This window comes from Micromonospora sp. CPCC 205739, from assembly GCF_036906795.1.
Classification (GTDB): domain Bacteria; phylum Actinomycetota; class Actinomycetes; order Mycobacteriales; family Micromonosporaceae; genus Micromonospora.
Genome location: NZ_JBAKHS010000003.1, coordinates 172,525 through 400,321, shown reverse-complemented (window position 1 = coordinate 400,321; position 227,797 = coordinate 172,525). Strand labels below are relative to the sequence as shown.

Genomic DNA, 227,797 nt, shown 5'->3' with positions numbered 1-227,797 from the left:
GACCGTCCTGCAACCGCTGACCGAGCCGATCGGGCCGTGGCCGGAGCGGCTGGCGGGCACCAACACCTACTGGGCGCGGGACGTCCGCTTCCTGGCCGTCGCCCTGGTCGTCCTCGGGCTGGCACTGGCCGGCGGCGGTGACCGCAGGTGGATCCGTCCCGCGCTGGTGCTCGGTGCCGGCGCGGTGGTGGCCGACCTGCTGCTCGACCGGGCCGACGTCACCGGCGTCCCGGCGACCGTGCTGCTGGTGGCCGGCGGGTGGGTGGTCACCGGGGCGCTCGCCGCGTTCCTGGTCCGCCGGCACGGGTGGCCCGGCCGCCCCGTCCACTGGCAGCGCCGCCGCGCCCTGGGCATGGCGGCGGCCGTCGCCGCGACGCTGGTCGTGGTGGCCGGCGGGTTGGAGTCGCCGACCGAGCGGGAGCCGGAACTGATCCCGGCCTGCCTGGCCGCCGCGCTGCTGTCGCTCGCCGCGTCGCTCGGCTGCGCTCTCGCCGCCGCCCCCGCCCCCGGGCGGATCCGCTGGCGCTGGGTGCTCGGCCTCGCCCTGGCCGGCGTGGTCGGCCTGGCCGCCGGCCGGCTGCTGCCGTCCGGTCACCGGTTGGGGCCGCTCTTCGCCCTCGGCGTGGTCCTGCTGACCGGTACGACGCTGCTGTCCTGGGACCGTCCGGGTGGCCGCCCGCCGTGGCGGCGGCACGCGATGGCCGCCGCGGCGGCGCTCCTCGGACTGCCCGCGGTGGGGCTGCTGGCGCTGCTGGTCCAGGCCGCCCTGCCCGTCGGCGCCGTGCTCACCGCCCGGGCGGGCAACATCGCGGTCGGCACCACCGACACCGACGTGCTCTTTTCGCTGGCCGGCGTGCTCACCGGCTTGGTGCTGGGGCTGCTGCTGGCCTGGCCCAACGCCCTCGGGCATCCGGCCGGGGGTCAGCCCCGGCCGGCGGGACCGCCCGCACCGCCCGGGCCGGACGGCCCGCGCCGGGCCAGCGCCGAGCGGCGGTAGCCGTACGCGGCGTAGAGCACCGCGCCGATCAGGAACCAGACCCCGAAGCGCAGCCAGGTCGTCGGGGACAGGAAGGTGATCAGCCAGATCGAGAAGAGCGCGCCCAATGCCGGCACCACCGGCATGCCCGGCAGCCGGAACGTGCGCGGCGCTTCCGGGCGGCGGTAGCGCAGCACGATCACCGCGATGCAGACCACCACGAAGGCCAGCAGGATGCCGATGTTGGTCAGCTCCGCCGCTTCCCGGATCGGCAGGAAGCCCGCGATCAGCGCCGAGCCCGCCCCGACGATCCAGGTGACCCGGATCGGCACCCGGCGCACCGGGTGCACCTTGGCGAACCAGGCCGGCAGCAGCCCGTCCCGGCTCATCGAGAACCACACCCGGGTCACCCCGAGCATGAAGGTGAACATCACGGTCAGGATGCCGATGATGGCGCCGACCGCGATCACGCTGGCCAGGCCGGAGAGGCCCACCGAGGCGAACGCCGAGGAGAAGCCGCTCTCCGGGTCGATCTCCCGGTAGTTCTGCATGCCGGTGAGCACCAGCGTGGCCAGCACGTACAGCACCATCGAGATGGCCAGCGAGTAGATGATCGCCTTGGGCATGTGCCGGCGGGCGTCCCGGGACTCCTCGGCCGCGGTGCTCATCGCGTCGTACCCGAAGACGGCGAAGAAGACGGTGGCCGCGCCGGTGAACGCCCCGCTGATGCCGAACGGGAAGAACGGCGAGTAGTTGGCCGTCCGGATGTGGAAGAAGCCGACCACGATGACCAGCACCACCACGGCGACCTTCAGGCCGACCACGAACGTCTCGAAGCGGGCGGCCGTCTTGATGCCCAGGGTGAGCAGGTACGCGATCAACAGGCAGAGCACCACGGCGAACAGGTCGACGACGTGGCCGTCGCCGGTACCCGGCGCGCCGAGCATCCAGGCCGGCAGCTGCAGGCCCAGCTCGCCGAGGAGGAAGCCGAAGTACCCGGAGATGCCGATCGCCACCACCGCCACGATCGCGGTGTACTCCAGCAGCAGGTCCCAGCCGATGAACCAGCCCACCGCCTCGCCGAGCACCACGTAGCCGTAGGTGTAGGCCGAGCCGGCCTTCGGGATCATGCCGGCGAACTCCGCGTACGACAGCGCGGCCGCCGCGCTGGCCAGGCCGGCGATCAGGAACGACACCAGCACGGCCGGGCCGGCGGTCTCGTTGGCGACCGCCCCGGCCAGGGCGAAGATGCCGGCGCCGATGATGCCGCCGACGCCGATCGCGGTGAGCTGCCACAGCCCGAGCGAGCGGGACAGCTGTTCGCTCGTGTCGGCGATCTCCTCGACCGGCTTGCGGCGGAAGATCCCGGTGCCGTTGCCTGCGGAGGCCATCGTCGTCCCCTTCACCGTCAGTGTCGAGCCCCGTCCGGGGACGTACGCCCCAACGACGCGACCCGGGCCCCGGTCACTCGGCGACCGGGAGTACGACTTCGTTGCGGCGCAGGAACCACGGCTTCCACGGCGGGTCGAAGCGGGCGTACCGGATCGCGCCGGTGGGGCTCAGGCCCGCCGCCGTCACCGCCCGGCCCAGCGCCGTGCCCCGTTGGTCGAACACCTTCTCGCTCCACCGCCCGGAAAAGCGGACGGCGGCGGCGAGCTGTGCGGGGACCTCCCGGATGGTGATCCGGGGGTCCTCCGGCTCGGGTGCGGTGGCGGCGGTGAGCGCGGCCGGCAGCACGAAACGCACCATCCAGCAGCCGGGCCGCTCGCCCTCCTCCTGCACCACCGGCGCGGTCCTCGCGATCTGCTCGGAGCCGGCCGACTCCTGCACCACCGGGGCGGTCATGCCGACCTTCCGCCGGGACCGGTTGGCCCCGGAGATGTACGCGGCCAGCGGCCGGAACCCCGCGTTGCCCGCCTCGAGGAACGACCCGTCGACGCGCAACTCGGCGACCAGGTGGGCCGGGTACCGGCGCAGCTCGAAGCCGGGTTGCCGGGAAACCACCCGGTACGGCTGCTGCTCGGTCATGGGCCACGCTCCCGGCCGTCAGGGCTCCTCGACAGCCACGCTACCGTCCGTTACCCCTTTCCTCCCGGTGAAGCGGAAGCCGGACCAGCCGCCAGTACTGCCGCCCCTGGTCGTCGCGCACCACCACCCCGAGCCGGGCCAGTTCCCGGCGCAGGTCGCGGGCGTCGTCCCCGCGTTTGGCGTCAACGGCACGCTGCCGGGCGCGCAACAGCGCGTCCGCGCCGGCCGGCAGCCCGGGCAGCCCCTCCACCCACCGCCGGTACGCGTCCCGGTGCGGGTCGGCCTCGGTCCACGGCCAGCCGTGCGCGGTGAACGCCGTGCGCAGCCGATCCCGGCTCAGGTCCGACTTCTCCCGGGCCAGTTCCGCGTCGTCGGAGTCGAGCAGCACCAGCGCCTTGCCGTCGACGAAGACGCAGGCGACCGAGGCCCGGGCGATGTCCCGGCCGTGGCCCTCGCGGTGCAGCCGCACCCCGATCCGGTCCACGGTCACGGTGAGCCGTTCCCGGGTGCCCAGGTAGGCGACGAACAGGCCGGCCAGCGCCGGCAGTGCCGTGCCGCCGGCCAGTGCCTGCCGCTCGGGCAGCCCGGCGAGCAGCTCGAACCATCCCTGGAACGGCACCCACGGCAGGTCGGCGAGCCAGCCGGACACGGCGGTCAGCGCCGCGCCCAGCCCCGCACCGAGCAGCGGGAACCCGCCCCACATCAGCACGAGTTCGCCGACGCCGCCGTCGACCACGCTGGCCTGCTCCTCGGCGCGCACGCTCACGCCACCTCGCTGCGCAGCGTGCGGACCAGGCCGGCGGCGAGCGGTGCCACCATCCAGACCAGCAGGGACACCGCGAGCCGCCCCCACTGCCCGGCGGTCACCTCGGTGCCGAAGAGCGGCTCCATGGTCACCGAGGTGTCCAGCCAGCGGGCCGGTCCGCGTAGCGCCGCGATCATCATGGCGAGGATGCTCCACACGGTGGGCAGCAGCAGGTAGGTCACGATCGCCAGCGGGGTGTTCAGCAGCAGCAGGCCGAAGGCGGCGCCCATCAGCGCGCTGGTGACCTGGAGTACGGCCGCGTGCCCCAGCTGGGACCAGTCGAAGACCCAGCTGCCCGCCCCGCCGGTGGCCCGGGCGGCCAGCGTGCCGACGGTGGCCACCGCCAGGCTGACCGCCACCGAGGCCAGCGCGGCCAGCACCACCGCGGCGAGCTTGGCGACCACCACCCGTTCCCGGCGCGGCACCAGCGCGAAGGTGGTCAGTGCGGTGCGCTGCGACCACTCGGCGGTGATCGACAGGATGCCCAGCACCGGCAGCAGCAGCCCGACCGGCAGCAGCGACGCGGTGAAGAACGCGGTGAACGTCTGCGCGGCCTCGTCGAGGACGAACAGCTGCACGGTGGCGATGGCGGCGGCGATCAGCCCGATGGTGACCAGCAGCCAGCGGCCGGCCCGGGTGTCGGCGAGCTTGCGCAGCTCCACCTCGGTCAGCCGGACCAGCGACGGTCCGGGCGGCGCCGGGCGGACGGTGCCGGCGGGTGCGGTGGTGGCGGTTGTGGCGGTCATTTCACGGCTTCCTTCGTCGACGTGCCGGCGGTGAGGGTGAGGAAGAGCTGTTCCAGGCCGCCGCTGCCGGCGGGCCGCAGCTCGGTCAGGACGAGACCGGCGTCCGCGGCGGCCTGCCCCACCGCCTCGGCCTCGGCCCGCACCACGAGCGCGCCGTCGCTGTCGGCGTCGGCGGGCAGGCCGGCCCGGTCCAGGGTCAGCCGCAGCGCCCGCGGGTCCCGGGCGCGGACCAGGGTGCCGGTGCCGGCGAGCAGGTCGTCCTTGCCACCCTGGGCGACCACCCGGCCGGCGCCGATCACCACCAGGCGGTCGGCGACCGCCTCCACCTCGCGCAGCAGGTGCGAGGAGAGCAGCACGGTGCCGCCCCGGTCGGCGAAGTCGCGCAGCAGGCCGCGCATCCAGAAGATCCCCTCCGGGTCGAGGCCGTTGGCCGGCTCGTCCAGGATCAGCACCCGGGGGTCACCCAGCAGCGCCAGCGCCAGGCCGAGCCGCTGCCGCATCCCCAGCGAGTACGCCCCGACCCGCCGCTTCGCCGCCACCGCGTTCAGCCCGACGAGGTCGAGCTTGGCGGCGACCTGCCGCCGGTCCACGCCCATGGTCCGGGCGGCCAGGGCGAGCGCCTCCCGGCCGGTGCGCCCCGCGTGCTGGGCGGAGGCGTCGAGCAGCACGCCGATCTCCCGCCCCGGGTTGGCCAGCTGTCGGTAGGGGCGTCCGGCGACGGTGGCCCCGCCGGACGTCGGCGGGGTCAGCCCGCAGATCATCCGCATGGTGGTGGACTTGCCGGCGCCGTTCGGGCCGAGGAAGCCGGTGACCGTGCCCGGCTCGCAGCGGAACGACACGTCGTCCACGACGGTGTGTGGGCCGTACCGCTTGGTGAGGTGTTCGACCGTGATCATGCCGTCGAGCCTGTCGGGGCCACCCGGCCTCCCGCTGCGGCCGGCGGTCGAGAGCCGGGTACACCTGTGGCCACGGCGGTCGTCGACTTTGGTAGCTGTCGCCGACGCCGGACGGCTACCTAGCATTGGCGGGTGAGCAGTGCCGTCGTACCCGAACTTCCCTGGCTGTTGCCGGGGGCACTGAGCCCCGCGACCCCGGTCGCCCGCCGCACCACGCGGGACTGGCTGGTCGACGGGCTCGCCTTCCTGCTCGCGCTCAGCTGGGCGCTGCTGGCCTTCGGCGACTCGGTCGGACCGGCACCGGAGTTCGCGCTCAACGCCGGGCCGTCCTGGCTCAACGAGGTCGACCTGGTGGTCGGCCTGCTCAGCACGGCGGCCCTCTGGCTGCGCCGGCGCTGGCCGGTCGCGCTGGCCGTGGCCAGCCTGCCGCTGGCGATCTTCTCGGTCACCGCGGCGGTGGCCCTGCTGATCATCCTGTTCACCGTGGCGGTGCACCGGCCGTTCCCGGTGGCGGGCGCGCTGGTCGGCGCGCACCTGCTGGTGACGCCCGTCTACAACCAGGTCCGGCCCGACCCGGCCCTGCCGTTCTGGGCGGCGATGATCTGGACGGCGTCGTTCCTCGGCGGGGTGCTGGCCTGGGGGATGTTCGTCCGGGCCCGCCGCCAGCTGGTGACGTCGTTGCGGGAGCGGGCGCACCGGGCCGAGGCCGAGCAGCAGCTGCGCGTCGCCCAGGCGCGCCAGCTGGAACGTACCCGGATCGCCCGGGAGATGCACGACGTGCTGGCCCACCGGATCTCCCTGCTCAGCCTGCACGCCGGGGCCCTGGAGTTCCGGCCGGACGCCCCGCCGGAGGAGGTGGCCCGGGCGGCCGGGGTGATCCGGGCCAGCGCCCACGCCGCCCTGCAGGACCTGCGCGAGGTGATCGGGGTGCTGCGGGCGGAGAGCGGCGAGGCGGAGCCGGAGACGCCGGAGCGCCCCCAGCCGACCCTCGCCGACGTGCCGGCGCTGATCGCCGAGTGCCGGGCGGCCGGCGTCCGGGTCAGCACCGAGGACCTGGTCACCGACGCCGCGTCGGTGCCCGCTGCGGTGGGGCGCAGCGCGTACCGGATCGTGCAGGAGGGGCTGACCAACGCCCGCAAGCACGCCCCGGGCGCGGTGGTCCGGGTCGGGCTGGCCGGTCGGCCCGGCGACGGCCTCACCGTGGAGATCCGCAACCCGTGGCCGGTGGGGGAGCCCGCCGGTCCGCTGATCCCGGGGGCGGGCACCGGACTGGTGGGCATCGCCGAGCGGGTCGGGCTGGCCGGTGGCCGGCTGGAACACGGGCGCGACCCGGCGGGCGACTTCCGGCTCGCCGCCTGGTTGCCGTGGCCGGCGTGACCGGCGGGGAGGCGGCACCGGTCCGGGTGCTGATCGTCGACGACGACGCGCTGGTCCGGGCCGGGCTGTCGATGATCCTGGGCGGGGTGCCGGACGTGCGGGTGGTCGGCGAGGCCGCCGACGGCGCCGAGGTGCCGGCCGCGGTCGAGGCGTACGCGCCCGACGTGGTGCTGATGGACATCCGGATGCCCCGGGTGGACGGGCTGGCGGCGACCGAGGCGCTGCGGGCGCTGCCCCGGCCCCCGGAGGTGCTGGTGCTGACCACCTTCGACGCCGACGACCAGGTGCTGCGGGCGCTGCGCGCCGGGGCGGGGGGCTTCCTGCTCAAGGACACCCCACCCGCCGAGATCGTCCAGGCGGTACGCCGGGTGGCGGCCGGGGAGGCGACGCTCTCCCCGACGGTCACCCGCAAGCTGATCACCCACGTGACCGCCGCCGGGGCGGCCGGTCCGGATCTCCGTGGGGAGCGGGCCCGGCGGCTGCTCGACGGGCTCACCGAGCGGGAGCGGGAGGTGGCCGTCGCGCTGGGCCGGGGCCGCACGAACGCCGAGATCTCCGCCGAGCTGTTCATGAGCGTGGCGACGGTCAAGGCGTACGTGTCGCGGCTGCTGACCAAGCTGGGGCTGAACAACCGGGTGCAGGTGGCGCTCCTGGTGCACGACGCGGGCCTGGTCTGACCACCACCCTTGGCTCCCAGGGATACAATCATTTCTGGTTGTATCACCGATGAAAGTATCGGGGTTGAGTGCATGGACGGTTTCGTCGGACGTACCCGCGAGTTGACCGTGCTCGACGGAATGCTCGGCAAGGTTCGTCGAGGAGGCCGGCCGGGCCGCGCGCTGCTGATGCGCGGGCGGCGCCGGGTGGGCAAGTCGCGGCTGGTGGAGGAGTTCATCGAGCGCGCCGAGGTGCCGCACCTGTTCTTCACCGCCTCAGCCCAGCCCACTGTCGCCGCGGACCTCGCCCTGTTCGTGGCGGCCGCCGCCGACTCCTCATTGCCCGGTGCCCACCTCTTCACGGCCCAGCGGCCGACCACCTGGGACGCCGCGCTCACCCTGCTCGCCGCCGCGCTGCCGACCGACCGCCCGAGTGTTGTCGTCCTCGACGAGATGCCCTACCTGATCGCCACCGATCCCGGGTTCGAGGGCACCCTGCAGAAGGTCTTCGACCGGGAGCTCTCCCGTCGTCCCGTGCTGCTTGTCTGCGTCGGCTCCGACCTGGCGATGATGGAGGCCCTGAACGACTACGGACGACCGTTTCACCAGCGGGCGACCGAGATGGTGATTCCACCGCTGAGCCCGGCCGACGTCCGCGACATGCTCGACCTCGCCCCGGCCGAGGCCTTCGACGCGTACCTGGTCTCCGGTGGGCTGCCGCTGATCCTCGACGAATGGCCCGGTGGTGCCTCGTTGAGCGACTACCTCGCCGACGCGGTCACCGATCCGACGTCGGCGCTGCTGGTCAGCGCGGAGCGGGCGCTGGCCGCCGAGTTTCCGACGCAATCGCAGGCCGGCCTGGTGCTGCGGGCCATCGGCTCGGGTGAGCGGACCTTCACCCTCATCGCCCGGGCCGCGGGTGATCTGCCCCAGGCGTCGCTCAACCGAGCGCTGCGCCTGCTGACCGACAAACGCATCGTCGACGTGTCGGTGCCGCTCTCCACCCGGCCCTCCCGGGAGACGCGCTACACCGTCGCCGACCCGTACCTCCGCTTCTGGCTGTCGTTCCTCGGTCCCCACCTGCCGGAGATCGAGCGCGGCCGCGGCGACCTGACCCTGGAGCGAATCCGGACGTCGTGGACGTCGTGGCGGGGGCGCGCGATCGAGCCGGTGGTCCGGGAGTCGCTGCGCCGACTTTCCGCCGAACACCTGCCCGAGGGCACTGCGGCGGTCGGTGGCTACTGGACCCGTACCAACGACCCGGAGATCGATCTGGTCGGTGCCGATCGGGGGCCGGTGGCTCGCCGGATCACCTTCGTCGGCTCCGTCAAGTGGCTGGAGAACCGCCCCTTCGACGCCCACGACCTGGGGTGGCTCCTCGCGCACCGGACCCGGATGCCCGGTGCCGACGAACACGTCGAGCCGGTCGTGGTGTCCCGCGGCGGGACGACGGTGCAGGGCGTACGGGCCCTGTCGGCGGAGGACCTCCTCACCGCCTGGCGGGATTGAACTTTCGTCCGGTTCGGGCCGTACCACTGGCCGAGGATGCGCTGCGGCGATTCAGCCGCAATCGCTGCCGAGCTGCGGGAGGCCTACCGTGCGAGTTGGTGAGCAGTCGACGGATCCCATCGATCAGATCCTGGGCGAGGTGCCGGTACCGGCGCCGCTGACACCGGACGACGTCCGGCTCGCGGTCCGGGCGGTGGTGGTGCACGCCGCCGAGGAGTGGCCCAACGGGCCGCTGTGCCGCAACGACGGCGCGTCGTACCCGTGCCGACTGCACCGCTGGGGCCGGCGGGTGCTGGAGACGCACGGGCTCAACGAGCGCCAGATCGACGCCCTGATCCGGCACGGGAACCCGTTCGTGCACGTACCGTTCCCGTTCCCCTTCACCAGTTCCGCCACCGCCCGAACCGACCGGCCGGCCCCCGTCCACCCGGGCCGCATGCCGACTGAACGGCCGGTTCCCGGCCATCCGACGCGCGGCCAGAACGGCCGGGTCACCGCACCGGGGGTCCGGCCCGTCGCCCGGTCCGGCGCGCCCGGCCGGCCGGTGGCACCCCCCGCCACCGCGCCGCGCTGGCCCCGGGCGAGCTGAGCGGAGGTACGACCGCCGGCGTCGCCCGGACGCCACGACGCCGGCCGGTCCGGGGGTTCCCCACCCCGGGGCCGGCCGGCGACCGTCTGTCTGGCCTCGGCTCAGCCGCCGCTGCCCACCCCGCAGTCCGGGGCGGCCCAGCTGGTCCGGTTCGCCGTCCGGTCGCTGTTGTTCTCCCGCCGCGAGTCCACGTGCACGTGAGTGTCGTGGTTGGGGTACCCGGGGCCGAGGATCCCGCTGAAGCCGTGGTTACGGGCGGCTCGGGCGAGCTCGCACAGCGACCGGGTCCGGGAGGTCACGTCGGCGGCGTTGCCGTAGAGGTGCTGGCTGTCCGACGCGCCGCCGACCTGGTTGTTGCAGGCGGTGCTCCGGAAGCCGCTGCTGACGTAGATCGGCTGATCGCCCAGCCCCCGGCGCAGCGCCTCCAGCTTCCACATGGTCCGCAGCGCGTTGGCCCGGGTCTGGTTCGCCGACAGCGGGCCCCCGCTCCACCCGCCGCGGCCGCAGCCGTTGTCCAGCTCCGAGTAGCTGAAGTGCGCCGGGGTGCAGTCGTTGTCCTGCAACTGGTAGAGCTTGCTGAAGGTCTGCGGCCCAGCGATGCCGTCACTGCGCAGCCCGTACGCCGTCTGGAACCGCTTGACCGCGGCGGCGGTCTCCGGTCCGTAGCGGCCGTCGACGCGGACGATCCCGCCGGCGCCGGCCCAACCGGCGACGCGAATCTGCAACTGCCGCACGTCGTCGCCGGAGCGCCCCTGCTGGAGGGTGCGCTGCCAGGTGTAACAGGCGTCGGCGTGAGCCGCTGGAGCCCCGACCACCGCGGCGATCGCGGCACCCGGCAGTGCCAGGGCGAACACGACGGCAGCTCGCTTCAAGGTGTTCACGCGCACAGAGTCCTCCCGGTAGGAGAGTGAATGAGGTGAGGATCAGGACATCGATCGGAACGTCCCGCGCTGTTCACCCTCGCAGCTCAGATGCCCTTTTGTGGCGACTAACGAGAATTGTCCTCACGATGAGCTTTGCTGGGTGTTGCCGGTGGATTGCGACGAATGGCGAAACGCCCAATCCGGCGCAGTCCGCCCGGCACCGCGACTGACACCCCGGCGGGCCAGGAAGGTGACACGAAGGCGTGGACGGCACACTCCGGGTGATGTCGCTGCCCCACCGAGGCCCCGGTAACGTCAGCCGCGGCGGTGTGACGGGGGAGGTGGACGTGGCACGCGGTGGCGTCTTCTGCGTCGAGGGGCAGTGGCACCGGGACCTCAACGAGCGCGGCTCCGTGCTGCCCACCCTGGAGCTGCTGGAACGGCTCGGCCGGATCCGCTTCATCCACAAGGACGCGGCCACCCGCGACGAGCTCTTCTACTTCCTCGACCGCTGGCTGCTCAAGCAGTACGCCGACTACCGGGTCGGCTTCTTCGCCATGCACGGCGAGCCGAGCCGGCTCTGCCTCACCGACTGGGACTCCGTCGAGCTGACCGACGTGGCGCAGCGGATGGCCGGGCGGTGTGAGGGGCGGCGGCTCTATTTCGGCAGCTGTTCGGTGCTGCGCGCCTCCGACGCCGCGCTGCGCGAGTTCCTCGACGTCACCGGAGCGGCCCTGATCTGCGGTTTCACCCGGGACGTCGACTGGGTCGAATCGGCCGCCTTCGAAACCGTACTGCTCGACGTGCTCGCCAACGGCCAGCGGCACAACGCCGCCGAGCTGCGGATGGGCTCGGCCCACTGGGCGCCGCTCGCGTCGTACCTCGGTTTCCGGGTGATCTACGCCAACGGCCGCGCCTGGCGGCCGACGGCCCGGCCCCGGGTCCCAACCCAGTCCGCCCCCGGCCGGGTCCCCGGCCGGGCCCGCTGACCCCGCCGCTGCGGCGCGCTCCCACGGGGGCTGGTAGAACCGACGCATGGCACGGACCATCGCGAGCAACACCCGGGTCGACCGGGACGCCCTGATCGAGTTCATCCGCCCCCGGCACAAGGTCCTGCTGATGACCACCCGGTCCGACGGCCGGCCGCAGTCCTCCCCGGTCTCCTGCGGGGTCGACGCCGAGGGCCGGCTGGTGATCTCCACCTATCCGGAACGGGCGAAGGCGGCCAACATCCGCCGCGACCCCCGGGTCTCCGCCTGCGTGCTCTCCGACGACTGGGACGGCCCCTGGGTGCAGGTCGACGGCACCGCCGAGGTGCTCGACCTGCCGGAGGCCCTGGAGCCGCTGGTCCAGTACTTCCGCAGCATCTCCGGCGAGCACCCGGACTGGGACGAGTACCGGGAGGCGATGGTCCGCCAGGGCAAGTCCCTGATCCGGGTCACCATCGACAGCTGGGGGCCGGTCGCCACCGGCGGCTTCCCGGCCCGGCTCGCGGACTGAGGCTCAGTACGCGGCGGTGAACCGCATGTTCTCGAAGCGCGGGTTCTCGATCTCGTCGACGATGGCGACCGCCAGGTCCTCGTAGGTCAGCACCGAGCGCCCGCGCTCGTCGACCACCGGGTGCTCGGTGCCGGTGCGGTAGCGGCCGGTCCGCTCGCCCGGGTGGAACTCCATCGGCGGCGGGGAGAGATAGGTCCAGGTCAGCCCGTCGGCCGAGGAACGGTAGAGGGCGAGCGCGTCGGCCTGGCCCAGCGCCGAGTCCCGGTACTCGTCGGGAAAGTCCGGCTCGTCGAGAAACGGGGTGTCGTTCGGCGTCAGCAGGGTCGCCCCGCCCCCGACGTGGATGAGCCGCGGCGGGTTCGGCACGTCCCGCAGGACGGTGACCAGGTTCTGCGCCGCGTCCCGCCAGAGCGCCCGCTCCCCGCCGCCGATCGCCACCACCATGACGTCGGCGTCGGGGGCCAGCTCCCGCACGCTCTGCGCCGAGGTGGCGTCCCCGACCACCACGTTGACCCCGGCCGGCAGCCAGGTGACCGACTCGGGCCGGCGGACCGCCGCCGTGACCCGGTGTCCCCGGTCGACCGCCTCCGCGACGATCCGCGAGCCCGCGGTGCCACCGGCGCCGTACACCACGACGTTGCTCATGCCGGCACTCCGCTGCGCTCCGTGCCGCCATGAGGCACCTTCGCGCTGAGCCTGATGATTCGCTCGCTGCGCTCGCTCATGCCGGCACTCCGCTGCGCTCCGTGCCGCCATGAGGCACCTTCGCGCTGAGCCTGATGATTCGCTCGCTGCGCTCGCTCATGCCATCCAGGCTATGGACCGGCCCGGCCGCTCGTCGGCGGAACGGCTCAGTCGACCAGGGCGGAGTAGACCAGCTGGCGCAGCTGGGAGCGGAGCGGGTAGGTGCTCGACGGCATCAGCTGGGTGAACAGCAGCGCGGTGATCTCCTCCACCGGGTCGACCCAGAACGCCGTGCTGGCCAGGCCGCCCCAGTAGTACTCGCCGACGCTGCTGGGCACCCGAGCCGGCACCGGGTCCTCGACCACGGCGAAGCCCAGGCCGAAGCCGATGCCGTCCAGCACCGTCTCGGCGAAGCCCTCCGGCTCGAACGACGCCAGGTCGCCGCCGCCGGGCAGGTGGTTGCGGGTCATGTAGCGCACCGTGCGGGGCGCGAGCAGGCGTACGCCGCCCAGCTCGCCGCCGCGCAGCAGCATCTGGGTGAACAGGTGGTAGTCGGCGGCCGTGGAGACCAGCCCGCCGCCGCCGGAGAGGCAGTCGGGGCGCTGCAGCGCGGCGGCCCCGATCCGGTCGGCGCGGATCGCCTGGCCGGTGCCCGGGTGCGGGGTGTAGAGGGCGGCGAGCCGCTTGGCGTCCGGCTCGTCGACCCACCAGCGGGTGTCGGTCATGCCCAGCGGGGTGAGGATCCGCTCGGTGAAGAACGCGTCCAGGCTCTGCCCGGAGACCACCTCGACCAGCCGGCCCAGCACATCGGTCGAGACGCCGTAGTTCCAGCCGGTGCCGGGCTGGAACATCAGCGGCAGCCGGGCCATCCCGGCCGAGGCGCCGGCCAGGTCCAGCCCGCGCGGCACGCCCAGGTCGTAGCCGGCGGCGCGGTAGAGGGCGTCGACCACCGAGGTCTGCGCGAAGCCGTACGTCAGGCCGGAGGTGTGGGTGAGCAGGTGCCAGACCCGGATCGGCTCGATCGCCGGCACCGTGTACGGCTTGAGCGCCGAGCCCTTGTCGAAGACCCGGACGTCGGCGAACTCCGGCAGCCACCGGCTGATCGGGTCGTTCAGCTCGAAGTGGCCCTCCTCCCAGAGCATCATCGCCGCGACCGAGGTGATCGGCTTGGTCATCGAGTAGATGCGCCAGAGGGTGTCCCGCTCCACGGGAGTGCCGGCCTCCACGTCCCGCATCCCGTACGTCGAGGAGTGCGCGACCTCGCCGCGCCGGGTGACCACGATCTGCCAGCCGGCGAGCCGGCCGTCGTCGACGTACCGGCCGAAGTGGTCGTCGATGCGCGCCAGCCGCGCGGGGTCGAAGCCGATGAGGTCCGGGTCGATGGTGCGTGCCACGCTCACGTCGCCGAACCTACTAGTCGGTACGCCGCCGGCGGAAGGCCCGCCGGTGTCGGTGCCGGCACATAGGGTGGTGCGATGCCCGAGCCGACCGAGGACGTCACGTTCCGCCACCAGGACTGGTACGCCGAGGAGCTGGCCGACCGGCACTTCGTCAACTGCGTCTTCCACGACGTCGACCTCACCGAGGCGGTCAGCCGGGGCGCCTCCTTCACCGGGTGCACCTTCGGCAACGTGCGGTTCAACTCCTCCCGGCACGTCGACTCGGCCTTCACCCGCTGCGTGTTCCGGCGGTGCAACTTCTTCGAGGCGGAGTTCACCGGCTGCAAGCTGGTGGGCAGCACCTTCGACCAGTGCGACCTGCGGCCGTTGCGGGTCGAGGGCGGCGACTGGTCGTTCGTGGCGCTGCCCGGGGCCGACCTGCGCGGGGTGAGCTTCACCGACGTACGGATGCGCGAGGCCGACCTGACCGGCGCCAACCTGACCGGGGCCACGGTGACCGGCGTCGACCTCTCCGGCGCGCAGCTGCACGCGGTTCGGCTCGGCCGCGCCGACCTGCGCGGCAGCGATCTGACCGCGCTGGATCCGACGGCGGTCGAGCGGGCCGGGGCGGTGATCGACCCGCAGCAGGCGATGGTGCTGGCCCGGACGCTCGGCTTCGAACTGCGCTGACGTCGCCGACTTCGCGATCGACGCACCCTTTAGTACGGTCAGGTCGCTCGGTGACGCGACCGTCGCGCGGCGAAGCCGGTCGCATCCCGCTGAGCGTCGGGGCTCACGGTGCGGTGCGCCGGAGCGGGCCGGATCACTGGTAGGAATGTTTCCATTACTACCGCTTGGTAACGAACTGGAAACGCCCAGGGCTCCACATATGGCGCAAGAGGCCGTTCGGATGAAAACGTGAGGCGGCCCACGTGGTGACCGCAACCGCCGCGTCGCCGACCGTGAGGGAGAGCGGAGAAGCGGTGACGGAAGACGAGCTGAGACGGACCGGCCCCGGCCCGAGCCGGAGCACGCCACGTCGGATCACCCGGCACCGGCACCGTCGACGCTGGACCGTCGAGGCGCTGACCGCCGCCGCCTGCCTCGCCGCGCTGGTGGCGTACCTCGGCTCCGAACCGGAGCCCGAGCCGCGCGGCGGGGGCGTGGCGCTGCCCGGCGCGGCCTCCACCGCGGTCGGCCCCCCGTCCGGGCCGCCCGGCGGACCCGGCCAGGTGACCGAGGCGGGCGTCGCGTCGCCGGGGCTGCAGCCCCGGCAGCGTCCGCCCACGCCCGCACCGTCGCCCTCGCTGACCCCGACGCCCGCGCCACGGCCGGCGACCCCGCTGCTCACCGTCTCCCGCGCCGACGTACCGGCCATGGTGGACCTCACCCAGCTCGGCATCCGCGACTGGGTGCACTGGGGGCTGCGCGGCCCGGATTCCGTGGTCCGCAAGCGTGGCGGCTCCGGGGAGATCCGCGACGAGGGCGGGCCGGGCGCGCGGAGCAGCTACGACACCGACCCGGAGCTGTTCGGCTGGCGCGACGGCGCCCCGGTGGGGGGCGAAGGTGGCACCTCCACCGGCATCCACACCTGCCACGTCGGCAACGGGTTCCGCCTCGCCGTGCTCGGCAGCGGCGAGCTGCGCACCGTGCACGTCTTCGCCGGGCTCTGGATGGCCCGCGGCCGGCTCGACGTGCGGCTCTCCAGCGGCGGCCCGACCAGCACCCTGCGGGTGGAGGACCCGCACACCAACCACAGCTCGCAGTTCGTCGTCCGGTTCCGGGTCGCCGCAGGGCAGAAGCTGCTGATCTCCTGGACCGCCGAGGAGACCTTCAACGGCTGCGGCAACGTCGCCCTCCGCGCGGTCGCCCTGCGCTGAGGCCGGTTCGCCGACCGTGCGCGGCGCGCCGGAGTAGCGTGGGCGCGACGACGCGACGAGGCGCGGGAGGCAGGCGATGGCGGCGAGCGAGCAGGTGCTGGACAGCCCCCAGGCTTGGGTGGCCGACCACATCCGACGGTACGTGGAGACCGGCGGCGAGCAGGGGCACGAGTGGCGGCCCGGCGTCTTCACGTTGCTGCTGACCACCCGCGGCCGCCGCAGCGGCAAGCTGCGCCGCACCGCCCTGATCTACGGCCGCGACGGCGACGACTACCTGGTGGTGGGCTCGCAGGGCGGCGCGCCGCAGCATCCGGCCTGGTACTTGAACCTGCTCGCCGACCCGGAGGCCGAGGTGCAGGTCGGTGCGGAGACGTTCGCCGTGCGGGCGCGGACCGCCGGGCCCGAGGAGAAGCCCCGGATGTGGCGGACGATGGCCGACATCTGGCCGGCGTACGACGAGTACCAGACGAAGACCGACCGGGACATCCCGGTGGTGGTGCTGCAGCGGGTCTGACCCATACCCGCCAGGTGATCGACGGGCCACGGTGATCGGCGCAGCATCGTCCGCAGTGGCCCGGCGACACGGGCCGATCCCACCCGGACTACGACCCGCGCCGCACCGCCGCCCGGCTGCGCGGCGACGGCCGCGAACTGAGCCGCTGGTGGTGCGGGCCCGGCTCCGGCCGGGCCCGCACCCGCGCTCAGCAGACGATCGGCTTCACCCAGGAGCACTCCAGCCCCTCCGGGGCGCGCGGCGCGTCGGGCGCCACCGGCGGCGCCACCCGCGCGGTGGTCACGCTCTTCTCGGTGTACGACGCCAGCGCGATGGCGATCTGGTCCTCCAGCCCCTTCACCGACGAGGCCAGGTAGTTGTTGAGCACCACGGAGAACGCCAGCACCCGGCCGTCGGCGTCGGTGACGTAGCCGGAGAGGCCGGAGACCCCGGTCAGGCTGCCCGTCTTGGCGTGCACGTTGTTCGCCGCCGGCGTGTTGCGCATCCGGCTGCGCAGCGTCCCGCCGACGAAGCGATCGGCGTTGCCGGCGATCGGCAGGGCGGCGTACCAGTCGGCGAACCACGGCTCGGCGCGCACGCCGGCGAGCAGCGCGACGAACTCGGCCGGCGGGATGAGGTTGCGCCGGGACAGTCCCGAGCCGTCGCGCTGGCGCAGGGTGCCGGTGTCCATGCCGGCGTCGGCGACGTACTCGCTGATCGCGGTCAGCCCCGCCGACCAGGTGCCCGAGCCGGAGATGATCCGGCCGATCTCCTTGGTGAGCACCTCGGCGTGCCCGTTGTTGGAGAGCTTCAGGAACGGCACCATCAGCTCGGCCAGGGTCATCGAGTCGTGCCGGGCCACCGGCGCCGCGCCGTCCGGGGTGGCCCGGCCGAGCACGGTACGCCCGAGCACCCGCACGCCGTGCCGTCGCAGCGCGGCCCGGAAGACGTCGGCGGCGTACCCGGTGGGCTCCCAGACGGTCATCCAGTCGCTGGACGGATCGTCGCCGACCGCGATCTGGCCGGTGACCACCACGGTGTTGGTGCCGTGCTCCCGCTCGAAGGCGATCGTGGTCTCGCCCTCGGCGACCGTCTCGGCCCGGTTGTCGATGCGCACGTAGCCGTTGGGCGGCGTCATGGTGACCGTCGGCGGCGCGCCCGCGCTCGCGGCCGGGGCGGCGTGCACGATCACGTTCCCGGCGTCGTAGTCGGTGTCCGGGGCGACGGTCAGCGCCGAGACCTGCGCGGCGTAGTAGTACGACTCGTCGTCCCACGTCCAGTCCGGCCCGAGCCGGGTGCGGTCGTAACGGGTGTCGTCGGCGACCAGGTTCCCGGTCACCACCCGTACGCCGCTCGCGGCCACCTCGGCGGCGAGCGCGTCGTAGTCGGCGGCCAGCATGGTCGGGTCGCCGCCGCCGCGCAGGTAGAGGTCGCCGGAGACCAGCCCGGCCCGGCGCTGCCCGGTGGTGCGTACATCGGTGGTGAACCGGTGCCCCGGGCCGAGCAGTTCCAGCGCCGCGGCCGAGGTCAGCAGCTTGGTGTTGGAGGCGGGGATCAGCCGCCGGTCGCCGTTGCGGTCGTACAGGGACTGCCCTGTGGCGGTGTCCACGACGACCACCCCCGCCTGCGCCCCGGTGAGCCGGGCGTCGGCGAGGATCGCGTCGATGGTGGCGTGCAGCCGGGTGGCCGCCGGGGTCGGTGACTCGGCGGTGGCGGGGAGGGCGCCGGCGGCGGCCACGGTGGCGGCGAGCGTCGCCAGCGCCGCGCTCCGGAGGAAGAGACGACGATGCATGCGTCGACGCTGTCATGGAGATTTCCGCCAGGCAAGACTCCGCACCGAAGGTTTTTTCCGAACCCCCGCGCGACGACGGCGAGCGACCTGCCGTCCTCACCCCAGCCTACCGACGACGACCGTGCTGAGGAGCGGAAACGCGCAACGCGCGGGGGCGCTCCCACAGAACCCGGTCTATTTGACGGACGCCCGTCCAAGGGGCACGGTGGGGGTGAGGGGGCCGCGCGATGCGCCCCGATTCGCCGGGCGACGACCAGTTCGCCATCAGGTGCGCGCTTCGCCACTGCGCGCGAGGCCCCGCTGCCGAGAACCCATGAGGAGTTCCGACATGCTCAAGATGACCGACAACGCCGTGCTCGTGATCCGCGACCTCGCCGTCCAGCAGGACGTCGCCGAGGACGGCGGGCTGCGCATCGCCGCGGACACCAACGCCGGCTCGCTCACCATCGAGCTGGTGCCGGAACCGGTGCAGGGCGACCAGGTGGTCGACAACCAGGGCGCCCGCATCTTCCTCGACGCGGACGCCGCCGAGCTGCTCAACGAGACCTCCGTCGACGCGGTCGTCGACGACGAGGGCGTCGTGCAGTTCGGCTTCACCGAGAAGGGGTGACTCAACCCGCCCGGCGCGCCTCGCCGCCCCGGTGCGGCCGGGTGGGACGCCCGCGTTCCGCCTCGCCGGGCCACGCGCCAGGACGCTGGTCCCGGACCGGCCGGGTGAGCGTGGCCAGCACGTGCGCCAGGTGGTGCGACGTGCTCCACGCCGTCCAGTTCGTCGGCGAGCCCGCCCCGGCCACCCGCCGGGCGCGGCGCAGCAGCTCGTGGTCGCCCCACGAGAAACCGGCCCCGGCCGACGGCCAGTGCGGCGCGGCCACCAGCGTGCGGCACAGGTCGGCGAAGCGCTCGTCGCCCCGGCCGCCCCGCCGCGACCAGCGGTAGACCCACCAGGCGCCGTCCGCCGTGTACCGCACGGTGGGGAACCGGTCGCTCGGCCCCTCCCCGCCGGGCGACGCGGCAGCGACCCCGTAGTCGCCGTACCCGACGCCGAGTTCGGCGAGGCGCAGCCAGAGCAGCCAGTCCCAGCGGTCGAGGCGTACCGGCTCGTCGGTGGGGAGCCGGGACAGCGTCGGCGGCATCCCGCCGGCCGCCACGGTCACCGTGCGCCACGCGTGCCGGCGCGCCCAGTCCACCAACCGCCGCGCCCTCGGCTCGGCCACCCGCAGGTCCGCCGGGCAGCAGACGTCCCCGGCGTCGATGAGCAGGTCGCACTGCTCCGGCACGAGCCGGCCGTACCGCCAGACCCGCTCCGCCGCAGCGGTGGTCGCGTCCGGACCGGCCCGGTCCTGGCCGGCGCGCAGCCGGACCACCGCCCGCCGGGCGTACGCCTGCGCCGCCACCCCGTGCGCCACCAGCCGCCGGTCGCTGTCGGCCAGCCCGATCACCGGCACCACCGGTACGTCCCAGCGGACCAGTTCGGTCTCCGGCACGTCGGGCAGGGCGGAGACGTCGACCGCCGGGACCAGCCCGGCCGGTAGCCGGCCGAGCAGGTCGAGCACGGTGGAGTCGACTGTGGAGAGTTCGAGGACCGGAGCGAGCAGTGGAGCCACGGCGCTGTCCAGATGGGTCAGCGCCTCCAACTCGCCCCGCCGGCTGGCGAGGATGGGGCGGTAGACCGGTTCCGCCACCCGATCTCGCTGGGCGGGCACCATACTTCAATGTAGCCAGACATTCGTCATCGTCACAGGGTCGAACGGCCGGTGATGACCGGAATCAGTTCTGGGCCGTCGATCGGCGGGCCGGAAGTCAGGGGTGGGCCGGCCGGTCGGGCCGTGCTTGACTGGCCGGTGTCGCCGATGTCGAGGAGCAGCCGATGGCGCAGGACGCCCGGATCCTGCTCGTCCCGGGGAGCACCCGGGCCGGGTCCACCAACACCGCCGCCCTGCGCACCGCCGCCGCCCTGGCCGTGCCGGGGGTGGCCGCCACCCTGCACGACGCGCTGCGCGAGCTGCCCGCCTTCGACCCCGACCAGGTCGACGCGCCGCCCGCCCCGGTACCGGCGCTGCGCGCCGCGCTGGCCGACGCCGACGCGGTGCTCTTCTGCACCCCCGAGTACGCCGGCACCCTGCCGGGCAGCTTCAAGAACCTGCTCGACTGGACGGTCGGCAACGGCGACCTGTACGGCAAGCCGGTGGCCTGGGTGACCGTGGCCGCCCCGGGGCGCGGGGGCGGGGCGGAACAGACCCTGCGGATGGTGCTGGGCTACCTCGGCGCCGAGATCGTCGAGCCGGCCTGCGTACGCCTGCCGGTGCCCCGCGACGGAGTCGGCGCGGACGGGTTGCTGGCCGACGCGGAGCTGCGCAGCGGCCTGACCGACGTACTGGGCCACCTCCGGGCGCACGTCGACCGGGCCGCCGCCGTCCCGGCCTCCGGTGCACCCACCACCGCCTGACGCCGATCACCCGTTCCACCTCGCGGGCCTGGACGGACCCGGACACGGGCGCACGGCGCCGCCCGACCCATGGGTCGTCACGTCGCCGCGCTCCGGCCGTCTCCCACCACCGCAGCCATCCGGCGGTACGCCAGCGGGGACCTGGCTCAACCACCGCGCGTACGCGGCGGTCAGTGTGGTCGATGCCCGTTGTGCGGGGAGGCAAACCTCCGCCGGGTGGGGAATTCCACCATCTGCCTGTCCCGGCGTGACGGAGGCCCGGGCCGGGTATGAGCGCGACATGGAGCATTTCACGATTGCGACCGTCGCCCAGAAGAGCCCCGACTTCCGCCGGGTGCTCTGGACCGGTGCGAAGACCCAGCTTGTGATCATGACCATCCCGCCGGGCGGCGAGATCGGTGAGGAGGTCCACGACGGGATCGACCAGATCCTGACTTTCGTCAGCGGCACCGGCGAGGCCCGGGTGGCGGGGGAGACCAGGGAGGTCGTCCAGGGCGACCTGGTGGTCGTGCCGGCCGGTACCAAGCACAACTTCGTCAACACCGGCCCGAACCCGCTGGTGCTCTACACCGTCTACGGCCCGCCGGAGCACGCCGACCAGGTGGTGCACCGCACCAAGGAGGAGGCCGACGCGGCGGAGGCGGCCGGCGAGGACGAGCCCCCGACGTCCTGACCGCCCCACCGGCACCCGGCCCGCCGTGCCCGTCGACCTGCCTGAACCCGGCCGGTGCGGGTACCCGGGCCGGGTGGACCAGCCGGCGATCTCCGACTACGGGTTCCTCTCCGACTGCCGCTCCGGCGCGCTGGTCGGTCGGGACGGCTCGGTCGACTGGTGGTGCCCGGACCGGTTCGACGCGCCGTCGGTCTTCGGCCGGCTGCTCGACCCCGAGGCCGGGTACTGGCGGCTGGCGCCGCTCGGGCCGTCCCGGGTGGAGCGGGCGTACCGGCCGGACACGCTCGTGCTGCGGACCGTGCACCACACGCCGGAGGGGAGCGTCGCGGTCACCGACGCGCTGGCGGCCGAGGCGGGCGCCCGCGGCCACGAACTGGGCATGAACTCCCCGGCCGTGCTGCTGCGGGTGGTCGAGGGGCTCAGCGGCCGGGTCCGGATGGGCCTGGACTTCGCGCCCCGGCCCGAGTACGGCCTGCTCACCCCGTACCTGCACGAGCGGCCCGACGGCGGAGTGCTGGCCACCGCCGGCCCGGTGGCGCTGATCCTGCGCGGGAGCGGGTTGGCCCTGCGCGCCGGCCGGGACCGGGTCCGGCAGGAGTTCGAGATCGCCGCCGGGCAGTGCGTCGGCTTCGACCTGGCGTACGGGCCGGTGCACGGCGACCCGCCGGCCCGGCTCGACCCGCTGACCACGCTCGCCGAGACGGTGCAGGCGTGGGAGGCGTACCGGGAGACCCACCACTACGACGGCCCGTACCCCGAGCAGGTGCGCCTCGGCGCGACCGTGCTCACCGGCCTGACGTACGCCCGCAGCGGGGCGGTCGCCGCCGCGCTGACCACTTCGCTGCCGGAGCGGTGCGGCGGCGACCGCAACTACGACTACCGCTACTCCTGGCTGCGCGACTTCGCCATGACCCTGCGCGCGTTCTGGGTGGCCGCCTGTCCGTCCGAGGCCAACCGGCTCTTCTCCTGGGCGGCCCGCTCGATCGGCCGGATCGGGGACCAGCCGGTGCCGGTGCTGTTCGGCCTGGCGGGAGAGCGGGACATCTCCGAGCACGAGCTGACGCACCTGCGCGGCTACGCGGGCAGCCGCCCGGTGCGGGTCGGCAACGACGCCTGGCGGCAGCGGCAGCTGGACGTGCCCGGCGAGGTGATCACGGCGGTCTGGCGGCTGCACGAGTATCTCGGCGAGACCTTCGAGGAGGAGGTGCGGGAGATGGTCGTCGGGCTGGCCGAGCAGGTCGTCGCGACCTGGCGGCTGCCGGATCGCGGCATGTGGGAGACCAGGGACATCGACCGGCACTACCTCTCCTCCAAGGTGCTCTGCTGGGCGGCGCTGAACCGGGCGGTCCAGTTGGCGCCCCGACTGGGGGAGCGGGCCGACGCGCGGCGGTGGGCGGCGACCCGCGACGAGATCCGCGACACGGTGCTGCGGGACGGCTGGAACGACCGGGTCGGGGCGTACACCGGGGCCTTCGGGTCGCCGGAGCTGGACGCCTCGGTGCTGCTGCTGCCGATGGCGCAGTTCCTGCCCGCCACCGACCCCCGGATGCGCTCCACCATCGAGGTGGTCGCGCGGGAGCTGGGCAGCGACGAGGGCCTGGTACGACGCTGGAGCACCGATCCGGCCGGCTTCGTGCTCTGCTCGTTCTGGCTGGTGGAGTGCCTGACGATGGCGGGCGAGGAGGACCGGGCTCGGCGGTTGTTCGCGCAGATGCTCGGGTACGCCAACGACCTCGGGCTCTTCAGCGAGCAGCTCGACCTGCACACGCGTGCCCAACTGGGCAACATGCCGCAGGCGCTGTCGCACATCGGGCTGATCAACGCGGCCTGGCGGTTCCGCGATCCGGTCTCCGGCTGAACGCCGCTGCTCGCCCGACCCCGGTGCCCCGCGGACGCCCGGTCCGCGGGGCGCCGGCCCGCGCCCGGCGCCGCCGGCCGCGCCGCCGGTGTCAGGCGGCCACCAGGGGTACGCCGGAGACGTCCACCGTCTCCGGATACTTCAGCCCCGCCCCGGTGTTCAGCACCACCACCCGCTCGCCGGCCCGGATCCAGCCGCCCGCGCGCAGGTGCCGGGCGGCGGAGAGGCAGGCCGCCCCCTCCGGGCAGAGCAGCAGCCCCTCCCGGGCGGCGAAGTCCCGCAGGTCGGCCAGGATCTCCGCGTCGTCGACGGCGAGCGCCGTGCCGCTGCTCTCCCGCAGCGCGGTCAGGATCAGCTCGTCGCCCAGCGGGGCGGGGACGGTGATGCCGAAGGCGACGGTGTGCGCGTCCGCCCACGGCTCCGCCCGGTCCTGGCCGGCGGCGAAGGCCCGCACCACCGGTGCGCACCCGGTGGACTGCACCGCGACCAGGCGGGGCAGCTTCTCCTCCACCCAGCCCAGTTCGCGCAGCTCGTGCATCGCCTTGTGGATGCCGATCAACCCGACCCCGCCGCCGGTCGGATAGATGATCACGTCGGGTACCTGCCAGCCGAGCTGCTCGACGATCTCGTACCCCATGGTCTTCTTGCCCTCCAGGCGGTACGGCTCGCGCAGGGTGCCCGCGTCGAAGACCGTCCCGCCCGAGTCGGCGATCAGCTTCGCCACCCACCGACCGGCGTCGCTGATCAGCCCGTCCACCAGGCGCAGGTCCGCGCCCGCGGCCAGGCACTCGCGCCGGCAGATGGCCGGCGCGTCCAGCGGCATGGCGATGGTCGCGCCCAGGCCGGCCCGCGCCGCGTACGTTGCCCAGGCCGCCCCGGCGTTGCCGTTGGTCGGCATGGCGATCCGCTCGACGCCCAGTTCCCGGGCCCGGCTCACGCCGACCGCCGCGCCACGCGCCTTGAAGGACCCGGTCGGGGTCAACCCCTCGTCCTTCACGAGCAGGTCCGGGATGCCGATCTCCGCCCCGTACGCCGGGGCGCGCAACAGCGGCGTCCAGCCCTCGCCCAACGTGGTCACGTGCCGCTCGTCGGCCACCGGCAGCACCTCGCGGTAGCGCCACAGGTCGGCCGGGCGCAGGCCGAACCGCTCCGGGGTCACCGCCGCGGCTACCGCCGCCAGGTCGTAGCGGGCCAGCAGCGGCGAGCCGCACCCGCACAGGTTGGCCGGTCGGCCGGCATCGTGCTCCCGCCCGCAGCGCGGGCACTCCAGGTGGGTCAGGTACACGATGCTCCTCGCCGTCAGGTCGCCTCGATGCTCAGCCAGCGGCGGCTGCGTCGACCCGGCTCGTAGACCGAGTCCAGCCGCTTGGCCACCACCCCGGGCAGCCCCTGCCCGCGGGCCGCGTCCAGCGCCTCGGCGCCGGTGCCGGGGAACCACGGCGGAGTCTGCCAGTGCGGTCCGGCCAGCGCCAGACCGTCGAGCAGCTCCCGGCGCTGCGCGTACGGCACATCGGTGCTGGTCACACCCTCCAGCCAGAGCAGGTCGAAGAGGAGGAACTGCGCGTCGGCGGCGGCCCGCTTCGGCCGGGCCGGGCGGACCCGGCCGGCGGGGTCGATCCGGACCAGCACGCCGTCCAGCACGGCCTCCGTGGGGGCCAGCGCCTCGGCCATCTCCCGCAACCAGGGGTACGCCCCGGTGACGTCCTCGTCGGTCTCCGAGAGCAGCCGCAGCCGGCCGCCCGAGACGTACGCCATTGCCCGCACGCCGTCCCAGCGCAGCTCGTATCCCCAGTTCCCGCCGTCGCCCGGCAACCGGCCGGACGGGGTGGGGTGCATCGGGCGGACCAGGTCCGGCATGCTGGTCCACCCCGGCGGAGGCGGGTCGGTACGGCGGACCATCCAGTCCCGGCCGTCGCGGCCACCGGTGGCGAACAGGACGTACCGGCCGCTGGTGCGGCCCCCGTGCAGCACCACAATCACCTCGTCGTCGCGCCACTTCTCGCACTGGTAGGTGCCCCGGTCGTGCACGGTCATCGTCCCGCCGCCGTACTCGCCGGCCGGGATCTCGCCGTGGAAGTCCAGGTACTCCATCGGGTGGTCCTCGGTGTGCACGGCGAGGTGGTTGCGCCCGGTGTCCCGGGGCAGGCCGCGGGGGACCGCCCAGGAGGCGAGCACGCCGTCGCGCTCCAGCCGCAGGTCCCAGTGCAGCGCGCGGGCGTGGTGCTGCTGGATCACGAACCGCGCCTCGCCGGCCCGGCGGCGCCGGCGCGGCCGCTCCGGCGGCACCGGCTCCGGGGTACGGGCCGCGTCCCGCTTGCGCCGATACTCCTCCAGACGGTCCGCCACACCGGCATTCTCCGGCAAACCGCCCTGCTCCGCCGGTTGCCCGGAACCGGGGCATGTCCCCGGCGATCACGGGTAGAACCCTCGGCATGGACCAGCACCTCGACCAGCCCACCGCGCTGCTCTCCGGCGACGTCCGGATGCCGCTGCTCGGCTTCGGCACCTGGCAGGCCGCCGGCCAGGCCGGCTACGAGGCCGTGCTGGCCGCCCTCGACGCCGGCTACCGGCACATCGACACCGCCACCATGTACGGCAACGAGGAGGAGGTCGGCCGGGCGGTCAAGGAGAGCGGGCTGCGCCGCGAGGACATCTTCATCACCACGAAGCTGCCGCCGAACCGGGTGGGGCGGGAGCGGGAGACCATCGAGGCGAGCCTGCGCGCGCTCGGCACCGACCACGTCGACCTCTGGCTGATCCACTGGCCGCCGGCCTCGCCGGCCGACAGCATTCCGATGTGGCGGGACCTGCTCGCGGCCCGCGACGAGGACCTGACCCGGGCGGTCGGGGTGAGCAACTACAGCACCAGCCAGATGGACGAGCTGATCCAGGCCACCGAGGAGAACCCGGCGGTCAACCAGATCCGCTGGAGCCCGTCGCTGTACGACCGGCAGCGTCACGTCGAGCACCGGGACCGGGGCGTCGTGCTGGAGGGCTACAGCCCCTTCAAGACCAGCGACCTCTCCGACCCGGTGCTGACCCGGGTCGCCGCCGCGCACGACGTGTCGCCGGCGCAGGTGGTGCTGCGCTGGCACATCGACCACGAGATCGTGGTGATCCCGAAGTCGGTCACGCCGGACCGGATCCGGGCCAACGCCGACGTCTTCGATTTCTCGCTGACCGCGGAGGAGATGCGCGACATCGACGCGCTCGGCGCCTGAACGTCAGCGGCTTACCACTCGGGTGGTGGTTCCGCCAGGTGTTGAAGAGTGGAATGTCCGGCGGTTCGGTCCTCACCGCCGAGTCGTTCCGACGAACCGGAAGAACATTCATTCGAACGGGCGTACTAATGCGGTGGTGAGTGGGCTCCACCACCGCTCACCTGCATCGATGGAATGTTGCCGGGGGCGGCAGGGTCTGATCCCGGCACTTTCGGGCCGACCCTCCTCGCCGCCTCCGTCCGTTGTGCCGGGTGCGCCCCGAGTCCACCCTGCGGGCCATGGCCCTGCGGTGGACCCGGTCCTCGCGCCGCGCAGATCCCCGGACCCGTGATGCCATTCGTGGCGCGCTCAACGGAATTGGTCCACCTCTTTCAAGGTATTGACCGCTCCTTATTACTCGAACGTTTCTTTGCGTTCCCTTCGGGTTCGTCGCGGGTCGGACGCCACGTCCGAGTTGAAGCGCTCCGAACAGCCAAAACTCCACTGCGTAACAGCCGGCGGCGATAAGTCCGTATCGCGGCCTTCATCCTCACAGTTCGTGACCACGCTTGTGCGGTGTGCTGCGCGCTCCCTACAGTCCCGGTGCACACATAACTGGAGACTCACGGGGGAGGATTCGTGGCACGTCGTAAGACTGCCACCGTCCGTTCATGTCTTGCGGCGGGCGTTGCCGTGATGACGGCGGTCGCATTGTTCGGCATTTCGGGGGAACCGGCGGCGTACCTGGCCGCCGGCCCGGATGGCGTGACGGGTGGCGTGGAGAACAGGTCCGACGAGGCGGTGTCCCTGCGGACCGCCCGCGAGACCGGCAAGCCGGTGCAGGTCAAGAGCCTCACGTCGGAGACGACGGAGGTCTTCGCGCTACCGGACGGACAGTTCCGGGCGGACATCGCCACGGGCATGCAGCGGTTCCGCCGGGGCGGTGACTGGATCCCGGTGGATCTCACCCTCAAGGCGGCGGCGGACGGCTCCGTCGTCCCCGTGGCGCACCCCAACGACCTGCGGATCTCGGGTCCGGCCGGTGTCGGCCAGCACGAGCTGGCCGCGGTCGGCACCGGCGCGAGCCGGGTGGCGATGGGCTGGTCGGGCGCGCTGCCCGCGCCGGTCCTCACCGGCAATCGGGCCACCTACGTGGACGCCCGACCCGGCGTGGACCTCGTGGTCGAGGCGACCCGGACGGGCTTCGAGCAGTTCCTGGTCGTCAAGACCAGGGACGCCGCCGCGCAGGTCGAGACCGTCGCCTTCCCGTTCACCGGCCCGGGCGTCGCCGGGTCGAACCGGGGCAAGGACGGCTCGATCGCGATCACCGACCGGGCCGGCAAGCAGACCGCGCACATCCCCGCCCCACTGATGTGGGACGCGAAGAAGAACGCGATCACGGGTGCGCCCGCCGTGGAGAAGCCCGTCCGCACCGAGCTGACCAAGCGCGGTGACGCCGTCGAGCTGACCCTCGCCCCGGACCGCGCCTGGCTGCGCGACCCGGCCACCGCGTACCCGGTGACCATCGACCCGACGGTCAACCCGCTCGGCACCACCTTCGACACCTGGGTCCGGCAGACCGTCACCACCGACCAGAACCAGGAGCCCGACCTGCAGATCGGTCTGCTGGCCACCACGCCGGCCACCCTCACCCGGTCGTTCCTCACCTGGGACACCACGGTCCTGGCCGGTAAGCAGATCAACTCGGCGACCGTCTCGTTCTGGAACTTCTGGTCGCACACCTGCACCCCGACCTCGTGGGAGATCTGGACGACCGCCCCGTCGACCTACACCACGACGTTCACCAACCAGCCCGCCTGGGACACGGTCGGTCCCGACGCCCGGTCCACCGCCACCCTCGGTGGCGGCGCGGGCTGCACCAGCGCCGACGGCTGGGCCAACATCGACGGCAAGACCTTCTTCCAGAAGGCCGCCACCGCCAACAAGACCCGGGCCGGCATGGGCGTGCGGGCGACCGACGAGACGGTGACCGCCGGCTTCAAGCAGTTCCGGTCCCGGGAGGGCGGCAGCGCCGCCGAGGATCCGAAGGCGAGTGTCACCTACAACTCCTGGCCGACCGTCACCGCCCGGTCCACCGTCCCGACCACCAGCTGCGTGACCGGCTCCGGCCGGCCGACGGTCAACACCCTGACCCCGCAGCTCAAGGCCACCGTCTCCGACGGTGACGGCACCGCCATGACGGTCACCTTCGAGTGGTGGGCGATGAACGCCGACACCCCGATCGGATCGGCCGTCTACAGCAGCGTCGCCTCCGGGGCCACCGCTGCCACGACGGTGCCCGCGGGTGCCTTCGTCGACGGCGGCATCTACCGCTGGCGGGTCAAGGCTCACGACGGGGTGTCCGGCAGCGACGTCTGGTCGTCGTTCTGCGAGATGCAGGTCTACACCACCGTCGCACCGGTGACCGGGTGCACGGGCGGCACCGAGAGCGACTTCAACGGCGACGGCGTCGCCGACGTCGCGATCGCCGACCCGGAGGCGACCGTCAACGGGCAGGTCCGGGCCGGCCGCGTGAACGTCGCCTACGGCGGCAGCACCACCGTCCACACCCTGCACGAGGGCGTCACCAACGTTCCGGGCGCAGCCGAGGCCGGTGACCGGTTCGGCACCTCGATCTCCGCGTACGACCACAACAACGACGGCTGCACCGACCTCGCGGTCGGCGTGCCCAACCAGATCGTCGGCGGCCAGTCCTACGCCGGCGCGGTCTACGTGCTGCTCGGCTCGCCCGCAGGCCTGGCCCAGGGGCCGGCCCCGGTGGTGTACCACCAGGACGCCGCCAACGTTCCGGACAGCCCGGAGCCGAATGATCATTTCGGCCACTCGGTGGCCGGCAGCCGCACCGCCAGCGGCGAGCCCTACCTGGTGATCGGCGTACCGGGCGAGGGCCTTCCCACCGGGACGTTCACCGGCGTCGTGCACTACCTGCGTGGCAACCTGAACCTGGCGATGAGCCAGGGCAGCGGCACCGGCTTCCCCGGCGGCATTCCCGGCTCGGCCGAGGTCGACGACCGGACCGGCTACGCGGTGGCCGCCTCCAAGCACCACTGGGCGGTCAGCTCCCCGGGCGAGGCGATCGGCACCGAGGCCTTCGCCGGAGCGGTCAACGTCTTCAGCCACACGCTGACCAACGGGCTGCCCACGCTTGCCGCCGGGCTGACCCAGGACGCCACGAACGTCTCGAACGTCTCGGAGAACAACGACAACTTCGGCAAGTCGATCTCCATCGCGCCGTACCGGCCGGTGGGTTCGACCGCCAGAGACTCGCTGGTGGTCGTCGGCGTGCCGGGCGAGGACATCACGGTCGCGGCGACGAGCACCCCGGCGCCGGACGCCGGCCTGGTGCACCGCTTCCACGTCACCGCCGCCAACACCTACACCGAACTACCCGAGATCACCTACACGTCCGAGGACGGCGACTACCTCGGCGAGAAGGTCGTGGTGGTGAACACCAACCCGGCCGCCGAGGGCACCAACTCGACGATGTTCATCGCCATCGGCGTCCCGGGTGAGGACATCGGGGACGAGGTCGACGCGGGTCACGTGCGGATCTTCCCCGCGCTGGCCAACCCGATCGGCACGCCGGTGACCATCGAGCGCAACGGGACGAGCCTGCCGGGCAGCATCCGACCGAAGGAGCTCGTCGGCACGTCGCTCGGCGCGACGTCGCAGCGCCTGCTCGTGGGCACGCCTTACGGCGACGACGCCGTCCACGCGTACACCTGGTCCGCCCTGGCCGGAGGCAACACGACTCCGACGCAGAGCTGGAAGCCCGGGGTGAACGGCCTGCCGACCGGCAACAGCGTCTTCGGGGCGGCGGTCAGCTGATGGCACGCATCAATCCACGCAGTTCAACGGGGGAGGACCTGAGGGTGGCCCGTCGTACGAGAAAGCGGGGTCGGCTCTTCACGCTCGGCCTCATGGTGGGCCTCGCCGGCCTGCTGTCCAGCACCGCGTTCGTGGAACCGCCGCAGTCGGCGCCGGCCACCGCGCCGGTCGCCGCGCTGGAGACGGATCCCGTCCGGGACACGGAGCCAGAGGCGATCGTCGCCGCTGCAGAACTCAACCAGCCGGTGGAGGTGCTGTCGCAACGCGGTGAGTACCGTGACGTCTTCGCCCAGCCGGACGGCACGCTGATCGCCAACGAGTACAACCAGGCGGTCCGTGTGCTCCAGGGCGAGACCTGGGTGTCGGCCGACGCCACCCTCGTCGCACAGCCGGACGGTACGTCCACTCCTCGGGCGGCGCTGCTCAACATGCGCCTCTCTGGTGGCGGCACCACGCCGCTGATGGTTGTCGAACGTGACTCCCGGGTCATGACGCTGACCTGGCCGAACCCCCTGCCGGCGCCGACTCTCAGCGGTGACCAGGCCATCTACCCCGAGGTCTTCCAGGACGTCGACCTGGTGGCCAACGTGACGGTGGAGGGCTTCTCCCACGTCCTCGTCCTCAAGACCCCGGAGGCGGCGAACCTGCCGGAGCTGCAGAACCTCCGGCTCGGCGTTACCGGTGAGGGACTGACCATCCAGGAGACCGAGGACGGCGGTGTGGTCGCCCTCGATCCAGCCACCGGCAACCCGGTGATGGAGGCCGGCGCTCCGACCATGTGGGACAGCGGAGGCCAGGAGGGCGGCGAGGCCGCCACCAGCGGCCTGCGCTCGTTCGCCATGACGGAGACGCAGACCACCGCCAACACGGAGGACCCGAACGAGGCGTCCGCCCGGGGCCCGGGTGAGACCTCCCAGGTCGCCCAGGTCGGGCTCTCCTACTCCCAGGGCACTCTGAGCCTCACCCCGGACGCCGCCATGCTCGCCGACCCGACCACCACCTACCCGGTGTACGTGGACCCGGTGTGGCAGAGCAGCACCAACAGCGCCTGGGCGATGGTCGACAGCGGCTACCCGTCCGAGGAGTACTGGAAGTTCGACGGCAAGCGGCACGAGCGCATCGGGCTCTGCCCGAGCTCCTGCAACAGCTCCAAGGTCAAGCGCCTCTTCTACCAGCTGGCCACTCCGTACGCGGGCAAGACCATCCTGGAAGCCAAGTTCCGGGTCACCCTGCAGCATGTCTACAACTCCACGGCGCGCGCCGCCGCGCTCTATCTCATGCCGTCCGGGATCAGCTCCAGCACCAACTGGGGCAACCAGCCCGGCGGCTCGGGCTGGTCCGGCGCTACCCATTTGGACACCAACTCGCCGACCAGCGTCCAGTCGACTTGCACTTCGACGAACCAGAACACCGAATGGGACGCCAAGGTCGCGGTGCAGCAGGCTGTGGTCAAGGGCTGGAGCAACGTCACCCTCGGCCTCCGGTCCGTCAGCGAGAGCGATTCCACCCACACCAAGCGGTTTTGCGACAACGGTGTGCTCTCGGTCCGCTACAACCGGGCTCCGGTGATTGCGAACCAGTCTGAGCTGACCATGTCGCCCGGTGGCGGCTGCGTGTACGGCCCGACCGCGCCGTACACCGACGTTCCGCCGCGGCTCAACGCCATCCTGCGGGACCCGGACCACTCGTCCGCACACACTGAGCAGATCAAGGCCGAGTTCAAGGTCACCTGGACGCCGACCGGCGGCACGCCCCAGACCCGCAGCTACACCACGCCGCTGAAGGCCAGTGGCTCGCTGTTCAACTACTACGTGCCCACGGACATCGCGCAGAACGTGCCGATCTCCTGGGAGGTTCGGGCCAGTGACGGCGTGAGCTGGGGGCCGTGGAGTTCTGACGGCTCGCGCAACGTCTGCCAGTTCTACTACGACAAGACCAGCCCGAGCGCCCCGGACGTGGACTCGCCGGAGTACCTCCCCGGGGACGCCACCGACACCACCGCCGACTGCCTTGATGACGACCAGTGGCGCGGCTCCATCGGGGTCCAGGGCAGCTTCACTTTCGACTCGGCGGCCACCGACGTGGTGGAGTACCAGTACAACTTCAACGACAGCACCACCGTGTCGGTGAAGCCGGCCACTGCCGGTGGCCCGGTGACAATCAAGTGGACCCCGGACAAGGAGGGGCCGCGGCAGCTGTTCGTCAAGGCGATCGACCTGGCAAAGCGGTCCAGCACCATCGCCACCTGCACCTTCCGGGTGGGCAAGCGCCCGCCGATCGCCCAGTGGCCGTTGTCGGACATCGGCACGGCCAAGGTCGCGAACGACCAGCTCGGCTCGAGCGATGCCCGGATCGGCAGCGGCGTCAAGTTCGACCAGCCGGGTTCGCTCGGTAAGTGGGACACCTCCGCCACCTTCGACGGCACGTCCAACGCCTACCTCGTCACTGACAAGTCGGTGCTGACGGATACGGGCCAGAGCTTCTCGATCACTGGCTGGTTCCGGGTGGACGACATCAACCGACGTCAGGTGGCGGTCAGCCAGGACGGCACTGGTGAGCCGGGCTTCAGCCTCGGCGTCGACCAGGGCACCTGGTTCTTCCGAATGCCCACGAACGATGTCATCAACCTGGGCGAGTGGAAGGTGACCGCGGGTCCGGTGACCACTGACTGGACCTTCATCACGGCGGTCTTCGACGGTCCGAACAAGAAGATCTCCCTGCAGATCGGTGCAGGTGCTCCAGTCGTCAAGGACCGTCGCTCGCTGGTCCGGGCCCGTGGTGCCCTCCAACTCGGCCGGCACACCTACAAGGGCGGGGGGTACTCCGACTTCTGGAAGGGGGGCATGGCGGACGTCTCGGTCTTCGACCGCCCGGTGGTGAACGAGGACGTGACCGGCTTGGAGAAGCACAAGCTGGACCGCAAGGGTTACTGGCAGTTGAGTACCCAGACCGCCAAGGCTAGCCCGAACTACGACGCCGGTGGCGAGGCCCTGCTCCTCGGGCGGGAGGACAGCCTCGTCCGGGCCGCCAATCCGATCACCGGCATGATGGGCCAGGGGTACCTGCTGTTCAAGGGCCAGACCGACCAGTACGCCGAGACGGCCACCCCGCTCGTCGACCCGGCGGGCAGCTTCACCATCACCGCCCGGGTCCGCTTCACCAGTGGCTCACAGAACCACCCGATGACGGCGATCTCGATCAAGGGCGCCAACAACAGCAGCGTCGTGGTCATCCGCGGCAACGCCGATGGGGTCTGGGAGATGGCCGCCACCACCGACACCGGCACCGATGCGGTGTTCAAGCCGGCCGACCACGATAAGAGCCCGTCCCGGGTGGGCAAGGGCGACCACATCGCGTTGGTCTACAACGGGTACAGCCGCGAGCTGTTGTTCTACCTCAACGGTCAGCCCCGCGCCGTGCAGCTCGACAAGCCGCTGCCCGCCCTGAGCAGCATCCAGTTCGGCCGGGCATTCATCAACGGCGTGGCTCAGGAGCACCTCTCCGGCGCGATCGACGACGTCCGGGTCTACAACGGCATGGCGGACAAGGTCAAGATCGACCGCACCAGCCTGATCATCGAGCAGCCCAACCTCTGACACCACCGGCGTCGGGGCCGTCCTCCCGGGACGGCCCCGACGCCTTCTGCTTACCTGTCCGATCAACCCCTGGGGAGGGTGGATGTTCTCCCGACTCCTGGTCGCGTCCGGCGCTCTACAGCGCCGGGCGGTGCGACCGGTGTCCTGGGCGATGGCCATCGTGATGAGCGCAAGCATCATCCAGGTCGCCAGCGCCCCCGCCTCGGCCGCCGCCGAGCGTAAACGTCCGACGCCCGCCAGCGTCGGCAAGACCGTTCCCGATCGTGGCCCCCTCGGCATGAAGCCGCGCAAGGGCAACCCGGCGGCGGACGCCGCCACGACCACTCCCGCGAAGGTGACCTGGCCGGCGGCGGGCGCCACCGAGATCGCCGTACCCGCTGCTCCGGCGACCGGGCCGGCGCAGGCCGGCACTCGGGACTCCGCCCGGACCGGCACCGCCTCCACCGGGCCCGCCGCCACCGGCAAGGCCGGCGGCCTCGCCGTGTCGGTCGCCGCCGTGGCCGCTCCCGCCCCGAAGGCCGGAGCGAAGTCGGTGGCCCCGGCGACGACGTCGGCCACCGCTCCGGGCAAGATCCGCGTCGAGGTGCTCGACCGCAAGGCCGCCGAGCAGGCCAGGGTCGACGGCCCGCTGGTGCGGGTCAACCGCGCCGACGGCCAGCAGACCGCCGGTGACATCAAGCTCGGCGTCAGCTACGAGGGCCTGGCCGGCGCGTACGGCGGTGACTTCGGCTCCCGGCTGAAGCTGGTGAAGCTGCCGGAGTGCGCGCTGACCACGCCGGAGAAGGCGGGCTGTGCCGCCGAGCCGGTGCCGACCGTCAACGACGCGGAGAAGCGCACCCTGTCGGCGACGGTGAGTGCGGCGTCCAGCGGCACCACCTTCGCGATGACCGCCGGCGAGTCCTCCTCGCAGGGCGACTACGGCGCCACCAAGCTCGCGCCGTCGTCGAAGTGGTCGGTGGCCCCGTCCACCGGTGGCTTCTCCTGGAGCTACCCGGTGCGCACGCCCCCGGTCCCGGGCGGCGGGGCGCCGGGCATCACCCTGGCCTACTCTTCGCAGTCGGTCGACGGCCGCACCGCGGCGACCAACAACCAGGGCTCCTGGGTCGGCGAGGGCTTCAACTACGAGCCCGGCCACATCGAGCGCCGCTACAAGCCGTGCTCCGACGACGGCCACGACCAGTACGTCGACCAGTGCTGGGCGTACGACAACGCCACGATCCTGCTCAACGGCAAGTCCACCGAGCTGGTGAAGAGCGGCAGCACCTGGAAGTTCGCCACCGACGACGGCTCCAAGGTCGAGCGGTTCACCGGCGCGGACAACGACGACAACGACGGTGAGCACTGGAAGGTCACCACGACCGACGGCACCGAGTACTACTTCGGGCTGAACAAGCTGCCCGGCTGGGTCACCGGCAAGGAGACGACCAACTCCACCTGGACGGTGCCGGTCTTCGGTGACGACGCCAACGAGCCGTGCAACAAGACCGCCTTCCTGGACTCGTTCTGCGACCAGGCGTGGCGGTGGAGCCTCGACTACGTCAAGGACCGCTACGGCAACGTCAGCTCGTACTACTACGCCCGCGAGACGAACCACTACGCCCGGTCCAAGAAGACCGACGTCAACGGCGTGCCCTACCACCGGGGCGGCTACCTCAAGCGGGTCGACTACGGGCAGCGGCACAACGCCGTCTACACCACCAACGCCCCGGCTCGCGTGCGGTTCGACGTCAAGGAGCGGTGCCTGCCGACCGGGACCATCGACTGCGACCCGCAGGACCTGACCACCACCACCGCGCCGTACTGGCCGGACGTGCCGTTCGACCGCAACTGCAACGCGAACATCAAGTGCCGGCTCGACCAGATCAGCCCGACGTTCTGGACCCGGGCGCGGCTGACCGGCATCACCACCGAGATCCGCGAGGGCACCGGCTGGACCCCGGTCGACAACTGGAAGCTCGACCACCTGCTCACCGACAACGGTGACGGCTCCCGCACCCTCTGGCTCCACAAGATCACCCACACCGGCATGTACGGTGCCGGCGCGGACATCGCCATGCCTTCCGTGGAGCTGGGCGGCCTCCAGCTGCCGAACCGGGTGGACCGGGACAACGACAACATCGGCCCGCTGGTCCGGTTCCGCCTCGCCACGGTCTGGACGGACACGGGCGGCCAGATCGACGTCAACTACGCCACCCCGGACTGCACCGCCACCACGCTGCCGACCGAGGGCAACAGCACCAAGCGCTGCTATCCGGTGAAGTGGAACCCGCTCGGCACCGGCGACCCGATCACGGACTGGTTCTTCAAGTACGTGGTTGCCGCGGTCATCGAGACCGACCGGACCGGTGGGGCGCCGGACATGGTCACCAAGTACGACTACCTCGACGGCGCCGCCTGGCGTAAGGCCGACCCGGACGGGATCGGCGACCCGAAAGACCTCACCTGGAGCGAGTGGCGGGGCTACGGAAAGGTCGTCGTCACCGTTGGCAACGGCCAGACCCAGACCACCAAGACCGAGTACCGCTACCTGCGCGGCATGCACGGCGACAAGATCCCGAACAGCACGAGCACCCGGGACGTCCGGGTAACCGACTCCGACGGCGTCGCGCACATCGACTACGACCAGTTCTCCGGGCACCAGTTGGAGAGCACGGTCTACAACGGCGCGGCGGTGGTCAGCCGGAACATCGCCACGCCGTGGCGGCACAACACCGCCACCGAGTCGCACACCTGGGGCGACAAGAAGGCCTGGTTCACCAACACCTCGGCCACCCGCAGCTTCGTCGCGCTGGCGGGGGGCGGCTTCCGGGAGACCAAGAACGTCTCCACCTTCGAGACGACCTTCGGCCGCGTCACCCAGACCGAGAACCTCGGTGACGTGAACGTCACCGGCGACGAGGCGTGCAACCGCACCACGTACGCCGACAACGCGACCGCGCACCTCTACAGCCTGGTGGCGCGCACCGAGTCGGTGTCGGTGGCGTGCTCCGTCACGCCGGACCGAAAGACGCAGGTCATCTCCGACACTCGCACGCTCTACGACGCCAAGGCCTTCGGGGTTGCCCCGACGGTGGGTAACCCGACCAAGTCCGAGCGGCTGAAGAGCCACGACGGCACCACGGCGACCTATATCACCACCGCGTCCGGCACCTTCGACTCGTACGGCCGGCCGCTGACCGCGACCGACGCGATGGGCAAGACCACGACCACCGCGTACACCGAGACGAACGGCCTGACCACCAAGGTGGTCGAGACCAACCCGCTCCAGCACGTGACGACCACCGAATACGCCCCGGCGTGGGGGAGTCCGATCAAGCAGACCGATCCGAACAACCTGGTCAGCCAGCTGGAGTACGACGCTCTCGGTCGGCTGGCCAAGGTGTGGATGCCGGACCGCACCGGGGCAACGGGGCTCGACCCGAGCATCAAGTACACCTACCTGGTCCGCACCGACAAGCCTGTCGCGGTGAAGACGGAGAAGCGGCGGAACGACGGTTCTTACACGGCCGAGTACCAGCTGCACGACGGCCTGCTACGTCCGCGTCAGATGCAGACCGAGGGGCCGAACGGCAGCCGGATGATCGCCGACACCTTCTACACCGCGACTGGCAAAATCGACAAGACATACGCGACCTACAACGCCGCAGGCGCGCCGACCGACACGATCTTTCCTGCCCGTAACGGCGAGGTGGACGGGCAGACGCTTTACGTCTACGACGGCGCGGACCGGGTGACGGCGCACATCTTCGCGGTGGCCGGAAACGAAAAGTGGCGGACCACCACCACCTACGGCGGCGACCGCGTCTCAGTCGACCCGCCGACCGGCGGCACTCCGACCACAACCATCTCCAACGCCCTCGGCCAGACCACCCAGCTGCTGCAGTACAAGGGCACCGGGCCGTCGGGCGCGTACGACAAAACCGAATACACCTACACCTCCTCTGGCAAGCTGGCCACGGTCAAGGACCCGGCTGGCAACGTCTGGAAGCACGAGTACGACCAGCTCGGCCGCAAGGTCAAGTCGATCGACCCTGATGCCGGCACGAATACATTCGTTTACGACAACCTGGACCGGATCGCCAGCGCCACCAACGGCGTCAACCAGACGGTCAGCACTAAGTACGACGAGATTGGCCGGCGAACTGCCACGTACAAGGGCGCGGCCGACACGGGTGTGCTGCTGAGCAGCTGGACCTATGACCTGGAGATGCTGGGCCACCTCTCCTCGACTAGCCGGTGGATTGACGATCAGGAGTACGTGACCTACTACACCGGCTACGACGAGTTCTACCGGCCGCACGCCACCTATTACCAGGTGCCGGAGCACGCCGGTGTCGAGCTGGCCGGGATGTACAGCTTCGCCACCGAGTTCAACGAGGACGGCACGGTCCGAGCGGTGGGCGTGTCCGAAGGTGGCGGCCTGCCGGTCGAGAGCATCGCCTACACCTACGACGACCTGCAGCGGCTCACCGCCACCACGGGTGATGTCCCCTACCTCACCGACGTCGACTACTCCACGACGAGTGAGGTGATTCAGACCGAGGCGGCGCTGGGCGCCAACAAGGTCTGGTCGACCTACCAGTACGAGCAGGGTTCCAAGCGGCTGGTCAACCAGCGGCTGGACCGCAGCGGCGCTCCGGTTATCGACATCGATGCCCGCTACAGCTATGACGCCTCCGGCAACATCACCCAGATCGCCGACACCCCTTCGGGCAGCCGGGACGTGCAGTGCTTCACCTACGACTACCTGCGCCGGATGGAGCGGGCGTGGACGTCGGCGAGCACCGCGACCGACCCGTGCGCCGGCGGGCCGTCGGTGACGGGTGTCGGCGGGGTGGCCCCTTACCACCACGCCTACACGTTCGACGTGACCGGCAACCGCAAGACCGAGACGCAGTACGGCACCGACGGCAGCACTCTGATCAATCGGTCTTACACGTACCCGACGGCGGGCACGGCGCAGCCGCACACGCTTCGTGAGATGACCGAGACCACCCCGCAGGGTGACCGTCTCTACTCCTACGAGTACGACGCCGCCGGCAACACGAAGCGGCGGGTCAAGGCCGGGGAGGGGCAGACCCTTGCCTGGGACGCCGAGGGCAACCTCGAGTCGGTCACCGACGGTGCCGGCAAGGAGACCAAGTTCTTCTACGACACCGACGGTTCCCGGATGCTCCGCAAGGAGCCGAACGCGACCACCCTTTACCTGCCGGGCATGGAGATCCGGCTCAACCACACCACCCGCTCGACCGACGCCACCCGTTACTACGCGCTGCCGGGTGGCGGCACGATCGTCCGCAAGCTGAACGGCCTGCACTACGTCGCCTCCGACCACCACGGCACGGGCCAGGCGACGGTCGACGAGACAGGAGCCATCACCCACCGTCGGACCACCCCGTTCGGTGAGGCCCGTGGTACTCCGCTGACGCCCGGGCAGTGGCCCACCGAGAAGGGCTTCGTCAACGGCAATCAGGACTCCAGCACGGGCCTGGTCAACATCGGCGCCCGCGAGTACGACACGATCACCGGTCGGTTCATCTCGGTCGACCCGATCATTGACGTCAACGACCCGCAGCAGATGCACGGGTACGCGTACGCCAACAACAACCCCATCTCGTACTCCGACCCTGACGGCCTCAAGGCCTGCTCCGACGACGCGTGTGGTCCGGGGGCGGACTACGAGGACATGTACGGCGTCTACCACAAGGTCAAGGGACACAACGACGGTTGTGGTGGCTGCTCGCGTGCGTACGACCCGGACGAGCCGACGATCAACGCCTGGAACAACCCGCGGGCCAGCGAGGGTGATCGTCGAGCCGCAGCGGCTGCCGCTGCCGAGAAGGAGCGGCAGGCCCGTATCGCGCGAGCGAAGCAGAAAATGCTCGACTCGGCCAAGGCGCTCGCCAAGATCCTCATGGACGAGTTGGGCATCACCGACGCCATGGACTGCTTCATCAAGGGGGACATGGGTGGCTGCCTGAACACCGCGATCAACGTCGCCAGCTCCGCGATCGGTGGAGCACTCGGCAAGCTGGCCGCTAGGTACGGCGCTCCCTGGAAGTGGGAGAAGGGTTACGAACTCGGCGTTCGGGTCAAGAACCTGCTCGGCAAGCTTGTGGACGGGGTGAAGGAGTACCTGTCCTGCAACAGCTTCGCCCCGGGAACGTTGGTCCTGATGGCCGACGGATCGAAGCGACCGATTGAGAAGGTAAAGACAGGCGAGAAGGTTTTGGCGACCGATCCCAAGACCGGAAAAACTGTCAGCAAGGCGGTGGTCGCCACGATCATCGGGAACGGGCAAAAGGAACTCGTGCGCCTCGTCGTCGACGCCGATGAGGATCGGAGCCGCCACTCCGCTGAGTTCGTCGCAACGGCTCATCACCCCTTCTGGGACCCCGAGCAGCACGAGTGGGTAGATGCTGAGGACTTGCGCCCGGGTATGGGCTTGCGGTCGTCCGATGGCGATGTCGTTCGGGTGAAATCCGTTGAGCGTTGGGTCGAGCCGGCGATCGTGTACAACCTCACGATTGATGACCTCCATACCTACTACGTCTTCGCAGGAGGTATCTCTGCACTTACACATAACGCCAACGAATGTAAGGTTGTGAATCTTACTCTGGGTGCTGGACCCTACGCCAAGGAAGGCGTGGCTCTCGTCGACGGCAACATTGACGACGACGGCGTCCGGATGCTCATCGACGAAGCTGGTGACCGTCATGGCTGCCACACCTGCGGTGCGGAAGAGTCGGGTGTTGACAGCGGTGGGTGGATTCCGGATCATCAGCCTGCGACGAAGCTGGCCTCGGAGGACACCCCTCGGACGGCTTATCCTCACTGCTGGTCTTGCGCCAGATCACAAGCAGGGACGGTGACCCAGCTGAAAAGGGAGGCGAAGTCCTACAACTTCCCCGCTGATGCTACCGGGTTGAACTTGGTATCCTTGGGATAATGGTGTAGGGCGGCGGATATCCGCCGCCCTACACCCAACAATTGCCACTCTTGTTATTGGAGGGCCTGTGGCTGAAGTTTCCGCTCATCCGCAGTTCGTCGGCGCTCTGGAGGTCCCGTCTCAGCATGGCCTTTTGATTGTCGAGGACATCGACAGCGAAGCTGGTCATGATGGGTGGGACGTGGATTCGGAATTTGTGCATTTTGACGGCGACTCCGTCTATATCTCGGTCCGTAGCTTCGTGGACGGTCCGTTCTCGGTCACCGTGTATCGACGGGCTGCTCCGGAGGATGTGGTCGCGAGCATGACGTTGGTGGCCAGTGAGCCGTTCATTCCAGGCTCGCGGTCTGTCGTGGTACGTGACGCGGACGATCTTGGCCAGCTCACGGTCAGCCGAGTCGACAGGAACGGCCGGTTGGACGTCTACCTGGACAAACTGCGCAACGCGAGTCGAGTCGTGTTGTGTTTCCGTTGACAAGCTGAAGCCGAGCTGCGACGTCGGCTTGTTCGGGCAGGGCAAGCCGCCGGCTGAAGCTTCGATGGGTCCGAGTTTGTTTGACAGCAGAGGGGCGTGGCCATCAGGTCACGCCCCTCTGCGCGGGCTCGGGGGTCAGTCCCGCGAGCAGGCGACACCGTTGAGCGAGAAGCTCGTCGGCGACGAGTGCGCCCCACTCAACGTCCCCTGATACCCGAAGTTCGCCGTACCCCCCGGCGCGATCGACCCGTTGAACCCGACGTTCCGCGCGCTCACCGCGGACCCGCTCTGCGTGACGGTCGCGTTCCACGCGTTGGTGACCTGCTGCCCAGCCGGCAGGTTGTAGGTCAGGTTCCACCCGTTGATCGTGCTGGACCCGCGGTTGGTGATCGTCACGTCGGCGGTGAAGCCGTTGTTCCAGGCGTTCGGCGTGTACTTCACCGCGCACCCGCTGCCCGTCGGCGGAGGAGTGGTCGGAGGAGGAGTGGTCGGCGGGGTCGTGGAGCCGCCCCCGTTGACGCTGGCGGAGAAGGAGTTCACGGCCAGCCCCACGCCGCCCTGCCACGGCTCGAAGCCGGCCTGAATGCTGGTCAGGTACCAGCTGCTGGTGATCGCTCCCCGGTTCTTCACATCGTTGATGAAGTCGAGCACGCTGAAGTTCATGCTCGTGATCGGCGATGGCGCGACGTACGAGATGACGTTGTTGGAGCCGTTGCTTCCCCGCCAGACCTCCCAGGTCCGGCCGACCAGGGTGGTCGTGCCGACCGGCGAGCCGATGGGCTGGATCGACCCCTGCCGGTTGAGCCAGATCATGATCTCCATCTGGTTCACCCCGTCCCGCTTCGGCGTGGGGTCGAGCCAGATGTCGTACGAGGCGTTGTAGGTGGCCCCGCTGACGTACCGGTAGCTGATGCTGCTGGTGGCGCTGCTGATCTGGCTGACCTGGATCGGCAGGTTGGTGCCCGGGGAGCAGTTGGTGTAGTGGCAGCCGAAGAAGACCGACGGGTACGCGGTGGGGGCGCCGTTGGTGGGGTTGCTGCCGTTCTGGGTGGTGATCTCGAAGCCGGTGCTGGTGACGTTGATGCACTGCTGGGCGGCGGTGCCCCAGCGGTTGTTCTGCACCACGTACCGGTTCTGGATCACCGTGGAGCCGAACTGCTCGCAGATCTGGGTGTCGGCGGAGGCGGTGCCGCCGAGCGCGACGGCGACCAGCGATCCGGCGGCCAGCAGGCCGGCGGCGACGATGGCGCGGAGTGGACGTTTCATCATGCTCCTCGGGACGCCGGCGTGGGGGCGCCGGACTGGACGGGGGATACGCGCGGGAGCGCTCCCATCTTCATTCGACACATTTACATGTCTGCAACATCAGTGCAACCGAAGCGGTTCAGGGAAACCGCCCGGAACGTAGGGAGGCAGGTGCGGTGGCGCTTCCACGCCACCTACGGGTCACGGGATCGCGACGGGTTGAAGTCGCAGGTCAGCCGGGGAGGGGGAAGCGTCGGCGCGCCGGGGGATGGCGGGTCGGCCGGGTGGTGACATGAATCCTTTGCGCGAATGGCGACGCCGGTCCGAGGATCGTTCACGCCAGGGCCGATCAGGCCTACCGTGTGTCAATCGCGCGGAGTAGTGTCTTGCCTCCAACGCGTGCCGATCCCCCCTCCGGAGGCGTACACCACCATGGGTGGCTCCCCCCTGCGCATCCTCGTCGTCGGCGCGGGCATCGCCGGGCTGGCCGTCGCCCGAGCGCTGCGGATGGCGGGTTTCCGGCCGGACGTCACGGAGAAGCTCCCCCCGAACGAGCTGGTCGACACCGGGCTCTACCTGCCGGGCAACGCCGACCGGGCGCTGCGCCGGCTCGACCTGGACGGTCCGGTCCGCCGGCTCGGCCAAGTGATCCACCGGCAGCGCTTCCTGGACGCGGCCGGCGAACCGCTCTGTGAGGTTGATCTCGACGCGCTCTGGTCCGGGGTCGGCGAGTGCCGGGCGCTGCCCCGGCGCGACCTCTACCAGGTGCTGCTCAGCGGCGCCGGCGGTGCGGTCCGGCACGGCGCCGAGGTCAGCGCCGTGGAGCTGCTGCCCGCCGGCGTCGCGGTCACCTTCACCGACGGCACCGGCGGCGAGTACGACCTGGTGATCGGCGCCGACGGGCCGGCCTCCGCGGTGCGCTCGCTGGCCGCGCTCGGCGGGCCGCCCCGCCCCGCCGGCCAGGTGGTCTACCGCGGCGTGGTGCGGGACGGCCCGGAGATCGCCGACTGGACGGCGCTGCTCGGGCAGCGCGCCGGCTTCCTGGTGGTGCCGATCGGTGCGGGCCGGCTGTACTGCTACGCCGACGAGGCCGGCACGGTCGCCCCGAAAGATCCGGCCGTGCGGCTGCGCGAGCTCTTCGGGGAGTACGGCGGACCGGTGCCCGCCGTGCTGGACGCGCTGCGCGACGTCCAGGTGGGGCTCACCGACGAGGTCGAGCTGGGCCGCTGGCACCACGGACGGGTGCTGCTCGTCGGCGACGCCGCCCACGCCACCGCGCCGACCCTGAGCCAGGGCGCGGCGATGGCGCTGGAGGACGCGGTGGTGCTCGCCGAGTCGCTGACCGCGGCCGGCAGCGTCGAGGCGGCGCTGGTGGCGTACGAGAGTCGCCGCCGCCCGCGTACCCGATGGGTGCGGGACCGGACCCGCGACCGCAACCGCACTCGCGACGTGCCGCCGGCGCTGCGCGACCCGCTGCTGCGCGGGCGCGGTGGGCGGATCTTCCGGGAGCACTACCGGCTGCTCGTCGACCCGCTGTAGGGCGGCCATCCATCCTGCCCCACCACCCCGAGCGGCGCACCCACCTGCCGGGGACTATCCTCCTTGCGGATGACGGCTCGCAGATAGAAGCGCGTGCCGAGCGGGACAACCGAGAACCGGAGGCCATTCGTGACCACCGTCGCACCCAAGCCGGTCGTGACCCGGCCATGGCCGGTCCGAGAGCCGGTCAAGGGGTCGGCCATCGCGCGGCTGCTGCGCACCACGGACGCGAAGCAGATCGGGATCATGTACATGGTCACCGCGTTCGTGTTCTTCATGGTCGGTGGCCTGATGGCCCTGATCATGCGTGCCGAGCTGGCGCGGCCGGGCCTGCAGTTCCTGTCGCCCGAGCAGTACAACCAGCTGTTCACGATGCACGGCACGATCATGCTGCTGTTCTTCGCGACGCCGATCGTGTTCGCCTTCGCGAACTACGTCGTGCCGCTGCAGATCGGCGCCCCTGACGTCTCCTTCCCCCGGCTCAACGCCTTCGCCTACTGGCTCTACCTCTTCGGTGGCACCATGGCGACGGCCGGCTTCATCAGCCCGGGTGGCGCCGCCGACTTCGGCTGGACCGCCTACACCCCGCTGAGCACCGCCGAGCACGCGCCGGGCGTCGGCGCGAACATGTGGGTCGTCGGCCTGGCCATCTCCGGTCTGGGCACGATCCTCGGCGCGGTCAACCTGATCACGACGATCCTGACCCTGCGGGCCCCGGGCATGACCATGTTCCGGATGCCGATCTTCACCTGGAACATGCTGGTCACCAGCCTGCTGGCGATCCTGGTCTTCCCGCTGCTGGCCGCCGCGCTCTTCGCGCTCGCCGCCGACCGCCTGATGGGCGCCCACGTGTACGACCCGGCCACCGGCGGGCCGATGCTCTGGCAGCACCTGTTCTGGTTCTTCGGCCACCCCGAGGTGTACATCATCGCGCTGCCGTTCTTCGGCATCATCAGCGAGATCATTCCGGTCTTCTCCCGTAAGCCGATCTTCGGCTACAAGGGTCTGGTCGCCGCGACCATCGCCATCGCCGCGCTGTCGATGAGCGTCTGGGCGCACCACATGTTCGGCACCGGCCAGGTTCTGCTGCCGTTCTTCAGCTTCCTGAGCTACCTGATCGCCGTGCCCACCGGTATGAAGTTCTTCAACTGGCTCGGCACCATGTGGCGGGGCCAGATCACCTTCGAGACGCCGATGCTCTTCTCCATCGGCTTCCTGGTGACCTTCCTCTTCGGTGGTCTCACCGGTGTGCTGCTCGCCAGCCCGCCGATCGACTTCCACCTGCACGACTCGTACTTCGTGGTGGCGCACTTCCACTACGTGCTCTTCGGCACGATCGTGTTCGCCGTCTTCGCCGGCATCTACTTCTGGTTCCCGAAGATGTTCGGCCGGATGCTCGACGAGCGGCTCGGGAAGATCCACTTCTGGCTCACGATGATCGGCTTCCACACCACGTTCCTGGTGCAGCACTGGCTGGGCAACGAGGGCATGCCGCGTCGGTACGCCGACTACCTGCCCACCGACGGCTTCACCACGCTGAACACGATCTCCACGATCGGCGCGTTCATCACCGGTATCTCGACCCTGCCGTTCATCTGGAACTGCTGGAAGTCGTACAAGACCGGCCCGGTGGTCGAGGTCGAGGACCCGTGGGGTCACGGCAACTCGCTGGAGTGGGCGACCAGCTCCCCGCCGCCCCTGCGCAACTTCGACCGGATGCCGCGGATCCGCTCCGAGCGGCCGGCCTTCGACCACAAGTTCCCGGAGCTGGCCGCCGGTCAGACCCTGGCCGGCCCGCCGGAGGGTGGCTCCAAGCCGCTCACCAGCGAGTCCGACGGTGGCGCCAGCTACCGCGAGGACACCGCGGGCAACGTCGACCAGCGCTGACCCCGCACCCGACAGCCGCCGACGGGCGCCGCACCCCATCAAGGGGTACGGCGCCCGTCGCCGTTGCGGGCCGCAGCCGCGGCGGTCGTGGTGTTCCGGCCTCGGCGGCGTCGGCTGCCGATGCCAGCCTGGGTGGCACACCCGGCGTTGCGGCCTCGGCGGGCGCCGGTCGCCGCTCCCAGCCTGGATGGCACCCGGTTGTCGGTCGGCCTGGGCAGCGTCCTCTCGGTCCGGGCCTGGCCTCTCTGTGTCGCCGGCTCCCGCTGCCGCACCGTGAGCAATTCGTCCGGGCTCGCCGTCGGGGGCGATGTCGGATGGCTCGGTGACGGACCGTGACCTGACCGGGAGGCGGATGCGCTCGTGAGCGATATACCTGGAAGGCATAAATATGCCTCTCAGGTATATCGCTCACGGAGGTATGTGTCTGTCCGCTGCGACACGCCCGATCCACCGGCCCGCCGTGACGGTGTCGCGTGACTGTGTCTCTCTTCCCGGCCACGCCGGCACGCCGTCGCCCAGGTCGGCCGCGGCAGGGCGCGCTCGAGCAGGTGGGCAGCGGGCCTGACTAACAGGCCGCAGGGGCGGAGGCGCGTGGTGGCCGGAGGATCCGCCCCAGCGCCGGCCCTCGCCCGATCGGCCTTCGCGCCGGGCCGCGGTCAGACACTCACGCGCGCTTCCGGCCGACGCCCCCCGGCCGACGCCCCCGCCCAGCGCCCCTCGCCGGTGCCCCCCGGGCTGGCGCCCTCGGCTGACGCGGGCCGCCGGTCGCGTGAGCGCCCAGCAGAGTGCGGGAGCGGGACCGGGCGGCCCAGCGGGCGGCGGGTCAGGAGGTGGCGGGAGCCAGGTCGGCGGTCGCGGCCATCGCGGCAGTCTCGCGCCGGTGGCGCAGCTCGAGGGGGAGCACGGCCAGCGTGACCGCCAGGCCGATCGCGCCGGTGACCGCGAAGCCCCACAGCGGCAGCGAGGCGTCGATCACGGCACCGGCGAGCGGCGCGCCCAGCGCGATGCCGACGGTGACGGCGGAGCCGTGCAGGCCCATCGCCTCGCCGCGTACGCCGGCCGGGGCGAGCCGGCTGACCGCGTCGGAGGTCGCCGCGATGGTCGGGGCGCAGAGCGCGCCTGCCGGGATGAGGGCCAGGCAGAGCAGCCACCAGTGGTCGCCGCCCAGCCCGACCGGGATGGTGCAGAGGCTCAACGCGGCGGCCAGCGCCAGCGGCGAGAACGTGCGCCGGACCGCTCCGTACGCGAAGCCACCGACCAGCGACGCGACCGCCCACATGGTGAGCACGGCGCCGGTCCAGCCGACCTCGCCGCTGGCCCGCAGGACGGCGACCACCGCAACGTCGGTGCCACCGAGTACCAGGGTGGCCGCCCCGCTGACCGCGAGCACGGCCAGCATCCGGGGTGTGAGCCACTCCCGCCGGGGCGTGCGGGGCTGCGGCCCGGCCGGCTCGTCCGCGCTGCGGATGGGCGGATTGAGCAGCCAGAACGCGATGCCCGAGGCGACCACGCCGATGCCGACCGCCCAGAGCGTGACGCGCGCCGAGACGGTGGTGGCCAGCGCCACGGCGAGCGCGGGCCCCACCATGAACGACAACTCGACCGACATCGAGTCCAGCGCGTACGCGGGACGGCGCCGGTCCTCCGGGGCCAGCGCGGCGATGGACTGGCGGATCACCGAGAAGATCGGCAGGGCGAGCAGGCCGGCGAGGAACGCGGCCGGCAGCAGCACGGCCAGCGAGAGCGTCGGCGCGCTCGCCCAGAACACCGCCTCGGCGACGGTGGTCAGGGCGACCACCGGGCGCAGGCCGCGCCGGTCGACCAGTCGGCCGAGCAGCGGCGAGCCGAGCGCGGCCCCGACGGTCATCGCGGCGCCGACCAGGCCTGCGGCGCCGTAGCCGCGGCCGAGGTCAAGCACCACGAAGAAGGTGAGCGTCACCCCGGTCGCGGTGAGCGGGATGCGGGCCAGCACGGACACCAGCAGCAGCGATCGGAGCCCGGGCAGGGCGAGCACCTGCCGGTAAGGCGTCAAGTTCATGATGGTCCGTACCTCCGGCGGCCATCCTCGACCGGAGGTACGACATCGGCAAGCGATTACCGGGTCAAGCGTCCCTGATCACAGGCTCGCCCCGCAGGGTCACCCCGGCGCTGTCCATCGCCCGCAGCGCCACGTCGAGGGTGTCCGGTGCGACGGCGGCGGTGAGGTCGAGCAGCACGGTGGTGGCGAAGCCCTCCCGGGCCGCGTCCAGCGCGGTGGCCCGGATGCAGTGGTCGGTGGCGATGCCGACCAGGTCGACCCGGTCCACGTCGTGCCGCCGCAGCCAGTCGGCCAGGCACTCGCCGTCGTCGGCGTGCCCCTCGAAGCCGGAGTACGCCGCCGCGTGCTCGCCCTTGTGGAAGATCATCTCGACCCGGTCGGTCTTCAGGTGGGGGTGGAACTCCGAGCCGGCGGTGCCGACGACGCAGTGCCGGGGCCACGAGTCGACGTAGTCCGGCGGATCGCCGAAGTGCGCGCCCGGGTCGACGTGGTAGTCCTTGGTGGCGACCACGTGGTCCCAGCGGTCCGGCTCGTCGGCCAGCAGCCGGGAGACCCCGGCCGCCACCCCCGCGCCGCCGGCGACGGCGAGGGACCCGCCCTCGCAGAAGTCATTCTGCACGTCCACGATGATCAAGGCGTTGGCCATCGGAGCACCCTTCCTCAGCTTGCCGGAACGACGGTGACCGGCACGGCCGGGTCACCGTCGGAGAGCTTGAGCCCTTCCCACGGGATGGAGATCAGGCACTGCCGCAGGTGCTCCCGCGACTCGTCGAGCGAGGGCAGCGCGACCGGCTCCCCGTCGACGATGAAGGAGCGCTGGAGCAGGCGGTCGTTGGGCTGCCGGTCCGGGACGCCCTGCGGGAAGATGATCTCCTCGGTGGCGGTGCCGGTGGGCTTGTGCCGGCGTACCGCGACCTTCCGGCCACCGATGGTGCCCTTGCGCTCGGAGCGCTTGACCACCGCGCGGCCCTCCACCTCGACCAGCTTGTAGACCAGCCCGGCGGTGGGCGCGCCGGAGCCGGTGACCACGGCGGTGCCGGCGCCGTACATGTCCACCGGCTCGGCGGCCAGGGCGGCGATGGCGTACTCGTCGAGGTCACCCGACACGATGATCTTCGTCTCGGTGGCGCCGAGCGAGTCGAGCAGCTCCCGGGACTGCTGGGCGATCACCGCCAGGTCGCCGGAGTCGATCCGGATCGCCCGCAGCTCCGGCCCGGCCACCTCGATGGCGTTGCGGATGCCCTGGCTGATGTCGTACGTGTCGACCAGCAGCGTGGTCTCCTTGCCCAGCGTGGCGACCTGCGAGGCGAACGCCGCCTTCTCGTCGTCTTGCAGCAGGGTGAACGCGTGCGCGGCGGTGCCGGCGGTGGGGATGCCGTACCGCTGTCCCGCGGCGAGGTTGGAGGTGAACCGGAACCCGGCCAGGTACGCCGCCCGGGCGGCGGCCACCGCCGCCTCCTCGTGGGCCCGCCGGGAGCCCATCTCGATCAGGGTGCGGCCCCGGGCCGCGGTGACCATCCGGGCGGCGGCCGCGGCCACCGCGCTGTCGTGGTTGAGCACCGACAGCACCAGCGTCTCCAGCACCACGCACTCGGCGAAGCCGCCGGAGACGGTGAGGATCGGCGAGCCGGGGAAGAAGAGCTCACCCTCGGCGTACCCGTCGACGTCGCCGGTGAAGCGGTAGCCGGCCAGCCACTCGGCGGTTCGCTCGTCCACCACCCCGTTACGCCGCAGGAAGTCGACCTCGTCGGCGTCGAAGCGGAAGTCGCGGATCAACTCGACCAGCCGGCCCGTCCCGGCGACCACCCCGTAGCGGCGCCCGGCGGGCAGCCGCCGGCTGAACACCTCGAAGGCGCAGTGTCGCTCGGCGGTGCCGTCCCGCAGGGCGGCGTTGACCATGGTCAGCTCGTAGTGGTCGGTCAGCAGCGCGGGGCGAAGGGTGCTCACCGCTCCAGCCTAGAGTTCAGGCCGGCTCAGCGCCGTCGTGGCCCGTGATCGACCGCAGCGCCGCCGGCAGCTCCACCCGCCCGGTGATGCCGAGCTTGCTGTAGACCCGCTGGAGGTGGTTCTCCACGGTGCGGGTGGACAGGTACAGCTGTTCGGCGATGGCCCGGCTGGTCACTCCGGCGGCGGCCAGCCGGGCGATCTGCCGTTCCCGGTCGGAGAGCACCGGCCGCAACGCCTCCAGCGCCGGCGTGCGGAGCTGGTCGCAGCCACCCAGCAGGGCGGCGAGTCGCTGGTGCGCGGTGCCGGCCGAGGCGGCGCGTTCCCGGCGCAGCTCGCGCAGCGCGGTCGCGGTGGCCTCGGCGGCCCAGACCGGCAGGTCGAGCGCGGCGAAGCCGTCGGCCACCGCCAGCAGTTCGGCCCCGTCACCGGCGACGCCGGCCCGGGCGTACCGGGCCAGCAGCGGCGGGAGCACGCCGTCGACCCGCTCGGAGAGCTCACCCAGCCGCTGCGCGACGGTACGCCGGCTGGCGTCGGTGCAGGTGGGGCCGACCGGGGACGCCGCCTGCCCGAGCCGGACCAGGTCGTGCAGGACCAGCACCTCGTGCCCGGCGAAGCCGTCGGCGCGCAGCCGGTCGGCCAGGTCGCACAGGTGCTTGGTGGCGCCCGGCAGGTCGCCGCCGGCCGCCAGCACCGCGCCGCGGGCCTGCTCCAGCCACGGGTAGAGCACCACCATGCCGGGGGCGTGCGTCCGGTCGGCCTCGGCCATCGCCTCCGCGGCGTGCTCGGCCTCGCCGCGCAGCGCCGCGGCCTGGGCCCGCTCGGCCTGCGCCAGCCCGGCGTAGACCCGGCTGGTGGCCAGCACCGCGCAGGCGCCGAGGCTGACCTTGAGCGCCTCGCCGCTGCGACCGCGCAACCGGGCCGCGTACGCCTGGAGGATCGCCAGGTAACCGGTGCCGAGCCGGAAGTCGCCGGCCCCGGCCAGGTCGGCGAACTCGTCGGCGACGATCGCGTCGATGCCGGCCAGGTCGCCGGCGAGGGCCAGCCGGGTGCCCCGGGCCAGTTCCATCGCGAGCTGGAGGTACGGCATGTCGCTGCGCCAGTGCGGCGCCTGCGCCGCCACCCGGCCGATCGCGGTCGCGCTGCGCTGGAACTGCCCCCGCGCCGCGTCGAGGTGGGCGATGGTGCAGCGGGCCAGCTCCCGGGCCGCCACGCTGGCGGCCGGGCGGTCCAGCACCGACCGGGCGAGCCGCAGCGCCGCCGTGCCGTCCATGCCGTGCAGCCTCATGATCGCCTCGAACGCCCGGACCCGGGCCTGGTCGCCCGGGTCGGTCAGCGCGGCGCCCGCCTCGGCGATCTCCTCCACGGTGGAGTCCCGGCTGAGCCCCCAGTAGCTGACCATGCCGCGCACGGTCAACCAGCGGCTGCGCCGCCGGTCGCAGTCGATCTCACCGGCCACCGCGTCGAGCACCCCGATCGCCTCGTCCGGCCGGTCGGCGAACATCAGGATGGTGGCCAGCAGCTCGGCGGCGTCGAAGCCACCACCGGCGTCGAGCGCCGCGCGGGCCAGCCGGGTCGCCAGCGGTACGTCGTACCGGGCGAACGCCTGGGCGGCCGCGCCGAGCAGCAGCCTGGTGTCCTGGGCGGTGCCCGAGTCCAGCCGCCACACCGCCACCCGGAGCAGGTCGCCCCGGCGCCGCGCGCCGACCAGCTCCAGCAGCTCCGCCAGGTGCGCCTGCAACCGTCGGGTCCGGCTGACCGGGCAGCGGCGGCGCATCATCTCGCCGTACAGCGGGTGGGCCAGCCGGACGTCGAGCCGCCGGTCGTCGCGGACCATGGTGATCAGGCCGCGTTCCTCGGCCAGCTCCACGTCGGCCTGGTCGGCGGCCTGGTAGAGCAGGTGCAGGCCGAGCGGTTCGCCGAAGGCGACCAGCTCCACCACGGCCCGCACGCCCGGCTCCAGCCGCCCGATCCGGGTGTCGATCAGGTCGGTGAGGCTGGGGGCCAGCTCCAGCCGGCCGGTCCAGCGCCAGACGCCGTACCGGCGGTCCAGCTCGCCGCCGTTCGCCGCGGCCAGCACCAGCTCGCGCAGGAGCAGCGGGTTGCCGGCAGAGAGCCGGAACAGCCGGTCGGCCGAGCCGGCGTCGACGGGACCGTCCAGGATGGCCGCGAGCAGGTTGGCCGTCTCCGCCGGGCCGAGCGGGGCCAGCTCGAAGTGCTCGACCAGGTCGTCGGTCCAGAGCGCCCGGATCGGCAGCGGCACCTGCTCGCCGTTGCGCAGCGTGCCCAGGATGGTGGTGTTCTCCTGGCGGGCGAGCAGGTGGACCAGCGCGGCCGACGGCGGGTCGAGCAGGTGGGCGTCGTCGATGGCGAGCACGATCCGCCGCCCGGCGGCCTGCTCCTGCAGCACCTCGACGCCCCAGCGCAGCACGCCGGCGGGGGAGAGGCCCTGCGGCTGCTCGGCCGGGAGCACCTGGGCCAGCCCGCCGAACGGCAGGGCGGCGGTGGCCGTGCTGGCCGCGACGTACCAGATCGCGTAGCGGTCGGCCGGCAGCGCGCCCACTCCCTCGCGCAGCAGCCGGCTCTTGCCGATGCCGGCGTGACCGCTCAGGATGAGACCGCGCCCCTCGGCTCCGTCCACCGCCGAGTGCAGCCGGTCAAGTTCATCCGTTCGGCCGACGAAGCTCCACCGACTCATCCGTGCAGCATATCGACGGAAATCCGTCCGCGCGCACACCGTCACGCTGCGAAGTTGAGTAATGTCGTGGTTACCGGTGAGTATCCACGGTGTTCCGCGCAGGGCGGTACTGGAACGTACCCTTCCGGAATCCGGGTGCCACCGCACCGGATGTCCACGCGGGCTGCTCACCGCAGCCCGCCCGCCACGGGAGGCCGCCGATGAAGCCCGGTCCACTCCCCGGGGTCGACGTGCCCGGCGGTAGCGGCGGCGCGGCCGAGCTGCCCCGCTGCGGTCCGCTCCCCGCCCGCCTGGGGGTCACCGAGCCCGGCCCCGACGAGCCGCTGGCCGTGGTCGCCGCCGGCCCGGCCGCCGCGGCCCGCCGCGAGGTGCTCGCCGCCCTGCTCAATGTCGCCTCCGGCATGCTCGACGTGCCGTCGGGCAGCTGCCTGCTGGTCCGGCACGCCCGGGTCGCCACCCGCGCGGCGTACGTGCCGGGCTACCGGCAGCCCCACTCCTACGGCGCCGACCAGGCAGCCGCCGGTCCGGCGCTGGCCCGCCCGCCCCGCCGGGTCGAGCTGAGCCTGCCCGAGCCGCTGCTGCGCCACTTCGCGGTGCTCGACACGCCGGACGCGGACACCCTCGGGGTCGCCGGCGGCCGGCTGCTCCTCGACGCGGTGGGCCGCGGTGGCGCGCTGCTCTACGTCATCGGCGCCGACCAGGCCTTCACCGCCGCCGAGCTGCACCTGCTGGCCGAGGTGGCCCGGGCCCGGGTCGAGGTCTTCTTCGTGGTCACCCCCGACGCGGGCGGCTGGGCGCCGGCCGAGGCGGCGACCGGGACGGACGACACGGAGGCGTCCGTCCCCTCGCCCCGCGACGCGTCGTCCGAGGCGCCGGCCCTGCTGGACCCGGCGGAGGTCAGCGTCGAGGCGCACCGGGCGGCCCTGCTCGCCGCCGTGCCCGCCCTCGTCGACGCCCGCTGGTTCCCGGTGCACCGGGCCGAGCATCCCGGCCTGCGCCGGGCCCTGGTCGGCTGGGCCGCCGACGAGGTGCTGCGCCGGGGCAGCCTGCAACCGCCGGAGCTGCCCGGCGCCCACGGCCGGGTCGCCGTGGTGCCCGACGCGGACGCGGGGGACTGGTCGGAGCGGCTGGAGCGGCAGAGCCGCACCTGCGCCCGCAGCATCCGCCAGCACCTGGCGCTGGAACTGGCCAACGTCCACCTGCGGGCGGTGCAGGAGATCGTCTTCGGGGTGGGCTGCGCGGGCCTGCCGCAACTGCTCGACCGGGAGCTGGAGGCGCTCTCCCTGCTCGCCACCACCCAGTGCGACCAGGCGGTCCGCGCGGTCATCGACGACGCCGCCGCGCGGGTCCTCGGCGCGCCGCTGGCCGAGGGGGTCCGGCAACGGATCGTCGCGGCCGTCCGGTGGGGCCTGGCCGACCAGCCCCAGGGTCGGGACCTCGAACGGGTGCTCCTGGTCACCAGCACCGCCGGCGTGGGCGAGCTGGTCGGCACCGGTGCGATCGACGCCCTGGCCGGTCACCCGGGGGCGGACCGCGCCGAGGTGCTGCCGCCGATCGCGGTCGCGCTCTCCGGCGGGTGCTGGCAGCACTGGCGCACCCCGGGCAACAACGACCCGATGGCCGCCCGGTCCTGGGCCCAGCGCGCCCTGCGCGAGGTCGAGCTGGAGCTGTCCCGCGAGGTGTCCCGGCGCTTCGAGGTGGTCCGTCTCTCCCTCGGCGCGGTGCTCTCCGATGCCCTCGACCACGGCATCCTGCTCGCCTGAGCGCGGCGTCGTCGCGTCGTCGCCCCACCCCGGCCCCGCCGCCCGGGAGGGTGATCCGGGCCGCCCCGGCGTTCCGGTTCATCGGTTCGCCGAATCCGGTGGCACGATGGGGGGCATGGCGGCTCCACAGGTTGCACCGGTCGAGACGCCGGACACCGACGAGGTGCCGGTCTCGGACCGGCCTTGGGTGACGATCGTCTGGGACGACCCGGTCAACCTCATGACGTACGTGACCTGGGTCTTCCAGAAGCTCTTCGGATACAGCCGGGAGAAGGCCGAGAAACTGATGCTGGACGTGCACCACAAGGGTCGGGCCGTGGTGTCCAGCGGCGCCCGGGAGCGGATGGAGCACGACGCGTCGCAGCTGCACGCGTACGGGCTGTGGGCGACGGTGGATCGCTCGTGAGCATGTTCCGTCGCCAGGGCGGCCGCTACGTCGCCACCTTCGCCGTCGACGAGGTGCGGGTGCTGCGCAAGGTCGCCTCCGAGGTGGTCGGGCTGCTCACCGACGGCTTCGACCACTCCGACCCGGTGGTGGGGCGGCTCTTCCCGGACGCGTACCCGGACGACCCGGCCAACACGGCGGAGTTCCGCCGGTACACCGAGGGCGACCTCAAGACCGCCAAGATCGACCAGGCGGGGGCGATCCTGGCCGCGCTGCCGGACTCCGCCGGTGGCGAGGTGCGGCTGGACGCCGAGGCGGCCGAGGCGTGGCTGCGGGCGCTCAACGACGCCCGGCTGGCCATGGGGGTCCGGCTGGAGATCAAGGACGGCACCGACCTGGGCGAGGAGCTCGACGACGCGGTGGCCGAGGACCCGACCTCCTCGCGGGTGTTCCAACTGTCGGTCTACGCATACCTGGGTTATCTCCAGGAGTCCCTGCTCAACGCCCTGATCGATTGAGTGTGACGGTCACCGCCTCGCGGCCGGCGCGCGGTGGGCGCTAGGCTGGCGACGTGCTGAGCATCGACCGGTCGATCGTCGAGGCGATCGTCGCCCACGCGCGCCGGGACCACCCGGACGAGGCGTGCGGCGTGGTCGCCGGTCCCGCCGGCAGCGACACCCCCAGCCGGCACATCCCGATGGACAACGCCGCGCGTTCGATGACGTTCTACGAGTTCGACTCGATGGAGCAGTTGCGGGTGTGGCGGGAGATGGACGACCGCGACGAGGAGCCGGTCGTCATCTACCACTCGCACACCGCGACGGAGGCGTACCCGTCCCGCACGGACATCTCCTTCGCCGGTGAGCCCGGGGCCCACTACCTGCTGGTCTCCACCCGCGAGCCGGAGACCGAGGAGATTCGCTCCTTCCGGATCGTCGACGGCGTGGTGACCGAGGAGCCGGTGCGGATCGTGGACGCCGCGGTGGACCCGCACGCGGTCCAGTCCTACATGTTCGGGCAGAGCCCGGCGACGGTCGACTACGAGTGTTCCGGCCGCTGACCTTCAGCGCCGTCCACTTCTCGTCCGTCACCGAGGCACACCCGATCAAGGAGCACGACACCATGGCCATCGAGGTTCGCATCCCCACCATCCTGCGCAGCTACACCGGCGGCGCGAAGGTCGTCGAGGGCGCCGGGGACACCCTGGGCGACCTGCTCACCGACCTGGACTCCCGGCACGCCGGCCTGAAGGCCCGGCTGGTCACCGACGCCGGTGCGCTGCACCGCTTCGTCAACGTCTACGTGAACGACGAGGACGTCCGCTTCCTCGGCGCGCTGGACGCCAAGCTCAACGACGGCGACAGCGTGACCATCCTGCCGGCGGTGGCCGGCGGCGCGTTCGGCTTCGCGGCGGCAGCCGCGATCAGCCAGCACCGCGCCGCCGCGGCCGCCATCGCGTCGCACGCCGCTCGCTGACCGGCGGGCGTCATGGCGCGGTACGACAGCCTGCTCGACGCCTGCGGCGGCACCCCCCTGGTGGGGTTGCCCCGGCTCTCGCCGACGGTGCCCGACGGGGCACCGCCGGTGCGGCTCTGGGCGAAGCTGGAGGACCGGAACCCGACCGGCAGCATCAAGGACCGGGCGGCCCTGTTCATGGTCCGCGCGGCCGAGGAGGCCGGCCGGCTCCGGCCGGGCGACACCATCCTCGAACCGACCAGCGGCAACACCGGCATCTCGCTGGCCATGGTGGCCAAGCTCCGTGGCTACCGGCTGGTCTGCGTGATGCCGGAGAACGTCTCCACGGAGCGGGTCCAGCTGCTCCGGATGTACGGCGCGGAGATCATCTTTTCGCCGGCCGCCGGCGGCTCGAACCAGGCCGTGGCCACCGCCAAGCAGATCTCGGCGGAGCACCCCGACTGGGTGATGCTCTTCCAGTACGGCAACGAGGCCAACGCCCGGGCGCACTACGAGACGACCGGGCCGGAGCTGCTGCACGACCTGCCCACCATCACCCACTTCGTGGCGGGTCTGGGCACCACCGGGACCCTGATGGGCACCGGCCGCTACCTGCGGGAGAAGGTCGACGGCATCCAGGTCGTCGCGGCCGAGCCGCGCTACGGCGAGCTGGTCTACGGCCTGCGCAACATCGACGAGGGGTACGTCCCGGAGCTCTACGACGCCACCGTGCTGTCCCGGCGTTTCTCCGTGGGCACCCGGGACGCGGTGCTGCGTACCCGGCAGCTGGTCGAGGTGGAGGGCATCTTCGCCGGGTTCTCCACCGGCGCGATCCTGCACGCCGCCCTGGCGGTGGCTCACGAGGCGGTGCGGGACGGCCGCCGCGCGGACGTCGCCTTCGCGGTCTGTGACGGCGGCTGGAAGTACCTCTCCACCGGCGCCTACGGCGGGACGCTCGCCGACGCCGAGGACGCCCTGGAGGGTCAGCTCTGGGCGTGACGCCCGACCCCGGGCCGGCCGGTCCCCACCGGCCGGCCCGTGGGTGTCACGTTGATGACAACTTCCATTAGATGATTCTTGCCCCGCCGTCGCTGCGCGTAGGCTGCGCAGCGTGGCGTACGCGTCGGTAGAGATCATCGGCGGGGCTGGCACCGGCGTGTCGACTACGTTGAGTAACGACAAGGCGACCGGATGAGACTGACCGTCCTCGGCTGTGCCGGGAGTTTTCCCGGCCCCGAGTCCCCCTGCTCCGCCTACCTCGTCGAGGCGGACGGCTTCCGGCTCCTGATCGACTTCGGCTCCGGGTCGCTCTCCACCCTCCAGCGGTACGCGGGGCTGCACGCCCCGGACGCCATCCTCCTGACCCACCTGCACTGCGACCACATCCTCGACGCCGCCTCGTACGTGGTGGTCCGCCGGTACGCCCCCGACGGGCCGTACCCGCCCCTGCCGATGTACGCCCCGTCCGGCGCGCCGGACCGGCTGGCCGCGATCTACGACCAGGAGGACAACACGGTCGAGGACGTGTACCAGTTCTACGGCCTGCAGCCCGGCACCTTCCCGATCGGCCCGTTCACCGTCACCGTCGACCGGATGAACCACCCGGTCGAGACGTACGGGGTGCGCCTGGAGCACGGCGGGCGGGTGCTCTGCTACTCGTCGGACACCGCGCCCTGCGACGCGCTGCTGCGGCTGGCTCAGGACGCCGACGTCTTCCTCTGCGAGGCGAGCTACCTCGACGGCATGGAGAACCCGCCGGACCTGCACCTGACCGGCCGGGAGGCCGGCGAGGCGGCGACCAAGGCGGGCGTGGGCCGGCTGCTGCTGACCCATCTGGTGGTGGCCTGGGGCAGCGAGTCGCACACCGTCGAGTCGGCCGCCGGGGCGTTCGCCGGGCCGCTGGAAGTGGTCCGGGCCGGCGCGGCGTACGACATCTGAGCGGGACCGGTCGACCGGTGGGCACCCCGGGGCGGTTGGATCACCCGACCGCATAGGGTGCAGGCATGGCGCGACCTGACGGGCGGCTGCCCGACCAACTCCGACCGGTGACCCTGACCCGAGGCTGGAGCACCCATCCGGAGGGCTCCGTGCTCGTCGAGTTCGGCGGCACCCGGGTGCTCTGCACCGCCAGCGTCACCGAGGGGGTGCCCCGCTGGCGCAAGGGCTCCGGGCTCGGCTGGGTCACCGCCGAGTACGCGATGCTGCCCCGGGCCACCAACACCCGCTCGGACCGGGAGAGCGTCAAGGGGCGGGTCGGCGGCCGTACCCACGAGATCTCCCGGCTGATCGGCCGGAGCCTGCGCGCCGCGATCGACCTCAAGGCGCTCGGCGAGAACTCGATCGTGCTCGACTGCGACGTGCTCCAGGCCGACGGCGGCACCCGGACGGCGGCGATCACCGGCGCGTACGTGGCGCTGCACGACGCGGTGACCTGGCTGGCCGGGCGCAAGGCGCTGGCCGGCAAGGTGGAGAAGGTGATGCACCGCTCGGTGTCGGCGGTCAGCGTCGGCATCATCGCCGGCGAGCCCCGGCTCGACCTCGACTACGCCGAGGACGTCGCCGCCGAGGTCGACATGAACGTGGTCTGCACCGGCGAGGGCGACTTCGTCGAGGTGCAGGGGACCGGCGAGGCCGGCATCTTCTCCCGGACGCAGCTCGACGCGCTGCTCGACCTGGGACTGTTGGGCTGCGTGGAACTGGCCGAGGCACAGCGGAAGGCACTGGCATGAACAAGGTCCTGCTCGCCACCCGTAACCGCAAGAAGCTGATCGAGCTCCAGCGGATCCTCGACGGGGCGCTCGGCGCGCACCGGATCGCCCTGATCGGGCTGGACGACGTCGAGGAATACCCCGAGCTGCCGGAGACCGGCCTGACCTTCGGCGAGAACGCGCTGATCAAGGCCCGGGAGGGCTGCCGCCGCACCGGCCTGCCCACCATCGCCGACGACTCCGGGCTGGCGGTCGACGCCCTCAACGGCATGCCGGGCGTGTTCAGCGCCCGCTGGGCCGGCCGGCACGGCGACGACCGGGCCAACCTCCAGCTGGTGCTGGACCAGATCGCCGACCTGCCCGACGAGCACCGCGCCGCCTCGTTCGTCTGCACCGTCGCGCTGGTGCTACCCGGCGGCAAGGAGCACCTGGTGGACGGCCGTCAGGCCGGCCGCCTGCTGCGGGCCCCGCGCGGCGACGGCGGTTTCGGGTACGACCCGATCTTCCTCGGCGACGGCCAGGACCGCACCAACGCCGAGCTGACGCCGGAGGAGAAGGACGCGATCAGCCACCGCGGCAAGGCCCTGCGCGAACTCGCCAAGCTCGCCGCCAAGGTCCTCCCGCCCACCCCCTGACGCACCCCGAGCGCGCACTTTCGCCGAAAGAGTGGCTGTCCCACCCGGGACAGCCACTCTTTCCGTCAAACTGCGGTGTGGGTCAGGCGAGGGGGCCGACCTCGCGTTCGATGGCGGCGCGGAGGTCGGGGCCGGCGAGGACCGCGCGGGCGGCCTCCATGACCGGGGCGAGGAAGACGTCCGGGCCGGGCTCGCCGACGATCGGGCCCAGCGCCGCGACGGCCGCCCGGCCGGCCGGGGACGGGGCGAGCGGCGCGCGCAGCTGGAGCCCCCGGACGGCCGCCAGCAGCTCCACGGCGAGCAGGCTGGTCAGGTTGTCCAGCACGGTGCGCAGCTTCTTGGCCGCCGCCCAGCCCATCGAGACGTGGTCCTCCTGCATGCCGCTGGTGGGCAGCGAGTCCACCGAGGCGGGGGCGGCCAGCCGGCGGTTCTCCGCGACGATCCCGGCGGCCGTGTACTGGGCGATCATCAGGCCGGAGTTGACCCCGGCGTCGGGGGAGAGGAACGCCGGCAGCTCCCGGTTGCGGGCCACGTCGAGCAGCCGGTCGACCCGGCGCTCGGCGATCGCGCCCACCTCGGCGGCGGCGATGGCCAGGTAGTCGGCGGCGAAACCGAGCGGAGCGCCGTGGAAGTTGCCGGTCGACTCGACCCGCCCGTCGGGCAGCACCACCGGGTTGTCCACCACCGAGAGCAGTTCCCGCGCGGCCACCGTCGCGGCGAAGTCCAGCGTGTCCCGCGCGGCACCGGCCACCTGCGGTGCGCAGCGCATCGAGTACGCGTCCTGCACCGCGTGCGCCAGGTCGTCGCGGTGCGAGTCCATCACCCGGGAGTTCTGGAGCAGCCGGTGGATGTTCGCCGCCGACGCGGCCTGACCGGGGTGCGGCCGGATGGCGTGCAGCTCGGGCAGGAACGGCCGCTCCGAGCCGAGCATCGCCTCGATGGCCAGCGCGGCCGTCACGTCCGCCATGGCGAACAGGTGGCGGGCGTCGTGGATCGCCAGCAGCAGCATGCCGAGCATGCCGTCGGTGCCGTTGATCAGCGCCAGCCCCTCCTTGGCGGCCAGCGAGATCGGCGCCAGCCCGACCCGGCGCAGCGCGTCGGCGGCGTCCAGCCGCTCGCCCGCCGGGCCCAGCACCCAGCCCTCACCGAGCAGCACCAGCGCGCAGTGCGCCAGCGGCGCCAGGTCGCCGGAGGCGCCGAGCGAGCCGTGCTCCGGCACCCACGGGGTGATCTCGTGGTTGAGCAGGTCCACCAGGGCCTCGGCGACCAGCGGGCGGACCCCGGAGTGGCCCAGCGCCAGCGAGCGGACCCGCAGCAGCATCATCGCCCGGACCACCTCGCGGGGCATGGGCGCGCCGACCCCGGCGGCGTGCGAGCGGATCAGCGCGTGCTGCAGCTCGGCCCGCCGCTCGGGTGCGACGAAGGTGTTCGCCAGCGCGCCGAAGCCGGTGGAGACGCCGTAGACGGGTCGGCCGGCGGCCTCGATGCCGTCCACGATGGACCGGCTGGCGGTCATCGCGTCCACGGTGGCGGGGTCGAGGACGACCTTGGCGGTGCCGCGGGCCACGGCGAGCACGTCGGCGGGAGTGATCCCGGTGGGCAGGATGGTCACGGTCATTGCGGCGCTCCGTTGTGCAGAACCTGGCGGATCAGTGGCACACCCGGCCGGTAGGCCAGGTGCAGGTGGGACGGGGCGTCGAGGACCACGAGGTCGGCCCGGGCGCCCGGGGTCAGCACCCCGACGTCGTCGCGGCGCAGCGCCCGCGCGCCCCCGGCGGTCGCGGCCCAGACGGCCTCCGCCGGGGTCATCCGCATCTCGCGTACGGCGAGTGCGACGCAGAACGGCATCGAGGAGGTGTACGACGAGCCGGGGTTGCAGTCGGTGGCGAGCGCGACGGTCACGCCCGCGTCGAGCAGCCGGCGGGCGTCCGGGTACGGCGAGCGGGTGGAGAACTCCGCCCCCGGCAGCAGGGTGGCGACGGTCGGCGAACCGGCCAGCGCGTCGACGTCGGCGTCGGTCAGGTGGGTGCAGTGGTCGACGCTGGCCGCACCCAGCTCCACCCCGAGCCGCACCCCCGGCCCGGGGCCGAGCTGGTTGGCGTGCACCCGCACGCCCAGCCCGGCCGCCTGGCCGCAGGTGAGGATCGCCCGCGCGTGGTCGGCGTCGAAGGCGCCCCGCTCGCAGAAGACGTCCACCCAGCGCGCGTACGGGGCGGCGGCGGCGAGCATCGGCCCGCAGACCAGCCCCACGTAGTCGTCGGGGCGGTCGGCGTACTCGGCGGGGACGACGTGCGCGCCGAGGAAGGTCGTCTCCGCGCTGACCTCGGCGGCGATCCGCAGCGAGCGGGCCTCGTCGGCGACGGTGAGGCCGTACCCGCTCTTGATCTCCATGGTGGTGGTGCCCTGCGCCATGGCCTCGCCGCGCAGCCGGCGCACCGTGGCGCGCAGCTCGTCGTCGGAGGCGGCCCGGGTCGCGCCGACCGTGGTGCGGATGCCCCCGCCGGTGTACGGCTGCCCGGCCATCCGGGCCGCGAACTCGGCGGCCCGGTCCCCGGCGAAGACCAGGTGGGCGTGGCTGTCCACGAAGCCGGGCAGCACCGCGGCACCGCCGGCGTCGATCCGCCGGTCGGCGGCCGGGGCGTCCCGGGACGGGCCGATCCAGGCCACCCGGCCCTCCTCGACCAGCAGCGCCACCCGGCGGCGGATGCCGAGCGGGCCGCCCTCGCCCGCGCCGGCGACGTTGGTGACCAGTTCGCCGATGTCGTCGACCAGCAGGCTGCTCACGGCGTCCCTCCGTTCTCCGGTCCGGTGCTCCGGCGTACGCCGGCCACCCGCGCCGTCAGGCCCGTGCGGCTACCCATCGGAGACCGCCGCGATCGCGTCGCGCAGCGCCGTCGGCACGTCCACGCTCAGGTGTACGCCGTCGCGGACCACCTGCCGCCCGTCGATTACCACCGCGTCGACGTCCGCGGCGGTCGCCGCGAAGAACGCGCCCACCGGCGGCACCCCGGCCGTGCGGGCGGTGTCGAGCCGTACCGTGACCAGGTCGGCGCGGGCGCCGACGGCGAGCCGGCCGGCGTCGGCCCAGCCCAGCGCGGCGTGCCCGCCGGTGGTCGCGGCGGCCAGGAGGTCGGCGGCGGTGAAGTGCCCGCGCCGCCGGGTGCGCAGCCGCTCGTCCAGCTCGACCGCGCGCGCCTCCTCGAAGAGGTCGATCACCGCGTGGCTGTCGCTGCCCAGGCTGAGCGGGCTGCCGGCCTCGGCCATCCGCCGGGCCGGGCCGATCCCGTCCGCCAGGTCCCGCTCGGTGGTCGGGCAGAGGCAGACCCCGGTGCGGCTCTCCCCGAGCAGCGCCACGTCCGCGCCGGTCGGGTGGGTGGCGTGCACGGCGGTGACGTCCGGTCCGAGCACCCCGTGGTCGGCGAGCAGCCGGGTGGGGGTACGCCCGTGCGCCGCCCGGCAGGCGTCGTTCTCGGCGGGCTGCTCCGACAGGTGCACGTGCAGCGGTGCGCCGCGCCGGTCGGCCCAGCCGGCCACGGTGGCGAGCTGTTCCGCCGGCACCGCGCGAACCGAGTGGATGGCCGCGCCGACCCGGGCGTGCCCGGCGCCGGGCGTGAACGCGCTCACCCGGTCCGCCCAGCGCAGCGCGTCGCCGTCGCCGAAGCGGCGCTGCGGCCCGGCCAGCGGTGCGCCGTCGACGGTGGCGGTCAGGTAGCAGGTGTCCAGCAGGGTGATCCGGATGCCGGCCTGCGCGGCGGCCTCGACCAGCGCCGCCGACATCGCGTTCGGGTCGTCGTACGGGGTGCCGCCGGGGCCGTGGTGCAGGTAGTGGAACTCCCCGACGCAGGTGATCCCGGCCAGCGCCATCTCCGCGTACGCGGCCCGGGCCAGGGCCAGGTACGAGTCCGGGTCGAGCCGCTGCGCGACCGCGTACATCCCGTCGCGCCAGGTCCAGAAGTCGCCCCGTCCGGCGTGGGTGCGCCCGCGCAGCGCCCGGTGGAAGGCGTGCGAGTGGGCGTTGGCCAGGCCGGGCAGGGTGAGCCCGGGCAGCCGGACGGCGTCACCGAGCACCTCGACCCCGGCCGTGGGCCGGCCGCCGGTCAGCGGGGTGACGGCGGTGATCCGCCCGTCCGCCGTCTCGATCAGCACGTCCGGGGTGGGCTCGGCGTGGTCGGGCAGCCAGGCGTACTCGGCGAGCCAGCGGGTGGCGGTCATGGTGTCGACTCCCTGTGGAGCTGAATCGTCTGCGACATCACCCGATCATGGCCGCGCCGAATCGTCTGCGACATCGGCTCGACAGCCCCCGACGGGGCCGGTGCCGCCCGGCCCCGGCCCGCCGTCGTCGGCCCGTCCGGCCGGGCCGGGCTCAGCGACATGCCAGCTCCTCCAGCACCCGGGCCAGGGCGGTCACCCCGGCCGCGCAGTCGGCGTCGTCGGCCGACTCGGCGGGGGAGTGCGACACCCCGGTCGGGTTGCGGACGAAGAGCATCGCGGTGGGCAGGTGCGCGGCCAGCACCCCCGCGTCGTGCCCCGCCCCGGTGGGCAGCACCGGCGCGTCGAGCAGCCCGGCCAGCCGGTCGGCCAGCCCGCCGTCGAAGGCGACCAGCGGGGTGGCCGACTCCTCGGTGCAGGTCAGCTCCGTGCCGTCCCGCTTCGCCCGCTCGGCCGCCTTGGCCTGCACCGCCCCGACCAGCCCGCGCAGCGTCTCCGGCTCGGCCGCCCGGGCGTCCAGCCAGCCGGTCACCCGGGACGGGATCGCGTTGGTGGCGTTCGGCTCCACCGACACCCGGCCCACGGTGGCGTGCGCGTCGCGCAGCCGGGCCTCCTTGTTCGCCGCCAGCACCGTGAACGCGTACGTCAGCATCGGGTCGCGGCGGTCGGCCATCCGGGTCGTACCCGCGTGGTTGCCCTCGCCGTGGAAGTCGAAGCGCCAGCGGCCGTGCGGCCAGATGGCGCTGGCGACCGCGACCGGCGAGTCCTGCTCGACCAGCGCGCGGCCCTGCTCGACGTGCAGCTCCACGAAGGCCGCGAAGCGGCCGAGCAGCGCCGGGTCGGCGCCCGCCGGCCGGTCGCCCAGCGCCTCGGCGAAGCTCACCCCGGCCGCGTCGCGCAGCCCGGCCGCGCGGTCCACCGCGATCTCGCCGGTGAGCAGCCGCGACCCCAGGCACGGTACGCCGAAGCGGGCCCCCTCCTCCTCGACGAACGCCGCCACCGCGATCGGCCGGTCGGGGGTGACCCCCGCCGCGCGCAGCTCGTCCACGGCGAGGAACGCGCTGACGATGCCGAGTGGCCCGTCGTACGCCCCGCCGTGCGGCACCGAGTCGAAGTGGCTGCCGGTCAGCACCGCGCCACCCGCCTCCGGGTCACCCCACCAGGCGAAGAGGTTGCCGTTGCCGTCCTCGGTGACCGGCATGCCGCGCTCGTCGGCCTGCGCCCGGAACCAGGCCCGCAGGTGCAGCTCCGGCTCGGTGAGGGCGTAGCGCAGGTAGCCGCCGCTGCCGGCGTCCCGCCCCACCGGCGCGATCTCGTCCCACAGCTTCCGGAACCGGCCGGCGAGGTCCGTCACGCCGGTCCCTCGGCCATCGGCACCCGCACCCCGGTGCGCTCCGCGACCTCGCGGGCGGCCTCGTACCCGGCGTCCACGTGCCGGATCACGCCCATCGCCGGGTCGTTGGTGAGCACCCGCTCGATCTTCTGCCCGGCCAGCGCGGTGCCGTCGGCGACGCACACCTGCCCGGCGTGCAGCGACCGCCCGATGCCCACCCCGCCGCCGTGGTGGATGGAGACCCAGGACGCCCCGCTGGCGGTGTTGACCAGCGCGTTGAGCAGCGGCCAGTCGGCGATCGCGTCGGAGCCGTCGGCCATCGCCTCGGTCTCCCGGTACGGGCTGGCGACGCTGCCGCAGTCCAGGTGGTCCCGGCCGATGACCACCGGCGCGGACAGCTCGCCGGAGGCGACCATCTCGTTGAACCGCACGCCGGCCTTGTCCCGCTCGCCGTAGCCGAGCCAGCAGATCCGCGCGGGCAGGCCCTGGAAGGCGACCCGCTCGCCGGCCATCCGCATCCACCGGGCCAGCGACTCGTTCTCCGGGAACAGCTCCAGGATGGCCCGGTCGGTGGCGGCGATGTCCTTCGGGTCGCCGGAGAGCGCCGCCCAGCGGAACGGGCCCTTGCCCTCGCAGAACAGCGGCCGGATGTACGCCGGCACGAAGCCGGGGAAGTCGAACGCCCGCTCGTAGCCCGCGAGCTGGGCCTCGCCCCGGATGGAGTTGCCGTAGTCGAAGACCTCGGCGCCCGCGTCGAGGAAGCCCACCATCGCCTCGACGTGCTGCGCCATCGACGCCCGGGCCCGATCGGTGAACTCGGCCGGCTTCGCCGCCGCGTAGTCCCGGGCGTCGGCCAGCTCCACCCCCACCGGCAGGTACGACAGCGGGTCGTGCGCGCTGGTCTGGTCGGTCACGATGTCGATGGCGACGCCCCGGCGCAGCAGCTCCGGGAAGACGGTCGCCGCGTTGCCGACCACGCCGACGCTCAGCGCCCGGCGCTCCCGCTTCGCGGCGAGCACCCGCTCGACCGCGTCGTCGAGGGAGTCGGCGACCTCGTCGAGGTAGCGGTCGTGCATCCGCCGCTCCAGCCGGGTGCGGTCCACGTCCACGATCAAGCAGGCGCCGCCGTTCATGGTGACCGCGAGGGGCTGCGCCCCGCCCATCCCGCCGCAGCCGGCGGTCAGCGTCAGCGTCCCGGCCAGCGTGCCGCCGAAGCGCTTCGCCGCCACCGCCGCGAACGTCTCGTACGTGCCCTGCAGGATGCCCTGGGTGCCGATGTAGATCCACGAACCGGCGGTCATCTGCCCGTACATGGTCAGGCCGAGCTGCTCCAGCCGGCGGAACTCCGGCCAGGTGGCCCAGTCGCCGACCAGGTTCGAGTTGGCCAGCAGCACCCGGGGCGCCCACTCGTGGGTGCGCATGACCCCCACCGGGCGGCCGGACTGCACCAGCATCGTCTCGTCGTCGCGCAGCTCGGTCAGCGTGCGCACCAGCGCGTGGTACGACGGCCAGTCCCGGGCGGCCTTGCCGGTGCCGCCGTAGACGACCAGGTCGTCCGGGCGCTCGGCCACCTCCGGGTCCAGGTTGTTCATCAGCATCCGCAGGGCGGCCTCCTGCGGCCACCCCTGGGCGGTGCGTGCGGTGCCGCGAGCGGCGCGGACGGGCTGGTGCATCTCGAACTCCTCTCAGCCGAGGAACAACTGGCGACGGGCGGCGGACGACTCGAACGCCTCCAGGCGGGCCTGCGTGTCCGCCGGGGAGGCGTCGCAGATCGCCTGGAGGACCACCATGGCCAGGGTCATCGGGGCGGTGTGCAGGTCGAACACGAGGTCGGTGCCGACCGCGGCGGGCAGCACCAGCTCGGCGTACTCGGTCGCGGGGCTCACCGGTGAGTCGGTGATCGCCACCACGGTCAGGCCGGCGTCGCGCGCCTCGCGCAGCGCCTCGAAGGTCTCCCGGGGATACCGGGGCAGGACGAAGGCGAGCAGGGCGCTCGCCCCGGACGCCGCCGCCTGCTCCAGGCGGTCGGTGAGCAGGCTGCCGCCGTCGTCGAGCACCCGGACGTCCGGGTGCACCTTGGCGGCGAAGTAGGCGAAGTACGCGGCCAGCGGCGCGGCCGCGCGCAGCCCGAGCACCGGCAGCGGGCGGCTCGCCGCCAGCAGGTGCCCGGCGGCGGCGATCCGGTCCCGGTCGGCGAGCTCACCGGCGAGCCGGTCCAGGTTGGCCATCTCGGCGCGGACCGCCCGCTGGAGCTCGTTGCCGTCTCCGGCGTCGTCGCCCGCCCCGCCGGCGGTCAGCTCGCGCAGCCGGCGGCGCAGCGCCGGGTAGCCGTCGTGGCCGAGCGCGACGGCGAACCGGGTCACCGACGGCTGGCTCACCCCGGCCAGCTCGGCCACCTCGGCCGCGGAGAGGTACGACGCGGCGGCGGCGTGCTGCACGAGGCAGTGCGCGATGCGGCGCTGGGTGGGCGTGAGCCGGACGCCGTGGAACAGGTCGAGCACCCGGTCGGGCGGTGCGGCGACGGCTCCGTCATTCATGCCGCGACTCTATGCATAAAAACTTTCACAGGCAACCGTGCGGTGGATCCGTCCACACCGTCCGGTCATCCATCGGGACCCGACGACCGACGGACGAGGTGACGGGCGCGCTCTCTGTACGATCCCCTTCGGCGGGCGAGCAGAGGGGTGGTGGCGGATGCAGCCGGAGGGGCCGTACAGGTTCACCGAGGTGATGGGTGAATGCCAGGTCGGCAGGGCCTGGGCGGCGCTCGACGCGCAGGACCGGCCGCTGACCGTCGTCGTGCTCGACGGTCCGGCGGCCGACGACTCCGCCTGGCGGGAGGCGTTCACCAACGCGGCCAACCTGTTGCACCAGACCGCCGGTGGCCACCGGTACGTCGACGCCGACTTCACCGCCGCCCAGCCCTGGGTCTCGTACCCGGTGGAGGAGGCGAACGCGGCCACCCGCCTCTTCCAGACCCTCGGCATGGACTACCAGTCGGTGCCGGTCGGGTCCGCCGACGGCGGCACGCAGCCCTCGTCCGGGGCGCCGCAGCCGTCCTGGACGCCACAGCCCTGGTCGATGACCACCGGTCAACCGGTCTCCGGGGCGCCGATGTCCGGCGCGCCCACCTCGGGGACGCCCATGTCGGGTGCGCCCATGTCGGGTGCGCCCATGTCGCCCGCCGCCGATCCCGCCCCGTCGTACGACGCGTTCTCGGAGACGGGCCGGCGGATCGCTCCGGTGCCGGCGCCGCCGAAGCGGCGTACCTGGCTCTGGGCCCTTCTCGCGGTGGTGCTCTTCGTCGCCGGGGGCGGGATCGGTTTCGGGTGGGGCCGGTCGACCGCGGGCGGCGAGGCGAAGCCGGCTCCCAGCCCCTCGCTGTCGCCCTATGAGGCCAGCCAGTTCTCCGTCAACAAGGCCAAGTTCGACGGCAGCCTCGCGGTGCTCGCCGAGCCCTGGCTGGCCCGGATGGGCGGCTGCGCCTCCGACACCGAGGTCGGCGGACCCAAGCTGCCGGAGGACGAGAAGCAGCACGTCTTCTGCCGCTACGGCGGGCTGTCGGTGCACTTCGCCCTCTACGAGTCGGGCACCCGGGAGGACGCCGCGCGGGCGTACCGCCAGCAACTCGCCATCAGTGGCAGCGCCCTGGCCCCGGGACTGCGCGAGTCGACGCGCACCAAGGGCGGGGTGACCGGCGTCGAGGGCAGCTACGTCGAGTACGCCTTCAAGGCCGGCGACGGGCGCCCCACGTGCGGCATCTGGTGGGACCGCGACGACAGCGTCGGCGCCGTGTACTTCGAGACCCTCTGCGAGGCGGGCGTCGCCGGCAACTGGGACGCCCTGCGTGATGTCTGGCACAGGCACAGCTGAAGGTCCGGTCCGTTCGGTCCGTTGACAACGTCGGCGGCCGGACGAACTAATAAACGCGCATCACTATCCATTCCGGAGCATCGATCGCGGGGGATCATGACATCGGTGGAGAAGCTGGACCCTGTCGTAGCCAGGGCCCCCCGTCCACCCCTACTGGCTGACCGTTCGGTCGCCCTGGTGCACGAGTGGTTCACCGCCGCAGGTGGCGCCGAGAGCGTCTTCCTCGCGATGGCGGACCTCCTCCCGGGCGCGCAACGGTTCGTGCTCTGGGCGGACCAGGACGTCCCCGCCGAGGAACTGATGCTGCGCGAGTCGTGGCTGGGGAGGACGCCCCTGCGCCGGAGCAAGGCGCTCGCCCTGCCGCTGATGCCACTGGCCTGGCGGGCCTGGAACGGCCCCCGGTTCGACGTGGTGGTCTCCTCCAGCCACGCCTTCGCCCACACCGCCAAGTTCGGGCCGCCCGAGCAGACCCGCCACCTCAGTTACGTCCACTCGCCCGCCCGGTACGTGTGGAGCCCCGGCCTCGACGCGCGCGGCGGCAGCCCCCTGCTCGCCGTTCCCCGGCGGACGCTCCAAGCGGTGGACGTACGGCTGAGCCGGCACGTCCACGCGTACGCGGCGAACTCGTGGGAGGTGCGGGAGCGGATCCGCCGGTACTGGAAGCGGGACGCCGTCGTCATCCATCCGCCGGTCGACGTGGAGTTCTTCGCCTCGGCCCCGGCCGGGCAGCGCGACCAGCCTCGGGACTACCTGCTGGGTGCCGGGCGGTGGGTGCCGTACAAGAACTTCGACCTGATGATCGAGATCGCCGAGGCGGCGGGGATGCCGCTGGTGATCGCCGGGGCAGGGCCCGAGGAGCCCCGGCTGCGCCGGCTGGCCGCCCGGGTCACCACGCCGGTCACCTTCGAGGACCGCCCGACACGGGAACGGCTGCGGGAGCTCTACTGGGGCGCCTACGCGCTGCTGTTCCCCGCGCACGAGGACTTCGGCATCGTCCCGGTGGAGGCCCAGGCCTGCGGGACACCCGTGGTCGGCCTGCGCAGCGGCGGTCTCCTGGAGACCGTCGTCGACGGCGAGACCGGCGCCCTGGTCCACTCGACCGATGCCCGGGCGTACGCCGACGCCGTCCGGATGGTCGGGCACCTCGACGCCCACCGGATGCGGCGCAAGGCCGCCGACTTCTCCCCCCAGCGGTTCAGCGACCGGATGTCCGAGTGGATCGCCCATGAGTCCGGCTGACCGCGGCCCGGCGACCGTCGCCGACTGCAGTGGAGTCGGTCCCGGCGGAATCACCCGGGTGCTGACCGAACTGGTCCGGCACTGGCCGGCCGGGCGGCCCCTGCGGATCGTCGCGGCGCCGGCGACCTGGGAGACGCCCACCGGGGCCACGGAGGCCGAGGTCCTCAGCCGACAGACCGGCGACCGGGCCCGCACCATCACCTCGGCCACCGCCACGCTGCGCAAGGCCACCGGCCGGGCCGCGCCCGGCACCCAGGTGCTCTCGCTGAGCCCGTCCGCCGCGATCGTGGGCAGCCGCCTGCCGGTCACCACGGTCCTGCACGACCTGGCGTTCCGGCTGTGGCCGCACGGGCTCTCCACCGCCGTACGCCAGTACCGGCGCATCAGCTACGCCACCGCCGTCCGCCGGTCCCAGCGGCTGCTCTGCGTCAGCGCTCGTACCCGGCACGACCTGCTCGGCCTCTACGGGGTCGCCGACGACCGGACGGAGGTCTGGCATCCCGGCAGCGACCTGGCCGTCGTCCCAGGGCAGCTGCCCGAGCCGCTGGCCCGAGTCCGCGAGCGGGGCGGCGGGTACCTCCTCGTCGCCGGGCACGCCGCCCACAAGGGCGTCGAACTCGCGGTGGACGCCCTGCCGGAGCTGCCCGGTCACACGCTGGCGGTGCTCACCGGCGGCCAGCGGGTCGACCTGTTCACGCAGGCCGCGGCCCGCTCCGTCGCGGCCGACCGGGTGCTCTTCCTGGACCGGCTCACCGACGCCGGGTACGCCGCCGCGCTGGCCGACGCCGCCGCCTTCCTCATGCCCAGCCACTTCGAGGGGTACGGCCTGCCGGCGGCGGAGGCCCTGCGGCTGGGCACCCCGACCGTCGTCTCACCCGATCCCGCGCTGCACGAGGCGACCGATGGGCGCGGGGTGCGGATGACCTCGTGGACGCCGCAGGCGTTGGCGAGCGCCGTGCGGACGGCCGTGACGTCGCCCCGGCCGCCCATCGGCGACGGCGGCCGGTCCTGGCGGACGGCCACCGAACACCTCGTCACCCTGCTCGACGCGGCACCGGTCGAGCGGCGGCCCGTGCCGGCCGGGAGGTAGCGCGCCGTGCGGATCGCCATGGTCCACTCCTCGTTCGCCATCGCCGGCGGCGCCGAACGGTACCTGCGCGACCTCTCCCGGTCCCTCACCGACCGCGGCCACGAGGTCCGAGTCTTCAGCCGTCCGTCCGCCAACGCCGAGCCGGACGACCAGCCGGTCGCTCCGCGCCTCGCGGCCCGCCTGGGCCAGGGCCGGCCCCGCGTGGGCAAGCTCCTCACCCACATGGGCGACCTGGTCGACCCGACCGGGCTGCGCGCCGCCGACCTGCGTTCCTTCGCCCCGGACGTGGTGCACGTGCACAACTGGCAGGGGATCGGCGTGCTACCCGTCGCCCGCCTCGCCCGCGCCTACCCGACCTGTCACACCGTGCACGACTACGCGATCTGCGACCCGAACAACGCGTTGGCGAACCGCGGCCGGTCACCCGCTGCGGAGCTGGCGCTGGGTGTGCGATCGGCCTGGCTGGTGCGCCGCCTGCGCCACGTGTCCCTGCTCTGGCCGGCGCAGCGCACCCGGGACATCGTGCACCGGCACGTGCCCGGCGCGTCCCGGCTCGCCGGACGGGTGATCCCGCTCGCCGTACCCACCCCGCGGGGGTGGCGCGTCCAGTGGCGGCCCGGTGACCCGCGCGTCTTCCTGTTCCTCGGCGCGCTCAGCCGGCACAAGGGCGTCGACCTGCTGCTGGACGCGTGGTCGGACGTCGCGGCGACCACCGGCGCCACCCTGCTCGTCGCCGGGGACGGTCCCCTGCGCGGCAGAGTGGAGGAGACCGCCCGTACGACGCCGTCGGTGCGCTACCTCGGCTACCTGGACGGGCCGGGCAAGGAGGACGCCATGCAGCACGCCGGCTGGTTACTCCTGCCCAGCCAGTGGGCGGAGAACTTCCCCCTCTCCTGTGTGGAGGCGCTGACCGCGGGCCGACCCGTGATCGCCAGCACCGTCGCCCGGCCGCCGATGGCCTCCGACGGATCGGTGCTGACCTTCGACGACCGGGCCGCACTGGCCGCGCTGCTGGCCCGTGCGGCGCGCCTGCCGGAGCCCGAGTACGCCGCCCTGGCCGCGTCCGCCGCCCGCGACGGTCGCCGGCTCGACTGGGACCGGCACGTGGACGCCGTCCTGGCAAGCTACGAGGCGGTCCGGACCCGCGGCTGCGTGACGGATACGCTCCCGCACGAGGTGACCTCCGCATGACTTCCGAGACCGCACGCCGGCCCCGCACCGCACGTCGCACCTGGCTGGCGATCGGCGCCGTCCTGTCGCTGGCCGCCGTGCTCGCACCGCTCGCCGGGCTCTCCCCGGTCCTACCGGTCTTCCTGGCCCTGGTGGGTGTCGTCGCGGTCCGTCCGGTGCCGGGGCTGAGCTACGTGGCGCTCGTGCTCACCGTCCCGCTGGGGTTGTGGTTCGTCGGCCTCGAGGAGTTGGTGGGCGACGCCTTCGGCGGCCGCGACTACGTGCTGAGCATCTCCGCCAGCCTGGTCGTCGGCGTGCTCTTCACGCTGACCGTGGCGCGGGGCCGCTGGCACCGGCGGCACCTCGTCGCCGCAGCGGTGGCGGTCGTCGTCCTCGGCGTGTGGAGCCTCCTCGGGATCGACCACCACGGGGTGGCGCAGACCCTCGTCGGTGTCCGGCTGATGGTGGTGCCGCTGCTGCTGCTCGTGGTGCTCGCCGCCCTGCCGGGAGACCGGCTCGCCACCCTCGTCACCGTCATGTCGTGGCTGCTCGTCGCGAACGCCGTGGCGTCGATCGCCGAGCTGCTGGTCGGCCCGGCCCGCCTCGTGCAGTGGGGCTTCGAGGAGGGGCGGGCGGTCCGCTACATCGGCGAGACCTTCCGGGTGCCCGGGCTGACCGAGTTCAACGGTGAGCTGGGCATCCTGGCCGGCGCGTACCTGCTGGGCTACCTGACGCTCTGGCTGACCCCGGGGGCGCGACCGACCCGGTGGTCCTGGCACCTGGGCGGGTCTGCCGCGCTGCTCTGTCTCGCCCTCAGCACCAGCCGGTCCGGGGCACTGCTGGTGGCCGCCGGGGTGGTCGCCGCCGTCGTCGTCAACCGTTCGGGCGGTGCCGCCGCCCGGCGGCGGGCCCGGCTGCTCGGGCTGGCCGTGGTCGCCTGCCTGGTGGTCGCCTTCGTCGCCGTCGGGGCCACCGGGGCGCGCAGCCTGTTCGACCGCTTCGAGGTCTGGTCCGTGCTGCTCAGCGACGACCTTCCGCCCTGGGGCCAGGGGATCGGCAGTGTCGGCGCCGCGACGAGCTCCCGGATCGCCTCCGGGCAGCAGATCTTCGTGGACAACTACTTCGTGAGCCTGGCGTTGCAGCTCGGCCCGGTGCTGGCGGTCGCGGTCGTCGTCGCACTCGGCTGGGCGTTGTGGCGGCTCTGGCGGCGTGGGGCCGAGGACCAGACGGCCGTGCCACCCACCGCGATCCTGGTCGGGCTCGCCTGCGCGTCGCTGATGATCGAGGCGTGGGAGTACCCGGGCGCGATGATGTGCCTGGCCCTGTTCCTCGCGTACGCCCTGCGACCGGCGCCCGCTCCCGCGCCACCGGCTCCGGTGCTGCCGCCGGCGCCGCGGATCCCGGTGCCGGTGCTGCCACCGCCACCGTCGATCCCCGCCCCTGCGGACCCGGTCCCGCCGGTGGCGACGCCGGCCGGCCCGGTCCCCGACGAGCAGCCGCGACGGTGACCGTGCGTCGCCTGGCGGCCCGGACGGCGGCCCTGCAACGCACCCAGCTGTCGGTGCAGGCGCTCACCCGCCTCGCGAGCGTCACCGTCTTCCTGCTCGCGTCCTGGTGGGACACCGCCCACCTGCCGCTGGTCGCGTTGCAGGGGGCGCTGTTCGCCCTCCCGTACGCCCTGATGGAGGCCCTCGTCGGCCGGCCGCTCGCGGCAGGCCTGGTGCCCGACGACTGGGACCTGCGACGCTGGGCCCGCTCGGTGGCGATGGTCACCGCCCTGCCCGTCGGCGTGGTCGGCTACCTCTCCGCCACCGTCGCCCTGCCGCAGACCGGCGTCGCAGACCGCCTCCTGATGGTCACGCCGGTGCTGCTGCAACTGCCGATCGAGGCGTTGTTCTGGGCCACCATGAGGAGCGGTTCGCCCCTGCGGGCCAACCTCGTCCCGCAGCTCACGGCGGTCGGCACCGTCGTCGGCGCCGTCGCCTTCGTCGCCGTGGGCCTGCGGGTCGACGTCGCCGCCGTACCGGCCCAGGTCGCGGTCCTGGCCTGGGCCCTGCTCAGCATGCCGCCGACCCGGGGCGACCAGGTGCGCCCCGGTATCCGCCCCGCCCTCTCCGTCGGCTCGGTGTACTGCTTCGCGGCGGTGGTCGACCTGTCGTACTCGATCGCGCTGCCGTCGGTCGCCGGCGCGGTCGCCGGGCAGGCCACGGTCGTGGTGCTGCGCGCGATGGACCTCGCCTTCGGGCCCTTCCACGTGCTGCTCTCGGCGAGCACCCGGGAGGACGTCGTGGCGGGCCGACGCAGCCGTCGCTGGACCGCCATCCGCGGGCTGACCGTGGCGGCCCTGCTCGCCGTGTCGGCGGTGATGGTGCTCGGGGGCACTCGGGTACGGGAGCTGCTGGCCACCGACCTGGCCGCCGTCGGCGTCACCGTGGTGGCTCTGTACTGCGCCTACAAGGCCCTGCTGATGGTCTCCACCTGGCTCTCCACCCGGCACATGATCTGGGCCGCGCCGCGCCGCTACCTGGTCTCCGCCGTCGGGTCCCGGGTCGTCGCGTTCGCCGTCCTGGCCGTCGCGGTCGTCCAGGCCACCCGCCCCGGAGACCTGGTCCTGCTGCTGGTGGTCGGCGAGGTGCTGGTCGTGATCTGGTTCCTGGGCCGGATGCGGCCGGGCCGTCCCGCCGACGACACCGCCGCGGTCGTACCCAGCAGCGGCGAGGCGGTCCGGCTGTAGCGGCCGCCCCGGCGCCTCACGCCTCGGCGGCCAGCACCTGCACCGCACCGCTGGGAAACAGCGCGCACAGTTGCGTCCGGCCGCCCACCTGCCGGGCGAACACCCGGACCGCCCCGTCGCCGGGCGCCGACGGAGTGGCCTGGGCGCGCAGGTCGAAGGCCGGAGTCACCACGAGGTTGTTCCGCGGATGCCCGAGGCCCTGCGTGATCTCCACCTGCGTCGTCGCTGCGGGCGTGCCGATCCAGCCCCTGCCCGTGCCGGGCACGTGCCCGCCGGCCTCGTCCAACGCCCCGGGCTGCCACAGGCTCGCCCGGACGCTGGACAGACCCCGGTCAGCGCCGAAGTCGACCGCCGCCGTGCCACAGTTCACGATCCGGCTGTCGACCAGGCAACCGGACGGCTCGTCCGGCTGCGCCCCGGGAGCGAACTGAACGCCGATCTCCTGCGCGTGGTTGTAGCCGAGGACCAGCCCCGACATCCATCGGCAGTCGTTGCGGGAGATGCGCACCCCGACCCCGCCATTGAGGTCGGCGTAGCAGTTCACACAGCCGATGGCCGTGGCAGCCAGGTCGAACGCCAGGTCCTGCCGGATGCCCCAGGCGTGACAGTTCACCATCAGCGTGCCGGTCGACTCGCCGGCGAGGCGGAATCCGCTCGCACCGTTCTGGAACGCCAGGCAGTTGAGGAACATCGAGTCGTGTGGCCCGGTGAAGTTGATCCCGTGACCGTCGTTGTCGTGCGACCGCACCGCGGACAGCCGCGCCTCCATCTGGTGCGACCCCTCCGGCAACGCCGCCGTCGGTCCCCATTCGCTGACCACACCGTCGTTGCGGCAGTCGAAGACGATCACCTCGGACAGTTCGTACCCGTAGCCGTACAGGCGCAGACCGAAGCCGCCGCGCGGGTTCTGCGTCTTGTTGCCGTCCAGGGCGAGGTCCCGGACGCTGAACAGGGTGATCCCGTCATCCGACCGGGTGCCGGTCAACCGGGTGAAACCATCGGACTCCAGGATGGCGGAGTTCGCGTTGGGCCGCAGCCGCAACGTCGTCGCGTCGCCGCCGGCACCGCGCAGGTGGATGCGCGAGTGCAGCGTGAGCCGACCGGTCAGGTACGTCCCGGCGGGGAAGAAGACCGTGCCGCCGTTCGGCCGGGCGGCGTCGATCGCCTCCTGGATCCGCGCGGTGTCGTCGGTGACGCCGTCCCCTGCCGCGCCGTACGCCCGTACGTCGACGACTGCCGCGCCGGTGGCGCCGTCGGCCATCGCACCACCGACAGTGGCCCCGACCAGCGCGGACGAGCCCACCCCGGCGGCGATCGCGCCACCGGTCAACAACGCCCGCCGGCTGACCGGGGGCCGGGGTGGTCCCGCGGCGTCCTCGTGAACCATGTGTTCCCTCCCCGTGACATGGCGCGCCGCCGCCCCGGCCGGAACCCGCAGCCTGACCGGACGATGATTCCACGCGCCGGGCCCGTCGTCGCGAGGCGGTCTCGCGGTACGGGCGGGGCCGCCGCCGGCGCGACTACTGGGCGGCGCGCGTGATGTCCGCGACCGCGTCGCGCCGGACCGCGTCGAAGAACGTCTTCGCCTTCGGCTTGTCGGCGAAGACCACGCTCTCGCTCCCGACCCGGCCCGTTCCCCGGGTGGGGCAGGTGTAGAAGGCCAGGTTGCCGCTGCGCAGGTGACGCAACTCGCCGGCCAGGCTGAAGATGGACATCGACCGGTCCACCGACACCGCGTCGGTCGTCGCCTTGAGGAAGTCGTTGAGCTTTCCCGGGTTGGTCAGCACCCCGCCCGAGGCGGCCTTGTCCAGAATGGCCTTGATGACCTGCTGCTGGTGCCGGATACGGGCGAAGTCGCCGTCGGCGAACGCGTACCGCTCCCGGGCGTAGTCGAGCGCCGCGTCACCGTCGAGCGTCTGCCGTCCGGCGACGAAGGTACGCCGGCCGTCCCGGCTCAGCGAGTGCGTCGACGTGAACCCCTGCTCCACGTCGATCTCGATGCCCCCGAGCGCGTCCACGATCTCCTTGAATCCGGCGAAGTCCACCATCGCCACATGGTCGACCCGCACCCCGGTGAACTCCTCCACCGTCTGCACCATCAGCGGCAGCCCGCCCCACGCGAAGGCCGCGTTGACCTTCGCCTCCCGGCCACCGTGCCGGCCGTCCTTCGACCGAGGGACGGGCAGCCAGGTGTCCCGGGGAATGGAGATCAGCTGCGCGCTCTTCCGGTCGGCCGGCAGGTGGGCCAGGATGATCGTGTCGCTGCGTGAGCCGCCGCTGTTCTCCGGGTCGCGGGAGTCGCTGCCCAGGATCATGATGTTCATGGCGTCCTTCGCCACCACCGGCGGGCGCTTGTCCTGCGGCACTTCGGTGAAGGCGTCCACCCGGTCGATCTTCTTCTCCACCGACCGCAGGTAGAACGCCGCGGCGCCCGCGCCGCCGGCACCCAGCAGCGCCACCACCAGCAGCGTGACCAGCGCTATCCGGCGGCCCCGACGGCGTCGACGCGGCTGCGGCGACTCTACTTCGGAGGACGTCGCCGCCGGCTCGGCCGGATCGGGCTCGACGGGCTGCTGGCCTTCACGCATGCGCGCATGCTACTGAGTGCCCGCTCGCCCGGGTGACCCCCATACGGGCCCTGCCGTTTTCCCATCCGGCCGCATCTCCCCGTTGGCAACCTGGAACTGGTAGAACCCTCCCGTGGACGCAACGACGCTTCGCCGGGCCATCGCCCGCACCCGCCTCGCGCCGGTCGCCGCCTTCCCCAAGCGGCTCGCCCGGGTCGCCCGGCACGACGCCAAGGTCATCCGTACCACCACCCGGTGGCTCTTCACCTCTCGCGAGCACCACAACTACACCTACGACCTGACGAAGCTCAGCCGGCAGCACCTCGCCTGGTTCGTCAGCATCGTCTGCGATGTGCCGATCAAGCAGGTCCGCGCGTATCTCGACGAGATCGAGTCCGACGACACGCTGCGCGGCCACATCGAGCGGGCCACCGCCGGGTCCGCGCGCCGCGGCCTGGCCGACAAGCAGGTCCGGTACGCCCGCCGCATCGGCTGGTACGCCATCGTCCGAGCCACCCGTCCCGCGCACGTGGTGGAGACCGGCGTCGACAAGGGGCTCGGCAGCTGCGTGCTCGCCGCCGCGCTGCTGCGCAACGCCGCCGAGGGGCACCCCGGCCGGCTCACCTCGCTGGACATCAACCCCGAGGCCGGCTACCTGGCCCGGACCGCGCCCTGGTCCGAGGTGGTGGACCTGGTCATCGGCGACTCCATCGCCTCCATCGCGGCGCTGGACCGCCCGGTCGACCTGTTCCTGCACGACAGCGACCACAGCCGGGCGCACGAGAAGCGCGAGTTCGAGGCGATCGAGCCGAAGCTGGCCCCCGGGGCGCTGCTGCTCACCGACAACGTCACCCACACCGACGTGCTCGCCGCCCACGCCGAGCGCACCGGCCGGCGCTTCCTCGCCTACCGGGAGACCCCGCGCGAGCACTGGTATCCGGGCGACGGCATCGGCGTGGCCTGGTGAGGACGCCCGCCCCGACCGGGGCGGGCGTCTTAGCTTTCGCTTAGCCGGCTTGTCGCCCGCGGACCGGTTCCGGCAACATCGACCGGCGTGACCGACGGCAGCGCTCCCAGCGACTCCGCTCCCCGTGCCACGGTGGGCCGCCGCCGGGCACCGCGCACCGCCCGTACCCGTTGGCTGGCGGCCGGCGGCGTCGCGGCGCTCGCCACCGTGGTGGGGCTCAGCCTCGCCCTGCGCTCCGGCGCCGCGCCCGCCTGCGCCGCACCGCCGGCCCTCGCCGCGCCACCCGTTGGTGACGCCGTCCACAAGGGAAAGGCCACCTTCTACGACTCGAAGGGCGCCGGTGGCAACTGCTCCCTCCCCTCCGCACCGGCCAACCGGCTCTACGTCGCGCTCGGCCCGTCCGAGTACGCGGCCGGCGCCGCCTGCGGCGGCTTCCTCGACGTCACCGGCCCACGCGGCACCGTCCGGGTGCTGGTCATGGACCAGTGCCCCGAGTGCGCACCCGGTCACCTCGACCTGTCCCGGGAGGCGTTCGCCGAGATCGCCGACCCGGTGCAGGGCATCGTCGGGATCAGCTACCGCGCGGTGGTCGACCCGCCGCTGCCCGGCCCGCTGACCTTCCGGATGAAGGAGGGCTCCTCGCAGTGGTGGTTCGCCGTGCTCGTCGGCGACCACGGCAACCCGCTGCGCTCGGTCGAGGTGCGGCGGGGCGACTCGGGCGCGTGGCGCGCCGCCGTACGACAGGACTACAACTACTGGATGATCGACTCCGGCGCCGGCCCCGGCCCGTACGCCATCCGGGTCACCGACGTGTACGGGCACCGCGCCACCGCCACCGGCATCCGGATGGCACCGGGGCAGGTGCAGCGCAGCGCGGTCAGGATGTACGGCGGTGCCGCTCCCGCCAGGACGGCCAAGCCGACCCGGTCGCCGTCGGCGCGTCCCAGCCCGAGCCGGTCCGCGTCGCCGTCGGCTTCGGCAGATCTGGCGGCCGCTGCCTCGCCGCCGGCCGTGCTCGACGCGGCGGTGGCGACAGTCGAGCCGACCCGTGCGGGCGGCTGCGGCGGCTGACCGTCAGCCGGCCGGCTCGTCCAGGTCCCGCCACATGAAGATCTCGTCGCGGTCGTCGCCCGGCGCCAACCGCAGCGCGGCCGGCAGCCGCCCCACCTCTCGGTACCCGAGCCGCTCGTAGAACCGCTCCAGGCCGAGCCCACCCCGGACCGTCACGTGCAGCGCCCGCCAGCCCAGCTCCGGGGCGCGGCGCTCGGCCTCCCGCATCAGGTCGAGGCCGTGGCCCCGGCCCTGGGTGTCCGGGTGCACCATCACCCGCTTGAGGATGCCCCAGTGCGTCTTCAGGTGGAACCGGTTGTCCGCGAAGATCAGCACCGCGACGAGCCGCTCGCCCTCGTATCCGACGAGCAGCCGGTCAGGCCCGTCGGTGATCTCGGCGAGGGTCCGCTCGGCGACCGGACGGACCTCGGCGGCGGTGACCGGGGCGACGAAGCCGACCGCGCCGCCGGCGTTGGTGACGTCGACCCAGAGGTCGACGATCCGGGCGCGCAGGTCAGGGGTGAGGTCGGGGTCGAGGACGAAACGCAGGCTCACCCTCGCCATCCTGACGAAGGGGCGCGGCGTGAGCCCGCGATCGTGAGGATCCCGACAGCCGTCCGGTGACTGCCGGGCTCCGGAGAAGTAGGGCCGACGGGACTCGAACCCGCACTGGTACGGACCTAAACCGTATGCCTCCTGCCAAATTGGGCTACGGCCCCTTCACCGTGTACACCGTCAGCTTCCACGGCCACTCCGGCCGACGGCGAAGACGTCTGCCGATCGGGAAGCCGGTCGGTGTCACAGCCTCCGGATCGTAGACCACATCCGGCTCGACCACAGCCGGCCTCCGGGAGCCGGCGTAGGTGGCGGTCTGGCTGTGGCAGTTCGGGCAGAGTAACCGGAGGTTGTGCGCGCGATTGTCGAGGAAGTCGCCGTTGATGTGGTCGACGTGCAGGGTCAGCGGTGCGTTCTGCCACGTGTTGCCGACGCCACAGGCCTCGCATTCCTCCGGCAAGCCGATGGCCGCCAGCGCCCGCTTGAGACGCCAGCCGGGCACCCTCCGGCTGCCGGCGGGACGTTTGACCAACTGCTGCGGTAGGGGCGTGCGGATTCCCCTGGCACCCTTGTTGTGCACCTGGCCGGTGAAGTGGGACGTATCAATACCGAAGCGCTTGAGTTGCCGGCTGATGTGCGCGTGTGAGCCACCGCTCAGACGCACGCCGAGCAGCCGCAGCACGTCGGTGACGCTCCGGGCCTGCGCCGCCGCCTCCGCCAGCATTTCCGGCGTGTACTTGTATCGGACCACGCACGGACCGTAGCGGCCCGGTACGACAGCCTCAGTCGAGGTCGAGGTCCCGGCGCAGCTTCGCCACGTGACCGGTGGCCTTGACGTTGTAGAGCGCCCGCTCGATCTTGCCGTCCGGGTCGATGACGAACGTCGAGCGGATCACCCCGGTCACCGTCCGGCCGTACATCTGCTTCTCGCCGTACGCGCCGTAGGCGGTGAGCACCGCCTTGTCGGCGTCGGCGACCAGCGGGAAGGTGATGGCGTCGCGCTCGCGGAACTTCGCCAGCTTGGCCGGCTTGTCCGGGGAGATGCCGACGACCTCGTAGCCGGCGGCCTGGAGCGAGGCGAGCGAGTCGCGGAAGTCGCAGGCCTGCTTGGTGCAGCCAGGCGTCATCGCGGCCGGGTAGGCGTACAGGATGACCCGGCGGCCGCGCAGGTCGGCCAGGGAGAGCGTCTCGCCGGTGTCGGTCGGCAGGGTGAAGTCGGGAGCGGGGTCGCCGGGGGCGAGGCGGTCGGGCGCGGTCATGGCAGCGACCTTACCGCCGCTGCGGGCGGTGGCGGACGACACGCGCCCGGCCCCTGGTGATCAAGAACATGGCTTGTTGCCAAATCTTGGCAACAACGAGGTCTGCCAAATAGGCTGCGCCGTGTGGAAACCCTGGCGATGCACATCTCGAACGGGATCATCAACGGTCCCGTCGCGGGCATCTTCGCGGCCGTCGCGCTCGCCGCGCTGACCTTCTGCGTGCTGCGCGGCCGACGTGACCTGGACGACCGGCTGGCCCCGATGGCCGGCCTGGTCGCCGCGTTCATCTTCGCCGTGCAGATGCTCAACTTTCCGATCTTCACCGCCGGGGTGAGCGGCCACCTGCTCGGCGGCGCGCTCGCCGCCATGCTGGTCGGTCCCTGGGTGGGCGCGCTCTGCGTGGCGGTGGTGCTGGTCGTGCAGGCCCTGGTCTTCGGCGACGGCGGCGTCGCGATGCTCGGGCTGAACATCACCAACATGGCGATCCTCGGCACCGCCGCGGCGTACCTGCTGATCGCCGGGCTGCTGCGGGTGCTGCCGCGCACCCCGGCCGGGCTCGGGGCCACCGCGTTCGTCTCCGCGCTGCTCAGCGTGGTGGTCGCGGCCCAGGGCTTCGTCGTCCAGTACTGGCTGGGCGGCACCACCGACCTGGGCGGCAACATCACCGGCCTGGCCGGCACGATGGCCGTGGTCCACCTGCTGATCGGTATCGGCGAGGGCCTGATCACCGCGACCACCGTGGTCACCGTCGCGAAGGTCCGCCCCGACCTGGTGTACGCGCTGCGCGCCCTGAAGCCCGCCACGCCGGCACCCGTCCCGGCCGTCGGAGGTGTCCGGTGAGGAAGCGTTCCTGGGGTTTCGTCGCGGTCGGCCTGCTGGTCGCGCTCCTGCTCGCCGGCGTGGTCAGCAACTACGCCTCGTCGCACCCGGACGGGCTGGACTCCTCCCTGCTCAAGGGCTGCACGGTGAACGCCGACGACGAGATCACCGGCGGTTCCTGCCCGGCCCAGCAGGCGAAGGACCACGAGCTGGCCGACAGCCCGCTGGCCGACTACGGCATCAGGGGCGTCGACAACGACTTCCTCTCCACCGGCCTGTCCGGGGTGCTCGGCGTGCTGCTCACCTTCGCCGTCGGCGGCGGCGTCTTCTGGCTGCTGCGCCGGCGCGGCCCGGCTGGCAGCGGCGACGCCGACGACGCCGCGCGCGAGGACCGGCAGCCGGCCGGCACGGCCGGCTGAGCAGGGGGTACGCGGATGGGCGCGGGACACGCGCACGTGCTCTACCGGGAGGCCGCCTCCCCGGTGCACCGGCTCGCCCCCGAGGTGAAGATCGCGGCGATGGTGCTCTTCACGCTCGCCGTGGTGGCCACCCCGCGCGAGGCGTTCTGGGCCTTCGGCGGGTACGCCCTGCTGGTCGCCGGGGTCGCCGTGCTGGCCCGGGTGGGGCTGCGCTGGCTGCTGCTGCGCGCCACCATCGAGCTGCCGTTCGTGCTGTTCGCCTTCGCGCTGCCGTTCCTGGGGGCGGGGGAGCGGGTGCCGGTCGCCGGGCTCGACCTCTCCGTCGACGGCCTGTACGGCGGATGGAACATCATCGCCAAGGGCACCCTCGGCGTACTCGCGTCGCTCCTGCTGGCCGGGACCACGACGACCCGTGACCTGATCCTCGGCCTGGACCGGCTGCGCTGCCCGCAGATCATCACCCAGATCGCCACGTTCATGCTGCGCTACCTGGACGTGCTGGTCGGCGAGGCCCGCCGGATGCGGGTGGCCCGGGTGTCCCGGGGCGACGACCCGCGCTTCCTGTGGCAGCTGCGCGGCTTCGCCGCCGGGGTGGGGGCGCTGTTCCTGCGCGCCTTCGAGCGCGGCGAGCGGGTCTACCTGGCGATGGTGTCGCGGGGCTACTCCGGCCGGATGCCGGCGGTGTGGCAGGGCGCGGGCGCGGCGACCGCCGGGCAGTGGCTGGCCGCGGCGACGGTGCCGCTGGCGGCGGTCTCCATCGCCGCCACCGCCGTCGTCCTGACATGATCGGGCACGTGCAGACCGCTGTCTCCCTGGACGTTCGTGGCGTCCGGTACGCGTACCCGGACGGTCACCTCGCTCTGGCCGGGGTGGACCTGAGGGTGCCGCGCGGCGAGCGGGTGGCCCTGCTCGGGCCGAACGGCGCCGGCAAGACCACGCTGGTGCTGCACCTCAACGGCATCCTCACCCCGACCGAGGGGACGGTCAGCGTCGGCGGGCTGACGGCGAGCCGGGACCGGGCCGAGCTGGCCGAGGTCCGGCGCCGGGTGGGCATCGTCTTCCAGGACCCGGACGACCAGCTCTTCCTGCCCACGGTCGCCGAGGACGTGGCGTTCGGCCCGGCGAACCTGGGGCTGCGCGGGGCGGAGCTGGCCGAGCGGGTGGACGAGGCGCTGGCCGCGGTGAAGATGAGCGAGCACCGGGACCGGGCCCCGCACCACCTCTCGTTCGGCCAGCGGCGTCGGGTGGCGGTGGCCACCGTGCTCGCCATGCGCCCGGAGATCCTGGTGCTCGACGAGCCCTCGTCCAACCTCGACCCGGCCGCCCGGCGGGAGCTGGCGGAGATCCTGCGCGGCCTGCCGGTGACCCTGCTGATGGTCACCCACGACCTGCCGTACGCGGCGGAGCTCTGCGAGCGGGCGGTGATCCTGGACGCCGGCCGGATCGTCGCCGACGCCCCGACGCCGGACATCCTCGGCGACGCCGACCTGCTGGCCCGGCACCGCCTCGAACTCCCCTACGGCTTCACGCCGCACTCCCTGCCCCGCCCCTGACACCCGCGCGGGGTCGATCCGCGCCGGTTTGCGGCGTGTCGGGCCGTCCCCGCGCCGCGACACCCCCACTCGCCGCAAACGGGGCCGAGCACCGGCCGCCGGGCGGGTCAGGCGGGGACTTCGGTGCGGGTCGTCGGGGCGGTGCGGGAGGCGGCGTGCAGGCGGAGCACGCCCGCCCCGACCGCGCCGGCCCCGCCGATCAGGACCGCCACGAGCAGCAGCCGCGCGTACTGTCCCGGCCAGGGGACGGGGGCCACCGCGCGGGAGAGCACGCCGAGGTTGGCGACGCCGGCGAAGAGCGCCAGGCAGGCACCGGAGAGCGCCAGCGCGAAGTCGGCCGCGGCGGGGCGGCGGGCCAGCGCGTAGCCGCCCGCGGCGAGCGCGCCGAGCCCGGTGAGCAGCGGCCAGATCTGCCCGCTGAGCAGTCCGGCCAGCACCCCGCCGACGCCCTGCGCGCCGGCGTCCAGCTCCCGCCCGACGACCAGGACCACCGCCGCCGCGCCGCCGAGCGCCAGCAGCGCGCCGACCGCGCGCAGCGCGCGCTCCCCGGCCATCGAGCCGGCCGGCAGCAGCCCGGCCGCCGAGACGGCCAGGAAGCCGAGGGTGGCGGCCACCCACCAGGGGTACGGGTCCGGCGGCGGCACCCAGTCCAGGGTGCCCCGGATCTCCAGCTGCTCCGCGCCGTCGCGGACCGGCACCGTCCAGTCGCGTACCCGGTGGGTGCGGGTCGGGTCGGCGACGGCCTGGGCCGGCGGCCCGGACTTTCGCCACTGGGCCCGCTGGTCGTGCCAGCGCACCCGCGGCTCGTCGGCGATCCGTCGCCACTGCGGCGGCGCGGCCGGGTCCGCCTCGGGCGGCAGCGTGGTGTCGCCGGCCAGGGTCCGGTTCAGGTACGTGGCGGGGGAACGGCTGTTCTCGTACGCACCGTCCGGCCCCACCCGCAGGTACGGCTCACCGGAGTAGCCGGTCACCTCGACGTCCCGGCCGGTGTGGTTGACCAGTTCCAGCCGCGCGCCCGCCTCGACGGCCCGTACCGTCAGCCCCGGCCGGGCCGGGGTGAGGCCGGTCGCCTCGGTGCGGTAGTCGGTGCCGTCGGGGGCGTCCGCGCCGTGCGCGGCGGCCGGCGTGGCGAGCGCGAGCAGGGTGAGCAGTGCGGCGGTGGCGACCAGGCCGGCCCGCCGGAGCAGGACGGCGGTCACTTGCCGGCCGCCTCCACCGCGGCGGTGATCCCGGCCGGGGTGGGGTCGGCGACATCCTTGCCGTCGACCTTGATGGTCGGTGTGCCGGTGATGCCGGCCCGGCTGGCGTCCTCGGTCACCTTGTCGGTCCACGGCCGGTACGTGCCGTCGCGCACGCAGGAGCCGAAGTCGTCCCGGTTCAGGCCGACGCCCGCGCCGATGTCGGTCAGCTCGTCGTTGCTCAGCCCGGGGCCGCCCTCCGCCGGCTGCCGCGCGAAGAGCGCGTCGGTGAACTCCTTGAACTTGCCGCCCTCGGCGGCGCAGCCGGAGGCGGCCGACGAGCGGGTGGAGTACTCGGTGGTGGAGTAGCGGTCGAGGTAGGCCACCGGGTGGAAGATCACCCGGACCTTGCCGTCGGCGACCAGCTGGTCGATCGTCGCCCCGCTGACCTGCTCGAACCGCTTGCAGGCCGGGCAGAGGTAGTCCTCGTAGAGGTCGATGGTGACCGGGCCGCCGCCGATGACGATGCCGTTGCCGGCGTCGTTGGCGCCGGGCGGCGCGGTGAAGGTGTCCGACTTCTGGCCGGACCAGACGCTCCAGCCGATCAGACCGGCGATCACCAGCACCACGACCGCGCCGACGGACGTCCAGAGCGTGCGCCTGCGCCGGCGTTCCCGGGCCAGTTGCTGGCGTACCACCCGGGCGGCGTCGCGCTGCCCCTTGCGACTAGTCATCGTCGTCCTCCACGGCGGGTTCGCCCGCCAGCCAGCCGTCCACCGAGACGGGGGTGCGGGGCCAGATCAGCAGGAATCCGGCCAGCGCCAGGAATCCCAGGTCCCGGAGGATCTCCGGGAGGTAGCTCGGGGCCTGCCCGGCGGCGAGCTGGCCGCCGCTGCCGAAGCAGCCGCAGTCGATGGCCAGGCCGCGGCTCCAGGCCGAGACGATGCCGGTGACGAAGACCACCAGCAGCGCGGCGGAGACACCGGCGGCGAGCCGGGTGGCCAGGCCGAGCAGCAGGATCACGCCGAGCGCCAGCTCCACGAAGGGCAGCGCCGCGCCGACCACGGTGGCCACGTCGTACGGCATCACCTGGTAGGCGTTGACGGCCCGCCCGGAGGCGGCCAGGTCACCGACCTTGGCGGCACCGGCGACGAGCCAGACGGTGGCCAGGCCGAGTCGGGCGGCGAGGCCGGCCGAGGGGCGGACGGCGGGCCAGCGGGTGGCCCGGATGCGTGCTGCGGTCACGGTCATTGGTCGTCGCGTCCGGCCGGTAAGTTCCACCGGTCAACCGGCCAGCGCGTCGCCGACCGCGTCGACCAGGTCGTGCCGGGCCCGGGCCACCCGGGAGCGGATGGTGCCCACCGGGACCCCGGCGACGGCGGCGGCCTCGGCGTACGACAGGCCGAGCAGCTGGGTCAGCACGAACGCCTCGCGGCGCTCGGCCGGCAGCCGGCGGACCAGGTCGGTGGCGCCGAGGTGCCCGGCCGGGTCCGGGTACGGGCGGTCGGTGTGCGCGTCGGCGACGAGCCGGGAGTCGAGGCGGCGCCGCCGGACCACGGTGCGCAGGTGGTCGGCGCAGGCCCGGCGGGCGATGCCGAGCAGCCAGGTACGCGCGCTGGCCCGCCCCTCGAAGCCGGCCAGCGCCCGGAACGCCCGCAGGTAGGTCTCCTGGGTGAGGTCGTCGGCGCTGTCCGGGTCGACCAGCGCGGCGGTGAACCGCCACACCTCGGCCTGCGTCGCCCGGACGAAGGCGGCCTGGGCGAGGGGATCACCGTCGCGTGCGGTCAGCGCCCAGTGCGTCGCCGTGTCGCCCGCAGCGCCGGGGGCCGCGTCGGAGCGGCCGGCGGTGGTGTCGCGCGGGGCGGGGATCACGTCACCCGAGGTTACGCCGCGTACCCGGGGAGAGCAGGGCCCTTCGGCCCTTTCTATGGCCCGGCCCACGTCGGGAACTTTCCCGGCCCGTCACCCGACTACCTGCTCATGAACTGCGACGACGTACGCGTGGCGCTGTCGGCGCGGCTGGACGGCGAGGACCCGCAGGCGCCGGCCGCGGCACTGGACGCGCACACCGCGACCTGCCCCGACTGCCGTTCCTGGCTGTCCCGCGCCGAGCAGGTGACCCGGCTCACCCGGGTCCGCTCGGTGCAGGTGCCGGACCTGACCGCCCGGGTGCTGGCCGCGGTCGCCGCCGACCCGGTGCTGGCCGGGCGTTCGCCGGCCGCCGTCCGGGCCGCCCGTCGTCAGGTGCTGCGGGTGGCCGTGGCGGTGGCCGCGGTGGCCCAGCTCGCCATCGCGCTGCCGGTCCTGCTGGCCGGGCTGGGCGTGGCCGCCGACCCGCACACCAGCCGGGAGATGGCCTCCTTCGACGTGGCGCTCGCGGTGGGTTTCGCGCTGGCCGCCTGGCGGCCGGAGCGGGCCCGGGCCTTCCTGCCGGTGGCGCTGGTGCTGGCGCTCTGCCTGGCCGGCACCAGCGCGGTCGACATCGCCAACTCGACCACCGCCCTGGTGCACGAGATCGGCCACCTGGCCGCCGTGGTGCAGGCGGGGCTGCTCTGGGCGCTCGGCCGGGTCAGCGGCGACGCCGACCGGCCCTGGTCGCGCGCGATCGCGGCGGGGCGCGGGTGAGGCCGGCCGTCCGCGCCGGCCGGCCGTCGGGTCCGCTCGCCGAGCGGGCCCCGGTACGGGGCCGGGTCGCCGCAGGGGCGCCGGGTCGGCGAGCATGGCCGGCATGAACGTCGTCGATCGTCGCTGGGTCGCCCGGCTGGGCACCGCCGCCGGCCTGCTGGTCACCCTCGTCGCGCTGCTGCTCGCCCCGGCCGGCCCGGCCAGCGCCCACGCCGTGCTGGCCAGCAGCAGCCCGGTCGCCTCGGCCGTGGTGCCGAACGCCCCGGCCGAGGTGGTGCTGACCTTCAGCGAGTCCGTACGCAAGGTCACCGGCAAGATCCGGGTGATCGCCCCGGACGGCTCGCGGGCCGACCGGGGTGAGCCCACCTTCGAGGGCCCGGTGGTGACCGTGCCGGTGGACCCGTCCGGGCCGCGCGGCACCTACCTGGTCAGCTACCGGGTGATCTCCGCCGACAGCCACCCGGTCTCCGGCGCGTTCACCTACTCGGTCGGCGCCCCCTCGACGCCCCCCACCGACTCCGGGGCGGAGAGCCGGGCGAACCCGGTGGTGGAGACCGCGGTGAAGGTGGCGAAGTACCTGGGCTACGTGGGGCTGCTGCTGGTGGCGGGCCCGGCCCTGGTGCTCGCCGCGCTCTGGCCGCACCGGCTGTCGCGGCGCGGCCCGGCCCGGCTGGCCTGGGCGGGGGTGGGTCTGCTCGCCCTGGCCACCCTGGCCGAGCTGTGGTTGCAGGTGCCGTACACCGCCGGGGGTGGGCTGACCGCCGTCACCGGGGACGGCTTCACCGAGGTGCTGGGCAGCACGTACGGCACGGCGCACCTGGTCCGGCTGGGGCTGCTCGCGGCGGCGGCGTTCCTGCTGCGCCCGCTGACGCGGGGCCCGGTCGGCCGTACCGACGCGTTGATCCTGGCCGTGCTGGGCGGGGCGGCGCTGTTCACCTGGCCGCTGGCCGGGCACCCGGCGGCCTCCCCGGCGCCGGCCGTGTCGGTGGTGGTCGACGCGGTGCACCTGGGCAGCATGGCGGTCTGGCTGGGCGGCCTGGTGATGCTCGCGGTCTTCCTGCTGCGCCGCGCCGACGAGCGGGAACTGGGGGCGATCCTGCCGATCTGGTCCCGCTGGGCGGCGCTGGCGGTGGCGGCGCTGCTGCTCGCCGGCATCGTGCAGGGGCTGATCGAGGTGGGCGGCGTACGGCCACTCGTCGACACCACGTACGGCCGGCTGCTGCTGGCCAAGGTGGGGCTCTTCGCGCTGGTGATGGCGGTGGCCGCGTACTCGCGGTGGCTGGTGCGGCGGCGCACCGCCGCGCAGCGCCCGGTGCCGGTGCGGCGGGCCATCTGGGCCGAGCTGGCGATCACCGCGGTGGTGCTCGGGGTGACGACCACCCTGGTGCAGACCACCCCGGCCCGGGTCGCCGCCGGTGAGGTGGCCGGTACCGCCACCGGCTTCTTCTCCACCACGCTGACCAGCCCGATCTACTCGCTGCAGGTGGAGCTGGACCCGGCCGAGCGGGGCAACAACTCGGTGCACCTGTACGCGTACACCAGGGACAACCGGCCGCAGCCGGTGGCCGAGTGGAAGGCGACCGCCGCCCTGCCGTCGGCGGGCATCGAGCCGATCGAGATCCCGCTGCTGCCGCTGACCGACAACCACGCGACCGGGGAGATCAGCTTCCCGGCGGCGGGCGAGTGGCAGCTGCGCGTCACCGTCCGCACCTCCGACATCGACCAGGCCACGGTGACCGCCACCGTGCCGATCAGGTAACGAGAAAGGCTCTCCCACAGATGATCCGTCTCCGGCGTCCCGCAACCGCCGCCGCTCTCGCGTTCGCCGCCGTCACCACGGCGGTGCTCGGCTTCGCCGGACCGGCCTCGGCGCACGTCACCGTCAACCCGACGGACGCGACCCAGGGCTCCTACGGCCGCTTCGCCTTCCGGGTGCCGAACGAGAGCGACACGGCGTCCACCACGAAGGTCGAGGTGGTGCTGCCGGAGAACGCGCCGGTCGGCTCGGTCTCCACCATGCCGGTGGCCGGCTGGACGGTGGCGGTGGAGAAGCGCAAGGTGGACCCGCCGGTCGAGGTGCACGGCAGCCAGCTCACCGAGGCGGTGTCGAAGCTGACCTGGACGGCCACCGGCGAGGCGGCGGTCAAGCCCGGCCAGTTCCAGGAGTTCCCGGTGTCGATGGGGCCGCTGCCGCAGGTCGACCGGATGGTCTTCAAGACCCTGCAGACGTACTCCGACGGCAACATCGCGCGCTGGATCGAGGAGCCGACGCCCGGTGGCGAGGAGCCGGAGAATCCCGCGCCGGTGCTCGCCCTGTCGCCGGCCTCGGCGGCCGCCGCCTCGCCCGCTCCGGGGGCGTCGCCGGCCGGGCAGGCCGAGGCGGACGACGACGATGACGAGGGCTCCGACGGAGCGGCGACCGGGCTGGCCATCGCCGGTCTGGTGGCCGGGCTGGCCGGGCTGCTCCTCGGTGGACTGGCCTTCGCCCGTACCCGGCGGGAGCCGGCGCCGAAGTCCTGACCCGCTCCCGCCCACCGGCGGTGTCGGCGCCCGTCCGGCGGGCCGGTGGCTGTCCGTCCCCGCCGATATGCGCAGATCAAGGCGGTGCCGTCGGTAAGGTCGGCCGGGTACCCGGTCACCGAAGGAGACGGAACGAATGCGGTTCGTGCGGGCGCTCGTCGGAATGCTGCTGTTGGTCGTCGGGATCCCGGCCCTGCTGGCGGGTGGTGGGCTCTGCCTGGTCGCCCGGCAAGCGAGCACCGACGGCAGCTTCGGCGCCCGCTTCGAGCCGGTGCGGACCGCCGGCCGGGCGGTCGTGGTGACGGACGTCGACGCGCTGCTGCGCGCGGAGGCCCCGTTCACCCGGCTCGGGCAGACGCGGCTGCGGCTGACCGCGCGGACCCCGGACGGGCCGGCCTTCATCGGCCTGGCACCCGCCGACGAGGTCAGCCGGTGGCTCGCCCCGGTCCCGCACGCCACGGTGGAGCGGATGTCGCTGGCCCGTGGGCCGCTGCCGGTCCGGTCGACCGACGCCGGCGCCGCGCCCACCGCCGGGCCCGCCGGCGCGGTCCCGGCCGTCCCGCTCGACGCCCCCTTCTGGGTACGCCAGGGAATCGGCGCGGTCGAGTGGAGCCCCGGGCAGCTCGCCGGGCGCCGGCTGAGCCTGGTGGTGATGCGCCCCGACGGCGGCGCCGGCCTCGCCCTCGACCTGCGGGCCGAGGTGCGCTCCGACTGGTTCCGCCCGGTGGCCTGGGGTTCGCTGGCCGGCGGCCTGCTGCTGATCGTGCTGGCGGTGCTGGTGCTGCTGCGCCCGGTACGCCCGCGTGAGGTGGTCTTCGTGGTCGAGCCGGACCAGGTCCCGGTGCTCGCCGGCCGGCTCGGGGTCAGCTCGCTGAGCGGGCTCGGCGGCGCGCCGGAGCCGGAGCGGCAACTGGTGTCGGTCGGGGCGCCCGAGCGGTCCCGGGCCGCCATCGGCGCGGTACCGGCCCGACGCCCGGCCACCCTCGCCGACCTGCCGCCCTGGCCGCCGGAGCGTCCCGAGGAGACGGCCGATCCCGTTCCCGGCAGCTCCCGGTCCGCCGGCACGGACTGACGTAGATGGCAGGCGGCCCTCCGCGCTGCCGACGCGGAGGGCCGTCCTCACCGGGGGATCGGTGCTACCCGACAGACGTCCGAGGTAGGTGTGGTCAGATTAGCGGCGAAAGTCGCTCGACGGAACATCTGTCCATTTGGTGCAACTCATCCCTGGGTCGGTGCGGTCCGGGGGCGTACCGGGAGGGTCACCAGCAACAGCAGGGCCAGCAGCACGTACGCGTTGCGCACCACGAACTCCGCAGGGTTGTCGGTGCGCGCCGGGGCCACGCCCCAGTCGTAGAAGGACACCACCCCGTAGATGATCACCAACCCGGTGCCGACCGCGAGCCCCAGCAGCCGGCGTCGGCGGCGGGTCCCGGCCACGGTGTCCCGGTCGGCGCGCAGCGCCGCGTCCACCAGCACCACCACCGCCGGGATGAACCAGTAGATGTGGTGGGTCCAGGTGATCGGGCTGACCAGGCCACCGACCAGCCCGGTGAGGGCCAGCCCGGTGAGTTCGTCACCGGCCCGGACGGCGCGGGCCGCCCGCCACAGGCCGTACCCGGCGATGACCGCGACCAGGGCCAGCCAGAGCAGCTGGTTCGGTTTGGTCGGCGCGTCGATCCGGCTGAGCAGCCCGAACAGCGACTGGTTGCCGGTGTAGTCGGTGCGCCCGACCCGGTCGGTCGCCCACAGCTCGTGCGTCCAGAAACGCCAGGAGTCCCGGGGGGCGAAGGCCGCGGCCAGCAGCGTCGCGGCCGCGGCGGTGGCGCTGGCCACGGCCGCCGCCCGCCACCGCCGGGTCACCAGCAGGTAGGCGATGAAGATGCCCGGGAAGAGCTTGAGCGCCGTCGCCAGCCCCACGCCCACCCCGGCCCAGCGCCGCCCCCCGGGTACGGCGAAGAGCAGGTCCGCCAGGATCAGCACCACCAGCAGCATGTTGATCTGGCCGAAGGTGATCGTCTCCCGGGTGCTCTCCACGGCGAAGACCAGCAGCACCGCCACGGTGAGGGCGAACGTCCGGTGCAGCCCGTGCCGTTCGATGACCGGGCGGACCAGCCAGCGGGTGGTCACGATCACGCCGATCCCGGTCAGCACGGTGAAGACGGCGATGGTCACGCCCAGCGGGAGCACCGCGAACGGCCGCAGCAGCAGCGCGCTGAACGGCGGATAGGTGAAGTAGAGCTCGCCCTGGACCCGGTCCGGCTGCACGTAGTCGTAGAGCGGGCGCCCGGAGGACCACCAGTCCATCGCCCGCATGTAGATCTTCAGGTCGAAGAAGTCGTGCACCATGCCGGGCAGGTAGAGCGCCGGCAGCACGGCCGCCAGCGCCAGCACCGTGACGACCCGGCGGACCGTTCGGCCCCCCTGGTCGTCGGAGGCGACGGTGGGTGGCGCGGCGGGTTCTGCTGGCACGGGGAAACCCTAGCGGTCCGCCCCGTCGGCGGTGCCGAGGCGCGACACCTGGGCTGCGGCTAGTCTGTCCCGGTGGCTGACCTTCTCGTCTGGATCGACTGTGAGATGACCGGGCTGGATCTTGGCAGCGACGCGCTGATCGAGGTCGCCGCGCTCGTCACCGATCCCGACCTCAACGTGCTGGGCGAGGGGGTCGACGTGGTCATCCACGCCGACGAGGCGGCACTGGAGGCGATGCCGGAGATCGTGCGCACCATGCACGGCAAGTCCGGGCTCACCGAGGAGGTGCGGCGCTCCACCGTGACCCTGGCCGAGGCCGAGGACCTGGTGATGGAGTACGTCACCAGCCACGTCAAGGACCCGCGGACCGCCCCGCTCTGCGGCAACTCGATCGCGACAGACCGGGGTTTCATCGCCCGGGACATGCCCCGCCTCGACGCCCACCTGCACTACCGCATGATCGACGTGTCCTCGATCAAGGAGCTGACCCGGCGCTGGTACCCCCGGGTGTACTTCGGCCAGCCGCAGAAGGGCCTCGCCCACCGGGCGCTGGCCGACATCCGGGAGAGCATCCGCGAGCTGGAGTACTACCGCCGCACCATCTTCGTACCCCTGCCGGGGCCGGACGTGGAGACGGCCAAGGGGATCGCCGCGCAGCTGTAGACCCGGGCGGCCCGGCGGTGCGCAACCCGCTGGACGCGGCCCGCGGGGGTGTGGCTATTATTAGTCCGCACCCGCCCGGGCGACCGGTGCGGAAGGCATGGTGGCTGTAGCTCAGTTGGCAGAGCACCGGGTTGTGGTCCCGGTTGTCGTGGGTTCAATTCCCATCAGTCACCCCAGACACGAAGGCCCCCTCCTCGCGGAGGGGGCCTTCGTCGTTGCCGGGTCGGTCAGGGGGTGGGGTCGACGCTGGGTGTCTCGCCGCCGGGGGTGGCCTCGGCGCTCGGCGTGGCCTCCGGCTCCTCGTACGGCAGGGCGCTGCCCTTGACGTACTCGTCCCAGCTCATGTTCCAGTCGGTCCAGCCGTTGCCGTTCTGGAGCTTGCGCTCGGTGCCCTTGACCGTGATCGGGTCACCGATGCGGGTGTTGGCGAAGAGCCAGGCGCCGTTGGCCATCGAGACGTTCACGCAGCCGTGCGAGACGTTGACGCTGCCCTGCTGCCCCTCCGACCAGGGCGCGGCGTGGATGAACTCGCCGCCCCAGGTGAGCCGCTGGGCGTAGTCGATCTTCGTCCGGTACCCCTCCTCGGGGCCCAGCTCCTCCAGGGTGTCGAAGACCGTCTTGCGGAGCTTCTCGATCACCACCATGGTCCCGCTGGACGAGGGGGTGCTCTTCTTGCCGAGGCTCACCGGGATCGTCTTGACGACCTTGCCGTCCCTGGTGACCGTCATCCGCTTGGTCTTGTTGTCCACCTGCATCACCACCGACGGGCCGATCTTGACGTCGACGGTCAGGTCGGAGCGGCCGTACCAGCCGTCACCCATCGGCAGGCCGCCGGCCTGCACCCGGTACGACACGGTGGTGCCGGACTTCCAGAACTCCTTCGGGCGGTAGCGGACCTCGGTGGGGCTGGCCCAGTGCCAGATCCCCTCCTGCGCCGGGGTGGTGGTGACCGTCATCCGGCGCTGGACGTCGTCGCGGTAGTCCTCCGGCACCGCCCGGCCGAACCGGACGATCAGCGGCATGCCCACCCCGACCACCTGGTTGTCGCCGAGGAAGCTGGTGATCCGTACCTGCTTGTCGGGCTTGGGCATCACGGTGAAGGCGCTGGTCGCGGTGGCCGGCTTGCCGTCGTCGCCGGTCGCGGTGACCGTGGCGGTGTACTTCTCGCCGTACTCCAGGGCGCCCGCGGGGACCCAGCTCTTGCCGTCGGCGGCAAGTTCGCCCTCGACGGCCTTGCCGTCGGCGTCCTTGAGCTCGACGGTGGTCTCCTCGGCGTCCTTCGTGGTGAAGGTGATGCCGGTGGAGGCCGGGACGTCGCTCGCGTCGGCCTTGGGCTCGGTGATGGTGGCCGCGGCCTTCGGGGCGCTCTCGCCGCTGCCCTGCCAGCTCGACGGCTTGTCGTCGCCGGAGTCCGTGCAGGCGGCGGTGAACGCCAGCGTCGCGGCGAGGAGCCCCGCCGCCAGTACGCGGCGCCGCCCGGCACGCCGGGTCAGCCGGTCGTGGGTAGCTCGCATGATTCCCTCACAGTCGTGGTCCCCGATGCCCCATCCTCTACCACTGACGCGCGGAAGCGCCGGTCGGTTGCCGGTCGTGAACAGGAACACGCCGATCGGGGCATGCAGAAACCGGTAAAATGTGGGGCTTTCACGAGTGCTGCTCGGTTCTGCCGCGACGTCGGCATCGGCGCGGGCCGCGCCCTGAGCCGGTCGGGCCGGCGTGACCGCCGACCCGACCAACTGGTGCTACAGCAGCGGGCCGGAGCCGCCGTCCGGGACCGGCAGGGCGCTGCCCTTGACGAACTCCGACCAGCTCAGGCTCCAGGCCGTCCAGCCGTTGCCGGGCGCGATGCGGCGTTCGGTGCCCGTGATGGTGACCGGGTCGCCGATCTTCGTCTGCTCGAAGAGCCACCGGCCCATTGCCATCGAGACGTTGACGCAGCCGTGTGACACGTTCCGCCGGCCCTGCACCCCCTCCGACCAGGGAGCCGCGTGGATGTACTCGCCACCCCAGGTCAGCCGCTGGGCGAAGTCGATCTCGGTGCGGTACTGGTTGTCCGGATCGGGCTCGTCCATGGTGTCGAAGACGGTCTTCTCCTTCTTCTCCATCACCACCAGGGTGCCGCTGGAGGAAGGCGTGCTCTTCTTGCCCAAACTGACCGGCAGGGTACGGACCACCTGGCCGTCCTGGAGCACCGTCATCTTCTTGCTGGCGTTGTCGACCTTCATCTCGAAGGAGCGGCCGATCTTGGCGGTCGCCGTGCGGTCGACGTTGCCGTAGCGGCCGTTGCTCAGCGGCACGCCGGCCAGCGCGATCCGCACGTCGAGCGTGGTCCCCGGCTTCCAGTACTCCGGGGCCCGGTAGTAGGCCTGGGTGCCGTTGTAGACCCAGTGCCAGGCGCCCGGCTGCGGCGGGTCGGTCTTGACGAACATCCGCTTCTGCACCGCCGCCCGGTCCTTCTTCGGGATGCCCGGGTGGAACTCGACGACCACCGGCATGGCGACGCCGTACGTCCGGTCGTCGAAGAGGTAGAGGCCGGAGCTGATCATCGACTTCGGCTTCGCCATGGTGGTGAAGGTGCTGGTGCCCTGCCGGGTCTCCCCGCCCGCGCCGGTGCCGGTCACCGTGGCGGTGTACTGGGTGCCGTACTTCAGCGGGGCCGACGGCACCCAGGCGGAACCGTCCACCCGCATCCTGCCCGAGACCTGCTTGCCGTCGGCGGCGGCGAGGGTGACCGAGGACACCGTGCCGCCGCCCGGCAGTTGGGCGCTGATCTCGGTGCTCACCGGCTTGTTCTTCGCCCCGTCGGCCGGGCTCACCGTCAGGCTCTGGGCAGGTGCCGAGCTCCCGGCGTCCTGCGACGCCGCGGGCGCCTCCGTACCCGGGGCCGCGCCGCCGACGAACTCGGCGCCCTTCTTCCGGTCGTTTCCGCACCCGGTCAGTGCCAACGACGCCACCAGGGCCAGGGCACCCACCATCGCCCCGGCCCGCGTGAACCTGCCCATTCCCACCTCAGTTCTCGCGTGCCTGGCGACATGGTGCCGTATCGACGCCGCCATCCTGGTCCCGCTGAGCGGCCGGCGGAGGGATTTCGGGGCTTTTGCCCGTTAAGCTCGGCCGAACAGGGGAGCCGGGTATCGGATTGGAACCCGGCTCGGGGACCTGCTAATGTTCTCTCCGTTGCCAACGAGCGCCGCTAGCTCAACTGGCAGAGCAGCGGACTCTTAATCCGCGGGTTCGGGGTTCGAGTCCCTGGCGGCGCACCAGCAGTAAAGGCTCTGGCCTGGTGGTTCTCCACTCGGCCGGAGCCTTTTCGCGTCCGTGGCACTGCCGTGAGCGTGGACGCGCTCGGCGTTGCCCCCGCACGACCTGGGGCGCAGTCGCGGGGTCGACGGCTACGGCGTACGGCTGAAGGCCGGGCGGTGCGCCGGCAACGTCCTCGACGAGCTGGTCGCCGCCATGATCGCCCGCGCCGGCGACTTGCGCTACGTCGCCGAATTCGTCACCGCGCTCAACGACCGCGCCGTCCACTGCACCTACTACGACTTCTGCCGTGGCGCTGCGCCCGTCACCGACGTACGTCGTCACCGCCCGTAGCGAGGCTGGCGGGCGTAACGTGAATGAGGGGCAGTCGCCCCGCCGGGCCGCAGCACGGTGCGAGCGACAGCCGCACACGAAGCGTGAAGGCTGAGGCGGCCCGTCGCGCGAAATCCAGGAGTGGTCGCATGCGTAGAAGCAGGCAGCAGACCCGCGTCTTCCGACAATTTTTCTGGGTGGCGCTGGCCGTACTGGCACTGACATCCACCGTGGGAGTTCAACCCGCATCGGCACATCCCGCTCAGGCGGCCGTTCGGCAGGACAAACCAACGGTCGTGCTGGTGCACGGCGCCTTCGCCGACTCGTCCAGCTGGAGCCAGGTCATCGACCAACTGAAGGATGACGACTACCCCGTGGTCGCGGTCGCGAACCCCTTGCGGGGCGTGAAGAGCGACGCGGACTACACCGCCAGCGTCCTCAAGACGATCCAGGGTCCGATCGTGCTGGTCGGGCACTCCTACGGCGGCATGGTCATCACTGCTGCCGCCACCGGCAACCAGAACGTCAAAGCGCTGGTCTACGTAGCCGGATTCGCGCCGGAGAAGGGCGAGAGCGCGGCGACCCTGTCAGGTAAGTTCCCAGGCAGCACGCTTCTGGACGCCCTGGCGCCCCCCGCTCCGTTGCCGGGCGGAGGTAATGACCTCTACATCAGGCAGGACAAGTTCTGGAAGCAGTTCGCCGCTGACGTCCCCGAAGAAAAGGCCAAGATCATGGCGGCGACCCAGCGCCCGGTCACCGAGGCGGCGATCAACGACAAACTCCAGGCGGAGCCGGCCTGGAAGTCGAAACCGTCGTGGTTCATCTACGGCACCCTTGACAAGAACATTCCCGCGCAGACTCACGCCTTCATGGCACAACGCGCTGGCGCCAAGGAGACCGTCTCGGTCGACGGTGCGTCGCATGTCGTCATGGTCTCCCACCCTCAGCAGGTGGCCAAGATCATCCGTGACGCCGCCCAGTCGTAACGAGGGGTCGGCGGCGACTGACGGGCCGCGTACTCGATTGTCGGATCAGTTTTGACGGCAGGGCGGCTTACCCGCCCTGCCGTCGCGTTTTCCGATAGGTGATCAGCAACCCCGGACGCCGCTGCCCCCGGAGGGTGGTGACCCCGATGTCGGCCCGGGTGGCCGGCTCGGTATTGTGCTCTCCGTTGTCAGCGAGCGCCGCTAGCTCAACTGGCAGAGCAGCGGACTCTTAATCCGCGGGTTCGGGGTTCGAGTCCCTGGCGGCGCACCAGCAACAAAAGGCTCTGGCCTGGTGGTTCTCCACCTGGCCGGAGCCTTTTTCGTGCCCTTGGGGGCGACGGGGTGCTCGGGAGCAGTGGGACCGTTCCGGCTGTCGGTGGACGTGGGCGTGACCGTGGACACGACCTCGGGTTTGGCGGGCGGCGGCGAGCGATTCTCGCCCGGCGTGATGCTCCCGGGCTGTCGGGAGGCTGTCGGCCAAGCCCAGCGAGCCGATGCCCGAGCCGGACGAGTGGATGCGCCGCCTTGGCACGCTCCCGCTGATGTACCAGCCCGGAGAGCGCTGGCAGTACCACATCAGCAACGATCTGCTCGGCGTCCTCGTCGCCAGGGTCACGGGCCAGTCGTTCGAGACGTTCCTGCGTGAACGCATCTTCGATCCCCTGGGCATGAAGGACACCGGCTTCCACGTGCCCGCCGACAAGATCGACCGGCTGCCGTCCCTCTACGCCCCCGACCCGCAGACCGGAGAGTTCATCGTGTGGGACGAGGCCGCGGGTGGACGGTGGAGCCAGCCTCCGGCGTTCCAGGGCGGCGGTGGCGGGCTGGTCTCCACCGTCGACGACTACCACGCCTACTTCCGGATGCTGCTGAACGACGGGATGCACGGGAGCGAACGGATTCTGTCCCGGCCCGCCGTCGAGCTGATGACCACCAACCGCCTCGCGCCCGAGCAGCAGGCCGCCCGGCACGCCATGGCCGTCGACAACGTCCATGTGTCGTTCGGCCAAGGGCAGCACGGCGGCTGGGGCTTCGGGATGGCGGTGCGCACCTACCGTGGCGACTACGCGTCCGTCGGCCAGTTCGGCTGGGACGGGGGAAGCGGCACCTCGGCCTACGCCGACCCGGACAAGCAGCTCACCGGAATCCTGCTCACCCAGGTAGGGATGTCCGTCCCGGATTCGGCGCGGCTCATCCACGACTTCTGGACCACGGTCTACCAGGCAATCGACGACTGACACTCAACCTGCGCCCGGTACGCCCGCAGTCCACGACACCCGGCGGGCAGCCCTGGCGGCCGAGCGTCGAGTTCGCGTGTCTTCCCGACCCGTTGACTCGCGCTCGGCCGCGCGGGGCAGCTCGCGCACGAGCGGTCCGGGCAGCGCGGCCATGTCGACCTGCGTCCAGAACGAACCGATCGGCCGTATTTCTCGTGTTGACGGTCAGGGTCGCAATTCATAGTCACGGAGGCACGATGCCCACGGTTCGGACTGGTCCGGTAATCGGACTGATCGTGCAGGTCCTTCTGCTGGCGGCGCTCGCCGGAACAGTCGGTCTCGGCGCGGCGGGTTGGCTGGCGGGGCTGGGGTACGGGATCGTCCTGTGCGCCCTGCTCAACCGGGGGATGTCCCGTTCGGGCGCGCGCGGTCTCAGCCCGGCCGACCGGGTGACCCTCGGCCGGGCGATCCTCGTCGGCGGCGTGACGGCACTGGCGGCGGAGTCGCTCGACCGGCCGGCACCGATCGGTCTGATGGTCGCCCTCACCGCCGTGGCGCTGGCGCTCGACGCGGTGGACGGGTACACGGCCCGACGGACCGGAACCACCAGCGAGCTGGGCGCGCGCTTCGACATGGAGATCGACTCCTTCCTCGTGCTGGTGCTCTGCGTCCACGTGGCACCGTCGGCGGGCGGCTGGGTGTTCGCGATCGGCGGGATGCGGTACGCCTTCGTCGCCGCCAGCTGGGTGCTGCCGTGGATGCGTGGATCGTTGCCGCCGCGCTACTGGCGTAAGGTCGTCGCGGCGATCCAGGGCGTGCTGCTGACGGTGGCGATGGCGGACGTGCTGGCCAGGCCGCTGACGATCGTCGTACTGGTGGTGGCGCTGGCGCTGCTCGTCGAGTCGTTCGGCCGTGACGTCAGGTGGCTGTGGACGACCCGCCGGGCCCCGGCCGGCGGGGACACCCCGGCTCACCCGGGGACGATGCAGATCCCGATGCACTCGGGCATGCTGACCCATCTGGGCAGTCGGGCCGATCAGGGCGCCGACTCCGCGCGCAGCGGGCTGGCCGTGGGCACGACGGGCGGGCTGCCGTGGCACGAGCGCCCGAAGGTCACCGTGGCCCGGGACTGAGTCGGCGCCGCATGCCGCTCCACCACGATCATCCGGAAGGACCCCCAGGTTGTCGCTCTTGACGCGGGTACGTCGGCTACCGATCCAGGGACGGCGGGCGGTGCGGGACGACGACCCGGCGGTGGGCGGAGACGGCACCGGTGCCGCCGACGAGGGCCGGACGAAGCGCTCCGGCTGGGCCCGGCTGACGACCGTCCTGGCCGCGCTGCTGGTGCTGCTCGTGCTCACCGTGCCGTACGACTTCGGCCGGTTCACGCCGGCAGCGTTCGTGCGGATCCCCCTGGAGGCGCTGCTGGTCGTAGCCCTGCTGCTCGCCCTGCCAGCCCGGGGGAGGCGGCCGGTCGCGACGCTCGCCGGAGTGGCCCTCGGCCTGCTGGGCGTGCTGAAGCTGCTCGACCTCGGGTTCTCCGCATCGCTGAGCCGGGCGTTCGACCTGGTGCTCGACTGGGCGCTGCTCGACGACGCGTTCGCGTTCCTCGCCGAGTCGACCGGCCGGCCCGCCGCGATCGGCGCCGCCGTCGCCCTGGCGCTGGTCGCGGTCGCCCTGCCCGTCCTGGTCACGCTCTCGGTGCTGCGGCTGAGTCGCCTGGTGGTCCGGCACCACACCGGCACCACCCGGGTCGTGGCGGCGCTGGTGGTCGTCTGGGTGGCCTGCGCCGCGTTCGGCGTGCGGGTGGCCCCGGACGTACCGGTGGCCGACACGTCCGCGACCACCCTGGCCAACGGCCACGGCTTCCAGGTACGCCTGCGTCTCAACGACCGCAGGACGTTCTCCGCCGTGGTCGAGGCGGACCCGTTCCGGGACACGCCGGGCGACCAGCTACTGACCGCGCTACGCGGCAAGGACGTGGTGATCGCCTTCGTGGAGAGCTACGGCCGGGACGCGGTCGAGGACCGGGCGTACGCGCCGCAGGTCGGTGCGGTCCTCGACGGCGGGACCAGCCGGCTGCGCGCGGCCGGCTTCGACGCGCGGAGCGGCTTCCTCACCTCGCCGACGTTCGGCGGTGGCAGCTGGCTGGCCCACGCCACGTTGCTCTCCGGGCTCTGGATCGACAACGAGCAGCGCCACCGCACCCTGCTGGCGAGCGACCGGATGACCCTGGGCGGCGCCTTCCGGCGGGCGGACTGGCGGACCGTGGGCGTGATGCCCGCCGTCACCAGGGCGTGGCCGGAGGGGTCCTTCTACGGCTACGACCGGTTCTACGACGCCGGCAAGCTCGCGTACCGGGGCCCGAAGTTCAGCTTCGGCACGATGCCCGATCAGTACACGCTGGCCAGCTGGCGACGCTTGGAGCAGGCGAAGCAGGACGGCCGCGCGGTGATGTCGGAGATCGCGCTGGTGTCGAGCCATGCCCCCTGGACGCCCGTCCCGCGGATGGTCGACTGGACGGACGTCGGTGACGGCGCGATCTTCCACGACCAGGCCGCCGGCGGGGGCGCGAAGGGCGAGGTGCGGCGCGCCACCACCCGCATCCGGGCCGACTACCGGCAATCCATCGAGTACACGCTGAGCACGCTCATCTCCTACGTGGAGACCTACGGCGACGACGACCTCGTGTTCATCTTCCTCGGCGACCACCAGCCCGCCACGGTCATCACCGGTGAGAACGCCAGCCGCGACGTGCCGATCACGATCATCACCCGCGACCGAGCGGTGCTGGACCGGATCTCCGGGTGGGGTTGGCAGGACGGGCTGAAGCCCGGTCCGCAGGCCCCGGTCTGGCGGATGGACACCTTCCGGGACCGGTTCCTGACCGCCTTCGGACCGTAGGTCCTCCGCCCACCCCCACCCACCTCACGGACTGGACCACAGACAGATGACGGACACGGTCGCCGCCAGGATCGCGGCGCTCAGGAAAGATCCGGCCACGTCCCTCCTGCGCCGGTCGCTGGAGGTCTACTACGGCGACCCCGAGCGCGACGCGCGGATGGACGCCTTCTACTCCCGGTTCGTCACCAGCGGGGATCTGGTCTTCGACATCGGCTCGCACGTGGGTGACCACATCGGCAGCTTCCGCCGCCTCGGGGCCCGGGTCGTCGCCGTGGAGCCGCAGCTGCTCTGCCTGCGCGCCCTGCGGGCGATCTACGGCGGCGACGATCAGGTGACGCTGGTCGAGGCGGCCTGCGGGGCAGTCGCCGGCAGCGTGCGGTTCCACGTCAACTCCGCCAACCCCACCGTGTCGACCGCCTCCTCCCACTTCGTGCGGGCGGCCGAGGGTGCGGGCGGCTGGGAGGGCCAGGTGTGGGACTCCGAGATCGAGGTCCCGGTCGTCACCGTCGACGCGCTGATGGACCGGTACGGCGTGCCGGCCTTCGCCAAGATCGACGTGGAGGGTTTCGAGGACGCGGTGCTGGCCGGCCTGAGCCGCCCGCTGCCCGCCCTGTCGTTCGAATTCACCACGATCGCGCGCGGCGTCGCCCATCGGTGTCTCGAGCGCCTGACCGCGCTCGGCTTCGACGGCTTCGACGTCGCGCTGGGCGACGACAAGTCGATGACGTTCCAGCGCTGGATGTCCGCGGACGACATGGCGGCACACCTGCTCGCGCTGCCGCACGACGCCAACTCCGGCGACGTGTACTGCGTGTCGAGCAAGCCGGTGACGTGACGGCCGGCCGCCGAACCACCGGCGGGAACATCGTCGCCGGGTGACTGAGCCCGGCTCAGAACAGGGTCAGGGGCTCGGTCGGCAGCGGCTGGGGCAGCGCCTCCAGGCCGGGCACCCGGGCGCGTACGTCGTCGTGGAAGCGGCGGGCGAGCACCGGCGCGTCGGCGTTGTCCGGGGTGTGGACGAAGAAGGTCGGCGAGCGCCCCTCGCGCAGCCAGCCGGCGACCACGTCGACCCAGTGCTGCCAGCCCTCGACCGTCCGTGCGGTGTCGTCGCGGCCGAGGTACCGGACGATCGGCCGGTCGGTCAACGCCGACGACCGGAGCGGCAGGCGCGGCTTCTTGGTCCAGGCATCCCGTTCCGCGTCGCTGGTCGGCGGGCTGGCGAAGAACGCGGTGGTGTCGAAGGGAACCCATTCGGCGGCCACGGCGGCGAGGGCCGCTTCGAGCAGCCGCGCGGCGGCGGCGTCGGCGAAGAAGGCGGGGTGGCGGACCTCCACGGCGTACCGGTGGGACCGGGGGAGCCGGTGCAGGAAGCGGGCGAGCGTGGCGACGTCGCCCGGGCCGAACGAGCCCGGCAGCTGGATCCAGAGGGCGTGCACCCGGGAGCCGAGGGGCTCGATGGCGTCCAGGAAGGCGCCGAGCGCCTCGTCGGCGTCGGCGAGGCGGCGTTCGTGGGTGATGAGCTTGGGGAGCTTGAGGAGGAACCGGAAGCCGGGATCGGTCTGGTCCGCCCACGAGGCGACCGTGTCGCGGGCCGGCGTGGCGTAGAAGGTGGTGTTCCCCTCCACGGCGTTGCACCAGCCGGCGTAGTGCCGCAGCCGCAGGTGGGCCGCGAGGGGGTGGGCCAGCAGCCGTCCCTGCCACGACCGGTGGGTCCACATCGCACAGCCCACGTGCAGCCGCATGAGTTCCGACCCTCCCCACCGACGACGCGCTCGCGCACCATCTTTCGGCCGTCGACCGTACCGGACGACGGGCGCGCGAGATCGTCAACTCATGGTTGACGGAACCATGGCGTCAACCTATGGTTGACGCATGACGGATCCTGTGCAGATGAGCAACCCCGTACGCCTCGACGACCTGATCCAGGGGATCAAGAAGGCCCGCCCCGACGTCTTGGACCAGCTCGCCGACGCGGTCGTCGTCGGCGAGCACCTCGGCGACGTCGCCGACCACCTGATCGGCCACTTCGTGGACCAGGCCCGGCGCTCGGGCGCCTCCTGGACCGACATCGGCCGGAGCATGGGCGTGACCAAGCAGGCCGCGCAGAAGCGCTTCGTCCCCAGGTCCACGGACGCGCCCCTGGACCCGCAGCAGGGCTTCGCCCGGTTCACCCTGCCCGCCCGCAACGTGGTGATGGCCTCCCAGGAGGAGGCCCGTGCGGGCGGGCACACCGAGATCCGGCCCGAGCACATCCTGCTGGGCCTGCTCGCCGAACCGGAGGCGATCGCCGCCCGGGTGATCGTGGCGGCGGGCGTGCCGCTGGAACGGGTGCGGGAGGCCGGAACGGCCGCGCTGCCGCCGTCGTCCGGCGCCGAGGTGCCGGCCCTGATCCCGTACGACGCGCCGGCGAAGAAGGTGCTGGAGCTGACCTTCCGCGAGGCGCTGCGGCTGGGCCACAACTACATCGGCACCGAGCACATCCTGCTCGCCCTGCTGGAGCACGAGGACGGCGACGGCGTGCTCACCGGCCTCGGCGTCGACAAGGTCGCCGCCGAGGAGGCGATCAACGCGGCGATCCAGGCCGCCGTGCGGTCGGCCGCCGAGAAGGGCTGAGGGCGCCCGGGATCAGGACGCGGTCGGGAAGCCGTACCGGGTGACGTGCTCCGGGTCGGCCGGGTCGATCTGCCGGATGCCGGCGTCGGCGAGGCGCTTGTTCACCTCGTCCAGCTGCTCACGCACCAGCCGGGCCTCCTCCTCGGTGACCCGGCCCCGGTGCGGTCGGCCGGCGTACTCGATGGTGCCGTAGTCGATCTTTTCGGCGCTCTTGCGAGCCTTCGTCGGGCGGACCCGCTCGGCGGTGCGCAGCAGCTGGGCCATCGGCACGTCGGTGGCCATCGCGTCGAACTCGCTGGCGGTCAGCACCACCCGGCGCGGCTCGCCGCCGCCGTGCCGGTCGTGGATCTCCACGACCGCCACGTCCAGCGCCGCGTCGTCGATGCTCTCCACCTCGACCGGGGTGGCGTCCAGCTGCACGGGCCCGGCCACCAGGTCAGGGTGGTCCAGCACGACGACCTTGACCACCTCGTCGTCGGTCCCCAGCAGCGTGCCACTGAAGTCGGAGACGTGGATCGTCTTCTTGCCCATGCGCGGAGCTTCTCCTGTCGTAGGCCGGGATCGGACCACAAGAAGCTACCCGACAGGTGTGCGAAAGCCCCGGCTGGACGCCCCGGGTGTGTCGCCGCTTTCCCCGGTGCGGTCAGCGGGCGGTCAGGCCGCGCCGGGAGGAGACGCCGGCGGGCAGGCTGTTGAGGTCGCCCCAGGAGAGCGCGGCGTTCACCCCGCGCCCCGTCCGTGCCTCCCGGTACGGCGGTTGGGCCGGAAACCGTCCGGCGGCCTCGGCCGCCCGCCAGATCCTCGCGGTGTCCTGCTGGTACCGGTCATTCGGCTGATTCGGCATGACCATTACCGTCCCAAAAGAAGTTGTACATGTATGGAAATGAATATGACGGTCGATCGATGTCTCAGGTTCCCGGGCATCGGTGTTGTTCGGTACGTCTACCCCGGCGATCAGGTCTTCAACCGGCCGGTGCCCCCGCCGAACGGGACGCCACCGCGGCCGCGGCGGCGTACGGTGATCACGACGAGGTGGTCGTACCCGAGCGGGTGAGGGAGGTGCGCGGTGCTCGACCGCCGGCTCCACCTGCACCTGGCCACCTGGCTGGGCCAGTGGCCGGCCGGCCCCGGCCTGCACGTCGTCGCCTCGCGGCGGCGGGGGCGACCGGCCTGGGACGGGCGGCTGCGTCCGGCGATCGCCGTGCAGGCCGCCGGCAGCACGGTGCTCTCGGTGCCGCCGGAGCGGGTGGAGGCGATCCGCGCGCTGGCCCGCGGGCCGGAGGCCGAGCTGCTGGCGGCGCTGCCCGCCGCCGTCGGCCAGCCGGACTGGATGCTGGCCGACGACACCTTCCGGTGGTGCCTGGACCCGGCGCCGCTACCCGAGGCGGGGCAGTGGGTCCCGCCGACCGACCCGGCGTTCCCGTCCTGGCTGCACCTGTTCGACCGGGAGGTGCTGGTGGCCCGGGACGCCGACGGCAGCTTCCTGGCCGGGGTCGGGATTAAGCGGCACGACGGCCACGGACACGAGCTGGCGGTGGCCACGGTGCGGGCCGCGCGGGGCCGGGGCCTGGCCCGCCGGCTGGTCGCCCAGGCCGCCCGGCGGGTGCTCGACGAGGGCGCCGTCCCGACGTACCGGCACGACCCGCGCAACCTCGCCTCCGCCCGGGTCGCCGACGCGGCCGGCTTCCCGGACCGGGGCTGGCGGTCGTACGGCGTCTATCCCCGGTGACTGGGCTGACCGCGCCGGCGTCGTGGCGGCAGGGCGCGGACCGTGGATTCCGGGCCGAATCCACGGTCCGCAGCCTTCCCCCAGGCCCTCCGTGCCGCCGGCGTACGCCGGTCGGTCCCGCTGATGGTGACGCTACGTACGGATCGACGCTTGGGCAAGAGGCAACCGACCGTTTCGGCGTGTCCGGTACTGGACTTGAGCTGCGATGGGAAGCTTTCGATCCGGCGGGCGGCGACAGTGACGGAGCGTGCGCGGCGGGGGAGTGGCCGACCGGAACCGGGCCGCCGGGCCGTCGCGCGGGTATCGTCGTGCCGCGACGACGGCAGCTCGACGAGGAGCGGACATGCGGGTGGACAGGCGCAGCGAGGACGGCGGGCGGATCGTCCTCCGGCCGGTCGGCGACCTCGACATCGCCACGGCCGCCGTGCTCCAGGACGCCGTGGACACCGCACTCGACCTGCCGGACACGGTGGAGCTGGTCGTGGACCTCGCCGAGGTGCCCTTCCTGGACTCGACCGGGGTGGCCGCCCTGCTGCGCGGGGCCGCCGAGGCCGTCGGCCGGGGCGCCAGCCTCCGCGCGGTCGACCCGCAGCCGGTGGTGGCCCGGGTGCTGCGGATCACCGGCGTCGACAGCCTGGTCGGGCTCGCCCCCCGGCACCAGGCGCCGCCCGCCGCCGACCCCGACGCCCCCGCCGCCTAGCGCCGGCGCGTCCGGTCTCAGCCGGCCAGGCCGAGCGCCTCGGCCGCCGCCCGGCCGTTGGCGTGGCTCGCCCCGTACGTGGTGACGAAGGCGCGTGCGCCGGTCGGCCGCCAGCGCCCCGGCCAGCCCATCTCCACCACCGTCACCGGGTACGCGGCGGCCAGCGCGTCGACCAGTTCGGCGGCGCCGGGCAGCCGGTGCAGGTGCCGCCCCACCAGCACGATCGACCGGCCGTCGGCGAGCCGACCCAGCGCGGCGGGATCGGTCTCGGTGGCGACGACGCGTACCTCCTCCAGGCCGGCCAGGTGCGGGCCCAGGCCCCACGGCACCCGGCCCTCGGCGATGGTGGAGGCGGCGTGCAGCTGCACCACCAGCGGCCGGGCCAGCCCGGTGAGGTCACCCTCGACCCGGACCGCCCGGCGCGCGGCGGCGTAGCCGAGATCGGTGACGGCGGCCGACGTCGTGCCGGCGGCCCGGGTCCAGGCGGCGAGCGCGGCGGTGCGGCCGGCGGCCTCCTCCACCCGGGCGCGCTCCAGCCGGCCGTCGCCGATCGCCGCGACGATCTCGCCGGCCACGTGCTCGACCAGCGCGGCGTCGACCTTAGCCCCGATGCAGAGGAGGTCGGCGCCGGCGGCGAGCGCGCGCACCGCGGCCGGCCCGACCCCGCCGGCGGCCAGCGCGGCGCCCTGCATCTCCAGCGCGTCGGTGATCACCGTGCCGGTGAAGCCGTACTCGCCGCGCAGCAGGTCGACCAGGACGGCCCGGCTGAACGTGGCCGGTCCGTCCCCGGTCAGCGCCGGCACCCGGATGTGCGCCGTCATGACGGCCCGGGCGCCCGCCTCGACGACCGCCGCGAAGGGCGGCAGGTCGCGCTCGCGCAGCAGGGCCGGCGACGCTTCCACGGTGGGCAGCTCGTGGTGGGAGTCGGCCACCGTGGCGCCGTGCCCGGGGAAGTGCTTGGCGCAGGCGGCGACACCGACCGACTGGAGGCCCTCGACGGCGGCGGCGGAGTGCGCGGCGACCCTGCCCGGGTCGGCGCCGAACGAGCGGGTGCCGATCACCGGGTTCTCGTCGGCGGTGTTGACGTCGACGGTGGGGGCGAGGTTGACCGTGATGCCGAGGGCGGCCAGTTCGGCGCCGATGGCCGCGTAGACCCGGCGGGTGAGCGCGGTGTCGTCGACCGCGCCGAGCGCGGCGTTGCCCGGGTACGGGCTGCCGGTGGCGTGCGCCAGCCGGGTGACGTCGCCGCCCTCCTCGTCGATGGCGATCAGCACGTCCGGCCGGCCGACGCGCAGCGCCGCGGTGCTCGCCGCCACCTGCGCCGGGTCGTGGACGTTGGTGCCGAACAGGGTGTGCCCGGCCAGCCCCTCGCCGATCAGGTCGACGGCCCAGTCCGGTGGCACCGGCCCCGGATACGCGGCGAGCAGCGTGCCGAGCGCGAGCCGGCGCAATCCTGGATCCAGCCGCACGTGACTTCCCCCTTCGGTGCCGGACGGCACGAGTGTCGCACCGGGAGCGGTCGGTCGTCCGAGTACTCCGGTGCGGGGTGGCCGATACGCTACGGGCACCCAACTGCAGGTCGATTCGGTTGGCAGAAGCTCAAGGAAACTAGAGGACGAGGCATGAGTGCGACGCGGCTGCCCGGCACCCCCCGCCTGTTGCGGGCGCTCAACGACCGGGCGGCACTGGAACTGCTGCTCGAACGCGGCCCGCTGACCCGGGCCCGGCTCGGCGAGCTGACCGGCCTCTCCAAGGTCACCGCCTCCCAGCTGGTGGAGCGGCTGGAGGAGCGCGGGCTGGTCACCCGGGTCGGTGAGCAGGCCGGCGGGCGGGGCCCGAACGCCCAGCTCTACGCGGTGCGTCCGGGCAGCGCGCACGTGGTCGGCGTGGACGTCGGCGCCGAGCGGGTGGTGGCGGCGTGCGCCGACATCACCGGGGCGGTCATCGGCCGGGTCGAGCAGTCCACCCGGGACACCGACGACCCGGTCGGCGTGGTGCACACCGCGGTGGTCCGGGCGGCGAGCAGCGCCGGCGCGGAGCTGTCCAGCGTGCGGCGGGTGGTGCTGGGCACCCCCGGCCTGGTGGACCCGGGCACCGGCGACATCACCTTCGCCTTCAACCTGCCGCGCTGGCACCGTGGCCTGCTCGCCGCGCTGCGCGAGGACCTGCACACCCCGGTGGTCTTCGAGAACGACGTCAACCTGGCCGCCGTCGCCGAGGCGCAGTCCGGCGCGGCCCAGGGGCTGGCCGACTTCGTGCTGGTCTGGGTGGGTGCCGGCGTCGGTCTGGCGATCATGCTCGGCGGGCGGCTGCACCACGGCAGCAGCGGCGCGGCCGGCGAGATCGGCTACCTGCCGGTGCCCGGGGTGCCGATCCCGCGCGACGTCTCCCGTCGGGCCAAGCCGGCGTTCCAGCAGCTCGCCGGGGCGGACGCGGTCCGCGCGGTGGCCCGGGAGCACGGCTTCGACGCCGGGAGCGCGGCCGACGCGGTGCGCGCCGCCGTCGCCGCCGGGACGACCGGCGGCCCGATGCTCGACGAGCTGGCCCGGCGGCTGGCGCTCGGCGTGGCCAGCACCTGCGTGGTGCTGGACCCGCCGCTGGTGGTGCTCGCCGGGGAGGTGGGGCAGGCCGGCGGTGCGGCGCTGGCGGAGCGGGTGCAGCACGAGGTCGCCGCGATCACGCTGGTCCGGCCCCGGGTGGTGCCGACCGGGCTGACCGAGGAGCCGATCCTGCGGGGTGCGCTGCGCACCGCGCTGGACGCCGTCCGGGACGAGGTCTTCGGGTCGACCGTCGGCTGACATCCGTCGCCGTCCGCCACCCGCCATGTGAAGGAATTCTTCACCACCGGCCTGCCCGCGGCAAGATCCCGCCGGGGTCGGCCGGTGGCTGCCGGGCCGCGCGCCGGGGCGGTCGCCCGCCCCGGCGCGGCCGGTCAGATCAGGTCGCGCCGGCGGAACACCGCGAAGGCGCCCGCCGTCACCGCGCCGGCGAGGGCCAGCAGCACCAGCAGGGCAGGAGACGAGGTGATCGTGTACGTGCCGTCGCAGACGTCGAAGGCCGTCACGTTCCGGCAGGCCTGGTTGTCGGTGAGCTCCATCCGGCCGGTGAGCCAGGCCGCCACGTAGGTGGAGAGCATCAGCAGGTCCGGGCGGGCCACGTCGAGGATCTCGAACACCACCCGCGCGCCCAGCTCCCAGACCACCGCGTACGCGGCCACCGCGCCGAGCGCCGCGGAGGTGTGCCGGCCCAGCGTGGCGATGCCGAAGCCCAGTGCGGTGGCGAGCAGCACCAGCACCAGGCCGCGCCCGTAGCGGCCGGCCAGGTCCTGCCAGAACGTCGCGTCGAGCCGGCCCGGCAGCCCGGCGGTCTGCGCGATCGTCCAGAACGTGCCCAGGTAGACCACCGTGGCCACCACCGACAGCAGCGCCACCACCCCGAGCAGCGTGCCCAGCTTCGCACCGAGCACGGTGAGCCGTCGCGGTCGCCACAGCAGCAGGTTCACCACCCCGCCGGAGTTCAGGTCGGCGCCGATGTACGAGGCCCCGACCAGGAAGCCGAAGAGCACCAGGAAGGCGATCAGGAAGTACAGCAGCGGACCCGCCTGCTGGCCGAAGACGAAGACCCCGCTAAGGAAGTCGGCGACCACCGGCAGCCGGTCCTGCAGCACCGGGTCCACCTCGCTGCAGTCGGCCGGCAGGTACCTGTCCTCGTCGACCGGCAGCTCGCCCGCCTTGACCTTCAGGCAGTACTGGTGGTCGGCCTCCATGCCGCCGATCACCTGGGCGAGCTGCGCCTCCGCCGCGGCCAGCTCGCGGGCCGACGGTTGGTGCGACCCGACCAGGGTGGTGGCGGTGGTGATGGCGAAGGCCAGGGCCAGCAGCACCAGCATCAGCTGGACGAAACGGCGGGCGGCGAGCCGCTCCAGCTCGGCGCGGACGAGGTTCACGCGTCCACCCTCCGGCCGGTGGTGGCGTCGAGGTCGATCATCGGTTCGGCGGGTCCCTCCCCGGGCAGGGCGGCCTCGCCCACCTGCCGCGGCATTGTCGGATGCGGTGCGGTGCCGGTCAGTTCCAGGAAGACGCTCTCCAGATCCGGGCGGATCGGGGTCAGCTCGCGCACCCAGAGCCCCTGCTCGCCCAGCGTGCGGGCGATCAGCTCCGGGTCGTCCGCGCCGCCGACCACCAGCAGCCCGTCGGGGCCGGCGGTGACCGGCAGGCCCGCCGCCCCCAGCAGCTCGACCGCCCGGGCCGGCTCGGCCACCCGCAGGTGCCACTCGTGCTGGTCGTAGCCGGCCAGCACCTCGGACACCCGGCCCGCCGCCACCCGACGGCCCCGCGAGATGATCGTGACGTGGTCGCAGATCAGCTGGATCTCGGCCAGGATGTGGCTGGAGACCAGCACCGTCACCCCCGCGTCCGACAGCGACCGCATCAGGTCCCGCATCTCCCGGATGCCCGCCGGGTCCAGCCCGTTCGCCGGCTCGTCCAGAATCAGCAGCTCGGGATCCTTGAGCAGGGCGGAGGCGACGGCCAGCCGCTGCCGCATGCCCAGCGAGTAGCCCTTGACCCGGTCCTCGCCCCGGTCGCGCAGCCCGACCTGCTCCAGCACCTCGTCGACCCGGCCGGTCGGCACCCCGCCGGCCACCGCGAGCAGCCGCAGCGTGCGGTGACCGGTGAAGTTGCCGAAGAACTGCGGGCTCTCCACGATCGCGCCGACCCGGCCGGCCACCCGGGCCAACTTCTCCGGCGCGGGCGCCCCGAGCACGCTCATCCGGCCGCTGTCGGCGCTCACCAGCCCCAGCAGGGCACGCAGGGTGGTGGTCTTGCCGGAGCCGTTCGGGCCGAGGAAGCCGTGCACCTGCCCGGCCTCGACCAGCATGTCGAAACCGTCCACCGCGACCCGGCGCCCCTGCCGGATGGTGTGGAACGTCTTGCGCAGCCCCTCGATCTCGATGACCGCGCTCATCCGCGCCGCTCCTGACCTCGATCGGGCATGGCACGTCCTCCGGTTGTGGTGACCAACGACACGGCGCCTCACCCTATGGCCGCGGCCTCGCCCGTGGGGGGCACCCCGCGGGTTGCGTGGTTGGATGGAGCGGTGACTGGTGACCTGATCCCCGGCGCCGCAGGCGCCCCTGCCGCCCCCGCACCCGTGGACGCGGATCTGGTGGTCAGCCTCGACGGCGTCGGCGTCAAGCGCTCCGGCACCGCGCTGCTGCACGATCTGGACTGGCGGGTCGAGCTCGACGAGCGCTGGGTCGTCCTCGGCCCCAACGGCGCGGGCAAGACCACCCTGCTCAACCTCGCCGCCGGCCGGCTGCACCCGACCACCGGGACGGCGCACGTGCTCGGCGAGCGGATCGGCCGCACCGACGTCAACGAGCTGCGGATGCGCATCGGGCTCTCCACCGCCGCCCTCGCCGAGCGGGTCCCCGCCGAGGAGCGGGTCAGCGACGTGGTGGTCACCGCCGCCTGGTCGGTGGTCGGCCGCTGGCGGGAGAGCTACGACCGCACCGACGAGTCCCGGGCCCGCGCGCTGCTCGGCCAGCTCGGCGTCGGGCACCTCGGCGAGCGGGCGTACGGGACGCTGTCCGAGGGCGAGCGCAAGCGGGTGCAGATCGCCCGCGCGCTGATGACCGACCCCGAGCTGCTGCTGCTCGACGAGCCGGCCGCCGGGCTCGACCTCGGCGGGCGCGAGGACCTGGTGGCCCGGCTGGCCGAGCTGGCGTACGACCCGGACGCCCCCGCCCTGGTCCTGGTCACCCACCACGTCGAGGAGATCCCGCCGGGCTTCACCCACGCGCTGCTGCTGCGCGAGGGCGGGGTGGTCGCGCAGGGGCTGCTCGCCGAGACGCTCACCGGGGACAACCTCTCCAAGACCTTCGGCCTGCCGCTGGTGGTCGAGCGGCGCGGCGAGCGGTACACCGCCCGGGCCGCCTGAGCCGGCCTCCCGCCCCCGCCGTCCCCGGCGGCCGGCGGGTCCTAGACTCCCCGCAGCGTGCAGGTGGGCAGGAGGTCGTGGTGCGGCAGACCCGGGTCGTCGTGGTGGGCAGCGCGAACATGGACCTCGTCGGCACCGGCCCGGCGCTGCCCCGGCCCGGGGAGACCGTGCTCGGCAGCGACTTCGTGACGGTGCCCGGCGGCAAGGGCGCCAACCAGGCGATCGCCGCCGTCCGGGCCGGCGCGTCCTGCGCCTTCCTCGGCGCGATCGGCTCCGACGCCTTCGGTGTCACTCTGCGCGCCCGGATCACCGCCGCCGGGGTGGACACCGGCCAGCTGCGGGTGGTCTACGGCGCGTCGGGGGTGGCGCTGGTCATGGTCAACGCCGCCGGGGAGAACGCCATCCTGGTGACCCCCGGGGCCAACACCGCCTTCACCGGCCTCACCGCCGGCGAACTGGACGCCGTACGCGAGGCGGACGTGCTGGTCGCACAGTTGGAGATCCCGGTCGAGACGGTGACCGCGGCGGCGGTGGCCGCCCGGGAGGCCGGCGCCCGGGTCATCCTCAACGCGTCGCCGGCCCGGCAGGTACCGGCCGAACTGCTGGCCGCGGTGGACCTGCTGGTGGTCAACGAGCCCGAGGCGCGGGCGCTCACCGGCCGGGGTCGGGAGGAGCCGCGAGCGCTGCTGGACCTGGTGCCCCGTGCGGTGCTGACCCTCGGCGGCGAGGGCGCCTGGTACGGCGACCGGGACGGTACGGACGTGCCCGTGCCGGCGGTCGAGGTGGACGTGGTCGACACCACCGCCGCGGGCGACGCCTTCACCGCCGCGCTCGCGGTGGCCTGGGGCGAGGGCCGGGAGGTGCTGGACGCGGTGCACTGGGCGGCGGCGGCCGGAGCGGCCTGCGTACGCCGGCTCGGTGCCTCGGTGGCGCTGCCCCGCCGGGACGAGATCGACGCGCTCTACGCCCCGCCGGCCGGCTGACCGCCCGCGCGGCACCGGCTCAGGTGCCGTGGCGCTGAAAGGCCCGGCGGTACGCCGACGGCGAGGTCCGCATCGTCCGGCCGAAGTGGTGCCGGTAGGTGACCGCGCTGTCGAACCCGACGGAGCGGGCCACCTCGGCGACCGGCAGCCCGGTCGACTCCAGCAGCGCCAGGCTGGCGCGTACCCGCTGGTCGATCAGCCAGCGGATCGGGCTGGTCCCGGCGGTGCGGGCGAACTGCCGCAGGTAGGTGCGGGCGGACATGTGCGCCTGCTGGGCCAGCCGCTGCACGGTCAGCGGCTCGGCGAGGTGCGCCAGCGCCCAGTCCATGCTCCGGGCGATCCGGTCGTCGTCCGGGTCGGCCGGCACCGGCGCCTCGACGAACTGCGCCTGCCCGCCGTCGCGGTGCGGCGGGATCACCAGCCGCCGGGCCACCGCGTTGGCGATCGCCGCACCGAAGTCCCGCCGGACGACGTGCACGCAGAGGTCCAGGCCGGCGGCGCTGCCCGCACTGGTCAGCACGTCGCCGTCGTCGAGGTAGAGCACGTCCGGGTCGACCTCGACCCGGGGATACCGCCGGGCCAGCAGGTCGGCGTAGCGCCAGTGGGTGGTGGCGCGCCGGCCGTCGAGCAGGCCGGCGCCGGCGAGTGCGAACGCGCCGGAGCAGATCGACATGATCCGGGCGCCGGCCCGGTGCGCCCGGCGCAGCGCGGTGACCAGTTCCGGCGAGGAGTCGGCGGTTACGTCCGGCACACCGGGGACGATCACCGTCGCGGCCCGGGCCAGCACGTCCAGGCCGTACGGGGTGTGCAGGGCGGCGCCCCCGACCACCGGCACCGGCCCGGGGCGCTCCGCGCAGACGGTCAGCGCGTACCAGTCGACGTCGAACTCGGGGCGGGGCAGGCCGAACACCTCGGTGACGATGCCGGTCTCGAAGACCGACATCCCCGGGTACGCCAGCACGGCCACCGTACGGGGCATGGCGGGATGTTAGCGCAGGACGTCGTTCCCGCCACTCCCGCTGACAGCAGCGCCCGGCCGACGATCGGAGGCATGTCGTACACCTTCTCCGTGCCGGCGGCCGACCCCGCCGTCGCCGCCGCCCACTTCCTCGACCGGCTGACCTTCGAGACCGACGTCAGCGACGTGCACGCCGACCTGACCGCCCGGGTGCCCGGCCTGGTGGTGGTCGACTCCCGGGGCCCGGACGCCTGGCACCAGGGACACCTGCCCGGCGCGGTACACCTGCCGACGGCCGAGGTCGCCGCCCGCGCCGCCGCGCTGGTGCCGGCCGGTTCGCTGGTGGTGACCTACTGCTGGGGGCCGGGATGCAACGGCGCGACCCGGGCGGCATTGGAGTTCGCCCGGCTCGGCTACCGGGTGAAGGAGATGCTGGGCGGCTACGAGTACTGGGTCCGGGAGGGCCTGCCGGTGCGCACCGCGACCGGAGAGACCCGGCGACCGGTCGACGACCTGACCGCCCCGCGCGCCACCGTCCGCTGCGACTGCTGATCCGGGGCCGCGCCCCCGGCCGTGATCGACACCGTTTGCGACGAGTCGGGGTATCCGCGCGGCCCGACACCCCCACTCGCCGCAAACCGGAGTCGCGCGGCGCGGCGCGGGCGCCGGGACGGGCCGGGGAGTCAGTCGATCGGGTCGTCGTCGGTGAGGCGCTCGCCCCGGCGGCGCAGCATGCCGAGGCCGGGGATGCCGGCGACGGCGAGCTTGAGGTCCCGGGTGACGTCGAGCAGGTCGTGCAGGTCCGGGCTGACCCGGTCCAGGGTGGCCAGGATCGGCAGGATGTCGGCGGTCAGGTGCTGCTTGAGCTTGGGCAGCTCGTCCACCAACCGGATCGCCGCGGTCACCTCCTCGTGGCTGAGCTGCTCGAAGAAGCGGGTCGCCATCGGCGCGGCCCGACGCAACGCCGGCTCGTACTCCGCCATCAGGCCGGTCGCGGTGGCGGTGGCCTTCTCGGCGGCGACGATCGTGCCGGCGGCCCGACCGGCGACGGCGTCCGCCTCGGCGACCACCGTGCCGGCGGCCCGGGCCACCCGATCGGCCTCGCCGACCACCACGGCCGCCGCGCCGGAGACCTGCTCGGCCTCACCCACCACCACGGCGGCGGCCGCGGCGACCTCGGTGGCGGTCTCGATCGCGGTGGTCGCCGCCGCGCTGATCACCGCGACCTCACGGACCGCCGCCTCGGCGTCGGTGAGCACCCGGTCGGTGCGGTCCAGGGTGCCCTCGATCCGGTCCACCACCCCGTTGATCCGGGCCAGCAGCGCCTCCACGCCGTCGAGCACCGCGAACGCGCGGGCCGGCACGGCGGCGAACGAGGCGGCCGAACCGAACGCCTGGTCGAGGGCGGAGCGGGTGAGTCCGACGACGGCGGTCGGCCGGGGCAGGGGGATAGCCATGTGACCAGTGTGCGTCGGCCCGGCCACCGGCGCCCGACGGCGACCGGGCGGCGCCCGTCACGTCCCCGGCCGGGCGTCGCGCGGGGCGGCGGCCCGGCGGGCGGGCGGTAGGGTGCCCGGCATGTCGGTCCGCCCCCTCGGCGCCCCGCCGGCCGTGCGCCGGATCGCGCTCCTCGCGGTCCTCGCCGCGCTCGCCCTGGCCCTGGGCGGGTACGGGCTGGCCCGCGCCGACTCGGGGCTGACCACCCGGCAGACCAGCGTCGACGGGGTGCCGCTGACCGAGGTACGGGCCACCGGCGTGACCGGTCGCCGGCCCGGCGTGGTGATCGCCCACGGGTTCGCCGGCTCGGCCCGGCTGATGCGCCCGATCGCCGACACGGTGGCCCGGCAGGGCGCGGTCGCGCTGCTGCTCGACTTCGCCGGGCACGGCGCCAACCCGGCCCGGCTGCCCGGTGCCGGGCGGGACGCCGCCGACTTGCGCGCCGTCCTGGAGCACGACCTGACCGTCGCCGTCGGGTACCTGCGTACCCGGCCCGACGTCGACCCGGCGCGGATCGTCCTGGTCGGACACTCGATGGGCGCGGGCGCGGTCACCCGCTACGCCGCCGGGCACCCGGACGTCGCCCGGACCGTCGCCATCTCGCTGCCGGACTCCGACGACCTGCCCGACGGCCGCCCGGAGGGGCTGCTGCTGATCGTCGGCGGCGCGGAGTTCCCCGCGTTCCGGGAGACCGCCGAGGCGACGTCGCGCCGGGGTGTCGGGCGGCGGCTGGTGGTCGTACCCGGGTTCGAGCACATCTCGGTGCTCTTCGCCGGTCGTACCCACGACGAGGTCGCGGCGTGGGTGGGTGGCGGCGGAGACCCGCCGCGACCTGTCGCCCGGCTCGCGCCGGCCGGGTTGCTGCTGCTCGGGTTCGGGCTCGGCTTCGTCCCGCTGGCGGCCCTGCTGCTCGGCCGCCGGACCCGGCCGTCCCGGCCGGCCGCCCCGACCCCGGCGGTGCTGGCGGTGGCGGCGTCCGCGGCGGCGCTGGGCGCGCTGGTCGGCGCGGTCGCGCCGACCGCCCGGCTTCCCCTCGCGGTCGGCGGGCACGTAACCGGGTTCCTGCTGGTCACCGGCGTGCTGCTGGGTGCCGCCGCGCGCTGGTGGCCGCTGCCGGCCGCCACGTCGCCCCCGGCGCCCGCGCCGGTCGCCCACCGCGCGCCGGCCCGGTCCGCGGTCGCCGCCGTCCTGCTCACCGGGTACGCGTTGACCGCCGTCGCCGTGCCGATCCACCTCGGGCTGACCTCGGCGCTGCCGGTGGGCGCCCGGTGGTGGCTGCTGCCCGTGGTGGCCGCCGGCTGCCTGGTCTTCCTCACCGGCGCGGAGCTGGCGTCGGCCCGGCGCAGCGGGCGGTACGCGGCCGTCGGCGGGATAGCCGTGCTGGCCCTGACCGCCTCGGCCGTGGTGGGGCTGGCGCCCGGGTTCGTGCTGCTGGTGGTGCCGCTCTTCGCGGTACTGGTCGGCTGGCAGGCGGCCTGGGCGGCGGTGCTGCGCCGGGCCGGCGCGCCGCGGTGGCTGCCGGCCCTGGTGGGTACGGCGCTGCTGGCCTGGCCGGTGGCCACCACCCTGCCCTTGAGTTGAGTCGCCTCCGGCTCGGCGGGGGCGGGCGGTGGTGCCGGCACGGGACGCACTCCGTCCCGTGCCGGCACCGGCTCAGCGCGCGCCCTCGAAGGTGACCTGCGGGTCGGTCTGGGCCGGGGCGCCCCAGACCGCGTTGTCGTAGCTGGTGTCGCCGGTGAGGTAGAGCAGGAACCACTCGGTGAGCAGCCGCTTGCTGATCGGCAGCTGGGCCGCCCGGCTGATGCCGCCGCTGTCGCAGAAGAGCGAGCTGCCGTCCATGAAGCCGCAGTGGAAGCCGCCCTTGATGATCCGGAGCTGCTTGGTCGGCGGCTTCGCCGCGTAGATCGGCCGCTGGTGGTCGGCGACCCCGGCGATGGTGTCCCGGTCGCCGGCGATCAGCCGTACCGGGATGGCCAGCGTCGCGGCGGCGGCCTTCGCCGACGGGTTGGTCTCCGCCGCCGCCAGGTTCGCCACCGCGCCGACCTTCGGGTTGCGGGCCGCGGCGAGGATGCTGGCGCCGCCGCCCATGGAGTGCCCGGAGAGCCCGAGCTTGTCCGTGCGGACGTGCCCGGCGAAGCGCGACCCGGCCGTGGTGTCCTGGGCGACCGCCCAGGTCAGCGCCGCGTTCAGGTCGTCGGCGAAGGCGCTGTGGCTGGGCGAGAGACCGCCCTGCGAGGTCGGGGCGAGCACGATGAAGCCCCACGAGGCGAGGTGCCCCAGGGTCGAGTAGTACTTCGACACGCTCTGGAAGAAGCCGTGGCCGAAGGCGACGGCCGGGAATCGGCCCGCCGCCACCGGCTGACCGCTGCCCGCCGCCGTGGCCGGGTAGTAGATCCGGGCCGAGAACGACCGGCCGGCGGCGCTGACGGTGGTGTCGACGTAGCCGGCGGCGTACCCGCCGGGGTTGGCCGGGTCGGCGACGGACGCCGTGGTCGGGGCGGCCACGGCGGCGGTCGTGACGGGTGCGGGCAGTACCAGCGTGATGGCGGTCGCGACCGCGACGGCCACTCTCCTCAACATGACAGCCTCCCAACGCGATGGACGGCACTGTCCATTGAGGAGAGCACCCGTCGGTCGCGCTGCCCACCATCCGGTTCGTCAATAACAGCCGGGTTATGGTCGGGTACGGGCCACCCGCAACGCCCACCAGATCAGCGGCGCCTGCATCGGCAGCCGGCCGTAGGCGACCGCCCGCCGGGCCGGACCCTTGTCCCGCCAGTCCGCCGCCATCTGCACGTTCGCCGGCAGCACCGCGGCGAAGAGCGCGGCGGCGGCCAGCCCGCCGCGCCGACGGGTCGCCGGGTGCGCGACCGCCGCCGCCACCGTCAGCTCCGCGACCCCGCTGGCGTACGTCCAGAAACGGGCCGGTCCGGGCAGCGCGCGCGGCACGATCGCGTCGTAGAAGCGGGGCCTGAGGAAGTGCGTGACGCCGGCGGTGGCCAGCAGGCCGGCCAGGGCGGCCGCCTCGCCGCGACGGGTGGTCATCGATGCTCCCCCTGGTGCTCGACGGCGCGCTGCACGGCCCGGTAGATCTGCCCGAACCGTAACGCGTCCGGGGTGCGCACCAACATCACCTCCTGCCCGTGGTGCTGCACCCACAGCTCGTGCACCCGGTTGCCGCGCTCGTAGGAGCGGTCCAGCCAGCTCAGCGGCAGCTCCAGGAACGGGGTCAGGGCCAGCGCGCCGACCGCGCAGCCGGCCAGGATGACCAGGGCCAGCTTCCAGTTCCCCCGGTCCTGCGCCGACCAGGCCAGCGAGACCACGCAGACCACCGCCACCAGCGGCGGCAGGGACAGCAGCAGCACGAGTACGCCCCGGCCCAGCACCCGGCCCCGGACGGCCAGCGTCGTCGCCCCCCGCGCGTGCCAGACGTACGTCACGTCGGCGAGCCGGATCGCGTGCCCACCGGCCCGGATCGACTCCGAGGTCACCTGGACGCTGTCGTCCCGGTAATAGAGGGTCATCACTAGACCCTAGCCATCCGTGGACAGGACCCGCCCCCGTCGCTCCGGCAGCCGGTCGGCCCGTGGTCCGCCCGTCCACCCGGGGTCCGGGTGTGGTGTGGGGACGCTGCAAGCTGATGTCGTCGATGAATCACCCGGCCGGCCGGGCGGGCATGCCCGGCGTGTGTGCGGGGTGGAGCCGTGTCTGCGCGGTTGCCGGCCGGGCGGGCATGCCCGGCGTGCGTGCGGTGTCGAGTCGTGCCCCTGTGCCGTGGCGACTGCGGCCTTCGTGCAAGGCACGACGGGTGGCGCGGGGTCGACGAGTGGAACGCCATGGGTGTCAACAGGCGTCGGTGACACCCATGTAGTTCCACCGGTGGCCCGGGCCGGCGGCACAGGGGAGTGGGGGGCGCGGCTCGGGGACGGTTCCAAGGTCCGCAGTGGACGGGCGCCACTGCGGCTGAGTCGTTTACGACATCAGCTCTACAGCGTCCCGGAACCACCTGCCACCTCCCCATGTTTCGGCCACCGGGTCCGTCGGCGCCGGAGCCACTGCCACCGCTGGGTCCGTCGGCGCCGGGGGCCGCCGCTACCGGCGCAGATCCAGGCGCCGGGCTCGGTGGCCGGGTGCGCGGACCCGGGGAGACCGGACGGCGTCGCGGTGGGGCGGCGGAGGGTGGCCGGGGCGGCGTAGCGTGCGGGCGCATGGCCGACAGCGAGCGCAACGTCGAGGTGGTCCGCCGCTACCTGCGGACCTTCGTCAGCAAGGACCTGGCCGAGCTGCGGGCGGTGGTCGCCGAGGACGTGGAGATCTACGGGTCGGGCCGGGCCGTCCGGGGCCGGCACTTCGTCGAGCGGGCGGTGGCCGCGCCGGGGCTGACCGTGCTCGACCAGGAGATCCGGGAGCTCTTCGCGGCGGGCGACCGGGTGGTCGTCTCGATGGCGCAGACCTACCGGCGGGACGCCACCGGCGTCACGGCGGTGCAGAGCGCCTGCAAGATGTACCGGCTGGCCGGCGGCCGGATCGTTCAGTTCTGGGGCGAGCAGGACCTCTACGGCCTGCTGCGCGGCCTGGAGATGCTGCCCGACGGTCCGATCGAGTTCTGATGACGGGGGGCGGGCCGGTTGCTCTCCATCGCCCGCTGCACCGCCCGGTAGACCTGCCCGAAGCGCAGCGCGTCACCCATGCTCAGCAGCAGCACCGGCCGGCCCCGCCAGCGGGCCCACATCTCCAACTGCCGGCTGCCCCGGGCGTACGACCGGTCGAGGTGCTCGAAGAGGAAGTCGGCGAGCGGGCCGACGGCGAGCCCGACCAGCACCGAGGCGCCCACGATGGCGATGGTGACGGTCGGCGAGCGGTGCAGCCAGACGGCCAGTGCCACGCCCAGCATCGCGGCGATCAGCGGACCGGCCAGGGCTGCGCCGAGGGCGCCGCGCCCGGCGAGCACCCGCCACGAGCGGCTGCCCCGGTGGTGCCAGACCATGTCGATCTCGGCGAGCGGGAACGTCCGCCCGTCCACTCGGATCGCGGTGGAGGTGACCTGCACCGATCTGTCGTCGTAGTACGTGATCATGGCGCACTCCCGGTGGCGGGGCTGACACCAGCCTACGTACCCCAACGATCGCGCCGTTAAGGTTGGCACGCTACTTCGACGAGGAAGTGAGGGCAGCGTGAGCGAGTTCGTGCGGCTGGAGACCAGGGACGGCATCGGCACCATCCGGCTGGAGCGGCCGCCGATGAACGCGCTCAACACCCAGGTGCAGGAGGAGTTGCGCGCCGCCGCCACTGCGGCCACCGCCGACCCCGCCGTCCGCGCCGTCATCGTGTACGGCGGGGAGAAGGTCTTCGCGGCCGGCGCGGACATCAAGGAGATGGCCGACATGTCCTACGTGGACATGGCGGAGCGGGCGGCGGACCTGTCCAGCGCGCTCGGCGCGATCGCCCGGATCCCCAAGCCGGTGGTCGCCGCGATCACCGGGTACGCCCTCGGTGGCGGCTGCGAGCTGGCCCTGGCCTGCGACTGGCGGGTGGTGGCCGAGGACGCCAAGCTCGGCCAGCCGGAGATCAAGCTGGGCATCATCCCCGGCGCCGGCGGCACCCAGCGGCTGGCCCGCCTGGTCGGCCCGGCCCGCGCCAAGGACCTGATCATGTCCGGTCGGATGGTGGACGCCCAGGAGGCGCTGCGGATCGGCCTGGCCGACCGGGTCGCCCCGGCCGCGCAGGTCTACGAGACGGCCGTCGAGCTGGTGACGCCGTACCTGACCGGCCCGGTGCAGGCGCTGCGCGCGGCGAAGCTCGCCGTCGACGGCGGCCTGGACATGGACCTCAACTCCGGCCTGGCGTGGGAGAGCCAGCTCTTCGCGGCGCTCTTCGCCACCGACGACCGGCGTGAGGGCATGGCCGCGTTCGTGGCGAAGCGCAAGCCGGACTTCACCGGCCGCTGAGGCCGCGCGGGACCGGCGGCCCGTCCGGGTCGCCGGTCACGCGAAGACTGTTCACATCCCTCGTACCGGCCAGTAGCGTGTGACACCGCATCTGTGACGAGGGGAGTGGCGATGACGGAACGGGTCGAGGGTCACGGCGGGGAACTGGCGCTGGCGGCGCTGCGCGCCAACGGCGTACGGGAGATGTTCACCCTCTCCGGCGGGCACGTCTTCCCGCTCTACGACGCGGCGTACAAGCACGGGTTTCCGATCTACGACGTCCGGCACGAGCAGTCGGCCGTCTTCGCCGCCGAGGCGGTGGCCAAGCTCAACCGCCGCCCCGGCCTTGCCGTGCTCACCGCCGGCCCCGGCGTCACCAACGGCGTCTCCGGGCTGACCAGCGCGTTCTTCAACGCCTCCCCGGTGCTGGTGCTGGGCGGGCGGGCGCCGCAGTTCCGCTGGGGCTCGGGCAGCCTGCAGGAGATGGACCACCTGCCGCTGGTCGCCCCGCTCACCAAGCACGCCGAGACGGTGTTCAGCGTCGACGACATCCCGCGCGCCGTCACCGCCGCCCTGACCAGCGCGCTGACCCCGCACCGAGGCCCGGCCTTCCTGGACTTCCCGCTGGAGGCGGTCTTCAGCGTCGGCGACGCCGAGCTGCCCGCACCGGTCGCCGTCGCGCCGGTCGAGCCGGACCCGGACGAGGTGGCCGCCGCCGGCCGGCTGATCGCGGGCGCGCAGCGCCCGGTGTTCATCGCCGGCTCCGACGTGTACGCCGGCGACGCAGTCGCCGCCCTCCGCGAGGCCGCCGAGGCCCTCGGTGTGCCGGTCTTCACCAACGGCATGGGGCGCGGGGCGCTGCCGCCGGAGCACCCGCTCGCCTTCGCCAAGGCCCGCCGGGTCGCCCTGAAGGGCGCCGACGTGGTCGTCGTCATCGGCACCCCGCTGGACTTCCGGCTCAGCTTCGGTGACTTCGGCGACGCGGCCGTGGTGCACATCGTCGACGCCCCGAGCCAGCGGGCCACCCACGTCCAGCCCGCCGCCAGCCCCGCCGGCGACCTGCGGCTGATCCTCTCCGCGCTGGCCGGGCAGACCGGTGACCGGGTCGACCACGCCGACTGGGTCGCGCAGCTGCGTACCGCCGAGGACGCCGCGAAGGCCCGCGACGCCGAGGAGATGGCCGCCGACACCGACCCGATCCGGCCGGCCCGGGTCTACGGCGAACTGCGCCGGGTGCTCGCCCCGGACGCGATCACCATCGGCGACGGTGGCGACTTCGTCTCGTACGCCGGCCGCTACCTGGAGCCGGCGCAGCCCGGCACCTGGCTCGACCCCGGCCCGTACGGGTGCCTCGGCACCGGCATGGGCTACGCGATGGGGGCCAGGGTCAGCCACCCGGACCGGCAGATCTGTGTGCTGATGGGCGACGGCGCCGCCGGCTTCTCGCTGATGGACGTGGAGTCCCTGGTCCGCCAGCAGCTACCGGTGGTGATCGTGGTCGGCAACAACGGCATCTGGGGTCTGGAGAAGCACCCGATGCGGGCCATGTACGGCTACGACGTCGCCGCCGACCTCCAGCCGGAGCTGCGCTACGACAAGGTGGTCGAGGCGCTCGGCGGGGCCGGTGAGACGGTGGCCAAGGCCGCCGACCTCGGCCCGGCCCTGTCCCGCGCCTTCGACGCCGGGGTGCCGTACCTGGTCAACGTGCTCACCGACCCGGCCGACGCGTACCCCCGCTCGTCGAACCTGGCCTGACCACGACGCCGCGACCGCCGCCGCCGGGTGACCGGCGGCGGCGGTCGCGTTTCTGTCGGCAGCTAAATCAGCGGAATGTCAGCGGCCGTCGCCGTAACGTCAGACCCCTCGCGCATCGTTGGGCGGACCAGCGATAACGATCGGAGTTCTGATGACATACGCGATCCGCGCCGAGGGGCTGGTGCGCCGCTTCGGCGCCACCACCGCCCTCGCCGGGGTCGACCTGGAGGTTCCCACGGGGACGGTATTCGGGTTGCTCGGCCCCAACGGCGCCGGAAAGACCACCGCGGTACGGGTGCTCGCCACCCTGCTCGCCGCCGACGAGGGGCACGCCACCGTCGGCGGGTTCGACGTGCGCCGCGACGCCCACCAGGTACGCCAGCTGATCGGCCTCACCGGCCAGTACGCCTCGGTCGACGAGACCCTCACCGGCACCGAGAACCTGCTGCTCATCGGCCGGCTGCTCGGGCTCGGCCGGGCCGAGGCGCGGGCCCGCGCCGCCCAGCTGCTCGCCGATTTCCAGCTCACCGACGCCGCCGGCCGGCCCGCCAAGACCTTCTCCGGTGGCATGCGCCGTCGGCTGGACCTGGCGGCGAGCCTGGTCGGGCGGCCGCAGGTGCTCTTCCTCGACGAGCCGACCACCGGGCTCGACCCGCGCAGCCGCAACGAGCTGTGGGACATCGTCCGCACCCTGGTCGCCGACGGGGTGACCGTGCTGCTCACCACGCAGTACCTGGAGGAGGCCGACCAGCTCGCCGGCCAGATCGCGGTGGTCGACCACGGCCGGGTCATCGCCCAGGGCACCCCCGAGGAGCTGAAGGCGAAGACCGGCGGGCAGGTGCTCACCGTGCGGCCGGTCGACCCGGCCGACCTGCCCACCGTGCGGGCCATCGCCGGCGAGGTGGCCCAGGCGACCCCGGAGGTCGCGCAGAGCACCGTCACCGTGCCGGTGAACGACCCGGGCGTGCTGCCCGCGGTGGTCCGGCGCCTCGACGCCGCCGAGGTGCCGGTGGCCGAGCTGGCCCTGCGCGGTTCCAGCCTCGACGAGGTCTTCCTCTCCCTCACCGGCCACCGGGCGGAGCAGGACGCGTCCACCGACGTACTCGAAGGGACCCCGGCATGACCGCGATCACCGCGCCCGCGACCCCGCTCGTCCCGGCTCGCCGGCTGGGCGTCGGCGCCGGTCTGCGGCACACCCTCACCCTGGCCTGGCGCAGCCTGGTGCAGATCAAGCACAACCCGATGGAGCTGCTCGACCTGAGCATCCAGCCGGTGATGTTCGTGCTGCTCTTCACGTACGTCTTCGGCACCGCCATCGCCGGCTCCTCCGGCGAGTACCTGACCTTCATGCTGCCCGGCATCATGGTGCAGAACGCGCTCTTCGCCACCATGACCACCGGGTTCGGGCTGAACAACGACCTGACCAAGGGGGTCTTCGACCGGCTCCGGGCGTTGCCGATCGCCCGCTGGGCGCCGCTGGCCGGCCGGATCCTCGCCGACACGGTCAAGCAGGCCTGGTCGATCGCGCTGCTGCTCGGCGTCGGGATGATCCTCGGCTTCCGGGTCGGCAACGGCGTGCTCGGCGTGCTGGCCGCGTTCGCCCTGCTGCTCGCGTTCACCCTGGCCGCGTCGTGGATCTCGGTGCTGGTCGGCGTGCTGGTCAGCGAGCCGGAGAAGGTGCAGATCTTCGGCTTCATGGTGATCTTCCCGCTCACCTTCACCAGCAACATCTTCGTGCCGACCGACCGGATGCCCGGGTGGTTGCAGAACTGGGTCGAGGTCAACCCGGTCACCATCGTCGCCGACGCGCTGCGGGGGCTGCTGGTCAGCGGCCCGGTCGCCGGCCCGACCCTGCAGACCCTGCTCTGGGGAGCCGGCATCGCGGTGATCTTCGCGCCGCTGTCGCTGCGCGCGCTCAAGCGCCGGGTGTGACCCGGATCGTCGGCGTACCGTCGGGCCGCCGGGTGCACGTGCAGCGGGTCATGCGGCCCCGGCCCGGCGGTACGGCTCCGGCGCGGCCGGTGCCGGGGTCCTAGACCTCGGGGCGGTCCTCCTCGCGCGGCGGTTCGCCCTCCCGGTGGCGCAGGTCGTCCTCGCGGCGGCGCAGGTCGTTCTCCCAGCGGCGGAAGAGCTCCTCGTCGTCTCGGCGGGAGCGCTCGGCGATGGACTCGAGGAACTCCGGGTCGTCGTCGGGGGCGACCGGTCGGCGTCGGTCCCGGCCGCTGGGGGCGGGGCCCGCCGGGCCGGGCCTGACCGGGGTCACCTTCCGCCCGGCGAGGAACCACGCGATCGAGCCGACCAGCGGGAAGAACAGGATGATCAGCACCCACGCGATGCGGGGCAGCGCGCGGATGTTCCCCTCGTCGGCGGAGAGGCAACTGATCAGCGCACAGACGGCGAGGACGATCTGGATCGCGAAGAGCAGGAGGGACAACCGGGCCATGCCCCCATGATGGCGCACCGCGGCCCCTCACCACATCCCGCGCAGCACCAGCGGCACGGCCAGCAGCGCCAGCCCGACGGTGGCCAGGGCGACCGAGGGCAGGGCGCGCGAGCCGACCGGGATCGGCCCGGTGCCCGCCGCCCGGCCCCAGCAGGCCACCAGCGCCCCGGCCCAGACCAGCACCACGGCGCCGGCGAGCCACGCGCCGGCCGCGTCCCCGCCGAGGGCGAGCCGGAGCGCCAGCACGGCCACCACGGTGAGCGCGAGGGCGGTGCGCCGCCAGGCCAGCCGGGTGCGCTCCGGTTGCAACCCGGGGTCGCCGGTCACCGCCCGCCGACCGCCCGGGCCAGCACCGCGACCACCAGCAGCAGCGCGCCCAGCCCGACGACGAGGGCGAGCACGGCGGGGAACCGGGAGACCGGCAGCTCCTCGCCGAGCCGGATGGCCCGCTCGGTACGCGCCCAGTGGTCCACCGCCCGCACGGCCACGATGCCGCCGAGCAGCAGCAGCCCGACCGCGATCACCTCGCGCAGGTGCCGCACGGGCAGCGGCGGCAGGAACTGGGCGGCGGCCAGCCCGCCCGCGACCAGCGCCAGCCCGGTCCGCAGCCAGGCCAGGAAGGTGCGTTCGTTGGCCAGGGAGAAGCGGTAGTCGGGGGCGGTGCCGACCGACCTGAGTTCCGACGGGTCGAACCACCGCCTGATCGCCTGCCACACGCGACCGATTATCCGCTTTGTCCCCGGCATAGCCTGGACGGATGACCGATCTTGAGCCGGGCGCGCTGCGCGCCGCGTACGACAGCCAGATCCGCCCGGAGATCCCGGACCCGGTGCCGGCCGGGGTGACCGTCGAGCGGGACGGCCCGCTGGTCCGCATCCTCGGCCTCGACCACGGCGGGTTCCTCACCTACCGGACGCTGGACGGGCTGGCCGGCGCGGAGCTGGACGCGCTGATCGCCCGGCAGGTCGAGCTGTTCCGGCAGCGGGGCGAGTCGGTGGAGTGGAAGCTGAACGCCCACGACGAGCCCGCCGACCTGCCCGACCGGCTGCGGGCCGCCGGTTTCGTGCCGGAGGACCGGGAGACCGTCGTGATCGGGCCGGTCGCGCCGCTCGCCGCGGCCGTGCCGGTCCTGCCCGAGGGGGTACGCCTGCGCGAGGTCAGCTCCCGGGAGGACTTGGCCCGGATCGCCGCCATGGAGCAGGAGGTCTGGCAGGCCGACCGCAGTCACCTGGTGACCGGGCTGGCGAAGGAGATCGCCGCCGACCCGCAGTCGATCACCGTGGTGGTGGCCGAGGCGGACGGCACGGTGGTCAGCGCCGGCTGGGTCCGCTACCTGGCCAACACCGGGTTCGCCAGCCTGTGGGGCGGCTCGACGCTTCAACAGTGGCGGCACCGGGGCATCTACCGGGCGCTGGTGGCGTACCGGGCGCGCCTGGCCGACCAGCGGGGCAAGACGCTGCTGCAGGTGGACGCCTCGGAGGACAGCCGACCCATCCTGGAGCGGCTCGGTTTCGTACCGGTCACCACCACCACCCCGTACGTCTACACTCCGTGATGATGGAGCAGCGGCTGACGGACGACGAGCGGCTCACCCTCAAGACCGGCGCCTTCGGGGCGGTCTTCCTGGTGTCGAACGCCGACCCGGGCATGTTCGCGATGATCCGGGAGAGCATCGCCGCGTCCGGGGCGCTCAACGACGCCAGCGGGGTGGTGAAGGACGCGCTCACCACCGGCCCGCTGCCCCGGCTGCCGCGGGACAACGCGCTGGAGGTCGAGTCGGTGGTGCTGCCCGCGCTCGGCCGGGCCGTCGACATCCTGCGCGAGAAGGCACCGGAGGACCTGGCCGTGTACCGGGACGTGGTGCTGGCCGCCGCCGACCGGGTGGCGCGGGTGCACCGGGGCAGGACCCCGGCCGAGGCGGCCGTGATCGAACGAATCAGGGGAGCCCTCGCCGAGCCGGCGTGACCGCTACCCGCCCGCCGGGGGCGGCCCGCCGGCCGGGTCGCCGCCGGGCGCGGTCCAGACGGTGTGCACGGTGTCGCGGACGCAGACGTCGCGGACCCGGCCGCAGGCGCACCGGTACGCCTCAGACGATGGCCCGCGCCCGCAGCGCTCCGGTGCGCCGACGGGTGCCGCCTCGACCGGACGCCCCGCATCCTGTCCCGACATGTCGTAATACCTCCCGATTCATGAGTTTAGCCGGGCCCGGCGCTCCGGTGAGCTGTGTCACTCTGAGTGCCCGGGAAGCGGAAGCTACTGACAGGTAACATTGCGCCGTGGGCAACTGCACAAGCGCCCGCGGTTGACCGGGCGTCAACGGACGCGCGAGGCTGCGCCCGTGACCGGGCGAGCGATCGCCACACCAACAGGAGGGTCGTCGAAACGCGATGAACATCGTCGTACTCGTCAAGCAGGTGCCCGATTCGGGCGCGGACCGCAACCTGCGTCCTGACGACAACACCGTCGACCGCGGTTCGGCGAACAACGTCATCAACGAGATGGACGAGTACGCCATCGAGGAGGCGTTGAAGATCAAGGAGGCGCACGGCGGCGAGGTCACCATCCTGACCATGGGTCCGGACCGGGCGACCGAGTCGATCCGCAAGGCGCTCTCCATGGGCCCGGACAAGGCCGTGCACGTGGTGGACGACGCCCTGCACGGGTCCTGCGCCGTGGCCACCTCGAAGGTGCTCGCCGCCGCCCTCGGTCAGCTCAACGCCGACCTGGTCATCTGCGGCGCCGAGTCCACCGACGGCCGGGTCCAGGTCATGCCCCACATGATCGCCGAGCGGCTGGGCGTCGCGGCGCTGACCGGCGCCCGCAAGCTCACTGTGGACGGCGCCACCCTGACCGTCGAGCGGCAGACCGAGGAGGGCTACGAGGTCATCACCGCCTCGACCCCGGCCGTGGTCTCCGTCTGGGACACCATCAACGAGCCGCGCTACCCGTCCTTCAAGGGCATCATGGCCGCCAAGAAGAAGCCGGTGCAGACGCTCTCCCTGGGTGACCTCGGCGTCGCCCCGACCGAGGTGGGCTTCGACGGCGCGACCAGCGCCGTGCTGGAGCACACCAAGCGCCCGCCGCGTTCCGGCGGCGCGAAGATCACCGACGAGGGCGAGGGCGGCGTCAAGCTGGTCGAGTTCCTCGCCACCGAGAAGTTCGTGTGAGAGGTCTGGACATGTCTGAGGTTCTCGTCGTCGTCGAAGCCACCCGGGAATTCGGCGTCAAGAAGGTCACCCTGGAGATGCTCACCCTCGCCCGCGAGCTGGGCACCCCGAGCGCGGTGGTGCTCGGTGGCGCCGGCGCGGCCGAGGCGCTGAGCGCCAAGCTGGGCGAGTACGGCGCGGAGAAGATCTACGCCGCCGAGAGCGAGGAGATCGACGGCTACCTGGTGGCCCCGAAGGCCACCGTGCTGGCCGAGCTGGTCACGCGGGTGCAGCCGGCCGCCGTGCTGCTCGCCTCCGCCCAGGAGGGCAAGGAGATCGCCGCCCGCCTCGCCGTCAAGCTGGACAACGGCATCCTGACCGACGTGGTCGGGCTGGACGCCGACGGCACCGCGACCCAGGTCGCCTTCGCCGGCTCCACCATCGTCAAGTCCAAGGTCACCAAGGGCCTGCCGCTGGTCACCGTCCGGCCGAACTCGGTCAACCCGACCCCGGCGCCGGCCACCCCGGCCGTCGAGCAGCTCACGGTGGCGGTCACCGACACCGACAAGCTGGCCAAGGTCGTGGACCGGGTCGCCGAGCAGAAGGGCTCCCGCCCCGAGCTGACCGAGGCCGGCATCGTCGTCTCCGGCGGTCGCGGCGTCGGCAACGCCGACAACTTCAAGCTGGTCGAGGAGCTGGCCGACCTGCTCGGCGGCGCGGTCGGCGCGTCCCGCGCGGCGGTCGACTCGGGCTACTACCCGCACCAGTTCCAGGTGGGCCAGACCGGCAAGACGGTCTCCCCGCAGCTCTACGTCGCGCTGGGCATCTCCGGCGCGATCCAGCACCGGGCCGGCATGCAGACCTCGAAGACGATCGTCGCCGTGAACAAGGACGGCGAGGCCCCGATCTTCGAGCTGGCCGACTTCGGCGTGGTGGGTGACCTGTTCAAGGTCGTGCCGCAGGCCGCCGAGGAGATCCGCAAGCGCAAGTGAGCTGAGCCCCAGCCGCGGCCGAGGGCCGGGAACCGCCAGGTGCGGTTCCCGGCCCTCGGTGTTGCGGTGCCTTCGGCCGCCCACCCCCACCGACCGGTCGCCGACGGGTCGGAGGCCGCTCAGCGGGGGCGGCCACTCGGGCGATCGCGCCGGAACGGCCCGCTGCCCCGGGCGGAGCTGCGACGATGGCGGAGCCCCCCGCGCACCCCTCGGCCGGAAGGTGTCGAAGGAGGAGTGCGCCATGCCGGTCAGGACGCCGGGAAGCGGCCACCACGCCCTGGCCGTGCACGAGGTCGTGCTGCTGCTGGAGACCGACACCGAACGAGGTCTGAGCGACGGGGAGGCGGCCGCGCGCCTCGAACGGTTCGGTCCCAACGTGCTGCCCACCGCCGCCCGGGGCGGCGTGTTCCGCCGGCTGCGGCGGCAGTTCCAGAACCCGCTGGTGTACGTCCTGATCGCCGCCGGCCTGGTCACCCTGCTGCTCGCCGAGTACGTCGACTCGGCCGTGATCTTCGGGGTGGTGGTGGTCAACGCCGCCGTGGGATTCCTCCAGGAGTCCAAGGCCGAGGCGGCGCTCGACGCCCTCCGGTCGATGGTGCGTACCGAGGCGCAGGTGGTGCGGGACGGCCGGCGGCGGCCGGTGCCGTCGGACGAGTTGGTCCCCGGCGACCTGGTGCTGGTCGAGGCGGGCGAGAAGATCCCGGCGGACCTGCGGTTGGCGCGCGCCGCCGAGCTGCGGGCGGACGAGTCGGCGTTGACCGGCGAGTCCCTGCCGGTACGCAAGGACGAGGTCGCCGTGCCGGACGAGACGCCGGTGGCCGACCGTCGCAACGTGCTCTACTCCGGCACTCTGGTCACCGGTGGGTCGGCGGCCGGCATCGTGGTGGCCACCGGCGCGGAGACGGAGCTGGGCCGCATTCACCGCCTGATCGGCACGGCGCAGGTCCTCGACACGCCGCTGACCTCGAAGCTCGCCCGGTTCAGCCGGGTGTTGACCGTGGCGATCCTGATCCTCGCGGCGGTGACCTTCACCGTGGGCGTCGTGCGGGGTCAGCGGATCGCGGAGACCTTCACCGCGGCGGCGGCGCTGGCCGTCGGGGCCATTCCCGAGGGCCTCCCGGCGGCGGTGACGATCACCCTGGCCATCGGTGTCGCGCGGATGGCCGGTCGACGCGCGGTGGTCCGGCGGCTGCCAGCCGTGGAGACCCTGGGCAGCACCACGGTGATCTGCACCGACAAGACCGGCACCCTGACCGAGAACCAGATGACGGTGCAGGCGGTGTGGACGCCGCACGGCCGTTACCAGGTGAGCGGCGCCGGCTACGCCCCGACCGGCGAGATCCGCGCACCGGACGGCGGGCCGGTGCCGGCCGGGGGCGGTGCGCTGCGCTGGTCGTTGCTGGCCGGGGTGGCCTGCAACGAGGCCCGGCTCGACGCGGGCGACGACCGGTGGACGGTCATCGGTGACCCGACCGAGGGGGCCATGCTGGCGGTGGGCGCCAAGGTGGGGATCCGCGCGGGGGAGGTCGCTGCAGAACTCCCCCGGGTGGCCGCCATTCCGTTCACCTCGCAGCGGCAGTTCATGGCGACCCTGCACGACGAGCGGGACGGCGGGCGCGTCACCCTGGTCAAGGGGGCGGTGGAGCGGGTGGTCGAGTGGTGTGCCACGGGGCTGGACGCCGACGGCCGTACCGTCGCGCTGGACAGGTCCGCCGTGCTCGCCGCCGCGCACGAACTGGCCGGCGAGGGGCTGCGGGTGCTCGCCACCGCGATGCGGCACGGCGACCGGAGCGACGAACTGGTTGAGGAGTCGCTGCCCGGCACGCTGACCTTCACCGGACTGCAGGCGATGCTGGACCCGCCCCGCGCCGCCGTGGCGGCCGCCGTCGAGTCCTGCCACCGGGCCGGGATCGCAGTGAAGATGATCACCGGTGATCATCTGGCGACGGCGAGCGCCATCGCCGCGCGCCTGGGGCTGCTCGCCGCCGAGCCGGGTCCGGGGGACGTGCGCACCGGCGTCGACCTGGCGGCCCTGCCCGACGACGAACTGCCGGGGGCGGTACGCCGGGCGTCGGTCTTCGCCCGGGTCTCGCCTGAGCAGAAGCTCCGACTGGTGCAGGCGTTGCAGTCCGAGGGCCAGGTGGTGGCGATGACGGGTGACGGGGTCAACGACGCACCGGCGCTGCGTCAGGCCGACATCGGGGTGGCCATGGGGCGCAGCGGCACCGAGGTGGCCAAGGAGGCGGCCGACATCGTGCTCACCGATGACGACTTCGCGACCATCGAGTCGGCCGTGCGGGAGGGCCGGGGCGTCTTTGCGAACCTCACCAAGTTCATCACCTGGACCCTGCCCACCAACACCGGCGAGGGGCTGGTCATCCTCGTTGCGATCGTGCTCGGTACGGCGTTGCCGGTCCTGCCGAGCCAGATCCTCTGGATCAACATGACTACCGCGGTGGTGCTCGGCCTGACGCTGGCCTTCGAACCCACCGAACCCGGGATCATGGACCAGCCGCCCCGCGACCCCGCCCAACCGTTGCTCACCGGGGCGCTGGTCGTCCGCATCCTGCTCGTGTCCGCGTTGCTGGTGGCGGGTACCTGGTGGTTGTTCGAGTGGGAACTCGGTGCGGGTGCGGGACTGGCGGAGGCGCGGACGGCGGCGGTGAACCTCTTCGTCGCGGTGCAGACCTTCTACCTGTTCAGCTGCCGGTCGCTGACCCGATCACCGTGGCGCCTGGGGTTGTTCGGCAACCGTTGGTTGATCGGCGGAGTGGTGGTGCAGGCAATCGGTCAACTGGCGCTGACGTACCTGCCCGTCATGAACACGCTGTTCCGGACCGCTCCGATCACCATCGAGGCATGGCTGCGCATCCTGGGCCTCGCCCTGGCGGCCTCCGCGATCGTGGCGCTCGACAAGCGCGTCGGATGGTTCGGCCGCCGGCTCGGCTGAATCGCAGGAGCCGGCGGCCGTGCCGGGCGGAAGGGAGCTGATCGGCGGGCCGGGGAGCTGAGCCGGCCCGCCGATCAGCCCGTCAGGTTGCCCCTCAGCAGGCTGTCGCCGGAGTGGGCAGGCTTGTTGTCGAACTGTTCGGCGGAGACGTCGACAACTGAGTATGCCTGAAGATCGACGTTTGGTGGCAACAGGAGCAGCGCGTCGCCGGAGCGGTCGCGCAGCACCCCGACCGAGAACATCTTCATGTTGCTCGGGTTGATCAGCCAGACCTCGTAATACCCCGAAACGTTCGGGAGATTCGCGACGTGCAGGTGCAGTCGGCCGTCGGTGAAGACCCGTGCGGCGCCGGTGGCGTCCTTCGGCGTCGTGCCGTACGCCGACAGGGACCCGCTGGCCAGCACGACCTGCTGCGGCGCGGGCTGGTCGGGGTCGTTGGCCCCGGGCACCGCCCGCGAGGAGTACGCCAAGACGAAGCTCCCGCTGGAGCGGTACTTCGCCCGGGACGGCAAGCCGCGGCTGACGCTGATCACCTGCGGGGGCCCGTTCGACCCGAAGACCCGGCACTACCGGGACAACATCGTCGTCACCGCCGTACCGGCCTGAACCGTGAGCGTCGGGGCGGGGAGGGCGCTCTCCCCGCCCCGACGCCGGGCCTGCGGGGCCGGTGGTCCGGCGTCCGGCGGGTCGACTCTGGGCCGTTAGGCTGAACCGTGATGGCATACCTGGATCACGCGGCGACGACCCCGATGCTCGACGAGGCGTTGGAGGCGTACGTCGCCACCGCCCGTGAGGTCGGCAACGCGTCGTCGCTGCACGCGGCGGGCCGGCGTGCCCGGCGGCGGGTCGAGGAGTCGCGGGAGCGGGTCGCCGCCGCGCTGGGCGCCCGCCCCTCCGAGGTCGTCTTCACCGGCGGCGGCACGGAGAGCGACAACCTCGCGGTCAAGGGGATCTTCTGGGCCCGCCGCGCCGCCGACCCGGGCCGGGTTCGGGTGGTCTCCAGCGCGGTCGAGCACCACGCGGTGCTCGACGCGGTGGACTGGCTGGCCGAGCACGAGCGCGCCGAGGTGGACTGGCTGCCGGTGGACGCCGCCGGTCGGCTGGACCCGGACGGGCTCCGCGCCGAGCTGGCTGCGCACGCCGACCGGGTGGCCCTGGTCACCGCGATGTGGGCCAACAACGAGGTGGGCACCGTCCAGCCGGTGGCCGAGCTGGCCGCGGTCGCGGCCGCCCACGGGGTGCCGTTCCACACCGACGCGATCCAGGCGGTCGGTCAGGTGCCGGTGGACTTCGCCGCCAGCGGCGTCTCGGCGCTCACCGTCACCGGGCACAAGCTCGGCGGGCCGACCGGCGTCGGCGCCCTGCTGCTGGCCCGCGACGTACCGGCCACGCCGCTGCTGCACGGCGGCGGCCAGGAGCGCGACGTGCGCTCCGGCACGCTCGACACCGCCGGCATCGTGGCCTTCGCGGTCGCCGTCGAGGCCGCCGTGAAGGGCCAGCAGGAGTACGCCGTACGGGTGGCCGCACTCCGCGACGACCTGGTGCGGCGGGTGCGCGAGGCGGTGCCCGAGGTGATCTTCAACGGGGACCGGACCGACCGGTTGCCGGGCAACGCGCACTTCTCCTTCCCCGGCTGCGAGGGGGACGCGCTGCTGCTCCTGCTCGACGCCCAGGGCATCGCCTGCTCCACCGGCTCGGCCTGCTCGGCCGGGGTGGCCCAGCCCTCGCACGTGCTGATCGCGATGGGTGCCGACGACGACCGGGCGCGCTCCTCGCTGCGTTTCACCCTGGGCCACACCAGCACCCCCGCCGACGTCGACGCCCTGATCGCCGCCCTCCCGGCGGCCGTCGACCGGGCCCGCCGCGCGGCCGCCCTCCGTACCCCCCGCTGACCCGCCGCCGGCCGACGAGGCCGCGCCCGGTTCGTCCCGCCGGCGGTGCCCGGACGCGCGGGCGGCGGTGACCGGCGGCGCAGCCGGGCGGCGGGGGTGGGGACGGCGGCGCGGGGGCGGATAGGGTCGTGGGGTGAGGGAGGTGTCACGGTGAGGGTTCTGGCGGCGATGTCGGGCGGGGTGGACTCCGCTGTCGCGGCGGCGCGCGCCGTGGAGGCGGGGCACGACGTGACCGGGGTGCACCTGGCGCTGGCCCGCAACCCGCAGACCTACCGCACCGGGGCGCGCGGCTGCTGCACCCTGGAGGACTCCCGGGACGCCCGGCGGGCCGCCGACGTGATCGGCATCCCGTTCTACGTCTGGGACATGGCCGAGCGCTTCCACGCCGACGTGGTGGACGACTTCGTCGCCGAGTACGCGGCCGGCCGTACCCCGAACCCCTGCCTGCGCTGCAACGAGAAGATCAAGTTCGCGGCGGTGCTGGACCGGGCGGTGGCGCTGGGCTTCGACGCGGTGGTCACCGGCCACCACGCCCGGCTCGGCGCGGACGGCCTGCTGCGCCGCAGCGTCGACCTCGCCAAGGACCAGTCCTACGTGCTCGCCGTGCTGACCCGCGAGCAGCTCGACCGCTCCCTCTTCCCGCTCGGCGACTCCACCAAGGCGCAGGTCCGCGAGGAGGCGGCGCGGCGCGGGCTGGCGGTGGCCGACAAGCCGGACTCGCACGACATCTGCTTCATCGCCGACGGCGACACCCGTGGCTTCCTCGCCGGCCGGCTCGGCGAGGCGCCCGGCGACGTGGTCGACGCGCTCACCGGCACGGTGGTCGGCAGCCACAGCGGCGCTTACGCGTACACCGTCGGGCAGCGGCGCGGCCTGCACCTGGACCGGCCCGCCCCGGACGGCCGCCCCCGCTACGTGCTCTCCATCACCCCGAAGACCAACACCGTGACCGTCGGCCCGGCCGAGGCGCTGGACGTCTCCCAGGTCCGGGCGGCCCGTCCCGTCTGGACCGGCGGCGAGCGGCCCACCGCGCCGGTCGAGTGCGAGGTGCAGCTGCGCGCCCACGGCGACGTGGTTCCCGCCACCGTCGAGCTGGCCGGCGACACGCTCCGCGCCGAGCTGCGCCGCCCGGTGCGCGGGGTGGCCGCCGGGCAGGCGCTCGTCGCGTACCGGCCGGACCCGGCCGGGGACGTGGTGCTCGGCTCGGCCACCATCACCGACTGACCCGGGCCGCCGTCCGCGTCCGGGCCGCCGGAGCGGCTACTGTTCGGCCGTGACTCAACAGCCCTGGCCCTGGCCCGCAGGGGCGGCGACCGGCATCGGTTCGCTGCCCGGCACCGACATCGCCGAAGCGCAGCGGGTGGTCCTCGGTGAGCTGCCCGCCCTGCCCCACCTGCCCGAACTGCCCGCGCGCGGCCCCGGCGCCGACCTGGTCGGCCGTACCGGCGGTCTGCTGGTGGAGCTGCCGGTGGAGCTCTACGCGGCCCGCTGGCGGATCGCGCTGCGCCCCGGCCGGGACCTGCGCCGGGCCCGGGACCTCATGGAACGCGACCTGGACCAGCTCGCCGAGCAGGCCGAGGGGTACGCCGGGCCGGTGAAGGTCCAGGCCGCCGGGCCGTTCACCCTGGCCGCGTCGCTGGAGCTGCCGATCGGCGGGCGGATGCTGCGCGACCCCGGCGCGGTGCGGGACCTGGCCGGCTCCCTCGCCGAGGGACTGCGGCGGCACGTCGAGGCGGTGGCCGCTCGGCTGCCCCAGGCGTCGGTACTGCTGCAACTGGACGAGCCCTCCCTGCCGGCGGTGCTCGCCGGCAGGGTGCCCACCGAGAGCGGGTTCGGCGCCCACCGGCCGGTGGAGTCCGAGCTGGCCCGCGCGCTGCTGCGCGGCGTCATCGACACGGCCGGGGTGCCGACCGTGGTGCACTGCTGCGCGCCGGACGTGCCGCTGGAGCTGATCCGCTCGGCCGGGGCGGCCGGGGTCGCGCTGGACCTCGCCCTGGTCACCGACCTGGACCCGCTCGGCGAGGTGATCGACGCCGGGCTCGGGCTCTTCGCCGGGGCCGCGCCCACCCTGCCGCCGTCCGCCGGTCGCGCGCCGACCTCGGCCGAGGTCGCCGACCGGGTACGCACGCTCTGGGACCGCCTCGGCTTCCCGCGCCGGCGGCTCGCCGAGCAGGTGGTGATCACCCCGGCCTGCGGTCTCGCGGGCGCCACCGGAGGGTACGCCCGGGCGGTGCTGGCCGCCTGCCGGGACGCCGGCCGTCGGCTGCACGAGGACTGAGGTTTTTCGTCGTACCCGCTGGGCAGAATGAGCGTCATGATTGGACAGCTGCGTTCAGTGGTGATCGACTGCCCCGATCCGCGGGCCCTGGCCGGCTTCTACGCGGAGCTGCTCGGCCTGCCGCTGGTGGAGGACAATTCCGACGGCGACGAATGGGTGGTGCTCGGCGGTCCGCCGGGGCACCGGCCGCGGATCGCCTTCCAGCAGGCGCTCGACCTGCGGCCCCCGGCCTGGCCGGACCCGGAGCGGCCCCAGCAGTTCCACCTCGACGTCACCGTCGACGACATCGAGGCGGCGGAGAAGGCGGCGCTCGCCCTCGGCGCGCGCCGGCTGCCCGGCGAGGGCGAAGGCTTCCGGGTCTACGCCGACCCGTCCGGTCACCCGTTCTGCCTCTGCTGGGACTGACCCCGGGCGCCTGGCGCGGGTTGCGACCGGGCGGCATGATCGCGGGCGTGATCGACTCCTCGCCCCGCCGTGCCTCCGGTTCGCTCTTCGGCCTCGCCTTCGGCGACGCCCTCGGCAAGCCGACGGAGTTCCTGACCGTCGCCGAGATCACCCGTCGCTACGGCCCGGGCGGCCCGCGTGAGCTGGTCGGCGATCCGCCGCTGGTCACCGACGACACGCAGATGGCCCTGGCCGTGGCGTGGGCGCTGCACGACGCGTCGGCGTACACCCCGGAGGTGGTCGAGCCGCTGCTGCGGCAGCGCTTCGGCGAATGGGCGGTCAGTCCGGACAACAACCGCGCCCCGGGGATGACCTGCCTGCGGGCCTGTGCGGAGCTGGGCCGGGGGGTGCGCTGGCAGGAGGCGACCGTGGCCGACTCCAAGGGGTGCGGCGCGAACATGCGGGTGACCCCGGTCGGGCTGGTCGACGTCGACCTGGACACCCTCGCCGGGCTGGCCCAGCTCCAAGCCGGGCTGACCCACGGTCACCCGACCGCCCTGGCGGCCAGCGAGCTGACCGCGTACGCGGTGCGGCTGCTGCGCGACGGCGCGGGCCTGGCAGAACTACCCGGCCTGCTCACCGCGCGGGCCCGGGAGCAGCGGCGGGTCTACCGCGCCGACTGGCTCGGCGACCTCTGGCGGCGCTCCGGCGCGGAGTCCCCGGCGGACTTCATCGCGGCCGGCTGGGACGAGTGCCGGCACGTGCTGGAGCGGCTGAGCGCCGCGCTGCGCCGACCTGACGACGGCGGCGACCCGTGCCGGGACACCGGCGAGGGGTGGATCGCGGAGGAGGCGCTGGCCACCGCCCTGCTCTGCGCGCTGCGCCACCCCGACGACGCGGTCGACGCGATCGCCCGGGGCGCGACCACCGCCGGCGACTCCGACTCCATCGCCGCACTGGCCGGCGCCTTCGTCGGCGCCGCCCACGGCATGCCCGCCTGGCCGCAGGACTGGTCCACCCGCATCGAGTACGCCGACCAGCTCACCACCCTCGCCACCCCCTGGGACTAACCCCCCCGGCTCCCGGGCCCCCCGGGACTCACCCCGGTGATCATGAAGTTGGCGGCAGTGGTCGATCTTCAAACTGCCGCCAACTTCATGATCGACGCGGCGGATGGGGGCGCGGGCGGGGGTCAGGTGGGGAGGTGGGGGAGGGTGCGGAGGTGGCGCCAGAGGGACTGGTCGAGGGTGCCGGCGCGGTGGGAGAAGGCGCCGGCCGGGACGGTGACCGGCTCGGCCAGGTCGAGCCAGCTGTCGTGGTCGGCGTCGGGGTCCCACTCCCGGGTCGGGATGCGTACGTGGTCGTCGCGGCTGCTCTTGTCCTGACTGGTGATCTTCAGTACCTCGGCGCCCCGGTCGCCGACGCGCAGCACCAGGCAGGGCCGCACCTTCGAGCCGGTGCCGTCGTGGAACGGGACGTCGGCCCACCAGATCTCGCCCGGCCGGGGCGTACCCGCGGGGGTGCGCGGCCGGGGCGGCGCGGTGGGGCGCGCCCGGTCCCGTGGCGGCGTACCCCGTTCGGGCCGGGTGCGTTCGCCCCCCACCGGGCGGCCGCCGCGCCGCCGCCACTCGTTCCAGGCCCAACCGGCGATCACGGCCAGCACGACCAGCACCGCCCACCATACCCACTCGGGCATCCGTATCCCTGCCTCTCCCGGCGTCGGCCGGCCGCCGACGTGCGGCGATCGTCGCACGGTCGACGGGTCCCCGCCCGTCGGGCGCGGCGGGGGTGGCGGGGGATTGTCCGACCGGCCCGATAGCGTGCGGGGGTAGCGTGATCACGGGGAGATCCCACTGGTGTCCGGAGGCGGCAGGGTGTCCGAAGAAGCGGTCCTTCAGCAGGTCAGCCCCGCGCAGGAGGCGGCGGCCGGCGGTGAGCCGACCCCCGAGGCGCGGGAGCGGCACGCCACGCTGAGCCAGGAGCTGACCGAACACCAGTACCGCTACTACGTCCTCGACGCGCCGGTCATCTCCGACGCCGAGTTCGACCGGCAGTTGCGCGAGCTGGAGGCGCTGGAGGCGGAGTACCCGGCGTTGCGCACCCCCGAATCGCCCACCCAGCGGGTCGGCGGCACCTTCTCCACCGACTTCACCCCGGTCACCCACGCCGAGCGGATGCTCTCGCTCGACAACGCCTTCGCCGACGAGGAACTGGCCGCGTGGGCCGAGCGGGTCGAGCGGGACGCCGGCGGCCCGGTGCCCTACCTCTGTGAGCTGAAGGTCGACGGCCTGGCGATCAACCTCACCTACGAGAAGGGTCGGCTGGTCCGCGCGGCCACCCGGGGTGACGGGCGCACCGGCGAGGACGTGACGGCCAACGTCCGCAGCATCCGCGACGTGCCGGCCCGGCTGACCAAGTCCGACGAGTTCCCCGACCTGCCGGAGCTGCTGGAGGTGCGCGGCGAGATCTACTTCCCGGTGGCCGCCTTCGCCGACCTCAACGCCGGCCTGGTCGAGCAGGGCAAGGCGCCGTTCGCCAACCCGCGCAACGCCGCCGCCGGCAGCCTGCGGCAGAAGGACCCCCGGATCACCGCGTCCCGGCCGCTGCGCCTGGTGGTGCACGGCATCGGCGCCCGGCGGGGCTTCCAGCCGAAGGCCCAGTCCGAGTCGTACGCGGCCCTCAAGGCGTGGGGCCTGCCCACCAGCGACCGGTGGCGGGTGGTGCCCGACCTGGCCGGCGTCGCCGAGTTCATCGCGTACTACGCCCAGCACCGGCACGACGTCGAGCACGAGATCGACGGCGTGGTGGTCAAGGTCGACCCGGTCTCCATCCAGGGCCGGCTCGGCTCGACCAGCCGGGCGCCGCGCTGGGCGATCGCCTTCAAGTACCCGCCCGAGGAGGTGACCACCAAGCTGCTCGACATCGACGTCAACGTCGGGCGCACCGGGCGGGTCACCCCGTTCGCCGTGCTCGAACCGGTGCGGGTGGCCGGCTCCACGGTCGCCCTGGCCACCCTGCACAACGCCCGCGAGGTCGAGCGCAAGGGCGTGCTGATCGGCGACACGGTGGTGCTCCGCAAGGCCGGCGACGTGATCCCCGAGGTGCTCGGCCCGGTGGTCGACCTGCGTCCCGCCGACGCCCGCCCGTTCGTCATGCCCACCACCTGCCCGGCCTGCGGCACCCCGCTCGCCCCGGCCAAGGAGGGCGACGTCGACATCCGCTGCCCCAACAGCCGCAGTTGCCCGGCGCAGCTGCGCGAGCGGGTCTTCCACCTGGCCGGGCGGGGCGCCTTCGACATCGAGGTGCTCGGCTACAAGGGCGCCGCCGCGCTGCTCGACGCCGAGATCATCACCGACGAGGGCGACCTGTTCTCCCTCGACGCCGAGCAGCTCTCCCGCTCGCCGTTCTTCGTCAACAAGGACGGCAGCCTCGGCAGCAACGCCACCAAGCTGCTGGACAACCTCGCCGTCGCCCGGGAACGCGACCTGTGGCGGGTGCTGGTGGCGCTCTCCATCCGGCACGTCGGCCCCACCGCCGCGCAGGCCCTCGCCCGGCACTTCCGCTCGATCGAGGCGATCGACGCCGCCACCGAGGAGGAACTCTCCTCCGTGGACGGTGTCGGCCCGACCATCGCCGCCAGCATCAAGGAGTGGTTCGCCGTCGACTGGCACCGCGAGGTGGTGCAGAAGTGGGCGCGGGCCGGCGTACGGATGGCCGAGGAGGCGGGCGAGGAGGGGCCGCGCCCGCTGGAGGGGATCACCGTGGTGGTGACCGGCACCCTCGCCAGGTTCAGCCGGGACCAGGCGTCCGAGGCGATCCAGAGCCTCGGCGGCAAGGTCAGCGGCTCGGTCTCCAAGAAGACCGGCTTCGTGGTGGTGGGCGACAACCCTGGCTCCAAGGCCGACAAGGCGGCCACCCTCAAGGTGCCGGTCCTCGACGAGGACGGATTCCGGGTGCTGCTCGACCGGGGGCCGGACGCGGCCCGGGAGGTCGCCCGCGTCGAGGGGTGAGCCGGGCGCGACGGCAGGGGATCTTGGGGTCGTATACCAACTTAATTACGACTACGACCGATTCGTGACTGTCGCGTCGGGGTACGGCCACTCAGGGCGTTTCATTGGAACACGGTGCGCGACCGACGCGCACCGCGGACCGTCTGCCCGGGAGGTGCGATGGAGACCGCCGACCCCCGCAACTCCGTCCCACCCGGGCGGGAGGCGCGGTTCGCCGGCTTCGTCGCCGCGGTGATCGGGCTGGCGCTGCTGGTCTCCGCCCTGCCGTTGACCGGGCTCCCCGACCGGCTGCCCCGACTGCCGGCGGCGTTCTGGGCCATGGCCGCCCTCGCCGTCGCCTGTGACGCGCGACCCTTCGTCCCGCCCGGCCGGCGGCAGACCTCGGCCGTCTTCCCGTCCACCTGCTTCACCTTCGCGATCCTGCTCGGCTGGGGGCTCGGCCCGGCCGTGGCGGTGCAGGCCGTCGCCGTCGCCGTCTCCGGCTGGCGGATGCGGCACGCCCTCTGGCGGACCGCCTTCAACGCCGCCCAGTACGCCTGCGCGCTCGCCGCCGCGTACCTGGTGCTCCGGCTCGGGCCCGGCGGGCTCTTCGCCGGCGGCCGGCTCGGCTGGACGGACGTGGCCGCGGTCGGCGGCGCCACCCTCACCTGGTTCGCCGTCAACTACGGCCTGGTCAGCAGCGCGCTGCGGCTGCGCTTCGGCGGCCGGTGGTGGCCGAGCGTCCGCCAGGCGCTGCCGTACGAGCTGCTCTCCACCGGCTCGCTGCTGCTGCTCGCCCCGGTGCTGGTCACCGCCGCCCGGGCCAGCGCCGCGCTGGTGCCGCTGGTGCTGGTGCCGCTCTTCGCCGTCTACCGGATGTCCCGGCTCTCCACCGAGCAGGAGCACCTGGCCGCCCTCGACCCGCTCACCGGCCTGCCCAACCGCAAGGCCCTGCTGGCCGAGGTCGCCGAGCAGGTGCACCTGCACGCCGAGCGGGTCGCCAAGGGCGACCGGGACGCCCACCTCGCCCTGCTCCTGATCGACCTGGACCGGTTCAAGAACGTCAACGACGCGCTCGGCCACGCCGTCGGCGACCGGCTGCTGGTCGAGGTGAGCGCCCGGCTGGTCGACGTGGTCGGCGGGCGGGACATGCTGGCCCGGCTCGGCGGGGACGAGTTCGCCATCGTCGCCGGCCGGCTCGACGGCGTGGACGAGGCCCGCGAGCTGGCCGACCGGGTGGTGGCGGCGCTCGCCGAGCCGGTGTCGCTGGACGGGCTGCCGCTGGACGTGGGCGCCTCGATCGGCATCGCGCTCTTCCCTGAGCACGGCGAGGACTTCGCCACCCTGATGCGCCACGCCGACGTGGCGATGTACGACGCCAAGCACCGCAACGACACCGTCGCCGTCTACGCCGCCGAGTCCGACCACAACTCCGCCGAGCGCCTCGGCCTCCTGGCCGACCTGCGCCGCGTACTCGAGGCGGGGCCGCCCGCCGGGCGGGGCGTGCGGGGCGGGGACGGCGCCGCGCTGCCCTCCCGGCTCGCCGCCGGGGCGGACGACGAGGGCGGGTCGGCACGGTGGTGGCCGCGGCGCCGGCGGGCGCGGGTCGCGGTGGACGGCTCCGACGCGCTGCTGAACCAGATCCTGACCGGCGCCGACCCGACCCGCCGCCGCGCCGGGCAACCCGCCGCCGAGCCCGAACGGCCCGAGCTGCCGGTCGCTCCCGCCCCGGCGGAGCGGGCCGAGGACGCGGCAGCCGACGTCGGCGTGATCACCATGTACTACCAACCGCAGATCGCCATCGCCTCCGGCGAGGTCGTCGGGGTGGAGGCGCTGCTGCGCTGGAAGCACCCGCGCCGCGGCATGGTGGACCCGGAGGAGCTGATCCGGGTGGCCGAGCAGAGCGCGGTGATGCGGCTGCTCACCCAGCGGGTGGTCGACGACGTGGTGGAGCAGTTGGCCAAGTGGTCGGCGGCCGGCATCCACCTGCGGGCGGCGCTCAACGTCAGCGTCCGGGACCTGCACACCGGCGAGATCGCCGACCGGATCGCCGACCGGCTGGCCGCCTTCGGGGTGGCCCCCGAGCGGCTGCAACTGGAGATCACCGAGGGGGCGCTGATGGCCGACCCCCGGCGGGTGCTCGCCACCATCTCCCGGCTGCACCGGATCGGGGTGGCCATCTCCCTGGACGACTTCGGCACCGGGTACTCGTCGATGCAGCACCTGCGCCGGCTGCCGCTGGCCGAGGTGAAGGTCGACCGCTCGTTCGTCCTCGGGATGGTCGAGGACCCCGACGACGCGGCCATCGTCCGGTCGATGATCGAGCTGGCCGGCGCGCTGGGCCTGCGGGTGGTCGCCGAGGGCGTGGAGGACGAGCGGACCTGGCGGATGCTGCACGCGGCCGGCTGCGACGTGGCGCAGGGCTGGTTCCACGCCCGGCCGATGCCGGCCGACGAGCTGGTGACCTGGCTGACCCGGTACCGGCCGGTGCACCCGACCGGCGGCCCGGACGCCGAGGCGCCCCGCCGGTCCACCCACTGACCCGGGCGGCGACCGGCCGTCCGGGCGGGCGGTGGGGGAGTCGGAGGCGTCGGCGCGACCGCAGGACAATAGACTCGCTCCGGTCACCGCGCGTCACTCCCCCGGGAGATCGCGCGGCCGGCACACCGCAGACGCAGCAGGACAGCCACGAAGGGGGCACGATGGCCGCCATCTCCCGCGAGGAGGTCGCGCACCTGGCGCGACTGTCGCGGCTCGCCGTCACCGAGGAGGAGTTGGACGTCTTCGCCGGCCAGCTCGACGTGATCCTCCAGTCGGTGGCCCAGGTCGGCGAGGTCGCCGCGGCGGACATCCCGCCGACCTCCCACTCGGTGCCGCTGACCAACGTGCTCCGCGAGGACGTGGTGACGCCGTGCCTGACCCCGGAGGAGGCGCTGTCGGGCGCGCCCGACGCCGACCAGCAGCGGTTCCGCGTCCCGCGGATCCTGGACGAGGATGTGGCGTCATGACCCAGACCGATCTGACCAGAATGACCGCGACGGAGATCGCCGGTCTCGTCGCCGGCGGTGAGACCTCCGCCGTCGAGGTGACCCAGGCCCACCTGGACCGGATCGCCGCCGTCGACGACCGGGTCCACGCGTTCCTGCACGTCGACACCGAGGGCGCGCTGGCCGCCGCCCGCGCGGTCGACGAGCGCCGGGCCGCCGGCGAGGAGCTGGGCCCGCTGGCCGGCGTGCCGGTCGCCGTCAAGGACGTGCTCACCACCAAGGGCGTGCCGACCACCGTCGGGTCGAAGATCCTCGAAGGCTGGCGCCCGCCGTACGACTCGACGATCGTGCAGCGGCTGCGCGACGCCGGCACGGTGATGCTCGGCAAGACGAACATGGACGAGTTCGCGATGGGCTCCTCCACCGAATACTCCGCGTACGGGCCGACCCACAACCCGTGGGACCTGGACCGGATCCCGGGCGGCTCGGGTGGCGGCAGCGCCGCCGCGCTGGCCGCGTACGAGGCGCCGCTGGCGATCGGCTCGGACACCGGCGGCTCGATCCGCCAGCCCGGTGCGGTCACCGGCACCGTGGGCGCGAAGCCCACCTACGGCGGCACCTCCCGGTACGGCCTGGTGGCGTTCTCCTCGTCGCTGGACACCCCCGGCCCCTGCGCCCGGACCGTGCTCGACGCCGCGCTGCTGCACCAGGTGATCGGTGGGCACGACCCGCGCGACTCGACCTCCATCCCGGCCCCGGTGCCGGACGTGGTGGCCGCCGCGAAGCTCGGCGCCACCGGCGACCTGACCGGCGTGAAGCTCGGCATCGTCACCGAGTTCACCGGCGAGGGCGCGGAGCCGGGCGTGCTGGCCGCGTTCCGCGAGTCGGTCGACACCCTGGCCAAGCTGGGCGCCGAGATCGTCGAGGTGTCCTGCCCGCACTTTGCGTACGCCCTGCCGGCGTACTACCTGATCGCGCCCAGCGAGTGCTCCTCCAACCTGGCCCGGTTCGACGGCGTCCGGTTCGGCCTGCGGGTCGGCGACGACGGCAACCGGTCGCTGGAGGAGGTCATGTCGCTGACCCGGGAGGCCGGCTTCGGCGCCGAGGTCAAGCGGCGCATCATGATCGGCACGTACGCCCTCTCCTCGGGCTACTACGACGCCTACTACGGGCAGGCGCAGAAGGTCCGCACCCTGATCACCCGGGACTTCAACGCCGCCTTCGAGCGGGTCGACGCGCTGATCTCGCCGACCACGCCGTTCGTGGCGTTCCCGATCGGCGCGCGCACCTCCGACCCGTACCAGATGTACCTGGCGGACCTGTTCACCATCCCGACCAACCTGTACGGCGGGCCGGGCATCTCGGTGCCCTGCGGCCTCTCCGACGGGCTCCCCGTCGGCCTGCAGGTGATGGCCCCGACGATGGCCGACGACCGGATGTACCGGGTCGCCGCTGCGCTGGAGTCCGTGGTCGGCACGTTCACCCCACCGGCGCTGTGAGGCAGGAGCTCAGATGACCACGACACTGCCCGCGTACGACGACGTCGTCGCGCGCTACGAACCGGTGATCGGCCTGGAGACCCACGTCGAGCTGGGCACGAACACCAAGATGTTCTGCGGCTGCCCGACCGACTTCGGCGGCGAGCCGAACACCCGGGTCTGCCCGGTCTGCCTGGGCCTGCCCGGCTCGCTGCCGGTGGCCAACAAGGCGGCCATCGAGGCGACCATCCGGATCGGCCTGGCGCTGAACTGCTCCATCGCCGAGTGGTGCCGGTTCGCCCGGAAGAACTACTTCTACCCGGACATGCCGAAGGACTTCCAGATCAGCCAGTACGACGAGCCGCTCTGCTTCGACGGCTACCTGGACGTCGAGGTCGGCGGCGAGCTGGTGCGGATCGGCATCGAGCGGGTGCACCTGGAGGAGGACACCGGCAAGACGCTGCACGTCGGTGGCGCCACCGGCCGGATCCACGGCGCGACCGAGTCGCTGGTCGACTACAACCGGGCCGGCATCCCGCTGGTGGAGATCGTCACGAAGCCGGTTCCCGGCACGGGCGCGCTGGCTCCGGAGGTGGCCCGGGCGTACGTGACCGAGCTGCGTGACGTGATCCGCTCGCTGGGCGTCTCCGACGTGCGGATGGAGGAGGGCTCGCTGCGCTGCGACGTGAACACCTCCCTCAACCTGCCCGGCGAGGAGTGGGGCACCCGTACCGAGACCAAGAACGTCAACTCGCTGCGCTCGGTGGAGCGGGCGGTGCGCTCGGAGATGCTGCGCCAGGCCGCCGTGCTCGACGCCGGCGGGAAGATCACCCAGGAGACCCGGCACTTCCACGAGGACACCGGCGACACCACGCCGGGCCGGTCCAAGGAGACCGCCACCGACTACCGGTACTTCCCGGAGCCGGACCTGGTGCCGCTCGCCCCGGACACCGCCTGGGTGGCCGAGCTGAAGGCCGCCCTGCCGGAGCTGCCCCGGCTGCACCGCCGCCGGCTCCAGCAGGAGTGGGGCCTGTCCGACCTGGACATGCAGTCGGTGCTCAACGCCGGCGCGGTCGAGCTGATCGAGGCCACCATCGCCGCCGGCGCGACCCCGGCCGCCGCCCGCAAGTGGTGGCTGGGTGAGCTGTCCCGGCGGGCCAACGAGGCCGGCATCGAGCTGGCCGACGTCGGCGCCACCCCGGCGCAGGTCGCCGAGCTGCAGAGCCTGGTCGACGCGGGCAAGCTCAACGACAAGCTGGCCCGTACGGTGCTGGAGGGCGTGGTGGCCGGCGAGGGCTCGCCGACCGAGATCATGACCAACCGGAACCTGGAGGTCGTCTCCGACACCGGCGCGCTCACCGCCGCCGTGGACGAGGCGATCGCCGCCAACCCGGGCATCGCCGACAAGGTCCGCAGCGGCAAGGTCGCCGCGGCCGGCGCGCTGGTGGGCGCGGTCATGAAGACCACCCGCGGCCAGGCCGACGCCAAGACCGTCCGCGAGCTGATCCTGGAGCGCCTCGGCGTCCAGGGCTGAGCCCACCGGTCGAGGGCCGCCGTCCGACCGGCGGCGGCCCTCGACCCTTTTTTCGAGTACGCGGGCACCCCGCATCCCCTCGGCAGGGCGTCACCGACGACGCCCGGATGGAGCCACCGTGAACGACCGTCCCGAGCCCGACCTCGACGTCCTCGACGAGATCCAGCGGCGGGTGCTCTGGCTCGCCACCCGGATCGTGGACGCGGCCAACCACGACCGGGACACCGGCGACGGAGTGAAGGTCGGCGGCCACCAGGCGTCCAGCGCGTCGCTGGTCACGGCGATGACCGCGCTCTGGTTCGCCCACCTGGACGCGGAGGACCGGGTCGCGGTCAAGCCGCACGCGTCGCCGGTGTTCCACGCCATCCAGTACCTGCTGGGCAACCTGGACCGGTCGTACCTGCCGAAGCTGCGGGCGCGCGGCGGGCTCCAGTCGTACCCGTCGCGGACCAAGGACCCGGACGAGGTGGACTTCTCCACCGGCTCCGTCGGGCTCGGCGCGGCGGCCCCGCTCTTCGCCGCCGTCACCCGCCGCTACGTCGACGCGCACTTCGGGGCGCGTCCGCACTCCCGGTTCGTCGCGCTGATCGGCGACGCCGAGCTGGACGAGGGGAACATCTGGGAGGCGGTCGCCGACCCGGCCACCACCGGGCTGGGCAACGTGATGTGGCTGGTCGACTTCAACCGCCAGTCGCTGGACCGGGTCGTCCCCGGCATCCGGATCAACCAGTGGCGCGGCCAGTTCGAGGCCGCCGGCTGGCACGTCGTGGAGGTCAAGTACGGCCGCAAGCTCGCCGAGGCGTACGCCCGGCCGGGCGGCGCGGCGCTGCGCGACTGGATCGACCTGATGCCCAACGAGCAGTACCAGTCGCTGTTCGGGCTGGCCGGCCCGGCGCTGCGCAAGCAGTTCCTCGACGGGGCGCCGGCCGAGGTGGGCGCCTTCGTCGCGGACATCGGAGACGACGAGCTGGGCCCGCTGGTGACCGACCTGGGCGGGCACGACCTGGAGGCCATGCTCGACGCGTACGCCCAGTGCGACGCGGTCACCGACCGGCCCAGCGTGGTCTTCGCGTACACGGTCAAGGGGTGGGGGTTGCCGATCGCCGGCAATCCGCGCAACCACTCGGCGCTGCTCACCAGCGAGCAGGTCGACGCGCTGCGCGCCGCCAACGGCCTGACCCCGGAGACCGAGTGGGACCGCCTCGACCCGGCGTCGCCGGCCGGCATCCGGGCCGGCGAGCGCCGGGAGGCGCTGGCCCGCGCGCCCCGGGAGCGGTCGCTGGGGATCACCGTCCCGGAGACCACCCGGGTACGCGCCAACAAGCCGGTCTCCACCCAGGAGGTCTTCGGCCGGGTGCTGGTCGACCTGGCCCGGGACGAGAACGTGGCGCCCTACCTGGTCACCACCGCGCCGGACGTGGCCACCTCCACCAACCTGGCCGGCTTCATCAACAAGACCGGCGTCTTCGCCCCCACCGAGCAGCGCTCCTGGACCGAGGACCGGATGCTGCGCTGGACGGAGAGTCCCGCCGGCCAGCACATCGAGCTGGGCATCTCGGAGATGAACCTGTTCCTGCTGCTGGGGCAGCTCGGCCTGTCGTGGGACCTGTCGGGGCAGCCGCTGCTGCCGGTCGGCACGGTCTACGACCCGTTCGTGCTGCGCGGCCTGGACGCGTTCCTCTACGGCACCTACTCCGGCTCCCGGTTCGTGGTCGCCGGCACCCCGTCGGGCATCACCCTCGCCCCCGAGGGCGGCGCCCACCAGTCGACGATCACCGCCTCGGTCGGCCTGGAACTGCCCGGCGTCACCTTCCTCGAGCCGGCGTACGCGGCCAGCCTGGACTGGCTGCTCTGCGACGCGCTCGGCCAGATCGCCGGCGGCGCCGCACCGGCGGCCACCGCCGCGCCGGCCGAGGACGGGGCGTACTACTTCCGGTTGAGCACCCGCCCGATCGACCAGGCGCCCTTCGAGGCGGCCCGGGCCCGGATCGGGGACGCGGTGCTGCGCCGGCAGGTGGTCGCCGGGGCGTACCGGCTGGTCGACGCGCACCAGGCGTACCCGCACCTGGCGGACGCCCCGGTGGTGACCCTGGCTGGTTCCGGCGCGGTGCTGCCGGAGGTGCTCGCGGCCGCCGCCGAGCTGGCAGAGGAGGGCATCGCCGCGCACGTGGTGGACGTGACCTCGCTGGACCGGCTCTACCGGGCCTGGCAGCGGACGCTGCGCCAGGGTGTGCGGACCGCGACCGTGCCCAGCGTGCCTGGCGCGCTGCGGGCCGCGTTCGGTGACCGGGCCCCGGTGGTGACCGTGCACGACGCCGCCTCGCACGCGATGGCCTGGCTGGGCTCGGCGCTGGGCGTGCCGGCGGTGCCGCTGGGGGTCGACGAGTTCGGCCAGTCCGGCAGCGTCCGTGAGCTGTACGAGCTGCACGATCTGCTGCCCGGCAGCATCGTCAACGCCGCCCTGGCCGCGCTGTCGCTGCGCTGACGTCCGGCCCGCGCTCGACCCCGGTCTGCGGCATGTCGTGGTCGCCCGTCACGGCGACACCACGACATGCCGCAAGTCGCGGGGCGGTCAGCGGGTCGGGGTGGGGGTGACGGGGGCCGGAGCGCCCTGCGCCGGTTCCTTGATCACGTGGCGTTCCAGATTGACCTGGGCCTGCCCGGTGCCGCCGACCGTGATGTCGTCGTAGGCCTGGAGCAGTTTCTGCTGGTCGAAGTAGAGCACGGTCATCGACAGCGGGGTCGGCTTCTCGCCCTCCAGGCCGCGCAGCCCGGCCCCGCCGGTGGAGCCCTCCACCATCAACTGGGTGGGCTGCTTGCCGGGCTGCTGCGGCAGCTTCGACACCTGCCGGGCGTGGGTGTGCCCGGCGAGCACCAGCGGGCAGGTGCCGGAGAGCGGGCCGGCCGAGGCCGGGTCGTGTACCAGGGCGATGTTCACCGGCCGCGGTGACCGCCGCACCGTGGCGGCGAGCTGCTCACCGGCCCCGATCACCTGTTCGGCCACCTGCTTGGTCAGGCCGCTGCCGGCGGGGGAGGTCTCCTTGTCCGGGGTGAACCGGGGGTCGCCGATCCCCGCGATGGTCAGGCCGGCCACGCTGGTGGTCGAGTTGTTGAGCACGATCGCGTTGGGCTGCCGGGCCACCGCCGCGGCGGTCCGCGCCGAGTCGTGGTTGCCCCGGATGTAGACGTACGGCTTCCTGAGCAGGCCGATCGAGCCGACGAACGAGGCCTCCGGCTCGCTGCCCCAGTCGGTGATGTCCCCGGTGTCGATCACCACGTCGATGTCGAACTGCTCCACCACCGTGCGGATCAGCTGCCAGCCGGTCGGGTTGAGGTGCATGTCGGAGACGTGCAGCACCCGGGTGGTGCCGGGCGCGGGCTCGTACACCGGCAGGGCGGAGACCGTGGTGTAGAGCTGGCTGACGTTGCCGACCAGGCGTTGCAGCTGTTCGGCGTACCGGGAGTAGTCGTTGGCGATGCGCCGGGCGTCGCCGACGATCGCCGGGGCGTTGACCAGCAGCCCCTCGTACCGTGGCTCCTCGATCGCCTGCGGGCGCAGGGTGCCCGCGGCGAGCCCCAGGCTGCCGGCGGTGACCGCCAGCGAGAGCCCGGTGGACCAGGCGGTGCGGCGGACGTCCCGGAAGATCAGGCCGGCCAGCACCAGGGTGACCAGCACCGCCGACCCGGCGGTGCGCAGCCCGAGCCGCATCACGCCGCTGCGGACGTCCTCCACGGCGGACTGACTGGCCCGGCTGAGGCTGGCCGGGTCGTCGATCAGCGCCTCGGTCCGGCGCTGGTCCAGGGCGCCCAGCCGGACGGTCAGGTGGGTCGGCCCGTCGTGGCTGTCGAGCTGGAGCGCGCCCAGCGGCGGGATGTCCACCGTGGTGCTGCCCTTGAGCGCCGGCGCGAGGGTCAGGCTGGCCCGGAACGGACCGATGTCGGTGTTCACCCGGCCACCGGCCAGCACCCCGATCACCGCCCCGGCCAGCGCCACCAGCAGGACGGCGAGCACCAGGCCGGTCCGCCGGGCCCACCCCGACCGGCTCGGTCGGCCGGCCCGGTCCCTTACGGGCCACCAGCGTCGCTCACGCCGGGCCGGGGGAGTGTCCTCGTCCCCGGGCCCGCGCTGCTCGTTCTCCCCACCGTCCATGCTGAGATTCTGACCTGCCCAATGATGGATCTTGGCAAACCCGCGGACGGCGGCGCGTTTCCCCGCCGAAACTCCCGGTGTGTCGCGCCGCCCGGCGGCTCGTGGCGGCCGATCGGGCGGCGCTCAGCTCCGCCCGGCGCCGCCCTCGGCGAAGACCAGCCGCAGCAGGCGATCGTCCTCCGGCGCCGGCTCACCCCGCCCGTCGTGGTTGGAGGTGGAGACCCAGAGCGAGCCGTCCGGGGCGGCGGCCACCGCCCGCAGCCGCCCGTACCGGCCGGTCAGCAGCTCACGCGGCTGCCCCAGCACGGTGCCGGTGTCGGTCAGCTCCACCAGCCAGAGCCGCTCGCCGCGCAGGCAGGCGGTGACCAGCAGCCGGCCGGCCGCGGCCAGCCCGGAGCAGGACGCCTCCGAGGTGCGCCACTGCACGATCGGGTCGACGTACCGCTTGTCGCCGGCCTGCCCCTCGACGGTCGGCCAGCCGAGGTTGGCGCCCTTGTCGATCCGGTTGACCTCGTCCCAGGTGTTCTGGCCGAACTCGGTGGCGTACATCCGCTGGCCGGCGTCCCAGGCCATGCCCTGCACGTTGCGGTGCCCCAGCGACCAGACCGGGGAGCCGGGGAACGGATTGCCCGGCGCCGGCTTCCCCTCCGGCGTGATCCGCAGGATCTTGCCGCCGAGGTTCTTCCGGTCCTGCCCGGAGCCCCGGTTGCCGGCGTCGCCGGTGCTCACGTAGAGCTGCCCGTCGGGGCCGAAGGCCAGCCCGCCACCGTCGTGGTTGCCCGCCTTCGGGATGCCGGTGAGGATCGGCGTCGGCGTACCACCGAGCTTCAGCTTGGCGACCCGGTTGTCCCGCTCGCTGGTGTAGTAGACGAAGACGGTCGCGTCCTTGGCGTACGCGGGGGAGACCGCGATGCCGAGCAGCCCCGCCTCGCCGCCGGCCGCCACGTCCGGCACGGTCTGCACCGGGGTGACCCGCAACCCCTCCGGCCCGGACTCCGGGCCGACCTTGAGGATCCGCCCGCTGTCCCGCTCGGTGACCAGCGCGCCGCCGTCCGGCAGGAACGCGAGGCCCCAGGGCACCCGCAACCCCTTGGCCAGGACCGTGGCGACCACCTCCTGCCCCGCGCCGGCGCTCGCCGACGCGGACGGGGTGGGCAGGTTGGGCGGCTCGCCGGCCGGGTCCGGCTCGGGCGGGCCGAAGCTGCACCCGGAGGTGGCCAGCAGCAGCGCCGCGCAGGACGCCGCCAGCGCCGCGCGACGGCGGCCGGTGCGGGAGTACGGGGGACGGGCGCTCACCCGGCCCAGCCTAGCCCGCAAATCCGGACTTCCCGGCCCACCGGCGACGGTCGAAGCCTGCGCGACCCCGCTCAGCGGGCCCGGACGGCGAGCAGCGCGATGTCGTCCTCGCGCCGGTCCCCGGCGGTGAGCAGCAGGTCGCACAGCTCGGCGAGGGGAAGCGGGCCGGCGCCGGAGAGCCGGTCCAGCAGCTCGGCCAGCCCCTCGTCGATCGTGCGGTCCCGGCGCTCGATCAGGCCGTCGGTGTAGAGCAGCAGGGTGTCCCCCGGGGCCAGCGTGGTCTCCTGGCTGCTGCGGGGGATCGGGCGGGTGAAGCCGAGCAGTGGCTCGCGCGGGCCGCCGAGCACGCGTACCGCGCCCTTGGCGTCGACCAGCAGCGGCGGTGGGTGCCCGGCGTTGCACCAGCTCACCGTCAGGCCGCCGCCTGGCCGGGGACGCAGCCGGGCCAGGGTGGCCGTGGCGGCGGCCCGGATGCGCAGGCCGGAGATGGCCCCGTCCAGCCGGATCATCAGCTCGTCCACCGGGTCGGTCCGGCCGAAGGCGTTGCCCCGGACCAGGTTCCGCAGCTGGCCCATGGTGGCGGCGGCCTCGATGTCGTGCCCGGCGACGTCGCCGATCGCCACGACCAGGTCGCCGTCGGGCTGGACGAAGGCGTCGTACCAGTCGCCGCCCACCTCGACCCGGTCCGCCACCGGCTGGTAGCGGGCGGCCAGCTCGACCCGGGAACTCTCCGGCAGCTCCGGCAGCATGCTGTGCTGGAGCACCTCGGCGACGTGCCGCTGCTCGTCGTACATCCAGCTGTTGCCGAGCGCCTGGCCGGCCCGGCGGCCGATCTCCAGCGCGGTGTGCAGGTCGGTGTCGTCGAAGGGCCGCCGCCCCGGCGCGTTGATCAGCGTCACGCAGCCCACCACGGCACCCCGCCCGGGCGCCGGCACCGGCACCGTCAGGTGCGACGCGAATCCGAGCTGGTCGGCGAGCGTCACCAGCTCCGGGTCGGTGGTGGCCCGCCGGACGTCGTCCAGGGTGGCCGCCCTGCCCAGCACGGGCTGCCCGGTGCGCAGCACCGTACGGGTGATCGACTGCGGGCCGAGGTGGCGCGTCATCAGCTCGGCGAAGCGGTCGACCTGGGCGGCCCGGTCGGGGTCGCGGTGCAGCGCGGTGACCTGGCGGGGCGCGCCCGCCCGGTCGACCAGGGTCACCAGCGCCCAGTCGGCCAGCATCGGCACCACCGCGTCGGTCAGCCGGGACACCGCGGTGGCCACGTCGAGCGTGCCGGTCAGGGTCTCGCTCAGCGCGGAGAGCAGCTTGAGCCGCTCGTGCGCCTCCTCGACCCGCCGCCGGGCCTCCTCCGCGCCGTCGAGCGCGATCCGCAGCCGCAGCTCCGACGAGCAGGCGGCGGCGAGGTCGGCCAGGGTACGCAGCTGGCCGGCGGTCCAGGCGCGCGGTTTGCTGTCGATGGCGCACAGCGAGCCGAGCACCCGGCCGTCCAGGTCGGTCAGCGGCATCCCGGCGTACGCGACCACGCCCAGCTCCGCAATGGCCAGGTTGTTCCAGACCCGGGGGTAGAGCCGGGCGTCCGGCAGCACCATCGGGATCTCGATGTCCACCACGTGCTGGCAGAACGAGTGGCTCAGCGGGGTCTGCCGGCGGGCGGCCCAGGGCTCCGGCAGGCCGACCGCGCCCGGGAAGAACTGCTGTTCGTCGGTGACCAGCGACACCAGCGCGACCGGCACCTCGAGCAGGTCGCTGACCAGCCGGGCGAAGCGGTCGAACGCCTCGTCGGGCGCGGCGTCCAGCCCGGTCTCGGCGAGCGACCGCAGCCGCGCCGGGTCGGCCAGCGCGGGGATGTCCACGGCGGGCAGCCGACCGCGACGGCCCGGGGAGCGCTGGGTCATCGGCCACCTGTCTGCGGACGTACGAAGCGCCGGCGGGAGCTCCGATCCTCGGTTATACCCGCCGGCCGCAGGTGGCGACCACGGCCGGGGCGGTTCGCGCGCCCCCGGTGAGCCGGTCCGCCGGACCGGACCGGGCGCTGGTCGCTATCGTCGGCGGACGTGAAGGTATGGATTCCGCACGAGGCCGGCGTCGGGTTGCTCGGTGAGGTGCCCGCGGGCGTCACCGTCGAGCCGTGGACGGACCCGGAGCGTCCGCCGTCGGACCCGGCCGGCGTCCGGTTCTGGGTACCGCCGTTCCTCGCCGCCGGGGACACCGCCCCGATGCTGGCGCGGCTGCCGGACCTAGCGGTGGTCCAGCTCCTCTCCGCCGGGGCGGACGCCTGGGCCGGCCAGATGCCGGACGGGGTGACCCTCTGCGACGCGCGGGGCGTGCACGACGCCGGCACCGCCGAGTGGGTGCTCACCGCGATCCTGTCCCAGCTGCGCAACTTCCCCGCGATGGCCCGGGCGCAGGCCCGCCGGGAGTGGGCGTACGACGACGTCACCCCGACCGACGAGCTGACCGGCAAGCGGGTGCTGATCGTCGGCGCCGGTTCGATCGGCGCGGCGGTGCACGCCCGGCTGGCCCCGTTCGACGTCACCGTCACGCTGGTCGCCCGCAGGGCCCGCCCGGCGGAGGGGGTGCACGGGGTGGACGACCTGCCCCGGCTGCTGCCCGAGGCGGACGTCGTGGTGCTGCTGGTGCCGCTGACCGAGGGGACGCGGGGCATGGTGGACGCCGCCTTCCTCGCCGCGATGCCCGACGGCGCACTGCTGGTGAACGCCGCCCGGGGGCCGGTGGCCCGGACGGAGGCGCTGGTGGCGGAGCTGTCCAGCGGGCGGCTGCGGGCCGCGCTGGACGTCACCGACCCCGAGCCGCTGCCCGCCGACCATCCGCTGTGGGAACTGCCCAACGTGCTGCTCACCCCGCACGTCGCCGGCTCGGTACGCGGCCTGCTGCCGCGGGCGTACCGGCTGGTGGGCGCGCAGCTGCGCCGGTTCGCCGCCGGGGAGCCGCTGGTCAACACGGTGACCGACGGCTACTGAGCCGGCTCAGCGGTCGCCGGGCAGGCGCTGCCCGGTGGCGGAGACCAGCCGGGGCAGGTCGCTGCCGCGCACCGCGGGCAGCACGACCTCCTGCCCGTCGTCGAGGCGGGCGACGGCGCGGCCGCGCGGGTCGGCCGTCAGCTCGACGACCCGGTCCCAGGCGATCCGGCGCCCGCCGGCCAGCGCCCGCAGCCGCAGCTCGCGCCGGTCGGCGTCGGTGCCCGCCCGCCAGGCCCAGACGCCGACGACGATCGGGACGAGCAGCACCGGCAGCAGGTACCACTCGGCGCTGGCCAGCGGCAGGGCGCCGAGGAAGGCGACGATCGCCGCGACCAGGATGGCCTGGTTGTACCGGAAGCGGATGGTGTCGGCGCTACTCACCCTCCGATGATCCCACCCGCCTGTGGTCCCGTTCCGGCCGGGCGGCGGATGGTGACCGGTGCCATCCAGCAGTGACATGCGTCACTGCCAGGACACGTAACTGGAGCCTCGCTCGGTCGTTTCCGGGAATGGTGGGTGTCGGATATCCGTCCGTGCCGCGTCCGTCCCGCCCGCATCGCCGCACCGCCCCGTGTCCCCCTCACGAAGGCGACCGTCGTGCCTCACGCGTACCTGGTCCACCGCCCGCCGCCCGCGGTGGCCGCCGTGCTGGCGACGGCCGTGCTGCTGGTCACCGCCGCCCTGGCCGGCGCGTTGCCGCCGCTGGCCGCCACCACGCTGGCCGGCGCGGCCGGGTGTGCCCTGGCCGGTGTCCGGCTCTCCCGGGAGGCCGCCGCAGGTGGCCGGGACCGGTGGGCGCCGCGTCGCCGCCGGGCCGCCGCGCTGCTCGACGCCGCCGTGCTCGTGGTCGGCCTGACCGTGGCCGTCCTGCCGCTGGCCGAGGCGGCGCAGCGCGCGGCCGTCGCGGCCACCGGGCTCGCCGCCGCGGCCCTGCTGTACGGCGGCGGCCTGCTCCTGCTCCCCGGCCACTCCCGGCTGGCAACCCGGGTCCGGCTGCGCCGGACCGTCGACGTGCTCGGGCTCGGCACCGCCCTGCTCTTCGCGGGTTGGGTGCTCCTGCCGCCGGGCGACGTCCCCCCGCTGGCCCGCGCCGTCACGGTGTCCGGCGCGGGCGCGCTCGCCGGCCTGCTGGTGAGCGCGCTGGCGGAGCGGCGTCGTCGGCCGGGCGCGGCGCTCTGCCGGGCCGGCGCGGCGGCCGCCCTGCTCGGGCTGGCCGACCTGGTGGTGCTACTGGCCTACGAGGCGCCGGCCGTCGCGACGCTGAGCGCGGTCGCGCCGCTGCTCGCGGGCGCCCTCTTCACCGCGGCCGGGATGGCCCGGGTGTCGGCCGGGGACCCGGCCCTGGGCGCCGGCCCGCCGCCGGCCTGGCCCCGGGTGACCGCGCCCGCCGCGGTGGCCACCCTCGCCGCCGGGTACCACCTCTGGACGGTCGGCAGCTTCACGCCGACCGCCGTCCTGCTCGGGCTCGCGGTGATCCCGCCGCTGGTCGGCCGGGAGCTGATCACCGCCGCCGACAACCGGTACTGGGCCAGCCGGCTGGCCGCCCGCGAGGCGCACTTCCGGGCCCTGGTCTCCGGTGGCCGCGATCTGATCCTGCTGCTCGACGACGAGTTGCGGGTGCGCTGGCTCTCCGCGGCCGGCGCGCGGTGGTTCGGGCTGCGCGACGACGAGGTACGCGGCCGGCGGCTGGCGGAGCTGCTGCACCCCGACGACGCGCCGGCCGCGCTCGGCCGGCTCGCCGCGCCCCGGGGTGACCAGGAGCCGCTGCTGCTGGTGGCCCGGATGACCACCGGCGACGGTGGCTGGCGGGAGACCGAGTCGACCGTGAGCGACCAGCGCGGGGTGCCCGAGGTGGACGCGGTGGTGCTGCACGTGCGCGACATCGGCGAGCGGCGCCGGTTGGAGCGGGAACTGCACCGGCTGGCGGCGACCGACCAGCTCACCGGGCTGGCCAACCGGCGCGAGCTGATGCGGGCGCTCTGCACGCGGGATCACGGCCCGGGTGCGCTGCTGCTGGTGGAGGTGCACGGTCTGGGCGCGGTCGCCGACGGGGCGGGGCCGTCGGCGGACGGTCTGCTGCTCACGGCCGCCCGCCGGCTGCGCGACGTGGTGGGCCCGCACGACCTCGTCGCCCGGGTGGCCGGCGAGGAGTTCGCGGTGCTCACCGACGCCGGTCCGGTGCCGGCGTACGCGCTGGGCGGTCGGTTGGTGGCCGCGCTCGCCGAGCCCTGCCCGACGCCCGGTTCGATGGTGCGGCTGCGGGTGAGCGTCGGCCTGGCGGAGCTGGCCGGGGCCGGGCCGGAGGACGCGCTGCGGCAGGCGGACCTGGCCCGGCGGCGCGCGGTCCAGCTCGGCCGCAACCGGGTCGAGTGGTACGACGCCTACCTGGAGGAGCAACTGATCCGCCGGCTGGACCTGGAGCGGGAGCTGCCCGGCGCGGCCACCCGGGGCGAGCTGGACCTGGTCTACCAGCCGGTGCTCGGGCTGGCCGACCGGCAGCCGGTCGGCACCGAGGCGTTGCTGCGCTGGCGCAGCCCGGTGCTGGGCACCGTGCTCCCGGCCGAGCTGCTGCCGGTGGCCGAGGATCTCGACCTGATGGGGGAGCTGGGCCGCTGGGTGCTGGACCGGGCCTGCCGGCAGCTCGCCAGCTGGTCGGCCGGGGGTCGGGAGCTGTGGATGGCGGTCAACGTGACGCCCGGGGAGCTGCTGGCCCCGGACTTCCTGCCGGGGGTGGCGGCCACCCTCGCCGGGCACGGCGTGCCGCCGCACCAACTGGTGATCGAGGTGGGGGAGCCCCGGATCGGTCGGGAGCTGCCCACCGTGGTGGCCCGGCTGGCCGGCCTGCGGTCGCTGGGGGTGCGCACCGCGCTGGACGACTTCCGCGCCGAGCACGCCTCGCTGGCGCAGCTGCGCCGGCTCCCGATCGACCTGCTCAAGGTCCAGCCGCAGCTGGTCGGGTCGGCCCACGACCCGCACCGTCCGCTGATCGACGTGGTGGTCAGCCTCGGCGAACGGCTCGGCCTGTCGGTGGTGGTGGAGGAGTTGGAGTCCGAGGCCGACGTGGAACGGGCGCAGCGGGCCGGCTGCCCGTACGGGCAGGGGTTCGCGCTGGCCCGACCGGCCACCGCGGAGCGGGTGGAGGCGTTCTTCGAGGAGTTCCCGACCGCCTCCCGCTGACCGCCCGTTCAGGAAACGCTGAACCGGTTCACTTGATCCGGGGCGGTGCGGTGCTGCCGCGCGGCGTCAGGTGGGCGGTCTCGTCCTGCAGGCCGGTCACCGGCTCGCCGGCGATCACCGCCAGCAACTGCCGCGCGGCGTGCGCCCCGTACGCCGGGATGTCGCGTCCGAGCGCGGTCAGCGGCGGGTGCACCAGCCGGCAGAGCGGCGAGTCGTCCCAGGCCACGATGGAGAGGTCGCCGGGGACGGCCAGTCCCATCTCCTGCGCCACCGACAGCCCCGCGATGGCCATCACGTCGTTGTCGTAGATCACCGCGGTCGGACGGTTGGCGGAGCTGAGCAGGCGACGGGTCGCCCGGGCCCCCTCCTCGCCGGTGTAGTCGGACCAGACGGTGACCGCGTCGGCCAGCCCGAGCCGCCGGCACACCTGCGCGAACGCGTCGGTGCGGATCTCGGTGTGCAGCAACGAGGGCAGGCCGCCCACCCGGGCGATCCGGCGGTGCCCGAGGGCGACCAGGTACTCCACCGTCTCCACCAGCGCCGCCGCGTCGTCGGACCAGACGCTGGCCAGGCTGCCGGTGTGGCCCGGGCCGCCGATCACCACGGCCGGCAGTTGCAGCTCCTCCAGCGCCGGCACCCGCCGGTCGTCGGTGCGCAGGTCGCAGACGAAGACCCCGTCCACCCGCCGCTCGGCCCACCAGCGGCGGTAGACCGCGATCTCGGCCTCCTGGTCGGCCACCACCTGGAGGGTGAGCGCGTACGACCGGGCGGAGAGTTCCGCCTCGACGCCGCTGATCAGCTCCATGAAGAACGGCTCGATGCCCAGTATCCGGGCGGGTCGGCACAGGGCCAGGCCGACGGCGTTGGCGGTGGCGCCGGAGAGCGCGCGGGCGGCGCTGCTCGGGCTGAAGCCGATCTCCGTGGCGATGGCCAGGATCCGTTGGCGGGTGGCCTCCGAGACTCCGGGCTGCCCGTTCAGCGCGTACGACACCGCGCCCTTGGACACCCCGGCGCGTCGCGCGACGTCGGCGATGGTCGGCCGCTTCACCGGCGTGCTCCTCAATCCTCGCGGCCCCCTGGGCCGGTCCCACGACGCCGGCTGCACCGGCGGCCCTTCACGCTACTCGGCCCGGTCGGGCGACCGTCCCCGCCGGTTCGGCGGACATCGGGCGAGCAGAACGTTCACTTGCGCGGTTAAGCGTACGGCTCCGACCCGCCCATCCACGTACCCGGCGGCGCACCGAGCTGCACGGGAGCGCTTCACCACGCATGGGCGCGCTCCCAGAGTTGCGCTCCGGTCACCGGGCGGCCACCCCTTTCACCGGCCGTTGACAGTGCAGAACCCGGCCCGTACGGTGGCTTCACTTATCCGGTTCAGTCAACGTCTCTCGATGTCGGGAGCGTTCCCATTTGGCGCGGAGGATGACATGAAACGGTCCTGGACCCCCTGGGTCCGCGCGGCGGTGGCCGGCACCGTCGGCCTGGTCATGGTCGCTGGCTGCAGCGGCAAGAGCACCACCGACTCCGACTCCGGGGACGGCGTCGTCACGCTCAAAATCAACTTCTGGGGCGACTTCGGCCTCCAGGACCTGAAGACCCGGTACGAGGCCGCCCACCCGAACGTCAAGATCCAGCTCAACTCGGGCGAGTACAACGCCCAGCACGAGGACCTGCAGAAGAAGCTGGTCGCGGGCTCGGGCGCGGCGGACATCGCCGCCATCGACGAGGGCTTCATGGTCCAGTTCCGCAGCCAGTCCGACAAGTTCGTCAACCTGCTCGACAAGGGCGCCGGCTCCTACGAGAGCAAGTACCTGCCCTGGAAGTGGAAGCAGTCGCTGTCGGCCGACGGCAAGACCCAGATCGGCCTCGGCACCGACGTCGGCGGCCTGGCCATGTGCTACCGGACCGACCTGTTCAAGGCCGCCGGGCTGCCCACCGAGCGGGACCAGGTCTCCGCCCTCTGGCCCACCTGGGACAAGTTCATCGAGGTCGGCCAGGAGTACACCGGCAAGACCAACAAGAAGTTCATCGACTCCGGCACCAACCTGTTCAACCCGATCCTCGGCCAGCAGCAGGTCGGCTTCTACAACGAGCAGGACCAGCTCCAGATGGAGCAGGGCCCGAAGGTGGCCTTCGACTACACGGTCAAGGCCATCCAGGCCGGGCTCTCGGCCAACCTGGCCAGCTTCCAGGCCGACTGGGACAAGGGCTTCACCAGCGGCTCGTTCGCCGTGCTCGCCTGCCCGGCGTGGATGCTCGGCCACATCAAGGACACCGCGCCCGCCACCCAGGGCAAGTGGGACATCGCCGCGGTGCCCGGCGGCGGCGGCAACTGGGGCGGCTCGTTCCTGACCATCCCCAAGCAGAGCAAGCACGTCGACGAGGCGTACGAGCTGCTGGAGTGGCTGGTCCAGCCGGAGCAGCAGATCGAGATCTTCAAGAAGGTCGGCAACCTGCCCTCGCAGCCGGCGCTCTACGCCGACCCGGCGATCGCCGAGTTCAAGAACCCGTTCTTCGGCAACGCCCCGGTCGGGCAGATCTTCCCGAAGATGGCGCAGGGCCTGACCCCGCAGTACCTGGGCAGGAAGAACGGCCCGACCCGGGTCGCGGTGGAGAACGTCATCACCCGGGTGCAGAACAAGACCTTGAAGCCGGAGGCCGCCTGGGCCGAGGCGGTCAAGGAGGCCGAGAAGGCCGGCACGTCCTGACGGCCCGGTGACCGGTGACGGAGCGGGTGTGCCAACCACCCGCTCCGTCACCGCCCCGGCTCCCCGGCGACCGCGCCGCCGCGGTCCGGGTGCGCCGACGCCCGTCCGGCGGTACCCGGAGCTGCCGCTCCGGCCTCCGCCGCCCGTACCCCCGTGATCTCTTCGGCCCTGGAGCGTGTCCCCATGTCCACCACCCGTGCCGCACCCGCGCCGTCGGGCCGCCGAGCCGCGCCGGGCCGCGGCGGCTCCGGACCCGGCGAGCGGCGGCTCACCTGGCGCAACCGGCTGTACCGCTTCGACATGCGCTACATGCCGTACCTGATGATCGCCCCGTTCTTCCTGCTCTTCATCGTCTTCGGGCTCTTCCCGCTGGTCTTCAACGGCGTGGTCTCGCTGCGCAACTACCGGTTGGACGACCCGACGCTGCCGCCGTGGGCCGGCTTCGACAACTTCACCCGGCTGGCCGGCGACGAGGACTTCTGGAACGCGCTCTACAACACCTTCGGCATCTTCCTGCTGTCCTCGGTGCCGCAGCTGCTGCTGGCGTTGGTGGTGGCCTCCCTGCTCAACCGCAGGCTGCGGGCCCAGACCTGGTGGCGGGTGGGCATCCTGCTGCCGTACGTCACCCCGATCGTCGCCTCGACCATGGTGTTCAGCGTCTTCTTCTCCCGCGACTTCGGCATGGCCAACTGGATGCTCGGCCTGGTCGGGCTCGGCGGGAACGAGCCGATCGACTGGCGGGCCGACAAGCTGCACTCCTGGATCGCCATCGCCACGATGGTCAACTGGAAGTGGATCGGCTACAACGCCCTGCTCTACCTGGCCGCCATGCAGTCCATCCCGCGTGACGTGTACGAGGCCGCGGCGATCGACGGGGCCGGCCCGTGGCGGCAACTCTGGCGGATCACCGTACCGATGATCCAGCCGGTCATCGTCTTCACCGTGGTGCTCTCCACCATCGGCGGTCTCCAGCTCTTCACCGAGCCGATGCTGTTCGACCTGAACTCGCAGGCCGCCACCGGCGGTCCGGACGGCGAGTGGCAGACCATCGCCCAGCTCATCTACAAGGTCGGCTGGAAGGACCTCAACCTCGGCTACGCCGCCGCGATGTCCTGGGCGCTGTTCCTGATCATCCTGGTGGTCGCCGGCCTCAACACCCTGCTGACGAACCGGCTCTCCGGAGGCCGTCGGTGAGCGCGAACGAAAGGAGGCTCGGATGAGCGCGATCGACACCGCGCCGCCCCGGCCGGTGGCGGTCCGGCGGAACCGGCCCGCGCTGATGGGCCGGGCGCCGCAGGACACCCCTGCCTCGGTCTGGACCTACCTGTTGCTGGCGGTGACGATCCTGTTCGCCGCGTTCCCGCTGTACTGGATGTTCGTCATCGCCACCAGCACCGACGAGGCGCTGGCGAAGATCCCACCGGCGGTGGTCCCCGGCGACCAGTTCATGGTCAACGGCCGGGAGGTCTTCTCCCTCCAGGACGTCTACTTCGCCGCCTCGCTGGTCAACAGCGTCATCGTCTCGACGGTGGTGACCGCCTCGGTGCTGTTCTTCTGCTCGCTGGCCGGGTTCGCCTTCGCCAAGCTGCGCTTCAAGGGCAGCCGGGCGCTGATGCTCTTCGTGGTGCTCACCCTGACGGTGCCCAACCAGCTCGGCATCGTGGCGCTCTACATCGTGATGGGCAAGCTCGGCTGGAACGGCACCCTGCTGGCGGTCATCGCACCCGGCTTGGTCACCGCGTTCGGCGTGTTCTACATGCGCCAGTTCATCGTCAACGCCGTGCCGGACGAGCTGGTCGAGTCCGCCCGGGTCGACGGCGCCACGACCATGCGCGTCTACTGGAACATCGTGCTGCCGGCGATCCGCCCGGCCCTGGCGGTGCTCGGCCTGCTCACCTTCGTCGCCACCTGGAACGACTTCCAGTGGCCGCTGATCACGCTCAGCGGCACCGACTACCCCACCTCGATGGTGGCCGTCTCCGACCTGGCCAGCGGCAACTACGTCATCTACCGTCGGGTGCTCGCCGGCGCGTTCATCGCCACCGTGCCGTTGCTGGTCATGCTGTTCATCGGCGGGCGTCAGATCGTCCGCGGAATCATGGAAGGCGCGGTGAAGTCGTGACCTGGCAGAGCTTGCACGAGGGCTGGACGCTGCGGGCCGTACCGGGGTCGCAGGTGCCGGCCGGGGTCGCCGACCGGGCGGTGCCGGCCACCGTGCCCGGCTGCGTACACACCGACCTGCTGGCCGCCGGCCTGATCCCCGACCCGTTCGTCGACGACAACGAAACGGCGCTGGGCTGGATCGGGCGCACCGACTGGGTCTACGAGACCACCGTCGACCGACAGCCGGGCGACGACGACCGGGTCGACCTGGTCTGCGCCGGCCTCGACACGGTCGCCACGATCACCCTCAACGGCGTCGAGGTCGGCCGTACCGAGAACATGCACCGCGGCCACCGGTTCGACGTCGGCGCGCTGCTGCGGCCGGGGCCGAACACGCTGGCCGTCCGGTTCGACTCGGCGTACCGCTACGCCGAGGGGCACCGCGACGCCCTCGGCGACCGGCCGAACGCCTACCCGGAGCCCTTCCAGTTCATCCGCAAGATGGCCTGCAACTTCGGCTGGGACTGGGGGCCCACCCTGGTCACCGCCGGGATCTGGCAGGAGATCGGGCTGCACGCCTGGTCCACCGCCCGGCTGGCCACCGTCCGCCCGCTGGTCACCGTTGCCGCCGGCGAGGGGCGGGTCGAGCTGCACGTCGAGGTGGAGCGCGCCGGGGACACCCCGTTGAGTGTGCGGGCCACCGTCGCCGGCGCGGCCGTCGAGGTCGTGGTCCCGGCGGGGCAGCGCACGGCCGTGGCCACCCTCACCGTCCGCGACCCCGAGCTGTGGTGGCCCCGGGGGTACGGCCCGCAGGCGCTGCACCGCCTCGACGTCACGCTCTGCACGCCGGACGGCCGGACGCTGGACACCTGGTCGCGCCGGATCGGTTTCCGGTCGGTACGCCTCGACACCACCCCGGACGCGCACGGCACCCCCTTCGCCCTGCACGTGAACGACACCCCGGTCTTCGTCCGGGGGGTCAACTGGATCCCCGACGACCCGTTCCCCAGCCGGATCACCCGTGATCGGCTGGCGCACCGGTTCGGCCAGGCCGCCGGGGCCGGGGTGAACCTGCTCCGGGTCTGGGGCGGCGGCCGGTACGAGTCGGAGGACTTCTACGACCTCGCCGACGAGCTGGGGCTGCTGGTCCAGCAGGACTTCCTCTTCGCCTGCGCGGCGTACCCGGAGGAGGAGCCGTTCGCCACCGAGGTGGCCGCCGAGGCCACCGAGCAGGTGACCCGGCTGGCCGCGCACCCGTCGCTGGTGCTCTGGACGGGAAACAACGAAAACATCTGGGGCTGGCACGACTGGGACTGGCAGGAGCCGCTGGCCGGGCGCACCTGGGGTCGCGGCTACTACCTCGACCTGCTGCCCCGGATCGTCGGCGAGCTGGACCCGACCCGGCCGTACTGGCCGGGCAGCCCGTGGTCGGGCAGCGAGGAGATCCACCCCAACGACCCGGCGCACGGCACCACGCACATCTGGGACGTGTGGAACACCGACGACTACACGAAGTACCGCGAGTACGTGCCCCGTTTCGTCGCGGAGTTCGGCTACCAGGCGCCCGCGGCGTACGCGACGCTGCGCCGGGCGCTGACCGACGAGCCGCTCGCGCCCGACTCGCCCGGCATGGCCCACCACCAGAAGGCCGCCGACGGCGACGCCAAGCTCCGGCGCGGGCTCGACGCGCACCTGCCCGAGCCGGCCGACTTCGACGACTGGCACTTCCTCACCCAGCTCAACCAGGCGCGGGCCATCCAGCTCGGGGTGGAGCACTTCCGTTCGCACCGGGACGTCTGCGCCGGCACCATCGTCTGGCAGCTCAACGACTGCTGGCCGGTCACCTCCTGGTCGGCGATCGACGGCGACGGCCGCCGCAAACCGCTCTGGTACGCGCTGCGCCGGGCGTACGCCGACCGGCTGCTCACCGTCCAGCCCCGCGACGGCGGGCTGGCCCTGGTGGCGGTCAACGAGACCGGCGAGCCGTGGCGGGCCCCGGCGACGGTGACCCGGCTGACCCTGGCCGGCGAGCCCAGGGCGAAGACCGGGTACGCGCTGGACGTCCCGGCGTACTCGGCGGTGGTGCTGGCGCTGCCGACGGACCTGGCGGGGCCGGAGGAGGCCCGCCGGGAGCTGCTGGTCGCCGAGGCCGGCGACACGGCCGAGCGGGCGCTCTGGTTCTTCGCCGAGGACCGGGAGGTGGACTGGCCGGCGGCCCGCCTCGACGCGACGGTGGAGCCGGGCGACGACGGCCAGCGGGTCCGGGTGACCGCCCGGACGGTGCTGCGCGACCTGACCCTCTTCCCGGACCGGCTGGACCCGTCCGCCGAGGTCGACCAGGCGCTGGTCACGCTGCTGCCGGGGGAGTCGACCACCTTCACCGTGCGGGCCGACGGGCCGCTGGACGCGGCGGCGCTGACCGCCCGGCCGGTACTGCGCTGCGTCAACGACATCGTCGGCGCGCAGCCGGTCCCGGCCGCCGCCGAAGGAGCGACGGCGTGAGGCGCGACGGGCGGGGGCTGGCGGGTGTCCTGCCGGGCCTGGCCGACAGCCCCGGCCCGCACGACCCGGACAACCTCCGCGCCGAGTAGCGCTCCGCCCGCGGAGCAGCACCCACGGCCGGCCGGCTGCACACGATCCGGGCGTTGGTCCGCGGCGGCGACTCCGGCGGCCCGGGTCGCCGCCGGCCTTCACCGGCGGGCCTGGCGCCCCGCGCGGTGGCCTGGGTCGATCTGTTCAGCGGCGAGCCGGAGGGCCGCTCACACAGCGTGGTCTGCGCGGACGCGGACCCGGCAACGAGCGATATACCTGGGAGGCATATTTATGCCTCCCAGGTATATCGCTCATCAGGCACACGCCATCCCCGCCACGACACGCCGGCCGTTCACCCGATCGCGGGCGTGGCGCGGCCCCGGTCACCCGAAAGGGATCAGCGGGCGCCGCTCACTCCGGCACCCGCCGGTACGCGCCGTCGCTGGCCGAGGTCGCCATCGAGGCGTAGGCGCGCAGGGCCGCCGACACCGGGCGCTGCCGGTCGGTCGGGGTGTACGGCTTGTCCCGCTTCTCCTCGGCGACCCGGCGCGCCTGGAGCACGTCCTCGGGCACGTTGAGCTCGATGGACCGGCCGGGGATGTCGATGACGATCTCGTCGCCCTCCTGAACCAGGGCGATCAGGCCGCCCGAGGCCGCCTCGGGGGAAACGTGCCCGATGGAGAGCCCGGAGGTGCCGCCGGAGAAGCGACCGTCGGTGAGCAGCGCGCAGGCACGGCCCAGCCCCCGGCCCTTCAGGAACGAGGTGGGGTAGAGCATCTCCTGCATGCCGGGGCCGCCCTTCGGGCCCTCGTAGCGGATCACCACCACGTCGCCGGCGACGACCTGCTTGGCCAGGATCGCCGAGACCGCGTCGTCCTGCGACTCGTAGACCTTCGCCGGGCCGCGGAAGGTGAGGCACTCCTCGGGCACCCCGGCGGTCTTCACCACGCAGCCGTCCGGGGCGAGGTTGCCGTGCAGGATGGCCAGCCCGCCGTCGGCGGAGTACGCGTGCTCCCGGTCCCGGATGCAGCCGCCGGCCGCGTCGGTGTCCAGCGACGACCAGCGGTTGGTGGTGGAGAACGGCTCGGTGGTGCGCACCCCGCCCGGGGCGGCGTGGAACAGCTCGACCGCCTCCGGCCTCGGCGAGCCGCCCCGGACGTCCCAGTCGGCCAGCCACTGCGTCAGCGTGGGGGAGTGCACGGCGTGCACGTCCCGGTTGAGCAGGCCGGCGCGGTCCAGCTCGCCGAGGATGGCGGGGATGCCGCCGGCCCGGTGCACGTCCTCCATGTGGTACTGCGGCGAGTTCGGCGCGACCTTGGCCAGGCAGGGCACCCGGCGGGAGATCGCGTCGATGTCCGCCACGTCGAAGTCCAGCTCGGCCTCGCGGGCGGCGGCGAGCAGGTGCAGGATCGTGTTCGTCGACCCGCCCATCGCCACGTCCAGGGCGACCGCGTTCTCGAACGCGGCCCGGCCGGCAACGACGCGGGGCAGCACCGAGGCGTCGTCGTGGTCGTACCAGCGCTTGGCGATCTCCACGACGGTGCGGCCGGCCTCGACGAAGAGCGACCGGCGCGCGGCGTGGGTGGCCAGCGTCGAGCCGTTGCCCGGCAGCGCCAGGCCGATCGCCTCGGTCAGGCAGTTCATCGAGTTCGCGGTGAACATGCCCGAGCAGGAGCCGCAGGTCGGGCAGGCGGAACGCTCGATCTCGCCGAGCTGGTCGTCGGTGACCGCCTCGTTGGACGAGGCGATCATCGCGTCGATCAGATCGATCTTGGAGTGGACGATCCCCTCGATCGCCACCGTCTTGCCGGCCTCCATCGGCCCGCCGGAGACGAAGACGGTCGGGATGTTCAGTCGCAGGGCGGCCAGCAGCATCCCCGGGGTGATCTTGTCGCAGTTGGAGATGCAGACCAGGGCGTCCGCGCAGTGCGCGTTGACCATGTACTCCACCGCGTCGGCGATCAGCTCCCGGCTGGGCAGCGAGTAGAGCATGCCGCCGTGGCCCATGGCGATGCCGTCGTCGACGGCGATGGTGTTGAACTCGCGACCCACCCCGCCGGCCTCGGCCACCGCGTCGGCGACCAGGCCGCCGAGGTCCTTGAGATGTACATGACCGGGAACGAACTGGGTGAAGCTGTTGGCGATGGCGACGATCGGCTTGCCGAAGTCGTCGTCGGTCATCCCGGTGGCCCGCCACAGGGCCCGGGCGCCGGCCATCGTCCGACCGTGGGTGGAGGTCCTCGACCGCAGCTCAGGCATGGGTACCAGTCTGGCACCGTCTGGACGGTGGCCCCCAGCGGTCGGAGCGTGTCCCAACAGATGCACACCCGGTGCCCCGCTCGGCGCTCCGATCCGGCACAGTTGAGGACGTGCGTTTCCCCCCGGGCATGGTCGCCATCGCGCTCCCCGGCGCCCTGGTCGCCCTGGTCGCCACCGTGCTGCTCGTCGGATCGGCCCGGCGTCGCGGCGGCCCGGAACGCCGGCCGTACGCGCTGCTGGCCGCCGCCGCCGGCTTCGCCCTGGTCGGCCTGCTGGTCGGGGTGGGCCTGGTGCTCGGCGACCCGCACCACCCGCCCCACCCGGCGCGACTGACCGGCTGGCCCGTCCTGATCTCCGTCGCGGTGACGCTGAGCGGCCTGGCCGCCGCCGCCGGGCTGCTCCGCCTGCCCGGGGCGGTGGTGTCCCGGCCGGCGACCGCCCGGCTGCTGCTGGACGCGCTGATCGTCGCGACCGCCCTGTGGTTCGTCGGCTGGGTGCTTTTCTCCGGGCCGACCCGGCTGCTCGGGTCGGCCACCCCGGTGGCCTGCCCGGCGATCCTGCTGGCCACGGTCAACGCCGCGCTGACCGTCGGGGTCACCCTGATCGTGCTGCTGCGCGCCGACCCGCCCCGGGGCCGCTTCGGGCTGCTCGGCGCCGGCATCACCGCCAACGCCGCCGGCGGGCTGGGCGTGGCCGGCGGAGTCTGCCAGGGCGGCCCGGGGATGACCCTGGCCAGCGCCGCGCTGCTCGCCCTGGGCCTGCTGGCGGTCGCGCTCGCGGTGCACCGGGTCGAGGTGCCGGGGCAGGTCGACGTCGACCTGATCCGCCGCGACGGCGCGTACGCCTTCGTGCCGATGTTCGCGATGGCCGCCTCGGCGATGTACCACCTGGTCCAGGGGGGCCACTTCGACGCGCTCGGCATCGTCGCCGGCAGCGTCGAGGGGTTCGCCCTGGTGGCCCGGCAGTACCTCACCCTCAACGACATGCGCGGGTACGCGGGCCGGCTGGCCGAGCGCGAGGCGCACTTTCGCGAGCTGGCCCACACCGACCCGTTGACCGGCCTGGCCAACCGGCGGGGCCTGCTGCGGGAGCTGCAGCGCTGCGCCGACGAGGGCGTCGGGTGCGTGCTGCTCGGGCTGGACCTGGACGGCTTCAAGAACGTCAACGACATGCGCGGCCACGACGTGGGCGACATGGTGCTGGCGGAGGTGGGCCGGCGGCTGCGGGGCAACCTGCGCCCCGGCGACCTGGCCGCCCGGCTCGGCGGCGACGAGTTCGCCGTGCTGATGCGCGGCCGACCGGCCGACGCCGATCGGGTCGCCGAGCGGCTGCTCGGGGTGCTCGGCCGAGCGTACGAGCAGGCGGACGGGCCGGTCTTCCTGTCGGTGAGCATCGGGGTGGCCGGCCAGTGCGGCGAAGCCGACTCGGTGGCCCTGCTGCGCCACGCCGACCTGGCCCTGCGGTACGCCAAGCAGCGCGGCAAGAACCGCATCGAGCGCTACGACGGCACGCACGACCAGCTGCTGCTGCGGCGTACCCGGCTGGAGCACGAGATGCGCGGCGCGATCGAGCGCGACGAGCTGCGGCTGGTCTTCCAGCCGGTCGCCTCGCTGCCGTCGGTCCGCCCGGTCGGCGCCGAGGCGCTGCTGCGCTGGCACCACCCGGAGCTGGGCAACGTGCGCCCCGACGAGTTCATCCCGCTCGCCGAGGAGTGCGGGATGATCGCCAAGCTCGGCGCCTGGGTGCTGCACCAGGCCTGCTGGCAGCTCTCCCGCTGGCTGGCCGACGGCCACGACGTCTGGGTCTCGGTCAACGTCTCCCCGCGGGAGCTGCACGCCCCGGAGTACGTGGTGCAGGTGGCCGAGGCGCTGCGCGCCCACCACGTGCCGCCGCAGCGGCTGGTGCTGGAGGTCACCGAGCACGCGGTCGCCACCGACCTCGACGAGCTGATCCGGCGGCTGACCGCGCTGCGCCGTACCGGGGTGCGGATCGCGCTGGACGACTTCGGCGCGGGCTACTCGTCCCTGGGTCAGCTGCGCCGGCTGCCGATCGACATCCTGAAGATCGACCACAGCCTGGTTGCCGAGCACGAGCCGGTGCGCCCGGTGGACACCGACGGGCCGGCCTTCGCCCCGATGGTGGACATCGTCATGCGCCTCGGGCACCAGCTCGGGCTGGAGGTGATCGCCGAGGGCGTCACCACGCCGACGGAGCTGGCCGCGGTGGTCGCCGCTGGCTGCCGGTTCGGCCAGGGCGCGCTCTTCGGCTGGGGTGTCCCGGCCGAGCACCTGGAGGCGATGCTGGACGCCGCGACATCGCCGGGGGCCCGCCCCGCGCCATTGCCGGCCACGCCGCTTCCCGGCCCGCGCGTGGTGCCGGCCCCGCGCGTCGGCGGGACGGGATCGGCGCAGGTGGGACCGGTCGCCAAGCCCGCGACGGGAGACGGTGTCCCCCGTTCGTGAACCAACATGTGGGATCAGTTGACTCATCGCGTGAGATGCGTCAGGCTTGTCCACATGTCGTCGATCCGGTCGCTGCGAGTACTTACCTGAGCGCACTCTCCCTCACCGAGAGTGCGCTGGCCCCGTGCATCTGCACGAGGGCCGTTTTTATTGCCGTCGGACTCCACCGGGGCGGGCGCCGCCCGCGTCGCACGTGTTGAAAGAGCCTCCACCCACCAGCCGAAGGCCTGAACCGCCATGACGAGACCCACGCCAGAGACACTCGCCCACTCCGCCCGGCGGGCGCGCACGGCCACCGAGCCGGCCAGCGACGCCGACCACACCCCCGCGCCGCGCGGGGCCGCCGCGGCCACCCCGGCCGTACGGCAGCCCGCCCCGGCCCAGGTCTCCGGGGCCGGCTCCCTCGTGCGGTCCCTCGAGGCGCTCGGCGTCGACGTCGTCTTCGGCATTCCCGGCGGGGCGATCCTGCCCGCGTACGACCCGCTCTACGACTCGACCGTGCGGCACATCCTGGTCCGCCACGAGCAGGGCGCCGGACACGCCGCCACCGGGTACGCGCAGGCCACCGGCCGGGTCGGCGTCTGCATCGCCACCTCCGGCCCCGGCGCGACGAACCTGGTCACCCCGATCGCCGACGCGTACATGGACTCGGTGGCGATGGTGGCGATCACCGGCCAGGTCGCGCGGCCCTCGATCGGTACGGACGCCTTCCAGGAGGCGGACATCCAGGGCATCACGCTGCCGATCACCAAGCACAACTTCCTGGTGCAGACCGCGGAGGAGATCCCGCAGGTGCTGGCCGAGGCCTTCCACCTGGCCTCGACCGGGCGGCCCGGGCCGGTGCTGGTCGACATCCCCAAGGACGTCCTCCAGGCGCCGACCACCTTCAGCTGGCCGCCCGCCCTCGACCTGCCCGGCTACCGGCCGACCCTGCACCCGCACGGCAAGCAGATCCGCGAGGCGGCCCGGCTGATGTCCAGCGCCCGCCGCCCGGTGCTCTACGTCGGCGGCGGCGTGCTCAAGGCCGGCGCCACCGAGGGGCTGCGCAAGCTGGCCGAGCTGACCGGCATCCCGGTGGTCACCACGCTGATGGCGCTGGGGGCGTTCCCCGACTCGCACCGCCAGCACCTGGGCATGCCCGGCATGCACGGCACCGTCGCCGCGGTCTACGGCCTGCAGAAGGCCGACCTGATCGTGGCGCTCGGGGCGCGTTTCGACGACCGGGTCACCGGCAAGCTCGACTCGTTCGCCCCGGACGCCACCGTGGTGCACGCCGACATCGACCCCGCCGAGATCGGCAAGAACCGGCACGCGGACGTGCCGATCGTCGGCGACGCCAAGCACGTCATCGACGAGCTGATCGCCGCGGTCGCCACCGAGCGCAACGCCGGCCACCGGGCCGACCTCGGCGACTGGTGGACCCAGCTGGACGACCTGCGCGAGCGCTACCCGCTGGGGTACGAGGAGCCGTCCGACGGCACCCTCTCCCCGCAGTACGTGATCAAGCGGCTGGGCGAGATCGCCGGCCCGGACGCGGTCTACGTGGCCGGCGTGGGCCAGCACCAGATGTGGGCCAGCCAGTTCATCTCGTACGAGAAGCCGGGCACCTGGCTCAACTCCGGCGGCCTCGGCACCATGGGGTACGCCGTCCCGGCTGCGATGGGCGCCAAGGTCGGCCGCCCCGACACGGTGGTCTGGGCGGTGGACGGCGACGGCTGCTTCCAGATGACCAACCAGGAGCTGGCCACCTGCGCGCTGGAGGGCATCCCGGTCAAGGTCGCCGTGATCAACAACGGCAACCTCGGCATGGTCCGGCAGTGGCAGACGCTCTTCTACGGCGAGCGGTACTCCAACACCGAGCTGGGCACCCACAAGCACCGCATCCCGGATTTCGTCAAGCTCGCCGAGGCGCTCGGCTGCGTCGGCCTGCGCTGCGAGACCGCCGAGGACGTCGACAAGACGATCGAGGCGGCGATGGCGATCACCGACGCACCCGTCGTGATCGACTTCGTGGTCGGCAAGGACGCGATGGTCTGGCCGATGGTGGCCGCCGGCACCAGCAACGACGAGATCATGTTCGCCCGTGGCGTCCGCCCGGCCTTCGACGAGGACGAAATCTGATGACCCTGCACACCCTGTCCGTCCTGGTGGAGAACAAGCCGGGTGTCCTGGCCCGGGTCGCCGGCCTCTTTTCCCGGCGCGGGTTCAACATCGACAGCCTCGCCGTGGGCGAGACCGAGAACCCGGACGTCTCCCGGATCACCATCGTGGTCAACGCCGAGTCGTCCCCGCTGGAGCAGGTCACCAAGCAGCTCAACAAGCTGGTCAACGTACTCAAGATCGTGGAGCTGGACCCGCAGGTCTCGGTGGCCCGGGAGCTGCTGCTGGTCAAGGTCCGCGCGGACCGCAACGCCCGGGCGCAGGTGCTGGAGACGGTGAACCTGTTCCGCGCCCGGGTGGTCGACGTCGCGCCGGACACGCTGACCATCGAGGCCACCGGCACCCCCGACAAGCTGGACGCGCTGCTGCGCGACCTCGAACCGTTCGGCATCAAGGAGATGGTCCAGTCCGGCACGGTGGCGATCGGGCGCGGCTCGCGCTCCATCACCGCCGGGCCCGCGCTGCGCGCCGCCTGACCACCGCACAAGTCCACGACGGGCCGCTCGGACCGCCGTACGAAAGGGAAGTCAATGAGCGTTGAGGTGTACTACGACGACGACGCCGACCTGGGCCTGATCCAGGGCCGCAAGGTCGCGGTGATCGGGTACGGCAGCCAGGGCCACGCCCACGCGCTGTCGCTGCGCGACTCCGGCGTCGACGTGGTGATCGGCCTGCCGGCGGGCTCGAAGAGCCGGCCGAAGGCCGAGGAGCAGGGCCTGCGGGTGCTCTCGCCGGCCGAGGCGGCCGCCGAGGCCGACGTCATCATGATCCTGGCGCCGGACACCGCGCAGCGCGGCCTCTACGCCGAGGCGATCGCCCCCAACCTCGCCCCCGGCAAGGCGCTCCTCTTCGGCCACGGCTTCAACATCCGGTACGACCTGATCAAGCCGCCGGCCGACGTGGACGTGGCGATGGTCGCCCCGAAGGGCCCGGGTCACCTGGTCCGCCGCCAGTACGTCGACGGCAAGGGCGTGCCCTGCCTGGTCGCCGTCGAGCAGGACGCCAGCGGCACCGCGTTCCAGCTGGCCCTGTCGTACGCCAAGGGCATCGGCGGCACCCGGGCCGGCGCGATCCGGACCACCTTCACCGAGGAGACCGAGACCGACCTCTTCGGCGAGCAGGCGGTGCTCTGCGGCGGCGCGGCGGCGCTGGTGCAGACCGGTTTCGAGGTGCTGACCGAGGCGGGCTACGCCCCCGAGGTGGCCTACTTCGAGTGCCTGCACGAGCTGAAGCTGATCGTCGACCTGATGTACGAGGGCGGCATCGCCCGGATGCGCTACAGCGTCTCCGACACCGCCGAGTACGGCGATCTCTCCCGTGGCCCCCGGGTCATCGACTCCCGGGTCAAGGAGGAGATGCGCAAGATCCTCGGTGAGATCCAGTCCGGCGAGTTCGCCCGCGAGTGGGTGGCCGAGGACGAGGCCGGCCGGCCGAACTTCGCCAAGTGGCGGGCCGAGGGTGCGGCGCACCCGATCGAGGAGACCGGCCAGAAGCTGCGCTCCATGATGAGCTGGGTCGACCGGCCCATCACCGAGACCGCCTGACGGACGTTCCCGCACGGGGGCCACGGCCCGCGACCCGGCGCTCTCCCCGGCGTCGGGTCGCGGGCCGCGTTGCTGTCGGGCGGTCGGATCGACGTGCGGGAGCTGCGCCAACCTGCCGTCCCGCCGGGCTGCGCAGCCACCCACCGCCGGTCGCCCACGCGCGGCTCCCCGTCGTCGCCGTTGCGCCGGCGTGTCGCAGCGGAGACTCCTGTGGCTGTCGAGCCTCATGCCGCAGAGGCATGAACATGCCTCTGCGGCATGTCGCTCACGGCACATCCCGGGTTGTCGGCCGTCACGCTGCGTGCGGTTCATCGGGAGTCGAGGCTCCGGGCCCGGTCCCGGCAGAGCGCACGGCCTCCGCCTCGGCGGCCGTCCGGTCCGCCTCGTGCTGGCGGCCGAGGCGGGCCAGGAGCGCGGCGAGGTCGCTCAGCGCCCGCGCCAGCGGCAGCCGGTGGGTGGCGGGGTCCCCGGTGAACAGGTCGCGGCGGACCGCCACCCCCTCCCGCAGCAGGTCGCTCGCGCCGAGCGGGTCCCCGGCGCCGTCGACCGCCCGGCCCAGCTCCACCAGGGAGTCGGCGAGCAGGTCGCGGTAGCGGGGGTCGGCCCCGGCCAGCCTGCGGGCCAGCTCCACCGCCTCCCGACCTGCCGCGAGGCCCGGCTCCGCCGCCGCCACCGCACGGGTCACCGCCAGGGCGCGGACCAGCCGGGGCCACCACACCTCCGGCAACTGCTCGGCGTACGCCCGGCAGAGGGCGACCGCCTGCGCGGCCGGCGCGGCGGCCGACGCCGGGTCACCGGCGGCGATCCGCAGCTCCGCCAGGGCCAGCAGGGCCCGGGCGGACACGTGGTGGTTGACGTCGCGGGCCAGCTCGACCGCCTCGGCCAGCCGGTCGAGCGCCTCGTCCCGCCGGCCCGCCCGGGTGAGCAGCGCGGCGAGGGTGAGCAGCGCGTCGGCCAGCCCACCCGCTCGGCCCGGCGGACCGCCCGCCACCGTCACCCGCCAGTGCCCGACCGCCTCCTCGGCGGTGCGGCAGGCCCGCTCCGGGTCGCCCAGGGCGTCCTGGCAGCGCGCCAGGATGCCCAGCGCCCGGCCGAGTCGCGGCCGGGACGGCGGGTGCAGCCGGAGCCAGAGCGCCGACCCCAGCTCGCCGCAGACCTCGGTGAGCAGAGGCAGCGCCTCCCCGTGTCGTCCCACCGCGACCAGCGACTCCGCCAGGCCGATCGCCAGCTGGTGGCCGGCCGGGGCGAACCGGGCCCGGCGCAGCAGGTGCAGCGCCCGGTGCCGCGCCATCGCCTCCTGCCGGACGGCCAGCGCCTCGTCCGGCCGGCCCAGCGTCGCCTGGCAGTCCCCGATCACGCCCAGCGTCAACGCCGAGCGCACCCGCTCGTTGGCGCTGCGCGGCCCGAGACGCCGCCAGATCGCCCGGGCGCCCAGCGCCAGCGGCAGCGCCTCGCGCGCCGCGCCGCAGCTGTGCAGGTTCACGGCCGCCAGCCGGCGGGCCTCGGCGAGCACGAGCAGCGCGGCGCGGTCGGTGACGTCCTCGAGGTACCCGATCGCCTCCCGGCACTGCGCGGTGGCCGACGCCGCGGTGCGCTCGTCCGGGACGGCGGCCTGCGCGACCAGCGCCCGGGCGAGGCCGGTGCGGTGCCGGCCGGGCTGCCGCTCGTCGAGCCGGCGGTAGAGCGCCACCGCCTCGTCGGCGGCGGCCGTGCGCCGGGCGGTGGCGGCGGCGGTCCAGCGGCTGCCCACGTGCTGGGACCGGGTGATCAACGCCTCGGCCAGTCTCGGGCCGAAGCGGAGGGGAGCGCGCCGGGCCAGTCGGCGCAGCAGCGTGATGCGGACGGTGGGTGACACGGCCGGCTCCCTCCCGTGGGGATGCTGTGCTCCGTTGTATCCGGGCCACGCCACGGGGCGGCGGGTGAACGCGGGATGACGGGCGGGCGACGACTCTGTGTGAGGGCGCTCACCCCGCCGTCCGGGACACGCCGGCCACCCGGCCACCTACGATCCCAGGTAGGTGCGTAGCCGGCACCTGACACGGCCATGGCATGGATCAGCGCAGGGCGCAGCGCGGCGTCCCGACGCCCCAGGCCGACCGCATACGACGTCTACGAGGACCGATGAATCCTGTCGTACTGATCGCCGAAGAACTCGCTCCCGCCGCCATCGAGGTGCTCGCCCACGACTTCGACGTACGCCACGTCGACGGCACCGACCGCCCGGCCCTGCTCTCCGCGCTCTCCGAGGCCGACGCGGTGATCGTGCGCAGCGCCACGCAGATCGACGCCGAGGCGATCGCGGCCGCGCCGCGGCTCAAGGTGGTCGCCCGGGCCGGCGTCGGTCTGGACAACGTCGAGGTGCCGGCCGCCACCGCGCGGGGCGTCATGGTCGTCAACGCCCCCACCTCCAACATCGTCTCCGCCGCCGAGCAGGCCGTCGCGCTGCTGCTCGCCGTCGCCCGCAACACCGCCGCGGCCAGCGCCGCCCTCAAGGCGGGGGAGTGGAAGCGGTCCAAGTACACCGGCGTCGAGCTACAGGGCAAGACCGTCGGTGTGGTCGGCCTGGGCCGCATCGGGGTGCTCTTCGCGTCCCGCATCGCCGCCTTCGGCACCCGGCTGATCGCGTACGACCCGTACATCCAGCCGGCCCGCGCGGCCCAGCTCGGCGTGCGCCTGGTGGGCCTGGAGGAGCTGCTGCGGGAGAGCGACTTCATCTCGATCCACCTGCCGAAGACCCCGGAGACCGTGGGCCTGATCGGCGAGAAGGAGCTGGCCGTCGTCAAGCCCGGCGTCCGCATCATCAACGCCGCCCGCGGCGGACTGGTCGACGAGCAGGCGCTGGCCGACGCGATCGCGGAGGGCCGGGTCGCCGGCGCCGGCGTCGACGTGTACGCCAAGGAGCCCTGCACCTCCTCGCCGCTGTTCGCCTTCGACAACGTGGTGGCCACCCCGCACCTGGGCGCCTCCACCCACGAGGCGCAGGACAAGGCCGGTCTGGCCGTGGCCAAGAGCGTCAAGCTGGCGCTGCAGGGCGAGTTCGTGCCGGACGCGGTCAACGTGCAGGCCGGCGGCGTGGTCGCCGAGGACGTCCGCCCGCTGCTGCCGCTGGCCGAGAAGCTGGGCCGGGCCTTCACCGCCGTCGCCGGCGGAGTGGCCGCCAGCGTCACCGTCGAGGTGCGCGGCGAGATCGTCGACCACGACGTGTCGGTGCTCAAGCTCGCCGCCACCAAGGGGCTGTTCAGCTCGGTGGTGGAGGAGCAGGTCACCTACGTCAACGCGCCGCACCTGGCCGCCGAGCGGGGCGTCGAGGTGACCCTGGTGACCCAGGCCGAAACGGTCGACCACCCCAACCTGGTCACCGTGCGCGGTGCGCTGCCCGACGGCCGTACGGTCAGCGTCTCCGGCACGGTCGCCCACACCGGCACCCGGGACGTCATCAAGCTGACCGAGGTGGACGGTTTCGACGTGGAGATCGGCGCGGAGGGCATCCTGCTCTTCCTGCGCTACGTCGACCGGCCGGGTGTGGTCGGCACCGTCGGCACCCTGCTCGGCGAGGCCGGCATCAACATCGCCGCGATGCAGGTGGCCCGGCGGGAGGCCGGCGGCGAGACGCTGATGACCCTCACCGTCGACCAGGCGCTCGGGGCGGACCTGCTCACCTCGGCGGCCGACTCGATCGGCGCGGCCTCGGCCAGCGCCGCCGACCTGCGCGACGAGTAGTACCCGCAGGCACGACGTATTGGGGGCCCGGCCGACTCGGCCGGGCCCCTCGTCGTACGGCGGGTCAGCCCGCGACGCGGGACGGCGGCGGATAGACCGAGCCGTCCTGGGCGTCGAAGAGCATCAGGTCGTGCTGACCGGCCAGCCGCTCGATGTCGAGCAGCACCTGGTCCTCGCAGGTCGGCACGAGGTTCAGCTCGACGTGGTCGTTGGCCGCGTGCAGCGGTGCGACCTCCCACGGCGTACCCGGTCCGGCCGGCCGGTCCGGGTAGCTGGCGGTGATGGCCCGGTAGAAGGCGACGACCCGCGGGTCGGGGTGCCGGTCATCGTGGCGTCCCTCGCGGCACCGCCGCACCGCCGCCCGGACGTCCTCGGGCGTGGCCCCGTCAGGCAGGGCCCACACGCTCAGATCGAAACTCACGGCGGACAGCGTGCCATCCGCCGTTCACCTGCATGCAAGTGACCCGCCGACGAGCGACGCCGAAGGTGACGCGAGTCCGTCCGCGACGGTCCGCTGTGGAGACTCTTGCGTCGAGTTGCGTCGATTCGCTAGCGTACCGGTGCGGTTGCCGGCCGAGTGGGAGCATTCGGCCCGTCTTCGGGTGACGAGGTCAGGCGTTCCGGCCGACCGGTCCGCACCCCTCGATTGCGCGAGCCACGCGCACTCGTCGCTGACCGGCCCCCACGGTCGTTGCCGAGACCGTGGGGGCCGATCGCGGGCCGCCGACCGCGCCTCCGGAATGGACCCCCTCCACCCGGCGCGCCGTTGCGGCGTTCAGCGGCGCCGGTCGGCGAAGAGCGCCTGATATCCCGAGCCGTTGCGGAACCAGGCCAGCCCGGTCGGGCCGGCCGCGTACAACGCCGTGGCGTAGGCGTCCGCCACCGCCAGGTCGGGCCCGACGACGGTCGCGGCTACCAGCTGGCCGGCCGGTTCGCCGGTGTGCGGGTCGACCACGTGGTCGCGCCGGCCGGTCACCCCGGAGGTGCCCACCGCACCGGCCGTCATCTCCAGCACCAGCGGGGGGCGCCGGGAGTCGGTCGGGTGGTGCACCGCGACCCGCCAGGGCCCGCCGTGCGCGGCGTGACCGCGGACGGTGAGGTCGGCGCCGGAGAGCATGGCGTAGTCGTGGATGCCGGCGGCCCGCAGCCGCGCCGCCGCCCGCTCCACCGCCCAGCCGTTGAGCAGGCCGCCGGGATCGAAACCACCGGGTACGGCCCAGGCGTCGAACCAGCCGTCGGTGGCGGCGCGCATCGCGGTGCAGCGGTCCACCAGGTCGGCCAGGGGCGGGTACGAGTCGGGTGCGATCTCGCCCCGGCGCAGCCGGGAGACCAGGCTGTCCGGCCGGCCGGGGCCGTAGGTGAGGTCGATGGCGCGCAGCTCGGCGACCGCGTCGCGCAGCGCGTCCCCGACGAGCCGGCGGCCGGCGTGTTCCGGGGCGTTGAGCAGGAGTGAGTACTCGGCGGTGCTGGTCCGCACGGTGTGCCGGACGGCGATCCGGTCGCCGGCCGCCTCGCCGGTGCGGTCGAGCCGGTGGCTGCCGGTCCCCAGCCGCAGGTCCGGCCGGCGCCGGGTGAACATCGCCTGTTCCACCCACCGGGTGCGGGGCTGCTCGTTCGTCCGGGCCGGTCGGTCCTGCTGGTCGATCCGCATGACACCTGCTCCTTCGCCGACGGTGCCGCGGCGCCGCGGCGAATTCCGTCCCGGGCCCCCGTGACCCGTTCGTCATCGACCATAGGCAGCGGAGATGACCGCACCATGAATGTCGCCTGAGAGCCTCCTGAGCATCCTGATTTCCCGAATGTTGGAAGACGCGTACCGGGAGGCGGGACGGCGACGTACCGTGCACGAGAGCGACGAGGTGAGGAGCGCCAGGTGGCACGGATCGCGGTGGTGGCCGGGGACGGTATCGGACCCGAGGTGGTCGCGCAGGCCCTCAAGGTCCTCGACGCCGTGCACCCCGGCATCGAGGCGACCCGCTACGACCTCGGCGCGGCGCGGTACCACCGCACCGGTGAGGTGCTGCCCGACACCGTGCTGACCGAGCTGGCCGGCCACGACGCCATCCTGCTCGGCGCCGTCGGCGACCCCTCCGTCCCGCCGGGCGTGCTGGAGCGCGGCCTGCTGCTCAAGCTCCGCTTCGCCTTCGACCAGTACGTCAACCTGCGCCCGTCGCGGCTCTGGCCCGGCGTGCCGGGCCCGCTGGCCAGCGTCAAGCCCGGCGAGGTCGACCTGGTGGTGGTCCGCGAGGGCACCGAGGGCCTGTACGCGGGCGCCGGTGGCGTGCTGCACCGGGACACCCCGGCCGAGGTGGCCACCGAGGAGAGCCTGAACACCCGGCACGGGGTCGAGCGGGTCGTCCGGGACGCCTTCGCCCGGGCCGCCCGTCGTGAGCGCCGCAAGGTCACCCTGGTGCACAAGACCAACGTGCTGACCCACGCCGGCTCGCTGTGGGCGCGCGCCTTCGCGGCCGTGGCCGCCGAGCACCCGGACGTGACCACCGAGTACCAGCACGTCGACGCCGCGGCGATGTTCCTGGTCACCCAGCCGCAGCGGTACGACGTGGTGGTCACCGACAACCTCTTCGGCGACATCCTCACCGACATCGCCGCCGCGGTCACCGGTGGGATCGGGCTGGCCGCCAGTGGCAGCATCAACCCCGACGGGACGTACCCGTCGATGTTCGAGCCGGTACACGGCTCGGCGCCGGACATCGCCGGCAAGGGCCTCGCCGATCCGGTGGCCGCGGTGCTCTCCGCCGCGCTCCTGCTCGACCAGCTCGGCCACGCCGACGCCGCCGCGCGGGTGACCGCCGCGGTCGCCGTGGAGCTGGCCAACCGCACCCCGGGCGTACCGCTGCGCACCGAGGAGGTCGGCGACCGGCTCGCCGCGCACGCCGTGGCCTGACCGGCCACGTCGCACGCTCCGCCGCCCCGGGTTCGCCAGAGCCCGGGGTCGGCCGCGTCCACCCCGCCGTCGTCGGCTCTCACCCCCGTGCGATCCGCCGGGGCGGAGCTATCCGCTGAACGACCGTTCGGGGTAAGTTTCTGGCACCAGTGATTCGGCGGGCGGTCCCGCACGCCGTCAACCCGCAGGGAGGTCAGCGCGATGAGCGGTGGTGACAAGCTCGATTTCGAGATCCGTCCGAATCCCGCGCCGGTATCCGCCGCCGACCGGGCCGCCCTGCTGGCCAACCCGGGCTTCGGCCGGGTCTTCACCGACCACATGGTCACCATCCGCTACGCCGAGGGCAAGGGCTGGTACGACGCCCGGGTCGAGGCGCGCGCGCCGATCCCGATGGACCCGGCCAGCGCCGTGCTGCACTACGCGCAGGAGATCTTCGAGGGTCTGAAGGCGTACCGGACGGCGGACGGCGCGGTCACCATGTTCCGCCCGGAGGCCAACGCCCGGCGGTTCATCGCCTCCGCGCAGCGGCTGGCCATGCCGGAGCTGCCGGCGGAGACGTTCGTCGAGTCGCTGCGCCGGCTGGTCGAGATCGACCGGGACTGGATCCCGGAGGGGCCGGACGCGAGCCTGTACCTGCGGCCGTTCATGTTCGCCAGCGAGGTCTTCCTCGGCGTGCGCCCGGCCAACGAGTACCTCTACTGCGTGATCGCCTCGCCGGCCGGCGCGTACTTCGCCGGCGGCGTCAAGCCGGTCACCGTCTGGGTCTCCCCGGACTACACCCGCGCGGCGCCCGGCGGCACCGGCGCGGCGAAGTGCGGCGGCAACTACGCCGCCTCGCTGGCCGCCCAGGCCGAGGCGATCGAGGCCGGCTGTGACCAGGTGGTCTTCCTCGACGCGGTGGAGCGCCGGTTCGTCGACGAGCTGGGCGGCATGAACGTCTTCTTCGTCTACGACGACAACAGCCTGGTCACCCCGCCGCTGACCGGCACGATCCTGCCCGGCATCACCCGGGACGCGGTGCTCACCCTGGCCGCCGCCTCCGGGCACCGGGTCGAGGAGCGGCCGGTCAGCTTCGCCGACTGGCAGGCGGACGCCGCCAGCGGCCGGCTGCGGGAGGTCTTCGCCTGCGGCACCGCCGCCGTGATCACCCCGATCGGCCGGGTGCGCTTCCCGGACGGGGAGTTCCTCATCGGCGGGGGCGAGCCGGGCCGGTCGACCATGGCGCTGCGCGAGCAGCTGGTGGCGATCCAGCGTGGCGAGGCCGAGGACCCGCAGGGCTGGGTGCAGCGCGTCCTCTGACCGATCCCGACGATCCGCCGGCCCGCCGCAACAGCGGCGTGGCCGGCGGTCGGCCTTTCCGGCGTCATCGGGTCGCCGTGCGCCGTCGGTGGTGCGACGTCACTCCAGCAGGTGGGTCCGGAGCGCGGTGAGCTGCTCCTCGGTCACCCCGGCGTGCCGCAGGTAGCCCTCGACCGAGCCGTGCCGCTGGCGCAGCTCGGTCAGGAAGAGGGTCATCGCCTCGGCGGGGGTGGTCAGCGGCGGCAGCCCCGGCCGGACCTGCTGGCCGGTGGTGGCGAACCAGGCCTGGAACCGCGCGGCGGCCTCGGTGCTCAACGCGTAGTCGGTGGCGATCTCGGCGTCGGAGACCCCGAGCACGGCGAGGGTCAGGCCGCAGACGAGACCGGTGCGGTCCTTGCCGGCGACGCAGTGCACCAGCACCGGGGCGTTGGCCTCGTCGGCGATCACCCCGACCGCCTCGGCCAGCCCGGCGGCGCCGGTCTCGGCCAGGGCGGCGTACCGGTCGGCGAGGTAGCGGGCCAGGTCCGTCCCGCGCTGGTACGGGTTCTCGCCCCAGTCGACGTGCTCCGGGTGGATGTGCCGGTACGCCAGCCCGTCCAGCTCCGGTACCCGGCCGTCCCGCTCCACCTCGGACGGCCGGCGCAGGTCGATGACGGTCCGCACGCCGAGTGCGGCGAAGGCGTCCCGGTCCGCGCCGTCGATCCGGTGCGGTGAGTCGGAGCGGTAGAGCCGGCCCCAGCGCACGGTGCGACCGTCGTGGCCGGGGTAGCCGCCGACGTCGCGGAAGTTGAACATCACGGAGAAGGGGATTCTGCGGTTGACCTCTTCGATGGCGTCCACGCTGACACGGTAACGGCCGGTGGGGTACCACCCCACCGGCCGTCACGGTCGATTGGTCAGCGCGCGGTGCCCGGGGGCAGGTTGCCGTAGGTCTCGTCGTAGTAGCCGCCCAGCTCGTCGCGGTAGGCCGGGTCGCTGTGGCTGGTCTCGTCGTACTCCGGAGCGGCCTTGATCTGGTCCTTGCCGCGGTCGACGTAGACCTTCCGCTCGTCGTGGTCGACGTGGTTGACGGTGCCGGCCGGCAGCATGACCTTCTTGCCGAAGATCCACGGCCCGGTGTCGACGACCAGGTAGCTGCCGCCGACCTCGTGGCTCGCGTTGTCGATCTTGCCGATGCCGCCGTCGGTGGCCTCGACCTTGTAGCCGACCAGGTCGGCGTCGGCCACCCCGGCCTCGTCGCGGTAGCTCCACGGGTTGAAGGCGCCCGCGGGCGCACCTCCGGCGAAGGCTCCCTGACCGCCGTCGAGCACCGGCTCGGTCGTGCCGTGCGTGCTGTGCGGGTCAAGCCTGTCCATGGGTAACTCCTGTCCCGACTGTCCTCGTCGTTCGCCAGGGTTCGTCTTCCGTGTCCGGAATTGAGGTACCCGGACCGGCCCCCTCCCACACGCTGCGGGCCGGAAACGACGGTGGGCCGGCGCCGCGATCGCGGCACCGGCCCACCGGGGCGTACGGCTCAGGCCAGCGCGGCCTGCGCGTCGAGCGCCACCGCGGCGGCGTGCACGACGGCGGCGATGCGCAGCCCCTCGTGCACCTGCTCCCGGGTGTATCCGGCGGCGCGCAGCGCCTTCTCGTGCGACTCCAGGCAGACGCCGCAGCCGGTGATCGCCGAGACGGCGAGGCACCAGAGCTCGAAGTCACCCTTGTCCACGCCGGGCCGGGCGATGATCTGCATCCGCAGCCGGGCCGGCATCGAGGCGTACTGCTCGTCGCCGATGAGGTGCTTGGCCCGGTAGTAGACGTTGTTCATCGCCATGATGGCGGCGGCGCCCTTGGCCGCCTCGACCGCCTCCGGCGTGAGGTGGGCGCCCGCCTCGTCGACGATCTCCTTCAGCACCACCGGGTTGCGCGCCGCGACCGCGCAGGCCACGGCGGTACCCCAGGCCTGCTCCGGCTTCAGGGTGGAGGTGCCGACCGTGGAGCCGAGGTTGAGCTTGATGTCCTTGGCGTACTCGGGCAGCGCCGCCTTGATCGCGTCGAGACCCATCTCAGGCACCGGCGCCGGCGAGCAGCGCGTTGGCGTCGAGGGTCGCGCCGCCCTTGTTCCAGTTGCACGGGCACAGCTCGTCGGTCTGCAGGGCGTCGAGCACCCGCAGCACCTCGGACACGTTGCGGCCGACCGACCCGGCGGTGACCATGGCGAACTGGATCTCGTTGTTCGGGTCGACGATGAACGTGGCCCGCTGCGCCACGCCGTCCTCGCCGAGCACGCCGCACGCCGAGGTCAGCTCGCGCTTGATGTCGCTGAGCATCGGGAAGGGCAGCTCGCGCAGGTCCGGGTGGTCCTTGCGCCAGGCGTAGTGGACGAACTCGTTGTCCACCGAGACGCCGAGCACCTGGGCGTCGCGGTCGGCGAACTCGTCGTTGAGGCGGCCGAACTCGGCGATCTCCGTCGGACAGATGAAGGTGAAGTCCTTCGGCCAGAAGAAGACCACCCGCCACTTGCCCTCGTGGGACTTGTGGTTGATGGTCTCGAACGCCTTGTCGGCGTCGAGCGAGACGCAGGCGGTGAGTTCGTACTCAGGGAAGCGGTCACCGACAGTGAGCACGGGTCCTCCTTGGCAGCGGCTTGTCAGCGGCACGAAGCCGGTAACTTGATCGGTTCCAGATACTTCCGCAGTGTCGTTTCCGCCTGGTGGCGGCCGGGCGACTTGTGAAGTCGATCACGAGCGACCCGTTCCGTCCCGGCCGCGCCGGTGGATCCGGCCCCGGGCACCCTGCGTCACCATCCCGGTATCTGGATTGTTCCTCCCAAAACCAGGGGCGGGGTGGCAGAGTGGCGATCGTGACCAGCACCGCCCTGATTATTGGCAGCTAGCGCGCCGGCTTCCCCTCCGCCGAGCGCGCAGACCTCCCGCATCCGCGGGGGGTCTTTTTGTTGCTCCCCGCCCGAGGCTCGTGAGGAAGGCACTCCCATGACGTTCCAGGTGTACGACACGACGCTGCGCGACGGCGCCCAGCGTGAGGGGCTCACCTACTCGGTGGTCGACAAGCTGGCCGTGGCGCGGCTGCTCGACGAGTTCGGGGTGGGCTTCATCGAGGGCGGGTGGCCGGGTGCGGTGCCCAAGGACACCGAGTTCTTCCGCCGGGCGCGCACCGAGCTGGACCTGCGGCACGCGGTCCTGGTCGCCTTCGGCGCCACCCGCCGGGCCGGGACGACGGCGGCGGCCGACCCGCAGGTGCAGGGGCTGCTCGACGCCGAGACCCCGGCGGTGGCCCTGGTCGCCAAGGCCGACCTCCGGCACGTCGAACGGGCGCTGCGCACCACCGGCGCGGAGAACCTGGCGATGATCCGGGACACCGTCACCCACCTGGTCGCGCAGGGCCGGCGGGTCTTCGTCGACGGCGAGCACTTCTTCGACGGTTACCGGCACGACCCGGCGTACGGCGCCGCGGTGGTCGAGACCGCGCTCGCCGCGGGCGCCGAGCGGTTCGTGCTCTGCGACACCAACGGCGGGATGCTGCCGTCCCACGTCACCGCCGCGATCGCCGACCTGACCGCGCGCACCGGCCTGGCCCCGGAGCTGTTCGGCATGCACGCCCAGAACGACACCGCCTGCGCGGTGGCCAACACCCTCGCCGCCGTCGAGGCCGGGGTCCGGCACGTCCAGGGCACCGCCAACGGGTACGGCGAGCGCCCCGGCAACGCCGACATCTTCGCCGTCGTCGCCAACCTCCAGCTCAAGCTCGGGCTGCCCGTCCTACCCGAGGGCTGCCTGGAGCAGATGGTGCGGGTCTCGCACGCCATCGCCGAGATCGCCAACATCGCCCCCGACACCCACCAGGCGTACGCCGGGGCCGCCGCCTTCGCCCACAAGGCCGGGCTGCACGCGAGCGCGATCAAGGTCGACCCGTTGCTCTACAACCACGTGGACCCGGCGGTGGTGGGCAACGACATGCGGATCCTGGTGACCGAGATGGCCGGCCGGGCCAGCGTCGAGCTCAAGAGCCGCGAGCTGGGCCTGGACCTGGCCGGCCATCCGGAGACGCTGTCGAAGGTCACCAGCCGGGTCAAGGAGCTGGAGGCCGGCGGCTGGTCGTTCGAGGCGGCCGACGCCTCGTTCGAGCTGCTGGTCCGCTCCGAGCTGCCGGATGCCGCGCCGCCCCGGCCGTTCGCGCTGGAGTCGTACCGGGTGCTGGTCGAGCACCGCGAGGACGGCGCGGTGGTCTCCGAGGCCACCGTCAAGATCCGGGTACGTGGCGAGCGGGTGATCGCCACCGCCGAGGGGAACGGCCCGATCAACGCCCTCGACGAGGCGCTGCGGGTCGGCCTGTCCCGGCACTACCCGGAGCTGCGCGACTTCGAGCTGGCCGACTACAAGGTGCGCATCCTGGAAGGCAGCCACGGCACCGGCGCGGTGACCCGGGTGCTGCTGGAGACCGCCGACGGCACCGGCCGCGACTGGACGACGGTCGGCGTGCACCCCAACGTGGTGGAGGCGAGCTGGCACGCCCTGGTCGACGCGCTCACCTACGGTCTGGACCGCGCAAGGGTCTGAGCGTCCCGGTTCTGAGCCGCCCGGGTGCGAGCCGCCCGGGCGCGGCCGGGGTCAGGCGGCGGGCAGACGCAGCTCGGCCAGCACCGCGCGGTGGTCGCTGCCGGGCACCGGGTGCACCGAGACGGCCCGGACGGCGATCCGCCGGTCGACCAGCACGTGGTCGATGGTGACCGGCGGGATGAGGTCGCCGTCGTACGGGCCCCAGGTGCCGCTGAGTCCCGCCCCGGCGGCGTCGGCCGCGTCGACGTACCCGCTGGCCAGCAGCGCGCGCAGCGGGGCGTGGTCGAGGGTGGCGTTGAAGTCCCCGGCGAGGATGCGCAGCGGTCCGTCCGGGGTCGCCGGGGGCTGCGCCCGCAGGTCGGCGAACCACTCGTCGACCACGTGCACCGCGTACGGCGCGGCCGGGTGGGCCGACTCGACCCGCAGCGGGGGCGCCCCCGGCGCCGCCAGGGTGGCGTACGCCTGGGTGAACTGGAAGCCCGCGTTGCGCCGGAAGCCGCCGTCGGTGAGCGGCCAGCGGGCGTAGAGCCCCGATCCGGTGGTGCCCACCTCCGGATTGAGCTGGTGGTGGGGCAGCAGCCCGGCCAGGCCCTCCCGGTCGAGCGCGGCGCGCGCCTCGGGGGTGAACTCCTGCACCGCCAGGACGTCCACCCGGTGCCGGCGTACCAGGTCGACCAGGGTGCGCGCGTCGGCGTCGCCCTTGAGCAGGTTGGCGGTGAGCAGCCGCAGCACCGGCCCGCCGGCCGCCGGCTGACCGGAGGCGATCGCGCGGGGTGCCACCGTGCCGAGCAGCGCCAGCGCCACCACCGCCGCGACCGCCGTCGGCCCGCGACGCCGCAGGGCGAGCGCCAGCACCACCGGCACCAGGCTCCACGCCGCGACGTACGGGGTGAAGGCGACCGCCTGCACCAGCGGCCCGCGTTCCAGCCCGGCCAGGCGGATCAGCGCCCAGGCGGCCCCGGGGATCACCGCCAGCCAGCAGAGCAGGGCCCGCCACCCGAGCGTGGTCCGGGCCGGCGCATCCGTGGTGATCATGAGCGTCAGACTAGCGCTCGGGCCCGTGCCGCCGGGGGTGCCACACCATTTCGTGAATGGTGCAGCCTTCGGTTCTCACGATTTCAGAAATCGCCGCCAAGAATGCGTGCATGCTGATGGACTATTGACGCTCGGCTTTCTCCGGTGCTACCTTCCTCCTGGTTGTGGCGCCCACAACGGAGCGTAGTAATGCCAGTTCAGGCCGGGTAAAGACTGTTGAGAAATCAGCATGTCTGGTGCGGATGAAAGTGCATCGCTTTCGTCAACCCGGCTCGTCCGCAACAATCGACCGGCTCGCCCGAAAAGGCGCGTCGGCCGTATCACCACGGTCAGAAAAAGGGGAGACCTGTCATGGCCACATTCTTCAGGCGCAAGGCGGCGGCGGTGACGCTCGGCGTCCTGGCGCTCACCCTCACCGGTGGTGGGATCGCCGCCGCCCAACCGACGACCAAGGCCCCGGCCGAGGTCAGCCAGCCTGGCGCCCGGCAGCCCGGCGGCAGCACCCAGCCGCCCGTCTCGGCGGACGACGCGCGCAAGGCAAAGGCGGCGATGCAGCAGGGCGCGACCCTGGCCGCGCCGCCGACCGCCGGCGCCGTCGCCTGGGCCGTCGTCGCCGCCAACGGCACGCTGCTGCGGGGCTCCGCCAACGTCGTGTCCACCACCAAGTACGGCCCCGGGCAGTACCAGGTGCTGTTCGACTACAACGTCACGCGCAAGGCCTACGTGGCGACCATCGGCACGACCGACCCGAACAACGTCCCGTCCGGTGGCGAGGTGTCGGTCGCGCCGCGCTACCTGACCCCCAACGCGGTCTTCATCCAGACCCGGACCTCCGGTGGCACGCCGGCGGACCGGCCGTTCCACCTGATCGTCGCCAACTGAGCAACACCCGCCAACCGGTGCCGGCCCCCTTCGTGAGGGCCGGCACCGTCTGGTGTGGAACGCGCCGTCGGGACCCGCTGACGAGGTAACGGATGCCTCGTCCCGCTCCGGGTGGGAAAGGGCCTCCGAGGGGCTGATATTCCGACGTTTGTCCACCCGGTGGGCCGGGAAGCAAGCACCGTGACGGACATCTCGGACACCCTGGCCAGCCTGCCCAGCCCGGCCGATCCCGATGCGGCGGGCAACGAGCTGGAACAGACCCTCTTCGAGGTCAGACGCGTGATCGTCGGGCAGGATCGGCTCGTCGAGCGCCTGCTCACCGCCCTGATCGCCGACGGACACTGCCTGCTGGAGGGCGTACCCGGCGTGGCCAAGACGCTGGCCGCGCAGACCCTCGCCACCGTCGTGGGTGGCACCTTCTCCCGGATCCAGTTCACCCCCGACCTGGTCCCCTCCGACATCGTCGGCACCCGCATCTACCGCGCGTCGAAGGAGACCTTCGACATCGAACTGGGCCCGATCATGGCCAACCTGGTGCTGGCCGACGAGATCAACCGGGCCCCCGCCAAGGTGCAGTCCGCGCTGCTGGAGGCGATGGCCGAGCGCCAGGTCTCCATCGGCGGGCGGAGCTGGCCGGTGCCGGAGCCGTTCCTGGTGCTCGCCACCCAGAACCCGATCGAGTCCGAGGGGGTCTACCAGCTCCCCGAGGCGCAGCGCGACCGGTTCCTCATGAAGATCGTGGTCGACTACCCGAGCGACGCCGACGAGCTGGCCATCCTCTACCGGATGAGCACCGACCGGCCCCGCGCGCACCAGGTGCTCGACCCGGGCCGGCTGCGCGCGCTGCAACAGCGCGCCGAGCACATCTTCGTGCACCACGCGATCGCCGAGTACGTCGTCCGCCTCATCCTCGCCACCCGCGACCCGGGCCGCTTCGGGGTGCCCGACATCGCGCCGATGCTGGCGTACGGGGCGAGCCCCCGGGCCACCCTCGGCCTGGTCGCCGCCGCCCGAGCCCAGGCGCTGCTGCGCGGCCGGGAGTACGTGCTGCCGGAGGACGTCCGCGAACTCGCCGTGGACGTGCTGGCCCACCGGCTGGTGCTCTCCTTCGACGCGGTGGCCGACGGGGTCTCGCCCGAGGCGTTGGTGCACCGGCTGGTGCAGGCGGTGCCCCCGCCCATGCTGGCCACCCCGCAGCCCGAGCAGACTCCCGACCTGGCCGCCGCATGAGGCGCCCCGCCGCACCGGCGCCCGCCGGTCCGGGCCTGGCCGACCTCACCGGAGACCAGCGGTTGCGCCGGCTGGAACTGACCGTCACCCGGCGGCTCGACGGGCTGCTCCAGGGCCAGCACCGGGGCCTGCTGCCCGGGCCGGGCAGCGAGATCGCCGGCAGCCGGGAGTACCGCCCCGGCGAGGACGAGGTGCGCCGGATGGACTGGGCGGTCACCGCCCGCACCACCGTGCCGCACGTCCGCGAGGTCGACGCCGACCGTGAACTCAGCACCTGGCTGCTGGTCGACGCCAGCCCCAGCATGGAGTTCGGCACCGCCGAGCTGGACAAGCGGGAGCTGTCGGTGGCGGCCGTCGCGGCCGTCGGCTTCCTCACCGCCGGCACCGGCAACCGGCTCGGCGCGCAGGTGCTCACCCCGGCCGGGCTGCGCCGCTTCCCGGCCCGCAGCGGCCGTACCCATCTGCTGAGCCTGCTCCGGATGTTGCTGGCCGCCCCGCGTACCGGCGACCACGACGAGCGGACGGTCCCGCCCGAACCACCCGACCTGGCGGCGGCGCTCGCGGCGATGCAGCGCGTCGCCACCCGGCGCGGCCTGGTCGTGGTGGTCTCCGACTTCCTCGACGGCCTGCCCGAGCACCACGACGAGCCGACCCCCTGGGAGCCGGCGCTGCGCCGCCTCGCCGCCCGGCACCAGGTGCTCGCCGTCGAGATCACCGACCCGCGCGAGCTGGAACTGCCGGACGTCGGCCTGATCACCCTGGTCTGCCCGGAGACCGGCCGGCGGCGGGAGGTCTGGACCGGCGACGAGGCGCTGCGCCGGCGCTACGCCAGCGCGGCGGCCGCCCAGCGCGAGCAGGTACGCCGGGCGCTGCGCCGCTCCGGCGCCACCCACCTGGTGCTGCGCACCGACCGGGACTGGACCGCCGACGTGGTCCGCCACGTACACGCCCAACGCCGCCTGGCGGCCGCGCCGGCCGCCGCCCGGGGAGGTGCCGCGTGACCTGGCAGTCGCCCGCCCGTCTCCTGCTGCTGCTCGGCGTGCTCGCGCTGGCCGGCGGCTACCTGCTCGCCCAGCGCCGGCGCAGCCGGTACGCCGTGCGCTTCACCAACCTGCGGCTGCTCGACCGGGTCGCGCCGACCCGGCCCGCCTGGCGGCGGCACGTGCCGGCCGGGCTCTTCCTGGCCATGCTGGCGCTGCTCGTGGTGGGCTTCGCCCGGCCGACGGCCGAGGTGCGGGTGCCCCGGGAACGGGCCACCGTCATGGTGGCCGTGGACGTCTCCACCTCGATGCTCGCCACCGACGTGGAACCGGACCGGCTCGCCGCCGCCAAGGAGGCGGCCCGGAACTTCGTCGACGGCCTGCCCGACGAGTTCAACGTCGGCCTGGTCGCCTTCGCCGGCAGCGCGGCGGTGGTGGTGCCGCCCGGCACCGACCGGGAGGCGCTGCACGAGGGGATCGACCGCCTCGCCGAGGGCATCACCGGGGTGCAGGGCACCGCGATCGGCGAGGCGATCAGCGCCTCGCTCGGCGCGGTCAAGAGCCTGGACTCCAACGCGGCGAAGCAGCCGCCCCCGGCCCGGGTCATCCTGCTCTCCGACGGGGCGAACACCTCCGGCATGGACCCGATGGAGGCCGCCGCGGCGGCCGTGACGGCCAAGGTGCCGGTGCACACCATCTCCTTCGGCACCCCCGGCGGGTTCGTCGACCGCGGCGGCCGGCCGATCCAGGTGCCGGTCGACGGGCAGACCCTCAAGGCGGTCGCCGAGGACACCGGGGGTGGCTTCCACTCCGCCGGCAGCAGCGAGGAACTGCGCGAGGTCTACGAGGACATCGGCTCCTCGGTCGGCTACCGCACCGAACGCCAGGACATCTCCGCCCGGTTCATCGGCCTCGGGCTGATGTTCGCGATGGGCGCCGCGGCCGGGTCGATGCGGTGGTTCTCCCGCCTGCCCTGAGCCCGCCGGAGCGACAGTGAGGAGCGCACGCATGGCAGTGCAGACCGGACTGGGCGAGCCCCGGGGACCGTGGTTCGTCTCGCCCGAGCTGGGGCCGGACGGTCGGCCCCGGTGGGACGTACCGGGGGCGGGGGAGGACCCGTCGCGACGGCGCTGGCGCGGCCGGCTGCTGACCGCGGCGGCGGTGGTGGCGCTCTCCACCGTCTCCGGCGCGGCGGCCGGCGGCTGGGTGGCCGGCCGCGACGGCGGCGCGGGGCCGACGGCGGCGTCCGCCGCACCGGTCCCGGCGGAACTGGTGACCGCCGCGCAGAAGACCGTGCCGGGCGTGGTGTCGGTTCTGGTCGGCGGCGGCTCGGCCGGGTCCGCGTCCGGTTCCGGGTTCGCCATCGACAACCAGCAGCACATCATCACCAACGACCACATCCTGGCCCGGGGCGGCACCGGCGGGGTGATCGTGGAGCTGAACGACGGCCGGCGGTACCCCGCCGAGGTGGTCGGCCGGGAACCCGGCAGCGACCTCGCGGTGCTGCGGGTGCCGGCGGCGGCCGGGCTGACGCCGCTGCCGCTGGCCAAGCCGGGCTCCACCCGGGTCGGTGAGCCGGTGCTGGCGGTCGGTTCCCCGCTCGGCCTGGCCGGGACGGTCACCGCCGGGATCGTCAGCGCGCTGGACCGCCAGGTACGCCTCGGCACCATCCGGCGCAGCGCGGTGCAGACCGACGCCTCGATCAACCCGGGCAACTCCGGGGGCCCGCTGGTCAACTCCCGGGGCGAGGTGGTCGGGGTGAACACCGCGATCGCCACCATCGACGGCAACGGCTCGATCGGCATCGGTTTCGCCATCCCGATCGAGCAGGTGCAGCAGACCGCCGACACCATCATCGGCAAAGGCGGCTGAGTCGGGCGGGCCAGGACCGGACGGTCGTAACGGTAAAACTGTCGGATACCTGGCGTGGAACCATCGGCCCATAGAAATATCACGCTGAGTATGGATACTGGCGTGGGTGGAGCTTCCTCTCATAGCGGTCCTGCTGGCGGTGGGACTCTTCGTCGGATGGGGCGTGGGCGTGCAGTACGCCCGGGCCAAGCGCGGCTGGACCGACTACAAGGCCGCCAAGAACGCGGTGCCCGGTGCCCGCAAGACCGCCTGGCTGCTGGTCCGGGCGGTCACCACCAAGGTCGGGGTCATCGCGCTGCTGCTCGTCGGCGCGGTCGCGTACGCCGCCGTCGGCCCCGACCACGACCGCGCGGAACCGGGGCCGAGCCCCTCGCCGAGTTCATCCGCCACCCGCGGTGCCCCGAAGGGGCGCTAGCCTCGGGGCGTGGACGACGGACTGCGGGTGACCGACCGGTGGATCGTGCCCGCCGCCGAGCTGCGGGAACGGTTCTCCCGGTCGTCCGGGCCGGGTGGGCAGGGGGTCAACACCACCGACTCCCGGGTGGAGCTGAGCTTCGACCTGGCCGCCTCGCCCAGCCTGCCGCCGGCCCTGCGGGCGCGGGCGCTGGACCGGCTGGCCGGCCGCCTGGTCGACGGGGTGCTCACCATCGCCGCCAGCGAACACCGCGCCCAGCTCGCCAACCGGGAGGCCGCCCGGGAACGGCTCATCGCGCTGCTGCGCGAGGCCGTCGCGCCCCCGCCACCGCCCCGGCGGCCGACCCGCCCGTCGCGCGGCGCGAAGGAACGCCGGCTGGCGGAGAAGAAGCGCCAGTCGCAACGCAAGCGGGACCGCCGGGTCGACGGCGACTGAGCGGGAAATCCGGTGTGCCGCCGCGCGCCCGGTGCCTAGGCTGCCAGCATGTCCACCGACACCCTGGTCACGCTGCACGGCCGTACGCTGCTCGCCTGCGCCCCCGACGGGCCCCGGCTGTGCGGGGGCGGCGACGCGCTGGACGTGATCGGCGAGGCGCTCGGCCAGGGCGCGGAGCTGGTGGTGCTGCCGGTCCGGCGGCTCGCCGACGAGTTCTTCACCCTGCGTACCGGGGTGGCCGGTGAGCTGGTGCAGAAGTTCGTCAACTACCGGCTGCCGGTGGTCGTGGTCGGCGACATCTCCGCGCACGTCGCGCGCAGCACCGCCCTGCGGGACTTCGTCACCGAGTCCAACCGCCGCGACCAGCTCTGGTTCGTCGACACCATGGCCGAGCTGGAGGAGCGACTGCGCCGCCGCGACCAGCGGTCCACCGCGTAAAGCGGTTGAGGCCGGCGGACGGGCTGCCGACAATTCGTCCGGTGACCGCCCCCGACTTCGCCACCAAGCCCACCCTCGCCGGTGACCTGGTGACGCTGCGCCCGTTCGTCGACGACGACGTCGCGACCTTCCGGTCGGCGCTGGCCGATCCGGAGCTGGCCCGGCTGACCGGCAGCCCGCCCGACGAGATCGACGAGGAGCGGCTGCGCTCCTGGTACGGCAGCCGTAACGCGCAGACCGACCGGCTCGACCTGGCCGTGGTGGAGAACGCCACCGGCGCCTGCGTCGGCGAGGTGGTGCTGAACGACTGGGACCCGCACCACGCCAACTGCAACTTCCGCACCCTGCTGGTGGCCGTCGGCCAGAACCGTGGCCTCGGCACCGAGGCGGTACGCCTCATCGTCGGCCACGGCTTCGAACGGCTCGGCCTGCACCGCATCTCGCTGGAGGTGTTCGCCTTCAACCCGCGCGCCCGCCGGGTGTACGAGAAGGTCGGCTTCGTCGCCGAGGGCGTACTGCGGCAGGTGCTGCGCGACGGCGACCGCTGGGTGGACGCCACGGTGATGTCCATCCTCGCCCCGGAGTGGGCGGCCCACCGGGGTCACCCCGCGCGGTGAGCCCGACCGGTCCCGGTCAGGCGGCGAGGAGCCGGTCGCACTCGGCGATCAGACGCGCGCGCAGCGGCGCACCACGCTCCGCGAACGACCGCTGCGCCTGCACGTACTCGTGCCGGCCCTCGACCGTCTCGACCCGCACCGGCGGGTAGCCCAGCGCGGACAGGTCGTACGGGCTGGCCCGCATGTCCAGCGTGCGGATCTCCCGGGCCAGGGCGAAGCAGTCCGCCACCAGTTCCGAGGGGACCAGCGGGGAGAGCTTGTACGCCCACTTGTAGAGGTCCATGTTGGCGTGCAGGCAACCCGGCTGCTCCAACGCGTGCTGGCTCTCCCGGGTCGGGCTGAGCAGGTTCAGCGGGCGGGCCGGCGCGGTGAAGAACCGGTACGCGTCGAAGTGGCTGCACCGCACGCCCCGCTCCTCGACCACCGCGGCGGTGCGCTCCGGGCTCAGGCGCAGCGGCCAGGCGTTGTGCCGGACCTCCTCCTGGGTCTGCCGGTAGACCATCGCCCACTCGTGCATGCCGAAGCAGCCGAGGTGGGCCGGCCGGCTGGCGGTCGCGGCGAGCAGGTCGCGGATCCAGGTGATCGAGTCGGCGCGGCGCGCGCGTACCCGGTCGGTGTCGAGGGTGACCCCGGCGGCGTCGGCGCGGTAGTCCCCGCCGAACTCGGCCGGGTCCGCGTCGCGCAGCACCACCCCCGCGCCCGGGTGCCAGCGGCGCAGCTGCGCCGGCCGGTGCGAGTAGTAGGTGAAGAGGAAGTCCTCGACCGGGTGCCGCACGCCGCCGCGCCGGCGGGCCAGGTGCGGCGCCAGCCACGCGTCGACCCGGGCGACGTGCGCGGCCCGGCGGGCCTGCCAGTCGGCCGCGTCGAGGGCGGCGGGTGCGAGGGCGGCGGTCACGCACCCCAGGGTACGACCGCCGCCCGACCGCCGGTCAGGGCACGTCCACCCGGACCCCGGCGGAGAAGACCCCGCTGCGCAGCTCCAGCTGCTTCGGCTTCTGCGCCCCGTTGACCGTGAAGACCAGCGGCAGCACCACCCGGTTGCCGGCCGCGACCGGCTGGGCGAAGACGTCCCGGCCCAGGTTCGCCACTCGGGTGGCCGGCTCGTCGGTGCTGACCCAGTTGCCCCCGGGCAGGTAGGCGCGCTGGAGTTCGCCGTGCCAGGTCTGCTGCTCGGGCGTGACGTTGCGCACCCCGACGGTCGCCTGGCACCGGCGGCCCGTCCCGCCGGCGGTCTCGCACTTCACCCGGTAGACGGTGAACTCGAACGCCTTCTCGCGTACCGGCACGCCGACCCCGGCGGTGACGCTGTGGCCCATCCAGGCGCCACTGGTCGGCTGCTTCGAGGTGTCGATCGCGGCGACCCGCTGGGTGGCCGTCCACGCCGCCGCGAAGACCACCCCGGCCAGGATCGCGGCGGCCACGCCGACGACCATCCAGACCGGTGGGGTACGGCGTCGCCCGGACCCGGCGGGCGCGGCCGGACGCGGGTAGACGGTGCCACCGCCGGGGGCCGCGGTTCCGCCCGCGTACTCCGGACTGCCGACGGCGGTCGGGGCGGCACCGGTCGGCTCGACGCCGCTGCGCCGGCGCCGTGCCCGCTGCCACCACCAGACGCCGCCGAAGGCGAGCACCAGCAGCGCGGCCAGCGCCGCCGCGAGGATCGGCGGCCGGCGCCAGGCCGGGGCCGCCTCCTCCACCTCGGCCGCCGGGGCTGCGGCGGCCTGCCAGGTGGCGGTGGCGCAGTCGTACGGCCGGTTGCCGTCGCTGGTGAACGCGCAGGCCGGCGCGGTCACCGACCGGCCCGGCGCGGTCGCCGCCAGCGCGGTGTCCAACGTCGTGGTGCTGCGCGCCGGCAGCCGGAGCCGCCAGGTCACCTCGCCGGCGCCGGTCCCGGCGGACCGGTCGACCCGGCCACCCGCGCTCACCGCGGTGGTGGCCGCGCCGGCAGGCAGTTCCTGCCGCACGGTGGTGTCGACCGGCAGGATGCTGTCGTTGCGGACCCGGATCCGGTAGCCCGGCACGGGTGTCCCGGCCGGCGCCACCGTCACGGTGACCGGCGGCGCCGGTCGGGGTGCACCCGGATTCGCGGTGGTGGCCATCCCCGGCGCCGGCGCCCCCGGTGTCACCGGGATCACGACCCCGGTCGCCGCCGCTCCGGGTGCCGCCGGGGCCGCGTGTCCCGCCGGTGCGACGGGGCCGGCCGGCGTGGCCGGGCGGGTGGGTGCGGGTGCGGCCGTCGGGCCGGCCGGCGCGTTGACCGCGGGTGCCGCTGCCGGGCTGGCCGGCGCACTGACCGCCGGTGCGGCCTCGGCCCTGGTCGCGGGTGTCGCCGTCGGCACGGCCGGTACGGCGGCGAGGACGCCCAGGCCGTTCACGATCACGGCGAGGGTCCTGTGGTGTCGTCTCGATGCAGGCATACGAACGAACCTCCGGAGCCGACGGTAGGGGCGGCGAACCTCCGCCCGGGTACGAAGTGCCGAAGCCCGCCCCGACCGCCCGCCGATCGCGTACGCTGCGCCGACGCCGCCCCCGGGGTGCGGCGTCGACGGGATGCCACCACGCCGCCGGCGCTAGATTGGCCTGGTGCGTATCGCTCGTTTTGCTCATGCCAAGGGAATGTCGTTCGGGGCCGTCGAGGGCGAGCCGGGGGTGGGCCCGCAGGGCCTGACCATCGCCGAGATCGAGGGTCACCCGTTCGGCAAGCTCACCTTCTCCGGTGCCCGCTGGGCGCTCTCCGACGTCCGGCTGCTCTCGCCGATCCTGCCCAGCAAGGTGGTCTGTGTCGGGCGCAACTACGCCGAGCACGCCGCCGAGCACGGCGGCGAGGTGCCGAAGGAGCCGCTGCTGTTCTTGAAGCCGTCCACGTCGGTGATCGGGCCGCGGGACGCCATCCGCCTGCCCATCTTCTCCAAGCAGGTCGAGCACGAGGCCGAGCTGGCCGTGGTGATCGGCGCCCCGGGTGCCCGCCGCGCCGACCGGGCCGCCGCGGAGAAGGCCATCTTCGGCTACACCTGCGCCAACGACGTGACGGCGCGGGACCTCCAGCGCTCGGACGGGCAGTGGACCCGGGCCAAGGGCTTCGACTCGTTCTGCCCCATCGGCCCCTGGATCACCACCGGGCTGGACGTCTCCGACCTGGAGATCCGGTGCGAGGTGGGCCGCAACCCGGACGAGATGGAGGTACGCCAGCTCGGCCGGACGAAGGACATGGTCTTCGACGTACCGGCCCTGGTGTCGTACATCTCGCACGTGATGACGCTGCTCCCCGGCGACGTGGTGCTGACCGGCACGCCGGCGGGGGTTAGCCCGCTCACGGAGGGGGATACGGTCACCGTGCGGATCGAGGGGATCGGCGAGCTCACCAATCCGGTGGTGCCGGTCGCCTGACGCGTCCGACGCCCCTGTTTTCGCAGCTCACAGGCGTTCCGGGGGGTTGGATTTGGCCTGCTGGCGCGGGGAGGGTAAAGTTCATTCCCGGCGCCGCAAGGGGCCAATGGGGTATGGGGTAATTGGCAGCCCGACTGATTCTGGTTCAGTTAGTCTAGGTTCGAGTCCTGGTACCCCAGCGCAACCGCGGATTCGCGAGAATCCCGGACGCTGGATTCTGGCGGAGTTCCGCTCCGTCCCTCCCAAGGGACGGTAGATGATCTCTGATAGAGTGCAGCTTCCTCACCCGCGAGGGTGGGGAAGCAGGTGAAGTTCTGGCCCCGTCGTCTAGCGGCCCAGGACGCCGCCCTCTCAAGGCGGTAGCGCCGGTTCGAATCCGGTCGGGGCTACAGCGCTGACAGCCCGTTCCACTTCGGTGGGGCGGGCTGTTTCGTGTCCCCGTGACGCCCGATGCTCGGCTCGGGGGCGCTCTTCTGTTGGTGGCCGGACCAGCGGGCCCCCGCGCCGCGGACCCCCTCGTGGTCCGCCGCTGCTGGTGCCGCTAGACTACAGCGGCACCGCCCAGCAGGGCGGTGAAGCAGGAAAAGTGCCTGGCCCCGTCGTCTAGCGGCCCAGGACGCCGCCCTCTCAAGGCGGTAGCGCCGGTTCGAATCCGGTCGGGGCTACACCGCAGAACGGCCCGTCTCGCGCGAGCGAGGCGGGCCGTTCGCCTTGCCGGGACCGCTGGCCCTCACCGACGCCCGCAGAACCTCTACGACTGCCCGGCATGGGTCGAGAAGGGCTGGGAGGCCGGACGCCGCTGTCTGCGGCGACGCGATGATTCCGGGGCGCCGCGACGGCTTCCGCGTGCGTCTCGACCCCGGTGGAGCCGGCCTCCAACAGTGGGTCGGAGACGCTGTGGAGCTGATGTCGTAGACGATTCACCGGGTGCGGGCCAGCACCGCGCGCCAGCGTCGCGCGGCAGGCCGATTGCCCGTGATTCGTTCACGACATCAGCTCTACAGCGAACAACAGACCTGCTCGCCAGCCGCCCGGTTCACGAGCGGGGGTGGGACTGATCAGGGGGTCAGAGACCGGAGAGGCGTTGGCCGGCGCGGACGACCGCCATGGCGTGGCGTTCGCCGGGGCGTCGGCCCAGGCGCTCGATGGGGCCGGAGATGCTGACCGCGGCGATGACCCGGCCGGTGCGGTCGCGGATCGGCGCCGAGACGCTCGCCACACCCGCCTCCCGCTCGGCGACGCTCTGCGCCCAGCCTCGGCGGCGTACCTCGGCGAGGGTGCGGCCGGTGAACTTGGCGCGGGGCAGCAGCGGCATGACCGCTTCCGGGGGCTCCCAGGCGAGCAGGATCTGCGCCGCCGAACCGGCGGTCATCGGCAGCACCGAGCCGACCGGCACGGTGTCCCGCAGGCCGCTGGCCCGCTCGGCGGCGGCCACGCAGACCCGCTCGTCGGCGCGGCGCAGGTAGAGCTGGGCGCTCTCCCCGGTGGCGTCGCGCAGCGCGGCCAGCAGCGGCTCGGCGGCGGTCAGCAGCACGTCCGGGGCGGCGTTGGCCAGTTCGCCCAGCCGGGGCCCCGGACGCCAGCGTCCCTGGGTGTCCCGGACCAGCATGCGGTGGATCTCCAGTGCCTGCGCCAGCCGGTGCGCGGTGGCCCGGGGCAGCTTGGTGCGTTCAACGAGTTCGGCCAGGCTGGCGCCGTCGACACAGGCGGCCAGGATGACCACCGCCTTGTCGAGGACGCCGACACCGCTCATACTGTGTCCCACAAGCCGAAACTTACCTCCCAGAATTTAGGATGTCCAGATGGTGGGAGTCACTCAACCGAGGACCCTGGCCGAGAAGGTCTGGGACGCGCACGTGGTACGGACCGCCGAGGGTGAGCCGGACCTGCTCTACATCGACCTGCACCTGTTGCACGAGGTGACCAGCCCGCAGGCGTTCGACGGGCTGCGCCTGGCCGGTCGCCCGGTCCGTCGTCCCGACCTCACGCTCGCGACCGAGGACCACAACACCCCGACCGGTTACGACGACCCGAGCTTCCGGTTGCGCCGAGGTGACCTGCTCACCATCGCGGACCCCACCTCGCGTACGCAGATCGAGACGTTGCGTCGCAACTGCGCCGAGTTCGGCCTCCGGCTGCACCCGCTGGGCGACGAGAACCAGGGCATCGTGCACGTCATCGGCCCGCAGCTGGGCGTCACCCAGCCCGGTATGACCATCGTCTGCGGCGACTCGCACACCGCCACCCACGGCGCCTTCGGAGCGCTGGCCTTCGGTATCGGCACCAGTGAGGTCGAACACGTGCTGGCCACCCAGACGCTGCCGCAGGCCCGGCCCCGCACCATGGCGGTCAACGTGACCGGTCAGCTCGGCCCCGGCGTCACCGCCAAGGACCTGGTCCTCGCGCTGATCGCCCAGGTCGGCACCGGCGGCGGGCGCGGGCACATCGTGGAGTACCGGGGCGAGGCGATCCGCGCGCTGTCCATGGAGGGGCGGATGACCGTCGCCAACATGTCGATCGAGTGGGGCGCCAAGGCCGGCCTGATCGCGCCGGACGAGACCACCTTCGCGTACCTCAAGGGGCGGCCGCACGCGCCCCAGGGTGCCGACTGGGACGCGGCGCTGGCCTACTGGCGCAGCCTGCCCACCGACGAGGGGGCCACCTTCGACGCCGAGGTCACCCTCGACGCCAGCCGGATCACCCCGTTCGTCACCTGGGGCACCAACCCGGGGCAGGGCGCGCCGCTCGGCTCCGCCGTGCCGGACCCGGAGGAGTTCGGCACCGACGCGGAGCGCACCGCCGCCCGCCGGGCGCTGGAGTACATGGCGCTCACGCCGGGCACGCCGCTGCGCGACCTCGCGGTCGACGTGGTCTTCGTCGGCTCCTGCACCAACGGCCGGCTGGAGGACCTCCGCGCCGCCGCCGACGTGCTGCGCGGGCACCGGGTCGCCGACGGCGTACGCATGCTCGTGGTGCCCGGTTCCGCGGCCGTCCGGGAGGCGGCCGAGGCCGAGGGGCTGGACAAGGTCTTCGTCGACGCGGGCGCCGAGTGGCGCTTCGCCGGCTGCTCCATGTGTCTCGGGATGAACCCGGACACGCTGAAGCCCGGCCAGCGCTCGGCCTCGACCTCCAACCGCAACTTCGAGGGCCGCCAGGGCCGGGGAGGGCGCACCCACCTGGTGTCCCCGCCGGTCGCCGCCGCCACCGCCGTGGCCGGTCGGCTCGCCGCCCCCGCCGACCTGTAGAAGGGCACCCGAGAGATGGACAAGTTCACCACCCACACCGGCACCGCCGTGCCGCTGCGGCGATCCAACGTGGACACCGATCAGATCATTCCGGCCGTGTACCTCAAGCGGGTGACCCGGACCGGTTTCGCGGACGGACTGTTCAGCGCGTGGCGGGAGGACCCCGCATTCGTGCTCAACGATCCGGCCCATTCCGGGGCGTCGATTCTCGTGGCCGGTCCGGAGTTCGGCACCGGATCATCGCGGGAGCACGCCGTCTGGGCGCTGCGCGACTGGGGCTTCCGCGCGGTGATCTCTCCGCGATTCGGTGACATCTTCCGGGGCAACGCCCTCAAGGAAGGCCTCCTTCCGGTGGAGCTGGAATTGAGTGCCGTCGAGGAGATCTGGGACCGGGTGGAGTCCGACCCGAGCACCGAGGTCACCGTCGACCTGGTCGCCCGCCAGGTCCGCCTCGGCCCGGCTAGCTGGTCGTTCCCGTTGGACGACCACAGCCGCTGGCGGCTGATGGAGGGCTTGGATGACATTGGACTCACCCTCCGGCACGCCGACCAGATCAGTGCGTACGAGGCGTCCCGGCCGTCGTTCAAGCCCGCCGTGGCATAGCCGTACGCCCGATCGTTCACCGTTTTTCGCCCCCGCCGGTCCGCCCGGCGGGGGTGAATCCGTTACGACACAAGGGCTTTTTTCCACCGAATGTTTGTGTCCCGGCAGCACAGGGCATACCGTGCGCGCAGAATGGCTCGCGTCGAGTCAGTTGCACAATCGGGAGGAAGTCGTGAACAAGGCCGAGCTCATCGAGGCGCTCGCCGCTCGCCTGGGGGACCGCAAGACGGCGACGACGGCGCTCGACGCGGTCCTCGCCGAGGTCCAGGCGGCGGTCACCAAGGGTGAAAAGGTGGCGATCACCGGATTCGGAGCGTTCGAAAAGCGTGTCCGGGGTGCCCGAACAGCGCGCAACCCGCGTACCGGTGAGGCGGTGAAGGTCAAGAAGACATCCGTCCCGACCTTCCGCGCCGGCGCCGGTTTCAAGGAAATGGTGGCCAGCGGAAAGGTGCCGAAGGCCGCCGCGCCGGCGAAGAAGACCACCACGGCCGCCGCCGCCAAGACCACCGGCGCGAAGGCGACCGGCGCGAAGGCGACCGGGGCCAAGGCGACTGGCGCCAAGGCGACCGGTGCCAAGGCCGCCGCCGCGAAGAAGACCACCGCCACGGCCGCGAAGAAGACCGCCGCGACCAAGACCACCGCGACGAAGGCCGCCACCACCAAGAAGGCCGCCCCGGCGAAGAAGACCGCCGGAGCCACCAAGTCCGCCACGGCGAAGAAGACCACCGCCGCCAAGAGCACGGCGGCCAAGAAGGCCCCGGCGAAGAAGGCCCCGGCGAAGAAGGCTCCGGCGAAGAAGGCTCCGGCGAAGAAGGCCGCCGCCCGACGCTGACCTGCGCACGTACGCCCGGCAGGGGCGCCCACCGCACGGTGGGCGCCCCTGCTGCCGTTTTCCGACCCGGGCGCACCGTTGACCCGACGCCCGCCGGGTGCGCAGAATCGCCGCACCGCTCGGCGAGGAGGGGCTCGTGCGCTACCGCCACCGCACCACCGTCGTCACCGCCCTCGGCCTGGTCCTGCTGACCGACGTGCTGCGGGTCTTCCTGCCGTCGGTCATCACCATCTTCGGGCAGGCGGCGTCCACTCCGGCCGAGCTGCTGGGCGCCTTCGCGCTCGGCTGGTTCGTGCTCGCGCTCGGCACGCCGGCCCTGCTGCGCCGGGTCGGCACCCGGCCCGTCGCCCTCGTCGCCGCGGTGGTGCTGGCCGCGGCCCGGCTCGCCGTCACCGGCTTCCCCGGTGGGCAGGCTCAGCTCTGGCTCGCCACCGCCGGCCTGGTCGCCGGCCTCTGCTGGCTCGCCGCCGTGGCCGCCGGTTCGGACCGGCCCGTACCCGGACTGGCGCTCGGCCTGGCCGCCGCCGCGGTCCTGCACACCGTCTCCGACACCTACCGGTCGCCCTGGCTGGGTGGCGCGGAGGTGTGGGTGGTGGGCGTCGTGGTGGCCGGGCTCTTCCTGGCCGGACAGGTGGTGCCCGCGTCGCCCGCCGGCCCCGGCGGTGCCCGGGCCTGGCTGCTGGCCGGACCGGCGCTGCTGCTCGCCGGCATGGTGGCGCTCTCCCCGGCGGTGGCCCGCGCCGCGATGTCGTACCAGTTCGGCCTGCTGGACTCGTCGCCCGCGCAGCGCGCGGGCCTGGCCGTGACGCCGCTGTCGGGGCCGGTGCCGATCGCGGTCGCGGTCGGCGGGTTCCTGCTCGCCGCGCTGTCGCCGCCACGCCGGCCGGTCCGCCGGTGGCTCGGCCCGGCGGCCCTGCTCGCCGGGGCCGTGCTGATGGGGCTGGGTCGGGGGGAGTTGCTGCTGCCGGCGGTCCTGCTCACCGCGGTCGGTCTCGGCGGCTGCCTGTCCTGGTGCGACGCGGCCGACGACCGTTTCCGCGCCGGGCGACCCGTCGGGCGGAGCGACGATCCCCTCGCGGGACAAGGCGGTGACCCGGTTGCGGTGGCGACCAGCACCGAGTCACGAGCGGTCGGACAAGACGGCGATCCGGCTGCGGTGGCGACCAGCACCGAGTCACGAGCGGTCGGACAAGACGGCGATCCGGCTGCGGTGGCGACCAGCACCGAGTCACGAGCGGTCGGACAAGACGGCGATCCGGCTGCGGTGGCGACCAGCACCGAGTCACGAGCGGTCGGACAAGACGGCGATCCGGCTGCGGTGGCGACCAGCGTCGAGCCGCGGGTGGGACGAAGCGGCGATCCGGTCGCCGTGGCGACCAGCGTCGAGCCTCGGGCGGTGGGACAGAACGGCGATGCGGTCGCCGTGCGCACCAGCGCGCAGCCGCGCGCGGTCGGGCCGGGCGACGAGCCCGCCGACCTGGGTGAGGCGACCCGATCGGCGGGGAGGCGCGCGTACGCCGCGGTGGGCGGAATGCTGGTCTTCGCCGTCGCGGCGGTGCTCTACTACGCGGCCTACGACCTCGGCTACCCCAACCAGTGGGTGCCGGTGGTGGTGGCCGTGCTGACCGCTGCGGTCGCGCTGTCCGCCGGGCCGGTGCCGGCGCGTACCGTGCCGTCGTTGCCCCCGGTGCGGACCGCCGGGTGGGCGGCCGCGCTGGCGTTGGTCGCCGCGCTGACCGCCGACGAGACGCTGGTGGCCGGCAACCGGGAGGGGCCGCCCGCGACGGTCCGGGTGGCGGCCTACAACATCCGGATGGGCTTCGGCATGGAGGGCCGGTTCGACCCGGACGCCCTGGCGCGCGCCGTCGGCCGGGCCGACGTGGTGGTGCTGAGCGAGGTGGACCGGGGCTGGCTGCTCAACGGCGGACACGACACCCTCGACCTGATGGCCGAGCGGCTGGACATGCCGTACGTCTTCGCTCCCGCGGCCGACCCGCTCTGGGGCGACGCGGTGCTGAGCCGCTGGCCGCTGGCGGCGGCCCGGACCCGGCGGCTGCCGGCGGTGGGCGCGCCCACCGGCGCGCAGGCGCTCGGGGTCACCGTGGACCTCGGTGCCGGCGTACGCGTCGCGGTGGTCGCCACCCACCTGCAACCGCCGCCCGGGCAGGAGCCGGTGGTCCAGGCCCGCGCGGTGGCCTCGTTCGCCCTCGGGTACGCCGCCGGTCGGCCGCTGGTGGTGGCCGGCGACCTGAACACCGAGCCCGGGGCCGCCGGCTTCGCCGAGTTCACCCGCGCCGGCCTGGTGGACGCCCTGGCGGCGGCCCGGCCGTTGCCCACCAGCCCCGCCGACGACCCGCGCGAGCAGATCGACCACGTCCTGGTCTCGCCCGGCCTCATCGGCGCCGACGCCGTCGCGCCGCGCGGCACCGCCAGCGACCACCTGCCGGTCGCGGTGACCCTCACCCTGCCGGCGGCCTGACCCGGGAGCCAGCCCGCCGGGACCGTCGTGCCCCGCTCACCTCGCCTGACACGAGGCAGCGCCGGGCCGTCCCGGTCATCGGCCCGACCCGGGGCAGCGCCCGTGCCCGCTGACCGGTCCCGGCTCAGAGCCGGTCGGCGGCGACCAGCCGGTCGGCGGCGAAGGCGAGCAGCCAGCCGCCGCCCTTGGGGGTGGTGTAGTCGTCGGGCCGCCCGGTCAACCGCTCCAACGCCCCCGGGATCACCTTGCCCTGGCTGCACACCGCCACCGGCTCGCCGGCTGCGGCCAGCTCCGCCAACCGGCCGGCGGCGGCCAGCGCGCACTCCTCGCCCAGTTGGCCCGGTCGCGGCTCGTCCAGGTCGCCGTGCACCTCGATGGGCAGATCGAGCAGGGCCGCGGTCGGGTCGAGGGTCTGCACGCAGCGGCGCGCCGAGGCCGACAGCAGCCGGGTGGGGCGCAGCAGCGCCACCAGCGGAGCCAGCGCCTCGGCCTGCGCCCGGCCGGTCGCGTCCAGCGGACGCCCGTCGTCCGGGCCGGACCAGGTGGCCCGCTTGCCGGCGTGCGCGTGCCGGACCAGCGCGATCGTCGCGGTGACCTGGGGCAGCGCGGCGAACGCGGCCAGCACCTCGGCGTCGTGCGGGTAGCTGACCAGCCGCACCGCCTCGTCGACGCCGAGCCAGCGCACCGCGTCGACCTCGGTGTCGGGCTGGAAGCCGCCCTCGCCCACCGCCCGCATCGACCAGTAGTCCACCGTCTTCGGCCGGCCCTCGCTGCGGTAGTGCACGGTGGGGAGCCGGATCTGCGGCACGGCCCGCACGTCGGTCTCCTCGGCCACCTCGCGGACGGCGGCCAGCAGCGGGTGCTCGCCGTGCTCCAGCTTGCCCTTGGGCAGCGACCAGTCGCCGTAGCGGGGCCGGTGCACCAGGCAGACCCGTACGCCCCCGTCGGTGTCCGGCTGCCAGGCCACCCCACCGGCCGCCCGGATGCCGACCGGTTGCTCCTGCGCCATCTGGCCACCCTACGTCCGGGCGACCCGCCGTACGGGCCGCTCGGGGTCGTCCGGTGGCACCGCGCCGGGGGCCCGATACCCGTCCCGGCACGCGGTTCCCGGTCAGCCGGCGGTGCCGCCCACCCGGCGCAGCAGCAGTTCCTGCAGGTCGGTCAGGGGCTCCTCGGGGGTGCCGGCGCGGCGGGTCCAGGTGCCGTCGCCGGACAGCTCGAAGCCCTCCACCTCGGGGCTGAACGCGGCGGTCAGCACGTGGTCGAGTTCGGCCCGGGCGACCGGGTCGCTCACCTGCACCAGGGCCTCCACCCGGCGGTCCAGGTTGCGGTGCATCAGGTCGGCCGAGCCCATCCAGAACTCCGCGTCGCCGTTGTTGCCGAACCGGAAGATCCGCGAGTGCTCCAGGAACCGGCCGAGGATCGAGCGGACCCGGATGTTCTCCGACAGCCCCGGCACCCCGGGCCGCAGCGTGCACATGCCCCGGATCAGCAGGTCGACGTGGACGCCGGCCCGGGACGCCCGGTAGAGCGCGTCGGTGATCTCCTCGTCGACCAGCGCGTTCACCTTGAACTGCACCAGCCCGGGCATGCCGAGGCGGACGTGGGCGATCTCCCGCTCGATCCGTTCGATCAGGCCGCTGCGGATGCCCTGCGGCGCCACCAGCAACCGCCGGTACGCGGTCTGCCGGCTGTAGCCGGTGAGCACGTTGAACAGGTCGGTCAGGTCGGCGCCGATCTCCGGGTCGGCGGTGAGCACCCCGAAGTCCTCGTAGAGGCGGGCGGTCTTCGGGTGGTAGTTGCCGGTGCCGATGTGGCAGTAGCGGCGGATCTGGTTGCCCTCCTGGCGGACCACCAGCGCGGTCTTGCAGTGCGTCTTGAGGCCCACCAGGCCGTAGACGACGTGGCAGCCGGCCCGCTCCAGGGTGCGCGCCCAGCCGATGTTGGCCACCTCGTCGAAGCGCGCCTTCAGCTCCACCAGCACCACCACCTGCTTGCCGGCGGCGGCCGCGTCGACCAGCGCGTCGACGATGGGGGAGTCGCCGCTGGTGCGGTAGAGGGTCTGCTTGATGGCGAGCACGTTCGGGTCGGCGGCGGCCTGCTCGATGAAGCGCTGCACGCTGGTGGCGAACGAGTGGTACGGGTGGTGCACCAGCACGTCCCCGTCGCGCAGGGTGGCGAAGACGCTGCGCGGCACCTCGCCCTCGGCGAGCCGGGGGTGGGTGGCCGGCACGAACGGCGGGTCCTTCAGGTCGGGCCGGTCGGCCTCCCCGTAGAGCTGCCAGAGCGCCGAGAGGTCCAGCAGACCGGGCACCCGGAGCACGTCGTGCCCGTCCATGTCGAGTTCCCGAACGAGCAGCTCCAGCATGTGGTCGGAGATGGAGGCGGCGACCTCCAGGCGTACCGGCGGGCCGAAGCGGCGCCGGGCCAGTTCCCGCTCCAGGGCCTGGAGCAGGTCCTCGTCGCGGTCCTCGTCGACCTCCACCTCGGCGTTGCGGGTGACCCGGAACAGGTGGCACTCGACCACCTGCATGCCGGAGAAGAGCTGCCCCAGGTGCACCGAGATGAGCTCCTCGACGGGCAGCACCCGCAGCCCGGGCTGGTCCCGGGCGACCCGGACGAAGCGCGGCACGTTGTTGGGCACCTTGACCCGGGCGAACAGCTCCGACCCGCCGTCCGGGTCGCGGACCGCCACCGCCAGGTTCAGCGACCGGCCGGAGATGTACGGGAACGGGTGCGCCGGGTCGACGGCGAGCGGAGTGAGCACCGGGAAGATGTGCTCCCGGAAGTAGGTGCGCAGCCGTTCCCGCTCGGGGTCGTCCAGCTCCGCCCAGCGCAGGATGCGGATGTCCTCGGCGGCCAGCTTGGGCAGCACGTCCTCGACGAAGCAGGCGGCTTGGCGGCCGACCAGCTCGGCGGTCCGCTCGGTGATCAGATCCAGCTGGGTGCGCAGCGGCAGCCGGTCCCCGCCGCGTACCGGCAGGCCGGCGGAGAGGCGGCGCTTCAACCCGGCCACCCGCACCATGTAGAACTCGTCGAGGTTGCCGGCGAAGATGGCCAGGAACTTCGCCCGTTCCAGCAGCGGGGTGCGCGGGTCCTCGGCGAGCGTCAGCACCCGGGCGTTGAAGTCGAGCCAGGACAGTTCCCGGTTGAGGAACCGGTCCTCGGGCAGCGGCGCGACCGCCGGCGGCTCGCCGTCCGGTCCCGCCGGCGGGGCGGGCCGCTCGCCCGCGTCGAGCACCTCATCCAGCCCGGCGGAGGCTCCGGCGGCGCTGGCGCCGGGGGAGTCGGGCGCGGTCGCGACGGTCTCCTCGGGAGCGCGGGTGCCGCCGCGGCGGCGGGTGCCGTTGCGGGGGCCGGTCGGGTCGGCGGCGTGGGGCGGGCTGGCGGGGCGCTCGCGAGGGGTGCTCACCCGCCCATAATCACCCGATCACGGTTAACGCAAAATGAACTCGGGCGGGTCGGTTCAGGCCATCGTCGGCAATGTCACCCGGACGACCTCGCCGTCCGGACCGAGCTCCACCCGCAGCCGCTGCCCGAGGCGGAGCAGTCGCAGCCCGGAGGCGTCGAAGGCGGGCGCCGGGAAGGCCAGCTCGGTGCCGTCGTCCAGGAGCAGCACGCCCGTGCGGGTCTGCGCGTCGAAGGTCGCCACCGTGCCCTGCATGCCAGCACCGTACCCCGGAATCCCGTCAGCGGGTCGCGGTGAGCGCGGCGGTGCGGGGCCCCAGCCCGAGGTGCCGCGCCGCCGCCAGGTCGGCCGCGGTGTCCACGTCGCGGCGCAGCGAGGGCCAACTCCCGGCCAGCGGCAGTGCCCCGCTCGCGGCGTGCGCCGCCGCCGAACCGACCCCGAACCGGGGCTCCAGCGGCACGCCGGGCGGTGCGGTGAGCAGCACGGTGCCGCTGCCCGGGGCGTCGGCCACGAAGCGGCGTACCCCCGGGTCGTCGCCGGCGGCCCGCAGCGCCGCCGCCAGCTCGGCTGGGCGCAGCGCCGGCAGGTCGGCGGTGAGCCCCGCCACCCAGGCGCCCGGGGCGGCGGCCGCGGCGCCGTGCCGGAACGCGGCGTTCAACCCGGCATCCGGCTCGTCGGGCACGATCCGGGCGCCCGCCGCGGCGAGCAGCTCCGCCGCCCGCTCGTCGCCGGTGACCACCAGGACCTCGGCGACCGCGGGGCAGGCCCGCGCCGCGCGGACCGTGTCCGCCGCCAGCGCCAGCGCCAGCTCCTCGTGGGGTACGGCCGGCAGCGCCCCCCGCAACCGGCTCTTCGCCGCGCCCAGGCGCTTCACCGGCACCACCACGGTCCACCTCGGCTGACGCACGCGACAATCCTGCCAGCGTCGACGAGGGCACCCGCACTGGCCGTACCCGGGGCGAGCAGGCATGATTTCCGCTGCGGGCCGCACCGGTGGGTGCGGCGCGCGGGGTCGGGGCAACGAGGAGGCAGGGTGTGACACGGCGCAGGCTGGGTTTCTGGCGACGTTTCGCCGTGGCGCTGGTCAAGCCCGTGATGCTGGTCTGGACCCGGCGCACCTGGCGCGGCGCCGAGCAGCTACGTCGCGACGGCGGCATCATCATCGTGCCCAACCACCTCTCGCACGCCGACCCGCTGGTCTCCGCGCACTTCATCTACGAGGCCGGCCGCTGGCCGCAGTACCTCGGCAAGGCCAGCGTGTTCCGGGTGCCGGTGATCGGGTGGATCCTGCACCGCTGCCGGCAGATCCCGGTGGAACGCGGCACCGCCGACGCGGTCAAGTCGCTGGACAAGCTGATCGCCGCGCTCGACGCCGGTGGCGCGGTGGTGATCTACCCCGAGGGCACCATCACCCGCGAGCCGGAGCTCTGGCCGATGAAGGGCAAGACCGGGGCGGCCCGGCTGGCCCTGGCCACCGGCGCACCGGTGATCCCGCTGGCGATGTGGGGCCCGGAGAAGTTGTTCGACGCGCGGAGCAACCGCTTCGGCCTGCGGCCCCGCACCCCGGTGACGGTGGTCGCCGGCGAGCCGGTCGACCTGAGCCGGTGGGCGGGCGCCACCCCGAGCCGGGCGGTGCTGGAAGAGATGACCGAAGAGATCATGTTGAGCCTGCGCGACCTGCTCGCCGGCATCCGGGGCGGCACGCCGCCCCCGCTGTGGGAACGTCCCGCCCGTCTGCGTACTCCCGAGGTGACCGAATGAGCGAGCGAATCGACCAGCGCAGGGCGTCGGTGCCGCACGGCGTCGCCGACCGTCCGGAGGTGGCGGCGTGAGCGGACACGTGGCGGTGCTGGGGGCCGGTTCCTGGGGGACCGCCTTCGCGAAGATCCTCGCCGACGCCGGCCGGGACGTGACGATCTGGGCCCGGCGGGAGTCGGTGGCCGACGCGATCCGGGTCCACCGGCGCAACCCGGACTACCTGCCCGACCTGCGGCTGCCCGAGCGGGTCACCGCGACCGGCGAGGCCGCCAAGGCGATCGCCGGCGCCGAGCTGGTGGTGCTCTCGGTGCCCTCGCAGACGCTGCGCGGCAACCTGGCCGACTGGGCCGGCCACCTCGCCCCGGACTCGACGCTGGTCTCCCTGATGAAGGGGATCGAGCTGGGCACCACCCGGCGGATGAGCCAGGTGATCGTGGAGACCGCCGGGGTCAGCCCGGACCGGGTGGTGGTGGTCTCCGGGCCGAACCTGGCCCCCGAGATCGCCGCCGAGCAGCCCGCCGCGACCGTGGTCGCCGGCACCGACGCCCGCCGCGCCACGCTGGTGCAGTCCTCGATCCGGACGCCGTACTTCCGCCCGTACACCAACGACGACGTGATCGGCTGCGAGCTGGGCGGGGCGGTCAAGAACGTGATCGCCCTGGCGTACGGGATCGCCACCGCGATGGGGTTCGGCGACAACACCCGGGCGATGCTGATGACCCGTGGGCTCGCCGAGACCGCCCGGCTGGGCGTCGCGCTCGGCGCCGACCCGATCACCTTCGCCGGCCTGGCCGGCATGGGCGATCTGGTCGCCTCCTGCTCCTCACCGCTGGCCCGCAACCGCACCTTCGGCGAGCACCTGGGCCGGGGAGAGACCCTGGAGCAGGCGCAGGCGGCGACCCGGCAGACCGCCGAGGGCGTGAAGAGCTGCCTGGCCATCCGGGACCTGGCCCGGGCGCACGGGGTGGAGATGCCGATCACCGAGCAGATCGAGCGGATCTGCCACGAGGGCATGGACCCCCGGCTCGCCGTGGACGCCCTGATGAGCCGCACCGCCAAGCCGGAGTCGTACGAATGAGCGACGACGCGCCGCAGTGGCGGGACGGCACCCGCTGCGTCCGGGCCGGGCTGCCGGAGCCGGTGCCCGGGGACCCGTTCCTGCCCGGGCCGGTCTTCGCCGCGCCGTACCACCTCGACCCGTGGGAGGGGCCGGCCGCCGCGGCGAACGGCTACGGCCGGCCGGACAACCCCACCCGCCGGCTGCTGGAGTCGGCCATCGGCGAGCTGGAGGGGGGCGACTGCCGGGTCTTCGCCAGCGGGCAGGCCGCCATCACCGGGCTGCTGCTCGCCGTGCTGCGCCCCGGGGACACCGTGCTCCTGCCCGCCGACGGGTACTTCCCGGTGCGCGCCTTCGCCACCGCCACCCTGGAGCGGATCGGGGTGCGGGTCGGGTTCGTGCCGACCGTCGGGCCGTACCCGTCGTTGGAGGGCGTCCGGCTGCTGATGCTGGAGACCCCGGCGAACCCCGGCCTGGACGTGGTCGACGTCGCCGCGCTCGCGCAGCGGGCGCGCGCCGCCGGCACCCTGCTCGTGGTCGACAACACCACCGCCACCCCGCTCGGGCAGCGCCCGCTGGACCTCGGCGCCGACCTGGTGGTCGCCTCCGGCACCAAGGCGTTGACCGGGCACTCCGACCTGCTCCTGGGCTACGTGGCGGCCCGCTCGGCGGAGCTGCTGGAGACGCTGACCGCCTGGCGTACCACCACGGGCGCGGTGCCCGGGGCCTTCGACGCCTGGCTGGCGCACCGGTCACTGGCCACCCTCGACCTGCGGCTGGCCCGGCAGTCCGCCAACGCGGCGGCGGTCGCCGAACTGCTCGCCGGGCGCGCGGACGTCACCGGGCTGCGCTGGCCGGGGCGGCCGGAGGACCCGGCGTACCCGGTGGCCTCGACGCAGATGCGGCGGATGCCCGGCGTGGTCTCCTTCGACCTCGGCGACGCCGACCGGGTGAGCCGGTTCGTCGACGCCGCCCGGCTGGTCGCCGCCGCGACGTCCTTCGGTGGCCTGCACACCACCGCCGACCGGCGGGCGCAGTGGGGCGACGACACCGCCCCGGGCTTCGTCCGGCTCTCCTGTGGGGTGGAGGACACCGCCGATCTGGTGGCCGACATCGCCGCCGCGCTGGACGCCGCCGGGCCGGTCGATCCGCTATCGTGATCCCCGGCCCGCGCGGGCCCCGACCCCAGGAGGTCGAGGACCTCCTGGGCATCGTGCAGACCTTCTCGTGGCGGCTGTACGGTCTGCGCCGCTACGAGAAGGAGTTGAAAAGGGGGGACCTGACCATGGAGGGTGACCGGTGAAGGTCACCCGGATCGCCTACTCGGCCCGGCTGAATCCGGGCAAGTACGCCGCCCTGGTGGAGCAGGCCCGTCGGTTGGGCCGGGTGCGCAGCGAGGTGTGGCAGCGTTACGGCTCGATCCTCGCAGTCGGGTCCGGGTTGAGAGACCGGCAGGTGCGGGACCGGTGGCTGGCCGACGGCATACACGCGTTGTTTGGTGTGCTGGCGAATGCGTGGAAGGAAACCGTCCGCGACGCCATGGCCGACATCGGAGCGAACATGGAGGCGGCCAAGGTCGCGGTCCGGCGGGCGATCGGCCGACGCACCAACGATCCGGCCGAGCGTAAGCGGATGTTCACCGCGCTGCAGGCGGACCAGTGGGCCAGTGACCCGTTCCTGGCCCGGCAGATGCGCAAGCATTGGAAGCGGGGCCGCAACCGCACGCACGATCAGATCGTGGTGCGCGCCGACAAGTACAACACCGCTGTCGATGGGCGGGGCCGGTTGTGGCTGGCGATTCCCGGTCTCGAGCCCCGCAAGATGGTCAGGATCCCGCTGTCCACGACGGTCGCGCCGACGGGTACCTTGCGGCTGATCCTGCGCAGCGGCCGGGTCGAGGTGCACTACCAGATCGACGCGGCGCAGATGCGGTCGTCGCAGCGGCCGTGCGGCGACCGGAGGCTCGGTGTGGACAAGGGCTACACCGAAGCCCTGACCGACTCCGACGGCCAGCCCCACGGTGCAGGGCTCGGCATGCTGCTGTCCAGTGAGTCGGATCGGTTGAAGGAACGTAACCGGCGTCGGGCGAAGCTGCGCTCGATCGCGAACAACGCCGCCCTGCGTGGTGACCACGCGAAAGCGCACCGGATCAAGGTCAACAATCTCGGCACGGTGAAGCGGGATCGGCAGGCGGCCCGGCATCGGGCGCGGGTGCGGACGGAGATCTTCACCGCGGTGCACGAGGTCGTGGACGAGGCCGCCACCGTGATCGCCGAGGATCTCACCAAACGCTTCACCGGCCGCAAAAAGCTTCCTAAGAACATCAACCGGCGTCTCGCCGCATGGACCAAAGGAGTCACCGCCGAGGCCCTGAAAAGCGTGTCGGAGCGTAGAGGTTCTGCGCTCGTTCCCGTCAACGCCGCCTACACCTCACAAACCTGTCACCGCTGCGGCCGGTTCGGCCGCCGTAGCGGGGACCGGTTTCACTGCACCTGTTGCGGGGTGGTGTGGCAGGCCGACGTGAACGCCGCGATCAACATCCTGCACCGAGCCGGCGACCCCGACATCGCCCTGCACACCCCACACCACAAGGTGAAGCAGATCCTGCAGGACCGAACCGATCGCCACCGGACCAGACTGCCGGTCCAGGACTCCAGCCCAGCCACCGCTGGCCGGAGAGCGAATTATCCGAACGGCTCAGCTACGAGCAACGAGTAGGAAGCAGGTGAGTCCGATCCGCCAGACAGCAGGAACGGCGCTCCCCTCCGAGTCCCCGTCGCACCGTTAGGTGACGGCCGGGAGCGCCGACGAGCGTTCCCGAAAGGCATCCGATGGCACCGACCGCGTTCCGCCCCGACCGCCCCGCCCTCGTCTCGCGGCTGCGCGCCGCCGGCTGCGTCTACGCCGAGGACGAGGTGGAGCTGCTCCTCGCCGCCGCCGACTCCGCCGAGACGCTGACCGCGCTCGCCGACCGCCGGGTCGCCGGCGTTCCCCTGGAACACCTGCTCGGCTGGGCCGAGTTCTGCGGGCTGCGGGTCGCCGTCGACCCCGGCGTCTTCGTGCCCCGCGCGCGTACCGCCCTGCTGGTGGAGGCCGCCGCGGCGGTCGCCGGGCCGGCGCCGGCGGTGGTCGACCTCTGCTGCGGCTCCGGCGGCACCACGCTCGCGCTCGCGGCCCGCCTCGCCCCGCGCTGGCTCGCCGCCGTGGACGTGGACCCGGCCGCGGTGGCCTGTGCCCGGCGCAACCTCGCCGGCCGGGACGTGCCGGTTCTGGCCGGCGACCTGTACGACCCGCTCCCGCCCGCCTGGCGGGGCCGCCTCGACCTGGTGGTCGCCAACGCCCCGTACGTGCCGACCGAGGCGGTGGCGCTGCTGCCGGCCGAGGCGCGGCTGCACGAGGCGCCGGTGGCGCTGGACGGCGGGACGGACGGGCTGGCCGTGCTGCGGCGGGTGGCGCAGGGCGCGATGGAGTGGCTGGCGCCCGGCGGCCACCTGGTGGTGGAGATCAGCGACCGCCAGGCGGAGGCGCTCTGCGCGTCGATGCGCGCGCTGGGCCTGGCGCCGACGGTGGTGCGCGCCCCGGAGTGGGACGCCACTGCGGTCACCGCCCGCCGGCCGGGCTGAGCGAGCGGGCCCCGCCCGCCGGGCTGAGCGGGCGGGCCCGTCGGGTGGCCCGGGTGCGATGGCCGTTCGCGGCATGGCGGGGGCGGGAAACGGGAACTAGCCTCGCCATCAGGTTCGCATCGGGAGGCGGTGGCGGTGGGCGGCGAGGACGTGCCGGTGGTGGTCGGCCTGGACAACGGTGGCACGAGCGACAACGCCACCGTGCTCACCCTGGACGGCCGGTTCCTGGTCGACGGGCTGCTGGAGATCCCCAGCGAGGTCCAGGCCGGGCCGGAGGCGGCGATCGAGGCGCTGGCCCGCGCGCTGGACGGCGTGCTCGCGTACACCGGGGTACCGCGTGAGCTGGTGCGGGCGGTCGGGCTGGACACGCCGGGCCCGGCCAGCGCCACCGGGGTCATCTCGTCCCGGGGGTCGACCAACTTCGCCCAGCCGGCCTGGCACGGGTACGACGTGCGCGGCGCGCTGGAGCGGCGGCTCGGCCTGCCGGTGGTCTACCACAACGACGGCAACGCGGCCGCGCTCTACGCCCACCACGTCCACTTCGGAGCGGACGCGATGACCCGGTCCTCGGTGTCGGCGATCGTCGGCACCGGGCTCGGCGGCGGGGTGGTGGAGAACGGCCGGGTGGTGACCGGCGCGGCCGGGATGGCCGGCGAGTTCGGGCACGTGCACATCCCGCTGACCGGGCTGCTCGCCCCCGGCCAGCCGGAGCCGACCTGCGCCTGCGGCTTCGTGGGGGACGCCGAGAGTATCGCCTCGCTGACCGGGATCCGGCGCAGCCTGCTGCCGTACTGGCTGGCCCGGCACCCCGGTCACCCGCTCGCCGCCGAGCCCGTCGAGCGGGCCGCCAAGCTGCTGCGCGGGTATGCCGAGCGGGGCGACGAGCTGGCCCGGGAGGTCTTCGCCCAGCAGGCGGCGGCGCTCGGCCGGCTGTTCACCATCGCGGCCAACTTCACCGACCCGCACGCGTACTTCGTCGGGGGTGGCGTGGTGGAGGCGGCGCCGGAGTTCCGGGAGTGGTTCCTCGCCACCGTGCGCACGCACACCGTGCTCCGCGCCGAGCAGGCCGCGGCGGCCACCTTCGCCCTGGTCCCGGACCGCGACATGGCCGGCGCGCGCGGCGTGGCCATCGCCGCCCTGGAGAGCCTCCGCGCCACCCCGGCCCCCCACCCCACCCTCGCCACCTGACCCCACCCTCGGCCCGCCCTCAGCCCACCCTCGGGCGCTCCACCGGGTTGATCAAGAAGTTTGCGTCCCGGAGCGGGCCCTCCGGGACGCAAACTTCTTGATCAACCCGGTGGTCGGGATCCGGGGTCGGGATCTGGGGTCGGGGGTCAGGGGCGGGGTGGGGCGGTGGTGAAGGCGGCCCAGGCGGCCGGGGGGAAGAGCAGCACCGGGCCGGCCGGGTCCTTGGAGTCGCGGACCGCCACGAGGTCCGGCACGGTCGCCAGCTCCACGCAGGCGCCCTGGTCCCCGCTGTATGTGCTCTTGCGCCAGCTGGCCGTCGCCAGCGCCGCGCTGATCGTCGGTGTCATGGTCCTACCGTCCCTTCAACAGTTGCAGGAGCTGGTCGCGGCTGTCCGTCGGGCTGAGCGCCACGGTCCGCAGGTGTTCCATGATCTTGGTGCAGGTACGCAGGTCGCCCGGCCGGTCGAGGACCATCTGCCCGGCCACCGTCTCCACCGAGGCGATGATCGGGTCCTCGGGGTCGGCGAACTCCAGGATGTGCAGCGAGCCGCGGGTGCCCCGGTGGTAGCCGGCCGCCAGTGGGATGACCTGCACCGTGACGTTGGGCAGCTCGGCCATCTTCAGCAGGTGGTGCAGCTGCCGCTCCATCACCGACCGGTCGCCGACCGGGCGCAGCAGCGCGCCCTCGTCGATGATCGCGTCGAAGATGGGCGGGTTGTCGGCGGTGAGGCGCTGCTGCCGGTCCAGCCGTAGCTGCACCCGCTGCTCGACCTGGTCGTCGCCGAGGGTGTGCGGCCCGCCGCGCATCACGCCGCGGACGTAGTCCGCCGTCTGCAACAGGCCGGGCACCACCGAGGGCTCGAAGTTGGCGATGCCGGTGGCCTCCGCCTCCAGCGCGATGAAGTCGATGGTGCGTTTGTCCAGCAGGTGCGAGTACGGCACCCACCAGCCGGGCTTGCGGGTGTCCTTGGCCAGCTGCACCGCCGCCGCGATGTCGTCCGGCCCGACGCCGTAGAGGCTGAGCAGCGCGCGCACGGTGGCGGGGCTGACCAGCGTCTGCGCGTTCTCGTACCGGGACAGCGTGCTGCGGGTGCTGTTGATCTCGTCGGCGGCGGCCTCGAGGGTCAGGCCGGCGGCCTCGCGATGGGTACGCAGGGCGATGCCCAGCCGGCGGGCCCGGGCGGTCTTCGGAGCCATACGTCGATGGTGACATATCTTTCCGGGAACGTGTGCATGAGAGAACGTCGATGAGAGTTGCATTCACGCGTGTCCACCTGTCAATCTGTGATGGCGTCCTCACCAACGGTTGTCGTGGCGACGGCGGTGGTGAGCGACCGGAGGGGATGGGGCGCGTGGCGATCGGGTTTACTCCCCCGTACCCGATCGCCACGTGCCACCCGCGACCGTCCACCGGGAGGACTTCGCCGATGACCGCGACCGGACACCGGGGTGAGCGGCGATGACCCGTTTCCTCGTGGTGCTCACCGACGTCCGCCCCGTCGAGGGCGAGATCCGGGACGAGCGACGGGCCCCCGAGCGGCGCCGCCAGGTGGTCGGCGCGAGCAGCCGGGAGGCCGCCGACCGGATCGCCGGTGCGTTCATGGCACTGGGCATGGTGCGCGCCGGACGGCAGCGGGTGAAGGTCATCGCGGTCGGTCGCCGGCACGGTGCCGTCAGCGTCGGGAGCGACTGAGTCGACTACGCACCGTATTGGTACGGGTGACCGTTTGCGAGGGAGGTACGCGTCCTCCCGGGTATCGCCATCGGCGCGCCGCCACCCACAGTAAGGTCGACCGGGTGAGCGCCGCTGGCGGCTCCGCAGTCGCGTACCGAGAGGTGACCCAGTGACCACCCCAGGCAAGACCCGCGTGGCGATCGTCTTCGGCGGCCGCAGCCCCGAACACGGCATCTCCTGCGTCAGCGCCGGCAGCGTGCTCGGCGCGCTGGACCCGGACGAGTTCGAGGTGGTGCCGGTGGGCATCACCCGCCAGGGGCAGTGGGTACTGGCCAGCGGGGACCCGAGCCGGCTCGCCATCAGCGACCGCAAGCTGCCGGAGATCACCGCCGGCTCCGGCGCCGAGGTGGTGCTCCGCGCCGACCCGACCGCCGGTGGCCTGATGGTGCTCGACCCGACCGACGGTCCCCGGGCGCTCGCCGACGTGGACGTGGTCTTCCCGGTGCTGCACGGCGCGTACGGCGAGGACGGCACCATCCAGGGCATGCTGGAGATGGCCGACATCCCGTACGTCGGGGCGAACGTCTTCGCCTCCGCCGCCGCGATGGACAAGGAGTTCACCAAGAAGCTCTGCGCCGCCGAGGGTATCCCGGTCGGCCCGTACGTCGTGCTGCGCAACGGGATGACGCTCAGCGAGCAGGACAAGCAGCGGCTCGGCCTGCCGGTCTTCGTCAAGCCCTCCCGGGCCGGCTCGTCGTTCGGCATCACCAAGGTCGACGACTGGGCGCAGCTCGACGCGGCGGTCGCCACCGCCCGCGAGATCGACACCAAGGTGCTGGTCGAGGGCGCGATCGTCGGCCGCGAGATCGAGTGCGGCGTGCTGGAGGGCGAGGCCGGCGGTGCGCCCGAGGCGTCGGTGCTGGCCGAGGTGCGGGTGGTCTCCGGCCACGACTGGTACGACTTCGAGGCGAAGTACATCGACGACGCCTGTGAGTACGACATCCCCGCCGGGCTGCCGGACGAGGTGACCCGGCAGGTGCAGGAGTACGCCACCCGGGCCTTCACCGCGTTGGACTGCTCCGGCCTGGCCCGGGTCGACTTCTTCGTCACCCCGGAGCTGGACGTCTACCTCAACGAGATCAACACGATGCCCGGCTTCACCCCGACGTCGATGTTCCCCCGCATGTGGGCCGCCGCCGGCCTGGAGTACCCCAAGCTGGTCAACCGCCTCATCCGCACCGCCCTGCACCGCCACAGCGGTCCCCGCTGACGCCCGCGCCCGGGCCGCAGGCTCCGCCCTCGTACACGGAAAGAGTGGCTGTTCACGCGTGAACGACCACTCTTTCCGTGACACTGCGCCCCGGAGGGGGCGGGTCGGGGGTCAGGCGGTGCAGCCGGCGGGGGGTCGACCGCCGGAGGGGACCGAGGCGACGATGGTGTCGGCGATCGGGGCCACCCACTGCAACGGCTGCTCGTACGCGCGGGGCACGGTCACCCGGACCACGGTCTCCCGGTCGACGGTGGTGAGCACGGTGGCGTCCGCCTCCTCGGCGGCGTGCCAGCAGACCTTGTTGACGGTCCAGACGTCGTCGGTCGGGGCGAACGACGGCGCGGCGCCGCCGCAGGCCACCGTGAGCGCCGGGTCGCCGTACGCGGCGTTCTGCTCGGCGCCGGCGGTCACCGGCCGCTGGGGCAGGTCCCGCACCGACGGCGGCAGCTGCGACATCAGCGCCCGGCAGACGACGGCCGGCCGGGCGTCCAGCGCCGGGGCGGCCATCTCGACCGGGGCATTGGACTGCCCGCGGGCGGTCGTGGCGGTGGGGCTGGGCGCGGGGGCCGGGGCGTCCGGCGCCAGCTTGGCGAAGGTGAACCCGGCCACGGCCACGGTCACCGGCAGCGCGACCAGGGTGGCGAGCAGCGCGGCCCGGCGGGTCGACCGGTCCCAGCCCGACTTACCGGCGGCGGTCGGCGCGGCCGGCTTCTTCGCGGTCGGTCCGGCCGGCTTCCGGGCGGTGGCCGGAGCGGTCGGTTCGGCCGGCTCGGCGCCGGCGGTCGGGGAGGAAGTGATCTCGTCCACTTACAGGCGCACCACCGAACATGTGAGGGTGCGGGTGATGCCGGGCACCATCTGCACCTTGCTGACGATGAGTTTGCCGAGCTCGTCGACGGTGTTCGCCTCGGTGAGCACCACCACGTCGTACGGCCCGGTGACGGCGTCGACTCGCACCACGCCGGCAAGGTCCGCGATCAGCCCGGCCACGTCACGTGCCCGGCCGACCTCCGTCTGGATGAGGATGTACGCCTGTACCACGACTCGACCTCCGTCCGTCGCCGCCCGTGGGCGGCCCGAAGGGTGAAACTACCTTACGGAGCAGGCGTGATCCCTATCGGTGGTCGAGAGGAAGCAGTGAGCGAGCGCGGCGAGGGAGTGGCATGAGTGTCGCGGGTGTCGGAGAGTTCGGCCTGATCGACCGGGTGACCGCGCGGCTGACGTACGGGCCGGGCTGCCTGCTCGGCCCGGGCGACGACGCCGCGGTGGTGGCCGCCCCGGACGGGCGGGTGGCCGCGTCGACGGACGTGCTGGTCGAGGGACGGCACTTCCGGCGGGACTGGTCCGGCGCGCGGGACGTCGGGCACCGGGCGGCGGCGGCCAACCTGGCCGACATCGCCGCGATGGGGGCCACCCCCACCGCGCTGCTGGTCGCCCTCTGCATGCCGGCGGAGCTGGAGACGACCTGGGCGGAGGAACTGGCCGACGGACTGGCCGCCGAGGCGGCCAAGGTCGGGGCGAGCGTGGTGGGCGGGGACATGTCCGCCAGCCCCACCCTGACCATCGCGGTCACCGCCCTCGGCGACCTCGGCGGCCGGGCACCGGTGCTGCGCTCCGGGGCGCGGCCGGGGGACGTGGTCGCGGTGGCCGGGCGCAGCGGCTGGGCGGCGGCCGGGCTGACCGTGCTCTCCCGGGGGTTCCGCACGCCCCGGCTGCTGGTCGAGGCGTACCGGCGGCCGGAGGTGCCCTACGCGGCCGGCCCGCACGCCGCCCGGCTCGGCGCCACCGCCATGATCGACGTCTCGGACGGGCTGCTGGCCGACCTGGGTCACGTGGCGAAGGCCAGCGGGGTCGGCGTCGACGTGCACCGGGACGCCTTCGAGGTGCCCCGCCAGATGCGCGACGCCGCGCAGGCGCTCGGCGTCGACCCGTACTCGTGGATCCTCGGCGGGGGCGACGACCACGCGCTGCTCGCGACCTTCCCCCGGTCGGTCGCCCTGCCCGAGGAGTGGCGGCCGGTGGGCCGGGTGGTAGAGGGCGCGGGCGTCACCGTCGACGGTGAGAAGTACGACGGTCCGGCCGGCTGGGACCACTTCCGGTAAGGGGTGGTCGTACCCTTTGCCCGTGAGTGAGATCGAGATCCGCCCGCTGGCCTTCGACTCGCCGGTGGCGCGGTCGCTGATCAGCGCGGCCCTGGCCGACCTCGGCGAACGGTACGGCGGCAGCGGCGACGACACGCCGGTCGACGCGGCCGAGTTCGTCCCACCGCAGGGCGCCTTCCTCGTCGCCTACCTCGACGGCGAGCCGGTCGGCTGCGGCGGCTGGCGCAGCCACGGCGACGACACCGCCGAGCTGAAGCGGATGTACACCGTCCCGGCGGCCCGGGGGCGCGGGGTGGCCCGCGCGGTGCTGGCCGCGGTCGAGGAGTCCGCCCGGTACCACGGGCGCAAGCGGATGATCCTGGAGTGCGGCGACAGGCAGCCCGAGGCGATCGCGATGTACACCTCGGCCGGCTACGAGCGGATCCCCAACTTCGGCTTCTACGCCGACGCGCCGGGCTGCCTCTCCTTCGGCCGTACCCTCTGACCCGCCCACGGCCCGGCGGGGCCGGTCTCAGCCGACGCTGATCTGCACCAGTCCCGCCGCGTGCCGGGCGGCCCGGGTCGCCTCGGCGGGGTCGTCGCCCCAGGTCGGCACCAGGCCGCTGCGGCGGGCCGAGGAGACGACCTCGCCGGGGACGAACGGACCCGGACACGACAGAACCGGCGGACCGTGACGGCCCGCCGGTGCTGGCGTTCTTCGAGCTGGAGGCGTTACCGCGTCAGGCGCGGGTCACCTTGCCGGCCTTGATGCACGAGGTGCAGACCTGCATCTTCTTGGTGTTGCCGCCACCGGCCGGGGTGCGCACCGACTGGATGTTCGGGTTCCAGCGGCGGTTGGTCCGCCGGTGCGAGTGGGACACGTTGTGGCCGAAGCCCGGTCCCTTGCCACAGACGTCGCACACGCTAGCCACGGGATACTCCTGGGATTGATACGTTCATGAGGTCGCCGGCAAGGCACTGCCCGGGCAACCCGGCCAGGTTACCCGATGACCGGGGTGACCGGCCAACCGCCCCGAGCGGAGCGGCCCGATGTGAGTCGGGCCACCGTCACGGCCGCCCGACCAGTCCGTCCCCCGGGTGAACGCCGACACGGGGACGCACCACGAGATTAGCTTGCCGGAGCCTCCGGTGCGATCGGGGCTCACCCGCCGCCCGGCAGGGGGACACGCCGGGGCGCACCGGCCGGCCCGGGCGGGTGTCGGTGCGCGACAGTAGGCTTCTGGCCGTGCTGGACACCCTCGACGCCGCCGCGGTGCGCCGCTGGTGCGCGGGTGGGCTGACCGCACTGCGGCGCCACCAGGGCGAGATCGACGACCTGAACGTCTACCCCGTCCCCGACGGCGACACCGGCACCAACATGGTGCTCACCCTCACCTCCGCCCAGCAGGCGCTGGCGATGGATCTCGACACCCTCCCCGGGGACGGGCCCACCGCGCACGGGCACGCGCTGCGGCTGATGGCGCGGGGCGCGCTGCTCGGCGCCCGGGGCAACTCCGGGGTGATCCTGTCGCAGATCCTGCGGGGCCTGGCCGACGCGCTCGCCGCCGTCCCGGCCGTCGGCGGCCGGGAGCTGGCCACCGCGCTGCGCGCCGCCGCCACGGCGGCCTACGCGGCGGTCGCCCGCCCGGTGGAAGGGACGGTGCTCACCGTCGTGGCCGCGGCGGCCACCGCCGCCGAGCAGGCCGACAGCGACGACCTGCGCACGGTGGCCCGGGCGGCGGCGGGGGAGGCCGTCCGCGCCCTGGCCCGCACCCCGGAGCAACTGCCCGAGCTGGCCCGGGCCGGCGTCGTCGACGCCGGCGGCCGGGGGCTCTGCCTGCTGCTCGACGCGCTGGTCGAGGTGATCACCGGCGAGAGCCCACCCCGGCCGGCGCCGGTGACCCGCACGGTCCGCCCGCCGCTCACCACCGTCCGCGAGGCCGGCTCCGAGGAGTACGCGTACGAGGTGCAGTTCCTGCTCGACGCCGACCACGAGGCGGTGGCCCGGATGCGCGCCGAACTGGCCACGCTGGGCGACTCGCTGGTGGTGGTCGGCGACGGCGCCGCACCGGCGGCCTCCACCACCTGGAACGTGCACGTGCACGTCAACGACGTCGGTGCCGCGATCGAGGCGGGCGTGGTCGCGGGCCGGCCGTACCGGATCTCGGTGACCCGCTTCGCCGACCAGACCGCGCCGGCCCCCCGGCCCGGCCCGCCGGTCGACGGCCGGGCGGCCGTGGTGGTCGCGGCCGGCGCGGGCATCGCGGAGCTCTTCGCCGGCGAGGGCGCCACCGTGGTGCCGGGCAACCCGTCCACCGGCGAGCTGCTGGACGCGATCCGCACCACCGACGCGGCCCGCGTGGTGGTGCTCCCCAACGACCCGAACACCCAGGCCGTGGCGAGCGCCGCCGCGAAGGAGGCGCACCGCCTGGGGATCAAGGTCAGCGTGGTGCCGACCCGCTCGCCGGTGCAGGCGCTGGCCGCGCTCGCGGTGCGCGACCCCAGGCGGCGCTTCGAGGACGACGTCATCGCGATGGCCGAGGCCGCCGGGGCCTGCCGGTACGCCGAGGTGTGCCACGCCAGCCGCGAGGCGTTGACCGTGGCCGGCCCCTGCCGCCCCGGCGACGTGCTGGCGCTGGTCGAGGGTGAGGTGCACCTGATCGGCGCCGACCTGGTCGACACCTGTGCCGCCGTCGTCGACCGGATGCTGGGCGGCGGTGGCGAGATGGTCACCCTGCTCACCGGCGCGGACGCCCCGGACGGCCTCGCCGAGGCGGTCCGCGCGCACGTCGGCCGGCGCTGGCCGTTCGTCGAGGTGCAGGCGTACCCGGGCGGCCAGCCGCACTATCCGCTCCTGGTGGGGGTCGAATGACGTCCGAGCCGTCCACGGTGGACACGCCGCTGAAGAAGCTGGTCGGGGAGAAGACGGCCAAGGCCCTGGCCGCCCACCTGGACCTGCACACCGCCGGCGACCTGATCTACCACTTCCCCCGCCGGTACGACGAGCGCGGCGAGCACACCGACATCCGCTCCCTGGACGTGGGGGAGCAGGTCACCGTGCTGGCCCAGGTGCAGCGCACCGCGGTGCGACCGATGCGCCAGCGCCGGGGCAACCTGCTGGAGGTGACCGTCGGCGACGGCTCCGGCGGCGTGCTCACCCTGACCTTCTTCGGCAACCAGGCGTGGCGGGAACGGGAGCTGCGCCCCGGGCGGTGGGGGCTCTTCGCCGGCAAGGTCACCGAGTTCCGGGGCAAGCGGCAGCTCAACGGCCCCGAATACCAGCTCCTCGGGGATTCGACCGACGGCGAGGCGGCGGCCAGCGAGGAGATCGAGGAGTTCGCCGGGGCGCTGATCCCGGTCTACCCGGCCGCCGCGGCCGTACCGACCTGGGTGATCGCCCGCTGCGTCCGGGTGGTGCTGGACACCTTCACCCCGCCGGAGGACCCGCTGCCGGCGACCGTGCGGGCCAGCCGGAACCTGGTCGGCATCGGCAACGCGCTCCGCGAGATCCACCGCCCGTCCAGCAAGGAGGAGCTGTACCGGGCGCGCCGGCGGCTCAAGTGGGACGAGGCGTTCGCCGTGCAGCTCACCCTGGTGCAGCGCAAGCACCGGGCCGCGTCCTGGCCGGCCCGGCCCCGCCCGCCGAAGCCCGGTGGTCTGCTCGACGCGTTCGACGCCCGGCTGCCGTACGAGTTGACGCCCGGCCAGCGGGACGTGGGCGTCGAGATCGCCGCCGACCTGGCCACCCCGCACCCCATGCATCGGTTGTTGCAGGGCGAGGTGGGTTCCGGCAAGACGGTGGTGGCGCTGCGGGCCATGCTCCAGGTGGTCGACGCCGGCGGCCAGGCGGCGCTGCTCGCCCCGACCGAGGTGCTCGCCGCGCAGCACCATCGGGGCATGCTCGACCTGCTCGGCCCGCTGGCGATGGCCGGTGAGCTGGGCGCGGCCGACGACGCGACCCGGGTGGAGCTGGTCACCGGTTCACTCGGGGCGGCGGCCCGGCGACGGGCCCTGACCGAGGTCGCCGAGGGGCGGGCCGGCATCGTGCTCGGCACCCACGCCCTGCTCTACGAGGGCGTGGACTTCGCCGACCTCGGCCTGGTGGTGGTCGACGAGCAGCACCGCTTCGGCGTCGAGCAGCGCGACGCGCTGCGCTCCAAGGCCGACCAGCCGCCGCACGTGCTGGTGATGACGGCGACCCCGATCCCGCGCACGGTCGCGATGACGGTCTACGGCGACCTGGAGACCTCCACCCTGTCCCAGCTGCCGCAGGGCCGCTCGCCGATCGCCTCGCACGTGGTGCCGGCGGCGGAGAAGCCGGCCTTCCTGGACCGGGCCTGGCGCCGGCTGCGCGAGGAGGTCGCCGCCGGCCACCAGGCGTACGTGGTGTGCCCCCGGATCGGCGAAGGCCCGCAGAGCGAGGAGGAGCCGCCGCGGGAGGACGACAACGGGCGACGGCCGCCGCTGGCCGTGACCGAGGTGGCCCCGCTGCTCGCCGAGGGGCCGCTGCATGGGCTGCGGATCGGTGTCCTGCACGGCAAGCTGCCCGCCGACGAGAAGGACGCGGTGATGCGTTCCTTCGCCGACGGCAACCTGGACGTGCTGGTCGCCACCACGGTGATCGAGGTCGGCGTCAACGTGCCCAACGCCACCGTGATGATCGTGCTGGACGCCGACCGGTTCGGCGTCTCCCAGCTGCACCAGCTGCGCGGTCGGGTGGGCCGGGGCACCGCCCCCGGGCTCTGCCTGCTGGTGAGCGAGGCGGCCGAGG

General features: G+C 73.4%; 200 protein-coding genes, 7 tRNA genes and 3 pseudogenes (2 of these 210 running past the window's edge). 130 read left to right on the top strand and 80 right to left on the bottom strand.

Features of this window, described 5'->3' with window-relative positions:
- Positions 1-997: the 3' portion of a hypothetical protein gene (locus tag V6U88_RS07955; RefSeq protein WP_334451183.1), read on the top strand. The gene continues 71 nt to the left of window position 1, outside the view; only the last 997 of its 1,068 coding nucleotides appear in the window; its start codon lies off the left edge, out of view; it ends in the stop codon at positions 995-997.
- Here V6U88_RS07955 and V6U88_RS07950 read toward each other — a convergent pair.
- The 5 genes from V6U88_RS07950 to V6U88_RS07930 all read right to left on the bottom strand — a co-directional run bounded on the left by V6U88_RS07950 (position 922) and on the right by V6U88_RS07930 (position 5,451).
- A complete protein-coding gene (locus tag V6U88_RS07950) occupies positions 922-2,367 on the bottom strand; it encodes an amino acid permease (RefSeq protein WP_334451181.1) in 1,446 nt (481 codons plus the stop codon). The two genes, V6U88_RS07955 and V6U88_RS07950, sit on opposite strands and share 76 nt — an antisense overlap.
- A gap of 73 nt (positions 2,368-2,440) precedes the next feature.
- Positions 2,441-3,004, bottom strand: a complete 564-nt coding sequence (locus tag V6U88_RS07945; RefSeq protein ID WP_334451180.1) for an SOUL family heme-binding protein — start codon at positions 3,002-3,004, stop codon at positions 2,441-2,443.
- A gap of 40 nt (positions 3,005-3,044) precedes the next feature.
- Positions 3,045-3,770 (bottom strand): YqeB family protein, encoded by a 726-nt coding sequence (locus V6U88_RS07940; protein ID WP_334451178.1) that lies wholly within the window; start codon positions 3,768-3,770, stop codon positions 3,045-3,047.
- A complete protein-coding gene (locus tag V6U88_RS07935) occupies positions 3,767-4,555 on the bottom strand; it encodes an ABC transporter permease (RefSeq protein WP_334451175.1) in 789 nt (262 codons plus the stop codon). Before V6U88_RS07935 ends, V6U88_RS07940 begins: the two co-directional genes overlap by 4 nt.
- Positions 4,552-5,451: an ABC transporter ATP-binding protein gene (locus V6U88_RS07930; protein ID WP_334451174.1), complete on the bottom strand. Its 900-nt coding sequence runs from the start codon at positions 5,449-5,451 to the stop codon at positions 4,552-4,554. Before V6U88_RS07930 ends, V6U88_RS07935 begins: the two co-directional genes overlap by 4 nt.
- A 132-nt stretch (positions 5,452-5,583) precedes the next feature.
- On the opposite strand from V6U88_RS07930, the gene V6U88_RS07925 reads away from it, so the two are divergent.
- From V6U88_RS07925 to V6U88_RS07910, 4 genes are all read left to right on the top strand, one after another.
- Positions 5,584-6,828 carry a sensor histidine kinase gene (locus V6U88_RS07925; RefSeq protein ID WP_334451172.1) on the top strand — a complete coding sequence of 415 codons (1,245 nt, stop codon included), beginning with the start codon at positions 5,584-5,586 and terminating at the stop codon, positions 6,826-6,828.
- On the top strand, positions 6,807-7,505 hold the full coding sequence (locus V6U88_RS07920; RefSeq protein WP_442934590.1) for a response regulator: 699 nt from the start codon (positions 6,807-6,809) through the stop codon (positions 7,503-7,505). The genes V6U88_RS07925 and V6U88_RS07920 overlap by 22 nt, the downstream gene beginning before the upstream one ends.
- A 72-nt stretch (positions 7,506-7,577) precedes the next feature.
- The gene (locus V6U88_RS07915) at positions 7,578-8,993 is read left to right on the top strand and encodes an ATP-binding protein (protein WP_334451168.1); all 1,416 of its coding nucleotides are present in this window, start codon (positions 7,578-7,580) and stop codon (positions 8,991-8,993) included.
- 88 nt (positions 8,994-9,081) lie between these two features.
- Positions 9,082-9,582, top strand: a complete 501-nt coding sequence (locus V6U88_RS07910) for a hypothetical protein (RefSeq protein ID WP_334451167.1) — start codon at positions 9,082-9,084, stop codon at positions 9,580-9,582.
- Positions 9,583-9,683: 101 nt separating this feature from the next.
- On the opposite strand, the gene V6U88_RS07905 is transcribed toward V6U88_RS07910, so the two are convergent.
- A complete protein-coding gene (locus V6U88_RS07905; RefSeq protein ID WP_334451166.1) occupies positions 9,684-10,469 on the bottom strand; it encodes a D-Ala-D-Ala carboxypeptidase family metallohydrolase in 786 nt (261 codons plus the stop codon).
- 323 nt (positions 10,470-10,792) lie between these two features.
- On the opposite strand from V6U88_RS07905, the gene V6U88_RS07900 reads away from it, so the two are divergent.
- The gene (locus V6U88_RS07900; RefSeq protein WP_334451165.1) at positions 10,793-11,434 is read left to right on the top strand and encodes a DUF6642 family protein; all 642 of its coding nucleotides are present in this window, start codon (positions 10,793-10,795) and stop codon (positions 11,432-11,434) included.
- Positions 11,435-11,480: 46 nt separating this feature from the next.
- Positions 11,481-11,945: a PPOX class F420-dependent oxidoreductase gene (locus tag V6U88_RS07895; RefSeq protein ID WP_334451164.1), complete on the top strand. Its 465-nt coding sequence runs from the start codon at positions 11,481-11,483 to the stop codon at positions 11,943-11,945.
- 3 nt (positions 11,946-11,948) lie between these two features.
- Here the strand turns inward: V6U88_RS07895 and V6U88_RS07890 are convergent, their stop codons facing one another.
- Together V6U88_RS07890 and V6U88_RS07885 are read right to left on the bottom strand one after the other, a co-directional pair.
- Positions 11,949-12,590 carry an NAD(P)-dependent oxidoreductase gene (locus V6U88_RS07890; protein ID WP_334451162.1) on the bottom strand — a complete coding sequence of 214 codons (642 nt, stop codon included), beginning with the start codon at positions 12,588-12,590 and terminating at the stop codon, positions 11,949-11,951.
- 206 nt (positions 12,591-12,796) lie between these two features.
- Positions 12,797-14,029 (bottom strand): serine hydrolase domain-containing protein, encoded by a 1,233-nt coding sequence (locus V6U88_RS07885; RefSeq protein WP_334451161.1) that lies wholly within the window; start codon positions 14,027-14,029, stop codon positions 12,797-12,799.
- Positions 14,030-14,104: 75 nt separating this feature from the next.
- Here V6U88_RS07885 and V6U88_RS07880 point away from each other — a divergent pair, with 75 nt between their 5' ends.
- The 3 genes from V6U88_RS07880 to V6U88_RS07870 all read left to right on the top strand — a co-directional run bounded on the left by V6U88_RS07880 (position 14,105) and on the right by V6U88_RS07870 (position 16,402).
- Entirely contained in the window at positions 14,105-14,698 is a 594-nt protein-coding gene (locus V6U88_RS07880) for a pentapeptide repeat-containing protein (protein ID WP_334451159.1), read from the top strand.
- 293 nt (positions 14,699-14,991) lie between these two features.
- Complete coding sequence (locus tag V6U88_RS07875) at positions 14,992-15,888, top strand: hypothetical protein (RefSeq protein ID WP_334451157.1); 897 nt, start codon at positions 14,992-14,994, stop codon at positions 15,886-15,888.
- 76 nt (positions 15,889-15,964) lie between these two features.
- Positions 15,965-16,402 (top strand): nitroreductase family deazaflavin-dependent oxidoreductase, encoded by a 438-nt coding sequence (locus V6U88_RS07870; protein WP_334451156.1) that lies wholly within the window; start codon positions 15,965-15,967, stop codon positions 16,400-16,402.
- Positions 16,403-16,589: 187 nt separating this feature from the next.
- Here V6U88_RS07870 and dacB read toward each other — a convergent pair whose 3' ends face one another.
- Positions 16,590-18,173: a D-alanyl-D-alanine carboxypeptidase/D-alanyl-D-alanine endopeptidase gene (dacB, locus tag V6U88_RS07865; RefSeq protein ID WP_334451155.1), complete on the bottom strand. Its 1,584-nt coding sequence runs from the start codon at positions 18,171-18,173 to the stop codon at positions 16,590-16,592.
- A gap of 328 nt (positions 18,174-18,501) precedes the next feature.
- Here dacB and V6U88_RS07860 point away from each other — a divergent pair, with 328 nt between their 5' ends.
- Positions 18,502-18,783, top strand: coding sequence for an adhesin (locus V6U88_RS07860; protein WP_334451153.1), 282 nt, complete (start codon positions 18,502-18,504; stop codon positions 18,781-18,783).
- Between the two features lies 1 nt (position 18,784).
- On the opposite strand, the gene V6U88_RS07855 is transcribed toward V6U88_RS07860, so the two are convergent.
- Positions 18,785-19,879, bottom strand: coding sequence for a beta family protein (locus V6U88_RS07855; protein WP_334451151.1), 1,095 nt, complete (start codon positions 19,877-19,879; stop codon positions 18,785-18,787).
- A gap of 161 nt (positions 19,880-20,040) precedes the next feature.
- Here V6U88_RS07855 and V6U88_RS07850 point away from each other — a divergent pair, with 161 nt between their 5' ends.
- From V6U88_RS07850 to V6U88_RS07840, 3 genes are all read left to right on the top strand, one after another.
- Positions 20,041-20,619, top strand: a complete 579-nt coding sequence (locus V6U88_RS07850; protein WP_334451150.1) for an NADPH-dependent FMN reductase — start codon at positions 20,041-20,043, stop codon at positions 20,617-20,619.
- A gap of 280 nt (positions 20,620-20,899) precedes the next feature.
- Positions 20,900-21,292 (top strand): cupin domain-containing protein, encoded by a 393-nt coding sequence (locus V6U88_RS07845; RefSeq protein ID WP_334451148.1) that lies wholly within the window; start codon positions 20,900-20,902, stop codon positions 21,290-21,292.
- Between the two features lie 73 nt (positions 21,293-21,365).
- A complete protein-coding gene (locus V6U88_RS07840) occupies positions 21,366-23,150 on the top strand; it encodes a glycoside hydrolase family 15 protein (protein WP_334451147.1) in 1,785 nt (594 codons plus the stop codon).
- A 91-nt stretch (positions 23,151-23,241) separates the two neighbouring features.
- Here the strand turns inward: V6U88_RS07840 and V6U88_RS07835 are convergent, their stop codons facing one another.
- Both V6U88_RS07835 and V6U88_RS07830 read right to left on the bottom strand, forming a co-directional pair.
- The gene (locus V6U88_RS07835; protein WP_334451146.1) at positions 23,242-24,435 is read right to left on the bottom strand and encodes a threonine synthase; all 1,194 of its coding nucleotides are present in this window, start codon (positions 24,433-24,435) and stop codon (positions 23,242-23,244) included.
- A 14-nt stretch (positions 24,436-24,449) separates the two neighbouring features.
- Positions 24,450-25,496 (bottom strand): DNA polymerase ligase N-terminal domain-containing protein, encoded by a 1,047-nt coding sequence (locus tag V6U88_RS07830; RefSeq protein ID WP_334451145.1) that lies wholly within the window; start codon positions 25,494-25,496, stop codon positions 24,450-24,452.
- Between the two features lie 86 nt (positions 25,497-25,582).
- On the opposite strand from V6U88_RS07830, the gene V6U88_RS07825 reads away from it, so the two are divergent.
- From V6U88_RS07825 to V6U88_RS07805, 5 genes are all read left to right on the top strand, one after another.
- Positions 25,583-26,371: an aldo/keto reductase gene (locus V6U88_RS07825; RefSeq protein WP_334451144.1), complete on the top strand. Its 789-nt coding sequence runs from the start codon at positions 25,583-25,585 to the stop codon at positions 26,369-26,371.
- 675 nt (positions 26,372-27,046) lie between these two features.
- On the top strand, positions 27,047-30,199 hold the full coding sequence (locus V6U88_RS07820) for a DNRLRE domain-containing protein (RefSeq protein WP_334451143.1): 3,153 nt from the start codon (positions 27,047-27,049) through the stop codon (positions 30,197-30,199).
- A 92-nt stretch (positions 30,200-30,291) separates the two neighbouring features.
- A complete protein-coding gene (locus tag V6U88_RS07815) occupies positions 30,292-33,795 on the top strand; it encodes a LamG-like jellyroll fold domain-containing protein (protein ID WP_334451272.1) in 3,504 nt (1,167 codons plus the stop codon).
- 82 nt (positions 33,796-33,877) lie between these two features.
- Positions 33,878-40,744 (top strand): polymorphic toxin-type HINT domain-containing protein, encoded by a 6,867-nt coding sequence (locus V6U88_RS07810; protein WP_334451142.1) that lies wholly within the window; start codon positions 33,878-33,880, stop codon positions 40,742-40,744.
- Between the two features lie 67 nt (positions 40,745-40,811).
- Complete coding sequence (locus V6U88_RS07805) at positions 40,812-41,219, top strand: hypothetical protein (RefSeq protein ID WP_334451140.1); 408 nt, start codon at positions 40,812-40,814, stop codon at positions 41,217-41,219.
- A 135-nt stretch (positions 41,220-41,354) separates the two neighbouring features.
- On the opposite strand, the gene V6U88_RS07800 is transcribed toward V6U88_RS07805, so the two are convergent.
- Entirely contained in the window at positions 41,355-42,485 is a 1,131-nt protein-coding gene (locus V6U88_RS07800) for a GH12 family glycosyl hydrolase domain-containing protein (protein ID WP_334451138.1), read from the bottom strand.
- A 411-nt stretch (positions 42,486-42,896) separates the two neighbouring features.
- Here V6U88_RS07800 and V6U88_RS07795 point away from each other — a divergent pair, with 411 nt between their 5' ends.
- The gene (locus V6U88_RS07795) at positions 42,897-44,003 is read left to right on the top strand and encodes an FAD-dependent monooxygenase (RefSeq protein WP_334451271.1); all 1,107 of its coding nucleotides are present in this window, start codon (positions 42,897-42,899) and stop codon (positions 44,001-44,003) included.
- 129 nt (positions 44,004-44,132) lie between these two features.
- Positions 44,133-45,890, top strand: a complete 1,758-nt coding sequence (gene ctaD / locus V6U88_RS07790) for an aa3-type cytochrome oxidase subunit I (RefSeq protein ID WP_334451136.1) — start codon at positions 44,133-44,135, stop codon at positions 45,888-45,890.
- Positions 45,891-46,713: 823 nt separating this feature from the next.
- Here the strand turns inward: ctaD and V6U88_RS07785 are convergent.
- The 4 genes from V6U88_RS07785 to V6U88_RS07770 form a co-directional block, all read right to left on the bottom strand.
- Positions 46,714-47,928 (bottom strand): MFS transporter, encoded by a 1,215-nt coding sequence (locus tag V6U88_RS07785; RefSeq protein ID WP_334451135.1) that lies wholly within the window; start codon positions 47,926-47,928, stop codon positions 46,714-46,716.
- Positions 47,929-47,992: 64 nt separating this feature from the next.
- Complete coding sequence (locus tag V6U88_RS07780; RefSeq protein WP_334451134.1) at positions 47,993-48,574, bottom strand: isochorismatase family protein; 582 nt, start codon at positions 48,572-48,574, stop codon at positions 47,993-47,995.
- Between the two features lie 14 nt (positions 48,575-48,588).
- Positions 48,589-49,875, bottom strand: coding sequence for a nicotinate phosphoribosyltransferase (locus tag V6U88_RS07775; protein WP_334451133.1), 1,287 nt, complete (start codon positions 49,873-49,875; stop codon positions 48,589-48,591).
- Between the two features lie 16 nt (positions 49,876-49,891).
- Positions 49,892-52,570 carry a helix-turn-helix transcriptional regulator gene (locus tag V6U88_RS07770; protein ID WP_334451132.1) on the bottom strand — a complete coding sequence of 893 codons (2,679 nt, stop codon included), beginning with the start codon at positions 52,568-52,570 and terminating at the stop codon, positions 49,892-49,894.
- Positions 52,571-52,770: 200 nt separating this feature from the next.
- Here V6U88_RS07770 and V6U88_RS07765 point away from each other — a divergent pair, with 200 nt between their 5' ends.
- The 9 genes from V6U88_RS07765 to rdgB all read left to right on the top strand — a co-directional run bounded on the left by V6U88_RS07765 (position 52,771) and on the right by rdgB (position 59,516).
- Positions 52,771-54,333, top strand: a complete 1,563-nt coding sequence (locus tag V6U88_RS07765; RefSeq protein WP_334451130.1) for a hypothetical protein — start codon at positions 52,771-52,773, stop codon at positions 54,331-54,333.
- A gap of 115 nt (positions 54,334-54,448) precedes the next feature.
- On the top strand, positions 54,449-54,739 hold the full coding sequence (gene clpS / locus V6U88_RS07760; protein ID WP_088963684.1) for an ATP-dependent Clp protease adapter ClpS: 291 nt from the start codon (positions 54,449-54,451) through the stop codon (positions 54,737-54,739).
- Positions 54,740-54,741: 2 nt separating this feature from the next.
- Positions 54,742-55,236: a DUF2017 domain-containing protein gene (locus V6U88_RS07755; RefSeq protein ID WP_334451268.1), complete on the top strand. Its 495-nt coding sequence runs from the start codon at positions 54,742-54,744 to the stop codon at positions 55,234-55,236.
- Positions 55,237-55,289: 53 nt separating this feature from the next.
- A complete protein-coding gene (locus V6U88_RS07750) occupies positions 55,290-55,778 on the top strand; it encodes a M67 family metallopeptidase (RefSeq protein ID WP_334451128.1) in 489 nt (162 codons plus the stop codon).
- A gap of 62 nt (positions 55,779-55,840) precedes the next feature.
- The gene (locus V6U88_RS07745) at positions 55,841-56,194 is read left to right on the top strand and encodes a MoaD family protein (RefSeq protein ID WP_334451266.1); all 354 of its coding nucleotides are present in this window, start codon (positions 55,841-55,843) and stop codon (positions 56,192-56,194) included.
- A 12-nt stretch (positions 56,195-56,206) separates the two neighbouring features.
- Entirely contained in the window at positions 56,207-57,172 is a 966-nt protein-coding gene (locus V6U88_RS07740; RefSeq protein ID WP_334451127.1) for a PLP-dependent cysteine synthase family protein, read from the top strand.
- Positions 57,173-57,364: 192 nt separating this feature from the next.
- Positions 57,365-58,111, top strand: a complete 747-nt coding sequence (locus V6U88_RS07735; protein ID WP_334451125.1) for an MBL fold metallo-hydrolase — start codon at positions 57,365-57,367, stop codon at positions 58,109-58,111.
- Between the two features lie 65 nt (positions 58,112-58,176).
- Entirely contained in the window at positions 58,177-58,902 is a 726-nt protein-coding gene (gene rph / locus V6U88_RS07730) for a ribonuclease PH (RefSeq protein WP_334451123.1), read from the top strand.
- Complete coding sequence (gene rdgB, locus V6U88_RS07725; protein ID WP_179803395.1) at positions 58,899-59,516, top strand: RdgB/HAM1 family non-canonical purine NTP pyrophosphatase; 618 nt, start codon at positions 58,899-58,901, stop codon at positions 59,514-59,516. Before rph ends, rdgB begins: the two co-directional genes overlap by 4 nt.
- 82 nt (positions 59,517-59,598) lie before the next feature.
- Here the strand turns inward: rdgB and hutH are convergent, their stop codons facing one another.
- The 6 genes from hutH to V6U88_RS07695 form a co-directional block, all read right to left on the bottom strand.
- Positions 59,599-61,134 carry a histidine ammonia-lyase gene (hutH, locus tag V6U88_RS07720; protein ID WP_334451120.1) on the bottom strand — a complete coding sequence of 512 codons (1,536 nt, stop codon included), beginning with the start codon at positions 61,132-61,134 and terminating at the stop codon, positions 59,599-59,601.
- Positions 61,131-62,300 (bottom strand): imidazolonepropionase, encoded by a 1,170-nt coding sequence (hutI, locus tag V6U88_RS07715; protein WP_334451118.1) that lies wholly within the window; start codon positions 62,298-62,300, stop codon positions 61,131-61,133. The genes hutH and hutI overlap by 4 nt, the downstream gene beginning before the upstream one ends.
- 69 nt (positions 62,301-62,369) lie before the next feature.
- Entirely contained in the window at positions 62,370-63,728 is a 1,359-nt protein-coding gene (locus V6U88_RS07710; RefSeq protein WP_334451117.1) for a formimidoylglutamate deiminase, read from the bottom strand.
- A gap of 151 nt (positions 63,729-63,879) precedes the next feature.
- Positions 63,880-65,079 (bottom strand): allantoate amidohydrolase, encoded by a 1,200-nt coding sequence (locus V6U88_RS07705; RefSeq protein WP_334451116.1) that lies wholly within the window; start codon positions 65,077-65,079, stop codon positions 63,880-63,882.
- Positions 65,076-66,731 carry a urocanate hydratase gene (hutU, locus tag V6U88_RS07700; protein WP_334451115.1) on the bottom strand — a complete coding sequence of 552 codons (1,656 nt, stop codon included), beginning with the start codon at positions 66,729-66,731 and terminating at the stop codon, positions 65,076-65,078. The genes V6U88_RS07705 and hutU overlap by 4 nt, the downstream gene beginning before the upstream one ends.
- Before the next feature lie 12 nt (positions 66,732-66,743).
- A complete protein-coding gene (locus V6U88_RS07695) occupies positions 66,744-67,595 on the bottom strand; it encodes a MurR/RpiR family transcriptional regulator (protein ID WP_334451114.1) in 852 nt (283 codons plus the stop codon).
- 157 nt (positions 67,596-67,752) lie between these two features.
- Between V6U88_RS07695 and V6U88_RS07690 the strand changes: the two genes are divergently transcribed.
- The 6 genes from V6U88_RS07690 (at position 67,753) to V6U88_RS07665 (ending at position 75,164) form a co-directional block, all read left to right on the top strand.
- Positions 67,753-68,931, top strand: coding sequence for a hypothetical protein (locus tag V6U88_RS07690; protein WP_334451112.1), 1,179 nt, complete (start codon positions 67,753-67,755; stop codon positions 68,929-68,931).
- A gap of 177 nt (positions 68,932-69,108) precedes the next feature.
- Positions 69,109-70,170 (top strand): glycosyltransferase, encoded by a 1,062-nt coding sequence (locus V6U88_RS07685; RefSeq protein WP_334451110.1) that lies wholly within the window; start codon positions 69,109-69,111, stop codon positions 70,168-70,170.
- Complete coding sequence (locus tag V6U88_RS07680; RefSeq protein ID WP_334451108.1) at positions 70,157-71,260, top strand: glycosyltransferase; 1,104 nt, start codon at positions 70,157-70,159, stop codon at positions 71,258-71,260. Before V6U88_RS07685 ends, V6U88_RS07680 begins: the two co-directional genes overlap by 14 nt.
- Before the next feature lie 6 nt (positions 71,261-71,266).
- Entirely contained in the window at positions 71,267-72,451 is a 1,185-nt protein-coding gene (locus V6U88_RS07675) for a glycosyltransferase (protein ID WP_334451106.1), read from the top strand.
- Positions 72,448-73,938: a hypothetical protein gene (locus tag V6U88_RS07670; protein ID WP_334451105.1), complete on the top strand. Its 1,491-nt coding sequence runs from the start codon at positions 72,448-72,450 to the stop codon at positions 73,936-73,938. Before V6U88_RS07675 ends, V6U88_RS07670 begins: the two co-directional genes overlap by 4 nt.
- Positions 73,935-75,164 carry a hypothetical protein gene (locus tag V6U88_RS07665; RefSeq protein WP_334451104.1) on the top strand — a complete coding sequence of 410 codons (1,230 nt, stop codon included), beginning with the start codon at positions 73,935-73,937 and terminating at the stop codon, positions 75,162-75,164. The genes V6U88_RS07670 and V6U88_RS07665 overlap by 4 nt, the downstream gene beginning before the upstream one ends.
- Before the next feature lie 16 nt (positions 75,165-75,180).
- Here the strand turns inward: V6U88_RS07665 and V6U88_RS07660 are convergent, their stop codons facing one another.
- Together V6U88_RS07660 and V6U88_RS07655 are read right to left on the bottom strand one after the other, a co-directional pair.
- On the bottom strand, positions 75,181-76,551 hold the full coding sequence (locus tag V6U88_RS07660; RefSeq protein WP_334451103.1) for a glycosyl hydrolase family 28-related protein: 1,371 nt from the start codon (positions 76,549-76,551) through the stop codon (positions 75,181-75,183).
- A 133-nt stretch (positions 76,552-76,684) separates the two neighbouring features.
- Positions 76,685-77,752 carry an LCP family protein gene (locus tag V6U88_RS07655; protein ID WP_334451102.1) on the bottom strand — a complete coding sequence of 356 codons (1,068 nt, stop codon included), beginning with the start codon at positions 77,750-77,752 and terminating at the stop codon, positions 76,685-76,687.
- 112 nt (positions 77,753-77,864) lie between these two features.
- On the opposite strand from V6U88_RS07655, the gene V6U88_RS07650 reads away from it, so the two are divergent.
- Positions 77,865-78,698: an O-methyltransferase gene (locus tag V6U88_RS07650; RefSeq protein ID WP_334451100.1), complete on the top strand. Its 834-nt coding sequence runs from the start codon at positions 77,865-77,867 to the stop codon at positions 78,696-78,698.
- Positions 78,699-78,785: 87 nt separating this feature from the next.
- Positions 78,786-79,769: an expansin EXLX1 family cellulose-binding protein gene (locus V6U88_RS07645; RefSeq protein WP_334451098.1), complete on the top strand. Its 984-nt coding sequence runs from the start codon at positions 78,786-78,788 to the stop codon at positions 79,767-79,769.
- 3 nt (positions 79,770-79,772) lie between these two features.
- On the opposite strand, the gene V6U88_RS07640 is transcribed toward V6U88_RS07645, so the two are convergent.
- From V6U88_RS07640 to bcp, 4 genes are all read right to left on the bottom strand, one after another.
- Positions 79,773-80,303, bottom strand: coding sequence for a GNAT family N-acetyltransferase (locus V6U88_RS07640; RefSeq protein WP_334451096.1), 531 nt, complete (start codon positions 80,301-80,303; stop codon positions 79,773-79,775).
- 88 nt (positions 80,304-80,391) lie between these two features.
- Positions 80,392-80,467: transfer RNA gene (locus tag V6U88_RS07635), tRNA-Leu, on the bottom strand.
- Positions 80,458-81,054 carry an HNH endonuclease signature motif containing protein gene (locus tag V6U88_RS07630; RefSeq protein WP_334451094.1) on the bottom strand — a complete coding sequence of 199 codons (597 nt, stop codon included), beginning with the start codon at positions 81,052-81,054 and terminating at the stop codon, positions 80,458-80,460. The genes V6U88_RS07635 and V6U88_RS07630 overlap by 10 nt, the downstream gene beginning before the upstream one ends.
- Before the next feature lie 31 nt (positions 81,055-81,085).
- Positions 81,086-81,562 carry a thioredoxin-dependent thiol peroxidase gene (gene bcp / locus V6U88_RS07625; RefSeq protein ID WP_334451093.1) on the bottom strand — a complete coding sequence of 159 codons (477 nt, stop codon included), beginning with the start codon at positions 81,560-81,562 and terminating at the stop codon, positions 81,086-81,088.
- A gap of 123 nt (positions 81,563-81,685) precedes the next feature.
- Between bcp and V6U88_RS07620 the strand changes: the two genes are divergently transcribed.
- From V6U88_RS07620 to V6U88_RS07605, 4 genes are read left to right on the top strand one after another with little or no spacing between them, the layout of a single operon-like run.
- A complete protein-coding gene (locus tag V6U88_RS07620; protein WP_334451091.1) occupies positions 81,686-82,402 on the top strand; it encodes an energy-coupling factor ABC transporter permease in 717 nt (238 codons plus the stop codon).
- Complete coding sequence (locus V6U88_RS07615; protein WP_334451090.1) at positions 82,399-82,800, top strand: PDGLE domain-containing protein; 402 nt, start codon at positions 82,399-82,401, stop codon at positions 82,798-82,800. The genes V6U88_RS07620 and V6U88_RS07615 overlap by 4 nt, the downstream gene beginning before the upstream one ends.
- Before the next feature lie 15 nt (positions 82,801-82,815).
- The gene (cbiQ, locus tag V6U88_RS07610; protein ID WP_334451088.1) at positions 82,816-83,586 is read left to right on the top strand and encodes a cobalt ECF transporter T component CbiQ; all 771 of its coding nucleotides are present in this window, start codon (positions 82,816-82,818) and stop codon (positions 83,584-83,586) included.
- The gene (locus V6U88_RS07605; RefSeq protein WP_334451086.1) at positions 83,583-84,353 is read left to right on the top strand and encodes an energy-coupling factor ABC transporter ATP-binding protein; all 771 of its coding nucleotides are present in this window, start codon (positions 83,583-83,585) and stop codon (positions 84,351-84,353) included. Before cbiQ ends, V6U88_RS07605 begins: the two co-directional genes overlap by 4 nt.
- A gap of 107 nt (positions 84,354-84,460) precedes the next feature.
- Here the strand turns inward: V6U88_RS07605 and V6U88_RS07600 are convergent, their stop codons facing one another.
- The 4 genes from V6U88_RS07600 to V6U88_RS07585 are packed head-to-tail and all read right to left on the bottom strand — an operon-like array spanning position 84,461 to position 87,403.
- A complete protein-coding gene (locus tag V6U88_RS07600) occupies positions 84,461-85,552 on the bottom strand; it encodes a hypothetical protein (RefSeq protein ID WP_334451084.1) in 1,092 nt (363 codons plus the stop codon).
- Positions 85,549-86,265, bottom strand: coding sequence for a DsbA family protein (locus tag V6U88_RS07595; RefSeq protein WP_334451082.1), 717 nt, complete (start codon positions 86,263-86,265; stop codon positions 85,549-85,551). The genes V6U88_RS07600 and V6U88_RS07595 overlap by 4 nt, the downstream gene beginning before the upstream one ends.
- Positions 86,258-86,782 (bottom strand): MauE/DoxX family redox-associated membrane protein, encoded by a 525-nt coding sequence (locus tag V6U88_RS07590; protein WP_334451080.1) that lies wholly within the window; start codon positions 86,780-86,782, stop codon positions 86,258-86,260. Before V6U88_RS07590 ends, V6U88_RS07595 begins: the two co-directional genes overlap by 8 nt.
- 33 nt (positions 86,783-86,815) lie before the next feature.
- Positions 86,816-87,403: a sigma-70 family RNA polymerase sigma factor gene (locus tag V6U88_RS07585; RefSeq protein WP_334451079.1), complete on the bottom strand. Its 588-nt coding sequence runs from the start codon at positions 87,401-87,403 to the stop codon at positions 86,816-86,818.
- 108 nt (positions 87,404-87,511) lie between these two features.
- Here V6U88_RS07585 and V6U88_RS07580 point away from each other — a divergent pair, with 108 nt between their 5' ends.
- The 4 genes from V6U88_RS07580 to V6U88_RS30245 all read left to right on the top strand — a co-directional run bounded on the left by V6U88_RS07580 (position 87,512) and on the right by V6U88_RS30245 (position 91,748).
- On the top strand, positions 87,512-88,156 hold the full coding sequence (locus V6U88_RS07580; protein ID WP_334451078.1) for a zf-HC2 domain-containing protein: 645 nt from the start codon (positions 87,512-87,514) through the stop codon (positions 88,154-88,156).
- 94 nt (positions 88,157-88,250) lie between these two features.
- Positions 88,251-89,915 (top strand): copper resistance CopC/CopD family protein, encoded by a 1,665-nt coding sequence (locus tag V6U88_RS07575; RefSeq protein WP_334451077.1) that lies wholly within the window; start codon positions 88,251-88,253, stop codon positions 89,913-89,915.
- 20 nt (positions 89,916-89,935) lie between these two features.
- Entirely contained in the window at positions 89,936-90,676 is a 741-nt protein-coding gene (locus tag V6U88_RS07570; RefSeq protein ID WP_334451075.1) for a YcnI family copper-binding membrane protein, read from the top strand.
- Positions 90,677-90,812: 136 nt separating this feature from the next.
- The gene (locus tag V6U88_RS30245) at positions 90,813-91,748 is read left to right on the top strand and encodes a hypothetical protein (RefSeq protein ID WP_442934584.1); all 936 of its coding nucleotides are present in this window, start codon (positions 90,813-90,815) and stop codon (positions 91,746-91,748) included.
- 146 nt (positions 91,749-91,894) lie between these two features.
- On the opposite strand, the gene V6U88_RS07560 is transcribed toward V6U88_RS30245, so the two are convergent.
- Positions 91,895-93,145 (bottom strand): glycosyltransferase family 87 protein, encoded by a 1,251-nt coding sequence (locus tag V6U88_RS07560; protein ID WP_334451074.1) that lies wholly within the window; start codon positions 93,143-93,145, stop codon positions 91,895-91,897.
- A gap of 72 nt (positions 93,146-93,217) precedes the next feature.
- On the opposite strand from V6U88_RS07560, the gene orn reads away from it, so the two are divergent.
- Together orn and V6U88_RS07550 are read left to right on the top strand one after the other, a co-directional pair.
- Positions 93,218-93,808, top strand: a complete 591-nt coding sequence (gene orn, locus V6U88_RS07555) for an oligoribonuclease (protein WP_334451072.1) — start codon at positions 93,218-93,220, stop codon at positions 93,806-93,808.
- 100 nt (positions 93,809-93,908) lie between these two features.
- A tRNA-His gene (locus V6U88_RS07550) sits at positions 93,909-93,984 on the top strand.
- A gap of 51 nt (positions 93,985-94,035) precedes the next feature.
- On the opposite strand, the gene V6U88_RS07545 is transcribed toward V6U88_RS07550, so the two are convergent.
- Together V6U88_RS07545 and V6U88_RS07540 are read right to left on the bottom strand one after the other, a co-directional pair.
- The gene (locus tag V6U88_RS07545; RefSeq protein WP_334451071.1) at positions 94,036-95,322 is read right to left on the bottom strand and encodes a L,D-transpeptidase; all 1,287 of its coding nucleotides are present in this window, start codon (positions 95,320-95,322) and stop codon (positions 94,036-94,038) included.
- 228 nt (positions 95,323-95,550) lie between these two features.
- Complete coding sequence (locus V6U88_RS07540) at positions 95,551-96,810, bottom strand: L,D-transpeptidase (RefSeq protein ID WP_334451070.1); 1,260 nt, start codon at positions 96,808-96,810, stop codon at positions 95,551-95,553.
- A gap of 185 nt (positions 96,811-96,995) precedes the next feature.
- Between V6U88_RS07540 and V6U88_RS07535 the strand changes: the two genes are divergently transcribed.
- From V6U88_RS07535 to V6U88_RS07500, 8 genes and pseudogenes are all read left to right on the top strand, one after another.
- Positions 96,996-97,071 (top strand) — tRNA-Lys (locus V6U88_RS07535).
- 160 nt (positions 97,072-97,231) lie between these two features.
- Positions 97,232-97,366 (top strand): annotated as a pseudogene (locus V6U88_RS07530) (cyclophane-forming radical SAM peptide maturase AmcB); the annotation flags it as partial.
- A 164-nt stretch (positions 97,367-97,530) separates the two neighbouring features.
- Positions 97,531-98,367, top strand: coding sequence for an alpha/beta fold hydrolase (locus tag V6U88_RS07525; protein WP_334451069.1), 837 nt, complete (start codon positions 97,531-97,533; stop codon positions 98,365-98,367).
- Between the two features lie 195 nt (positions 98,368-98,562).
- Positions 98,563-98,638: transfer RNA gene (locus V6U88_RS07520), tRNA-Lys, on the top strand.
- A gap of 223 nt (positions 98,639-98,861) precedes the next feature.
- The gene (locus V6U88_RS07515; RefSeq protein WP_442934583.1) at positions 98,862-99,605 is read left to right on the top strand and encodes a serine hydrolase domain-containing protein; all 744 of its coding nucleotides are present in this window, start codon (positions 98,862-98,864) and stop codon (positions 99,603-99,605) included.
- A 236-nt stretch (positions 99,606-99,841) separates the two neighbouring features.
- Positions 99,842-100,531, top strand: a pseudogene (locus V6U88_RS07510) (CDP-alcohol phosphatidyltransferase family protein); the annotation flags it as partial.
- 235 nt (positions 100,532-100,766) lie between these two features.
- Complete coding sequence (locus V6U88_RS07505) at positions 100,767-102,488, top strand: sulfatase-like hydrolase/transferase (protein ID WP_442934582.1); 1,722 nt, start codon at positions 100,767-100,769, stop codon at positions 102,486-102,488.
- 46 nt (positions 102,489-102,534) lie between these two features.
- A complete protein-coding gene (locus V6U88_RS07500) occupies positions 102,535-103,323 on the top strand; it encodes an FkbM family methyltransferase (protein ID WP_334451067.1) in 789 nt (262 codons plus the stop codon).
- Positions 103,324-103,378: 55 nt separating this feature from the next.
- Here V6U88_RS07500 and V6U88_RS07495 read toward each other — a convergent pair whose 3' ends face one another.
- Positions 103,379-104,206, bottom strand: coding sequence for a DUF72 domain-containing protein (locus V6U88_RS07495; RefSeq protein WP_334451264.1), 828 nt, complete (start codon positions 104,204-104,206; stop codon positions 103,379-103,381).
- Between the two features lie 154 nt (positions 104,207-104,360).
- Here V6U88_RS07495 and V6U88_RS07490 point away from each other — a divergent pair, with 154 nt between their 5' ends.
- Positions 104,361-105,101: a Clp protease N-terminal domain-containing protein gene (locus V6U88_RS07490; protein ID WP_334451065.1), complete on the top strand. Its 741-nt coding sequence runs from the start codon at positions 104,361-104,363 to the stop codon at positions 105,099-105,101.
- A gap of 12 nt (positions 105,102-105,113) precedes the next feature.
- On the opposite strand, the gene V6U88_RS07485 is transcribed toward V6U88_RS07490, so the two are convergent.
- Both V6U88_RS07485 and V6U88_RS07480 read right to left on the bottom strand, forming a co-directional pair.
- A complete protein-coding gene (locus V6U88_RS07485; RefSeq protein ID WP_334451064.1) occupies positions 105,114-105,632 on the bottom strand; it encodes a hypothetical protein in 519 nt (172 codons plus the stop codon).
- 112 nt (positions 105,633-105,744) lie between these two features.
- A complete protein-coding gene (locus V6U88_RS07480) occupies positions 105,745-105,945 on the bottom strand; it encodes a DNA repair protein (protein ID WP_154943277.1) in 201 nt (66 codons plus the stop codon).
- A 222-nt stretch (positions 105,946-106,167) separates the two neighbouring features.
- Between V6U88_RS07480 and V6U88_RS07475 the strand changes: the two genes are divergently transcribed.
- Both V6U88_RS07475 and V6U88_RS07470 read left to right on the top strand, forming a co-directional pair.
- Positions 106,168-106,830 (top strand): GNAT family N-acetyltransferase, encoded by a 663-nt coding sequence (locus V6U88_RS07475; protein WP_334451061.1) that lies wholly within the window; start codon positions 106,168-106,170, stop codon positions 106,828-106,830.
- A gap of 343 nt (positions 106,831-107,173) precedes the next feature.
- Positions 107,174-107,530, top strand: coding sequence for an STAS domain-containing protein (locus tag V6U88_RS07470; RefSeq protein ID WP_334451059.1), 357 nt, complete (start codon positions 107,174-107,176; stop codon positions 107,528-107,530).
- A 17-nt stretch (positions 107,531-107,547) separates the two neighbouring features.
- Here the strand turns inward: V6U88_RS07470 and V6U88_RS07465 are convergent, their stop codons facing one another.
- Positions 107,548-108,999, bottom strand: a complete 1,452-nt coding sequence (locus tag V6U88_RS07465; protein WP_334451058.1) for a glycoside hydrolase family 3 protein — start codon at positions 108,997-108,999, stop codon at positions 107,548-107,550.
- A gap of 153 nt (positions 109,000-109,152) precedes the next feature.
- Here V6U88_RS07465 and V6U88_RS07460 point away from each other — a divergent pair, with 153 nt between their 5' ends.
- Positions 109,153-110,328 carry an ROK family transcriptional regulator gene (locus V6U88_RS07460; RefSeq protein WP_334451056.1) on the top strand — a complete coding sequence of 392 codons (1,176 nt, stop codon included), beginning with the start codon at positions 109,153-109,155 and terminating at the stop codon, positions 110,326-110,328.
- Positions 110,329-110,462: 134 nt separating this feature from the next.
- Here V6U88_RS07460 and V6U88_RS07455 read toward each other — a convergent pair whose 3' ends face one another.
- Together V6U88_RS07455 and V6U88_RS07450 are read right to left on the bottom strand one after the other, a co-directional pair.
- A complete protein-coding gene (locus V6U88_RS07455) occupies positions 110,463-111,476 on the bottom strand; it encodes an ABC transporter permease subunit (RefSeq protein ID WP_334451055.1) in 1,014 nt (337 codons plus the stop codon).
- Positions 111,473-112,495, bottom strand: coding sequence for an ABC transporter ATP-binding protein (locus V6U88_RS07450; RefSeq protein WP_334451054.1), 1,023 nt, complete (start codon positions 112,493-112,495; stop codon positions 111,473-111,475). Before V6U88_RS07450 ends, V6U88_RS07455 begins: the two co-directional genes overlap by 4 nt.
- Before the next feature lie 75 nt (positions 112,496-112,570).
- Here V6U88_RS07450 and V6U88_RS07445 point away from each other — a divergent pair, with 75 nt between their 5' ends.
- A complete protein-coding gene (locus V6U88_RS07445) occupies positions 112,571-113,470 on the top strand; it encodes an ABC transporter ATP-binding protein (RefSeq protein WP_334451052.1) in 900 nt (299 codons plus the stop codon).
- Positions 113,471-113,550: 80 nt separating this feature from the next.
- A complete protein-coding gene (locus tag V6U88_RS07440; RefSeq protein ID WP_334451051.1) occupies positions 113,551-114,453 on the top strand; it encodes a ribokinase in 903 nt (300 codons plus the stop codon).
- 19 nt (positions 114,454-114,472) lie between these two features.
- On the opposite strand, the gene ftrA is transcribed toward V6U88_RS07440, so the two are convergent.
- A complete protein-coding gene (ftrA, locus tag V6U88_RS07435; protein ID WP_334451050.1) occupies positions 114,473-115,432 on the bottom strand; it encodes a transcriptional regulator FtrA in 960 nt (319 codons plus the stop codon).
- A 72-nt stretch (positions 115,433-115,504) separates the two neighbouring features.
- Between ftrA and V6U88_RS07430 the strand changes: the two genes are divergently transcribed.
- Positions 115,505-115,963 (top strand): rhodanese-like domain-containing protein, encoded by a 459-nt coding sequence (locus V6U88_RS07430; protein WP_334451048.1) that lies wholly within the window; start codon positions 115,505-115,507, stop codon positions 115,961-115,963.
- 131 nt (positions 115,964-116,094) lie between these two features.
- Here the strand turns inward: V6U88_RS07430 and V6U88_RS07425 are convergent, their stop codons facing one another.
- A complete protein-coding gene (locus tag V6U88_RS07425; protein WP_334451046.1) occupies positions 116,095-116,868 on the bottom strand; it encodes a hypothetical protein in 774 nt (257 codons plus the stop codon).
- A gap of 121 nt (positions 116,869-116,989) precedes the next feature.
- Here V6U88_RS07425 and V6U88_RS07420 point away from each other — a divergent pair, with 121 nt between their 5' ends.
- On the top strand, positions 116,990-118,489 hold the full coding sequence (locus V6U88_RS07420) for an alpha/beta fold hydrolase (protein WP_334451045.1): 1,500 nt from the start codon (positions 116,990-116,992) through the stop codon (positions 118,487-118,489).
- A 72-nt stretch (positions 118,490-118,561) separates the two neighbouring features.
- Here V6U88_RS07420 and V6U88_RS07415 read toward each other — a convergent pair whose 3' ends face one another.
- The 3 genes from V6U88_RS07415 to V6U88_RS07405 all read right to left on the bottom strand — a co-directional run bounded on the left by V6U88_RS07415 (position 118,562) and on the right by V6U88_RS07405 (position 120,432).
- Complete coding sequence (locus V6U88_RS07415; protein ID WP_334451043.1) at positions 118,562-119,488, bottom strand: alpha/beta hydrolase family protein; 927 nt, start codon at positions 119,486-119,488, stop codon at positions 118,562-118,564.
- Between the two features lie 93 nt (positions 119,489-119,581).
- Entirely contained in the window at positions 119,582-119,953 is a 372-nt protein-coding gene (locus tag V6U88_RS07410; RefSeq protein WP_334451042.1) for a DoxX family protein, read from the bottom strand.
- Positions 119,950-120,432: a DUF6232 family protein gene (locus tag V6U88_RS07405; RefSeq protein WP_334451041.1), complete on the bottom strand. Its 483-nt coding sequence runs from the start codon at positions 120,430-120,432 to the stop codon at positions 119,950-119,952. The genes V6U88_RS07410 and V6U88_RS07405 overlap by 4 nt, the downstream gene beginning before the upstream one ends.
- Positions 120,433-121,116: 684 nt before the next feature.
- On the opposite strand from V6U88_RS07405, the gene V6U88_RS07400 reads away from it, so the two are divergent.
- Complete coding sequence (locus V6U88_RS07400; protein WP_334451040.1) at positions 121,117-121,518, top strand: nuclear transport factor 2 family protein; 402 nt, start codon at positions 121,117-121,119, stop codon at positions 121,516-121,518.
- Here V6U88_RS07400 and V6U88_RS07395 read toward each other — a convergent pair.
- Entirely contained in the window at positions 121,464-121,985 is a 522-nt protein-coding gene (locus V6U88_RS07395) for a DUF6232 family protein (protein WP_334451038.1), read from the bottom strand. The genes V6U88_RS07400 and V6U88_RS07395 overlap by 55 nt on opposite strands.
- 97 nt (positions 121,986-122,082) lie before the next feature.
- Here V6U88_RS07395 and V6U88_RS07390 point away from each other — a divergent pair, with 97 nt between their 5' ends.
- From V6U88_RS07390 to V6U88_RS07375, 4 genes are all read left to right on the top strand, one after another.
- The gene (locus V6U88_RS07390) at positions 122,083-122,856 is read left to right on the top strand and encodes an enoyl-CoA hydratase-related protein (RefSeq protein WP_334451037.1); all 774 of its coding nucleotides are present in this window, start codon (positions 122,083-122,085) and stop codon (positions 122,854-122,856) included.
- Between the two features lie 111 nt (positions 122,857-122,967).
- On the top strand, positions 122,968-124,590 hold the full coding sequence (locus V6U88_RS07385; RefSeq protein ID WP_334451035.1) for an acetolactate synthase: 1,623 nt from the start codon (positions 122,968-122,970) through the stop codon (positions 124,588-124,590).
- A gap of 151 nt (positions 124,591-124,741) precedes the next feature.
- Entirely contained in the window at positions 124,742-125,713 is a 972-nt protein-coding gene (locus V6U88_RS07380) for an ATP-binding cassette domain-containing protein (RefSeq protein WP_334451034.1), read from the top strand.
- The gene (locus tag V6U88_RS07375) at positions 125,710-126,522 is read left to right on the top strand and encodes an ABC transporter permease (protein ID WP_334451032.1); all 813 of its coding nucleotides are present in this window, start codon (positions 125,710-125,712) and stop codon (positions 126,520-126,522) included. The genes V6U88_RS07380 and V6U88_RS07375 overlap by 4 nt, the downstream gene beginning before the upstream one ends.
- Positions 126,523-126,622: 100 nt before the next feature.
- Here the strand turns inward: V6U88_RS07375 and V6U88_RS07370 are convergent, their stop codons facing one another.
- From V6U88_RS07370 to V6U88_RS07360, 3 genes are read right to left on the bottom strand one after another with little or no spacing between them, the layout of a single operon-like run.
- A complete protein-coding gene (locus V6U88_RS07370; RefSeq protein WP_334451031.1) occupies positions 126,623-127,033 on the bottom strand; it encodes a PLD nuclease N-terminal domain-containing protein in 411 nt (136 codons plus the stop codon).
- 27 nt (positions 127,034-127,060) lie between these two features.
- The gene (locus V6U88_RS07365; RefSeq protein WP_334451030.1) at positions 127,061-127,360 is read right to left on the bottom strand and encodes a DUF202 domain-containing protein; all 300 of its coding nucleotides are present in this window, start codon (positions 127,358-127,360) and stop codon (positions 127,061-127,063) included.
- Positions 127,357-127,779, bottom strand: a complete 423-nt coding sequence (locus V6U88_RS07360) for a YidH family protein (RefSeq protein ID WP_442934581.1) — start codon at positions 127,777-127,779, stop codon at positions 127,357-127,359. Before V6U88_RS07360 ends, V6U88_RS07365 begins: the two co-directional genes overlap by 4 nt.
- An 11-nt stretch (positions 127,780-127,790) precedes the next feature.
- On the opposite strand from V6U88_RS07360, the gene V6U88_RS07355 reads away from it, so the two are divergent.
- Both V6U88_RS07355 and V6U88_RS07350 read left to right on the top strand, forming a co-directional pair.
- Positions 127,791-128,588 (top strand): GNAT family N-acetyltransferase, encoded by a 798-nt coding sequence (locus V6U88_RS07355; protein ID WP_334451027.1) that lies wholly within the window; start codon positions 127,791-127,793, stop codon positions 128,586-128,588.
- Positions 128,589-128,590: 2 nt separating this feature from the next.
- The gene (locus V6U88_RS07350) at positions 128,591-128,998 is read left to right on the top strand and encodes a hypothetical protein (RefSeq protein WP_334451025.1); all 408 of its coding nucleotides are present in this window, start codon (positions 128,591-128,593) and stop codon (positions 128,996-128,998) included.
- Between the two features lie 3 nt (positions 128,999-129,001).
- On the opposite strand, the gene V6U88_RS07345 is transcribed toward V6U88_RS07350, so the two are convergent.
- Positions 129,002-129,202 carry a hypothetical protein gene (locus tag V6U88_RS07345; RefSeq protein WP_334451024.1) on the bottom strand — a complete coding sequence of 67 codons (201 nt, stop codon included), beginning with the start codon at positions 129,200-129,202 and terminating at the stop codon, positions 129,002-129,004.
- Between the two features lie 218 nt (positions 129,203-129,420).
- Between V6U88_RS07345 and V6U88_RS07340 the strand changes: the two genes are divergently transcribed.
- From V6U88_RS07340 to V6U88_RS07330, 3 genes are all read left to right on the top strand, one after another.
- Positions 129,421-130,200, top strand: coding sequence for an electron transfer flavoprotein subunit beta/FixA family protein (locus V6U88_RS07340; protein WP_179803481.1), 780 nt, complete (start codon positions 129,421-129,423; stop codon positions 130,198-130,200).
- Between the two features lie 11 nt (positions 130,201-130,211).
- On the top strand, positions 130,212-131,171 hold the full coding sequence (locus tag V6U88_RS07335; protein ID WP_334451023.1) for an electron transfer flavoprotein subunit alpha/FixB family protein: 960 nt from the start codon (positions 130,212-130,214) through the stop codon (positions 131,169-131,171).
- A gap of 241 nt (positions 131,172-131,412) precedes the next feature.
- Complete coding sequence (locus V6U88_RS07330; RefSeq protein WP_334451022.1) at positions 131,413-134,121, top strand: HAD-IC family P-type ATPase; 2,709 nt, start codon at positions 131,413-131,415, stop codon at positions 134,119-134,121.
- Between the two features lie 74 nt (positions 134,122-134,195).
- On the opposite strand, the gene V6U88_RS07325 is transcribed toward V6U88_RS07330, so the two are convergent.
- A complete protein-coding gene (locus V6U88_RS07325) occupies positions 134,196-134,570 on the bottom strand; it encodes an anti-sigma factor (protein WP_442934580.1) in 375 nt (124 codons plus the stop codon).
- A 1-nt stretch (position 134,571) separates the two neighbouring features.
- Between V6U88_RS07325 and V6U88_RS07320 the strand changes: the two are divergent.
- The 6 genes and pseudogenes from V6U88_RS07320 to V6U88_RS07295 form a co-directional block, all read left to right on the top strand.
- A pseudogene (locus V6U88_RS07320) lies at positions 134,572-134,727 on the top strand (class F sortase); the annotation flags it as partial.
- Positions 134,728-134,837: 110 nt separating this feature from the next.
- The gene (locus tag V6U88_RS07315; RefSeq protein ID WP_334451021.1) at positions 134,838-136,013 is read left to right on the top strand and encodes a cysteine desulfurase family protein; all 1,176 of its coding nucleotides are present in this window, start codon (positions 134,838-134,840) and stop codon (positions 136,011-136,013) included.
- Between the two features lie 150 nt (positions 136,014-136,163).
- Positions 136,164-137,237 (top strand): tRNA 2-thiouridine(34) synthase MnmA, encoded by a 1,074-nt coding sequence (mnmA, locus tag V6U88_RS07310; RefSeq protein WP_334451020.1) that lies wholly within the window; start codon positions 136,164-136,166, stop codon positions 137,235-137,237.
- A gap of 49 nt (positions 137,238-137,286) precedes the next feature.
- On the top strand, positions 137,287-138,291 hold the full coding sequence (locus V6U88_RS07305; protein ID WP_334451019.1) for a methionine synthase: 1,005 nt from the start codon (positions 137,287-137,289) through the stop codon (positions 138,289-138,291).
- A 36-nt stretch (positions 138,292-138,327) separates the two neighbouring features.
- Positions 138,328-138,696, top strand: a complete 369-nt coding sequence (locus V6U88_RS07300; protein WP_334451018.1) for a VOC family protein — start codon at positions 138,328-138,330, stop codon at positions 138,694-138,696.
- Between the two features lie 35 nt (positions 138,697-138,731).
- Positions 138,732-139,745: an ADP-ribosylglycohydrolase family protein gene (locus tag V6U88_RS07295; protein WP_334451017.1), complete on the top strand. Its 1,014-nt coding sequence runs from the start codon at positions 138,732-138,734 to the stop codon at positions 139,743-139,745.
- A 122-nt stretch (positions 139,746-139,867) separates the two neighbouring features.
- Here V6U88_RS07295 and V6U88_RS07290 read toward each other — a convergent pair whose 3' ends face one another.
- Positions 139,868-140,371 (bottom strand): type II toxin-antitoxin system PemK/MazF family toxin, encoded by a 504-nt coding sequence (locus tag V6U88_RS07290; protein WP_334451016.1) that lies wholly within the window; start codon positions 140,369-140,371, stop codon positions 139,868-139,870.
- A gap of 178 nt (positions 140,372-140,549) precedes the next feature.
- Here V6U88_RS07290 and ligA point away from each other — a divergent pair, with 178 nt between their 5' ends.
- From ligA to V6U88_RS07260, 6 genes are all read left to right on the top strand, one after another.
- A complete protein-coding gene (gene ligA, locus V6U88_RS07285) occupies positions 140,550-142,685 on the top strand; it encodes an NAD-dependent DNA ligase LigA (protein WP_334451014.1) in 2,136 nt (711 codons plus the stop codon).
- Between the two features lie 159 nt (positions 142,686-142,844).
- A complete protein-coding gene (locus tag V6U88_RS07280; protein WP_334451013.1) occupies positions 142,845-145,205 on the top strand; it encodes a putative bifunctional diguanylate cyclase/phosphodiesterase in 2,361 nt (786 codons plus the stop codon).
- A gap of 161 nt (positions 145,206-145,366) precedes the next feature.
- Positions 145,367-145,672, top strand: a complete 306-nt coding sequence (gene gatC, locus V6U88_RS07275; RefSeq protein ID WP_088963593.1) for an Asp-tRNA(Asn)/Glu-tRNA(Gln) amidotransferase subunit GatC — start codon at positions 145,367-145,369, stop codon at positions 145,670-145,672.
- Positions 145,669-147,150 (top strand): Asp-tRNA(Asn)/Glu-tRNA(Gln) amidotransferase subunit GatA, encoded by a 1,482-nt coding sequence (gene gatA, locus V6U88_RS07270; protein ID WP_334451012.1) that lies wholly within the window; start codon positions 145,669-145,671, stop codon positions 147,148-147,150. Before gatC ends, gatA begins: the two co-directional genes overlap by 4 nt.
- A 13-nt stretch (positions 147,151-147,163) precedes the next feature.
- Positions 147,164-148,663, top strand: a complete 1,500-nt coding sequence (gene gatB / locus V6U88_RS07265) for an Asp-tRNA(Asn)/Glu-tRNA(Gln) amidotransferase subunit GatB (RefSeq protein ID WP_334451011.1) — start codon at positions 147,164-147,166, stop codon at positions 148,661-148,663.
- 118 nt (positions 148,664-148,781) lie between these two features.
- On the top strand, positions 148,782-151,148 hold the full coding sequence (locus V6U88_RS07260) for a transketolase-like TK C-terminal-containing protein (protein ID WP_334451009.1): 2,367 nt from the start codon (positions 148,782-148,784) through the stop codon (positions 151,146-151,148).
- An 87-nt stretch (positions 151,149-151,235) separates the two neighbouring features.
- Here V6U88_RS07260 and V6U88_RS07255 read toward each other — a convergent pair whose 3' ends face one another.
- From V6U88_RS07255 to V6U88_RS07245, 3 genes are all read right to left on the bottom strand, one after another.
- Entirely contained in the window at positions 151,236-152,813 is a 1,578-nt protein-coding gene (locus V6U88_RS07255) for a metallophosphoesterase (RefSeq protein ID WP_334451007.1), read from the bottom strand.
- Positions 152,814-152,936: 123 nt separating this feature from the next.
- Positions 152,937-154,109: a PQQ-dependent sugar dehydrogenase gene (locus V6U88_RS07250; protein ID WP_334451006.1), complete on the bottom strand. Its 1,173-nt coding sequence runs from the start codon at positions 154,107-154,109 to the stop codon at positions 152,937-152,939.
- Between the two features lie 71 nt (positions 154,110-154,180).
- On the bottom strand, positions 154,181-156,004 hold the full coding sequence (locus tag V6U88_RS07245; protein WP_334451005.1) for a SpoIIE family protein phosphatase: 1,824 nt from the start codon (positions 156,002-156,004) through the stop codon (positions 154,181-154,183).
- 159 nt (positions 156,005-156,163) lie between these two features.
- On the opposite strand from V6U88_RS07245, the gene V6U88_RS07240 reads away from it, so the two are divergent.
- On the top strand, positions 156,164-157,090 hold the full coding sequence (locus V6U88_RS07240) for a 2-hydroxyacid dehydrogenase (protein WP_334451004.1): 927 nt from the start codon (positions 156,164-156,166) through the stop codon (positions 157,088-157,090).
- Positions 157,091-157,096: 6 nt separating this feature from the next.
- Here V6U88_RS07240 and V6U88_RS07235 read toward each other — a convergent pair whose 3' ends face one another.
- Positions 157,097-157,471 carry a PH domain-containing protein gene (locus V6U88_RS07235; protein ID WP_334451002.1) on the bottom strand — a complete coding sequence of 125 codons (375 nt, stop codon included), beginning with the start codon at positions 157,469-157,471 and terminating at the stop codon, positions 157,097-157,099.
- A gap of 216 nt (positions 157,472-157,687) precedes the next feature.
- Here V6U88_RS07235 and V6U88_RS07230 point away from each other — a divergent pair, with 216 nt between their 5' ends.
- Positions 157,688-160,267 carry a GGDEF domain-containing protein gene (locus tag V6U88_RS07230; protein WP_334451001.1) on the top strand — a complete coding sequence of 860 codons (2,580 nt, stop codon included), beginning with the start codon at positions 157,688-157,690 and terminating at the stop codon, positions 160,265-160,267.
- 28 nt (positions 160,268-160,295) lie between these two features.
- Here V6U88_RS07230 and V6U88_RS07225 read toward each other — a convergent pair whose 3' ends face one another.
- Positions 160,296-161,315 carry a LacI family DNA-binding transcriptional regulator gene (locus V6U88_RS07225; RefSeq protein ID WP_334451000.1) on the bottom strand — a complete coding sequence of 340 codons (1,020 nt, stop codon included), beginning with the start codon at positions 161,313-161,315 and terminating at the stop codon, positions 160,296-160,298.
- Between the two features lie 379 nt (positions 161,316-161,694).
- Here V6U88_RS07225 and V6U88_RS07220 point away from each other — a divergent pair, with 379 nt between their 5' ends.
- From V6U88_RS07220 to V6U88_RS07205, 4 genes are all read left to right on the top strand, one after another.
- Complete coding sequence (locus V6U88_RS07220; protein WP_334450998.1) at positions 161,695-162,975, top strand: ABC transporter substrate-binding protein; 1,281 nt, start codon at positions 161,695-161,697, stop codon at positions 162,973-162,975.
- Between the two features lie 183 nt (positions 162,976-163,158).
- Positions 163,159-164,169 carry a carbohydrate ABC transporter permease gene (locus tag V6U88_RS07215; RefSeq protein WP_334450996.1) on the top strand — a complete coding sequence of 337 codons (1,011 nt, stop codon included), beginning with the start codon at positions 163,159-163,161 and terminating at the stop codon, positions 164,167-164,169.
- Positions 164,170-164,254: 85 nt separating this feature from the next.
- Entirely contained in the window at positions 164,255-165,097 is an 843-nt protein-coding gene (locus V6U88_RS07210) for a carbohydrate ABC transporter permease (RefSeq protein ID WP_442934589.1), read from the top strand.
- On the top strand, positions 165,094-167,580 hold the full coding sequence (locus tag V6U88_RS07205; protein ID WP_334450992.1) for a glycoside hydrolase family 2 protein: 2,487 nt from the start codon (positions 165,094-165,096) through the stop codon (positions 167,578-167,580). Before V6U88_RS07210 ends, V6U88_RS07205 begins: the two co-directional genes overlap by 4 nt.
- A gap of 441 nt (positions 167,581-168,021) precedes the next feature.
- Here the strand turns inward: V6U88_RS07205 and ilvD are convergent, their stop codons facing one another.
- Positions 168,022-169,869 (bottom strand): dihydroxy-acid dehydratase, encoded by a 1,848-nt coding sequence (gene ilvD / locus V6U88_RS07200; protein ID WP_334450990.1) that lies wholly within the window; start codon positions 169,867-169,869, stop codon positions 168,022-168,024.
- 110 nt (positions 169,870-169,979) lie between these two features.
- Here ilvD and V6U88_RS07195 point away from each other — a divergent pair, with 110 nt between their 5' ends.
- The 4 genes from V6U88_RS07195 (at position 169,980) to ilvC (ending at position 176,035) form a co-directional block, all read left to right on the top strand.
- Positions 169,980-172,331 (top strand): putative bifunctional diguanylate cyclase/phosphodiesterase, encoded by a 2,352-nt coding sequence (locus V6U88_RS07195; RefSeq protein ID WP_442934579.1) that lies wholly within the window; start codon positions 169,980-169,982, stop codon positions 172,329-172,331.
- 237 nt (positions 172,332-172,568) lie between these two features.
- A complete protein-coding gene (locus V6U88_RS07190; protein ID WP_334450989.1) occupies positions 172,569-174,452 on the top strand; it encodes an acetolactate synthase large subunit in 1,884 nt (627 codons plus the stop codon).
- Positions 174,452-174,967 carry an acetolactate synthase small subunit gene (ilvN, locus tag V6U88_RS07185; RefSeq protein WP_334450988.1) on the top strand — a complete coding sequence of 172 codons (516 nt, stop codon included), beginning with the start codon at positions 174,452-174,454 and terminating at the stop codon, positions 174,965-174,967. The genes V6U88_RS07190 and ilvN overlap by 1 nt, the downstream gene beginning before the upstream one ends.
- Positions 174,968-175,021: 54 nt before the next feature.
- Positions 175,022-176,035, top strand: coding sequence for a ketol-acid reductoisomerase (ilvC, locus tag V6U88_RS07180; protein ID WP_334450987.1), 1,014 nt, complete (start codon positions 175,022-175,024; stop codon positions 176,033-176,035).
- Positions 176,036-176,327: 292 nt separating this feature from the next.
- Here the strand turns inward: ilvC and V6U88_RS07175 are convergent, their stop codons facing one another.
- Positions 176,328-177,890, bottom strand: coding sequence for a tetratricopeptide repeat protein (locus tag V6U88_RS07175; RefSeq protein ID WP_334450986.1), 1,563 nt, complete (start codon positions 177,888-177,890; stop codon positions 176,328-176,330).
- A 266-nt stretch (positions 177,891-178,156) separates the two neighbouring features.
- Between V6U88_RS07175 and serA the strand changes: the two genes are divergently transcribed.
- A complete protein-coding gene (gene serA, locus V6U88_RS07170) occupies positions 178,157-179,755 on the top strand; it encodes a phosphoglycerate dehydrogenase (RefSeq protein WP_334450985.1) in 1,599 nt (532 codons plus the stop codon).
- 64 nt (positions 179,756-179,819) lie between these two features.
- Here serA and V6U88_RS07165 read toward each other — a convergent pair whose 3' ends face one another.
- Complete coding sequence (locus tag V6U88_RS07165; RefSeq protein ID WP_334450984.1) at positions 179,820-180,176, bottom strand: hypothetical protein; 357 nt, start codon at positions 180,174-180,176, stop codon at positions 179,820-179,822.
- 354 nt (positions 180,177-180,530) lie between these two features.
- Entirely contained in the window at positions 180,531-181,406 is an 876-nt protein-coding gene (locus V6U88_RS07160) for an FAD:protein FMN transferase (protein ID WP_334450982.1), read from the bottom strand.
- Between the two features lie 222 nt (positions 181,407-181,628).
- Between V6U88_RS07160 and V6U88_RS07155 the strand changes: the two genes are divergently transcribed.
- Both V6U88_RS07155 and V6U88_RS07150 read left to right on the top strand, forming a co-directional pair.
- Positions 181,629-182,660: a 3-isopropylmalate dehydrogenase gene (locus V6U88_RS07155; RefSeq protein WP_334450980.1), complete on the top strand. Its 1,032-nt coding sequence runs from the start codon at positions 181,629-181,631 to the stop codon at positions 182,658-182,660.
- 201 nt (positions 182,661-182,861) lie between these two features.
- Entirely contained in the window at positions 182,862-183,959 is a 1,098-nt protein-coding gene (locus tag V6U88_RS07150; RefSeq protein ID WP_334450979.1) for a branched-chain amino acid aminotransferase, read from the top strand.
- Positions 183,960-184,058: 99 nt separating this feature from the next.
- Here the strand turns inward: V6U88_RS07150 and V6U88_RS07145 are convergent, their stop codons facing one another.
- The 4 genes from V6U88_RS07145 to V6U88_RS07130 form a co-directional block, all read right to left on the bottom strand.
- Entirely contained in the window at positions 184,059-184,754 is a 696-nt protein-coding gene (locus V6U88_RS07145; protein WP_334451262.1) for a tyrosine-protein phosphatase, read from the bottom strand.
- Between the two features lie 101 nt (positions 184,755-184,855).
- Positions 184,856-185,314: a PRC-barrel domain-containing protein gene (locus tag V6U88_RS07140; protein ID WP_334450978.1), complete on the bottom strand. Its 459-nt coding sequence runs from the start codon at positions 185,312-185,314 to the stop codon at positions 184,856-184,858.
- A 158-nt stretch (positions 185,315-185,472) separates the two neighbouring features.
- Entirely contained in the window at positions 185,473-186,003 is a 531-nt protein-coding gene (locus V6U88_RS07135) for a carboxymuconolactone decarboxylase family protein (protein WP_334450976.1), read from the bottom strand.
- 1 nt (position 186,004) lies between these two features.
- On the bottom strand, positions 186,005-186,565 hold the full coding sequence (locus V6U88_RS07130) for a peroxiredoxin (protein ID WP_334450974.1): 561 nt from the start codon (positions 186,563-186,565) through the stop codon (positions 186,005-186,007).
- A 366-nt stretch (positions 186,566-186,931) separates the two neighbouring features.
- Here V6U88_RS07130 and cimA point away from each other — a divergent pair, with 366 nt between their 5' ends.
- Positions 186,932-188,515, top strand: a complete 1,584-nt coding sequence (gene cimA, locus V6U88_RS07125; protein ID WP_334450973.1) for a citramalate synthase — start codon at positions 186,932-186,934, stop codon at positions 188,513-188,515.
- Positions 188,516-188,566: 51 nt separating this feature from the next.
- Here the strand turns inward: cimA and V6U88_RS07120 are convergent, their stop codons facing one another.
- Positions 188,567-189,550 carry an endonuclease/exonuclease/phosphatase family protein gene (locus tag V6U88_RS07120; RefSeq protein ID WP_334450971.1) on the bottom strand — a complete coding sequence of 328 codons (984 nt, stop codon included), beginning with the start codon at positions 189,548-189,550 and terminating at the stop codon, positions 188,567-188,569.
- 351 nt (positions 189,551-189,901) lie between these two features.
- Here V6U88_RS07120 and V6U88_RS07115 point away from each other — a divergent pair, with 351 nt between their 5' ends.
- From V6U88_RS07115 to V6U88_RS07075, 9 genes are all read left to right on the top strand, one after another.
- Complete coding sequence (locus V6U88_RS07115) at positions 189,902-190,432, top strand: hypothetical protein (RefSeq protein ID WP_334450970.1); 531 nt, start codon at positions 189,902-189,904, stop codon at positions 190,430-190,432.
- A gap of 180 nt (positions 190,433-190,612) precedes the next feature.
- On the top strand, positions 190,613-191,662 hold the full coding sequence (locus V6U88_RS07110; protein WP_334450968.1) for an AAA family ATPase: 1,050 nt from the start codon (positions 190,613-190,615) through the stop codon (positions 191,660-191,662).
- Complete coding sequence (locus V6U88_RS07105; RefSeq protein ID WP_334450967.1) at positions 191,659-192,663, top strand: DUF58 domain-containing protein; 1,005 nt, start codon at positions 191,659-191,661, stop codon at positions 192,661-192,663. The genes V6U88_RS07110 and V6U88_RS07105 overlap by 4 nt, the downstream gene beginning before the upstream one ends.
- The gene (locus V6U88_RS07100) at positions 192,660-193,619 is read left to right on the top strand and encodes a VWA domain-containing protein (RefSeq protein WP_334450965.1); all 960 of its coding nucleotides are present in this window, start codon (positions 192,660-192,662) and stop codon (positions 193,617-193,619) included. The genes V6U88_RS07105 and V6U88_RS07100 overlap by 4 nt, the downstream gene beginning before the upstream one ends.
- 31 nt (positions 193,620-193,650) lie before the next feature.
- Complete coding sequence (locus V6U88_RS07095; RefSeq protein WP_334450963.1) at positions 193,651-194,514, top strand: S1C family serine protease; 864 nt, start codon at positions 193,651-193,653, stop codon at positions 194,512-194,514.
- Between the two features lie 106 nt (positions 194,515-194,620).
- Positions 194,621-194,929 (top strand): hypothetical protein, encoded by a 309-nt coding sequence (locus V6U88_RS07090; protein WP_334450961.1) that lies wholly within the window; start codon positions 194,621-194,623, stop codon positions 194,927-194,929.
- Positions 194,930-194,938: 9 nt separating this feature from the next.
- Entirely contained in the window at positions 194,939-195,364 is a 426-nt protein-coding gene (gene arfB / locus V6U88_RS07085) for an alternative ribosome rescue aminoacyl-tRNA hydrolase ArfB (protein WP_334450959.1), read from the top strand.
- A gap of 48 nt (positions 195,365-195,412) precedes the next feature.
- Positions 195,413-195,802, top strand: a complete 390-nt coding sequence (locus V6U88_RS07080) for a DUF4180 domain-containing protein (protein WP_334450958.1) — start codon at positions 195,413-195,415, stop codon at positions 195,800-195,802.
- A gap of 41 nt (positions 195,803-195,843) precedes the next feature.
- Positions 195,844-196,419, top strand: coding sequence for a GNAT family N-acetyltransferase (locus tag V6U88_RS07075; RefSeq protein WP_334450957.1), 576 nt, complete (start codon positions 195,844-195,846; stop codon positions 196,417-196,419).
- Positions 196,420-196,435: 16 nt separating this feature from the next.
- Here the strand turns inward: V6U88_RS07075 and V6U88_RS07070 are convergent, their stop codons facing one another.
- Both V6U88_RS07070 and V6U88_RS07065 read right to left on the bottom strand, forming a co-directional pair.
- Positions 196,436-197,314 carry a 3-methyladenine DNA glycosylase gene (locus V6U88_RS07070; RefSeq protein ID WP_334450956.1) on the bottom strand — a complete coding sequence of 293 codons (879 nt, stop codon included), beginning with the start codon at positions 197,312-197,314 and terminating at the stop codon, positions 196,436-196,438.
- A 34-nt stretch (positions 197,315-197,348) separates the two neighbouring features.
- Positions 197,349-198,836, bottom strand: a complete 1,488-nt coding sequence (locus tag V6U88_RS07065; RefSeq protein WP_334450954.1) for a hypothetical protein — start codon at positions 198,834-198,836, stop codon at positions 197,349-197,351.
- Between the two features lie 166 nt (positions 198,837-199,002).
- Here V6U88_RS07065 and V6U88_RS07060 point away from each other — a divergent pair, with 166 nt between their 5' ends.
- From V6U88_RS07060 to V6U88_RS07045, 4 genes are all read left to right on the top strand, one after another.
- Entirely contained in the window at positions 199,003-199,806 is an 804-nt protein-coding gene (locus tag V6U88_RS07060; RefSeq protein ID WP_334450953.1) for a fumarylacetoacetate hydrolase family protein, read from the top strand.
- 107 nt (positions 199,807-199,913) lie between these two features.
- A tRNA-Gln gene (locus V6U88_RS07055) sits at positions 199,914-199,985 on the top strand.
- 137 nt (positions 199,986-200,122) lie between these two features.
- Positions 200,123-200,195: transfer RNA gene (locus tag V6U88_RS07050), tRNA-Glu, on the top strand.
- Between the two features lie 203 nt (positions 200,196-200,398).
- A tRNA-Glu gene (locus tag V6U88_RS07045) sits at positions 200,399-200,471 on the top strand.
- Between the two features lie 401 nt (positions 200,472-200,872).
- On the opposite strand, the gene V6U88_RS07040 is transcribed toward V6U88_RS07045, so the two are convergent.
- A complete protein-coding gene (locus V6U88_RS07040) occupies positions 200,873-201,559 on the bottom strand; it encodes an IclR family transcriptional regulator (RefSeq protein ID WP_334450952.1) in 687 nt (228 codons plus the stop codon).
- A gap of 49 nt (positions 201,560-201,608) precedes the next feature.
- Here V6U88_RS07040 and leuC point away from each other — a divergent pair, with 49 nt between their 5' ends.
- The 4 genes from leuC to V6U88_RS07020 all read left to right on the top strand — a co-directional run bounded on the left by leuC (position 201,609) and on the right by V6U88_RS07020 (position 206,965).
- The gene (gene leuC, locus V6U88_RS07035; RefSeq protein ID WP_334450951.1) at positions 201,609-203,051 is read left to right on the top strand and encodes a 3-isopropylmalate dehydratase large subunit; all 1,443 of its coding nucleotides are present in this window, start codon (positions 201,609-201,611) and stop codon (positions 203,049-203,051) included.
- A gap of 15 nt (positions 203,052-203,066) precedes the next feature.
- A complete protein-coding gene (leuD, locus tag V6U88_RS07030) occupies positions 203,067-203,654 on the top strand; it encodes a 3-isopropylmalate dehydratase small subunit (protein WP_334450949.1) in 588 nt (195 codons plus the stop codon).
- A 172-nt stretch (positions 203,655-203,826) separates the two neighbouring features.
- Entirely contained in the window at positions 203,827-204,486 is a 660-nt protein-coding gene (locus V6U88_RS07025; RefSeq protein WP_334450947.1) for an HU family DNA-binding protein, read from the top strand.
- 97 nt (positions 204,487-204,583) lie between these two features.
- Complete coding sequence (locus tag V6U88_RS07020) at positions 204,584-206,965, top strand: endonuclease/exonuclease/phosphatase family protein (RefSeq protein ID WP_334450946.1); 2,382 nt, start codon at positions 204,584-204,586, stop codon at positions 206,963-206,965.
- Between the two features lie 124 nt (positions 206,966-207,089).
- On the opposite strand, the gene V6U88_RS07015 is transcribed toward V6U88_RS07020, so the two are convergent.
- From V6U88_RS07015 to cofC, 4 genes are all read right to left on the bottom strand, one after another.
- A complete protein-coding gene (locus tag V6U88_RS07015) occupies positions 207,090-207,974 on the bottom strand; it encodes an NUDIX hydrolase (protein ID WP_334450945.1) in 885 nt (294 codons plus the stop codon).
- A 102-nt stretch (positions 207,975-208,076) separates the two neighbouring features.
- On the bottom strand, positions 208,077-210,215 hold the full coding sequence (locus V6U88_RS07010) for an RNA degradosome polyphosphate kinase (RefSeq protein WP_442934588.1): 2,139 nt from the start codon (positions 210,213-210,215) through the stop codon (positions 208,077-208,079).
- Between the two features lie 216 nt (positions 210,216-210,431).
- Positions 210,432-210,629, bottom strand: a complete 198-nt coding sequence (locus V6U88_RS07005; RefSeq protein ID WP_334450943.1) for a cold-shock protein — start codon at positions 210,627-210,629, stop codon at positions 210,432-210,434.
- A 25-nt stretch (positions 210,630-210,654) separates the two neighbouring features.
- Positions 210,655-211,281 carry a 2-phospho-L-lactate guanylyltransferase gene (cofC, locus tag V6U88_RS07000; RefSeq protein ID WP_334450941.1) on the bottom strand — a complete coding sequence of 209 codons (627 nt, stop codon included), beginning with the start codon at positions 211,279-211,281 and terminating at the stop codon, positions 210,655-210,657.
- 128 nt (positions 211,282-211,409) lie between these two features.
- Here cofC and V6U88_RS06995 point away from each other — a divergent pair, with 128 nt between their 5' ends.
- The 7 genes from V6U88_RS06995 to V6U88_RS06965 all read left to right on the top strand — a co-directional run bounded on the left by V6U88_RS06995 (position 211,410) and on the right by V6U88_RS06965 (position 218,000).
- Entirely contained in the window at positions 211,410-212,135 is a 726-nt protein-coding gene (locus V6U88_RS06995) for a lysophospholipid acyltransferase family protein (RefSeq protein ID WP_334450940.1), read from the top strand.
- Between the two features lie 67 nt (positions 212,136-212,202).
- The gene (locus V6U88_RS06990) at positions 212,203-213,210 is read left to right on the top strand and encodes an NAD(P)H-dependent glycerol-3-phosphate dehydrogenase (protein ID WP_334450938.1); all 1,008 of its coding nucleotides are present in this window, start codon (positions 212,203-212,205) and stop codon (positions 213,208-213,210) included.
- Positions 213,207-214,349 carry a cystathionine gamma-lyase gene (locus V6U88_RS06985; protein ID WP_334450936.1) on the top strand — a complete coding sequence of 381 codons (1,143 nt, stop codon included), beginning with the start codon at positions 213,207-213,209 and terminating at the stop codon, positions 214,347-214,349. Before V6U88_RS06990 ends, V6U88_RS06985 begins: the two co-directional genes overlap by 4 nt.
- Positions 214,346-214,492 (top strand): hypothetical protein, encoded by a 147-nt coding sequence (locus V6U88_RS06980; protein ID WP_442934591.1) that lies wholly within the window; start codon positions 214,346-214,348, stop codon positions 214,490-214,492. Before V6U88_RS06985 ends, V6U88_RS06980 begins: the two co-directional genes overlap by 4 nt.
- A complete protein-coding gene (locus V6U88_RS06975) occupies positions 214,489-215,907 on the top strand; it encodes a transposase (protein WP_334450934.1) in 1,419 nt (472 codons plus the stop codon). The genes V6U88_RS06980 and V6U88_RS06975 overlap by 4 nt, the downstream gene beginning before the upstream one ends.
- Before the next feature lie 113 nt (positions 215,908-216,020).
- Positions 216,021-216,812, top strand: coding sequence for a putative protein N(5)-glutamine methyltransferase (locus tag V6U88_RS06970; protein ID WP_334450933.1), 792 nt, complete (start codon positions 216,021-216,023; stop codon positions 216,810-216,812).
- 135 nt (positions 216,813-216,947) lie between these two features.
- Complete coding sequence (locus V6U88_RS06965) at positions 216,948-218,000, top strand: ROK family protein (protein ID WP_334450932.1); 1,053 nt, start codon at positions 216,948-216,950, stop codon at positions 217,998-218,000.
- A gap of 146 nt (positions 218,001-218,146) precedes the next feature.
- Here V6U88_RS06965 and V6U88_RS06960 read toward each other — a convergent pair whose 3' ends face one another.
- A complete protein-coding gene (locus tag V6U88_RS06960) occupies positions 218,147-218,347 on the bottom strand; it encodes a DUF397 domain-containing protein (protein ID WP_334450930.1) in 201 nt (66 codons plus the stop codon).
- A 4-nt stretch (positions 218,348-218,351) separates the two neighbouring features.
- Positions 218,352-219,197 carry a helix-turn-helix domain-containing protein gene (locus V6U88_RS06955; protein ID WP_334450929.1) on the bottom strand — a complete coding sequence of 282 codons (846 nt, stop codon included), beginning with the start codon at positions 219,195-219,197 and terminating at the stop codon, positions 218,352-218,354.
- Between the two features lie 262 nt (positions 219,198-219,459).
- Here V6U88_RS06955 and V6U88_RS06950 point away from each other — a divergent pair, with 262 nt between their 5' ends.
- Both V6U88_RS06950 and V6U88_RS06945 read left to right on the top strand, forming a co-directional pair.
- On the top strand, positions 219,460-219,693 hold the full coding sequence (locus tag V6U88_RS06950) for a hypothetical protein (protein WP_334450927.1): 234 nt from the start codon (positions 219,460-219,462) through the stop codon (positions 219,691-219,693).
- Positions 219,694-219,844: 151 nt separating this feature from the next.
- Positions 219,845-220,945, top strand: coding sequence for a D-alanine--D-alanine ligase family protein (locus V6U88_RS06945; RefSeq protein WP_334450926.1), 1,101 nt, complete (start codon positions 219,845-219,847; stop codon positions 220,943-220,945).
- A gap of 111 nt (positions 220,946-221,056) precedes the next feature.
- Here V6U88_RS06945 and V6U88_RS06940 read toward each other — a convergent pair whose 3' ends face one another.
- Positions 221,057-221,752, bottom strand: coding sequence for a DUF3515 family protein (locus tag V6U88_RS06940; RefSeq protein WP_442934578.1), 696 nt, complete (start codon positions 221,750-221,752; stop codon positions 221,057-221,059).
- The gene (locus V6U88_RS06935; protein WP_013284547.1) at positions 221,753-221,986 is read right to left on the bottom strand and encodes an Lrp/AsnC ligand binding domain-containing protein; all 234 of its coding nucleotides are present in this window, start codon (positions 221,984-221,986) and stop codon (positions 221,753-221,755) included.
- A gap of 122 nt (positions 221,987-222,108) precedes the next feature.
- Here V6U88_RS06935 and V6U88_RS06930 point away from each other — a divergent pair, with 122 nt between their 5' ends.
- Positions 222,109-223,047, top strand: coding sequence for a thiamine-phosphate kinase (locus tag V6U88_RS06930; RefSeq protein WP_334450916.1), 939 nt, complete (start codon positions 222,109-222,111; stop codon positions 223,045-223,047).
- Positions 223,048-223,069: 22 nt separating this feature from the next.
- Positions 223,070-223,531 (top strand): GNAT family N-acetyltransferase, encoded by a 462-nt coding sequence (locus V6U88_RS06925; RefSeq protein WP_334450914.1) that lies wholly within the window; start codon positions 223,070-223,072, stop codon positions 223,529-223,531.
- Positions 223,532-223,766: 235 nt separating this feature from the next.
- On the opposite strand, the gene rpmB is transcribed toward V6U88_RS06925, so the two are convergent.
- Positions 223,767-223,958, bottom strand: coding sequence for a 50S ribosomal protein L28 (gene rpmB, locus V6U88_RS06920; RefSeq protein ID WP_088963534.1), 192 nt, complete (start codon positions 223,956-223,958; stop codon positions 223,767-223,769).
- A 314-nt stretch (positions 223,959-224,272) separates the two neighbouring features.
- On the opposite strand from rpmB, the gene V6U88_RS06915 reads away from it, so the two are divergent.
- A complete protein-coding gene (locus V6U88_RS06915) occupies positions 224,273-225,898 on the top strand; it encodes a DAK2 domain-containing protein (RefSeq protein ID WP_334450909.1) in 1,626 nt (541 codons plus the stop codon).
- A protein-coding gene (gene recG / locus V6U88_RS06910) for an ATP-dependent DNA helicase RecG (RefSeq protein WP_334450907.1) crosses the window boundary here: on the top strand, positions 225,895-227,797 show its 5' portion. 299 nt of this gene lie beyond the right edge of the window; the window shows 1,903 of its 2,202 coding nt (coding positions 1-1,903); its start codon is at positions 225,895-225,897; the stop codon falls past the right edge of the window. Before V6U88_RS06915 ends, recG begins: the two co-directional genes overlap by 4 nt.

Excerpts from the sequence above, each read along its gene's own strand:
- V6U88_RS07950 (WP_334451181.1), bottom strand. The coding sequence starts at position 2,367 with ATGGCCTCCGCAGGCAACGGCACCGGGATCTTCCGCCGCAAGCCGGTC.
- V6U88_RS07945 (WP_334451180.1), bottom strand. The coding sequence starts at position 3,004 with ATGACCGAGCAGCAGCCGTACCGGGTGGTTTCCCGGCAACCCGGCTTC.
- V6U88_RS07935 (WP_334451175.1), bottom strand. The coding sequence starts at position 4,555 with ATGACCGCCACAACCGCCACCACCGCACCCGCCGGCACCGTCCGCCCG.
- V6U88_RS07930 (WP_334451174.1), bottom strand. The coding sequence starts at position 5,451 with ATGATCACGGTCGAACACCTCACCAAGCGGTACGGCCCACACACCGTC.
- V6U88_RS07915 (WP_334451168.1), top strand. The coding sequence starts at position 7,578 with ATGGACGGTTTCGTCGGACGTACCCGCGAGTTGACCGTGCTCGACGGA.
- V6U88_RS07895 (WP_334451164.1), top strand. The coding sequence starts at position 11,481 with ATGGCACGGACCATCGCGAGCAACACCCGGGTCGACCGGGACGCCCTG.
- V6U88_RS07890 (WP_334451162.1), bottom strand. The coding sequence starts at position 12,590 with ATGAGCAACGTCGTGGTGTACGGCGCCGGTGGCACCGCGGGCTCGCGG.
- V6U88_RS07880 (WP_334451159.1), top strand. The coding sequence starts at position 14,105 with ATGCCCGAGCCGACCGAGGACGTCACGTTCCGCCACCAGGACTGGTAC.
- V6U88_RS07870 (WP_334451156.1), top strand. The coding sequence starts at position 15,965 with ATGGCGGCGAGCGAGCAGGTGCTGGACAGCCCCCAGGCTTGGGTGGCC.
- dacB (WP_334451155.1), bottom strand. The coding sequence starts at position 18,173 with ATGCATCGTCGTCTCTTCCTCCGGAGCGCGGCGCTGGCGACGCTCGCC.
- V6U88_RS07860 (WP_334451153.1), top strand. The coding sequence starts at position 18,502 with ATGCTCAAGATGACCGACAACGCCGTGCTCGTGATCCGCGACCTCGCC.
- V6U88_RS07855 (WP_334451151.1), bottom strand. The coding sequence starts at position 19,879 with ATGGTGCCCGCCCAGCGAGATCGGGTGGCGGAACCGGTCTACCGCCCC.
- V6U88_RS07850 (WP_334451150.1), top strand. The coding sequence starts at position 20,041 with ATGGCGCAGGACGCCCGGATCCTGCTCGTCCCGGGGAGCACCCGGGCC.
- V6U88_RS07845 (WP_334451148.1), top strand. The coding sequence starts at position 20,900 with ATGGAGCATTTCACGATTGCGACCGTCGCCCAGAAGAGCCCCGACTTC.
- V6U88_RS07825 (WP_334451144.1), top strand. The coding sequence starts at position 25,583 with ATGGACCAGCACCTCGACCAGCCCACCGCGCTGCTCTCCGGCGACGTC.
- V6U88_RS07820 (WP_334451143.1), top strand. The coding sequence starts at position 27,047 with ATGACGGCGGTCGCATTGTTCGGCATTTCGGGGGAACCGGCGGCGTAC.
- V6U88_RS07815 (WP_334451272.1), top strand. The coding sequence starts at position 30,292 with ATGGTGGGCCTCGCCGGCCTGCTGTCCAGCACCGCGTTCGTGGAACCG.
- V6U88_RS07810 (WP_334451142.1), top strand. The coding sequence starts at position 33,878 with ATGTTCTCCCGACTCCTGGTCGCGTCCGGCGCTCTACAGCGCCGGGCG.
- V6U88_RS07800 (WP_334451138.1), bottom strand. The coding sequence starts at position 42,485 with ATGAAACGTCCACTCCGCGCCATCGTCGCCGCCGGCCTGCTGGCCGCC.
- V6U88_RS07795 (WP_334451271.1), top strand. The coding sequence starts at position 42,897 with ATGGGTGGCTCCCCCCTGCGCATCCTCGTCGTCGGCGCGGGCATCGCC.
- V6U88_RS07785 (WP_334451135.1), bottom strand. The coding sequence starts at position 47,928 with ATGAACTTGACGCCTTACCGGCAGGTGCTCGCCCTGCCCGGGCTCCGA.
- V6U88_RS07780 (WP_334451134.1), bottom strand. The coding sequence starts at position 48,574 with ATGGCCAACGCCTTGATCATCGTGGACGTGCAGAATGACTTCTGCGAG.
- V6U88_RS07770 (WP_334451132.1), bottom strand. The coding sequence starts at position 52,570 with ATGAGTCGGTGGAGCTTCGTCGGCCGAACGGATGAACTTGACCGGCTG.
- V6U88_RS07765 (WP_334451130.1), top strand. The coding sequence starts at position 52,771 with ATGAAGCCCGGTCCACTCCCCGGGGTCGACGTGCCCGGCGGTAGCGGC.
- clpS (WP_088963684.1), top strand. The coding sequence starts at position 54,449 with ATGGCGGCTCCACAGGTTGCACCGGTCGAGACGCCGGACACCGACGAG.
- V6U88_RS07755 (WP_334451268.1), top strand. The coding sequence starts at position 54,742 with ATGTTCCGTCGCCAGGGCGGCCGCTACGTCGCCACCTTCGCCGTCGAC.
- V6U88_RS07745 (WP_334451266.1), top strand. The coding sequence starts at position 55,841 with ATGGCCATCGAGGTTCGCATCCCCACCATCCTGCGCAGCTACACCGGC.
- V6U88_RS07740 (WP_334451127.1), top strand. The coding sequence starts at position 56,207 with ATGGCGCGGTACGACAGCCTGCTCGACGCCTGCGGCGGCACCCCCCTG.
- V6U88_RS07735 (WP_334451125.1), top strand. The coding sequence starts at position 57,365 with ATGAGACTGACCGTCCTCGGCTGTGCCGGGAGTTTTCCCGGCCCCGAG.
- rph (WP_334451123.1), top strand. The coding sequence starts at position 58,177 with ATGGCGCGACCTGACGGGCGGCTGCCCGACCAACTCCGACCGGTGACC.
- rdgB (WP_179803395.1), top strand. The coding sequence starts at position 58,899 with ATGAACAAGGTCCTGCTCGCCACCCGTAACCGCAAGAAGCTGATCGAG.
- hutH (WP_334451120.1), bottom strand. The coding sequence starts at position 61,134 with ATGACCGTGACCATCCTGCCCACCGGGATCACTCCCGCCGACGTGCTC.
- V6U88_RS07710 (WP_334451117.1), bottom strand. The coding sequence starts at position 63,728 with ATGACCGCCACCCGCTGGCTCGCCGAGTACGCCTGGCTGCCCGACCAC.
- hutU (WP_334451115.1), bottom strand. The coding sequence starts at position 66,731 with ATGCACCAGCCCGTCCGCGCCGCTCGCGGCACCGCACGCACCGCCCAG.
- V6U88_RS07695 (WP_334451114.1), bottom strand. The coding sequence starts at position 67,595 with ATGAATGACGGAGCCGTCGCCGCACCGCCCGACCGGGTGCTCGACCTG.
- V6U88_RS07690 (WP_334451112.1), top strand. The coding sequence starts at position 67,753 with ATGCAGCCGGAGGGGCCGTACAGGTTCACCGAGGTGATGGGTGAATGC.
- V6U88_RS07680 (WP_334451108.1), top strand. The coding sequence starts at position 70,157 with ATGAGTCCGGCTGACCGCGGCCCGGCGACCGTCGCCGACTGCAGTGGA.
- V6U88_RS07670 (WP_334451105.1), top strand. The coding sequence starts at position 72,448 with ATGACTTCCGAGACCGCACGCCGGCCCCGCACCGCACGTCGCACCTGG.
- V6U88_RS07660 (WP_334451103.1), bottom strand. The coding sequence starts at position 76,551 with ATGGTTCACGAGGACGCCGCGGGACCACCCCGGCCCCCGGTCAGCCGG.
- V6U88_RS07655 (WP_334451102.1), bottom strand. The coding sequence starts at position 77,752 with ATGCGTGAAGGCCAGCAGCCCGTCGAGCCCGATCCGGCCGAGCCGGCG.
- bcp (WP_334451093.1), bottom strand. The coding sequence starts at position 81,562 with ATGACCGCGCCCGACCGCCTCGCCCCCGGCGACCCCGCTCCCGACTTC.
- cbiQ (WP_334451088.1), top strand. The coding sequence starts at position 82,816 with ATGGGCGCGGGACACGCGCACGTGCTCTACCGGGAGGCCGCCTCCCCG.
- V6U88_RS07605 (WP_334451086.1), top strand. The coding sequence starts at position 83,583 with ATGATCGGGCACGTGCAGACCGCTGTCTCCCTGGACGTTCGTGGCGTC.
- V6U88_RS07595 (WP_334451082.1), bottom strand. The coding sequence starts at position 86,265 with ATGACTAGTCGCAAGGGGCAGCGCGACGCCGCCCGGGTGGTACGCCAG.
- V6U88_RS07590 (WP_334451080.1), bottom strand. The coding sequence starts at position 86,782 with ATGACCGTGACCGCAGCACGCATCCGGGCCACCCGCTGGCCCGCCGTC.
- V6U88_RS07580 (WP_334451078.1), top strand. The coding sequence starts at position 87,512 with ATGAACTGCGACGACGTACGCGTGGCGCTGTCGGCGCGGCTGGACGGC.
- V6U88_RS07575 (WP_334451077.1), top strand. The coding sequence starts at position 88,251 with ATGGCCGGCATGAACGTCGTCGATCGTCGCTGGGTCGCCCGGCTGGGC.
- V6U88_RS07570 (WP_334451075.1), top strand. The coding sequence starts at position 89,936 with ATGATCCGTCTCCGGCGTCCCGCAACCGCCGCCGCTCTCGCGTTCGCC.
- V6U88_RS30245 (WP_442934584.1), top strand. The coding sequence starts at position 90,813 with ATGCGGTTCGTGCGGGCGCTCGTCGGAATGCTGCTGTTGGTCGTCGGG.
- V6U88_RS07545 (WP_334451071.1), bottom strand. The coding sequence starts at position 95,322 with ATGCGAGCTACCCACGACCGGCTGACCCGGCGTGCCGGGCGGCGCCGC.
- V6U88_RS07540 (WP_334451070.1), bottom strand. The coding sequence starts at position 96,810 with ATGGGCAGGTTCACGCGGGCCGGGGCGATGGTGGGTGCCCTGGCCCTG.
- V6U88_RS07525 (WP_334451069.1), top strand. The coding sequence starts at position 97,531 with ATGCGTAGAAGCAGGCAGCAGACCCGCGTCTTCCGACAATTTTTCTGG.
- V6U88_RS07515 (WP_442934583.1), top strand. The coding sequence starts at position 98,862 with ATGCCCGAGCCGGACGAGTGGATGCGCCGCCTTGGCACGCTCCCGCTG.
- V6U88_RS07500 (WP_334451067.1), top strand. The coding sequence starts at position 102,535 with ATGACGGACACGGTCGCCGCCAGGATCGCGGCGCTCAGGAAAGATCCG.
- V6U88_RS07495 (WP_334451264.1), bottom strand. The coding sequence starts at position 104,206 with ATGTGGACCCACCGGTCGTGGCAGGGACGGCTGCTGGCCCACCCCCTC.
- V6U88_RS07490 (WP_334451065.1), top strand. The coding sequence starts at position 104,361 with ATGACGGATCCTGTGCAGATGAGCAACCCCGTACGCCTCGACGACCTG.
- V6U88_RS07485 (WP_334451064.1), bottom strand. The coding sequence starts at position 105,632 with ATGGGCAAGAAGACGATCCACGTCTCCGACTTCAGTGGCACGCTGCTG.
- V6U88_RS07480 (WP_154943277.1), bottom strand. The coding sequence starts at position 105,945 with ATGCCGAATCAGCCGAATGACCGGTACCAGCAGGACACCGCGAGGATC.
- V6U88_RS07470 (WP_334451059.1), top strand. The coding sequence starts at position 107,174 with ATGCGGGTGGACAGGCGCAGCGAGGACGGCGGGCGGATCGTCCTCCGG.
- V6U88_RS07460 (WP_334451056.1), top strand. The coding sequence starts at position 109,153 with ATGAGTGCGACGCGGCTGCCCGGCACCCCCCGCCTGTTGCGGGCGCTC.
- V6U88_RS07450 (WP_334451054.1), bottom strand. The coding sequence starts at position 112,495 with ATGAGCGCGGTCATCGAGATCGAGGGGCTGCGCAAGACGTTCCACACC.
- V6U88_RS07445 (WP_334451052.1), top strand. The coding sequence starts at position 112,571 with ATGGCCGCGGCCTCGCCCGTGGGGGGCACCCCGCGGGTTGCGTGGTTG.
- ftrA (WP_334451050.1), bottom strand. The coding sequence starts at position 115,432 with ATGCCCCGTACGGTGGCCGTGCTGGCGTACCCGGGGATGTCGGTCTTC.
- V6U88_RS07430 (WP_334451048.1), top strand. The coding sequence starts at position 115,505 with ATGTCGTACACCTTCTCCGTGCCGGCGGCCGACCCCGCCGTCGCCGCC.
- V6U88_RS07425 (WP_334451046.1), bottom strand. The coding sequence starts at position 116,868 with ATGGCTATCCCCCTGCCCCGGCCGACCGCCGTCGTCGGACTCACCCGC.
- V6U88_RS07420 (WP_334451045.1), top strand. The coding sequence starts at position 116,990 with ATGTCGGTCCGCCCCCTCGGCGCCCCGCCGGCCGTGCGCCGGATCGCG.
- V6U88_RS07415 (WP_334451043.1), bottom strand. The coding sequence starts at position 119,488 with ATGTTGAGGAGAGTGGCCGTCGCGGTCGCGACCGCCATCACGCTGGTA.
- V6U88_RS07410 (WP_334451042.1), bottom strand. The coding sequence starts at position 119,953 with ATGACCACCCGTCGCGGCGAGGCGGCCGCCCTGGCCGGCCTGCTGGCC.
- V6U88_RS07405 (WP_334451041.1), bottom strand. The coding sequence starts at position 120,432 with ATGACCCTCTATTACCGGGACGACAGCGTCCAGGTGACCTCGGAGTCG.
- V6U88_RS07400 (WP_334451040.1), top strand. The coding sequence starts at position 121,117 with ATGGCCGACAGCGAGCGCAACGTCGAGGTGGTCCGCCGCTACCTGCGG.
- V6U88_RS07395 (WP_334451038.1), bottom strand. The coding sequence starts at position 121,985 with ATGATCACGTACTACGACGACAGATCGGTGCAGGTCACCTCCACCGCG.
- V6U88_RS07385 (WP_334451035.1), top strand. The coding sequence starts at position 122,968 with ATGACGGAACGGGTCGAGGGTCACGGCGGGGAACTGGCGCTGGCGGCG.
- V6U88_RS07380 (WP_334451034.1), top strand. The coding sequence starts at position 124,742 with ATGACATACGCGATCCGCGCCGAGGGGCTGGTGCGCCGCTTCGGCGCC.
- V6U88_RS07375 (WP_334451032.1), top strand. The coding sequence starts at position 125,710 with ATGACCGCGATCACCGCGCCCGCGACCCCGCTCGTCCCGGCTCGCCGG.
- V6U88_RS07370 (WP_334451031.1), bottom strand. The coding sequence starts at position 127,033 with ATGGCCCGGTTGTCCCTCCTGCTCTTCGCGATCCAGATCGTCCTCGCC.
- V6U88_RS07360 (WP_442934581.1), bottom strand. The coding sequence starts at position 127,779 with ATGCCGGGGACAAAGCGGATAATCGGTCGCGTGTGGCAGGCGATCAGG.
- V6U88_RS07355 (WP_334451027.1), top strand. The coding sequence starts at position 127,791 with ATGACCGATCTTGAGCCGGGCGCGCTGCGCGCCGCGTACGACAGCCAG.
- V6U88_RS07350 (WP_334451025.1), top strand. The coding sequence starts at position 128,591 with ATGGAGCAGCGGCTGACGGACGACGAGCGGCTCACCCTCAAGACCGGC.
- V6U88_RS07345 (WP_334451024.1), bottom strand. The coding sequence starts at position 129,202 with ATGTCGGGACAGGATGCGGGGCGTCCGGTCGAGGCGGCACCCGTCGGC.
- V6U88_RS07340 (WP_179803481.1), top strand. The coding sequence starts at position 129,421 with ATGAACATCGTCGTACTCGTCAAGCAGGTGCCCGATTCGGGCGCGGAC.
- V6U88_RS07335 (WP_334451023.1), top strand. The coding sequence starts at position 130,212 with ATGTCTGAGGTTCTCGTCGTCGTCGAAGCCACCCGGGAATTCGGCGTC.
- V6U88_RS07330 (WP_334451022.1), top strand. The coding sequence starts at position 131,413 with ATGCCGGTCAGGACGCCGGGAAGCGGCCACCACGCCCTGGCCGTGCAC.
- V6U88_RS07315 (WP_334451021.1), top strand. The coding sequence starts at position 134,838 with ATGGCATACCTGGATCACGCGGCGACGACCCCGATGCTCGACGAGGCG.
- V6U88_RS07300 (WP_334451018.1), top strand. The coding sequence starts at position 138,328 with ATGATTGGACAGCTGCGTTCAGTGGTGATCGACTGCCCCGATCCGCGG.
- V6U88_RS07295 (WP_334451017.1), top strand. The coding sequence starts at position 138,732 with ATGATCGCGGGCGTGATCGACTCCTCGCCCCGCCGTGCCTCCGGTTCG.
- V6U88_RS07290 (WP_334451016.1), bottom strand. The coding sequence starts at position 140,371 with ATGCCCGAGTGGGTATGGTGGGCGGTGCTGGTCGTGCTGGCCGTGATC.
- V6U88_RS07280 (WP_334451013.1), top strand. The coding sequence starts at position 142,845 with ATGGAGACCGCCGACCCCCGCAACTCCGTCCCACCCGGGCGGGAGGCG.
- gatC (WP_088963593.1), top strand. The coding sequence starts at position 145,367 with ATGGCCGCCATCTCCCGCGAGGAGGTCGCGCACCTGGCGCGACTGTCG.
- gatA (WP_334451012.1), top strand. The coding sequence starts at position 145,669 with ATGACCCAGACCGATCTGACCAGAATGACCGCGACGGAGATCGCCGGT.
- gatB (WP_334451011.1), top strand. The coding sequence starts at position 147,164 with ATGACCACGACACTGCCCGCGTACGACGACGTCGTCGCGCGCTACGAA.
- V6U88_RS07255 (WP_334451007.1), bottom strand. The coding sequence starts at position 152,813 with ATGGACGGTGGGGAGAACGAGCAGCGCGGGCCCGGGGACGAGGACACT.
- V6U88_RS07245 (WP_334451005.1), bottom strand. The coding sequence starts at position 156,004 with ATGACCCAGCGCTCCCCGGGCCGTCGCGGTCGGCTGCCCGCCGTGGAC.
- V6U88_RS07220 (WP_334450998.1), top strand. The coding sequence starts at position 161,695 with ATGAAACGGTCCTGGACCCCCTGGGTCCGCGCGGCGGTGGCCGGCACC.
- V6U88_RS07215 (WP_334450996.1), top strand. The coding sequence starts at position 163,159 with ATGTCCACCACCCGTGCCGCACCCGCGCCGTCGGGCCGCCGAGCCGCG.
- V6U88_RS07210 (WP_442934589.1), top strand. The coding sequence starts at position 164,255 with ATGGGCCGGGCGCCGCAGGACACCCCTGCCTCGGTCTGGACCTACCTG.
- ilvD (WP_334450990.1), bottom strand. The coding sequence starts at position 169,869 with ATGCCTGAGCTGCGGTCGAGGACCTCCACCCACGGTCGGACGATGGCC.
- V6U88_RS07190 (WP_334450989.1), top strand. The coding sequence starts at position 172,569 with ATGACGAGACCCACGCCAGAGACACTCGCCCACTCCGCCCGGCGGGCG.
- ilvN (WP_334450988.1), top strand. The coding sequence starts at position 174,452 with ATGACCCTGCACACCCTGTCCGTCCTGGTGGAGAACAAGCCGGGTGTC.
- ilvC (WP_334450987.1), top strand. The coding sequence starts at position 175,022 with ATGAGCGTTGAGGTGTACTACGACGACGACGCCGACCTGGGCCTGATC.
- serA (WP_334450985.1), top strand. The coding sequence starts at position 178,157 with ATGAATCCTGTCGTACTGATCGCCGAAGAACTCGCTCCCGCCGCCATC.
- V6U88_RS07160 (WP_334450982.1), bottom strand. The coding sequence starts at position 181,406 with ATGCGGATCGACCAGCAGGACCGACCGGCCCGGACGAACGAGCAGCCC.
- V6U88_RS07150 (WP_334450979.1), top strand. The coding sequence starts at position 182,862 with ATGAGCGGTGGTGACAAGCTCGATTTCGAGATCCGTCCGAATCCCGCG.
- V6U88_RS07145 (WP_334451262.1), bottom strand. The coding sequence starts at position 184,754 with ATGTTCAACTTCCGCGACGTCGGCGGCTACCCCGGCCACGACGGTCGC.
- V6U88_RS07140 (WP_334450978.1), bottom strand. The coding sequence starts at position 185,314 with ATGGACAGGCTTGACCCGCACAGCACGCACGGCACGACCGAGCCGGTG.
- V6U88_RS07135 (WP_334450976.1), bottom strand. The coding sequence starts at position 186,003 with ATGGGTCTCGACGCGATCAAGGCGGCGCTGCCCGAGTACGCCAAGGAC.
- cimA (WP_334450973.1), top strand. The coding sequence starts at position 186,932 with ATGACGTTCCAGGTGTACGACACGACGCTGCGCGACGGCGCCCAGCGT.
- V6U88_RS07120 (WP_334450971.1), bottom strand. The coding sequence starts at position 189,550 with ATGATCACCACGGATGCGCCGGCCCGGACCACGCTCGGGTGGCGGGCC.
- V6U88_RS07115 (WP_334450970.1), top strand. The coding sequence starts at position 189,902 with ATGGCCACATTCTTCAGGCGCAAGGCGGCGGCGGTGACGCTCGGCGTC.
- V6U88_RS07105 (WP_334450967.1), top strand. The coding sequence starts at position 191,659 with ATGAGGCGCCCCGCCGCACCGGCGCCCGCCGGTCCGGGCCTGGCCGAC.
- V6U88_RS07095 (WP_334450963.1), top strand. The coding sequence starts at position 193,651 with ATGGCAGTGCAGACCGGACTGGGCGAGCCCCGGGGACCGTGGTTCGTC.
- V6U88_RS07080 (WP_334450958.1), top strand. The coding sequence starts at position 195,413 with ATGTCCACCGACACCCTGGTCACGCTGCACGGCCGTACGCTGCTCGCC.
- V6U88_RS07065 (WP_334450954.1), bottom strand. The coding sequence starts at position 198,836 with ATGCCTGCATCGAGACGACACCACAGGACCCTCGCCGTGATCGTGAAC.
- V6U88_RS07040 (WP_334450952.1), bottom strand. The coding sequence starts at position 201,559 with ATGAGCGGTGTCGGCGTCCTCGACAAGGCGGTGGTCATCCTGGCCGCC.
- leuC (WP_334450951.1), top strand. The coding sequence starts at position 201,609 with ATGGTGGGAGTCACTCAACCGAGGACCCTGGCCGAGAAGGTCTGGGAC.
- leuD (WP_334450949.1), top strand. The coding sequence starts at position 203,067 with ATGGACAAGTTCACCACCCACACCGGCACCGCCGTGCCGCTGCGGCGA.
- V6U88_RS07015 (WP_334450945.1), bottom strand. The coding sequence starts at position 207,974 with ATGGCGCAGGAGCAACCGGTCGGCATCCGGGCGGCCGGTGGGGTGGCC.
- V6U88_RS07005 (WP_334450943.1), bottom strand. The coding sequence starts at position 210,629 with ATGCAGGGCACGGTGGCGACCTTCGACGCGCAGACCCGCACGGGCGTG.
- V6U88_RS06985 (WP_334450936.1), top strand. The coding sequence starts at position 213,207 with ATGAGCGACGACGCGCCGCAGTGGCGGGACGGCACCCGCTGCGTCCGG.
- V6U88_RS06970 (WP_334450933.1), top strand. The coding sequence starts at position 216,021 with ATGGCACCGACCGCGTTCCGCCCCGACCGCCCCGCCCTCGTCTCGCGG.
- V6U88_RS06960 (WP_334450930.1), bottom strand. The coding sequence starts at position 218,347 with ATGACACCGACGATCAGCGCGGCGCTGGCGACGGCCAGCTGGCGCAAG.
- V6U88_RS06955 (WP_334450929.1), bottom strand. The coding sequence starts at position 219,197 with ATGGCTCCGAAGACCGCCCGGGCCCGCCGGCTGGGCATCGCCCTGCGT.
- V6U88_RS06950 (WP_334450927.1), top strand. The coding sequence starts at position 219,460 with ATGACCCGTTTCCTCGTGGTGCTCACCGACGTCCGCCCCGTCGAGGGC.
- V6U88_RS06930 (WP_334450916.1), top strand. The coding sequence starts at position 222,109 with ATGAGTGTCGCGGGTGTCGGAGAGTTCGGCCTGATCGACCGGGTGACC.